Source organism: Lutimaribacter saemankumensis (genome assembly GCF_900100005.1).
Taxonomy (GTDB): domain Bacteria; phylum Pseudomonadota; class Alphaproteobacteria; order Rhodobacterales; family Rhodobacteraceae; genus Lutimaribacter; species Lutimaribacter saemankumensis.
In genome coordinates this window covers 1-224,846 of sequence record NZ_FNEB01000006.1, presented here as the reverse complement: position 1 = coordinate 224,846, position 224,846 = coordinate 1, and the positions used below count along the sequence as shown (strand labels likewise).

The 224,846-nt window shown below is 64.3% G+C and carries 223 protein-coding genes (1 of these 223 running past the window's edge); 96 read left to right on the top strand and 127 right to left on the bottom strand.

Annotated elements, in window-relative coordinates; translation table 11 throughout:
* On the top strand, positions 1–300 hold the 3' portion of the coding sequence (locus BLT50_RS12865; RefSeq protein WP_090029098.1) for a YcgN family cysteine cluster protein. 159 nt of this gene lie to the left of the window's left edge; 300 of the gene's 459 nt are visible here — the last part of the coding sequence; the start codon falls outside the window, past its left edge; its stop codon occupies positions 298–300.
* Positions 300–1,346 (top strand): threonine aldolase family protein, encoded by a 1,047-nt coding sequence (locus tag BLT50_RS12860; RefSeq protein ID WP_090029097.1) that lies wholly within the window; start codon positions 300–302, stop codon positions 1,344–1,346. The genes BLT50_RS12865 and BLT50_RS12860 overlap by 1 nt, the downstream gene beginning before the upstream one ends.
* Before the next feature lie 3 nt (positions 1,347–1,349).
* On the opposite strand, the gene BLT50_RS12855 is transcribed toward BLT50_RS12860, so the two are convergent.
* Together BLT50_RS12855 and BLT50_RS12850 are read right to left on the bottom strand one after the other, a co-directional pair.
* Complete coding sequence (locus tag BLT50_RS12855) at positions 1,350–2,186, bottom strand: alpha/beta fold hydrolase (protein ID WP_090029096.1); 837 nt, start codon at positions 2,184–2,186, stop codon at positions 1,350–1,352.
* Entirely contained in the window at positions 2,186–2,785 is a 600-nt protein-coding gene (locus BLT50_RS12850) for a 2-hydroxychromene-2-carboxylate isomerase (RefSeq protein WP_090029095.1), read from the bottom strand. Before BLT50_RS12850 ends, BLT50_RS12855 begins: the two co-directional genes overlap by 1 nt.
* Positions 2,786–2,889: 104 nt before the next feature.
* Here BLT50_RS12850 and BLT50_RS12845 point away from each other — a divergent pair, with 104 nt between their 5' ends.
* The gene (locus BLT50_RS12845; protein WP_090029094.1) at positions 2,890–3,900 is read left to right on the top strand and encodes a ribose-phosphate pyrophosphokinase; all 1,011 of its coding nucleotides are present in this window, start codon (positions 2,890–2,892) and stop codon (positions 3,898–3,900) included.
* A gap of 6 nt (positions 3,901–3,906) precedes the next feature.
* On the opposite strand, the gene BLT50_RS12840 is transcribed toward BLT50_RS12845, so the two are convergent.
* The 8 genes from BLT50_RS12840 to BLT50_RS12805 form a co-directional block, all read right to left on the bottom strand.
* A complete protein-coding gene (locus tag BLT50_RS12840; RefSeq protein WP_245723376.1) occupies positions 3,907–4,233 on the bottom strand; it encodes a DUF1801 domain-containing protein in 327 nt (108 codons plus the stop codon).
* A 160-nt stretch (positions 4,234–4,393) separates the two neighbouring features.
* Positions 4,394–4,744, bottom strand: a complete 351-nt coding sequence (locus BLT50_RS12835; RefSeq protein ID WP_090029093.1) for an H-type lectin domain-containing protein — start codon at positions 4,742–4,744, stop codon at positions 4,394–4,396.
* 115 nt (positions 4,745–4,859) lie between these two features.
* The gene (locus BLT50_RS12830) at positions 4,860–5,291 is read right to left on the bottom strand and encodes a F0F1 ATP synthase subunit epsilon (RefSeq protein ID WP_090029092.1); all 432 of its coding nucleotides are present in this window, start codon (positions 5,289–5,291) and stop codon (positions 4,860–4,862) included.
* 12 nt (positions 5,292–5,303) lie between these two features.
* Complete coding sequence (gene atpD, locus BLT50_RS12825; protein WP_090029091.1) at positions 5,304–6,728, bottom strand: F0F1 ATP synthase subunit beta; 1,425 nt, start codon at positions 6,726–6,728, stop codon at positions 5,304–5,306.
* Positions 6,729–6,746: 18 nt separating this feature from the next.
* The gene (locus tag BLT50_RS12820; RefSeq protein ID WP_090029090.1) at positions 6,747–7,625 is read right to left on the bottom strand and encodes a F0F1 ATP synthase subunit gamma; all 879 of its coding nucleotides are present in this window, start codon (positions 7,623–7,625) and stop codon (positions 6,747–6,749) included.
* 12 nt (positions 7,626–7,637) lie between these two features.
* Positions 7,638–9,176 carry a F0F1 ATP synthase subunit alpha gene (atpA, locus tag BLT50_RS12815; protein ID WP_090029089.1) on the bottom strand — a complete coding sequence of 513 codons (1,539 nt, stop codon included), beginning with the start codon at positions 9,174–9,176 and terminating at the stop codon, positions 7,638–7,640.
* Positions 9,177–9,737: a F0F1 ATP synthase subunit delta gene (locus tag BLT50_RS12810; protein ID WP_090029166.1), complete on the bottom strand. Its 561-nt coding sequence runs from the start codon at positions 9,735–9,737 to the stop codon at positions 9,177–9,179.
* 306 nt (positions 9,738–10,043) lie between these two features.
* A complete protein-coding gene (locus BLT50_RS12805; RefSeq protein WP_090029088.1) occupies positions 10,044–10,796 on the bottom strand; it encodes a methyltransferase domain-containing protein in 753 nt (250 codons plus the stop codon).
* 64 nt (positions 10,797–10,860) lie between these two features.
* On the opposite strand from BLT50_RS12805, the gene gloB reads away from it, so the two are divergent.
* The 3 genes from gloB to BLT50_RS12790 all read left to right on the top strand — a co-directional run bounded on the left by gloB (position 10,861) and on the right by BLT50_RS12790 (position 15,081).
* The gene (gene gloB, locus BLT50_RS12800; RefSeq protein ID WP_090029087.1) at positions 10,861–11,628 is read left to right on the top strand and encodes a hydroxyacylglutathione hydrolase; all 768 of its coding nucleotides are present in this window, start codon (positions 10,861–10,863) and stop codon (positions 11,626–11,628) included.
* Between the two features lie 163 nt (positions 11,629–11,791).
* Positions 11,792–14,119 (top strand): ATP-dependent Clp protease ATP-binding subunit ClpA, encoded by a 2,328-nt coding sequence (gene clpA / locus BLT50_RS12795; RefSeq protein WP_090029086.1) that lies wholly within the window; start codon positions 11,792–11,794, stop codon positions 14,117–14,119.
* Positions 14,119–15,081 (top strand): M23 family metallopeptidase, encoded by a 963-nt coding sequence (locus BLT50_RS12790; RefSeq protein WP_090029085.1) that lies wholly within the window; start codon positions 14,119–14,121, stop codon positions 15,079–15,081. Before clpA ends, BLT50_RS12790 begins: the two co-directional genes overlap by 1 nt.
* Positions 15,082–15,087: 6 nt before the next feature.
* Here BLT50_RS12790 and BLT50_RS12785 read toward each other — a convergent pair whose 3' ends face one another.
* From BLT50_RS12785 to BLT50_RS12775, 3 genes are all read right to left on the bottom strand, one after another.
* The gene (locus tag BLT50_RS12785) at positions 15,088–16,995 is read right to left on the bottom strand and encodes a peptidoglycan -binding protein (RefSeq protein WP_090029084.1); all 1,908 of its coding nucleotides are present in this window, start codon (positions 16,993–16,995) and stop codon (positions 15,088–15,090) included.
* Positions 16,996–16,998: 3 nt separating this feature from the next.
* Entirely contained in the window at positions 16,999–18,210 is a 1,212-nt protein-coding gene (locus BLT50_RS12780; protein WP_090029083.1) for a biopolymer transporter ExbB, read from the bottom strand.
* A gap of 66 nt (positions 18,211–18,276) precedes the next feature.
* On the bottom strand, positions 18,277–18,807 hold the full coding sequence (locus tag BLT50_RS12775; RefSeq protein ID WP_175491471.1) for a gamma-glutamylcyclotransferase: 531 nt from the start codon (positions 18,805–18,807) through the stop codon (positions 18,277–18,279).
* Between the two features lie 65 nt (positions 18,808–18,872).
* Between BLT50_RS12775 and BLT50_RS12770 the strand changes: the two genes are divergently transcribed.
* Positions 18,873–19,874: a DUF2125 domain-containing protein gene (locus BLT50_RS12770; protein ID WP_090029082.1), complete on the top strand. Its 1,002-nt coding sequence runs from the start codon at positions 18,873–18,875 to the stop codon at positions 19,872–19,874.
* A gap of 4 nt (positions 19,875–19,878) precedes the next feature.
* On the opposite strand, the gene BLT50_RS12765 is transcribed toward BLT50_RS12770, so the two are convergent.
* The 11 genes from BLT50_RS12765 to BLT50_RS12715 form a co-directional block, all read right to left on the bottom strand.
* Complete coding sequence (locus BLT50_RS12765; protein WP_090029081.1) at positions 19,879–20,625, bottom strand: extensin-like domain-containing protein; 747 nt, start codon at positions 20,623–20,625, stop codon at positions 19,879–19,881.
* Positions 20,622–21,542 carry a prephenate/arogenate dehydrogenase family protein gene (locus BLT50_RS12760; RefSeq protein ID WP_090029080.1) on the bottom strand — a complete coding sequence of 307 codons (921 nt, stop codon included), beginning with the start codon at positions 21,540–21,542 and terminating at the stop codon, positions 20,622–20,624. The genes BLT50_RS12765 and BLT50_RS12760 overlap by 4 nt, the downstream gene beginning before the upstream one ends.
* A complete protein-coding gene (hisC, locus tag BLT50_RS12755; protein WP_090029079.1) occupies positions 21,539–22,624 on the bottom strand; it encodes a histidinol-phosphate transaminase in 1,086 nt (361 codons plus the stop codon). The genes BLT50_RS12760 and hisC overlap by 4 nt, the downstream gene beginning before the upstream one ends.
* A gap of 165 nt (positions 22,625–22,789) precedes the next feature.
* On the bottom strand, positions 22,790–23,410 hold the full coding sequence (gene rpsD, locus BLT50_RS12750) for a 30S ribosomal protein S4 (protein ID WP_090029078.1): 621 nt from the start codon (positions 23,408–23,410) through the stop codon (positions 22,790–22,792).
* A gap of 147 nt (positions 23,411–23,557) precedes the next feature.
* The gene (locus tag BLT50_RS12745) at positions 23,558–24,625 is read right to left on the bottom strand and encodes a Hint domain-containing protein (protein WP_090029077.1); all 1,068 of its coding nucleotides are present in this window, start codon (positions 24,623–24,625) and stop codon (positions 23,558–23,560) included.
* A gap of 127 nt (positions 24,626–24,752) precedes the next feature.
* On the bottom strand, positions 24,753–25,667 hold the full coding sequence (locus BLT50_RS12740) for a lipid A-modifier LpxR family protein (RefSeq protein ID WP_090029076.1): 915 nt from the start codon (positions 25,665–25,667) through the stop codon (positions 24,753–24,755).
* Positions 25,668–25,741: 74 nt separating this feature from the next.
* Positions 25,742–26,443, bottom strand: a complete 702-nt coding sequence (locus tag BLT50_RS12735) for an ABC transporter ATP-binding protein (RefSeq protein WP_090029075.1) — start codon at positions 26,441–26,443, stop codon at positions 25,742–25,744.
* On the bottom strand, positions 26,436–27,215 hold the full coding sequence (locus BLT50_RS12730) for an ABC transporter ATP-binding protein (RefSeq protein WP_090029074.1): 780 nt from the start codon (positions 27,213–27,215) through the stop codon (positions 26,436–26,438). Before BLT50_RS12730 ends, BLT50_RS12735 begins: the two co-directional genes overlap by 8 nt.
* Positions 27,212–29,074, bottom strand: a complete 1,863-nt coding sequence (locus tag BLT50_RS12725; protein WP_090029073.1) for an ABC transporter permease — start codon at positions 29,072–29,074, stop codon at positions 27,212–27,214. Before BLT50_RS12725 ends, BLT50_RS12730 begins: the two co-directional genes overlap by 4 nt.
* Positions 29,075–29,151: 77 nt before the next feature.
* Complete coding sequence (locus tag BLT50_RS12720) at positions 29,152–30,357, bottom strand: ABC transporter substrate-binding protein (protein WP_090029072.1); 1,206 nt, start codon at positions 30,355–30,357, stop codon at positions 29,152–29,154.
* A gap of 33 nt (positions 30,358–30,390) precedes the next feature.
* Complete coding sequence (locus BLT50_RS12715; RefSeq protein ID WP_090029071.1) at positions 30,391–31,458, bottom strand: aromatic ring-hydroxylating dioxygenase subunit alpha; 1,068 nt, start codon at positions 31,456–31,458, stop codon at positions 30,391–30,393.
* A gap of 260 nt (positions 31,459–31,718) precedes the next feature.
* On the opposite strand from BLT50_RS12715, the gene BLT50_RS12710 reads away from it, so the two are divergent.
* Positions 31,719–32,045, top strand: coding sequence for a MarR family winged helix-turn-helix transcriptional regulator (locus BLT50_RS12710; protein WP_245723375.1), 327 nt, complete (start codon positions 31,719–31,721; stop codon positions 32,043–32,045).
* A 19-nt stretch (positions 32,046–32,064) separates the two neighbouring features.
* Here the strand turns inward: BLT50_RS12710 and BLT50_RS12705 are convergent, their stop codons facing one another.
* From BLT50_RS12705 to BLT50_RS12680, 6 genes are read right to left on the bottom strand one after another with little or no spacing between them, the layout of a single operon-like run.
* Positions 32,065–32,649, bottom strand: a complete 585-nt coding sequence (locus tag BLT50_RS12705; protein ID WP_090029069.1) for an amino acid synthesis family protein — start codon at positions 32,647–32,649, stop codon at positions 32,065–32,067.
* Positions 32,646–33,230, bottom strand: coding sequence for an amino acid synthesis family protein (locus tag BLT50_RS12700; RefSeq protein WP_090029164.1), 585 nt, complete (start codon positions 33,228–33,230; stop codon positions 32,646–32,648). The genes BLT50_RS12705 and BLT50_RS12700 overlap by 4 nt, the downstream gene beginning before the upstream one ends.
* Complete coding sequence (locus tag BLT50_RS12695; protein WP_245723374.1) at positions 33,223–34,077, bottom strand: UPF0280 family protein; 855 nt, start codon at positions 34,075–34,077, stop codon at positions 33,223–33,225. The genes BLT50_RS12700 and BLT50_RS12695 overlap by 8 nt, the downstream gene beginning before the upstream one ends.
* A complete protein-coding gene (locus BLT50_RS12690; RefSeq protein WP_090029068.1) occupies positions 34,074–35,567 on the bottom strand; it encodes a 6-hydroxynicotinate reductase in 1,494 nt (497 codons plus the stop codon). The genes BLT50_RS12695 and BLT50_RS12690 overlap by 4 nt, the downstream gene beginning before the upstream one ends.
* A 59-nt stretch (positions 35,568–35,626) precedes the next feature.
* Positions 35,627–38,371: a molybdopterin-dependent oxidoreductase gene (locus tag BLT50_RS12685; protein ID WP_090029067.1), complete on the bottom strand. Its 2,745-nt coding sequence runs from the start codon at positions 38,369–38,371 to the stop codon at positions 35,627–35,629.
* On the bottom strand, positions 38,371–39,198 hold the full coding sequence (locus BLT50_RS12680) for an FAD binding domain-containing protein (RefSeq protein WP_090029066.1): 828 nt from the start codon (positions 39,196–39,198) through the stop codon (positions 38,371–38,373). Before BLT50_RS12680 ends, BLT50_RS12685 begins: the two co-directional genes overlap by 1 nt.
* A 159-nt stretch (positions 39,199–39,357) precedes the next feature.
* Between BLT50_RS12680 and BLT50_RS12675 the strand changes: the two genes are divergently transcribed.
* The 3 genes from BLT50_RS12675 (at position 39,358) to BLT50_RS12665 (ending at position 44,386) form a co-directional block, all read left to right on the top strand.
* A complete protein-coding gene (locus BLT50_RS12675; RefSeq protein ID WP_090029065.1) occupies positions 39,358–40,533 on the top strand; it encodes an amidohydrolase family protein in 1,176 nt (391 codons plus the stop codon).
* A 72-nt stretch (positions 40,534–40,605) separates the two neighbouring features.
* Positions 40,606–43,800 (top strand): reductive dehalogenase, encoded by a 3,195-nt coding sequence (locus BLT50_RS12670; RefSeq protein ID WP_090029064.1) that lies wholly within the window; start codon positions 40,606–40,608, stop codon positions 43,798–43,800.
* 13 nt (positions 43,801–43,813) lie between these two features.
* The gene (locus BLT50_RS12665) at positions 43,814–44,386 is read left to right on the top strand and encodes a TetR/AcrR family transcriptional regulator (protein ID WP_245723373.1); all 573 of its coding nucleotides are present in this window, start codon (positions 43,814–43,816) and stop codon (positions 44,384–44,386) included.
* A gap of 279 nt (positions 44,387–44,665) precedes the next feature.
* On the opposite strand, the gene recO is transcribed toward BLT50_RS12665, so the two are convergent.
* The 14 genes from recO to folK all read right to left on the bottom strand — a co-directional run bounded on the left by recO (position 44,666) and on the right by folK (position 55,911).
* Complete coding sequence (gene recO / locus BLT50_RS12660) at positions 44,666–45,397, bottom strand: DNA repair protein RecO (protein ID WP_090029063.1); 732 nt, start codon at positions 45,395–45,397, stop codon at positions 44,666–44,668.
* Between the two features lie 38 nt (positions 45,398–45,435).
* Positions 45,436–45,768 carry a DUF1491 family protein gene (locus BLT50_RS12655; protein WP_090029062.1) on the bottom strand — a complete coding sequence of 111 codons (333 nt, stop codon included), beginning with the start codon at positions 45,766–45,768 and terminating at the stop codon, positions 45,436–45,438.
* A gap of 48 nt (positions 45,769–45,816) precedes the next feature.
* Positions 45,817–46,725, bottom strand: a complete 909-nt coding sequence (gene era / locus BLT50_RS12650) for a GTPase Era (protein ID WP_090029061.1) — start codon at positions 46,723–46,725, stop codon at positions 45,817–45,819.
* 90 nt (positions 46,726–46,815) lie between these two features.
* The gene (gene rnc, locus BLT50_RS12645) at positions 46,816–47,502 is read right to left on the bottom strand and encodes a ribonuclease III (protein WP_090029060.1); all 687 of its coding nucleotides are present in this window, start codon (positions 47,500–47,502) and stop codon (positions 46,816–46,818) included.
* Positions 47,499–48,335 (bottom strand): signal peptidase I, encoded by an 837-nt coding sequence (gene lepB, locus BLT50_RS12640; RefSeq protein ID WP_090029059.1) that lies wholly within the window; start codon positions 48,333–48,335, stop codon positions 47,499–47,501. The genes rnc and lepB overlap by 4 nt, the downstream gene beginning before the upstream one ends.
* Positions 48,336–48,390: 55 nt before the next feature.
* The gene (gene acpS / locus BLT50_RS12635) at positions 48,391–48,792 is read right to left on the bottom strand and encodes a holo-ACP synthase (RefSeq protein ID WP_090029058.1); all 402 of its coding nucleotides are present in this window, start codon (positions 48,790–48,792) and stop codon (positions 48,391–48,393) included.
* A gap of 4 nt (positions 48,793–48,796) precedes the next feature.
* Complete coding sequence (locus BLT50_RS12630) at positions 48,797–50,275, bottom strand: alpha/beta hydrolase (RefSeq protein ID WP_090029161.1); 1,479 nt, start codon at positions 50,273–50,275, stop codon at positions 48,797–48,799.
* A 73-nt stretch (positions 50,276–50,348) separates the two neighbouring features.
* Complete coding sequence (locus tag BLT50_RS12625) at positions 50,349–50,819, bottom strand: CAP domain-containing protein (RefSeq protein ID WP_090029057.1); 471 nt, start codon at positions 50,817–50,819, stop codon at positions 50,349–50,351.
* Entirely contained in the window at positions 50,819–51,283 is a 465-nt protein-coding gene (locus tag BLT50_RS12620) for a nucleoside deaminase (RefSeq protein WP_090029056.1), read from the bottom strand. Before BLT50_RS12620 ends, BLT50_RS12625 begins: the two co-directional genes overlap by 1 nt.
* A complete protein-coding gene (locus BLT50_RS12615) occupies positions 51,283–52,032 on the bottom strand; it encodes a pyridoxine 5'-phosphate synthase (RefSeq protein ID WP_090029055.1) in 750 nt (249 codons plus the stop codon). Before BLT50_RS12615 ends, BLT50_RS12620 begins: the two co-directional genes overlap by 1 nt.
* Positions 52,033–52,071: 39 nt before the next feature.
* Positions 52,072–52,734, bottom strand: coding sequence for a DUF2062 domain-containing protein (locus tag BLT50_RS12610; RefSeq protein WP_090029054.1), 663 nt, complete (start codon positions 52,732–52,734; stop codon positions 52,072–52,074).
* Positions 52,735–52,748: 14 nt separating this feature from the next.
* Entirely contained in the window at positions 52,749–54,881 is a 2,133-nt protein-coding gene (locus BLT50_RS12605; RefSeq protein ID WP_090029053.1) for a RelA/SpoT family protein, read from the bottom strand.
* A 25-nt stretch (positions 54,882–54,906) separates the two neighbouring features.
* Positions 54,907–55,266 carry a DNA-directed RNA polymerase subunit omega gene (gene rpoZ / locus BLT50_RS12600; protein ID WP_090029052.1) on the bottom strand — a complete coding sequence of 120 codons (360 nt, stop codon included), beginning with the start codon at positions 55,264–55,266 and terminating at the stop codon, positions 54,907–54,909.
* Between the two features lie 75 nt (positions 55,267–55,341).
* Complete coding sequence (folK, locus tag BLT50_RS12595; protein WP_090029051.1) at positions 55,342–55,911, bottom strand: 2-amino-4-hydroxy-6-hydroxymethyldihydropteridine diphosphokinase; 570 nt, start codon at positions 55,909–55,911, stop codon at positions 55,342–55,344.
* Between the two features lie 134 nt (positions 55,912–56,045).
* Here folK and BLT50_RS12590 point away from each other — a divergent pair, with 134 nt between their 5' ends.
* Positions 56,046–56,615: a LabA-like NYN domain-containing protein gene (locus tag BLT50_RS12590; RefSeq protein ID WP_090029050.1), complete on the top strand. Its 570-nt coding sequence runs from the start codon at positions 56,046–56,048 to the stop codon at positions 56,613–56,615.
* 4 nt (positions 56,616–56,619) lie between these two features.
* Here BLT50_RS12590 and BLT50_RS12585 read toward each other — a convergent pair whose 3' ends face one another.
* From BLT50_RS12585 to BLT50_RS12575, 3 genes are all read right to left on the bottom strand, one after another.
* Positions 56,620–57,066, bottom strand: a complete 447-nt coding sequence (locus BLT50_RS12585; protein WP_217629234.1) for a c-type cytochrome — start codon at positions 57,064–57,066, stop codon at positions 56,620–56,622.
* A 64-nt stretch (positions 57,067–57,130) separates the two neighbouring features.
* Positions 57,131–59,260 (bottom strand): ATP-binding protein, encoded by a 2,130-nt coding sequence (locus tag BLT50_RS12580; RefSeq protein WP_090029048.1) that lies wholly within the window; start codon positions 59,258–59,260, stop codon positions 57,131–57,133.
* Between the two features lie 136 nt (positions 59,261–59,396).
* Positions 59,397–60,209, bottom strand: coding sequence for a cobalamin B12-binding domain-containing protein (locus BLT50_RS12575; RefSeq protein WP_090029047.1), 813 nt, complete (start codon positions 60,207–60,209; stop codon positions 59,397–59,399).
* Between the two features lie 132 nt (positions 60,210–60,341).
* On the opposite strand from BLT50_RS12575, the gene ispH reads away from it, so the two are divergent.
* The 5 genes from ispH to BLT50_RS12550 are packed head-to-tail and all read left to right on the top strand — an operon-like array spanning position 60,342 to position 63,489.
* Positions 60,342–61,292 (top strand): 4-hydroxy-3-methylbut-2-enyl diphosphate reductase, encoded by a 951-nt coding sequence (gene ispH / locus BLT50_RS12570; protein ID WP_090029046.1) that lies wholly within the window; start codon positions 60,342–60,344, stop codon positions 61,290–61,292.
* Between the two features lie 14 nt (positions 61,293–61,306).
* Complete coding sequence (locus BLT50_RS12565) at positions 61,307–61,759, top strand: DUF3429 domain-containing protein (protein ID WP_090029045.1); 453 nt, start codon at positions 61,307–61,309, stop codon at positions 61,757–61,759.
* On the top strand, positions 61,756–62,361 hold the full coding sequence (locus tag BLT50_RS12560) for a class I SAM-dependent DNA methyltransferase (protein ID WP_090029044.1): 606 nt from the start codon (positions 61,756–61,758) through the stop codon (positions 62,359–62,361). The genes BLT50_RS12565 and BLT50_RS12560 overlap by 4 nt, the downstream gene beginning before the upstream one ends.
* 40 nt (positions 62,362–62,401) lie before the next feature.
* Positions 62,402–62,866, top strand: a complete 465-nt coding sequence (rnhA, locus tag BLT50_RS12555; protein WP_090029043.1) for a ribonuclease HI — start codon at positions 62,402–62,404, stop codon at positions 62,864–62,866.
* Complete coding sequence (locus tag BLT50_RS12550) at positions 62,863–63,489, top strand: trimeric intracellular cation channel family protein (RefSeq protein ID WP_090029042.1); 627 nt, start codon at positions 62,863–62,865, stop codon at positions 63,487–63,489. Before rnhA ends, BLT50_RS12550 begins: the two co-directional genes overlap by 4 nt.
* Before the next feature lie 108 nt (positions 63,490–63,597).
* Here the strand turns inward: BLT50_RS12550 and BLT50_RS12545 are convergent, their stop codons facing one another.
* Genes BLT50_RS12545 through BLT50_RS12530 form a run of 4 tightly spaced genes read right to left on the bottom strand, consistent with a single transcriptional unit; the run spans position 63,598 to position 70,314 of the window.
* A complete protein-coding gene (locus BLT50_RS12545; protein ID WP_090029041.1) occupies positions 63,598–65,649 on the bottom strand; it encodes a hypothetical protein in 2,052 nt (683 codons plus the stop codon).
* On the bottom strand, positions 65,646–68,435 hold the full coding sequence (locus BLT50_RS12540) for a DUF4159 domain-containing protein (protein WP_090029040.1): 2,790 nt from the start codon (positions 68,433–68,435) through the stop codon (positions 65,646–65,648). Before BLT50_RS12540 ends, BLT50_RS12545 begins: the two co-directional genes overlap by 4 nt.
* Positions 68,432–69,310, bottom strand: coding sequence for a DUF58 domain-containing protein (locus tag BLT50_RS12535; protein ID WP_090029039.1), 879 nt, complete (start codon positions 69,308–69,310; stop codon positions 68,432–68,434). Before BLT50_RS12535 ends, BLT50_RS12540 begins: the two co-directional genes overlap by 4 nt.
* Positions 69,307–70,314, bottom strand: coding sequence for an AAA family ATPase (locus BLT50_RS12530; RefSeq protein ID WP_090029038.1), 1,008 nt, complete (start codon positions 70,312–70,314; stop codon positions 69,307–69,309). The genes BLT50_RS12535 and BLT50_RS12530 overlap by 4 nt, the downstream gene beginning before the upstream one ends.
* Positions 70,315–70,383: 69 nt before the next feature.
* On the opposite strand from BLT50_RS12530, the gene BLT50_RS12525 reads away from it, so the two are divergent.
* The 3 genes from BLT50_RS12525 (at position 70,384) to BLT50_RS12515 (ending at position 72,339) form a co-directional block, all read left to right on the top strand.
* Positions 70,384–70,968, top strand: coding sequence for a DUF1285 domain-containing protein (locus BLT50_RS12525; protein WP_090029160.1), 585 nt, complete (start codon positions 70,384–70,386; stop codon positions 70,966–70,968).
* Positions 70,969–70,973: 5 nt separating this feature from the next.
* A complete protein-coding gene (locus BLT50_RS12520) occupies positions 70,974–71,744 on the top strand; it encodes a hydroxypyruvate isomerase family protein (protein WP_090029037.1) in 771 nt (256 codons plus the stop codon).
* Positions 71,745–71,922: 178 nt separating this feature from the next.
* Positions 71,923–72,339, top strand: coding sequence for an SET domain-containing protein (locus BLT50_RS12515; RefSeq protein WP_090029159.1), 417 nt, complete (start codon positions 71,923–71,925; stop codon positions 72,337–72,339).
* Between the two features lie 102 nt (positions 72,340–72,441).
* On the opposite strand, the gene BLT50_RS12510 is transcribed toward BLT50_RS12515, so the two are convergent.
* Positions 72,442–73,338: an acyl-CoA thioesterase gene (locus tag BLT50_RS12510; protein WP_090029036.1), complete on the bottom strand. Its 897-nt coding sequence runs from the start codon at positions 73,336–73,338 to the stop codon at positions 72,442–72,444.
* Positions 73,339–73,395: 57 nt separating this feature from the next.
* Positions 73,396–74,310 (bottom strand): cation diffusion facilitator family transporter, encoded by a 915-nt coding sequence (locus BLT50_RS12505; protein ID WP_090029035.1) that lies wholly within the window; start codon positions 74,308–74,310, stop codon positions 73,396–73,398.
* Between the two features lie 72 nt (positions 74,311–74,382).
* Here BLT50_RS12505 and BLT50_RS12500 point away from each other — a divergent pair, with 72 nt between their 5' ends.
* On the top strand, positions 74,383–74,793 hold the full coding sequence (locus BLT50_RS12500) for a MerR family transcriptional regulator (protein WP_090029034.1): 411 nt from the start codon (positions 74,383–74,385) through the stop codon (positions 74,791–74,793).
* Positions 74,794–74,799: 6 nt separating this feature from the next.
* On the opposite strand, the gene BLT50_RS12495 is transcribed toward BLT50_RS12500, so the two are convergent.
* Complete coding sequence (locus BLT50_RS12495) at positions 74,800–75,588, bottom strand: HTD2 family dehydratase (RefSeq protein WP_090029033.1); 789 nt, start codon at positions 75,586–75,588, stop codon at positions 74,800–74,802.
* A 65-nt stretch (positions 75,589–75,653) separates the two neighbouring features.
* Here BLT50_RS12495 and BLT50_RS12490 point away from each other — a divergent pair, with 65 nt between their 5' ends.
* Entirely contained in the window at positions 75,654–76,049 is a 396-nt protein-coding gene (locus BLT50_RS12490) for a VOC family protein (RefSeq protein ID WP_090029032.1), read from the top strand.
* Here BLT50_RS12490 and BLT50_RS12485 read toward each other — a convergent pair.
* The 3 genes from BLT50_RS12485 to BLT50_RS12475 all read right to left on the bottom strand — a co-directional run bounded on the left by BLT50_RS12485 (position 76,046) and on the right by BLT50_RS12475 (position 78,326).
* Positions 76,046–76,588 (bottom strand): NADPH-dependent FMN reductase, encoded by a 543-nt coding sequence (locus BLT50_RS12485; protein ID WP_090029031.1) that lies wholly within the window; start codon positions 76,586–76,588, stop codon positions 76,046–76,048. The genes BLT50_RS12490 and BLT50_RS12485 overlap by 4 nt on opposite strands.
* A gap of 147 nt (positions 76,589–76,735) precedes the next feature.
* A complete protein-coding gene (locus BLT50_RS12480; RefSeq protein WP_090029030.1) occupies positions 76,736–77,374 on the bottom strand; it encodes a YiaD family glycine zipper/OmpA-like lipoprotein in 639 nt (212 codons plus the stop codon).
* A 121-nt stretch (positions 77,375–77,495) separates the two neighbouring features.
* Positions 77,496–78,326, bottom strand: a complete 831-nt coding sequence (locus BLT50_RS12475; protein WP_090029029.1) for a methylated-DNA--[protein]-cysteine S-methyltransferase — start codon at positions 78,324–78,326, stop codon at positions 77,496–77,498.
* Positions 78,327–78,666: 340 nt separating this feature from the next.
* Between BLT50_RS12475 and BLT50_RS12470 the strand changes: the two genes are divergently transcribed.
* The 3 genes from BLT50_RS12470 (at position 78,667) to BLT50_RS12460 (ending at position 81,535) form a co-directional block, all read left to right on the top strand.
* Positions 78,667–79,797 (top strand): VPLPA-CTERM sorting domain-containing protein, encoded by a 1,131-nt coding sequence (locus BLT50_RS12470; RefSeq protein WP_090029028.1) that lies wholly within the window; start codon positions 78,667–78,669, stop codon positions 79,795–79,797.
* A 110-nt stretch (positions 79,798–79,907) separates the two neighbouring features.
* On the top strand, positions 79,908–80,552 hold the full coding sequence (gene nth / locus BLT50_RS12465; protein WP_090029027.1) for an endonuclease III: 645 nt from the start codon (positions 79,908–79,910) through the stop codon (positions 80,550–80,552).
* Complete coding sequence (locus tag BLT50_RS12460; protein ID WP_090029026.1) at positions 80,549–81,535, top strand: adenosine kinase; 987 nt, start codon at positions 80,549–80,551, stop codon at positions 81,533–81,535. The genes nth and BLT50_RS12460 overlap by 4 nt, the downstream gene beginning before the upstream one ends.
* A gap of 113 nt (positions 81,536–81,648) precedes the next feature.
* Here the strand turns inward: BLT50_RS12460 and BLT50_RS12455 are convergent, their stop codons facing one another.
* The 4 genes from BLT50_RS12455 to BLT50_RS12440 form a co-directional block, all read right to left on the bottom strand.
* The gene (locus BLT50_RS12455) at positions 81,649–82,524 is read right to left on the bottom strand and encodes a DMT family transporter (protein ID WP_090029025.1); all 876 of its coding nucleotides are present in this window, start codon (positions 82,522–82,524) and stop codon (positions 81,649–81,651) included.
* Positions 82,525–82,588: 64 nt separating this feature from the next.
* A complete protein-coding gene (locus tag BLT50_RS12450) occupies positions 82,589–82,876 on the bottom strand; it encodes a sll1863 family stress response protein (protein ID WP_090029024.1) in 288 nt (95 codons plus the stop codon).
* A gap of 156 nt (positions 82,877–83,032) precedes the next feature.
* Positions 83,033–83,320: an HU family DNA-binding protein gene (locus BLT50_RS12445; RefSeq protein WP_090029023.1), complete on the bottom strand. Its 288-nt coding sequence runs from the start codon at positions 83,318–83,320 to the stop codon at positions 83,033–83,035.
* 130 nt (positions 83,321–83,450) lie between these two features.
* Positions 83,451–84,926: an AMP nucleosidase gene (locus BLT50_RS12440; protein ID WP_090029022.1), complete on the bottom strand. Its 1,476-nt coding sequence runs from the start codon at positions 84,924–84,926 to the stop codon at positions 83,451–83,453.
* A gap of 127 nt (positions 84,927–85,053) precedes the next feature.
* Here BLT50_RS12440 and BLT50_RS12435 point away from each other — a divergent pair, with 127 nt between their 5' ends.
* The 4 genes from BLT50_RS12435 to BLT50_RS12420 all read left to right on the top strand — a co-directional run bounded on the left by BLT50_RS12435 (position 85,054) and on the right by BLT50_RS12420 (position 90,054).
* Entirely contained in the window at positions 85,054–85,494 is a 441-nt protein-coding gene (locus tag BLT50_RS12435) for a VOC family protein (RefSeq protein ID WP_090029021.1), read from the top strand.
* A gap of 3 nt (positions 85,495–85,497) precedes the next feature.
* Positions 85,498–86,253 carry a class II aldolase and adducin N-terminal domain-containing protein gene (locus BLT50_RS12430; protein ID WP_090029020.1) on the top strand — a complete coding sequence of 252 codons (756 nt, stop codon included), beginning with the start codon at positions 85,498–85,500 and terminating at the stop codon, positions 86,251–86,253.
* Positions 86,254–86,349: 96 nt separating this feature from the next.
* Positions 86,350–87,528, top strand: a complete 1,179-nt coding sequence (locus BLT50_RS12425; RefSeq protein WP_090029019.1) for an acetyl-CoA C-acyltransferase family protein — start codon at positions 86,350–86,352, stop codon at positions 87,526–87,528.
* Positions 87,529–87,849: 321 nt separating this feature from the next.
* Positions 87,850–90,054, top strand: coding sequence for a response regulator (locus BLT50_RS12420; RefSeq protein ID WP_090029018.1), 2,205 nt, complete (start codon positions 87,850–87,852; stop codon positions 90,052–90,054).
* A 15-nt stretch (positions 90,055–90,069) separates the two neighbouring features.
* On the opposite strand, the gene yaaA is transcribed toward BLT50_RS12420, so the two are convergent.
* The 3 genes from yaaA to BLT50_RS12405 all read right to left on the bottom strand — a co-directional run bounded on the left by yaaA (position 90,070) and on the right by BLT50_RS12405 (position 93,315).
* Positions 90,070–90,846 (bottom strand): peroxide stress protein YaaA, encoded by a 777-nt coding sequence (gene yaaA, locus BLT50_RS12415; protein WP_090029017.1) that lies wholly within the window; start codon positions 90,844–90,846, stop codon positions 90,070–90,072.
* Between the two features lie 34 nt (positions 90,847–90,880).
* Positions 90,881–92,920 carry a DNA helicase RecQ gene (gene recQ / locus BLT50_RS12410; protein ID WP_090029016.1) on the bottom strand — a complete coding sequence of 680 codons (2,040 nt, stop codon included), beginning with the start codon at positions 92,918–92,920 and terminating at the stop codon, positions 90,881–90,883.
* Between the two features lie 110 nt (positions 92,921–93,030).
* Positions 93,031–93,315, bottom strand: coding sequence for a YggT family protein (locus tag BLT50_RS12405; RefSeq protein ID WP_090029015.1), 285 nt, complete (start codon positions 93,313–93,315; stop codon positions 93,031–93,033).
* 130 nt (positions 93,316–93,445) lie between these two features.
* Here BLT50_RS12405 and BLT50_RS12400 point away from each other — a divergent pair, with 130 nt between their 5' ends.
* From BLT50_RS12400 to arfB, 6 genes are all read left to right on the top strand, one after another.
* Entirely contained in the window at positions 93,446–93,982 is a 537-nt protein-coding gene (locus tag BLT50_RS12400) for an acyl-CoA thioesterase (protein ID WP_090029014.1), read from the top strand.
* A gap of 70 nt (positions 93,983–94,052) precedes the next feature.
* Positions 94,053–95,423 (top strand): MFS transporter, encoded by a 1,371-nt coding sequence (locus BLT50_RS12395; RefSeq protein WP_090029013.1) that lies wholly within the window; start codon positions 94,053–94,055, stop codon positions 95,421–95,423.
* A complete protein-coding gene (gene mepA, locus BLT50_RS12390; protein WP_090029012.1) occupies positions 95,387–96,328 on the top strand; it encodes a penicillin-insensitive murein endopeptidase in 942 nt (313 codons plus the stop codon). The genes BLT50_RS12395 and mepA overlap by 37 nt, the downstream gene beginning before the upstream one ends.
* A complete protein-coding gene (locus tag BLT50_RS12385; RefSeq protein WP_090029011.1) occupies positions 96,301–97,197 on the top strand; it encodes an esterase-like activity of phytase family protein in 897 nt (298 codons plus the stop codon). The genes mepA and BLT50_RS12385 overlap by 28 nt, the downstream gene beginning before the upstream one ends.
* Positions 97,198–97,278: 81 nt before the next feature.
* Positions 97,279–97,914: a queuosine precursor transporter gene (locus BLT50_RS12380; protein WP_090029010.1), complete on the top strand. Its 636-nt coding sequence runs from the start codon at positions 97,279–97,281 to the stop codon at positions 97,912–97,914.
* A 268-nt stretch (positions 97,915–98,182) separates the two neighbouring features.
* Positions 98,183–98,605 carry an alternative ribosome rescue aminoacyl-tRNA hydrolase ArfB gene (gene arfB, locus BLT50_RS12375; protein ID WP_090029009.1) on the top strand — a complete coding sequence of 141 codons (423 nt, stop codon included), beginning with the start codon at positions 98,183–98,185 and terminating at the stop codon, positions 98,603–98,605.
* Between the two features lie 30 nt (positions 98,606–98,635).
* Here the strand turns inward: arfB and BLT50_RS12370 are convergent, their stop codons facing one another.
* A complete protein-coding gene (locus tag BLT50_RS12370; RefSeq protein WP_090029158.1) occupies positions 98,636–99,565 on the bottom strand; it encodes an ABC transporter ATP-binding protein in 930 nt (309 codons plus the stop codon).
* Positions 99,566–99,638: 73 nt separating this feature from the next.
* On the opposite strand from BLT50_RS12370, the gene BLT50_RS12365 reads away from it, so the two are divergent.
* The 3 genes from BLT50_RS12365 to polA all read left to right on the top strand — a co-directional run bounded on the left by BLT50_RS12365 (position 99,639) and on the right by polA (position 103,432).
* A complete protein-coding gene (locus BLT50_RS12365) occupies positions 99,639–99,818 on the top strand; it encodes a zinc-finger domain-containing protein (protein ID WP_090029157.1) in 180 nt (59 codons plus the stop codon).
* 41 nt (positions 99,819–99,859) lie between these two features.
* Positions 99,860–100,567, top strand: a complete 708-nt coding sequence (locus tag BLT50_RS12360; protein WP_175491470.1) for a DsbA family protein — start codon at positions 99,860–99,862, stop codon at positions 100,565–100,567.
* 66 nt (positions 100,568–100,633) lie between these two features.
* Positions 100,634–103,432 (top strand): DNA polymerase I, encoded by a 2,799-nt coding sequence (gene polA, locus BLT50_RS12355; protein WP_090029007.1) that lies wholly within the window; start codon positions 100,634–100,636, stop codon positions 103,430–103,432.
* Between the two features lie 39 nt (positions 103,433–103,471).
* On the opposite strand, the gene speB is transcribed toward polA, so the two are convergent.
* The 4 genes from speB to BLT50_RS12335 all read right to left on the bottom strand — a co-directional run bounded on the left by speB (position 103,472) and on the right by BLT50_RS12335 (position 107,263).
* Positions 103,472–104,440, bottom strand: a complete 969-nt coding sequence (speB, locus tag BLT50_RS12350) for an agmatinase (protein WP_090029006.1) — start codon at positions 104,438–104,440, stop codon at positions 103,472–103,474.
* A gap of 130 nt (positions 104,441–104,570) precedes the next feature.
* Positions 104,571–105,434: a C40 family peptidase gene (locus tag BLT50_RS12345; protein ID WP_245723372.1), complete on the bottom strand. Its 864-nt coding sequence runs from the start codon at positions 105,432–105,434 to the stop codon at positions 104,571–104,573.
* On the bottom strand, positions 105,431–106,813 hold the full coding sequence (locus BLT50_RS12340; RefSeq protein WP_090029005.1) for a leucyl aminopeptidase family protein: 1,383 nt from the start codon (positions 106,811–106,813) through the stop codon (positions 105,431–105,433). The genes BLT50_RS12345 and BLT50_RS12340 overlap by 4 nt, the downstream gene beginning before the upstream one ends.
* Positions 106,814–106,882: 69 nt before the next feature.
* A complete protein-coding gene (locus BLT50_RS12335; protein WP_090029004.1) occupies positions 106,883–107,263 on the bottom strand; it encodes a hypothetical protein in 381 nt (126 codons plus the stop codon).
* Between the two features lie 149 nt (positions 107,264–107,412).
* Here BLT50_RS12335 and BLT50_RS12330 point away from each other — a divergent pair, with 149 nt between their 5' ends.
* Positions 107,413–108,063, top strand: coding sequence for a carbonic anhydrase (locus tag BLT50_RS12330; protein WP_090029003.1), 651 nt, complete (start codon positions 107,413–107,415; stop codon positions 108,061–108,063).
* 117 nt (positions 108,064–108,180) lie between these two features.
* A complete protein-coding gene (locus BLT50_RS12325; RefSeq protein ID WP_090029002.1) occupies positions 108,181–108,597 on the top strand; it encodes a hypothetical protein in 417 nt (138 codons plus the stop codon).
* A 3-nt stretch (positions 108,598–108,600) separates the two neighbouring features.
* On the opposite strand, the gene BLT50_RS12320 is transcribed toward BLT50_RS12325, so the two are convergent.
* The 9 genes from BLT50_RS12320 to BLT50_RS12280 all read right to left on the bottom strand — a co-directional run bounded on the left by BLT50_RS12320 (position 108,601) and on the right by BLT50_RS12280 (position 117,139).
* Positions 108,601–108,804, bottom strand: coding sequence for a hypothetical protein (locus BLT50_RS12320; RefSeq protein ID WP_090029001.1), 204 nt, complete (start codon positions 108,802–108,804; stop codon positions 108,601–108,603).
* A gap of 493 nt (positions 108,805–109,297) precedes the next feature.
* A complete protein-coding gene (locus tag BLT50_RS12315) occupies positions 109,298–110,320 on the bottom strand; it encodes an aspartate-semialdehyde dehydrogenase (RefSeq protein ID WP_090029000.1) in 1,023 nt (340 codons plus the stop codon).
* A 67-nt stretch (positions 110,321–110,387) separates the two neighbouring features.
* Entirely contained in the window at positions 110,388–111,566 is a 1,179-nt protein-coding gene (locus BLT50_RS12310) for an MFS transporter (RefSeq protein WP_090028999.1), read from the bottom strand.
* A gap of 69 nt (positions 111,567–111,635) precedes the next feature.
* A complete protein-coding gene (locus tag BLT50_RS12305) occupies positions 111,636–112,691 on the bottom strand; it encodes a branched-chain amino acid ABC transporter permease (RefSeq protein WP_090028998.1) in 1,056 nt (351 codons plus the stop codon).
* The gene (locus tag BLT50_RS12300; protein WP_090028997.1) at positions 112,688–113,719 is read right to left on the bottom strand and encodes a branched-chain amino acid ABC transporter permease; all 1,032 of its coding nucleotides are present in this window, start codon (positions 113,717–113,719) and stop codon (positions 112,688–112,690) included. The genes BLT50_RS12305 and BLT50_RS12300 overlap by 4 nt, the downstream gene beginning before the upstream one ends.
* Before the next feature lie 61 nt (positions 113,720–113,780).
* Complete coding sequence (locus BLT50_RS12295; protein WP_090028996.1) at positions 113,781–114,506, bottom strand: ABC transporter ATP-binding protein; 726 nt, start codon at positions 114,504–114,506, stop codon at positions 113,781–113,783.
* Positions 114,499–115,263 (bottom strand): ABC transporter ATP-binding protein, encoded by a 765-nt coding sequence (locus BLT50_RS12290; RefSeq protein ID WP_090028995.1) that lies wholly within the window; start codon positions 115,261–115,263, stop codon positions 114,499–114,501. The genes BLT50_RS12295 and BLT50_RS12290 overlap by 8 nt, the downstream gene beginning before the upstream one ends.
* A 52-nt stretch (positions 115,264–115,315) precedes the next feature.
* A complete protein-coding gene (locus BLT50_RS12285) occupies positions 115,316–116,491 on the bottom strand; it encodes a substrate-binding domain-containing protein (protein ID WP_090028994.1) in 1,176 nt (391 codons plus the stop codon).
* Between the two features lie 105 nt (positions 116,492–116,596).
* Positions 116,597–117,139, bottom strand: a complete 543-nt coding sequence (locus tag BLT50_RS12280) for a helix-turn-helix transcriptional regulator (RefSeq protein WP_090028993.1) — start codon at positions 117,137–117,139, stop codon at positions 116,597–116,599.
* Between the two features lie 73 nt (positions 117,140–117,212).
* On the opposite strand from BLT50_RS12280, the gene BLT50_RS12275 reads away from it, so the two are divergent.
* From BLT50_RS12275 to BLT50_RS12240, 8 genes are all read left to right on the top strand, one after another.
* Entirely contained in the window at positions 117,213–118,490 is a 1,278-nt protein-coding gene (locus BLT50_RS12275) for an acetylornithine deacetylase/succinyl-diaminopimelate desuccinylase family protein (protein WP_090028992.1), read from the top strand.
* A gap of 102 nt (positions 118,491–118,592) precedes the next feature.
* Positions 118,593–120,068 (top strand): ABC transporter substrate-binding protein, encoded by a 1,476-nt coding sequence (locus tag BLT50_RS12270; protein ID WP_090028991.1) that lies wholly within the window; start codon positions 118,593–118,595, stop codon positions 120,066–120,068.
* A gap of 139 nt (positions 120,069–120,207) precedes the next feature.
* Positions 120,208–121,155 (top strand): ABC transporter permease, encoded by a 948-nt coding sequence (locus BLT50_RS12265; RefSeq protein ID WP_090028990.1) that lies wholly within the window; start codon positions 120,208–120,210, stop codon positions 121,153–121,155.
* Positions 121,152–121,967, top strand: a complete 816-nt coding sequence (locus tag BLT50_RS12260; RefSeq protein ID WP_090028989.1) for an ABC transporter permease — start codon at positions 121,152–121,154, stop codon at positions 121,965–121,967. The genes BLT50_RS12265 and BLT50_RS12260 overlap by 4 nt, the downstream gene beginning before the upstream one ends.
* Positions 121,964–123,571 (top strand): ABC transporter ATP-binding protein, encoded by a 1,608-nt coding sequence (locus BLT50_RS12255; protein ID WP_090028988.1) that lies wholly within the window; start codon positions 121,964–121,966, stop codon positions 123,569–123,571. Before BLT50_RS12260 ends, BLT50_RS12255 begins: the two co-directional genes overlap by 4 nt.
* The gene (locus tag BLT50_RS12250; protein WP_090028987.1) at positions 123,561–125,015 is read left to right on the top strand and encodes an aldehyde dehydrogenase family protein; all 1,455 of its coding nucleotides are present in this window, start codon (positions 123,561–123,563) and stop codon (positions 125,013–125,015) included. Before BLT50_RS12255 ends, BLT50_RS12250 begins: the two co-directional genes overlap by 11 nt.
* Positions 125,012–126,169 (top strand): winged helix-turn-helix domain-containing protein, encoded by a 1,158-nt coding sequence (locus tag BLT50_RS12245; protein ID WP_090028986.1) that lies wholly within the window; start codon positions 125,012–125,014, stop codon positions 126,167–126,169. Before BLT50_RS12250 ends, BLT50_RS12245 begins: the two co-directional genes overlap by 4 nt.
* 30 nt (positions 126,170–126,199) lie before the next feature.
* Positions 126,200–126,943 carry an SDR family oxidoreductase gene (locus BLT50_RS12240; protein WP_090028985.1) on the top strand — a complete coding sequence of 248 codons (744 nt, stop codon included), beginning with the start codon at positions 126,200–126,202 and terminating at the stop codon, positions 126,941–126,943.
* A gap of 51 nt (positions 126,944–126,994) precedes the next feature.
* On the opposite strand, the gene BLT50_RS12235 is transcribed toward BLT50_RS12240, so the two are convergent.
* The 5 genes from BLT50_RS12235 to BLT50_RS12215 all read right to left on the bottom strand — a co-directional run bounded on the left by BLT50_RS12235 (position 126,995) and on the right by BLT50_RS12215 (position 130,588).
* A complete protein-coding gene (locus BLT50_RS12235) occupies positions 126,995–127,180 on the bottom strand; it encodes a Trm112 family protein (protein WP_090028984.1) in 186 nt (61 codons plus the stop codon).
* Complete coding sequence (locus BLT50_RS12230) at positions 127,177–127,827, bottom strand: LON peptidase substrate-binding domain-containing protein (protein WP_090028983.1); 651 nt, start codon at positions 127,825–127,827, stop codon at positions 127,177–127,179. Before BLT50_RS12230 ends, BLT50_RS12235 begins: the two co-directional genes overlap by 4 nt.
* 26 nt (positions 127,828–127,853) lie before the next feature.
* Entirely contained in the window at positions 127,854–128,780 is a 927-nt protein-coding gene (locus BLT50_RS12225) for a thioredoxin family protein (protein ID WP_090028982.1), read from the bottom strand.
* A gap of 81 nt (positions 128,781–128,861) precedes the next feature.
* Positions 128,862–129,650: an exodeoxyribonuclease III gene (locus BLT50_RS12220; RefSeq protein WP_090028981.1), complete on the bottom strand. Its 789-nt coding sequence runs from the start codon at positions 129,648–129,650 to the stop codon at positions 128,862–128,864.
* Positions 129,651–129,901: 251 nt separating this feature from the next.
* Positions 129,902–130,588, bottom strand: a complete 687-nt coding sequence (locus BLT50_RS12215; protein WP_090028980.1) for a response regulator transcription factor — start codon at positions 130,586–130,588, stop codon at positions 129,902–129,904.
* 156 nt (positions 130,589–130,744) lie between these two features.
* Here BLT50_RS12215 and ribA point away from each other — a divergent pair, with 156 nt between their 5' ends.
* Both ribA and BLT50_RS12205 read left to right on the top strand, forming a co-directional pair.
* Positions 130,745–131,839 carry a GTP cyclohydrolase II gene (gene ribA, locus BLT50_RS12210; protein WP_090028979.1) on the top strand — a complete coding sequence of 365 codons (1,095 nt, stop codon included), beginning with the start codon at positions 130,745–130,747 and terminating at the stop codon, positions 131,837–131,839.
* A 40-nt stretch (positions 131,840–131,879) separates the two neighbouring features.
* On the top strand, positions 131,880–132,374 hold the full coding sequence (locus BLT50_RS12205; RefSeq protein WP_090028978.1) for a L,D-transpeptidase family protein: 495 nt from the start codon (positions 131,880–131,882) through the stop codon (positions 132,372–132,374).
* A 21-nt stretch (positions 132,375–132,395) separates the two neighbouring features.
* Here BLT50_RS12205 and BLT50_RS12200 read toward each other — a convergent pair whose 3' ends face one another.
* Both BLT50_RS12200 and BLT50_RS12195 read right to left on the bottom strand, forming a co-directional pair.
* Positions 132,396–133,058, bottom strand: a complete 663-nt coding sequence (locus BLT50_RS12200; protein ID WP_090028977.1) for a YggS family pyridoxal phosphate-dependent enzyme — start codon at positions 133,056–133,058, stop codon at positions 132,396–132,398.
* 104 nt (positions 133,059–133,162) lie between these two features.
* Positions 133,163–134,062, bottom strand: coding sequence for a porin (locus tag BLT50_RS12195; protein ID WP_090028976.1), 900 nt, complete (start codon positions 134,060–134,062; stop codon positions 133,163–133,165).
* A gap of 260 nt (positions 134,063–134,322) precedes the next feature.
* Here BLT50_RS12195 and BLT50_RS12190 point away from each other — a divergent pair, with 260 nt between their 5' ends.
* Positions 134,323–134,868 (top strand): DUF3576 domain-containing protein, encoded by a 546-nt coding sequence (locus tag BLT50_RS12190; protein WP_090028975.1) that lies wholly within the window; start codon positions 134,323–134,325, stop codon positions 134,866–134,868.
* Positions 134,869–134,889: 21 nt separating this feature from the next.
* Here BLT50_RS12190 and BLT50_RS12185 read toward each other — a convergent pair whose 3' ends face one another.
* Positions 134,890–136,152: a glycosyltransferase gene (locus BLT50_RS12185; RefSeq protein ID WP_090028974.1), complete on the bottom strand. Its 1,263-nt coding sequence runs from the start codon at positions 136,150–136,152 to the stop codon at positions 134,890–134,892.
* A gap of 151 nt (positions 136,153–136,303) precedes the next feature.
* On the opposite strand from BLT50_RS12185, the gene leuS reads away from it, so the two are divergent.
* From leuS to BLT50_RS12155, 6 genes are all read left to right on the top strand, one after another.
* Complete coding sequence (gene leuS, locus BLT50_RS12180) at positions 136,304–138,868, top strand: leucine--tRNA ligase (RefSeq protein ID WP_090029155.1); 2,565 nt, start codon at positions 136,304–136,306, stop codon at positions 138,866–138,868.
* A complete protein-coding gene (gene lptE / locus BLT50_RS12175; RefSeq protein ID WP_090028973.1) occupies positions 138,855–139,340 on the top strand; it encodes an LPS assembly lipoprotein LptE in 486 nt (161 codons plus the stop codon). The genes leuS and lptE overlap by 14 nt, the downstream gene beginning before the upstream one ends.
* Positions 139,337–140,368, top strand: coding sequence for a DNA polymerase III subunit delta (holA, locus tag BLT50_RS12170; protein WP_090028972.1), 1,032 nt, complete (start codon positions 139,337–139,339; stop codon positions 140,366–140,368). The genes lptE and holA overlap by 4 nt, the downstream gene beginning before the upstream one ends.
* A 116-nt stretch (positions 140,369–140,484) precedes the next feature.
* The gene (locus BLT50_RS12165) at positions 140,485–140,985 is read left to right on the top strand and encodes a peptidase associated/transthyretin-like domain-containing protein (protein ID WP_090028971.1); all 501 of its coding nucleotides are present in this window, start codon (positions 140,485–140,487) and stop codon (positions 140,983–140,985) included.
* Between the two features lie 4 nt (positions 140,986–140,989).
* The gene (locus tag BLT50_RS12160; protein WP_090028970.1) at positions 140,990–141,601 is read left to right on the top strand and encodes a ferric reductase-like transmembrane domain-containing protein; all 612 of its coding nucleotides are present in this window, start codon (positions 140,990–140,992) and stop codon (positions 141,599–141,601) included.
* A gap of 76 nt (positions 141,602–141,677) precedes the next feature.
* Entirely contained in the window at positions 141,678–142,556 is an 879-nt protein-coding gene (locus tag BLT50_RS12155; RefSeq protein ID WP_090028969.1) for a DMT family transporter, read from the top strand.
* Positions 142,557–142,626: 70 nt separating this feature from the next.
* Here BLT50_RS12155 and rpe read toward each other — a convergent pair whose 3' ends face one another.
* Positions 142,627–143,313, bottom strand: coding sequence for a ribulose-phosphate 3-epimerase (rpe, locus tag BLT50_RS12150; RefSeq protein ID WP_090028968.1), 687 nt, complete (start codon positions 143,311–143,313; stop codon positions 142,627–142,629).
* Between the two features lie 210 nt (positions 143,314–143,523).
* On the opposite strand from rpe, the gene BLT50_RS12145 reads away from it, so the two are divergent.
* Entirely contained in the window at positions 143,524–145,203 is a 1,680-nt protein-coding gene (locus tag BLT50_RS12145; RefSeq protein ID WP_090028967.1) for a long-chain-fatty-acid--CoA ligase, read from the top strand.
* A gap of 56 nt (positions 145,204–145,259) precedes the next feature.
* Positions 145,260–146,081 carry an IclR family transcriptional regulator gene (locus BLT50_RS12140; RefSeq protein ID WP_245723371.1) on the top strand — a complete coding sequence of 274 codons (822 nt, stop codon included), beginning with the start codon at positions 145,260–145,262 and terminating at the stop codon, positions 146,079–146,081.
* Between the two features lie 7 nt (positions 146,082–146,088).
* On the opposite strand, the gene BLT50_RS12135 is transcribed toward BLT50_RS12140, so the two are convergent.
* Entirely contained in the window at positions 146,089–147,054 is a 966-nt protein-coding gene (locus BLT50_RS12135; RefSeq protein ID WP_090028966.1) for an NADPH:quinone oxidoreductase family protein, read from the bottom strand.
* A 222-nt stretch (positions 147,055–147,276) separates the two neighbouring features.
* Between BLT50_RS12135 and BLT50_RS12130 the strand changes: the two genes are divergently transcribed.
* The 12 genes from BLT50_RS12130 to BLT50_RS12075 all read left to right on the top strand — a co-directional run bounded on the left by BLT50_RS12130 (position 147,277) and on the right by BLT50_RS12075 (position 159,091).
* Complete coding sequence (locus BLT50_RS12130) at positions 147,277–148,908, top strand: long-chain-fatty-acid--CoA ligase (RefSeq protein ID WP_090028965.1); 1,632 nt, start codon at positions 147,277–147,279, stop codon at positions 148,906–148,908.
* Positions 148,909–149,067: 159 nt separating this feature from the next.
* Positions 149,068–150,243, top strand: coding sequence for an acyl-CoA dehydrogenase family protein (locus BLT50_RS12125; RefSeq protein ID WP_090028964.1), 1,176 nt, complete (start codon positions 149,068–149,070; stop codon positions 150,241–150,243).
* Between the two features lie 11 nt (positions 150,244–150,254).
* Entirely contained in the window at positions 150,255–151,388 is a 1,134-nt protein-coding gene (locus tag BLT50_RS12120; protein ID WP_175491469.1) for an acyl-CoA dehydrogenase family protein, read from the top strand.
* Between the two features lie 19 nt (positions 151,389–151,407).
* Entirely contained in the window at positions 151,408–152,226 is an 819-nt protein-coding gene (locus tag BLT50_RS12115) for an SDR family NAD(P)-dependent oxidoreductase (protein ID WP_175491472.1), read from the top strand.
* 3 nt (positions 152,227–152,229) lie between these two features.
* The gene (locus tag BLT50_RS12110) at positions 152,230–152,694 is read left to right on the top strand and encodes a MaoC family dehydratase (protein WP_090028963.1); all 465 of its coding nucleotides are present in this window, start codon (positions 152,230–152,232) and stop codon (positions 152,692–152,694) included.
* Positions 152,691–153,623: an SDR family NAD(P)-dependent oxidoreductase gene (locus BLT50_RS12105; protein ID WP_090028962.1), complete on the top strand. Its 933-nt coding sequence runs from the start codon at positions 152,691–152,693 to the stop codon at positions 153,621–153,623. The genes BLT50_RS12110 and BLT50_RS12105 overlap by 4 nt, the downstream gene beginning before the upstream one ends.
* A gap of 20 nt (positions 153,624–153,643) precedes the next feature.
* Complete coding sequence (locus BLT50_RS12100; RefSeq protein ID WP_090028961.1) at positions 153,644–154,846, top strand: acetyl-CoA C-acyltransferase; 1,203 nt, start codon at positions 153,644–153,646, stop codon at positions 154,844–154,846.
* Between the two features lie 86 nt (positions 154,847–154,932).
* Positions 154,933–155,913 carry an NAD(P)H-dependent flavin oxidoreductase gene (locus BLT50_RS12095; RefSeq protein WP_090028960.1) on the top strand — a complete coding sequence of 327 codons (981 nt, stop codon included), beginning with the start codon at positions 154,933–154,935 and terminating at the stop codon, positions 155,911–155,913.
* Positions 155,906–156,574, top strand: a complete 669-nt coding sequence (locus BLT50_RS12090; RefSeq protein ID WP_090028959.1) for a histidine phosphatase family protein — start codon at positions 155,906–155,908, stop codon at positions 156,572–156,574. The genes BLT50_RS12095 and BLT50_RS12090 overlap by 8 nt, the downstream gene beginning before the upstream one ends.
* 13 nt (positions 156,575–156,587) lie before the next feature.
* Positions 156,588–157,622, top strand: coding sequence for a phosphotransferase family protein (locus BLT50_RS12085; RefSeq protein WP_090028958.1), 1,035 nt, complete (start codon positions 156,588–156,590; stop codon positions 157,620–157,622).
* Positions 157,615–158,031: a PaaI family thioesterase gene (locus BLT50_RS12080; RefSeq protein WP_342706707.1), complete on the top strand. Its 417-nt coding sequence runs from the start codon at positions 157,615–157,617 to the stop codon at positions 158,029–158,031. Before BLT50_RS12085 ends, BLT50_RS12080 begins: the two co-directional genes overlap by 8 nt.
* Positions 158,032–158,050: 19 nt before the next feature.
* Positions 158,051–159,091 (top strand): NADP-dependent oxidoreductase, encoded by a 1,041-nt coding sequence (locus BLT50_RS12075; protein WP_090029152.1) that lies wholly within the window; start codon positions 158,051–158,053, stop codon positions 159,089–159,091.
* A gap of 10 nt (positions 159,092–159,101) precedes the next feature.
* Here the strand turns inward: BLT50_RS12075 and BLT50_RS12070 are convergent, their stop codons facing one another.
* The 5 genes from BLT50_RS12070 to BLT50_RS12050 form a co-directional block, all read right to left on the bottom strand.
* A complete protein-coding gene (locus BLT50_RS12070) occupies positions 159,102–159,722 on the bottom strand; it encodes a LysE family translocator (protein WP_090028956.1) in 621 nt (206 codons plus the stop codon).
* Between the two features lie 4 nt (positions 159,723–159,726).
* On the bottom strand, positions 159,727–160,281 hold the full coding sequence (locus tag BLT50_RS12065; protein ID WP_090028955.1) for a flavodoxin family protein: 555 nt from the start codon (positions 160,279–160,281) through the stop codon (positions 159,727–159,729).
* Positions 160,281–161,867 carry a GMC family oxidoreductase gene (locus BLT50_RS12060; RefSeq protein WP_090028954.1) on the bottom strand — a complete coding sequence of 529 codons (1,587 nt, stop codon included), beginning with the start codon at positions 161,865–161,867 and terminating at the stop codon, positions 160,281–160,283. Before BLT50_RS12060 ends, BLT50_RS12065 begins: the two co-directional genes overlap by 1 nt.
* 52 nt (positions 161,868–161,919) lie before the next feature.
* A complete protein-coding gene (locus tag BLT50_RS12055; RefSeq protein WP_090028953.1) occupies positions 161,920–162,888 on the bottom strand; it encodes a Hint domain-containing protein in 969 nt (322 codons plus the stop codon).
* 85 nt (positions 162,889–162,973) lie between these two features.
* The gene (locus BLT50_RS12050) at positions 162,974–163,432 is read right to left on the bottom strand and encodes an Lrp/AsnC family transcriptional regulator (protein WP_090028952.1); all 459 of its coding nucleotides are present in this window, start codon (positions 163,430–163,432) and stop codon (positions 162,974–162,976) included.
* 143 nt (positions 163,433–163,575) lie between these two features.
* Between BLT50_RS12050 and ald the strand changes: the two genes are divergently transcribed.
* Both ald and BLT50_RS12040 read left to right on the top strand, forming a co-directional pair.
* Entirely contained in the window at positions 163,576–164,694 is a 1,119-nt protein-coding gene (gene ald, locus BLT50_RS12045; protein WP_090028951.1) for an alanine dehydrogenase, read from the top strand.
* A gap of 62 nt (positions 164,695–164,756) precedes the next feature.
* Positions 164,757–165,488, top strand: a complete 732-nt coding sequence (locus tag BLT50_RS12040) for an SGNH/GDSL hydrolase family protein (RefSeq protein ID WP_090028950.1) — start codon at positions 164,757–164,759, stop codon at positions 165,486–165,488.
* Here the strand turns inward: BLT50_RS12040 and BLT50_RS12035 are convergent.
* Positions 165,473–166,279 (bottom strand): mechanosensitive ion channel family protein, encoded by an 807-nt coding sequence (locus tag BLT50_RS12035; protein WP_090028949.1) that lies wholly within the window; start codon positions 166,277–166,279, stop codon positions 165,473–165,475. The genes BLT50_RS12040 and BLT50_RS12035 overlap by 16 nt on opposite strands.
* 108 nt (positions 166,280–166,387) lie before the next feature.
* A complete protein-coding gene (gene mscL, locus BLT50_RS12030; protein ID WP_090028948.1) occupies positions 166,388–166,819 on the bottom strand; it encodes a large conductance mechanosensitive channel protein MscL in 432 nt (143 codons plus the stop codon).
* A gap of 149 nt (positions 166,820–166,968) precedes the next feature.
* On the opposite strand from mscL, the gene BLT50_RS12025 reads away from it, so the two are divergent.
* Positions 166,969–167,667 carry a glutathione S-transferase family protein gene (locus BLT50_RS12025; protein WP_090028947.1) on the top strand — a complete coding sequence of 233 codons (699 nt, stop codon included), beginning with the start codon at positions 166,969–166,971 and terminating at the stop codon, positions 167,665–167,667.
* Positions 167,668–167,736: 69 nt separating this feature from the next.
* Here BLT50_RS12025 and BLT50_RS12020 read toward each other — a convergent pair whose 3' ends face one another.
* The 3 genes from BLT50_RS12020 to dgcN form a co-directional block, all read right to left on the bottom strand.
* A complete protein-coding gene (locus BLT50_RS12020) occupies positions 167,737–168,600 on the bottom strand; it encodes a D-amino-acid transaminase (RefSeq protein ID WP_090028946.1) in 864 nt (287 codons plus the stop codon).
* A gap of 11 nt (positions 168,601–168,611) precedes the next feature.
* Positions 168,612–169,577: an N-acetyl-D-Glu racemase DgcA gene (gene dgcA / locus BLT50_RS12015; protein WP_090028945.1), complete on the bottom strand. Its 966-nt coding sequence runs from the start codon at positions 169,575–169,577 to the stop codon at positions 168,612–168,614.
* 88 nt (positions 169,578–169,665) lie between these two features.
* Complete coding sequence (gene dgcN, locus BLT50_RS12010; protein WP_090028944.1) at positions 169,666–170,670, bottom strand: N-acetyltransferase DgcN; 1,005 nt, start codon at positions 170,668–170,670, stop codon at positions 169,666–169,668.
* Positions 170,671–170,993: 323 nt separating this feature from the next.
* On the opposite strand from dgcN, the gene BLT50_RS12005 reads away from it, so the two are divergent.
* The 4 genes from BLT50_RS12005 (at position 170,994) to BLT50_RS11990 (ending at position 176,950) form a co-directional block, all read left to right on the top strand.
* Positions 170,994–171,950 carry an L-malyl-CoA/beta-methylmalyl-CoA lyase gene (locus BLT50_RS12005; protein ID WP_090028943.1) on the top strand — a complete coding sequence of 319 codons (957 nt, stop codon included), beginning with the start codon at positions 170,994–170,996 and terminating at the stop codon, positions 171,948–171,950.
* 135 nt (positions 171,951–172,085) lie between these two features.
* Complete coding sequence (gene deoC, locus BLT50_RS12000; protein WP_090028942.1) at positions 172,086–173,075, top strand: deoxyribose-phosphate aldolase; 990 nt, start codon at positions 172,086–172,088, stop codon at positions 173,073–173,075.
* Between the two features lie 4 nt (positions 173,076–173,079).
* On the top strand, positions 173,080–175,425 hold the full coding sequence (locus tag BLT50_RS11995; protein ID WP_090028941.1) for an aldehyde dehydrogenase family protein: 2,346 nt from the start codon (positions 173,080–173,082) through the stop codon (positions 175,423–175,425).
* A complete protein-coding gene (locus BLT50_RS11990) occupies positions 175,415–176,950 on the top strand; it encodes an AMP-binding protein (protein WP_090028940.1) in 1,536 nt (511 codons plus the stop codon). Before BLT50_RS11995 ends, BLT50_RS11990 begins: the two co-directional genes overlap by 11 nt.
* A gap of 139 nt (positions 176,951–177,089) precedes the next feature.
* Here the strand turns inward: BLT50_RS11990 and BLT50_RS11985 are convergent, their stop codons facing one another.
* From BLT50_RS11985 to BLT50_RS11925, 13 genes are all read right to left on the bottom strand, one after another.
* Positions 177,090–178,403 carry a M16 family metallopeptidase gene (locus BLT50_RS11985; protein ID WP_175491468.1) on the bottom strand — a complete coding sequence of 438 codons (1,314 nt, stop codon included), beginning with the start codon at positions 178,401–178,403 and terminating at the stop codon, positions 177,090–177,092.
* A complete protein-coding gene (locus tag BLT50_RS11980; protein WP_090028939.1) occupies positions 178,400–179,731 on the bottom strand; it encodes a M16 family metallopeptidase in 1,332 nt (443 codons plus the stop codon). The genes BLT50_RS11985 and BLT50_RS11980 overlap by 4 nt, the downstream gene beginning before the upstream one ends.
* An 83-nt stretch (positions 179,732–179,814) precedes the next feature.
* Positions 179,815–180,339, bottom strand: a complete 525-nt coding sequence (locus tag BLT50_RS11975) for a DUF3035 domain-containing protein (protein ID WP_090028938.1) — start codon at positions 180,337–180,339, stop codon at positions 179,815–179,817.
* A gap of 50 nt (positions 180,340–180,389) precedes the next feature.
* On the bottom strand, positions 180,390–180,872 hold the full coding sequence (gene lspA / locus BLT50_RS11970; RefSeq protein WP_090029150.1) for a signal peptidase II: 483 nt from the start codon (positions 180,870–180,872) through the stop codon (positions 180,390–180,392).
* A gap of 72 nt (positions 180,873–180,944) precedes the next feature.
* Positions 180,945–182,537 (bottom strand): bifunctional phosphoribosylaminoimidazolecarboxamide formyltransferase/IMP cyclohydrolase, encoded by a 1,593-nt coding sequence (gene purH / locus BLT50_RS11965; protein ID WP_090028937.1) that lies wholly within the window; start codon positions 182,535–182,537, stop codon positions 180,945–180,947.
* A 16-nt stretch (positions 182,538–182,553) separates the two neighbouring features.
* Positions 182,554–184,290 carry a heparinase II/III family protein gene (locus BLT50_RS11960; RefSeq protein WP_090028936.1) on the bottom strand — a complete coding sequence of 579 codons (1,737 nt, stop codon included), beginning with the start codon at positions 184,288–184,290 and terminating at the stop codon, positions 182,554–182,556.
* Positions 184,291–184,385: 95 nt separating this feature from the next.
* Positions 184,386–186,413 carry an NADPH-dependent 2,4-dienoyl-CoA reductase gene (locus tag BLT50_RS11955; RefSeq protein ID WP_090028935.1) on the bottom strand — a complete coding sequence of 676 codons (2,028 nt, stop codon included), beginning with the start codon at positions 186,411–186,413 and terminating at the stop codon, positions 184,386–184,388.
* Positions 186,414–186,482: 69 nt separating this feature from the next.
* Entirely contained in the window at positions 186,483–186,776 is a 294-nt protein-coding gene (locus tag BLT50_RS11950; RefSeq protein WP_090028934.1) for a hypothetical protein, read from the bottom strand.
* A 55-nt stretch (positions 186,777–186,831) separates the two neighbouring features.
* On the bottom strand, positions 186,832–187,209 hold the full coding sequence (locus BLT50_RS11945) for a hypothetical protein (protein ID WP_090028933.1): 378 nt from the start codon (positions 187,207–187,209) through the stop codon (positions 186,832–186,834).
* A gap of 13 nt (positions 187,210–187,222) precedes the next feature.
* Entirely contained in the window at positions 187,223–187,987 is a 765-nt protein-coding gene (locus BLT50_RS11940; protein WP_090028932.1) for a DUF6478 family protein, read from the bottom strand.
* 59 nt (positions 187,988–188,046) lie between these two features.
* Positions 188,047–188,751, bottom strand: coding sequence for a hypothetical protein (locus BLT50_RS11935; protein WP_139170526.1), 705 nt, complete (start codon positions 188,749–188,751; stop codon positions 188,047–188,049).
* Positions 188,732–190,489 (bottom strand): dihydroxy-acid dehydratase, encoded by a 1,758-nt coding sequence (ilvD, locus tag BLT50_RS11930; protein WP_090028930.1) that lies wholly within the window; start codon positions 190,487–190,489, stop codon positions 188,732–188,734. Before ilvD ends, BLT50_RS11935 begins: the two co-directional genes overlap by 20 nt.
* A gap of 81 nt (positions 190,490–190,570) precedes the next feature.
* Positions 190,571–191,566 (bottom strand): zinc transporter ZntB, encoded by a 996-nt coding sequence (locus tag BLT50_RS11925; RefSeq protein WP_090028929.1) that lies wholly within the window; start codon positions 191,564–191,566, stop codon positions 190,571–190,573.
* Positions 191,567–191,739: 173 nt separating this feature from the next.
* On the opposite strand from BLT50_RS11925, the gene BLT50_RS11920 reads away from it, so the two are divergent.
* The 5 genes from BLT50_RS11920 to BLT50_RS11900 all read left to right on the top strand — a co-directional run bounded on the left by BLT50_RS11920 (position 191,740) and on the right by BLT50_RS11900 (position 196,273).
* Complete coding sequence (locus BLT50_RS11920; RefSeq protein ID WP_090028928.1) at positions 191,740–192,630, top strand: CPBP family intramembrane glutamic endopeptidase; 891 nt, start codon at positions 191,740–191,742, stop codon at positions 192,628–192,630.
* A gap of 56 nt (positions 192,631–192,686) precedes the next feature.
* Positions 192,687–193,583 (top strand): CPBP family intramembrane glutamic endopeptidase, encoded by an 897-nt coding sequence (locus BLT50_RS11915; protein WP_090028927.1) that lies wholly within the window; start codon positions 192,687–192,689, stop codon positions 193,581–193,583.
* 58 nt (positions 193,584–193,641) lie between these two features.
* Positions 193,642–194,595: an acetyl-CoA carboxylase, carboxyltransferase subunit beta gene (accD, locus tag BLT50_RS11910; protein WP_090028926.1), complete on the top strand. Its 954-nt coding sequence runs from the start codon at positions 193,642–193,644 to the stop codon at positions 194,593–194,595.
* 73 nt (positions 194,596–194,668) lie between these two features.
* Positions 194,669–194,974, top strand: coding sequence for a monooxygenase (locus tag BLT50_RS11905; protein ID WP_090028925.1), 306 nt, complete (start codon positions 194,669–194,671; stop codon positions 194,972–194,974).
* A 21-nt stretch (positions 194,975–194,995) separates the two neighbouring features.
* Positions 194,996–196,273 carry a bifunctional folylpolyglutamate synthase/dihydrofolate synthase gene (locus BLT50_RS11900; protein ID WP_090028924.1) on the top strand — a complete coding sequence of 426 codons (1,278 nt, stop codon included), beginning with the start codon at positions 194,996–194,998 and terminating at the stop codon, positions 196,271–196,273.
* Between the two features lie 332 nt (positions 196,274–196,605).
* Here the strand turns inward: BLT50_RS11900 and BLT50_RS11895 are convergent, their stop codons facing one another.
* Together BLT50_RS11895 and zapE are read right to left on the bottom strand one after the other, a co-directional pair.
* Complete coding sequence (locus BLT50_RS11895) at positions 196,606–197,082, bottom strand: lytic transglycosylase domain-containing protein (RefSeq protein WP_090028923.1); 477 nt, start codon at positions 197,080–197,082, stop codon at positions 196,606–196,608.
* Between the two features lie 121 nt (positions 197,083–197,203).
* Positions 197,204–198,265: a cell division protein ZapE gene (gene zapE / locus BLT50_RS11890; RefSeq protein WP_090028922.1), complete on the bottom strand. Its 1,062-nt coding sequence runs from the start codon at positions 198,263–198,265 to the stop codon at positions 197,204–197,206.
* Between the two features lie 114 nt (positions 198,266–198,379).
* Here zapE and BLT50_RS11885 point away from each other — a divergent pair, with 114 nt between their 5' ends.
* From BLT50_RS11885 to BLT50_RS11875, 3 genes are all read left to right on the top strand, one after another.
* On the top strand, positions 198,380–199,765 hold the full coding sequence (locus BLT50_RS11885) for a cytochrome ubiquinol oxidase subunit I (RefSeq protein WP_090028921.1): 1,386 nt from the start codon (positions 198,380–198,382) through the stop codon (positions 199,763–199,765).
* Between the two features lie 4 nt (positions 199,766–199,769).
* On the top strand, positions 199,770–200,780 hold the full coding sequence (locus BLT50_RS11880; RefSeq protein WP_090028920.1) for a cytochrome d ubiquinol oxidase subunit II: 1,011 nt from the start codon (positions 199,770–199,772) through the stop codon (positions 200,778–200,780).
* An 84-nt stretch (positions 200,781–200,864) separates the two neighbouring features.
* Positions 200,865–202,538 (top strand): bifunctional protein tyrosine phosphatase family protein/NAD(P)/FAD-dependent oxidoreductase, encoded by a 1,674-nt coding sequence (locus BLT50_RS11875; protein ID WP_090028919.1) that lies wholly within the window; start codon positions 200,865–200,867, stop codon positions 202,536–202,538.
* 25 nt (positions 202,539–202,563) lie between these two features.
* On the opposite strand, the gene BLT50_RS11870 is transcribed toward BLT50_RS11875, so the two are convergent.
* Positions 202,564–203,022, bottom strand: coding sequence for a hypothetical protein (locus BLT50_RS11870; RefSeq protein ID WP_175491467.1), 459 nt, complete (start codon positions 203,020–203,022; stop codon positions 202,564–202,566).
* Positions 203,023–203,214: 192 nt separating this feature from the next.
* Between BLT50_RS11870 and BLT50_RS11865 the strand changes: the two genes are divergently transcribed.
* Positions 203,215–204,978, top strand: coding sequence for a SulP family inorganic anion transporter (locus BLT50_RS11865; RefSeq protein WP_090028917.1), 1,764 nt, complete (start codon positions 203,215–203,217; stop codon positions 204,976–204,978).
* Positions 204,979–204,987: 9 nt separating this feature from the next.
* Positions 204,988–205,632, top strand: a complete 645-nt coding sequence (locus BLT50_RS11860; RefSeq protein WP_090028916.1) for a 2-dehydro-3-deoxygalactonokinase — start codon at positions 204,988–204,990, stop codon at positions 205,630–205,632.
* Positions 205,633–205,681: 49 nt separating this feature from the next.
* Here BLT50_RS11860 and BLT50_RS11855 read toward each other — a convergent pair whose 3' ends face one another.
* Positions 205,682–206,479 carry a phytanoyl-CoA dioxygenase family protein gene (locus BLT50_RS11855; RefSeq protein ID WP_090028915.1) on the bottom strand — a complete coding sequence of 266 codons (798 nt, stop codon included), beginning with the start codon at positions 206,477–206,479 and terminating at the stop codon, positions 205,682–205,684.
* A gap of 109 nt (positions 206,480–206,588) precedes the next feature.
* On the opposite strand from BLT50_RS11855, the gene BLT50_RS11850 reads away from it, so the two are divergent.
* The 4 genes from BLT50_RS11850 to BLT50_RS11835 all read left to right on the top strand — a co-directional run bounded on the left by BLT50_RS11850 (position 206,589) and on the right by BLT50_RS11835 (position 209,366).
* A complete protein-coding gene (locus BLT50_RS11850) occupies positions 206,589–207,185 on the top strand; it encodes a LysE family translocator (protein ID WP_090028914.1) in 597 nt (198 codons plus the stop codon).
* Between the two features lies 1 nt (position 207,186).
* Positions 207,187–207,807: a hypothetical protein gene (locus BLT50_RS11845; protein WP_090028913.1), complete on the top strand. Its 621-nt coding sequence runs from the start codon at positions 207,187–207,189 to the stop codon at positions 207,805–207,807.
* Positions 207,808–207,886: 79 nt separating this feature from the next.
* Complete coding sequence (locus BLT50_RS11840) at positions 207,887–208,297, top strand: Spy/CpxP family protein refolding chaperone (RefSeq protein ID WP_090028912.1); 411 nt, start codon at positions 207,887–207,889, stop codon at positions 208,295–208,297.
* Positions 208,298–208,403: 106 nt separating this feature from the next.
* Positions 208,404–209,366, top strand: coding sequence for an acetyl-CoA carboxylase carboxyltransferase subunit alpha (locus tag BLT50_RS11835; RefSeq protein WP_090028911.1), 963 nt, complete (start codon positions 208,404–208,406; stop codon positions 209,364–209,366).
* Here the strand turns inward: BLT50_RS11835 and BLT50_RS11830 are convergent.
* On the bottom strand, positions 209,346–210,431 hold the full coding sequence (locus BLT50_RS11830) for a DmpA family aminopeptidase (protein WP_090028910.1): 1,086 nt from the start codon (positions 210,429–210,431) through the stop codon (positions 209,346–209,348). The two genes, BLT50_RS11835 and BLT50_RS11830, sit on opposite strands and share 21 nt — an antisense overlap.
* 19 nt (positions 210,432–210,450) lie before the next feature.
* A complete protein-coding gene (locus BLT50_RS11825; RefSeq protein ID WP_090028909.1) occupies positions 210,451–211,860 on the bottom strand; it encodes an FAD-binding oxidoreductase in 1,410 nt (469 codons plus the stop codon).
* Between the two features lie 174 nt (positions 211,861–212,034).
* On the opposite strand from BLT50_RS11825, the gene BLT50_RS11820 reads away from it, so the two are divergent.
* The gene (locus tag BLT50_RS11820) at positions 212,035–212,556 is read left to right on the top strand and encodes a glutathione peroxidase (RefSeq protein WP_090028908.1); all 522 of its coding nucleotides are present in this window, start codon (positions 212,035–212,037) and stop codon (positions 212,554–212,556) included.
* Here BLT50_RS11820 and BLT50_RS11815 read toward each other — a convergent pair whose 3' ends face one another.
* Genes BLT50_RS11815 through BLT50_RS11805 form a run of 3 tightly spaced genes read right to left on the bottom strand, consistent with a single transcriptional unit; the run spans position 212,557 to position 214,856 of the window.
* On the bottom strand, positions 212,557–213,669 hold the full coding sequence (locus BLT50_RS11815) for a CaiB/BaiF CoA transferase family protein (protein WP_090028907.1): 1,113 nt from the start codon (positions 213,667–213,669) through the stop codon (positions 212,557–212,559).
* Entirely contained in the window at positions 213,669–214,334 is a 666-nt protein-coding gene (locus BLT50_RS11810; RefSeq protein ID WP_090028906.1) for a DsbA family protein, read from the bottom strand. The genes BLT50_RS11815 and BLT50_RS11810 overlap by 1 nt, the downstream gene beginning before the upstream one ends.
* Positions 214,335–214,856, bottom strand: coding sequence for a DUF721 domain-containing protein (locus tag BLT50_RS11805; protein WP_090028905.1), 522 nt, complete (start codon positions 214,854–214,856; stop codon positions 214,335–214,337).
* Between the two features lie 91 nt (positions 214,857–214,947).
* On the opposite strand from BLT50_RS11805, the gene mutY reads away from it, so the two are divergent.
* Together mutY and BLT50_RS11795 are read left to right on the top strand one after the other, a co-directional pair.
* The gene (gene mutY, locus BLT50_RS11800; protein ID WP_090028904.1) at positions 214,948–216,033 is read left to right on the top strand and encodes an A/G-specific adenine glycosylase; all 1,086 of its coding nucleotides are present in this window, start codon (positions 214,948–214,950) and stop codon (positions 216,031–216,033) included.
* A complete protein-coding gene (locus BLT50_RS11795) occupies positions 216,026–217,183 on the top strand; it encodes an alkane 1-monooxygenase (RefSeq protein ID WP_090029149.1) in 1,158 nt (385 codons plus the stop codon). The genes mutY and BLT50_RS11795 overlap by 8 nt, the downstream gene beginning before the upstream one ends.
* Positions 217,184–217,186: 3 nt before the next feature.
* On the opposite strand, the gene BLT50_RS11790 is transcribed toward BLT50_RS11795, so the two are convergent.
* From BLT50_RS11790 to BLT50_RS11765, 6 genes are read right to left on the bottom strand one after another with little or no spacing between them, the layout of a single operon-like run.
* Positions 217,187–218,578, bottom strand: coding sequence for an FAD/NAD(P)-dependent oxidoreductase (locus tag BLT50_RS11790; protein WP_090028903.1), 1,392 nt, complete (start codon positions 218,576–218,578; stop codon positions 217,187–217,189).
* On the bottom strand, positions 218,565–218,870 hold the full coding sequence (locus tag BLT50_RS11785) for a (2Fe-2S)-binding protein (protein ID WP_245723370.1): 306 nt from the start codon (positions 218,868–218,870) through the stop codon (positions 218,565–218,567). The genes BLT50_RS11790 and BLT50_RS11785 overlap by 14 nt, the downstream gene beginning before the upstream one ends.
* Positions 218,851–219,945 (bottom strand): NAD(P)/FAD-dependent oxidoreductase, encoded by a 1,095-nt coding sequence (locus tag BLT50_RS11780; protein WP_090028902.1) that lies wholly within the window; start codon positions 219,943–219,945, stop codon positions 218,851–218,853. The genes BLT50_RS11785 and BLT50_RS11780 overlap by 20 nt, the downstream gene beginning before the upstream one ends.
* Before the next feature lie 58 nt (positions 219,946–220,003).
* Positions 220,004–220,999: a TRAP transporter substrate-binding protein DctP gene (gene dctP, locus BLT50_RS11775; protein ID WP_090028901.1), complete on the bottom strand. Its 996-nt coding sequence runs from the start codon at positions 220,997–220,999 to the stop codon at positions 220,004–220,006.
* 52 nt (positions 221,000–221,051) lie between these two features.
* The gene (locus BLT50_RS11770) at positions 221,052–222,350 is read right to left on the bottom strand and encodes a TRAP transporter large permease (RefSeq protein ID WP_090028900.1); all 1,299 of its coding nucleotides are present in this window, start codon (positions 222,348–222,350) and stop codon (positions 221,052–221,054) included.
* Positions 222,347–222,817 carry a TRAP transporter small permease gene (locus tag BLT50_RS11765; protein ID WP_090028899.1) on the bottom strand — a complete coding sequence of 157 codons (471 nt, stop codon included), beginning with the start codon at positions 222,815–222,817 and terminating at the stop codon, positions 222,347–222,349. The genes BLT50_RS11770 and BLT50_RS11765 overlap by 4 nt, the downstream gene beginning before the upstream one ends.
* 90 nt (positions 222,818–222,907) lie before the next feature.
* On the opposite strand from BLT50_RS11765, the gene BLT50_RS11760 reads away from it, so the two are divergent.
* Entirely contained in the window at positions 222,908–223,825 is a 918-nt protein-coding gene (locus BLT50_RS11760) for a LysR family transcriptional regulator (protein ID WP_342706706.1), read from the top strand.
* A gap of 103 nt (positions 223,826–223,928) precedes the next feature.
* Here BLT50_RS11760 and BLT50_RS11755 read toward each other — a convergent pair whose 3' ends face one another.
* A complete protein-coding gene (locus BLT50_RS11755; protein ID WP_090028898.1) occupies positions 223,929–224,732 on the bottom strand; it encodes an autotransporter outer membrane beta-barrel domain-containing protein in 804 nt (267 codons plus the stop codon).
* Between the last annotated feature and the right edge of the window lie 114 nt (positions 224,733–224,846).

Here is a 224,846-nt window from a genome sequence, read left to right as displayed (position 1 = left end):
TGCCGCTTGTTCGACGATGCGACCTGCCGCTGCAGCCAGTACGAGATACGCCACCAGTTCGTGCCGGAATGTATCGTGTTGAAACCGCAGAACATGGACCGCAACCTGTACTGGATGCCGGAAACCTGCGCCTATAAACTGCTTTGGCAGGGCCGCCCGCTGTTCGACTGGCACCCGCTGATTTCGGGCGACCCCGACAGTGTCCACCGTGCGGGCGTGTCGATGCAGGGCCGTACCGTGCCCGAATTCGAAGTCGACGATGACGACTGGGAAGACCACATAATCGAGGAGCCGACCTGATGTTTTTCGCTTCTGACAACGCAGGGCCCGCGCATCCGCAGGTGATGCAGGCGCTGATGGATGCCAACCAGGGCTTTGCCCTGCCCTATGGCGCCGATGCGATCATGGATCGTGTGCGCGCCCGTATCCGCGAAATCTTTGAAGCGCCGGATGCGGCGGTTTACCTGGTCGCGACGGGCACGGCTGCCAATTCGCTGGCATTGGCCAACATGTGCCAGCCTTTCCAGACGGTGTTCTGTTCGCCCGTGGCCCATATCCACGAGGACGAGTGCAATGCGCCCGAGTTCTATTCCGGCGGCGCCAAACTGACGCTGGTGGGTGACAGCGACAAGATGACCGCCGACAGCCTGCGTGCCGCCATCGAGGCCGAGGAAACGCGCGGCGTACACGGGCCGCAGCGAGGGCCGGTGTCGATCACGCAGGTGACCGAGCGTGGCCGGATATACAGCCTGCAAGAGCTGTCGGCGCTGACCTCCGTCGCGCGTGAGTTCGGCCTGCAATGCCATCTGGACGGCGCCCGCTTTGCCAATGCGCTTGTGGCGCTTGGCTGCACGCCGGCCGAAATGACCTGGAAGGCCGGCATCGACGCAGTCAGCTTTGGCGGGACCAAGAACGGATGCCCCGGCGTCGAGGCCGTGATCTTCTTCAACCCCGAAAGGTCGTGGGAATTCGAGCTGCGGCGCAAGCGCGGCGCGCATCTGTTTTCCAAGCACCGCTATCTTTCCGCACAGATGGAGGCCTATCTGACGGACGATCTGTGGCTGAAAAGCGCGCGCGCGGCGAATGCGAATTGCCGGCGGCTGGCCGACGGTCTGGCCGGCGTTTCAGGCGTCGCGTTGCTGCACGATCCCCAGGCCAACATGATTTACGCCGACATGCCACGCGCGGTCCACAAGCGCCTGCAGGATGGCGGCGCGGTCTATTACCTGCTGGCGGGCGACGCGGATGCGGGCGATCCGAACGAGTTGCTGCCATGCAGGATGGTGACCGACTGGTCGATCAGCGCCGCGCAGATCGACCAGTTCGTGGCCTTGGCAAAGGGCTGACCGTCAGGGCAGCGTCGGCTGCTCTTCGGGAACGGTTTCAAGGAAGCCGCGCACCTGCGCGGCTACCTCTTGCGGGTGGGTGATCGGCACCATGTGCCCTGCCCCGTCTATCACCGCACGTTCGGCCCGGCGCAGGCGCGCCATCAGCCCATCGTTGATCGCGGCGATGTAACGGGGTGACTCCGCCCCTTCGATCAACAGCGTCGGCTGGCTGATCTTTTCCAACGCGCCACTGGCCAAGAGCCCAGCCTTGTCGCCATAGATCTGCGGATGCCCGGCATGAACCAGCCTGATACGTTTGATCATCGAGGCGCGCTGCGGCTCGGGGATCGTATCCCATGCGCGGCCGTCCCCCCAGAACCCGGTAAAGATCCGGGTTGCCTCTTCGAGGTTGTCGGCATCCATCGCGCGGTAATAGGCACCGAGATCCTGTTCATGCGCCTCTTTCAGGTCGGGGCGGTCATGCATGGCGATTGCAAAGAACACCGGTTCGATCAGAACCAGGCTACGCACCAGTTCAGGGCGTTCCGCCGCGATGCGCAGTGCGATTGTGCCGCCGAAACTGTGCCCGATCAGGTCCATCGGCTGGTGCGGATCAAGGAAATCCAGCGCCATGTCCATCGATTGGGATTGCAGGTCGCTGACGCCGTCCCATTCGGCGCTGCGCCCGTGGCTGGGCAGGTCGAACGCAACCATGTCCAGCATGTCGTCCAGCGCGCGCGCCATGCCCTGCCAGCCGCCGGCGTGCCCCAGCGAACAATGCAGGAGCAGCGCCTTGCGCTTGCCGCTGCCCATCCGCACCCAATGCGTATCGACGCCGCCGCGCTTGTCGACGGGCATCAGAGTTCACCCGCAAGATATGCGTCGAGATCGTCCAGCCTGTCCTGTCCCCAGAACATCTGCCCGTCGTCGGTGATGTAGAAAGGTGCGCCGAACACGCCCCGGCTGACCGCCTCTTCAAGGTTCGCGGCATAGGTTTCGGCCCCGGCCAGCAGCCCCTTGTCCGCCAGTGCGGGATCGAAGCCCGCCGCCGTCAGGCAATCGCGGATCACGTCATCCTGGGCGATGTCGCGATCTTCGACCCAGACGGCCCGCAGGATGCCATGCACCAGCGCGCCAAGATCGCCGCCCCCGGCTGCCTGCGCGGCAATGATCGCATAGGACGAGGGCGCGGCATTCGTCGGAAAGTGCGCGGGCCGAAAGTTCAGCGGCATACCCCGCTTTTTCGCCTGGCGCGGCAATTCCTGCGCGCGATAGGCCGTGCGCGACGGGTGGCGCTGATCGACGGGCAGACCACCGGTGCGCGGGAATGCCGCGATCAGATCGAAGGGTTTGTAGGTGATCGTCGCGCCATGGCGGGCGGCGATTTCCTCCAACCGTGTGCCTGCCAGATAGCAATAGGGCGACAGGGTGGAAAAAAAGTAGTCGATATGGGCCATTTGCGCGCTTCCCTGAATGCATAGGTTTGCCCGACCGTATTCAGATGGTAGGCAGTGTCAACGTCACGAATCTGTCAAAATGACCACCTCCTGGAACCGCTGCCATGCCCACCATCACCGAACCCAAGCTGATTTCCGGTAACGCCAACATGCCGCTGGCCAATGCCATAACCCGTCGCATGTCGATGCATCGCGGCATGTCGCAGAAACTGGTGGATGCCAGGGTCGAGCGGTTCAACGATCAGGAGATCTTTGTCGAGGTCTACGAGAACGTCCGCGGCGAGGACATGTTCATCATCCAGTCGACATCGAACCCCGCCAACGACAACCTGATGGAACTGCTGATCATCTCGGATGCGCTGCGCCGGTCTTCGGCGGCGCGGATCACGGCAGTGGTGCCCTATTTCGGCTATGCCCGCCAGGACCGCCGCACCAAGGCCCGCACCCCGATTTCGGCCAAGCTGGTCGCCAACATGATGGTCGAGGCCGGGATCGAGCGGGTTCTGACGATGGATCTGCATGCCGCGCAGATCCAGGGCTTTTTCGATATCCCGGTGGACAACCTGTATGCCTCGCCCATCTTTGCGCTGGATATACTGCACCAGTTCAAGGACAGCCTTGGCGACGTGATGGTCGTCAGCCCCGATGTCGGGGGCGTGGCACGCGCAAGGGAACTGGCCAAGCGGATCAACGCACCGCTGGCCATCGTGGACAAACGCCGCGAAAAGCCCGGTGAAATCGCGGAAATGACCGTGATCGGCAACGTGTCCGGCAAGAAATGCATCATCGTCGATGACATCTGCGACACCGCCGGCACGCTGTGCAAAGCGGCCGAAGTGCTGATGGAGCATGGCGCGACCGAGGTTCACAGCTACATCACGCATGGCGTTCTGTCCGGGCCCGCGGTTGAGAGGATCACCAATTCGGTGATGAAATCCCTGGTGATTTCGGATTCGATCGAACCGACCGACGCGGTCAAGGCCGCCCCGAATATTCGGATTCTGCCCACGGCCCCGATGTTTGCCCAGGCAATCCTGAACATCTGGCACGGTACCAGCGTGTCGTCGCTTTTCGAAAACGAAACGCTGGCCCCGATCTACGAAGGCATCCTTTGATCGCCGTCACCGAAGGTGATACGTCAGCGCCCGGCTGACGAGCAGCCGAAGCTTGTCGAGGTCCGGCGCAGTTTCTGCGTCGAACAGAACTGCGCGGTTTCCGTCGTAGGCAAAGTCATCGGGGAACAGCATTCGGAAATCCGAAATCAAGCTGGTCTGGCAATGGGCATAGATCGCGTATCCCCCGGTTTTCGGAACGCCAAGCCGGAGTGTCGAACCTGATCTTGTTTCAGGCGTGAGATATGCGGGTTGTCCCCATTTCAATGTCTCTTCGATACGTCCGGCAGCCGGCGTGTCCGACGCGGTTTCAAGGATCATTTCGCGCAAGCGCAACAGATGTGCGCGCGCAGGCTGGGCGAAACCGGCAAATGCGGATGAAACGGCATCGGAAGCAAACCGGGTCTGGGGCATGAACGCTCGGGTCTGGTTCGGCAGGAACGTCATAGGTTAGCCCACGCCGGCCCCACCACGCAATGCCGCGCCTGGAACGCCCCTAGTACAAGTCCCAATCGTCGTCATCGGAAACTTCGCCGATCGCCAACCATCCAACGCGGGCACGCGCAACACGGGTGTCGCCCCAGGTTCTGAAAACCAGGTCGAACCCTTCCAGAGTCACGTTCTCGGCGCTGACATCGGCACGGACGTTGTGGGCATGATCCACATCCCACATGCTCAGCGCGCAATGGACGGCTGGAACGGAACGGAAGGCATCGCTGAAGCGGACCAGTTTGCGGCGTTCACGCGGGCCTTCGCCGGTCCACATCTCTCCCCCGTCCTCGTAATCCGAGAACAGGACGTTGTCGCCCTGGTCGATGCCGATCCTGTGGCTGGCAAGTTTTTTCATGAAGTCGAAGCTCTTTTACACGCGGACCGGATACTGAACGAATTCGGCAAAACTTTGGAGTGGAAAAGAAAAAGGCCCCGGCAGTGCAGGGGCCTTTTCATCAGTTCACGACCGATCAGAAGTTCGGCGGTGTCAGTCCGATATGGCCACCCATGGCAACCATGTCGGCCAGGAGCTTGGCCGCATCATCGACGGGGCCCGGCTCGTTCTGGAATGTATCGCGCGCTTTCGCGTGCGCCTCGTGTGCGCTGCGGACCATGTCGTGATAGACCTCTTCGGTCATATCCCCGAAGGGTACGGCACGCTCGGCCAGGACGGTTGTGCCATCACCGCTGATTTCGGCGAATCCGCCGGTCACAACGTAATTGGCTTCCCCTTCCGGCCCCTGCACCGTCAGCACGCCGGGACGCAGGGTGGTGATCAGCGGCGCGTGGTCTTTCATCGCCGTCAGGTCGCCATCCGCACCCGGGATCTGAACCGACGCCACCTGGAGCGAAGCAAGGCTGCGCTCCGGGCTGACGAGGTCGAATTGCATCGTATCTGCCATGATTGGCCCTCCTTAGGCCGCGTCGGCAGCCATCTTTTCGGCCTTGGCGATCACTTCGTCGATGCCGCCCACCATGTAGAAGGCCCCTTCGGGCAGGTGGTCGTATTCACCGGCGACAACCGCCTTGAACGAGCTGATCGTATCTTCGAGCGGCACCTGCACACCGTCCGAGCCGGTGAACACTTTTGCCACGTCGAAAGGCTGCGAAAGGAAGCGCTGGATCTTCCGGGCACGGGCCACGGTCAGCTTGTCCTCTTCGCTCAGTTCGTCCATGCCGAGAATTGCGATGATGTCCTGAAGCGACTTGTAACGCTGCAGGATGCCCTGCACGTCACGTGCCACCTGGTAGTGCTCTTCGCCGACGATCGCCGGGTCAAGCAGACGCGAGGTCGAGTCGAGCGGGTCCACGGCCGGGTAGATACCCAGTTCCGAGATCGCACGCGACAGAACGGTGGTTGCGTCGAGGTGGGCAAAGGTCGTGGCAGGCGCCGGGTCGGTAAGGTCGTCGGCGGGCACGTACACGGCCTGGATCGAGGTGATCGAGCCCGACTTGGTCGAGGTGATGCGTTCCTGCATCGCGCCCATGTCGGTGGCCAGCGTCGGCTGGTAACCCACGGCCGAAGGGATACGGCCCAAAAGTGCCGACACCTCGGAACCTGCCTGCGTGAAGCGGAAGATGTTGTCGACGAAGAACAGAACGTCCGTACCCGATGCGTCGCGGAACTGCTCGGCCAGCGTCAGACCGGTCAGGGCAACACGGGCACGTGCGCCCGGAGGCTCGTTCATCTGGCCGTAAACAAGCGCAACCTGCGACTCTTCGAGGTTGTCGGGCTTGATCACGTTCGATTCGATCATCTCGTGATACAGGTCGTTGCCTTCGCGGGTCCGTTCACCCACACCGGCGAACACCGAATAGCCCGAGTGCACCTTGGCGATGTTGTTGATCAGCTCCATGATCAGAACCGTCTTGCCAACGCCGGCGCCGCCGAACAGGCCGATCTTGCCGCCTTTGGCGTAAGGGGCCAGCAGGTCGATCACCTTGATGCCGGTTTCCAGAACTTCGGATTCGGTCGACTGTTCGCTGAATTCGGGTGCGGGCTGGTGGATCGCGCGGCGCTCTTCCACTTTCAGCGGCTCACCTTCGTCCACCGGTTCGCCGATCACGTTCAGGATGCGGCCCAGCGTAGCGGGGCCCACCGGAACCGAGATCGGTCCGCCGGTGTCCTTGACTTCCTGACCGCGCACCAGACCTTCGGTGGCGTCCATGGCGATCGTGCGCACGGTGTTTTCACCAAGGTGCTGCGCGACCTCCAGAACCAGGCGCTTGCCGTTGTTATCGGTTTCCAGCGCGTTGAGGATTTCCGGCAGGGTGTCGTCGAACTGCACGTCCACGACGGCACCGATCACCTGCGTGACTTTGCCTTTTGCATTTGCCATCTATTCGTCTCCGTCCTCTTAGAGCGCCTCGGCGCCCGAGATGATTTCAATAAGCTCGTTGGTGATCACGGCCTGGCGCGAGCGGTTGTATTCGATCGTCAGCTTTTCGATCATATCACCCGCGTTACGCGTTGCGTTATCCATGGCCGACATCCGTGCGCCCTGCTCGGACGCGCCGTTTTCCAGAAGTGCCGAGAAGATTTGCGTCGCGACACCGCGCGGCAGCAGGTCGGCCAGGATGGCCTCTTCGTCGGGCTCGTAATCGTAAAGCGTCGATACGCCGGCCTCGTCGTCCTTCGCCTCGAAAGCGGCAGGAATGATCTGCTGCGCTGTCGGGATCTGGCTGACGACGTTGACGAACTCCGAGTAGAAGATCGTGGCAACGTCGAATTCGCCATCGTCGAAACGGGCGAGGATGTCGCGCGCGATGCCCTGCGCATCGGAATAGCCCACGCGCTTGACTTCGGACATATCGATGTGACCGACGAACAGGTCGCCGTAGTCACGCTTCATGTTGTCACGGCCCTTCTTGCCGACGGTCAGGATCTTGACCGTCTTGCCTTCGGCCTTGAGCTTGTCCGCGTGCTGCTTTGCCAGCTTTGCGATGTTGGCGTTGAAGCCCCCGCACAGCCCGCGTTCCGCCGTCATCACGACCAGCATGTGAACATCGTCCTTGCCGGTACCGGTCAGCAGCTTGGGCGCGCTGTCGGAATCCCCGACCGACGCCGCCAGCCCCGCCATCACGGCATTGAACCGCTCGGCATAGGGGCGGGCCGCCTCGGCCGCATCCTGTGCCCGCCGCAGCTTCGCGGCGGCCACCATCTGCATGGCCTTGGTGATCTTGCGGGTCGATTTGACCGACTCGATCCGGTTTTTCAGGTCCTTAAGACTTGGCATAGCCTCGTCTCCTTACGAGAAATCGGCGGCGTATTCGTCCAGCGCAGCCTTGATCTTGTCCTCGGCCTCACCCTTGATCTTGGGATCTTCGGTGGTGATCCAGTCCAGCAGATCCTGGTGCTTGCCGCGCAGATGCTGCAGCAGGCCATGTTCGAACCGGCCGACGTCGCGCACGGCGACCTTGTCGAGGTAGCCGTTCGTACCGGCATAGATCACGCAGACGATTTCCGCGTTGGTCAGCGGCGAATACTGCGGCTGCTTCATCAGCTCGGTCAGGCGCGCACCACGGTTCAGCAGCTGCTGGGTCGCGGCGTCGAGGTCGGAACCGAACTGGGCGAAGGCCGCCATTTCACGGTACTGGGCCAGCGACAGTTTCACCGGACCGGCGACCGATTTCATGGCGTTGGTCTGGGCCGACGAACCCACGCGGCTCACCGACAGACCGGTGTTCACGGCGGGGCGGATGCCCTGGTAGAACAGTTCCGTTTCCAGGAAGATCTGGCCGTCGGTGATCGAGATCACGTTGGTCGGAATAAAGGCCGACACGTCGCCGCCCTGGGTTTCGATGATCGGCAGCGCGGTCAGCGAGCCGGCACCGTTGTCTTCGTTCAGCTTGGCCGAACGTTCCAGCAGGCGGGAGTGCAGGTAGAAAACGTCGCCCGGGTAAGCTTCGCGGCCCGGCGGGCGGCGCAGCAGCAGCGACATCTGGCGATAGGCCACGGCCTGCTTGGAAAGGTCATCGTAGATGATCAGGGCGTGACGGCCATTGTCGCGGAAGTATTCCGCCATCGCGGTTGCGGCGTACGGTGCCAGGAACTGCATCGGTGCGGGGTCCGACGCGGTGGCGGCCACGACGATCGAGTAATCGATCGCGCCGCTCTCTTCCAGTTTCTTCACCAGCTGAGCAACGGTCGAACGCTTCTGGCCGACAGCCACGTAGACGCAGTAGAGCTTTTTGCTTTCGTCGTCGCCTGCGGCGTCGTTATACGCCTTCTGGTTCAGGATGGTGTCGAGCGCGACTGCGGTCTTGCCGGTCTGACGGTCGCCGATGATCAGCTCGCGCTGGCCGCGGCCGATCGGGATCATGGCGTCAACGGCTTTCAGGCCGGTCGCCATCGGCTCGTGCACCGATTTACGCGGGATGATGCCCGGTGCCTTGACGTCGGCAACGCGGCGCTCGGCTGCCTTGATCGGGCCCTTGCCGTCCAGCGGGTTGCCCAGACCGTCGACAACGCGGCCCAGCAGGCCGTCACCGGCGGGCACGTCCACGATCGAGTTGGTGCGCTTGACGGTGTCGCCTTCCTTGATGTCACGGTCGGAACCGAAGATCACGACGCCGACGTTGTCGGTTTCGAGGTTCAGGGCCATGCCCTGAATGCCACCGGGGAATTCGACCATTTCGCCCGCCTGGACGTTGTCCAGACCGTAAACACGGGCAATACCGTCGCCAACCGACAGCACCCGGCCAACCTCGGCCACCTCGGCTTCTTGCCCGAAGTTCTTGATCTGGTCCTTAAGGATCGCAGAAATCTCTGCCGCTTGGATACCCATTTATCCGACCTCTTTCATTGCGTTCTGGAGGGAGTTCAGTTTCGAAGCGATCGAGGTGTCGATCATCTTCGAACCCACTTTTACGATAAGACCACCGATGAGGCTTTCATCGACGGTCGCGTTGATCTTTACATCTTTGCCCACACGCTCTTTCAGCGTCTTGGCAAGCTTGTCGGCCTGGCCCTTGGTCAGGGCCTTGGCGCTTACGACATCCGCGGTCACTTCGCCTTTGTCTTCGGCGATCTGGGCGCGCAGCGTCGCGACCAGCTGCGGCAGCACGAACAGGCGCCGCTTTTGCGCCATAAGCCCCAGCACGTTGGTCATGACTGGGGTCAAATCCATTTTCTTGGACAGCGCCGTGATCGCGTTGCCCTGCTGTTCGCGCGTGTACATCGGCGATGCGATCAGGTCGCGGAAATCTGCACTGTCGGTCAGCGCGGCGTCCAGCGCATCCAGGTCGGATTCGATCTTGGCGACGGATTTGTCTTCTTTGGCCAGTTCAAAAACGGCCGTGGCATAGCGCGATGCGATGCCTGAGGAAATCGAAGCTGGTTCGGACACGTCCACCCTTCCGATATTCTGGCCCCGGTTTGGAATGGCCTTGCGGCCCCGGGGGTGTTTGCACAGCCTGACTGTTATCTAGTCACGGAAATTCGGCAGGGGTGTAGCAGAGCAATCCTGACCTAGCAACCTGCTATAAATCTTTCGTATACGATTGGATACCACATGTTTTCAAAGAGTTAACCCAAGTGCGACCCTTTGTGCGCATTTCTTGGGCAACTTTTTTATGCACTTGCGCGCGGTTTTGCGATTCCTGTGCGACGCTTTGCCCCGCAGCGTTACCGCTATCACCCCGGATCGGGTCGCCTAGCGTATCGAATTGCGGCCGGCGACAGGCTTGCCCAACCCGTCCAGAACCTCGAGCGGGCGCCGCACCGCCTCTTTCAGGCCACCAGTCGGCGCATGTACGCGCTTGGTCGCCTCGACGATCAGAACACCGCCCGCCATCACGAACGGCAGGCGCCGTCCGCTGCGTTCCCAGAACTGCGCCGTCTTGCGCCAGAACCTGCGATGGCTGGGTGGCTGGAACAGGGTCGTGACATGCCTCTCGGGCAAGAAGTGGTGTTTGCGCAGCTGCGCTTCGAGCTGGCTGAGCGTGTAGGGCCGGCCATACCCAAACGGTGTGCGGTCCGAGCGCGACCACAGCCCCGCCCGGTTCGGCACGATGAACAACGCCTTGCCGCCCGGGCCGAGAACCCGGCAGCATTCATCCAGCAGCGCGGTGGGGTTCTCGCTGGTTTCCAGCCCGTGAAGAAGGATCAGCTTGTCAGCGTGCCCCGTTTCGATCGGCCAGAGCGTTTCTTCGCAAAGCACACTGACATTCGGCATTCCGGCCGGCCACGGCATCACCCCTTGCGGCCCCGGCATCAACCCGATCACGCGACGCGCGTCCGCCAGGTAGGGCCTGAGCAGCGGCACGGCAAAGCCGAAACCGACAACCGTCTGGCCCTGCGCTTCGGGCCAAAGCTCCAGCACTGCATCACGCACGGATTTCTGCGCAGCCCGCCCCAAGGCGCTGCGATAGTAGAAATTGCGCAGATCCTGCACATCAAGATGCATTGCAGGCCGGTTCCCGATCCGTCAGTCTGTTGGCCACACCATATCAAGCAAAGGATGAAACGCCATGCCCCTTGAGATCGTCACCATCCCCTGCCTGAGCGACAACTATGCCTTTCTGGCACATGACAAGGCGACGGGCGACACCGCGCTGGTCGACGTGCCCGAAGCGGCACCCATCCTGGCCGAGCTGGACCGGCGGGGCTGGCAGCTGACCCACATCCTGATCACGCACCACCATCTCGATCATGTGCAGGGCATCGACGCCGTTCTGGCCGCCTATCCTGCCAAGGTTGTCGGGGCGTCCGCGGATGCGCAGCGCCTGCCGCCGCTGGACATCGCCGTAAGCGAGGGTGACACCGTGCAGATCGGTGGCGAAACGGGCCATGTGATCGACGTGTCGGGCCACACGATCGGACATATCGCGTTTCACTTCCCGGAAAGCCATGTGGCGTTCACCGCCGATTCCCTGATGGCTCTGGGGTGTGGCCGGGTGTTCGAAGGCACGTTCGACCAGATGCACGAAAGCCTGGAGAAACTGGCCGCGCTGCCGCCCGAAACGCTGATCTGCTCAGGTCATGAATACACCGCCGCGAACGCGCGTTTCGCGATGACCATTGAACCGGACAATCCCGATCTTATTTCTAGGGTCGACCGTATCGAAGAGGCGCGCGCCAAGGGAATGCCGACGGTGCCCTCTCTTCTCTCCGTGGAACTGGCGACCAACCCGTTTCTGCGGGCCGACCAGCCAGGTGTGCAGGCTGGTGTCGGCATGCCGGGTGCGGACCCGGCCCAGGTTTTCGCTGAAGTGCGCCGCCGCAAGGACGCATTCTGAAAGACCAAACCGTGAGCGGCTCCGGCGTTCGGACAAGAATTGTGATCGCCGGTGTCCAGAAAAAACTTGAAGCGCGGCCGATATCGACCAAACTTTAAAGTATCGAGGCAATGGTCGGACTGCAGAGCAGACCGATCGATCAAACAAAACAGGAGCACGTATCGTGCCTTCATTCTCGAACACGCTCGAACAGGCAATCCACGCGGCGCTGGCGCTGGCCAATGCTCGCCGCCACGAATTCGCAACGCTTGAACACCTGCTGCTCGCCCTTGTGGACGAGCCGGACGCATCGCGCGTGATGAAGGCGTGCTCGGTCGATACCGAGGAACTGCGCCAGACGCTGGTCGAATTCATCGACGAGGAACTGGTGAACCTGGTGACCGACATCGACGGCTCCGAGGCCGTGCCGACAGCCGCTTTCCAGCGCGTGATCCAACGCGCCGCGATCCACGTCCAAAGCTCGGGACGGACCGAGGTAACCGGGGCCAACGTGCTGGTCGCCATCTTTGCCGAACGTGAATCCAACGCCGCCTACTTCCTGCAACAACAGGACATGACACGCTATGACGCGGTGAATTTCATCGCCCACGGCGTGGCCAAAGACCCTGCCTATGGCGAAAGCCGCCCGGTTTCGGGATCGACCACGCCCGAGGCCGAAGAGGTCAACACCTCTTCCGACAAGGTCACCGAAGGTGAATCGGCGCTGGCCAAATATTGCGTGGACCTGAACGAAAAGGCGCGCACCGGCGACGTCGATCCGCTGATCGGCCGCAGCCACGAGGTCGAACGCTGCATTCAGGTTCTGTGCCGCCGCCGCAAGAACAACCCACTTCTGGTGGGCGATCCGGGCGTCGGCAAAACCGCCATCGCCGAAGGTCTGGCGCGCAAGATCGTGCAGGGCGAAACGCCCGACGTGCTGGCGCGCACCACCATCTTCAGCCTCGACATGGGCGCCCTACTGGCGGGCACACGCTATCGCGGCGATTTCGAAGAGCGGCTCAAGGCCGTTGTCTCGGAGCTGGAAAACCACCCCGACGCGGTTCTGTTCATCGACGAAATCCATACTGTGATCGGCGCAGGTGCGACATCGGGCGGGGCGATGGATGCCTCGAACCTGCTGAAACCCGCGCTGCAGGGCGGCAAGCTGCGCTGCATGGGCTCGACCACTTACAAGGAATTCCGCCAGCATTTCGAAAAGGACCGCGCGCTCAGCCGCCGGTTCCAGAAAATCGACGTGAACGAACCGTCGGTCGAGGACGCAATCAAGATCCTCAAGGGCCTCAAGCCCTATTTCGAAGAGCACCATGGCGTCAAATACACGGCCGATGCGATCAAGACGGCGGTCGAACTTTCGGCGCGCTACATCAACGACCGCAAGCTGCCCGACAAGGCGATCGACGTGATCGACGAAGCTGGCGCAGCGCAGCATCTTGTGGCCGAAAGCAAACGCCGCAAGACCATCGGCGCCAAGGAGATCGAGGCCGTGGTGGCCAAGATCGCCCGCATCCCGCCAAAGAACGTGTCCAAGGACGATGCCGAGGTTCTCAAGGATCTGGAGGCAACGCTCAAGCGCGTGGTCTTTGGCCAGGACGCCGCGATCGAGGCGCTGTCCAGCGCGATCAAACTGGCGCGCGCAGGCCTGCGGGAACCCGAAAAGCCCATCGGCAACTACCTGTTCGCCGGGCCTACGGGCGTCGGCAAGACCGAGGTCGCCAAGCAGCTTGCCGACACGCTGGGCGTGGAAATGCTGCGGTTCGACATGTCGGAATACATGGAGAAACACGCCGTCAGCCGCCTGATCGGCGCGCCTCCGGGCTATGTCGGCTTCGACCAGGGCGGGCTGCTGACCGATGGCGTCGATCAGCACCCGCATTGCGTGCTGCTGCTGGACGAAATCGAAAAGGCACACCCGGACGTGTTCAACATCCTGCTGCAGGTGATGGATCACGGCACCCTGACCGACCACAACGGCCGCAAGGTGGATTTCCGCAACGTGATCCTGATCATGACGTCGAACGCCGGCGCAACGGAACAGGCCAAGGCCGCCATCGGTTTCGGCCGCGACCGCCGAGAGGGTGAAGACACCGCCGCGATCGAACGCACATTCACGCCGGAATTCCGCAACCGTCTGGATGCCGTCATCAGCTTCCAGCCGCTGCCGAAGGACGTGATCCTGCAAGTGGTCGAGAAATTCGTCCTCCAGCTCGAGGCGCAGTTGATGGATCGCAACGTGACCATCGAACTGACCAAACCGGCCGCCGAATGGCTGGCCGACAAGGGTTACGACGACAAGATGGGCGCCCGCCCGCTGGGCCGCGTGATCCAGGAATACATCAAGAAGCCGCTGGCCGAAGAGCTGCTTTTCGGCAAGCTGGCCAAAGGCGGCGTGGTCAAGGTCGGCGTCAGGAACGGCGAAATCGACCTGCGCATCGAAGGCCCGGACAACCCGCGCCTTTCGGGCAACAAGCCACCGCTTCTGACCGCGGATTGATGCGCACAGCGCAGCTTTTGGCACTGACATTCGCAGCGGCGGCCACTTCGGCCGCCGCTCGCGATTTACCCCTGTCGCTGCCCATCGACTGCACGCTGGGCGAAACCTGTTTCATCCAGCAATTCGTCGATCACGATCCCGGGCCGGGTGCGCAGGATTTCACCTGCGGGCCGCTCAGCTACGATGGCCACAAGGGCACCGATTTCGGCCTGCCCTCCTTCGCCGCGATGCGCGCGGGTGTGGATGTTCTGGCCGCGGCCCCCGGCACGGTAAAGGGCCGGCGCGACGGCATGCCCGATACCGGCTGGTCGGACGCCTTTGTAGGAAAGGAATGCGGCAACGGCGTGGTGATCGACCACGGGAACGGCTGGCAGACGCAATACTGCCATATGAAACAAGGCTCGATCACGGTCGAGACAGGACAGCGCGTGGCCTTGGGCACGGTTCTGGGGCAGATCGGGTTTTCCGGCCGCACGCAATTTCCCCATCTGCACCTGTCGGTGCGCAAGGATGGCGAGGTGATCGACCCGTTCGACCCGGACGGCCGGATCGCGTGCGGAGCCCCGGACGACGACACCCTTTGGCAGACCCCACCGGACTATGCCCCCGGCGGGCTGCTCGGTGCCGGCTTCGCGCGGCGCGTACCCGACTATGGTGCGATCAAGGATGGCGCGGCGCATCATCCACAGATGCCGGACGATATCGGCGCGCTGGTTCTGTGGGCCTATGCCTTTGGCGCGCAGGCAGGCGACGTGATGCGGTTCGGCATCGCCGCGCCGGACGGCTCCGATTTCTTTGCCCATGATGCGGTGATCGACGCCCCCAAGGCGCAACTCTTTCGCGCCGCGGGCAAGCGACTCGCCGCAACGCTGCCCAAGGGGACGTATCTTGGCACGGCAACACTGCTGCGCGATGGCACAACGATCGACAGCGTGACCACCGAAGTCCGCATCGGCGAGTGAACCGCGCTATCTTTCGGTCAGCTTCAACTCGATCCGGCGGTTCTGCGCGCGCGCCTCGGGCGTGTCGTCCGGATTGACCGGCTGGTATTGCCCAAAACCGTTCGCGGCCAGCCTGTCAGGCGGGATGCCAAGCGCGTCGATCATGTAACGCACCACCGACAGTGCGCGGGCCTGGCTCAGTTCCCAGTTGTCGGCAAAGGCCGCGCCGGGGCGCACCGGCACATCATCCGTGTGCCCGTCCACCCGGATGATCCAGTCGATCCCGGCGGGGATATCGTCGGCCACATTGCGCAGGATATCGGCCACCTTCGCGATTTCGCGCTCACCATCGGCGCTCAGATCTGCGCTGCCCGCGTCGAACAACACCTCGGACGAGAACACGAACCGGTCGCCTTCGATCCGCACACCCTCCTGATTGCCCAGGATTTCGCGCAACCGGCCAAAGAATTCACTGCGATACCGTTCCAGATCGGCTTTCTCGGCCTCGAGCCGCTTGCGCTCGTCCTCTTCCAGTTGCCGGCGGCGGCGTTCCTCGGCCGCGGCCCGCGCAAGGGCCGCGTTCAGGTCGGACCCCAATGTTTCGATCTGAACCCGCGCGGCGGCATCGCGATCCTTGTAATCGTCCAGAAGTGCGCGCAGCTCGCCCAGTTGCGTGCGCAATGCGGCGACCTGCTGGTTCAGGAGCGCCTGCTGCCGCTGCGCCTCGGTGCTTTCGCCCTGCGCCGTTTCAAGCTCGCGCCGGGCCTGCGCCAGCAGGGCCGCGCGTTCTTCGGCATCGCTCAACGCTTCCTGTGTGCGCTCTTCGGCGGCCAGCGCCTCGGCCAGGCGTTGCTGCACCTCGTCCTCGGTCTGCGCCAATTCCGCCTCGGCATCTTGCGCGCGGGTTTCCGCGGCCAGCTTGGCGGCAAGCGCCCGCTCCAACTCGGCGCGCAATGCCGCTTCGTCGCGATCCTGCGTGGCCTGCATTTCGTCCAGGCGCGCTTGCAATGCCGCTGCATCCTCTTCGGTCGAGCTCAGCGCCGCCTGTGCCTCGTCGCGCGCCAGCAGTGCCCGCGCCAACCGTGTGTTCAGATCCTCCTTGGCTGCGTCGGCTGCAGCCAGCAACGTCAGAGTTTCCTCGGCACGGCGGCGTTCTTCCTCCAGCGCCAGAGTCATCGCGGTCAGCTCGGTATCGGCCTCTTCCAGCCGCTTGCGCAGGGCCGCCGCGGCCTCGGCCTCGGCAAGCCGGGCGGCTTCTTCGTCGGTCAGCGCCTGTTGCAGATCGTCCACCTGCGCCGACAACCCGGCCGCCAGATCCTGGGTTTCCGCATTCTGGCGGCGCAGGTCTTCGATCAACGCCTCCAGTGCCTCGCGCCGGGCCGCGGCCAGACGCGCGGCCTCGGCCCCGGCATCCAGTTCGTCGCGCGCCTGCGCCAGCGCTGCGTTCAGCGCCTCCTGCTCGGTCAGCAGTTCGGCCTTTTCACCTTCCAGCGTTGCGACCTCGCCCAAAGCGGTGTCACGCTGCGCGATCAGGGCGGCGACCTGAGCCTCGAAATCGGTGATGCGGGTTTGCGCCGCCGAAAGTTCCGCCTCACGCTGACCCAGATCCGCGCGAAGTGCCGCGATGAGCGCGGATTGCTGTTCGGCCTCGGCCTGTGCTGCGTTCAGCGTGGCGCCCAGTTCGCCCACCTGCGCGGTCAGATCCTCGTTGCGCTGCCGCTCCATGCCCAAAGCCTGCGCAAGCGCCGCGATCTCGGACGACAGGGCATCCAGCCGCTTGTCCTGCCCGGTGATCGTTTCGCGCAGCACGTATTGCACGACCATGAAAATCGTCAGAACGAACACGAGGACCATCAGCAGCCCGGTCACGGCATCCACGAAACCCGGCCAGATCGACCCCTGGAACCTTTGCCCGGTGCGGCGCGACAGGGCCATGGATCAGCCCTCCTGCTCCGGGTCCGTGTCGATCCTTGCGCTTTCGGCCAGCTTCACCCGGCGCGGAACGCGCGGTTTCGCATCCTGCACGGCACGCGTCAGGCTGGCCAGTTCGGTGCGCAACTCGGTCATGGTTTCCTGCCGGCCCGCACTCAACTCCTCCAGGATGCGCAACAGTTGCACATCGATCGACCGCAGGCGCATCCGGCTTTCGGCGTCCATCCCGTCACCACCGCCGGTTTCGGCCATCGTGGCGACAAGCTGTTCCTGGCTGTCGGCAAGCCGGCTGAGTGCGTCGTGCAACTGCCCTGCCCCGGCCAGCCGGTCGGTCAGACGCTCGACCGAGCCGACAAGCAGGCCAAGCTGGCCGTCCAGCTCGCGCCGCCCGGCTTCGCCTTCGGCGTGCAGCGCGCGCAGCGCCTCCATCTGTTCGGCCATGTGATCGACCATCTGCGCCATCGCTCCATGATCGCCGCCACCCTCGCCTTCGCCGCCAAATCCAAGCCGCGTGATCGAGCTCAGCCATTCCTCCAGCTCGCGGTAGAAACGGTTCTGACCGTGGCCTGCGAACAGCTCCAGCAGGCCGACGACCAGCGATCCCGCCAGCCCCAGCAGGGACGAGCCGAACGCAACCCCCATGCCCGACAACTGCGCGTCCAGCCCGCTCATCAGGCGGCCGAATACCTCGACCCCTTCTTCGCCTTCTTCCGGGGCCAGCCCGCGGATCGTGTCCACCAGCGCGGGCACCGTGGTCGCAAGGCCGTAAAACGTGCCTAGAAGGCCCAGAAAGATCAACAGGTTGACGATATAGCGCGTGATTTCGCGATCCTCGTCGATCCGCGTGCTGACGGAGTCGAGGATCGACCGTGTCGATGTCGCCGCGATCTGCATCCGCTGCCCGCGGGTGCGCAGCAAGGTGGCCAGCGGCGCCAGCAGCACGGGCGGCCGGCCCGAATCCGCCCCGCTTGCGAAATCGCCGATCCAGCGCACGGAATTGAACAACTGCGCCACCTGGTAGAAACAGGCCACGATCCCCAGCAGGAACACGAAACCGATGAACCCGTTGAGATACGGGTTCGCATCGAAAATCGGCAGGATTGTCGGCAGCGCCAGGGCGACCACCCCGGCCGTCAGCAACAACACAAGCACCATCAGAAGGATCTGACGGACGGGTTTGGTAAACTGCGGCTCGGCCTCTCGGTCCGGCTGGTCCATAAGGACAGCTCCTGACACTCGTTTCTTTGCGCGATCCTAGAGCGTCACACCGGGCAAGCCAAGGATTTATCCACAGATCGCCCGCACCCGTTCATCCAGCCATTCCAGATCGGCATCGTCGATGCCAAGCGCGCGTAAATGGGCAACGGTATTGTGCAGATACTCGGTGTTCGGGCCGCGCCCGCCAACGGCGCGCGCGATGATCCCGGCCTGCTCTTCCAGCGGCATGCCGCCGCAATACTGGTCGTGAACGGGGTCGATCACATAGGTCACCGCCTGGACGCTCCGGCCATCCGTCAGTTCCAGCTTCAGCGTCTTTTCCAGATAGGCCGACGATACAAGCTCACGTTCCCGCAAATAGGCCAGCGTGGCTTCCTCGTGCCCTTTACGCACCGCCAGCGCCAACCCAAGGCAGGACGCACCGGGCCATTCGTCCAGCGCCAGCACCAGCCCCGGCACCTCGACCGTGCCGCGATGATGGATCGAGCGCATGCAGAAACTGCGGTGATAGTCCGGCAACCGCGCCAGTACGCTGTCTGCCACCTCGAACCCGGGGTTCCACAGCAGCGATCCATATCCGAACACCCACATCGTCATCTGTCTGGCCCTTCCTTTCCGGCCCCTGTAAACACCACGGCAAGAGAAAGGAAAAGGGCCAGCCGATGAAACGCCTTCTCGTCGTGATCCTTGTCGCTGCCGGTTTGTGGGCCGGTTATTGGTGGATCGGTGCAAGCGGTGTGAAATCCGGTTTTGCCGCCTGGCTCGATGCCCGCCGCGCCGAAGGCTGGGTGGCCGACAGCGCCGCTATAACGGTGCAGGGATTTCCCAACCGGTTCGACACCACGTTCACCGACATCCGGCTGGCCGATCCCGAAACCGGCTGGGCATGGGAGGCCCCGTTCTTTCAGCTCTTTGCTCTCAGCTATCGGCCCAACCATGTGATCGCCATCTGGCCACGCGAACACATCCTGGCCACACCGGTGCAGAAATACGCGATAACGAGCGCCGAAATGCAGGCAAGCGCGGTGGTCGGTGCGGATACGACCCTGCCGCTTGAACGGGCGAACCTTGTCGCCGACACGCTGTCGATCACGGACGAGGCCGGGGAAACCACGGCCATGACCGCCCTGCGGCTTGCCGTCGAAAGGGTCGAAGGCAGCGAGGCCACCTATCACCTGGGCTGGGCCGCCGACAATCTTGCACCCGCTCGAAAGGCGCGGCTGCGCATCGACACGACGGGGCAACTGCCGCAAACGCTCAACGCGTTCCGCGCCGATATCCGGGCCAGCTTCGACCGCCCCTGGGACCGCCGCGCCATCGAGACCGCCCGCCCCCAACCCACGCAGATCACCGTCAAGCTGGCCGAGGCCCGCTGGGGCGACCTGGAATTGGCGGTGGCCGGCGCGGTCGATATCGACGCGACGGGCCGGCCTACGGGCGAAATGACGGTCAAGGCGCGAAACTGGCGCGACATCCTGAAGATGGCGCGCGCCTCGGGGCAATTGCCCGGCGGGTTGGCCGATCAGCTGGAAACCGGCCTTGCGATGATCGCGCAATTGTCCGGCAACAGCCAGACGATCGACATCCCGCTGGAATTCCGTGGCGGCAGGGTCTTTCTCGGGCCCGTACCCATCGGCCCGGCCCCGATCCTGAAGCTGCGATAAACGGTTACTTGCAGTAGCTTCCGCTTCGGTACCGCGCGGTATCGAAATGGAAATGATCGCGGTGAAAGCGGTTTGCCTCGGGGCCCAGGGCCGTGCCGAAAGGTCCGCAGGCACTGCGGTGCATCTTTCGCAAGATCCTGCCCTCGCGGCCACGACCCCAATCCTGCAACACGCTGATCTCGGTGCCGTTGCGCAGGGCGAACCCGCCGATATCGACGGCGCGGCCCTTGCCATGCTCGGATATGCGCGTGCCTTTCTGGCTGTTGCGCGTGCGGCAGGCATAGCTGGCCATCACCCGGATACTGTCGACACCGCCCCCATGGCTGCCGACGGCGGGGCGCATGCCGCGCTCGACCCAGGTCTTCAGCGCCTTTGCCGTTCCGCAATCCATCTTGGCCGGTGTCGACAGCCGCACGCCCGCGACGCTTTTCAGACGCACGGCCTGATCTATCCCGCAGCCGCGCATCTGGCCGGACACCGGGCCGACGGCCTCGCCCTGCAAATCCGGGTCGCCACAAACCGCCCCGCGCTGCAACGCAGCCCGCGTGGCACGCGCCTGCCCTTCGACGCGGGCACTGCGCGGCTGCGGACGAAGCGAGCGGAACAGCCCCCGCAATCCACCCTGAGCCACGGCCGGGGGCGCGATGTCCACAACTCCCGCGCGGGCAATCGGCCGCAGGGACTGCGATGGTGCATCGGCCAGAGCCGCCCCGCCAAGCGACAGGACCAGCACAAGGGCCGCCGCCCTCATGCGCCCTTTGCCGCGCGGCCGAAATCCGGTGCGTCGGTATCCTGCCCCGCTTCGATGATGCCACGCCGGATCGCGCGGGTGCGGGTGAAATAGTCGAAAAGATGCTCGCCATCCCCGGTGCGGATCGCGCGCTGCAGCGCAAACAGCTCTTCGGTGAAGCGGCCGAGGATTTCCAGCGTGGCATCCTTGTTCGACAGGAACACGTCGCGCCACATCGTCGGATCGCTGGCCGCGATCCGGGTGAAATCACGAAAGCCCGCGGCCGAGTACTTGATGACCTCGCTATCGGTCACACGGCGCAGATCGTCGGCCACGCCGACCATCGTGTAGGCGATCAGGTGGGGGGCATGGCTGGTAACGGCCAGCACCAGATCGTGGTGGTCGGCCTCCATCTCGTCGACATGCGCGCCCATGCCTTCCCACAACGCGCGCAGGCGATCCAGCGCCTCAGGGCGCACGTCGCCTTCGGGCACCAGCAGGCACCAGCGATTATCGAACAGTGTGGCAAAGCCGGATTCAGGGCCGGAATGCTCGGTCCCGGCCAGCGGATGCGCGGGGATGAAATCGACACCTTCGGGCACATGCGGGCCGACCGCGTCGATCACCGCGCGCTTGACCGATCCGACATCGGACAGGGTGCAGCCGGGTTTGAGGTGCGGCGCTATTTCCTCGGCCACCGCGCCCATGGCACCGACCGGCACGCACAGGACGACAAGATCGGCATCCGCAACAGCCTCGGCCGCGCTGTCGCAGACCCGGTCGACCAGCCCGATCCGCCGCGCGGTTTCGCGCGTGGCGTCGCTGCGGGCATAACCCGTCACCTCGCCCGCCAACCCGCGGCGGCGCATCGCCAGCGACATCGATCCGGCGATCAGGCCCAGCCCGATCAGGGCGACGCGGGGATAGATCACGCTCACGCCGCCCCCCCCATGAACTGACCAATCGCATGCGCAACCCGCCGGCAGGACGCTTCGTCGCCAACGGTGATGCGCAGGTATTCGGGCAGGTTGTAGCTGGCGACCGGACGCACGATCAGGCCCTGCGATTTCAGGTATTCGTTGCAGGCGGCCGCCTCTTCGGCATCGGCGAACCGCGCCAGGATGAAGTTCGTTTCGCTGGGGTCGCTCTGCACGCCGTGCCCCGCCAGAACCTCGGCCAGCCAGGCCCGCAACCGCGTGTTGTCGGACCGGCATTTATCGACCCAGGCCTGGTCCTTGACCGCGGCCTCGGCCGCCGCCAGCGCCGGCGTCGACAGGTTGAAGGGCCCGCGGATGCGGTTCAGCACGTCGATCACATGCGCAGGGGCATACCCCCACCCCACGCGCAGACCGCCAAGGCCGTAAATCTTGGAGAAGGTCCGCGTCATCACGACGTTGTCGCGCCCCGTCACCAACGACGCGCCGCCATCGAACCCGTCGACATATTCCGCATAGGCACCATCCAGCACCAGAAGCGCGGTTTCGGGAATGCCATCGGCGAGGCGCTGCACCTCGTCCGCGCCGATCATCGTGCCGGTCGGGTTGTTGGGGTTAGCGATGAACACCAGCTTCGTGCGCTTGGTGCAGGCCGCCAGGATCGCATCGACATCCGTGACGCGGTTCTTCTCGGGCACCTCGACAGGCGTGGCCCCCGCTGCAAGCGCCCCGATCCGGTAGATCGCAAAGCCGTGCTCGGTATGGATCACCTCGTCGCCCGGCCCGGCATAAGCCTGGCACAGAAGATGCAGGATCTCGTCGCTGCCAACCCCGCAGATGATTTGCGCGGGGTCCAGATCGTGCACCGCGCCGATGGCGGCACGCAGCGCCGCGTGATCGGTCGAAGGATAGCGGTGCAATTCGAACCCGGCACGGCGGAACGCCTCGACCGTCGCTTCGGACGGGCCGAACGGGTTTTCGTTCGAACTCAGCTTGACAACGTCTGAAACGCCCTCGACATGGCTCGCCCCGCCCACATAGGGCGCGATATCCAGTATGCCTGGCTGGGGGGTGATCTTGGTCATGGCAGCACTCCTCGCCCCGTCTTTAGCGATGGTGCCTGCGCAAGGAAAGAATGAAACGCCCGGCCGCGGCGTGATGTTGCGCCGATGCAAGCAGACCTTGCAAAAAAGAAAACCCGCCGCGGCCGGGCCGGGCGGGTTTTCCTGAAATGCAGGGTATGGCGCAGATCAGTTCTGCGCGTAGAATTCGATGACCAGGTTCGGTTCCATCATCACCGGGTAGGGCACGTCGCTCAGACCCGGGGTGCGCACGAAGGTGGCGGTCATCTTCGAGTGATCGGCGTCGATGTAATCGGGCACGTCACGCTCGGCCAGTTGCACGGCTTCCAGGATGGCGGCCATCTGCTTGGATTTCTCGCGTACTTCGATCACATCACCCTCTTTCACACGGTACGAGGGGATGTTCACGCGCTTGCCGTTCACCAGGACATGGCCGTGGTTCACGAACTGACGCGCGGCAAAGATCGTCGGAACGAACTTGGCGCGATAGACAACCGCGTCCAGGCGGCGCTCCAGCAGGCCGACCAGCAGCTCACCGGTGTCACCGCGCTGACGCTCGGCTTCGCGGAAGATGCGGCGGAACTGCTTTTCGGTCAGGTCGCCGTAGTAGCCCTTCAGCTTCTGCTTGGCGCGCAGCTGGATGCCGAAATCCGACAGTTTGCCCTTGCGGCGCTGGCCGTGCTGGCCGGGGCCGTATTCACGGCGGTTGACGGGGGATTTCGGACGGCCCCAGATGTTTTCGCCCATCCGGCGGTCGATTTTGTACTTGGCAGACGTGCGTTTGGTCACGGCTGGTCTCCTTCGTGGTCAATTGTCGAAGGGCGTTGTCCTCTGGCCTTGCGACCCGACAGGCATCCCCTTGCGGGGGCCACCAACACCAATGAAGCCGCGCTTATACGCCCGCCAAGCCCAGAGTCAACACGCAAATGCGCCCGCTCACGCCGCCTCGTGCTGCAGGATCGCCGCCTCGGATGCGTTCAGGTTACGCCGCGCATAACTGCCATAGGTCGTCGCATCGTATTCCAGTTCGGGATACATCGCCAGAAGACGCGCACGATCCCCGTCGCCCAGCGTCGACAGGGCAGCATTCGCGGGGTGAAAGCTTTCGCTTTGCACGCCATTGGCCCAGATCACCTCGTGCCGGGACAGCAGCAGGTGGATATAGGTCACCTGCTTGAGCGCCGTGTCCACCGCGATGGTCGAGCCATTCACCAGGTCGCGCGCCGCGACCAGAACCTCGGGCGTGTTGAACAGCGCCCGCGCCGCGCGTCCGCGCAACAGCATCCGGTGCTCGGGCGATACGACAAGTTCCTGGTCCGGGCGTTCAACCCCAAGCGCACCTGCGCGGAACCGGATCGGCCGCAGCTTGGGCATCGCGAACAGCCGCGCGCCAGTCATGTGGCGGCTGCCGATCCAAAGCACCTCTTGCGGGCCGTTGTCGCGGGTCTGGATCTTGTCGCCCTCGCGCAGCTCTTCGACAAGGCGCGGACCTTCGGGCGTGGAAATCCGGGTGCCGGGCGTGAAACAGATGACCCCGCCGCTCGACGGACCCATCGGGTTTTGCGCCATCAGATTGTCCAGCGAATGATGCACCACCCACAGGTCGCTGTTGCGCGGGGGCAGCGCGTCGAGGAACATCAAAAGAGGCTGGGCGCCGGGGCCGACCTCGATCACCGTCATGGTATAGGTCTGCGCGCCATCGGTCACCACGATCGAGCAGTCTCCGACCTGCTCGGGTGTGTCGATGCGCGACAGGTCGCGTTCGCCGCTGATTGCCGCTCCGACCAGCCGCCGCACCATGCGCGCGGCGCGCCGCCGGACGTTCTCGTCGCCATCCGCCTTTTCAAGCCGCAACAATTCCTGTGGTCCGTCGACCCGTACCGCATCCCCGCGCCAGGCCCAGGCGGCACCGACACTCAAGGATTCAATCGGTGCGGCCTCAAGACCGTCAACTTCAGTTTGCGACCAGGAGATGACGAACGTGCCCCCAAAGCCCGTTCTCATGCTCTGCCTGTATGTCTGCCTCGGTTTATTATTGTCGCCGACGCTAACAGACACGGCGGACCGCGCAAAGCGTTTTGTTCTCAGAGCATTAGATGTTGTTGTTGATGCGCCACGCCGGGCCGCGCGATCAGAACCGGAAGTTCAGGCTGATCGCCCCCGTCAACTGACCTTCGGGCTGGTTTTCGAATTCCTTGCCAAGGTAGGTCAGCCCGTAGAAGACCTGCGCCCTGCGGCCCTCGTAATGCAGACCCATCCGCAGACGCGTGCGTGTGTCGGTCAGGGTGTAGCCGCGATCTTCCGGCAGGTAGGCGCTGTCGGCGACATGCGCAATATCCGCACCCAGCACGAAGGCAAAGCCGGAAAAGGGCCGGCGCACCGTGCGGTAGCGATGCCCGGTCACACCGTCGCGCACCCACAACTCCCCCTGACCGATGGTGCCCAGCGTCAGGTCGCCGCCGACGCGCAGCAGCGTTTCGTCGCCCGCGCGCGCCTCGACGAAGGGACGCAGCGTGGCCCCCGGTGACAGGCGCAGATCGCGCCCCGCCTCGAAGACAAGCGTGGGATAGAACCCGTTTTCGATCTGCGTGGCGCGCACAGAGTCCGAGGTTTGCGAAATACCGGCCAGGTCATGCAATGCGTCCTGAAAGTCATCCAGACCCGTCTGCGGCCCGGTCATCACCAGATCGGCACCCAGCGCGAAATCCGTTTCACCCCGGCTGAAATGCGTATGCAGCCCACCGAACAAGGCCCCGGCATATGGCCGGTCGCGCGCATCGGGATTGCGGATACTGGCCGGCGCGATGATCTGCCCGCCAAAGCGCAACTCCAGCAAGCGCCCGAACCCTTCGGGCGCACGCCCTGTCCACTCCGGCCCCCAGACGCGGCTGCCCACGGCAGACCCGGTACGCCAGCGATCCCGGACATCCCCGAAGGAATCGTTCACGATCACCCCGCCCCGGCCGATAAGCTGCCTGTCGCCTGCGATGCCCGGCTGCACGAAAACCCCAAGGCAAAGTGCGGCCAAAGCGATGATGCGGATCATGGTTCCGTCCCGGTTCTTCCCTGCACGAAACCCCTTTCTACCCAAAGGCGCACGGCAGCGATAGGCCCGATTGCTCAGACCGAAAGATAGGCGTCGCGGATTTCGGGGTGATCGTTCAGCTCTTGCAGCGTGCCGGTGAATTTCTGCGTCCCGCCCTCGATGATCACGGCCATGTCCGCCACCGCACGGGCGAAATGCAGGTTCTGCTCGGACAAAAGCACCGTCAGCCCCTCTTGCTTCAACTGGATGATGACGCGCGCCATCTGTTCGACGATGACCGGGGCGATGCCCTCGCTCGGCTCGTCCAGCAGCACGAAGGACGGGTTACCCATCAGCGTGCGCGCGATGGTCAGCATCTGCTGCTCACCACCCGACAGCGCCTTGCCGCGGTTGCCGCGCCGTTCCGCAAGGTTCGGAAACAGGTCGAACAACATCTCGGTCGTCCAGGTATAGCTGCCGTCGCGGGCTGGCTGGCGTCCCACTTCGAGGTTCTCCAGAACCGTCAGGTCGGTGAAGATGCGCCGCTCTTCGGGCACGTAACCCAACCCCAGCTTGGCAACCTTGTGGGTTGCCAATCCGGTGATATCCCGGCCCTGGAACGTCACCTTTCCCGATCGCGGCGTGACCAGCTGCATGATGGATTTCATCGTCGTGGTCTTGCCCGCACCGTTGCGCCCCAGCAATGCCACGACCTGTCCCCGCGCGACCGTGAAACTCAGGTCGTTCAGCACATGGGCCTTGCCGTAAAAGGAATTGACCGCGCTCAGTTCAAGCATCTTCTGCCTCGTCTTCGGATTTGAACACGGTCCCGCCGCCCAGATACACCTCCTGCACGCGCGGGTCGTTGCGGATCTGCTCGACGCTGCCATCGGCGATCAGCTCGCCCCTGTTCAGCACCATGATCCGGTGCGCGTGGGCGAAAACCACGTCCATGTCATGTTCGGTGAACAGCACGCTCACCCCCCGATCGCGCACGATATCCGCCGTAAGCTGCATCAGCGCGATACGTTCGCGCGGGGCCATCCCGGCCGTCGGTTCGTCCATCAGCAACAGCGTCGGCTCATGCGCGAGCGCGATCGCCAGTTCCAACCGCTTGAGGTCGCCATAGGCCAGCACGGCGCAATGCCGTTCGGCCTGCCCCTCCATGCCGACCATGGCGAGCAGATCCATCGCGCGGTCACGGTGCATCCTGTGCGCAAAGGGCAGCGCCTTGAACACCTGCCGATTATGCGAGATCAGCGCCATCTGCACGTTCTCGATCACCGTCATCGACGCATAGGTCGCCGTGATCTGGAACGTGCGCCCGACGCCCCGCCGCCAGATTTCGCGCGGGGATTTCCCGGTGATGTCGTCCCCCATCAGGAACACGCTGCCTCGGGTCGGCTTCAACTGGCCCATCAGCATGTTGAAACAGGTGCTTTTACCCGCCCCGTTGGGCCCGATCAGCGCCAGAAGCTCGCCCTTGTGCAACTGAAACGACACGTCGTTCACCGCGACAATCCCGCCAAAGGATTTGGTCAGACCCCGGGTTTCAAGAACCACGCTCATGCCTCGTCCTCCGCCTTGCGCGACAGGCCGAACCGCTCTGCCGCCTTGCGCAACGTGCCGACGATGCCGTCGGGCGCCACGATCACCACGAAGATGATCAGCAGACCCATCGCCAGGCGCCAGTATTCATACCGCGTCAGCACGTCCTCGACCCCCTTGAAGAAGGCCCCGCCGACAATGCCACCCGACAGCGTCTTGACCCCGCCCAGGAAGACCACGATCAGCGCGTCGAAACTGCGCGCGATCTCCAACTCGTTGGGAAAGACCGAGCCCTTCGAGAACACGAACAGCCCGCCGGCCAGACCCGCCATCATCCCCGCAAAGGCAAAGGCGAGCATCCGCACGCGCCGGGTGTTGATCCCCGTCGCCTCGGCCTGCCGTTCGCTGTCGCGCGCCGCGCGCAACGCATAGCCAAAGGGCGAATGCGCGACATGGCGCAGGAACAGGATGCCGCCCACGCTCAGAACCAGCGCGAAATAGTAATACGTGGTCGTCCCGCTCAGCCAGTCGGCGGGCCAGATGCCCAGGATACCGTCATCGCCGCCCGTGAACTCGCCCCACTGGAACACCAGGCTCCACAGAAGCTGCGCAAAGGCCAGCGTCAGCATCGCGAAATAGACGCCGGTCAGACGCAGGCAGACCCAGCCGATGATCAGCGCCGCCATCCCCGCCCCGATCGGCGCCAGCATGAACGCCAGCTCCATCGGCGTGTTCACATGCATCATCAGCAGGGCCGAAACATAGGCCCCGCCGCCGAAATAGGCCGCGTGGCCAAAGCTGACCAACCCGCCCAGCCCGAGAAGGAAATGCAGCGACGCCGCGAACAGGCAGAAAATCAGGATGTCGGTCGCCAGAACCTGGGTAAAGTTCGACCCGATCAATGGCAGCGACGCCAGGGCCGCGACGCCCGCGCCCACCAGCAGCCGCACCTGAAGGCCGGCAGGCTTGATCGGGCGCTCGGGCTCACCGACCTGGCCATGCTCTCCCGCGACTTCTTCGCGCCCGAACAGGCCGTAGGGCCGGATCATCAGCACCAGAACCATCACGACGAACATCAGAACCAGCGTCGATTGCGGCAGGTAGGTCACGCCGAACACGTTGAGAACCGAAATGATCACCGCCGCAAGGTAAGCCCCCGGCAAAGACCCCATGCCGCCGATCACCACCACGACGAAAACGGCCGTCAGGATGTTGAAATCCATTAGCAGGTCGGCCCCGCCCTTGGGCAGTTGCAGCGCGCCGCCCAGGCCGGCCAGCCCGCAGCCCAGCGCGAAGACGCCGGTGAAAAGCCACGCCTGGTTCACGCCCAGCGCGCCCACCATCTCGCGGTCCTGCGTGGCCGCGCGCACCAGGATGCCGACGCGGGTTTTCGTGATCAGGTACCACAGGCCCAGCGCCACGAAAGGCGTGATCACCAACAGCGCAATATCGTATTTCGGAATGGGCTCGCCCATGATGCGCACGACACCCTTGAGGCCCGGCGCGCGTGGCCCCAGCAGGTCGTCCGGCCCCCAGATCATCAGCGCCAGATCCTGCACCACCAGGATGACGCCGAAGGTGGCGACCAGTTGGAACAGCTCGGGCGCGCGGTAGACGGGCCGCAGCACCAGGATTTCCACCAGCATGCCGATCAGGCCGACGGCGATGCCCGCCAACAGGATGGCCCCCCAGAACCCCACGGCGCCGGGCAGCACCTGCATCAGCGTGTAGCCGATATAGGCGCCCAGCATGTAGAAACTGCCATGCGCGAAATTGACGATGCGGGTCACGCCAAAGATCAGGCTAAGCCCCGAGGCGACCATGAAAAGCGCCCCGGCATTGGCAAGACCCGTCAATAGCTGAGCGATGAAAAGGCCCATCTACATCCCTGTTCCGTTTTGAGTATGAGTGCCCCGCCGCGCGGGCTTGCACCACGCGCGGCGGGAAGGGTTGGGGCTTACTCCGCGGGGCGCAGCGCCTTGACCTCTTCGTCGGACGGCAGGTAGTTCGCCCCGTCCTTGTATTCCCAATCCACCATGACGCCTTTGCCGTCACGCAGCGCGATGGTGCCCACATAGGCCCCCATCGTCGACTGGTGGTCGATCGCGCGGTAGGTGATCGGACCCATCGGGGTGTCGAGGCTCAGGTCGTCGAACGCGGCCCGGATTGCATCCGTTTCCGTGCTGCCCGCCTTTTCCAGCGCGGCGGCGATGGACTGAACGGTCATGTATCCCACGATCGACCCGAGGCGCGGGTAATCGCCCCAGCGCTCCTGATAGGCGGCCACGAATTCGCCGCCGGGGCCATCGTTGAGGTCGTACCAGGGATAGCCGGTCACGATCCAACCCTCGGGCGCTTCTTCACCCAGCGGGTCCAGGTACTCCGGCTCGCCCGAAAGCAGGCCGAACACCTGACGCCCGTCGAACAGGCCGCGGTCGGTGCCTTCGCGCACAAGCTTTGCAAGGTCGGGGCCGAAGGTGACGTTGTAGATCGCGTCGGGTTTGGCCCGCTCGATCGCCTGCACCTCGGCACCGGCGTCGATCTTGAACAGCGCCGGCCACTGCTCGGCCACGAATTCCGCATCGGGCTTCAGCTTCAGCAGGTTTTCCTTGAACGCCGCGACCGCATCCTTGCCATAGGCATAGTTGGGCGCGATCGTCGCAAAGGTCTTGGCGTCGGTCTTGGCCGCCTCTTCGGCCAGCATCGCCGCCTGCATGTAGGTCGAGCTGCGCAGCCGGAAGGTATAGGGATTGCCGGATGCCCAGACGATGCTGTCCGCCAGCGGTTCCGACGCGAGATAGACATACCCCTTCTGCGCCGCCAGCGACGAAATCGCCAGGCCCACATTCGACAGGATCGTGCCGGTCAGCATCACCGCGCCGTCGCGCGTCATCAGTTCTTCGGCGATCTTCACCGCTTCGCCGGGTTCGCCCTGGTCGTCGCGAAAGATGAACTCAATCGGGCGGCCCATCACGCCGCCGGCGCCGTTCACCTGCTCCAGCGCCAGCTCGATCCCCTTCTTGTAGGGTTCGGCGAATGCCGCCATCCGCTTGTAGTGGTTGATCTCGCCGATCTTGATGGCCTCTTGCGCCACCGCCGTGATCGGCAAGGCCGCCAGGGCAGCTGCACCCATCAGGCCTTTTAGAAATGTCTTGCGTTTCATGCTGTTTCCTCTCCGTTGGTCCCGCGCCCAGCCTCAGTCGAGCTGGACGAATGTCGGCCTTTCCGGCTCTCCTAGATACTCGGTCGCCTCTGATTCGATCAGGTCGCGGATACGCTTGCGATAAACGTTCGGCGCCTTGTCTATCGCGATCCTGATCGGCTTGCGTTTCTGCGGCCGCTGCTCTTCCTCGTGTATGGCTTCCAGTACCTCCTTGTCTTCCTCGAAGGCGATGCGGAACATCGCGTCCATCTGGGCGCTGGCCTCTTCGTCGCCCTGCGCCGTGTTGCGCAGGTGCATCCAGTGATCGATGGTGTAATCCTCCGTCACCGGGGTGACGAAATGCAACGCGAATATGCGCACGCCCTGGTCGCGGGCGTCCTCGGGCAGGTTCAGCCCGGCATCGACGCTGCCGAAATCGATGACCGCCGTCGAAGGCATGTGCAGATAGTAGTAATGCCAGCGGTCCACATTCCCGGCAAACCCCCCGAATTTCTGGAAGAACCCGACCGGCGGGGCGTTCCTGATCCAGCGCCAGGCCGCGATCACGTCGCCGCTGGTCGAAACATGCACCGGCACATCCTCTGACGCGGCGCTGCCCAGCGTGGTGGGATGCACGAAACTGACATGCGCGGGATCGACCAGGTTTTCCGCGACGTTCAGGTAATGCGCCTTTATGTGCAGCGCGCCGCCATGATGGGCGTACCAGTCGGGGTCGTCGAATTCGTCCATGTGAAAGATTTTCGACGGATCGGCCTTGTCCGCCTCGCCCATCCAGACCCAGACGATTCCGTTGCGCTCTTCGACGGCAAAAGCATCGACATAGGCGCTGCGCGGCAGGTTGTCCTGCCCCGGAACGCGCACGCATTTGCCCGAGCAGTCAAAGGTCATCCCGTGATAGCCGCACTGCACCGTGTCGCCGATGCGCTTGCCCTTGGACAGCGGCAGCAGCTTGTGCGGGCAGCGGTCTTCCAGCGCGACAACCCGGCCGGTCGATGCGCGAAACATCACCATGTTCTGCCCGGTGATGGTGACCGGTTTGAGGTCGTCGCCGAAATCCCGCGACCACCCCGCAACATACCAGGCATTTCTGACGAAGCTCATCCGAACATCCCCCCATAGCCTTTCGCGCCCTGCGGCACCTTGTCCCGATTGGGCACCATCATATTGTTAGTTGTCAAACAATTTTTACGACACTATTCGCGCAAATGTTGGACGACCGGGCCAGTTCGTGAAAGAGTGGAAAGAAATTGAGCGATGTAGACACCATGGACGCGCAAACTCATCAAGACTATCGACTCGAGGACCAGATCGGATTCAAGCTCCGGTTGGCCAACCAGAAGCATCTTGAACTGTTCGCCCGCATGATGCCAGAGGTAACTCCGACACAATTCGCCATTCTGGCCCGCCTGCGCGAATCCGGTCCGATCTCGCAAAACCAACTGGGCCGGATGGTCGGGCTGGATGCGGCCACCACCAAGGGCGTGGTCGACCGGCTCAAGGTCAAGAAACTGGTCGACAGCGCCAAAAGCCCGACAGACATGCGGCGCCTGGTAATTTCGCTCACGGACGAAGGCCGCCGCTTTGCCGACAGCGCGATCCATACCGCGACCGAGATTTCCCGCGCCACCGCCGCGAATCTTACACCACGCGAACTGGACAGACTGCTGACGCTTCTGGACAAGCTCTAGGCAGAGCCGCCCTTCCGCATCAACGCAACCCGTCCTTTCCCTCGGCCTCTTCGTGGGTCAGCCCGCCCACGCGCGGCAGCGGACGCCCGCTGTCGGTGACGGCCACGGCGACCATGATCTCGTTGGCGCGCGGCGCGTCGTTCATCCGCACCTCGACCCCGTCGAAATGACTGCGCACATAGGCCGCGTCCTTGTGGCCCAGCGGCACGTCCAGATCCTGCCCCGGTCCACCCATCTTTTTCGACGACGGCACCAGCGCCGCCCCCTTTTCGACCGCCTTGCGCAACGGCGCGCCCAACTTGGGGTGCAGGATCGCGGCGGCATGTTCCAACTCGCCGTTCTCGCCAACCATCGCCGCCTTGCCATAGCTTTCGGCCTGCGACGGCTCGATGCCCAGCGCCGCCACCGCCTTGTCGCCCAGAAGGCCGCCAAGTTCCGCGCCGATCTCCATCAGCTCGGTCAGATCCTCGTGGTATTCCCCGGCAAAGGGATTGCGGATGACGGCCACCGCCACGGCCTTGCGCGTGGGCGGCAGGATCTTCTTTCCGATCTCGGTGTGTGTTTCCTCGACCCAGACCGCCAGCTTGCGAATATCGGCTTTCATCTCAGACCGTCCTCTCCCTTGATGTCTTCTGCCGCCAGCCCCCCGGCGCGGTTATGCACCCGCGCGCCGGTCGTCATCACCAGCACGACCGCCATTTCGTTCGCGCGCGGCGCGTCGTTCAGGCCGACCTCGATACTGTCGAAATGGCTGCGCACGTAACTCGCCTCGGTATGCGTCACCGGCACGTCGAGCCGCGTACCCGGCCCTCCCACCTTCTTGGTCGACGGCACGATCGCCTTGGACCCGCCCAGAACCTCGCGCATCGCATAGCCGCCCGGCGCATGCCACAGCGCGCCGTGCTCGATCTCGCCGCCAAGGCCGATGATCGCACCCTTGCCATAGCCTTCGACCACCGACGGATCGCCGCCCAGCATCTCGACCAGCCGCTGCGCCATCATCAGCCCCAGCGGTTTCAGATCCTCCATGAAGGGCTGGATATCGGCGTGATACTGCCCCGCATACGGATTCTTGATCACCGCGACGATGGCCGCCCGGCGATAAGGCTTTTCGGCCCGTGGCCCGCCCTCGTGATGGATCTCCTCCAGCGAGGTCGCGATCTTGCGTATCTCGACGTCAGGCATCTGCATATGTCCTTTCGATTTTCCTTGCGCCGGCCCCGGCATCGACCTGCCGCGCCTGCCCCTGCAGCATCAGGGCCGCCCCTTCGATCAGCCCACGCTCGCGCATCCCGCGCGCCACCGCAACACCGGCGTCCAGCGCGCGCGCCACATCCGCCGCCGCCAGCGCGCCTACATGTGTGGTCACGGGCCGCAGTCCGAGGTCGCTGTCGGGCCGCACCTCCTGCGCCGGCTGGCGCAGGATTGCCGGATGGCCCGGCAAATCCACCGCGTTCGCGATCAGCGTCGCCGCCACATCCGCCCGCGCCGCATCGCGGGCCAGGACCGTCACGCTGTCGGCGATGCCCAGCGACAGGCTGCGCCCGCCCGCCCCGCTGGTGGCGATGCCACGCACCGGGCTGTGCGCGTCGATCCCGACCTCGCCCAGCCCCGTACCGTCCAGCCCTGCCATGCCGACCGCGAACCGCGCCCCTTCGGCCAGATGCAGCGCGATGTCGCCGCCGTTGTTCACATAGGCCCGCGTCAAGGGCACAGCTGCCACCATCGCGGCCAGCACCTCGTCGGCGACCGACCCGGCGACAGCGGCCATCGGCGTGACAAAGCACCGCTCCGCATGGGGCAGGCACGCTGCATGCATGCGGCGCGCAACGCGGCCGCCCGGCCGCATACCCGTTGCGCGGCGCAGCAGCGGCAATTCCTCGACCAGTTCGGACAACACGGTCTGGAACCGCACCCAGGCCGCACGATAGGCCGCCTGCCAGTCACCATCGGCCCCGATCACAAGGTCGATCGGCCCGTGCTGCAGATGCAGCCGGTCCCCCGGCAGCATCGCGGCCACCGGCCCGGTCACGACCGGCCCTTCCTGGCATGGCTCCAGCGGTGATGCTGGCGCGTGTGCGGATCGGGACCGCCCGTGGGCAGCACCTTGCGAATGTCGGGGTTCAGCACCTGGTCCACCGGTTTCACGTGGTCCACATGCCCCCCCAGCGCGGCATAATCATCGGCCCGCAGCGTGAACTCGATCGGCGCGACCAGCGCCGGCGTGGGAACATAGCCGAAGGAATTCGTCGGCATCTCCATCACATCCGCCATGAAGGTGATCCCGCCGCCCGGCCAGACATAGGCCTCGGCCCCGCCGCAACTGACATAGGTCAGCGCATCCTTGACCGAATGGGTCAGCCGCACCGGATTTTCCGTGACACCGGCCCGCAGGCTGCCGCCCGCGCCGCCCATGAACAGCACCGAACACAGCGACGGTTCGCAATTCTCGGCGATCCGCTCGCAGCTTTGCAACAGCGGCGGGGTGATCTCGGCGGGTTCCGGGCACAGATCGTCGTCCAGCGTGAAATAGGCCCATTGCTCGCCGGTCGTCGACACCATCAGCAGCCGCAGCCCCGGCCAGGCCAGCTTGGGATCGGCCGGGCGCAGGATGGTCAGCGGGTCTTCGACGTCCGTGCCGCCCCAGCCGGTGCCGGGCTCGGCCACCTGGAAATACCGCCCCGGCGTGGACCGCCGCCCGTTGATCTTGATCCCCGAGGGGCGCATCCCCAACTGCTTGCCGGCCTCGTGCTCGGTCAGCACGCCGGTGATGTGGTCATCGACCACGATCACCTCGTCGACATGCGGCTCCCATTGCTTGGCGAACATTCCGATCGTCGCCGACCCGCAGCCGACACGCATCAGTTTTTCGGGCTGGCCGTTTATGACCGGCGGCTGGCCCGCCTGCACCACCAGCTCGGCACCGCCGTCGATCGTCATCGTCACGGCCTCGCGGTTGCAAAGCTGCAAAAGCGCGTCGCAAGTCACGCGGCCTTCTTTCTTTGACCCGCCGGTCAGGTGCTCGACACCCCCCAGCGACAGCATTTTCGACCCGTATTCCGACGTCATCACATGGCCGATCGCCTCGCCGTCCACGCGCACGACGGCACGTTCGTGGCCGATATGGCGGTCGGTGTCGATCTTCACCTTGACGCCGCAATAGCTGAAAATCCCCTCGGTCACGACAGTGACCATGTCCACCCCGTCGACATCCTGGCTGACGATGAAAGGGGCCGGCTTGTAATCGGGATAGGTCGTGCCGGCACCCACCGCGGTCACGAAGGTGCGGTCGCCCTGGATCACGTCGCCGTCCCAGTCCTGCGCCTGCGCGTCATCATGCAGAAAGGCCACCGCCTGCGCGCCCGACTGGATCACCGTCAGCGGATCGAGCCGCACAAGCTCGCCCCCGTGATTGGCATATCGGTCGCAGGCCCCGGCCTTGCCATCGGCGATGTAGCACATCACCGGGCAGGCATCGCAGCGGATCTTTTCGGGTTTGGTGCGGGCCGTATCGTCAGGCATCGCCACCTCCTGTAGTGTAATGCGGGGCGCGCGGCAGCGCCGGCCCTGCAGGAAAAACCTCAGCCATGGCCAGCCGCCTTCAACGCCGCGCGCAGCCGTGCAGGCGTGACCGGCACCTGCCGGAGCCGCGCACCGGTGGCCCGCGTGATCGCGTTCAGGATCGCGGGCGCGGTGGGGATCAGCGCATGTTCCCCCAGCCCCTTGGCGCCATAGGGGCCGTGGGCGTCCTCTTCCTCGATGATCAGCGTGTCGATGGGCGGCACGTCACCGAATGTCGGGATCAGGTAATCGTGCAGGTTCTCGGTCCTTCCCGGCAGGAACTCTTCCATCAAGGCCATGCCCAACCCTTGCGCAACGCCGCCCTGCACCTGGCCCTCGACCAGCAGCGGGTTGATCGCCTGGCCCACGTCATGCGCAGCCACCAGCCGCAGCACACGCGTGGTGCCCAGCGCGGTGTCCACCTCGACCATCGCCAGATGCGCGGCATAGCCGAACTGCGCATAGGGCACGCCCTGCCCGTTTTCGTCCAGCGGCTCGGTCGGTGGATCATAGGTTTCGGCCACCCGCAGAACATAGCCTTCGCCGTCCTGGTCCATCTGCTCCAGCCGCAGCGCATGACGCCCGCCACCATCCTCGACACAAGCGCCCTCGCCCAGCCGCAACACCGCGTCCTCGGGCGCGTTGACCAGCGCCAGCACCTGCCGGCGCAGCGCCAGCCCCGCCAGGCGCGCGGCATTGCCGGTCACGAATGTCTGCCGGCTGGCCGAGGTCTTGCCGGCATCGGGCGTCACGTCCGTATCGCCGCCGACCAACCGGATGCCGGCCGGATCGACGCCCAGCGCCTGCGCGAATATCTGCGTGATGACCGTGTTCGATCCCTGCCCGATATCCGCCGCGCCCTGGTGCAGCACCACCGTGCCATCCGCGCGCAGCCCCGCCTTGATCGTCGACGGGTTGGGCAACGAGGTGTTGCCGCAGCCATACCAGCCCGCACCGATCCCGACCCCGCGCCGCAGCACACCGCCGTTCCTGTTGAACGCGGCGCACTCGGCACCCAGCGCCTGCCAATGCGGGCGCAGCGCCTCGAGGCAGGCGCCGATCCCGACCCCCTTTTCGAAAACCTGCCCGCAGACCGTAGGCTCGCCGTTCGTCAGCGCGTTCTTCAGCCGGAACTCCAGCGCATCCATGCCCAGCTTTTCCGCCAGCTCGTCCAGCAGCAGCTCGGCCGCGATCGCGGATTGCGGCACGCCGAAGCCGCGAAACGCCCCGGCGGGCGGTCCGTTGGTGTAAATCCCCTGCGCCCGCGCCAGGTAATCGCGCACCCGGTACGGCCCCGAGGCATGGATCGGCACCCGGTTCGCCACGGTCGGCCCCCAGCTTGCATAGGCCCCTGTGTTGAACAGCCCCTCGAACCGCATCCCCGAAATCACGCCATCCCGCGTCGCGCCCACCGCCAGGCTGATCTGCGCGGGATGCCGCTTGGTGGTGGATTGCATCGACTCGATCCGGCTATAGGCCATGCGCACAGGCTGTCCCAGCTTCAGCGCGGCCAGCGCCAGGTAGGGCTGCACCGAAACGTCCAGCTTGGAACCGAACCCGCCGCCCGTCGCCGTCGGCACGATGCGGATACGATCCATCGGCATCGCCAGCGCACCGGCCAGCATCTCCTGATCCATCACCGGGGCCTGCGTGCAGGCATGCATGTGCAGCCGCCCGTCCACCATCTCTGCGAAACCGGCCTCGGGCTCGATATAGGCATGCTCCACGAACGAGGTCGCGAAATCCCCCTCGACGACCACATCGGCGCGCGCCAGCGCCGCCTCGGCCTCGCCATGCTTGACGAAACCCCCGGTCATCACGTTCTGCGCATGCCCCTCGTGCAGTTGCGGCGCACCTTCGGCCATCGCTTCGTCCACCGTCAGGACGGGCGGCAAGTCCTCCCATGTCACGGGAAATTCCGCCGGGTCGAACCGCGCCATCTCATCTGCAGGACCAACAATCGCCGCCACCGCCTCACCACGGAACCGGACATAACCTTCACCGAAAACGGCCTGGTCCTCAAAGCCGGGGATCACGCCATAATTGTTGCGCCCCGGAACATCCGCCGCCGTCAGCACCAGACGCACCCAGGGGTGCGCGGCGCGGAACCCGTCCAGATCGCCAAGCGTGAATCGCGCATGGAAATGCGGGCTGCGGATCACCCGCAAGACCAGCGCCCCCTCCGGCGCCACGTCATCGCCGAACCGTTCGCGACCATCGACCTTGGGTTGCCCGTCAAGCCGCATCAGCGGCGTGCCGACCGCCCCGCTGGCGGGCGCGGGCGTGACATCCCCCAGCCCCGCCGCAGCGACCGCGTCAACGATCTTGCGATACCCGGTGCAGCGGCACAGAACGCCGCCCAGCGCATCCTCGATCTCGGCCACGCCGGGCCGGGCCTGCGCGCGCAAGAGCGCCACCGCAGACACCATCATGCCCGGCGTGCAGATCCCGCATTGCGCCGCCTGGTGCGCCTGGAACGCCTGCACAAGCCGCTGGCCTTCATCGCTGGCGACCACTCCCTTCACGGTTTCGACCTGCACGCCTTCGGCCTGCGCCGTGGGCATCAGGCAGGCACAGACCGGCGCGCCATCCACCAGCACGGTGCAGGCCCCGCAATCGCCCGCGTTGCAGCCGATCTTGACGTCCCGCGCATCCAACCGTTCACGGAGCGATTGCGACAGACGCTCGCCGGGATCGGCATCGACCGACACCGCGCGGCCGTTCAGGGTGAACCCCGTGCGCGTGATTGCGTTGGGCTTGTCCATCATGGCTCCTCCGCCGCTGTCTCGAGGGCGCGCGCGATCAGCGCCGCCACCGCGTCCATCCTGTAATCGGCGCTGCCGCGCACATCGGAAATCGGCGCCAGCCCCTCCAGCAGGTCCGGCGTCACGATCTGGGCGACATCGCCCTCTTCAGCCCCGACAAGCGCGCGTTCCAGCGCGGGCATCCGCCGCGCCACGGGCGAACAGGCACCGACCGCCACGCGGGCGTCCGCCACCCGGCCCGCCTCCATCCGCATACAGGCCGCGACCATCGCGATAGAAATCACGAGGTATTTCCGCGACCCCAGCTTTTCAAAGGCCGCACCCGCCGACAACGGATCGGGGATATGGATCGCACGCAGCAATTCGCCCGGCCGCAGGTCGGTCTGGCGCACGCCCGTCACGAACCGATCGAGCGGCATCTGCCGGACGCCCTCGGGGCCGACCAGCTCGACCTCGGCGTCCAGTGTCAGCAACGGCGGCATCCCGTCAGCGGCGGGCGAGGCGTTGCAGATATTGCCGCCGACCGTCCCCGCGTTCTGAATCTGGATCGAACCGACCTGCCGCGCCGCGCGCTTCAGCCCGTCGAACCCGCGCGGCAGCGGCGCCCGAACGATCTCGGTCCAGGTGGCGGCGGCGCCGATGCGCCAGCCCGCGCCGTCCTGCTCGATCCCGCGGAAACCGGGCAGGCGCGTCACGTCCAGCACATCCTGCGGCACCGGCCCGTCCCCGCGCGACGGGTACCAATCGGTGCCTCCCGCGATAACCGACGCCCCGGCGCCCAGTGCCGCCAAAGCGTCTTCGATCCTGTCAGGTCGGTGAAACCCCATGCGACCCCCGCGTGATTTCATTTGCACACGAACAAGAAAGCGCCCCGCGGGGGATTCTGTCAAACCCTTTCGTGCATGCTGCAAATGCAAAGGCACCGTCTTGATCGCTTTGCCAATTCTGTTAGCGTTCAAATGAAATGAACCAGGGAGTCACCGGCCATGTCAGACGCGCCGAAGAAACTTGTCATCCGCAATATCGGCCTGATGCTATCGGGCAAGATGGAAGAACCGATTTTCGACGCCGATTGCCTGATCGCGTTGGACGGCCGGATTTCCGAATGGGGAAAAGAGGCCGATCTCGATACCAGCGGCGCCGATACGGTGGTCGATGCCAATGGCGTCACGCTCGCCCCGGGGCTGATCGACAGTCACGTCCACCCCGTCGTGGGCGATTACACCCCGCGCCAGCAGCAGCTTCACTGGATCGATTCCACCCTGCATGGCGGCGTGACCACGATGATATCGGCCGGCGAGGTGCACATGCCGGGACGGCCCAACGATCCCATCGGCACCAAGGCGATGGCGATCGCGGCGCAGCGCTGGTACGACAACCTCCGCCCCTCGGGCATGAAGGTTCACGCCGGCGCGCCGCTGCTCCAGCAGGGGCTTGAAGAAGAGGACTTCAAGGAAATGGCCGCCGCCGGCGTGCGGCTCATCGGCGAGGTCGGGCTGGGCACCGTCAAGGACGGCAAGACAGCCAACAAGATGATTGGCTGGGCGCGCAAATACGGGATGCAATCGACCATCCACACCGGCGGCCCTTCGATCCCCGGCTCGGGCCTGATCGACGCCGACATGGTGCTTGAAACCGGCACCGACGTCGTGGGCCATATCAATGGCGGGCATTCCGCGCTGCCCGACGACCAGATCGTCTGCATCTGCGAAAACTGCAAGGCGGCGCTGGAAATCGTCCATAACGGCAACGAACGTGCGGCCCTGCTGACACTCAACACCGCGCGCGAGCTGAACAAGATGGATCAGCTGATCCTCGGCACCGACGGCCCCGCCGGATCTGGTGTGCAGCCTTTGGGCATCCTGCGCATGGTCGCGATGCTCTCGGCGCTCGGTAACATCCCGGCCGAAGTTGCGTTCTGCTTTGCCAACGGCAACACCGCGCGGCGGCGCGAGCTGGATTGCGGGCTGATCGAAAAGGGGCGCGCGGCCGATTTCGTGCTGATGGACCAAGCCCAGCACGCGCCGGGCAAGCACATCCTTGAATCGGTGCAACTGGGCAACCTGCCCGGCGTCGGCATGACGATCATCGACGGCATCGTGCGCTCGGAGCGCAGCCGCAACACGCCCCCCGCCATGCGCCTGCCGCAGGTCGTGAAGTGACTTTCAACCGGGGCCTGCTTGACCCTGCAGGCCCCGCGCATCAATCTCGGCGCCTGATCTGACGGAGGGGTCATGCGCATTTTCTCCACGCAGAACCGGCCCATGCATCTCGGGCCTTACCCGCTCGAACGGCTGCGCCGCGGGTCGCTGCCCGACCTTGCGCTTGTGCCACACGCCGCGCCCGTGGGGTTCGACCGTCCAGATGACCCCGCCAGCCTCGTGAACGCCATGCGCGAGCCGCAGGCCATGCTGGACGTGCTGCGCAACGGCACCGCCAACCCCGCGCGCTCGGACATCCCCGCCGATCCCGCCGAGCGCACCAATCACCTCAAATCCTTCGCCTATTTCTGCGATGCAGACATGGCAGGCGTGGCGCGCATCCCCGGTGCCGCCTGGCTTGACCGGCCCGTCGAAAACAGCGGCATCCCCCGCCTGATCGACCGCCTGCGTACCGAACAGACCAAGACGCTGGCCGCGGGCATCGACCAGATCATGGCGGAACTGCGCGAAAGCGTCGAAACCCCACCCGCGCCCATCACGCACCATACCCATGCGCTGGTGCTTCTCTATGCCTGGCCGCGCGATCCCCGCGCGGACGAGCCGGGCAGCGACTGGATCATGGACGCCCAGGCCCAGCGTGCCTGCCTGCGCGCCGCCGAAACCGCGACGGTGCTGGCAAACTATATCCGCGTCCTCGGCTGGGACGCCCGCGCGCATTCCGGCGCGGCCAGCGATGTCTGCCTGAACCGGCTGGCCGTGGCCGCCGGGCTGGCCGATGCCGATCTGGCCGCGCCCTGGCTCGGCCACCGCTATGGCCTTGCCGTCGTCACCACCGACATGGACCTTGCCGCCGACCGGCCGCTTGCGCCGATGCGCGGACAACCCTGGTACTGGATGCAAGGCCCCGGCTGGCAATTCGGCACCGGCCACACCGCGAAAACCGGCCGCACCGCCGACCCCTATGCCAAACGGGATTTCGCCGCCGGCCCCCACCCGTTCGAAACGCTCAAACGCGTGGACAGCCCCACCACCTATATCGACGAACCCAACGTCGCCCGCGTGCCCAAGCGCACCGACATGTTCGCCCGCGCGCAATTCGGCGACATGGGCGACAAGATGCAAAAGGGTGCGGGCGGCGGGCTCTATGTCCGCAGGCAGGCGCCCTCGCTGGCACAGCGCCGCGCGCTGGGGGCCTTCGTCCTGCTGCAGGACGGCGCGCCCGGCCCCACGCCCGCCCAATCCGATCCGGCGCGCAATGCCGCCAACCTCAAGGCGGCCAGCTATTTCCTCGGGCTCGATGCGGTGGGCCTGTCGCGCTGCCCCGACTGGGCCTGGTATTCCCACGACGCGCTTGGCGACCCGATCGACCCGCCCCACGACCAGGCCATCAGCATGATCGTCGACCAGGGCTATGAAACCATGGAAGGCGCCAGCGGCGACGACTGGATATCGGTCGCGCAATCCATGCGCGCCTACCTGCGCTTTTCGATCCTCGGCACCGTCATCGCCCAGCAGATCCGCAACCTGGGTTTTTCGGCCAAGTCCCACAGCGTGATGGACGGCGAGGTGCTGCAACCTCCGCTTCTGCTCCTGTCCGGCCTGGGTGAGGTCAGCCGCATCGGCGAGGTGATCCTGAACCCCTTCCTCGGACCGCGCCTGAAGTCCGGCGCCGTCACCACCGACATGCCGATAACCCATGACAAGCCGATAGATTTCGGCCTGCAACGGTTCTGCGAGGCATGCAACAAATGCGCCCGCGAATGCCCCTCGGGCGCGATCACCGCCGGGCCGAAACTGATGTTCAACGGCTACGAGATCTGGAAATCCGACAGCCAGCGCTGCGCCACCTACCGTATCACCACCGAAGGCGGGTCGATGTGCGGCCGCTGCATGAAAACCTGCCCCTGGAACCTCGAAGGGCTGTTCGCCGAGGCCCCGTTCCGCTGGGCCGCGATGAACCTGCCCGGCACCGCGCCGCTGCTGGCGAAACTCGACGATGCGGTGGGCAATGGCGGGCTCAACGATACCAAGAAATGGTGGTGGGACATCGAATTGCAGCCCGATGGCAGCTACGGCGCGCCGGCAGCCCCGGTGAACCGGCGCGACCTGCAAAGGGGTCTCGACCTGCGGTACGAGGATCAGACGCTGGCCGTCTACCCCGCCCCGCTTGCGCCCTGGCCGTGGCCCTACCCTTTCCCCATGGACCGCGAGGCCGGGATCAAGGCTTACCAGGCGATGATCGGCGCCGACGCCTACCGCGCGAAATCCGCGCGCGGCGAAACCGGCCACATCCACCGCTACACCGTGCCGGGCGACGCGCCCGTGGTGAAGGTGACGGTCGCCGAAGCCGACCGGATGACGCCCGACATCACCCGCTACACCTTCACCGCCCCCGACGGCGCGCCTCTGCCGGAATGGACGGCGGGCGCGCATCTCGACGTGCTGGTGACGCCCGAATACCTGCGGCAATATTCGATGTCGGGCGATCCGTCCGACCGCGGCCGCTATGAAATCGGCGTCCTGCGCGAGGATGCGGGCCGCGGCGGCTCGGCCATGCTGCACCGCATCTTCACGCCGGGGCGGCGGGTGTTTATTTCGAAACCGATCAACCATTTCGGCCTGATCGAGGACGCGGAAAAGACGTTCCTGATGGGCGGCGGAATCGGCGTCACCCCGATGATCGCCTTCGCCCACCGCCTGCATGCGCTGGGGCGGGATTTCGCGCTGCACTATTCCTGCGCCAGCCGCGCGGCGGCGGGCTATCTCGACACGCTGGCAAACGCCCCATGGGCCGACCGCGTGCACCTGCATTTCAGCGACGAAGGCACACGCGCCGACCTGTCCGCGATCCTGGCGGACTATCGCCCCGGCTGGCACGTCTATACCTGCGGGCCCGACCGCTACATGGACGCGGTGATCGACGCGGCGACCGAAGCGGGCTTTCCCGAGGACGCCCGCCACCTGGAATATTTCTCGGTCCCAGAAGAGCCCGAATACGAAAACCACCCCTTCATCCTGCGTTTGAACGACGGGCGTCAGATCGACGTGGCCGCCGACCAATCAGCCACCGACGCACTGGCCGAGGCCGGCATTCATGTCGACGTGAAATGCTCCGACGGGCTATGCGGCGTCTGCAAATGCGGCGTGCTGTCGGGCGCGGTGGAACATCGCGATTTCGTTCTGTCCGCAGCGCAGCGCAAGGATGCGATGATTTTGTGCAAATCGCGCGCCGCCGAACCGGGCGGCGTGATTGAATTGGACCTTTGACGCCCGGCACAGTATGCGTGACCCCGAAACCGGGATCGCGGGGCGCGCAGCCATGGCCAGATCATCACGTCTCAGGAAATCCGACTGGCTCGACGCCGGGCTGGCCGCCCTTGCCAAGGACGGCCCCGACGCGCTCAAGGCCGAACCGCTGGCCCGTGCCCTGGATACGACCAAGGGATCGTTCTACTGGCATTTCGCGGATGTGCCCGCCTTTCACGCCGACCTGATCGCGCATTGGACGGGCGGGGCCAACAGCGCCCTGTTCGACGCCGCGGAAGAGGCCGACACGCACACCGCCGCCTTGCGCGGCATGGCCCAGCAGATCGCGGCCCCCGCCCCGCGCGACCCCTTCGCCCGCGCCGAACCCGCGATGCGCGCCTGGGCCGCCTCGCACAAGGGCGCGGCCCAGGCGATCGCTTCGGTCGATGCAGAACGCATGCAGGTGATCGCGGCCCTGCTCGACCGGATCGGGGTGTCGAACCGCGAGATCGCGCAGCTGATCCTGGCCGCCGCCAACGGCTTGCCGAAAAAGGTGACGGGCGACCCGATGGGCACGCTCGTCGATCTGGTGCTGGCGCTGCGCTAGGCGCTCATCGGGCTGGCCCTCTTCGCGACGCCCGGCCGCCGCGCGGAGGGTCGCAAGACCCGATAAGCAATCGCCCCACTCAAATCCTAACGGCCGCGCGATTTTCGCCCAGGACCGCGCGGTTCTTCGAAAATCCGGGCGATCCGGCCCGCATAGGGGTCATTCCGGCCCATTTGCGGTTAAGCTTTCGTCAGGAAACGCGCGGTTCGGGGCGGAAACCGCGCAGGTTTTGGTAACCTTCGGGCAAGAACCGCGCAGTATCGCGCCCCGGTCGCGCGGTTAACGCAGCGAACGCCGCGCCAGCGCATCCACGAACCGCTGCCGCGCCTCCGGCAACGGCTTGTTGCCCAACTCGTGCGCAAGGTGATGCGTCAGGAAATGACCCGTCACCCGCAACGCCTCGACGATCTCGGAATCCGTGCCCTCACCCTGTCCCAGAAGGCAGGCGGGCAAGGGCAGCAAACGGTCGGCCCAGTCACCCGCCCCAGCCCTTGAAACCGCCCGTCCCGTGCGCGGCGAGACATAGGCCAACCCCTCTTCGACCCCCGTTACAGCGCAGCGCGACAAGTCCAGCCCATAGCCCAGATCCTCAAGCAAAACCTGTTCCCACCGCAGATATGCCAACGGCCAGAGATCGGAATCTCCCAGCAAATCCAGTAAGTTCTGACTGTGCCGGTACAGGCTTTCATGGGCCTCGCGTTCGGGCAGCGCGAACTGCAGCAGCGCCACGACCGCGTTCAACCCCGCCAGCGCCAACCTGTCGCCCATCACCGCCGCCATCCGGCTGCGCAACGGCTCGACCGTGAAGGCGCCGATGTGATCCTCCAGCCGCGCGCGCCAGGTCAGGTCAAGCTGCGCGCCGGGTTGCAGCACCGGCGCCATCCGCCGCCCCGCCCCACCGCGCACGACGCCGGCATGGCGCCCGCGCGAGGGTGTGAACACCTCGATGATCGCGGCGCTTTCGCCATGCCTGCGGCTATGCAGCAATATGCCCTGATCGCGCCATTCCATGCCGGATCATCCCGCGCAATCCCTAGAAAAACAAGGGGTTATCCTAGCCCCGCCTGATCCAGCAGATGCCGCCCGTTGCGGTCTTCGACCTCGATCACCCACAGGTCGGGATCGGTGGCGCGCTGCCGCGCAAGCGCCGCATCGACACCGTCCTCTTCGCCCTCGGCCAGCACGTCCCAGACCCGGTCGCCGCTTGCCAGGTCGAAGGTGCGGTGAAACAGCCGCGCCTGTCCATCGAGCGTATTCAGCTTGATCATCACCGCGCCCCCGGTGTCGTCACCATGGGCCACGACGAAGGCGGGGATATCCATCAGCCGCAACCGCGCCAGATAGGCGTCGACCCAGAACCGCGCGGTCAGCCGGGCGCTCATGCCTGCACCTTCATCTTGCTGAAAATACTCATGAAACCCGGTAGGCCATCAGGCATTCCCGTCGCGGAAATCAAGCCCCATTTCCGAATAGCGCTCGGCTTCGTCCAGCCAGTTCTCGCGCACCTTGATCTGCAGGAACAGGTGCACCCGGCGGCCCAGGAACTCTTCCAGCTCCTCGCGGGCGGCTTTGGAAATCGCCTTGATCGTCTCGCCCTTCTTGCCGAGGATGATGCCCTTGTGCCCGTCCCGCGCGACATAGATCACCTGGTCGATCCGGGCCGAGCCGTCCTTGCGTTCCTCCCAGTTCTCGGTTTCGACGGTCAACTGATAGGGCAACTCCTGGTGCAGCCGCAGCGTCAGCTTTTCGCGCGTCATTTCCGCCGCGATCATGCGCAGCGGCAGGTCGGCGATCTGGTCCTCGGGGTAAAGCCACGGACCCTCGGGCAATTCGCCCGCCAGCCACGTCTTGAGGTCTTCGACGCCATGACCCTTTTCCGCCGAGATCATGAAGGTTTCGGCGAAATCGTAGCGGTCGTTCATGTCCTTTGTCAGCGCCAGCAGAACCGGCGCCTCGACGCGGTCGATCTTGTTGATCGCCAGGGCGACCTTGCGGCCCTTGGCCACCTCGGGCAGTTCGGCCAGGATCGCCTCGACCCCTTCGGTCACGCCGCGATGCGCCTCGATCAGCAGCACGACGACATCGGCATCCGCCGCCCCGCCCCAGGCCGCCGCGACCATCGCGCGATCAAGGCGCCGGCGCGGTTTGAACAAACCGGGCGTATCGACAAACACGATCTGCGTGTCGCCTTGCAGCGCGACACCGCGAATGCGCGCACGGGTGGTCTGCACCTTGTGCGTGACGATCGAAACCTTGGCCCCCACCATCCGGTTGGTGAGGGTCGATTTGCCGGCATTCGGTTCACCGATCAGGGCGACAAAGCCGCAGCGCGTGGTCATTCTGGTCTATCCTTCGTGATAATGCGGGCGGCATAGCCGATTGCGGCCGCCAAGGCGAGTCCGCTTGATCGGGCGCGCGGATGCGCGCGGTCAACCCGAGGCCGGCAACCGCTCCAGCAGAGCCTTGGCTGCGGCCTGTTCGGCCTGCCGTTTGCTGCCTGCGACAGCTTCGGCGCGGTCGCCGTTCTGCAATTCGACCGCGATGGTGAATTCCGGCGCGTGGTCGGGGCCGGCGCGTTTGACCTCGGAATAGACGGGCGGCGGCATGCCACGGGCCTGCGCCCATTCCTGCAGGGATGTCTTGGGATCGCGGGCATCTGCCTCGACCCGCCCGATCCGGTCGCCCCAAAGCCGCAGGATCATGTCACGCGCCACTTCGAACCCGGCATCGAGATAGACGGCAGCGATCACCGCCTCCATCGCGTCGCCCAGCAGCGCCTGCTTGCGCCGCCCACCCGACAGCATTTCGGACCGGCCCAGTTTCAGCGCCTCGCCCAGACCGATCTCGCGGGCGACATCGGCACAGGCCTCTTTGCGGACCAGCGCGTTGAAGCGCGGGGCAAGCTGCCCTTCTGTCGCGGATTTGTCATTCGCCAGCAGGGCCTCGGCCATGACGAGGCCCAGAACCCGGTCGCCCAGGAATTCAAGCCGCTGGTTGTCCTTGCGCGTGGGCGAGGACATCGAGGAATGGGTAACCGCCCGCGCCAAAAGCTCGGGCCGGGCAAACCCGTGGCCGATGCGCGCCTCGAGCGCCTTCAATTCGGCCGCAAGCTTCACTCGATCCCCTTGAAGAACCTGTCGCCGCGCCATGTCCAGAAGGCCAGCATCGACCGGCCCGCCGACGAGAACATAATCCGGTCTGCGCGCCCGATCAGGTTTTCGTAAGGCACGAAACCCACGCCACCCGCCTGCGGCGGCACACGGCTGTCGGTGGAGTTGTCGCGGTTGTCCCCCATGAAGAAGTAATGCCCGCTTGGAACGGTATAGACCGGCGTGTCGTCCGAGCCCTGCCGCGTGATGTTGAGAATGCCATGCTCGGTCCCGCCGGGCAGAGTTTCGATCTGGCGCGACTTGGTGCAGACGGCCCCCATGCCGACCGGGCCGTTTTCGCAGCGCGGGCGCAGGCCCTGCGGACCCTGCGGTGCGGCAACCTCCTCGAACGTGCCATCATCGCGCACCTCCACGGGGGTGCCGTTGATGAAAAGCCGGCCCTCGCGCATCTGCACGGTATCGCCCGGAAGGCCGATCAGGCGCTTGATGTAATCGTTGCCGTTCACCGGATGGCGGAACACCACCACGTCGCCGCGTTTTGGATCGCCGCCCAGGATGCGGGTGTTGTCGCCGTCGAGGAACCCGCAGATGTCCTTGGCGTCGATATGCAGCCCGATCGCGGGGATGCGGATCGTCGGGCAGGAGGCGTAGGAATAACCATAGGTCATCTTGTTGACGAACAGGAAATCCCCGATCAGCAGCGTGTCCTTCATCGACCCGGACGGAATCCAGAACGGCTGGAAAAAGATCGTGCGGAAGACGCCGGCGATAAGCAGCGCATAGACCACCGTCTTGACGGTTTCGACGAAGGCGTTGCCCTTTTTGGCCTCGGCTGCCATTGCGTGCTCCTTGCGGTTCGGGTTGGTCGCTACATGCGGGCGGGCGCGGTGGGAGTCAAGCCAAGGGCCGTGCCTCGATCACGACGAAGGCCTGTGCCCAAGGGTGATCGTCGGTCAATGTTACGTGAATGATCGCCTCGTGGCCGGGCGGGGTCATTTCGTCCAGCCGGTCGCGCGCCCAGCCCGTCACCTCCATCACGGGTTGGCCGGTATGCAGGTTCGACACCGCCATGTCGCGCCACGCGATGCCCATGCGCAGACCGGTCCCCAGCGCCTTGGAGCATGCCTCTTTCGCGGCCCAGCGTTTGGCGTAGGTGCCGGCGGTGTCGCGGCGGCGTTCGGCCTTGGCCTGTTCAACGGGCGTGAAGACGCGGTTGCGGAACCGGTCGCCGAAACGGTCGAGCGTGTTCTGGATGCGGTCGATATTCGCAAGGTCGGTGCCGATGCCCAGGATCATCGCGTCACCCCGCCGCGAACAGCGGAAAGCTGACGCCAAGCGCCCAGCCCAGGATCACTCCAAGGGCCAGCCCCGGCGCCGCTGCACCAACGCGCGCGGCGACGAAACGGCCCATCGTCCCGAAGACGAAGAAGAACAGCAGGATTACCGGCACGATCATCACGACAAAGAACAACTCCTCGAAATCCAGCGCGACAGCCAGCGCGAGCGAAGCGAAAAAACCCAACCGCGCCAGCACTCTTTGCCAAAGCGGCGCGTGATGGGCAAGCGTGGCGTCGGACAGCCCGAACGGGATCGCCCCGGCGATCAGCGCCGCCAGAACCCAGACCCGGCCCGGACCCGGCCAGAAATTGGCACCGTATCGGTCCAGCGCGAAACCGAACACGCCAAGCCCCCAGACCAGCAACAGAACTGCGGCCAGCGGGACAAGAGGCCCCGGCCGCAGCCCGGCCCAACGCAGGACGACCAGTTGCACAAGCCCGTAAATGAAAAGGTGCAGCGCAAGGTAGTCGGCCACCAGCACCGGCAGCCAGCCGGGATTGAGCGGCACCGCCACAAGCGGCGCCAGGACGGCGGGCAGGATCACGGCCAGTGCGAAACGGCGCGCGGGCAAGGGCGGCGCGGCAGTATCGCGCGGCGTCAGCAGGCGCCCCAGCGGGAGCGCCAGCGCAACCAGCGCACCGAGCAGCGCAAGCAGCGCCCAACCCGTCCGCGGAATGGCGGCTGTGTCGGACCGCCCGGAAAACCGGTTCAGCCAGTCAACGGTTTCGGCCAGCGCAACGCGGCTGTGCAGGATCGCAACATGTTCGACATTGGGCGCGGTGACCGCGCGGCGGGTGATCCCCGCAGCTTCGACCGTCTGACCGGGCGCGGCGCCCGGATCGACCATCCGCGCGGCTTTCAGCGCGAAGTCGCGCAAACCCGGCTCCCATGCGCCGGCGATCAGCAGGGTCTTGTCGGGTTCTGACCCGGTGACCGCCTGCGAAAAGGCCGAGATCAGCACCAGCGGCTCATCCCCGGGGGTCTGCAAGGCCACGCGCACCAGAATGTCCGTCGCCATGGAATGGCCCAGCAGCGCAACCGGCACCTCGGCCCCGATCCCGTCGATCACGGACAGCGTTTGATCCACCAGCCGGCGCGTGGTGCCGTCGACCGAGGTCACGTCCCCCGACATCGGCACAGGGTTGCGGCCATGGCCCTGGAAATCGAACGCGTAGGCCACATAGCCCGCCCGCGCCAGGGCCAGCGAATAAGCCTGCATGATCTGCCGTGATCCGGCAAAACCATGCGCCACGACGACCGGCGGCCCATCGGCATCGCTCCGGGCATAGCGGGTTACGGGCGTATCCCCGACATCGACGCGCGTGATGACGATGCCGGAGCGGGCCTTTTCGAGCGTCCAAAGCGACAGGCAGGCGATGGCCAGCGCAATCGCGCCGACGATCACAGGGCCAGCCAAACCCGACCGGGTACCGCGCGTCATGGCCGCCTCCTGCATGCTGCAACGTCCGGGCACAATTGGTCCGGCGCCCCTGAGTGTCAAGAAAACCTGACGATCAGCGCGGACGCCCCAGGATCAGCGTCCAGTAGGGACGCCCATCCCGACCGATACGCAGGCCCGCGCCCGCTTCTGTCACGCCACGCATCAGGATGTTGCGGCGGTGGCCGTCCGACTGCATCCAGCCGTGGACCACCCGGCCCGCATCGCGATACCCGTAGGCCACGTTTTCCGCCGCCGCGCGATAGCCATAGCCCACCCCTCGCAGCCGCGCGGCCAGCTTTCGGCCACCCTTGCCGACATGCGACATACGCCCGCTTTCGGCCATGAAACAGGAATGATCGCCTGCCGCACCCGCCAGCGCGTCGTCCTGCGCAAGCGCGTTCAACCCGCGTTGCCGCCGTTCGGCATTGACGAGGGCCAACACCTGCGCAGCCTGCGCGCCGGCATCGCGCGGCACCGCGCAATCCGCCAGCACTGCCCCGGAGAAAGCCACAAGAAACATGAAGGCGCCGAAGACCGTTTTCATCACGCATCCCCTAGATAGAGCGGCAGCGCGCGCGCCTCGTCATGCCCGCCGTGGAAACTGAACGCCCCGCCCGAGGCGGCCTGCAAATCGGCGATACCGAGCTGCGGGAACTTGAAGAACCGCGGACCGACCTTTTCCTGGGTCGCCGCGAACACGACCCGGTCGATCCTGGCCCAACGCATCGCGGCTAGGCACATCTCGCAGGGTTGGCAGGAAGAAATCAGCGTCATGCCCGACAAATCCGGGCCGCCCATCAGCGCGCCGGCCTTGGCGATGGCCTCGATCTCGGCGTGGCGCGTCGGGTCGCAGGTTTCGGCGACACGGTTCTGCGCGCGGCAAAGTTCGGCGCCGTCACGCAGGATCGCGGCGGTAAAGACCGGTGCGGCCTTTTCGGCGGCGATATCATGCGCCCAGGTCACGATCTCTTGCAGGACGCGCCGTTCAAGATCGCCGGGCGCGGTCATCAGGCGCGCGCCTCGTCCATCAGGCGGCGCATTTCCGCGATGGCCGGACCCAACCCGCGAAAGATCGCCTCGCCAATCAGGAAATGGCCGATGTTCAGCTCCATCACCTCAGGGAAGGCCGCGACCGGTTTCACCGTGTCATAGGTCAGCCCGTGGCCCGCATGCACCTCGAGCCCGAGCTCATGCGCAAAGGCAGACATGTCGCGCATCCGCACAAGTTCCGCATCGCGGTCGTCAAAGCGGCCTTCGGCATGGGCATCGCAATAGGCGCCAGTGTGCAGTTCGATGACCTGCGCCCCGATCCGGGCCGCGGCCTCGATCTGCGGGCGGTCGGCGGCGATGAAGATAGACACGCGGCAGCCCGCTTCGCGCAACGGCGCTATGAAATGGGCAAGGCGGTTTTCCTCGCGCGCGACTTCCAGCCCGCCTTCGGTGGTCTTTTCCTCGCGCTTTTCGGGCACGATACAGACGGCATGCGGTTTGTGCCGCAGGGCGATTTTCTGCATCTCGTCGGTCGCCGCCATTTCGAAATTGAGCGGCACGCTCAGCGCCTCCATCAGCGCGTCGATGTCGCGGTCGGTGATGTGGCGGCGGTCTTCGCGCAGGTGCGCGGTGATGCCGTCGGCCCCGGCCTCTTCGGCCAGTTTGGCGGCACGCACCGGGTCGGGATACGCCCCGCCGCGCGCGTTGCGCACGGTGGCCACATGGTCGATATTCACGCCGAGGCGCAGTTTTCCAAGCGGCTCCATCGCTTTTCCTTTCATTTGGCGGGCGGTCAAGGCGTCGGGCTAATCGCCATTCGCCCGGTCGTCAGTGGCCAATGGCCGTTTCTTGCGCAGCGCCGCAAGCTTGGCTTTCATCGCCCCCTTGCGGCGGTTCTGATAGGCCCGGATCAGCGGCACACTGATGTAGTAGCAGATCACGCCCGCAATGATCCCGGGAATGATACCCCCGATCAGATAGGGAAAGAACACCTCGTCGTAAAAGACGGAAAGGCGCGACCAGTCCATGTCGGTATCGGTGAAGGCGGCGATCAGGTTGCGTTTCAGGTCGGCCCCCGCATCCACGAACATCCGCCCCAGCGATCCGTGCAATTCGGGATCGGCGCGCCGGCTCATGCCAAGCAGCCAGTACCCGGTATTGAGCGAGATCACCCCGATCGGCACATATGTCAGCGGATTGCCGAAAAACGTGGCCAGAAGCGCGGCGATGATGTTGCCCCGCATGATCCAGGCTATGGTTGCCGCGATCACGAAATGCAGGCCGTAGAACGGGGTGAACGTGGTCAGAACGCCTGCAAAGATACCACGGGCGATGCGATGCGGCGGGTCGGGAAGGCGCCGAAGCCGGTGCTTGACGTATAGGGCGGCACGCTTCCAACCGCCGCGGGGCCAGAAAAACTCGAGCACGATCTTCCAGATCGGCCGTCTGTCCCTGCGTTTGAAAACCACTTTGGGCCCTTTCGTCAGTTCCTTTGCGCGTTCAGGCGCGTCGGGTCGCGCAGACGGCTGACCTCGGCAACATCGCTTTCTGCCTCGAGGGCTGTAACAAGCGAATGAAGATGTTCGGCGTCACGCAAATCAACATCAATATGTAGTCTGTAGAAATCTGGTTTCCTGTCGACAAACTCAAGGTCCGAGATATTGGCCTTCTGCTCGCCGATCAATGTGCAAATCCGTCCCAGCACCCCGGCATCGTTGCCGATGGTTATATCCAGGGTGGCCGTGTAGATCGCTGGGTGCGTGCCGCTGTGCCAGTGCAGGTCGAGCCAGCGTTCGGGCTGATCCTCGTATTCGGCCAGCGCCTCGCAGTCGATCGCGTGCACGACAACGCCGCGGCCGCGATAGGTGATGCCGACGATCCGTTCGCCCGGCAGCGGCTGACAACATGGCGCGCGGTCGAAGCTCTGGTCCGGCGACAGGCCGATCACGGCGCGGGTGCGGTCGATCTCTTCGGTCTTGGTGGGGGCAAGGTCGGGATAGATCGCCTGCACGACCTCGCGGCCCGTCAGCTCGGCGCTGCCCAGCCGGGCCAGCAATTCTTCGCGGTCGGAAAGCCGCAGGTGCTTGGCCGCGGTATCGAGCGCCTTGTCGGTCGCCTTTTTGCCCACGTTTTCGAACGCGGCGCGCGCCAGTTCACGGCCGAGCTTGGAAAACCGTTCGCGGTCGGCCTCGCGCAGGGCGCGGCGGATCGCGGTCTTGGCCTTGCCAGTCGTCGCGATTTCAAGCCAGGTGGCCTGCGGCGTCTGGCCTTCGGCGGTGATGATCTCGATGGATTGACCGTTCTTGAGCCGCGTCCACAGCGGCACCCGCATGGTATCCACCTTGGCGCCAACGCAGGCATTGCCGATCCGCGTGTGGATCGCATAGGCGAAGTCGATGGGGGTCGCCCCTTTCGGCAGCTTGACCACCTCGCCCTTGGGGGTGAAGCAGAACACCTTGTCGGTGTACATCTCGAGCTTGACCGCCTCGAGGAAATCCTCGTGGTCTTCTTCCGAGGTGAATTGTTCGGTCAGGCCGCTGATCCACTTGGCAGGATCGACCGCAAAGGGGTTTTCGCTGCGCACGCCGTCACGATAGGACCAGTGCGCCGCAACCCCGGTTTCGGCCACGTCGTGCATGGCCTGGGTTCGGATCTGCACCTCGACGCGCTTGCCGTCACGGCCCGACACGGTCGTGTGGATCGACCGGTATCCGTTGGATTTCGGCTGGCTGATGTAATCCTTGAACCGGCCCGGCACCGCGCGCCACCGCTGGTGGATTGCGCCCAGCGCCTTGTAGCAGTCCATTTCGGACCGGGTGATGATGCGGAACCCGTAGATATCGGAAAGGCGGGAAAACCCCATGTCCTTTTCCTGCATCTTGCGCCAGATCGAATAGGGTTTCTTGGCGCGGCCGAACACCTGCGCGTCGATGTCGTTCTTTTCCAGTTCGCTGCGCATGTCGCCGGTGATGCGCGGGATCACGTCGCCGGTTTCCTTTTGCAGCGTGATGAAACGGCGCATGATCGACGCGCGGCCTTCGGGGTTCAGAACCTTGAAGGCGAGGTCTTCCAGCTCTTCGCGCATCCACTGCATACCCATGCGACCGGCCAGCGGGGCATAGATATCCATTGTCTCGCGCGCTTTCTTGACCTGCTTTTCCGCGCTCATCGCCTTGATCGTGCGCATGTTGTGCAGACGGTCGGCAAGCTTGACCAGGATCACGCGCAGATCCTTGGACATTGCCATGAACAGCTTGCGGAAGTTCTCGGCCTGCTGGGTTTCGGTGCTGGAAAGCTGCAGGTTGGTCAGCTTGGTGACACCGTCCACCAGTTCGGCGATTTCGCGCCCGAACCGTTTCTCGACCTCGGCATAGCTGGCCTTGGTGTCCTCGATCGTATCGTGCAGCAGCGCGGTGATGATGGTGGCATCGTCCAGCCGCTGTTCGGTCAGGATCGCCGCGACGGCAACGGGATGCGTGAAATACGGCTCGCCGGAACGGCGAAGCTGCCCTTCGTGCATCGCAAGGCCGTAATCATAGGCCGCGCGAATGAGCGCCTCGTTGGTTTTCGGGTTGTAGTTGCGGACAAGCGCGATCAGGTCGTCAGCCGCGATCATTCTTTCCGCGTCCCGTTCGGCGGGCTTAGCCCTGCCCCTGTGCTTCCATCAGGGCGCGCAGGAGTTTTTCTTCGGAAAGATCGTCCTCGGCCGGTTTGTCGGCGGGTTCACCCCGACCCATGAGCAGCGCCATCGAGTCCTCTTCGGGCTCGTCGACCTCGATCTGGGTCTGATTCGATTCGATCAGCCGCTCGCGCAGCTCGTCGGCGGACTGGGTTTCCTCGGCAATCTCGCGCAGCGCCACGACAGGGTTCTTGTCGTTGTCACGATCGACCGTCAGGCCTGCACCGGAAGAAATTTCACGCGCACGATGAGCGGCAAGCATCACCAGCTCGAACCGGTTTGGAACCTTGTCGACGCAATCTTCTACGGTCACGCGGGCCATTCAGCACACTCCAGTCACTTTGGGCAGATCAGAAGACCGCTGCCTAACTGATCATTTGAGAAATGACAAGGGCATTCACGCGATCGCGATCACCTCCTTGCGGTCCGTTTCCGGCAGCGCATCGCACATTTCCCGGACGGTCTGCCGCAGTACCGGGTGCCGCCAGTCCGGCGCGACATCGGCCAGAGGCACGAGCACGAAAGCACGCTCTTGCAGGCGCGGGTGCGGCAGGATCAGCTCTTGCGGCGCGACGCGTCCACGCTCATCCGGCGGCAATCGCATCCATTCCTGCTGGGTCGCCCGGTCCGGCAGCACCTGGTCGCCTACCGCCAGAAGATCGAGATCGAGCGTACGCGCGCCCCATCTCTGCTTTCTTTCGCGACCGAAATCGGCTTCGATCTCATGCAGGCCTGCCAGTATCTCCTGTGGCGTCAAATGGGTGTCGACCGAGACGGCGGCGTTGACGTAATCAGGCCCCGCTCCGGGCGGAAAACAAGGGGTGCGGTAAATCCGGCTGAGGGCCGCAATGCGGCCGATGCGCCCATCCATGCGGGCGACCGCAGAGCGCAATGCAACCTCAGGTGAGGTGTCGCCTGTGGGCAAGTTCGCGCCTAGCGCTATCAGACAAGATTGATCCAACGACATAAGAGCCCTATCCTTTTGCGACAATAAATCGCTTGCTGACCAAGTCTGGTAGCCTTATTTTTTTGCTACACCCGAGGTGTCCATTATTTTTTCACTCACGGACGGCACCTTGGGGAAAACCGGAAGGAAGGTATATGTTCTACAAAGACGAACGGCTTGCGCTGTTCATCGATGGATCGAACCTGTATGCGGCTGCCAAGGCGCTGGGTTTCGATATCGATTACAAGCTGCTCCGTCAGGAATTCATGCGGCGCGGAAAGCTGCTGCGTGCGTTCTATTACACGGCGCTGCTTGAAAACGACGAGTATTCTCCCATCCGGCCACTCGTAGACTGGTTGCACTACAACGGTTTCACCATGGTGACGAAACCGGCGAAGGAATACACCGACAGCCAGGGACGGCGGAAGGTGAAAGGCAACATGGACATCGAACTGACGGTCGATGCTATGGAGCTTGCACCGCGCGTCGATCACATCGTGCTGTTTTCCGGCGATGGCGATTTCCGGCCCCTGGTCGAAAGCCTCCAGCGTCAGGGTGTACGGGTTTCCGTCGTATCGACGATCCGCAGCCAGCCACCGATGATCGCCGACGAACTGCGCCGCCAGGCCGACAATTTCATCGAACTGGACGAGCTGAAAGAAGTCATAGGCCGCCCGCCGCGCGAACCCAGCGCACAGCGCGAAACCGCGTACCAGGCCGGCTGACGCCCTACTTGTTGTCCGCCACCGCGTTCAATTCGTTGTGGCGCGATATTATGGGTTTGGGCCAGGTGCTTTTGATGAACGCAAGCACCGCCAGGATTTCGCGATCGGTCAGGATATCGCCGAAACCGCCCATTCGGCTGCGGTATCCATTGCCGACCATCGCCTCGATCCCGTGTTTGGTGATTTCGAACAACTGACTGTCGGGATGATGCCAGGTATGACCGCTTGGGTCATGAGGCGGTGCCGGCAGGTATCCGTCGGCATCGCGGTCGCGCCAGTTTTCCTCACCCTCAAGATTGGCGCCGTGACAGGACGCGCAATAGTCGGCGTAAATCCGTTCACCGGTGCGCACCACCACCGGATCGCGATAGGGAAGCAATCCCGCATCTTCGGTCGCGAATGCCGGTGCAGCCATCACCGGCAGCAGACATATCGCAAAGCGTTTGGGCATCGTCGTTATCATGCCGCAACGCTGTCAGATATCCGCGCCGGATCAACCCACGTCTGCGTGAGGATCAGGCCGCGTCGTTCTGCCGGGCCAAGGCGTCGATCGTCGATTTCAGCTCGGCCAGTTTGACCGGCTTGGACAGGTAGGCGTCCATTCCAGCGGACAGGCACCTTTCCGCCTCGCCATTCAGTGCGTTCGCCGTGATCGCCACGATGGGGATATGTTCGCCGGGACGCGCGGATTCCATGTCGCGGATATGCTGCGTCAACGCGAACCCATCCATCTCCGGCATATGGCAATCTGTCAGGACGATGTCGAAATCGCCGTTCATCCACTCTTTCACAGCTTCGCGGCCGTCCCCGACGATGGTTGCGAGATAGCCGAGTTGCTCGATCTGGCGGCGGATGACCACCTGGTTGATCTCGTTGTCCTCGGCTACAAGGATACGCGGCACCGCGCCGGCCGGCTTTGCCGTGATGGCACCAGGGCGCAGCGACTTGCCCTCGCTATCGGCCGTGCCACGCCGCTGAAGCTGGCGCAGCCCGGCCCAGAGTTCCGATGGCAGAAGCGGCCCGGCCTGAACGATCGCCGTTCCGTCGACGGGCGTGCCGCCGGCCACGTTGCGTATCCGGTTGAGAACGATCATGCGCGCCTCGGGGAAATCCTTGCGGAACGCGGCGATCAGCGCATCGCGGTCGTCCTGACTGTCGGAATACATATCCATCACGAACACCGCATCGCGCGACCGCGCACGCGCGCGATCCCAAAGGTCGTCGCGTTCATCGAGCGCGATCATCACTCCGCCGCAGGCTCCGATGTAGTCCTTCCAGACTTTCCGCTGCCGCTCACCCGCGCGGAAGACCACAAAGGCCGTGTCGGTGAAATCGGGGGTTTCTATGCTCTGGGAAGGCTCGACAATCGGCAGATCCAGCGTGAACTCCGCGCCCTCGCCCAGAACGCTTTCGACCGATATCGTTCCGTTCATCTTGGTCACCAGCTGCTGCACGATGGCAAGCCCCAGCCCGGAACCGCCGTAACGACGGGTCGTGACGTCCTCGGATTGCCGGAAGGGTTCGAAAAGCTGGGCCTGGAACTCTTCGCTGATGCCGATCCCATCATCACGGAAGACCAGGCGCATCCGATCTTCGGCATCGCGGGTCACGCTCAGGTGGACATGCCCGCGGGGCTCGTCGGCAGGCCGGCGGGAGAACTTGATCGCATTGCCCAGCAGGTTCAGGATCACCTGACGCAGCCGGCCCGCGTCGCAAGTGACCATACGCGGAAGCGACATGTCGAAATGCAGGCTCAGATCCACGTTGTAGGAATCCGAATAGGACCGCAGCGTATCGACCGCCGCCTCGACCGTGTGCAGCAAATCGGTGGGTTCGTTCAAAAGTTCCAGTTTGCCGGCCTCGATCTTGGACATATCCAGAATGTCTTCGATGATGCGCAGCAGTGACGCCGAGGATTCCTGCACGGTTTGCAGGATACGCCGCTGGTCTGGTGTCAGTTCGGTATTCTCAAGGATTTCGACCATGCTGACGACACCGTTCATCGGCGTGCGGATTTCATGGCTCATGGCGGCGAGGAATTCGCTTTTTGCCCGGTTGGCCACATCCGCCGCCTCGCGCGACGCGCGCAGGCGTTCGTTGCTCTTGTACATCAGATAGGTGAACACGCCCATTTCAAAGCTGACGACGACGAAGGTGCTTGAAAGCGCAAAGAACGAGACGTGATTGCGCGCGAATTCCGCATCCAGAAGCGGCGGACCGAAATAGTCGTGCCCCAGGATACGGGTGCAAAGCCACGCCATCATCACGCCCAGAACGGCGGCAATCAGGTAATTGCGCTCTCGTTTGATCGAAAATGTCAGGAACGGCCCGCCCAGAAGGGCGGCATACATCGCCTCGACATTGCCGGCCGGATGCACAAGAAACACGGCCGCCGTGATCGCAGCAACCCCGATGACATACCACAAAAGGCGGCCAAGCAGGTTGTAGCCCATCAAGACGACAAGCAAAGAAAGGCTCGTACCGACCAGGACGAACGCGGCGACGGCACCGACGACCCACTGCTGTCCGGCAAGGCTCAGCATCAGCCAGAACAGGCTCAGGGCAATAACGATCCACGCCGTGACACGCACGGTGTAGGTGATATGCGCATCACCGTCTGAAAAGAGGTCTGACTCGCTGCTCACGATAAAGCCTCAAACTCGTTCTTGTCGGATGATCCCGCCGCCGGAACGCGGCAGACGCAATGCACCGCCCGACGGGATCGCACGGCACGGTGCAATTAGAACGGAAAAAACATGGCAAGGTTGAGGCGTGCGCCGATCATGGTTCCTGCGTGGGCGCGCCGGACAGACGTTCCATCGTGGCAATCGCCTCTTCCACCGTTTTCACGGCGCTGTCCGGCGCGATCAGGTTGACGAGGTCCGGTTCGCGATCGACGATCCGTCCGCTGACGATCACGTATATCGCCGGATGCGCGACACGCGCGGCATGAACGATCCTGGCCAAGGCCTCGGCCGTGGCACGCCCGCCCGAAGACAGCCCCAGCACGAGGCAGGATATGTTCTCGATCTCGTTCATGATCGCGTCGTGGGTGGCACCGATAAGCAGCCGCACATCCCAGCCGCGCTGCCGGAACAGCTCGGCCGCCATGTCCAACCCGACGCTATGCTGCTCCCCCGGAACCGAGGCGAACAGAACCGGCTCTTTCTGCGTGATGCGGGTTGCCGGCAAGTGGTCGCGCAGGATGCGCACCAGGTCGTGGATACGCCCGACACCCAACGTGACCTGCATGAAATCCAGCTCGCTTGCATCCCACATCGCGCCCAGCCTTTCGGCCGCCGGCGCAAGATAGCGCGCGAACAGCAGGTCCAGGGAATACCCGTCCGCCTGCAGGTCCAGCATCATCTCGCGTGCCTCGGACGGGTTTTCCGATATCAGCGCTTGGCACAGGATATTGATGTCGGCACGTTGCGGGTGCGACGGGTCGTCGGGTTCCAGCGCAGGGCCCCGCGCGGCCAGCCTGGCCATCACCTCTCGCGCCAGCTCTTCCAGCGCAATTCTGGACAGACGTTGCTCCAACGCGCGGACGCGTTGCTGGGACAGCAGAAAGAATTCTTCGTCGAGGCTGGTCATTTTTGGACCTGCATACAATTGAACACGATTTTCTAGCCCGGTCGGAAAGCAAATCAAGTCCACTTGATCCAAGCCCGCACTGGACGTGGGCTGGGCATTCCCCTACCTCTGGACAAAAGCCCGGAGACCGCGATGACGAAGCCCCCACTGACAATTCACCTTGCGGCGCCGCGCGGATTTTGCGCCGGCGTGGATCGTGCGATCAAGATCGTCGAGATGGCGCTGGAGAAATGGGGTGCGCCGGTTTTTGTCCGGCACGAGATCGTGCACAACAAGTTCGTGGTCGATAATCTGCGCGACCAGGGCGCGGTTTTCGTCGAGGAACTGGAAGACTGCCCCGACGACCGCCCGGTGATCTTTTCGGCCCATGGCGTTCCGAAATCGGTTCCCGCCGCGGCCGAGGCCCGGCAGATGATCTATGTCGATGCCACCTGCCCTCTGGTCAGCAAGGTCCATATCGAGGCCGAACGCCATGCCGAAAACGGCCTGCAGATCGTGATGATCGGCCATGCCGGCCACCCGGAAACCATCGGGACGATGGGTCAGTTGCCCGCAGGCGACGTGCTCTTGGTCGAAACGGTCGAAGACGTGGCCACCCTGGACGTGCGCGACCCCGGAAAGCTGGCCTATGTCACGCAGACAACCCTGTCGATCGACGATACGGCCGATGTCGTGGCCGCGCTGCAGGAACGGTTCCCCGCGATCGTCGGCCCGCACAAGGAAGACATCTGTTACGCAACGACCAACCGCCAGCAGGCGGTCAAGGAAATCGCCCCGCTCTGCGATGCGCTGCTTGTCGTGGGGGCGCCCAATTCGTCGAACTCCAAACGCCTGGTCGAGGTCGGCGCACGCGCCGGCTGCTCCTATGCACAGCTCGTCCAGCGCGCCGGCGACATCGACTGGCGCGCATTGGAAGGCATCGGCAGCCTTGGGATCACCGCAGGCGCATCGGCCCCCGAGGTTCTGGTGAACGAGGTGATCGACGCCTTCCGCGACCGGTTCGACGTCACCGTGAACCTCGTCGAGACCGCACAGGAACGGGTGAACTTCAAGGTGCCCCGCGTTCTGCGCGAAGAGGCGTGACACCGGAACGGCCCATGACACAGATACCTCGCTCTGCCCTGTTGCTTGGCCTTGCCGGCCTGATCCCGTTCGTCTGGGGCGCGATCACCACCGTCTTTCCCGACCTCGGAATGTGGAGCGCACGCGCCATCGGCCCCCGCTTCACCGGGCCCTATGTGGGGCTCTTCTATGGCGCGGTCATCCTGTCCTTCATGTCGGGCGTGTTGTGGGGCTTTGCCACCCGCGCCAACGGCAATGTGGCTGCCACGGGATACGCGCTGTCGGTCATTCCGGCGCTCTGGGCGTTCTTCATGACGGGCGGCGGCCCCACCAGCGCCGGCATCAGCCTGATTGCCGGATTCCTGGGGCTTCTGGGGCTGGACTGGCTGTTCTGGAAACAGGAACTGGCCCCACCCTGGTGGATGTCGCTGCGGGTGATGCTGACGGTGGTCGTCGTCGCCTGCCTTGCCATACCCCTGCTGGGATGAGCCGCGACGAAGAAACCCTGCGCGTCTACGACGCCCGCGCTGCCGAATATGCCCGCGTCACCGCCACGACTGCGCCGGGCGACTTGCTGTCAGCCTTCATCGCGGCATTGCCCGCGGGGGCACGCGTGCTCGACCTGGGCTGCGGACCGGGCACCGACGCCGGTCACATGGCCGCCGCGGGACTTGTCGTCGAGGCGGTCGACGCCTCCGAACCGATGGTGTCGCTGGCCCGCGCGCAGGACGGCGTGGCCGCACGCCAGGCCGATTTCGACATGTTCGCCGCCGAAGGTCATACCGGGATCTATCACGGTATCTGGGCCAATTTCAGTCTGCTTCACGCGCCACGCGCCGCGCTGCCCGGATATCTCGCCGCGATTCACGCAGCGCTTCAGCCCGATGGCCTGTTTCACATCGCGGTCAAAACCGGCACTGGCGAGGCGCGTGACCGTCTGGGCCGTGTCTACAGCTATTACATGCCGGACGAGCTTTCGGCCCTGCTGGATCAGGCTGGCCTTGCACCGCAGTCTATGGCGCAGGGGCGGGACCAGGGGCTGGACGGCACCCTCGCCGACTGGGTCGCGATCCGCGCGAAACGCGCGTGATCGTCTTGCGCCCTGCCCCCGCCCTCCGCTAGATGCGCCCATGACACAGCTTTTCGCTTACACGGACGGTGCATGTTCCGGCAATCCAGGCCCCGGAGGCTGGGGCGTCCTGCTGCGCGCATTGGATGGCGATACCATCCTGAAAGAGCGCGAACTCAACGGCGGCGAACCCGAGACAACGAACAACCGGATGGAATTGCTGGCCGCCATCGCCGCGCTGGAAACGCTTTCCAAACCATCGCAGATCACCATCGTCACCGACAGCGCCTATGTTAAGAACGGCGTCACCGGCTGGATTCACGGCTGGAAACGCAACGGCTGGAAAACCTCGAACAAGAAGCCGGTCAAGAACGTGGAACTATGGCAGCGCCTGGACGAGGCGCAACGCCGCCACGACGTGACCTGGGAATGGGTCAAGGGGCATGCCGGCCACCCCGAAAACGAACGCGCCGACGAACTGGCCCGCGCGGGCATGGCCCCCTTCAAACCGGGCAAGGCGGGATGAGCGCGCTTCTTCTCGCGCTCGATTATGCGGCGGTGCTGATCTTCGCACTGACCGGCGCGCTGGTGGCCAGCCGCGCCCAGCTTGACATCGTGGGTTTTGCGTTTCTCGCCTGCCTGACGGCGGTGGGCGGCGGCACGCTGCGCGACGTTCTTCTGGACCGCAACCCGGTGTTCTGGATAGCCGCACCCAGTTTCCTGGCTGTCGCTGCGGCGGCCGCGATCCTTGTGTTCTTCACCGCGCACCTGCTCGAAAGCCGCTACCGCGCGCTCTTGTGGCTCGATGCCTGCGCCCTGGCCGTCGCCGTCACCGCCGGTGCGGGTGTGGCGCTGTCGCTGAACCAGCCCGCGCCCATCGTCATCATCATGGGCATGGTCACCGGATGCATGGGCGGGCTGATGCGCGACGTTGTCGTGGGCGAGGTGCCGCTGGTGCTGAAACAGGGCGAACTCTACGTAACCGCCGCCTTCGCGGGCGCGCTGGCCGCGGTGACCGCCGAACGGATAGGCGAAACGCCATGGATCACCCTGTCGGCATGCGCGGCGGTCACGCTGATACTGCGCGCGGGCTCCTTGCGCTTCGGATGGCGCCTGCCGGTTTACCGCAGCCGCCCGCCTCGCACCTGATCTTTCTCTTTCCTGAAAATATCCCGGGGAGTTCGAGGGGCAGCGCCCCTCGACCCGCATCGCGCCAGCGATGCACATACGGCGCGGGCGCCAGCCCGCTCCGCCGGATCAGCGCCGGCCCTCGCGCAGCCACGCCCCGACGATCAGGGCCGACGCCAGCAAGAGAACCAGCCATTCCGGCAGCAAGGGCACCTTGGTCACGTCCAGCGTCTGATACGCATCGCGCGGGGTGATCCCGATCCATCCGCGGCCGGCGGCGGGGCGACCCTCGCGCACGGCACGGACCTGCGGCACACCTTCCGCGGCAAGAGCCACCGCGCCGCCGCGGCCCGCGTCGATGACCGGGCGCAGCACCTCGTCGGTGGCGATGGTTTGCACGAATTCGCGCGGCGCTGCCGGCCCCAGCCCGATCACCGCCTCCTGATCCCCTTCTTCCAGGCGATAGAGGCCGATTTCAGGGCCCTGGTAAATCGCTTCGTACTGACCGGGCCGCACCTCAGTTAGCGGCACCTGCACCTCGTCACCCGACGGCGTGGTGACCGTCACGTCCCCGACGGCCTCACCCAGCGTGCGGCGGATGATGCGCATCGTCTGGCCCGTCGGCTCGGCCCAGATCGCCTCTTCCTCCAGCTCGGGCTCCTTCATCATCCAGTGGGCCAGCCGCCGCAGCAACTCCAGCTGCGGCCCACCGCCTTCGAACCCGCGATCCCACAACCACGCCTGGTCCGACGCCAACAGCGCGATCCGACCCTCGCCCACACGGTCCAGCACCAGCAGCGGCTTTTCCTCGGCGCCTGACATGACGACGTTGCCGGATTGCGGCTCGACCTCGATCTGACGCATCCAGCGCCCCCAGTCGCCCGCACCCTGCGGTGCAAGGCCGGCAGTCACCGGGTGGCGCTGACCAATATCGGTGACCGAGGGCGTATATCCCTGTTCGATCACCCGCGCCGTGGGCGCGGCCGGCACCACCTGGCTCAGCGGCGAGCGATAGATGGAGTCCGCACTCGCGAAATCCGGCCCCGCCGCGATCAGCACCGCGCCGCCGGTTTCGACATAGTTGCGCACATTGTCCAGGTAGAGCGACGGAAGGATGCCGCGCCGCTTGTAGCGGTCAAAGATGATCAGGTCGAAATCCTCGATCTTGTCCATGAACAGCTCGCGCGTCGGAAACGCGATCAGGCTCAGCTCGGCCACCGGCACGCCATCCTGTTTCTCGGGCGGCCGCAGGATCGTGAAATGCACCAGGTCGACCGAGCTGTCGGATTTCAGAAGGTTGCGCCAGGTGCGCCCGCCGGCATGGGGCTCGCCCGACACCAGCAGCACCCGCAGCCGGTCGCGCACACCGTTGATCTGCACCAGCGCGGTATTGTTGCGGTCTGTCAGTTCGCCCTCGGCTTCGGGCACCGAGAACTGGATCACGTTGCGCCCGCCATGCGGCAGCTCCAGCGGCAGATCCACCGTGCGGCCCACGCGCAGGTCAAAGCGTTGCGCTTCACCGCCATCGACCGAGATATCCAGCGAAGCCATGGCGTTTTGTTCGGGCGCGGCCCCCATGTCCTCGATACGGATCGACAGGGTGACCGGTTCGCCCAGGATGGCAAAGGCCGGGGCGTTCTCGACCACCAGCCGCCGGTCCCAGTCGCTGTCGCGCCCGGTATGCAGCAAATGGAACGGTGCGGGCAGATCGCTGGCCAGGTCCGCGTCATGCACCTGTCCATCGGACAACGCCACGATCCCGGCTATGCGGCCGCGCGGTTCCTCGGCCAGGGCCTCGTTGATGGCCGTCATAAGCTGTGTGCCGGTGTCGTCTTCGCCATCGCCCAGGTTGATCCGGCGCAGCTCGGTGTTGGGGCGCGCGGCGATCGCCGCTTCGATCTGGCGCGCGGCATCGTCGGTGAGGGCCGCGCGATCGCCAAGTTTCTGGCTCGACGAGCCATCGACCGCCATCAGCACGATATCGGACAAGGGCGCACGGTCCTCCATCTGCCAGCTCGGGCCGGCCAACGCCCCCAGCACGACCATCGCCGCCAGGGCCCGCAGCGCCCAGCCCGTCAGCCCGCGCCACAGCGCAAGGCCGATGCCGGCCGCCGCGACCGCCGCCAGAACCGCCAGCACCACCCAGTGCAGCAGGGGGTCGAAGATCACCGTTCCCGTCATTGGCCCAACCTGTCCAGCAACGCAGGCACATGGACCTGGTCGGATTTGTAGTTGCCCGTCAGCACATGCATCACCAGGTTCACCCCGAAACGATAGGCCAGTTCACGCTGGCGTTCGCCGCTGAACCCGCGCCCCACCGGATAGAGCGGGTTGCCCCGGTCATCCATCGCCCAGGCCGCGGCCCAGTCGTTGCCGCCGATCACCACCGGCGTCACCCCGTCATTGAGGTTGCGAAACGGCATGCCCTCGATCTGTTCGGCATCCGCGGGGGCCGCCTCGACCCAGACATCACGGCTGACATGGCGGCCGGGGAAATCCTGCAGCAGATAGAAGGTGCGCGTCAGCACGTGGTCGGACGGCACAGGCTCCAGCGGCGGAATGTCCAGCGGGCGGGCCAGTTCCTGCAGCTTGCGCCCGTTCGGGCTGGCCGCGCCGAACCCGGCGACATCGGCATCGCGCGTGTCGAACAGGATCATCCCGCCCGAACGCAGGTAGCGGTTGAGCTTGGCATAGGCTTCGGCGGACGGCATCGGCTGATCAGGCGTGATCGGCCAGTACAGCATCGGGAAAAGCGACAATTCGTCGGTTTCCAGGTTCACGCCGATCGGGTTGGCGGGTTCGACCGACGTGCGGAAGAACAGCACATCCGACAATCCGCGCATGCCCGCCTCGGCCATTTCGTCCAGTTGGCTGTTGCCCGTCAGGACATGCGCCAACACCATCTCGGCGGTGGCCGCGATGGCGAAATCCTCGTCGACCTGCGCCGCATCCTGCGCCCGCGCCTGCCCGGCCGGCAGCATCAGCGACAGCGCGACCAACGCGGCGCCCGTGCCTTTCGCAATGCCACCGCCACCGCCACGCAGACGGCCCGACAGCGCCAGCGTCGCGATCACATCCGCCGCCAGCAGGATCAGCGCCAGCGCCAGCAGCCAGCCGCCGAGCGGCTGTTCGGGCGGACGATCCATACCCTCGACAGGAATACGCGCGGGCCAGGCCGCAGGCACCAGGACGCGGTCCGCGCTCATGGCATTGCGTGCGATACGCCTGTCTTCGCCCTCATAAACGCCGGGCCGCAGGTTGGGGCCCAGCGGCGCCGCCACCAGATCGGCGCCATCGACACCGGGCAAAGTCTGTGCCTCGTCGATGCGCCCGAACCCATCCAGCACGGCGCGCGGCTGCCAAGTGGTGCCTTCAAGATCGCCCGCCTCGGGCTGGCCCGTCGCCGAGGACACCGCCAGACGCTCCAGCATCTGGACGAACAGGCCCGACAGAGGCAGCGTCGACCATTCAGCATTGGCCGTCACATGCACCAGCACGACCTGGCCCTGCCCGATCCGCTTGCGCGTGACCAGCGGCGTGCCATCCGAAAGCTGCGCGATCACCCGCTCGGCCAGCGTCGGGTCGGGCTGGGCCATGACCTGCGCGCTGACACGCACGTCGCCCGGAATGTCGAGGCCGTAGAACGGGCTGTCCTCGGCAAAGGGCGCCAGCGATTTCGGCTCGCCCCAGCTCATCGCACCACCCACCGTGCGGCCGCCGGCGCGCAGGCGCACGGGCATCAGCGGCGCCTCTTCGCTGCGGCTCACGTCACTGGCCGCCAGGCGCGGCCCGGCAAATCGCAACAGCAGGCCGCCGCCATCCACCCAATCCAGCAGATCGGCCTGCTCGGCCCCCGACAGCGTCGCGACATCGGCCAGGACCACGACATCGGGGTTGGCCGGCAGGATATCGGTCAGCGCGCCATCCAGAAGGTCGGCCGACGGCTCCAACGCCTGGCGCAGGTAATGCAGCGGCTCCAGCAGTTCGAGCCCTTCGCGGTCGTCCCGCCCGGCAATCAGCGCGACCTCGCGCCGGCGCAGGCTGTCATCCGACAGCGCCACGGCGCCCGCACTGCGCGCGCCTTCGATCTCGAACCGGGTGATCCGCCCGCGCAGTTCCGCCGGCAGGGACAACTCGCCCGTCGCCTCGGCCTCGCCAGGCGCGAAGCTCAGGTTCAGCCGCGCCAGGATGCGGGCGACGCCGGCGGGGTCCAGCCCGTGCGCGGCAATGGTGATGTCGCGCGGCCCGGTGGTGACGGCGCGGCGCGCGGTCAGCGTGACGATGCCGCCTTCGAATGTCGCCGGCAGCAACGCCATCGCACCGCGCCCGCCTTCGATCACGCGCACGGCGCCGCGCGCCTCGAGCGCCGACAGCAAACCGTCACGTCCCGTCAAGGCCAGCCCGTCTGACAGCCAGACGGTATCGAACGGCCCGTCCCCCAACGCAGCCGCGGCCTGCGCAATCAAGTCTTCGGACGGCTCCCACGGTTGGGGGGTCAGTCCCGCGATCCGTGCCTGCCATTGATCAGGAGCCTGGAAAACCGGCTCTTCCGGCGTGGTCAGCCGCAAAACCGCCGCAGTACGCCCCGCACGCCCCGCCTCGGCCAGCAGACGGTCCAGCATATCGGCCCGCGCGGTCCAGTCCTGCGCACCGGTCCAGCCGCCATCCAGGACGAACAGGACAGGCCCGTCACCCGCGGTCGGGTCTTCCGGTTCCGGGTTCAGGATCGGGCCGGCCAGCCCGACGATCACCGCCGCAACCGCCAGCATCCGCAACAGCAACAGCCACCACGGTGTGCGGTCTGTCACCGTGTGGTCGTCGGTCAGGCCAAGCAGCAGCGCCACGCCCGGGAACCGCCGCCGGATCGGCGCCGGTGGGATCGCCCGCAGGATCAGCCACAGGATCGGCAGCGCAACGAGCGCCGCCAGCAACCAGGGCGCGGCAAAACCAATCGGGCCAAACGTCATCGCACAGCCCCCTGGTCCATTGCCCGCCACGCCCACAGCAGCGCGGCCTGCGCGCTGTCACCGGTGTGGTGGCAATGATATTGCCACCCGGTCGCGCGGCAAAGCTGCGCCAGCTCGTCCTTTCGCGCGGCAAGGCGCTGCAGATACCGGTCGCGCAGATCGCCCGCCTTCAGCGTCTCATGGCTGAGCGTGCCGCCGACGCTTTCGAACACCGTGCGGCCCTGAAACGGGAACGCCTCTTCGCTGGGGTCGAGAACCTGGATAAGCAGGCCCCGCACACCCCGGTCGGCGGCCTTGGTCAAAGCCGCATGAACCGGCGCCACGTCGCCCATGAAATCGGAAATGAACACCGCCCGCGCATGCGGGATCATGCCGCGCGCCTCGGGCTCGCCATAGTCGCTGGCATCGTCGTCCATGAAAATCGCGGCAAGCCGTTCCAGCTGCGCATTGCCACGGCGCGGCGGCAGGCTGGCGCCAGTCAGGCCCACACGCTCGCCGCCGCGGATCAGCATGACAGACAGCGCCAGTGCCAAAAGGCGCGCGCGGTCGCCCTTTTCCGGCAATCCCTTGTCAGACGAAAACCGCATCGAGGCCGCACGGTCGACCCACAGCATCACCGACTGAGCGATCTGCCATTCGCGCTCGCGCACGAATTGCTGATCGCCCCGCCCGGAGCGGCGCCAATCGATGCGGTGCGCCGGATCGCCCGGCTGTGCCGGTCGGTATTGCCAGAAATCATCCCCCAGCCCCGCGCGCCGCCGTCCGTGTTCGCCCAAAAGGACGGTGCCGGCCAGTTGCTCGGCCCGCGCCAGAAGCGGCGGCAGCCGGGCGGCTTCGGACTCGGCCCGGGCACGAAGGGCAAGGGGTGTTGTCACGCTGCGGCCTCTTTACGGGTCACCTGGCCCACGGTTTCAGCGATCAGCGAAGCAAGATCGTCACCCCGCGCACGCGCGGCAAAGTTCAACGCCATGCGGTGAATGAGAACCGGGTGGGCCATGTCGGCCACATCCTCGACCGAAGGCGCCAGACGGCCTTGCAGCAGCGCCCGCGCCCGTACAGTCAGCATCAGCGCCTGCGCCGCGCGCGGTCCAGGCCCCCAGGCCACGGTCTGGCGCACGCGGTCATTCGCGCTGTCGTCATCCGGGCGGAACGCACGCACCAGATCAAGGATCGCCTCGACCACGCTGTCGCCGACCGGCATCCTGCGCAGCAGCGTCTGCGCCTCGATCAGTTCGGCGGCGGTGAACACCCCGTGCGCCTCTTCCTCGGCCACGCCGGTGGTGGCCAGCAGGATATCCCGCTCGGTCTGGCGGTCGGGGTATTTCACGTCGATCTGCACCAGGAAACGGTCAAGCTGCGCCTCGGGCAGCGGGTAGGTACCTTCCTGTTCGATGGGGTTCTGGGTGGCCAGAACGTGGAACGGGACACCGAGCGGACGATCCTCGCCAGCGACGGTCACGCGGCGTTCCTGCATCGCCTGCAGCAGCGCCGATTGCGTGCGGGGGCTTGCGCGGTTGATCTCGTCGGCCATCAGAAGCTGGCAGAAGATCGGCCCGGGCACGAAACGGAAATGCCGCTTGCCGTCGTCCGACGTGTCCAGGACCTCGGAGCCGAGGATGTCGGAAGGCATCAGATCAGGCGTGAACTGAATACGGTTGCCATCCAGGCCCATGACCGTGGACAGGGTCTCGACCAGCCGGGTCTTGCCAAGGCCCGGAAGGCCGATCAACAACCCGTGTCCACCACACAAAAGCGCGGTCAGGGTCAGGTCGACAACGCGCTCCTGCCCGATGAATCGCCGCGTGATCGACGCGCGCGCATGCGCCAGTTTTTCTTCCAGCGCCTCGATCCCGGCCACCAGATCGGTGTCATCGGTCATGGCATTCCTCCTGTCATGGACCTATGTCTTGGTATGAGTGTATCGCGCACAATCGAAATGGCAAAAGCAATGAGCGGACAAAACATCGTGAAACCCTCGGCCGACGGCATCGCCGCATCGGCGAAAGCCGCGCAAAAGGGCAAAGGCCTGCCGCCTGTGCATTTGTGGAACCCACCATTTTGCGGCGATCTGGATATGCGGATCGCGCGGGACGGCACCTGGTTCTACCTCGGAACGCCAATCGGGCGGCCTGAACTGGTGCGCCTGTTTTCGACGATCCTGCGCAAGGACGGCGACAAGTATTTCCTTGTCACGCCTGTCGAAAAGGTCGGCATCACCGTCGATGACGCACCATTCGTGGCCGTGGATTTCGAAGCGGCCGGCCAAGGCCGTGACCAGACCCTGACATTCATCACCAACGTAGGCGACAGGGCGACCGCAGGCCCGGACCACCCGATCCGGGTGATCCGCGATCCCGAAACCGGCGAACCTTCGCCTTATGTGCTGATCCGCGCCAACCTCGAAGCGCTGATCGACCGCAAGAGCTTTTACCGGCTGGTCGAGATCGGCAGCCATCACGACGGCTGGTTCGGGCTTTGGTCGGGCGGCGAATTCTTCGGCATGATCCCGTCCGCCGAACTGCCCGAAGGCTAAAGCCATTGCCACGCTTTGCCCTGAACGTGACGCTGGCTTTCGTGGAACTGCCGCTGTCGGCCCGCATACCGGCTGCGTCCGAGGCAGGCGTCGAACGGGTCGAAATGCTCTTTCCCTATGCGCTGCGGGTGGACGATCTGCGCGCGCAGCTCGAAGGCACGGGCACACGCATGGTTCTGATCAACACACCCGCCGACGACTGGGCCGCGGGCGGGCGCGGGGCCGCCGCGATCCCCGGTGAAACCGCGCGGTTCCGGGCCGATTTCGCGCGGTCGCTGGACTATGCTGCCGCGCTGGACGTGCCGGTGCTGCACGTCATGGCCGGGCTTGCGGCGGGGCAGGACGCGGCCGATACGTTCATCGAGAACCTCGATTGGGCCACGGCAACGGCCGCGCGCCTTGCCCCCGGCCTGACCCTCACGATCGAACCGATCAACCCCGATGACATGCCGGGCTATTTCCTGATCGATTTCGACCAGGCCGCCGCGATACTGGACAGGCTCGGCCGGCCGAACCTGGCGCTGCAATTCGACGCCTATCACGCGCACCGCATCACAGGCGACGTCATGGCCGCATGGGCGCGTCACGGCCACCGCGCGGCGCATGTGCAGGTGGCCGCCGCCGAAGGCCGGCACGAACCATTGCCGGGTGGTGCGATAGATTATCCGGCTTTCTTCGCGCGGCTCGATGCCGACGGCTATGCCGGCATTGTCAGCGGGGAATATGTCCCCGCGGACGATACGGTCGCCGGGCTGCGCTGGATGCAGGATGCGTGATCCGCGTGCGGCGATCACATCTTTCGTTACAGGCTAAATTTCCGTTGCGGGATTTCGCGATCTGACGCTTAGCATTTCCCTGCGCCACCCGCCCGGCGTGCGCGCGCCGTTCCCTCGGGCGCGCGCTTTTCCCCGGTTCGGAACGGGCGGGCCGACCCTCTTTCAAGGGATGAAGCGCATGATGATGATGCGCGCCTATCTTGCCCCCTCTTCGATCGAAGGGCTGGGGGTATTTTCGCACGGCCCGATCCGCAAGGGCGAGCTTGTCTGGCTTTACGATCCGCGGTTCGATGTCAGCTATTTCCGCGAAGAGCTGGACAGCCTGCCCGCCCATTTCCGCGAGTTCCTGGAGCGCTATACCTACGATCATCCGACCGACCCCGACCGGATCGTTCTGGATTGCGACGAAGGGCGGTTCATGAACCACAGCGACATGCCGAATGTCGATTTGTCCGACCCCGCCCGCGGCACCGCCACGCGCGATATCGCCGCTGGCGAGGAACTGACCTGCGACTATCGGCAGTTCTGCGCTGACGGGGTGTTTTTCCAACCCTCGCGCCATCGCGTCGGCATGGAGATTCTGGCGGCCGAATAAAGGGGGCTCTGCCCCCTCGCCCGTTCCGGGCTCACCCCCGGAGGTATTTTCGGCAAGATGAAGCAGCGGGCGGCATCAAGCCGCCCGGCGCCGGAAGTCTTGTCAGCCCTTGCGCTGGATATTGCGCACAAGGCCCTCTTGCGCGACGTTCGCGACCATGCGGCCATCGCGGGTGAAGATGCGGCCGCGGTTGAACCCGCGCGCACCGCCCGCCCAGGGGCTGTCCATCACGTACAACAGCCACTCGTCGACGCGGAAATCGTCGTGAATCCAAAGCGCATGATCCAGGCTTGCGAACTGCATGTCGGGATCGGCAAAAGCCTTGCCATGCGGCATCATCGAGGTGCCCAGCAACCCGAAATCCGAGATGAAGGCCAGCGCCGCGCGGTGCAGCTTGGGATCGTCGCCCAGATTGCCCTTGGTGCGGAACCACATGTGTTGCACCGCCGGGCGCGGCGTCCGGTCGAAGGGCGGGCGCGGAAACTCGGCGCGCATCTCGACCGGGCGCGGCGTGGCCAGCCATTTCAGGAACATCTCGGGCAGGTCTTCGCGCATGGTTTCGGCCAGCGCATGTTCCGTAGGCAGGTCTTCGGGCGGGGTGACCTCTGGCATTTCGTCCTGGTGAAACAGCCCCGGTTCGGCGACGTGGAACGATGCGGCGAGGTTCAGGATCGGCGCGCCATGCTGGATCGCGACGACGCGGCGGGTGGTGAAGCTGCCGCCGTCGCGGTCCCGTTCGACCTGATAGAGCACGGGCTGCGTGGCGTCGCCCGGACGCATGAAATAGCCATGCAGCGAATGCACCGGCCGGTCATCCGGCACGGTCATCGTCGCCGCGCTCAGCGCCTGCGCGATCACCTGGCCGCCAAAGCTGCGCCCGCGCCCCTGCGGCGTGGCGATGCCGCGATAGAAATTTTCCTCGATCCGTTCGACGGTCAGGACATCGACAAAGGCGCGCGTCAGCGTCGCGTCATCGATCTGCTGGTGTTCATCGGCCATCGGGCCCTCCGTTCGTGCTGCCGCCAAAAGGCGGCAAAACGGGGCCGAGTGCAACCCCTAGCCCGACCCGATCAGCGCCCGGTCATGGCAGGCGGCGCCGGGCCCTTCGAGTTCGAGGGAACTGTGGGTAATGCCGAACCGGTCCTCGAGCAACGCCTTGAGATCGGCACGCACCACGTCCATCCCTGCCGTGTCCTCGATCACGACATGGGCTTGCAGCGCCACGCGGTGTTCCTGCACCCGCCACAGATGCAGCGCATGGACATCGGCCACGCCATCCGCCGAACACAGCGTGTGCGCGACCTCGTCGATGCGGGGGCTGTCGGGGCTTCCCAGCATCAGCACACGGATGACGGGGCCGATGCCCTGCCAGGAATGCCACAGGATATAGCCCGAGATCAGCAGCGTGATGATCGGATCGACGATCCACCAGCCATAAAGAAGGATCAGTGTGCCGCCGACGACCACCGCGACCGACCCCATCGCATCCGCCACGTTGTGAAGAAACGCCGCCCGGATGTTCATGCTGTCATGCGACAGACGCAGGATCAGCGCCGCAGTCACGAGATCCACCACCAGCGCGACACCGGCCACGATCACAACCGTCCAGCCTTCGACCTCGACCGGATTCAGGAAACGCCCCACCCCTTCGACGGCCAGCCACAACGCGATGACGATCAGCGTCACATAGTTGATCAGCGCGGCCACCACCTCGGCCCGGCCATAGCCGAATGTCATGTCGGCATCGGCCGGGCGGCGCGCGATGCGCCGTGCGGCGAATGCGATGACCAGCGACAACGCGTCCGACAGGTTGTGCACCGCATCCGCGATCAGCGCGAGCGAGCCGGAAAACAGCCCCGCAACGATCTGGACAACCGTCAGCAGGATATTGACGCCCACCGCGGCGGCGACGCGGCGGTCGCCGGCAAGATCGACCTCGGGGTGGTGGTGATGGTGGTGGTCGTGGGGCATATGCGCCTCCTTGCGGTTGTGACGCGAAACAACTTAATCTCTCTAGTGACTAGAGGTTCAAGGGGGGTTTTCATGTTTTCGATCGGCCAGTTGTCGCAGGCCAGCGGGGTCAAGGTGCCCACCATCCGCTATTACGAGGAAATCGGCCTGCTTGCCTGCGATGGCCGCAGCGCGGGAAATCAGCGCCGCTACACGGCTGCGGGCCGCGACCGGCTGCGCTTTATCGCACATGGCCGGGCGCTGGGGCTTTCGCTGGATGCGATCCGCGCCCTGCTGGACCTGTCCGACCGCGAGCGCGCGCCATGCCGGCAGGCCCATGCCATCGCCGAGTCGCATCTTGCCGATATCCGCGACCGGATTGCCCGGCTTCAGCGCCTGGAACAGGAGCTGGAGCGCATCACCAATGCCTGCGATCACGACGGCGCCCCGTGTCGCCTACTCGAAGCTTTGGCGGATCACGGACAATGCGCCAGTGCGCACTGAGCGGGGTCAGCTGGCGCTGGCTGACATGCATTGCCGCCCGTCCGGCCCGCGCGCCCAGAGCGTTCCGTCATCGCGCCAGCAGATCTCGGCCGGTTCGTCATGCATCAGCGGTGCGGTGGCGCGGAACGCGAATGATCCAAGCCCGCCCAGCCGCTTTTCCGCCAGCAGCATAAGCAATTGCGCCAGTAGCGGGCCGTGCGTCACCAGCCCGGCGTAGCCCTCGACCCCGGTGGAATAGTCCAGGTCGTAATGAATGCGATGCCCGTTGAAAGTCAGCGCGGAATATCGAAACAGGCGCGTCGTGCCGAACTCCCAGCGCATGCAGGCATCCTCGTCTGTTGGGGCCTGCGGCGGCACCGGCTGCGGGGCGTCTGGGGCCGGATCTTCGCGGTAGACGAGATCCTGCCATTCGGTGACGCGCGTCACGCCGTCCTGCGCGATTTCGTGGCGCAGCGTCACAAAGGCAAGCGGGCCGGTGCGCCCGTCCTTGCGCGCAGTCTTTTCAACGACCGAGCGTTTCTCGGCAATGATGCCCGCGCGCAGCGGGCCGTGGAATTCCAGCCGTCCCCCGGCCCACATCCGGCGCGGCAGGCCCATGTCCGGGATCAGGCCGATCCCGGTTTTCGGATGCCCATCGCGCCCAAGCCTGGCGGGCGGTTCGGGAGCCCAGAAATAGATCTGGTGGAAAAAGGGCGGCAGCGGGTCGCCTGAACCGATCGTCTGATCCATACCCAATGTCGCCTGCAGCGCACGGGCTCGGGCGGGGTCCATCACATCGGTTTGACTGTCGCTCATCTACGGCCCATCCTTCCTATTGCACCGCGCAGGCTAGGCCCGCGCAGGGAAAGGAGCAATCGCAAATGCCGCATGTGACCGGGCTGGATCACCTTGTTCTTACGGTCGCGGATATCCCTGCGACGATTGCGTTCTACCGTGACGGCCTGGGAATGACGGCGCAGCCGTTCATGCCCGCCGACGGCACCACGCGCTGGTCGCTGCATTTCGGTCAGCAAAAGATCAACCTGCACCAATCCGGTCATGAGTTCGAACCCAAGGCAGGCCATGTGCGCCCCGGCAGCGCGGATCTGTGTTTCCTGACGGAAACCCCGCTCGAAACCTGGATCGCGCACCTTGCGGACATGGGCATCGCGGTAGAACAAGGCCCGATTGCCCGCACAGGGGCAACCGGGCCGATCCTGTCGATCTATGTCCGCGACCCCGACAACAACCTGATCGAGATCGCAACCCGCGACTAGCGCGCCATCTCGGCCTTGAGCGCCTCGATCAGCGCGTTCAGCGTCTTGACGTTCATCTCGCCCTGCAGGCGGCCCTGATCGTCGAACTGGTCCGCCGATGCGGCAACCAGCACCTCGGGGCCCTGCAAAAGCCGTGGCCGGAACGGGTAAAGGCACATGCGCAGCATGACCTGCGTGCGCTCGCCGCCCGCGCGGCCCGCTGCCGCCGACATGATGGCGACGGGCTTGTCCGCCCACGGGTTGCCTTCGGTCCGGCTGACCCAGTCCAGCGCGTTTTTCAGCACGCCGGAAATGCCCTTGTTGTATTCCGGCCCGGAAATCAGCACGGCATCGGCGGCGGCGATCTGATCGGACAACGCCTGAACGGCAGCCGGAATGCCCTCATCGGCCTCGAGATCGCCATCGTAGAGCGGAAAATTCACATCCGCCTCGATATAGTCGGCATCGCCGAAAACGCGCGCGGCCTCGCGCAGGAGTTTGCGGTTGGTCGACGCGGCACGCAAAGAGCCGGAAATGCCCAGAAGCGTCGGTCTACTCATCTTTTCACCTTTCCAAGATTCTCTTTCGCATCCACCTAGTGCACGGGCACCGCGCCCGAAACGCGCACCGCCGCACAGACCCTGTGAAACTGCAGCGCCCCGCGCGGGATGTCCCGGCGGGGCGCGTTTGAGGTGCAAGCGCCGAAATCAGGCGGTCGGCAGGATCACGATTTCAACCCGGCGGTTCTGCGCCCGGCCTTCGGGCGTCAGGTTCGACGCGACCGGCTGATCCTCGCCGCGGCCGATGGTCTGGATGCGCCGCGAGGGCACACCCGAGGCGATCAGCTCGGACGACACGGCCGCAGCACGGCGCTGCGACAGGTCGAAGTTATAGCCCGCATCCCCGGTATTGTCGGTATGCCCCACGACCTGCACGGTCGATTCAGGATACTTGTTCAGGCTGACCGCAACGGTACGCAGCTCGTCGCGAATGGACGGCGCCAGGGCCGAACTGTCGGTCGCGAACAGGATGTCCTGCGACATCGACACGATCAGCCGGTCGCCGGTGTTGGTCACGGTTGCGGCATCGCCCAGGCCTTCGCGCAGTTCCGCGGCCTGCTGATCGAGGCTGTAGCCGATCACGCCGCCCGCCGCGGCCCCCAGGGCCGCCCCCTTGATTGCGCCTTGCGCCTTGTTGTCGCTGGTCGCAGCGCCCAGAACCGCGCCGATAAGCCCACCGGTCACGGCACCGGTGCGGGTCTTTTCGGCGGGCTGCACGTTACAGGCGGCAGTCAGCACAAGGGCCGAGCCCGCGAGAAGAAGGGAAAGTTTCGATGCTCGGATCATGAATATGCCTCTGATCTGGTGGTGTTATCGTCCATCGCCGGACATCGCCAGTATAGGCACGGCACGATGCCGACCCAACAAGCTTCTGGGGGGAATTCGGCGGTAATCCGCGCATAACGGGTCAGGCCCCGGTGCGCGCGCTTTCCCAGGCCAGCAGCGCGCGCTTGACCGGAAGGCCCCAATGATAGCCACCCAACCCCCCGGATTTGCGCAAGGCCCGGTGACACGGGATCAGGAAACTGACGGGGTTGCGCCCCACCGCCGTGCCCACGGCCCGCACCGCGCGCGGCCGCCCGATGGCGGTGGCGATGTCGGAATAGGTCGTGACATGGCCCGTGGGCACGTTCAGCAACGCCTCCCAGACCTTGATCTGGAACGGCGCGCCGATCATGTGCAGCCGCGCCTCGCCCTTTTGCGCGAAACCGGCTTCGACCCAGCCTCGGATCGCCTCTGCGTCCTCGACATAGGTGGCGTCGGGCCAGCGCCCGCGCAGGTCGGCCATCGCCTCGGCCTCGCCGGTTTCCTCGGCGAAGGCAAGCCCGCACAAACCGCGATCCGTTCCCATCGCAAGAACCCTGCCGAACGGGCTGTCGAACCAGCCCCAGCGGATCGTCAACCCAGCCCCGCCGCGCGCATAGTCGCCCGGGCTCATCGCCTCCCAGCGCAGGAACAGATCATGCAGCCGGCCCGCCCCCGACAGACCGGCCCCATCCGCCGCCTCAAGCATCGTGTGACGCTCGGCCAGCAAGGCCCGGGCCTGCCCCAGCGCCAGGTATTGCTGATAGCGTTTCGGGCTTACACCCACCCATTGCGTAAAAAGCCGCTGGAAATGCGCCGCGCTCATGCCCATCGCCCCGGACAGTTCGTCGAGCGAAAGCGGACTATCCGCCGCGTCGATCAGGTCGAGCGCACGCCGCATGACATGGTAGTGGTAGCCTTGATGCTCGGTCATCCTGCCGCTCCTTGAAAAAGCCTGCATGAATTTTGTCCCGCGGCATCGCCTTTTCAAACCCGTTTCTTGCGCATTGATTGAAATCAATTTGCCATATTCGTTTTTAAATATATAAAAATTCCAGAATACATAAACCAAGGTTTCCTTACCGGTCCGGGATGGCTTTCAAGCATGCCGGACAAACCGGGACGGGAACGCTTTTACCAGGGGCAGACCGTATCCAGTACCTTTTCTATCGCGTGGTTATTTTCAAAATTAATCTTGTGAGGAGGCTCTGATGACCCCCAAGTCAAAACTACTCTTGTCAGCATTACCGGCTCTGCTTTTTCTTGCTGCACCGGTGAACGCTGCGACCATCCTGGGTTGGAACAAGGACAATGTCGATGTCGGCTCCGACCCGGCGACCGTCGGCGACACCGGTGTGAGTGTCGTTTACGATCGTGACGCCACTGATCCCGACGCGGTGACGAACGGCCGTATCGCCTTTACCCCGCCCGAAGCGGTCAGTCCCGGAATATACGTCGTTCCAGAAACCTATACACAGGGCGGGTCCGACCCGTTGACGCTGGATGGGTGCATCATGACGTCGAATCCGACAGCGACCTGCACCAGCCCGTTCCAGAGCGGCAAGCGCGTGAAAACCCAGGTTACGGATACCGGACCGATCGACCTTGTGTTCGACCTCGCGCAAGGGGCGGAATCGAACTACCAGGTGTTCTATCGACTGATAAACCAGACGATGCAGTCGCTTGACGGGTTCAGCCTTGAACTTGGCTTTGGTGTCGGCGACAGCTTTCAGCAAGCATCAGCGACCGATGGCGTGACATTCTCGACCGCCTTCCAGGCACAGCCCGCATCGGCTGGCGCCTCGTCGACAACGCAGTTTCCGTTCGGTCTGTTCGGCGACGCGATCAGCAACCCAAACTTCTCGCTGGACGGCTTCTTTGCGCCTGAACGCGCGGGGCTGAACGTGCTGCAAACCGAAACCACGCTGACCAGCACCGGGTTCTTCGGCCCGTATGATGGCTTGTTCGGGTCGTGGCTGTCGCAGGAAAGCGTCCCGATGGGTGCGTTCTGGGATAACGACAACGACGCATCGACCGACGCCCTGCTGATGGCATGGTATACCGACGGAAGCTGGGAAATGCGCCGCGACGTTCTGGACCTGGTTGCCGGTACCGCAAAAAGCCTGACAGGTGTCGACGTCGAGTACTTCACCGACTTCAGCGCGCTTGTCGCACGGCTTGGACTGGGCGACGCCTTGTTCGAGGACGCAATCGAGGATCTGGCGAACCTGAACGTGAATTTCGCCATCAATCTCAGTGACTCGATCCAGTATCAAAGCTTCACGCTGCGTACGACCACGTACCCGACTGTCACCACGATTCCGTTGCCGTTCTCGGCTCCGTTGCTGGCCGGCGGCGTCGGGTTCCTGACGCTGGTCACCCGGCGCCGGCGCAAGACCTCCTAGGCGTTTCGCCCCAAATCCGACCAGGCCCCGTGGTTTTGCCACGGGCCTTTTGCTTTGTGCCGCACGGGCGCTTGCGGCCAGGACGATCTGGGGGCATACCATCCCGCAACATGGCAAAGCAGCTCGATTACCACACGATCCGCGAGATCTTTACCCGCTTTCACGCGGCCGAGCCCGAACCGAAAGGCGAGCTTGAGCATGTGAACGCCTACACGCTGGTGGTGGCCGTGGCCCTGTCGGCGCAGGCCACCGACGCGGGCGTGAACAAGGCGACGCGAAAACTGTTCCAGATCGCGGACACGCCCGAAAAGATGCTGGCCCTGGGCGAAGAAGGCGTAATCGAACATATCAAGACGATCGGCCTGTACCGAAACAAGGCCAAGAACGTCATCAAGCTCAGCCGTATCCTTGTCGACGAGTATGGCGGTGTCGTGCCCAATTCGCGTGCAGCGCTGCAGGCGCTGCCCGGCGTGGGCCGCAAGACGGCGAACGTGGTGCTGAACATGTGGTGGCACTATCCCGCACAGGCGGTCGATACGCATATCTTCCGCGTCGGCAACCGCACCGGCATCTGCCCGGGCAAGGACGTGGTCGCCGTCGAACGCGCAATCGAAGACAACGTGCCCGTCGATTTCCAGCAGCACGCCCATCACTGGCTGATCCTGCACGGCCGCTACACCTGCGTGGCGCGAAAGCCCAAATGCAACGCCTGCCTGATCCGTGACCTGTGCCAATTCGAGGACAAGACAGAATGACAAAGTACCAGCTCGTCGGGATCGGCAACGCCGTGGTCGACGTGATTTCGCAATGCGACGACCATTTCCTGACCCGCATGGGCATCGACAAGGGCGTGATGCAGCTTGTCGAACAGGAACGCGGTGAGTTCCTGTATGGCCAGATGGAAAACCGGGTGCAGATGCCCGGCGGTTCGGTCGCCAACAGCGTGGCGGGCGTGGGTGCGCTGGGGCTGTCCACCGCATTCATCGGACGTGTCCATGACGACAAGCTCGGGCGTTTCTACGCCGCCGGCATGGCCGAAGACGGCACCGATTTCGTCAACGCGCCGGTGCCGGGCGGCGAGCTGCCCACCTCGCGCTCGATGATCTTCGTGTCGCCGGATGGCGAACGCTCGATGAACACATATCTCGGGATTTCGTCCGAACTGGGCCCGGACGACGTGCCCGACGATGTCGCGCGCGGTGCCGAAATCCTGTTTCTCGAAGGCTACCTGTACGACAAGCCCAAGGGCAAACAGGCCTTCGAACGCGCCGCCGGGCTTTGCCGCGCAGGCGGTGGGCGCGCGGGCATCGCGCTGTCTGACCCGTTCTGCGTCGATCGCCACCGCGCCGATTTCCGCCGCCTCGTGCAGTCGCTCGACTACGTGATCGGCAATGAACATGAATGGAAATCACTCTATGAAACCGACGATCTCGGACGCGCGCTGGAACAGGCCGCAGCCGAAAGCGGCCTGATCGTCTGCACCCGCTCGGGCCATGACGTCGTTCTGGTCCAGGGTGAGGAAACGGTGACCGTCCCGGTGAACCCGGTCACGCCCGTCGATGCCACCGGCGCGGGCGACCAGTTCGCTGCCGGCTTCCTGTATGGCCTTGCGACCGGGCAGAACCTCCAGGTTTCCGGCCGCATGGGATGCATCGCCGCAGCCGAGGTGATCGGCCACTACGGCGCCCGCCCCGAGGCGGATGTGATGGCGCTGTTCAAGGCCGAAGGGCTGGTCTGACAGCCGGCCTGTCCGGGCTTCATCTTGCCCGAAATACTCCGGGGGTGAATTGGGCCGCAGGCCCAAGAGGGGGCAGCGCCCCCTTGCGCCGCGCGCCTGCGCGGCGCCCGGTCTCAGCCGACCGCCGCCTTTTGCTTTGACAGCTGTACCATCAGGATGCCCGCCGCGATCACGACGACGCCAACCACATCCAGAGCCCCCAGTTTTTCGCCCAGCAGGGCCGCGGCGATCGCGACGCCGAAAAACGGGTTGAGAAAGTGGAAGGTCGCGGCCTTTACCGCGCCGATCTCGCCCACAAGCGTGAACCAGACCCAGGTCGCCGCCAGCCCCGGCACCAATGTCGTGTAAGCGAACGCCACGACCAATTGCCACGTCCAGTCCACCGTGATCGTTTCCGTCAACGCCGAGGCCACGGCCAGGCACCCAGCGCCCACGAACATCTGAAGCCCGACGACCATCATCACGTTGCCACCCGCCGACGCCCCGCGCACAGACAGCGTCGCCACGGTCAGCGCCGCCGCCCCGAGGATACACAGCAGCAGCCCCGCCCGGTCGACCCCGGCTTCGAGCCGCGCGCCCATGATCAGGGTCACGCCGACGACGCCCAGCACAAGGCCCGCGACCCCGATCCACGGCAGCCTGTCCCGAAACAGCGCCCAGCCCGCAAACGCCACCATCAAAGGCATGGTCGACGCGATGATCGAGGCCAGCGATGCCTCGACCCATTGCATGGCCACGAAATTCAGCCCCAGATACAGCGCGTTCTGGCAGATCCCGAAGATGATCGTCGCGCGCCATTGCCCACGCGTCAGCCGAAACGTTTGCCCCAGCATCAAGGCGATTGCCACGCCCAGAACGCCGGACAGGAAAAACCGCAAAGACAGCGAGGCAAGGGGCGGCGCGTGGGCGACAATGACCCGCGCCGAGGTAAAGGCGCTCGACCACATCAGCGCAAAGGCCAGCCCCAGAAGTATCGCCCGGATGTTCATGTCCGCCCCTCGCCCGTTTCGTGCCTTCCTTAGACACGGGGACGCGGGGGGATGCAATCACCTGTCAGCCAAAGCGGGATTGGGCTTTTTCCAGCGCCTCGGACAGATTCTTCCACGCCGCGTCCATCCCGGCCCGCATGTCGCTCCAGGCCGCTTCGCCGGATTTATGAGTGTCCTCGATCCGCTGTTCCAGCGCGTCGCGCTTGCCGCGCAGATCGTGCAATGTCTCGCGATAGGCCAGTTCGCCATCCGCCGAAGCTTCGCGGGCGCGGGCCTCAAGCTTGTCGATCTCGGCATTCCATTGATCCAGCTGCGCCTTGGCTTTTTGGATATAGGCATCCCGTTCTGACATCGTTGCCCTCCTTTCTGTAGTGACTTGCACAACATGACGTGGAGGTCGGGGCGGCCGAATTTAAGGCAGGAGGGCTGACAATTCCGCGAAACCCATTGATTTAAAATACAAAAGGCCGCCCAATCGGACGGCCCCTTGCACTAAAACCAGGTCGGATCAGCCGTTCACGCTGTCCTTGAGAGCCTTCGCGATGGTCATCTTCACCACCTTGTCGGCCTCTTTCTTGATCTGCTCGCCGGTGGCGGGGTTGCGCACCATACGCTCGGGGCGTTCGCGGCAGTAGATCTTGCCGACGCCCGGCAGGGTCACGGCGCCGCCGGCCGAAACCTCGCGGGTGATGATCGCGATGATGGCGTCGAGCGCGCCCGAAGCGGTTTTCTTGTCACTGCCCATTTCATCGGCCAGAGCGGCAACGAGCTGGGTTTTGGTCATCGGTTTTGCCATGTTTGGTCTCCTTATCATGCCCGATCTCTAGGGCCTCTCCCGCCATATTTAACGGCATGTGGTGGTTAAACACAACGATTAGTGGGGCTTTGCAAGGGAAAATCGCCGATTTTGCGGATTTTTCCCGAGGTTAGAGAAAGGCCGTTTCGTCAAAACTGCGCAACTTGCGGCTGTGAATGCGCTCCAACGGCATGTCGCGCAACCGTTCCATGGCCCGAATCCCGATCATCAGGTGCCGGGCGACCTGCGTTTTATAGAAATCGCTGGCCATTCCGGGCAGCTTCAACTCGCCATGCAGCGGCTTGTCGGACACGCACAAGAGCGTGCCATACGGCACCCGGAACCGGAACCCGTTGGCCGCGATCGTCGCGCTTTCCATGTCCAGCGCGATGGCGCGGGACTGCGACAGCCGCTGCACCGGCCCCTGCTGATCGCGCAGTTCCCAGTTGCGGTTGTCGACGCTGGCCACCGTCCCCGTCCGCATGATCCGCTTCAGGTCATAGCCATCGAGCGCGGTTTCCTCGGCCACCGCGCGTTCCAGCGCGATCTGGATTTCCGCCAGCGCGGGCACCGGCACCCAGACCGGCAGATCGTCGTCCAGCACCTTGTCCTCGCGCAGGTAGGCATGGGCCAGCACGAAATCGCCCAGCGACTGCGAATTGCGCAGCCCGGCGCAGTGACCCACCATGATCCAGGCATGCGGACGCAGAACAGCGATATGATCGGTCGCGGTCTTCGCGTTTGACGGCCCCACACCGATATTGACCAGCGTGATACCTTCGCCGTTCGCGCGCTTGAGGTGATAGGTCGGCATCTGCGGCATCTTCGCGGGCACATTCAATGGCGCGGTCGGGTCCGTGATCATGGCGTTCCCCGTGCCCACGAAGGCGGTATACCCGCTATCGGGATCGGCCAGCGCCGCACGGGCGAAGGTTTCGAACTCTTCGACATAGAACTGGTAGTTGGTGAACAGCACGTGGTTCTGGAAATGCGCGGGGTCCGTGGCGGTGTAATGCGCCAGTCGCGCCAGGCTGTAATCCACCCGCTGCGCGGTGAAGGGCGCCAACGGTTCCGCCCCGTCCGGCCCGGCCTTGTAGATGCCGTTGACGATGTCGTCGTTCGTCGTCGACAGGTCCGGCACGTCGAAAATGTCACGCAGGGTGAAATCCGCCGCGCCCTCGTGCGGGACGGTCATGTCGGCGCGGCTCGCCACGGCGAAATGCACCGGCATAGGGGTGTCCGACAAGCCGATCTGCACCGGCTGGCCATGGTTCTGAACCAGCAGGCCGATCTGCTGCTCGAGGTAGTTCCGAAACAGGTCGGGCCGCGTGATCGTCGCCGCATGCGTCCCCGGCGACGAGACATGGCCGAAACTCAGCCGGCTGTCGATCTGGGCATAGGATCGGGTGGTGATGCGTATCTCGGGGTAAAAGGCCCGCACCCGGTGCGCGGGCGGGCGGCCTTCCACCGCGGCGGTGAACGCCTCGCACAGATACCCCGTGGCCTGGTCATACAGCGCGATCAGCCGCGCCACCGCCGCCTTCGGGTCGGTGAACAACTCGGCCGCGGGCGCGTCCGGGGTTTCGATGTCGATAGGTGGCGTCACCGGGGGATCCTTCCTGCATTTTCACCACTGGAACAGGTCGCGCCGGCAAGATCAACTTTGATGTCAGGCGTTGACCGCCCCAGCGCGACACCGGAAGGTCTGGGTCATTCGCAAGGGGAGTTTGGCGATGGATTACGAAACGGTCGACGCACAGCAGTTCGGCGCGGGCTTGCGCGGTATCGGGTTGAACCTGCTGGTGCGCGATGTGCCGGCCCAGGCCGATTTCCTGCGCGATGTCTTTGGCATGGGCGCGCATCGCGTCAGCGCCGATTTCGCCATCCTGACCTATGGCGACCAGGTCATGCAGATCCACGCCGACGGAACCTATCACAGCCACCCGCTGCTGGGCCTTCTGCCGGAAAGCCCGCCGCGCGGCGCTGGCATCGAAATCCGCCTGTACGATACCGATCCCGACGCCGCAGCGGCCCGTGCCACCGCGCGGGGCGCGATGATCCTGCAGCCACCCACCGACAAACCCCATGGGCTGCGCGAAACATGTATCCTGTGCGACAACGGCTACGCCTGGATCGCCAGCCTGCCCAAACCTGAATTCAGACAAGGAACCTGAGATATGACCGTGACGAACCTCAAACCGAACATGGATCACTGGCAGGAGCGCGTGGACCTTGCCGCCGCGTTCCGCTGGACCGCCCGGCTCAACATGCACGAGGCGGTCGCCAACCATTTCAGCCTGGCCATCAACGACGACGGCACGCGGTTCCTGATGAATCCCAACCAGATGCACTTTTCCCGCATCCGCGCATCCGACCTGATTGTGGTCGATGCCAACGACCCCGAAACGCTTGAGGGGCCGAACGCACCCGATCCGACGGCCTGGGGCCTGCACGGCGGCATTCACCGCCACTGCCCGCATGCGCGCTGCGCGATGCATGTGCATTCGATCCACGCGACCGTTCTGGCCTCGCTCGCCGACAGCCGCCTGCCCCCGATCGACCAGAACTGCGCGACCTTCTTCAACCGCTACGTGATCGACGACGGCTATGGCGGGCTGGCCTTCGAGGACGAGGGCGAACGTTGCGCGCGCCTTTTCGACGACCCGAAGAAAAAAGTGATGATCATGGGCAATCACGGCGTGTTGGTGATCGGCCAGACCGTCGCGGAAACCTTCAACCGGATGTATTATTTCGAACGCGCGGCCGAAACCTATATCCGCGCGCTGCAAACCGGCCAGCCCCTGCGCGTGCTGTCGGACGAGATCGCCGAAAAGACGGCGCAGGAACTGGAAACCTACCCCGAACAGGACGAACGGCACCTGGCCGAACTCAAGGCGATCCTCGACGACGAGGGCTCGACCTACGCAAGCTGATACTGCGCGGCCCTGACGTGACGGAACGTTCCCCTGCCATCCGGCGCGGGGCGGCGTTAGGGTCTGGCGGAACGACTCATCAGGAGGGGAACAGACATGAGCGATGATATCGTCATCCTGGGCGGGGCACGCACCGCCATCGGCACATTCGGCGGCAGCCTGGCCGGCACACCGCCCATCGAAACCGCGACCGTGGCCGCAAAGGCCGCGATGGAGCGCGCCGGCGTCGAAGGCGGGCAGATCGGGCATGTGGTGTTCGGCCACGTGATCAACACCGAACCGCGCGACATGTACCTGTCGCGCGTCGCTGCGATCCAGGCCGGCATCCCCGACACCACGCCCGCGATGAACGTCAACCGCCTGTGCGGTTCGGGCGCGCAGGCCATCGTGTCGGCCACCCAGTCGCTAATGCTGGGCGACGCCGATTTCGCCCTGGCCGGCGGCGCCGAGGCGATGTCGCGCAGCCCCTACATCATCCAGGACCAGCGCTGGGGCGCGAAAATGGGTGATATCAAGACGTTGGACATGATGCTGGGCGCGTTGAACTGCCCCTTCGGCACCGGGCACATGGGCGTCACGGCGGAAAACGTGGCCGCCGAGCACGGCATCACGCGCGACGATCAGGACGCTTTCGCCCTGGAAAGCCAGAAACGCGCCGCCGCGGCTATCGAAGCCGGGTACTTCAAGGACCAGATCGTGCCTGTCGAGGTGAAGGTCAAACGAGATATGGTGGCTTTCGACACGGATGAGCATCCGAAGGCGACGACGGTCGAAGCGCTTGCGGGGCTGCGGCCGGTGTTCAAGAAGGACGGCAGCGTGACCGCGGGCAATGCCAGCGGCATCAATGACGGCGCCGCGGCCATCGTGCTGGCGCGTGCGGGTGCGGCGGAAAAGGCGGGGCTCAACCCGAAATTCCGCGTTCTCGGCTATGCCCATGCAGGCGTGCGCCCCGAAGTGATGGGGATCGGCCCGGTCCCGGCTGTCGAGAACCTGCTGGCGCGTACCGGATTGAAAATAAACGACTTCGACGTGATCGAGTCGAACGAAGCCTTTGCCGCGCAGGCGGTTGCGGTGAACAACGGGCTGGGTCTCGACCCGTCCAAGGTGAACCCCAATGGCGGCGCAATCGCACTGGGCCACCCGGTCGGCGCGACGGGCTGCATCATCACCGTCAAGGCCATGTACGAACTGGAGCGGATCGGCGGCAAGAAGGCCCTCATCACCATGTGCATCGGCGGCGGGCAGGGCATCGCGCTGGCGATCGAACGGATGTGATCTGATACGCGCGCGGCGTTAACCGCGCGGTCGGGGCGCGAAACTGCGCGGTTCCTGACGAAACATGAACGGAAACCGCGCGGTTCGGGTCTCCAACCGCGCGGTTTTTTCATGCCCCGACGGCCAACCGGAAGCGCCGGGCGACAGGCGGCGGTATCATGATACCACCGCCCGTCAGAACCGCGCGGTCAGCCGTCAATACCGCGCAGTCGTTAACCGGCCAGAGACGCACATTCCCCGGCCCGGCTTAACGCCATTTTCACCATGACCACGGAACCTGCCCCGACCCCTGACAGGGGCCAAGTCGGACGGAGACCGGGCATGAGCCTTGCCAACAAACTGGCCGAAGAACGCCGCGCGCGTCTGGCGGCGGAACGGCTGCTCGAACTGAAGCAGGCCGAGCTGTTCGCGGCCAACCGCAAGCTGGGCCAGCACGCCAGGCAATTGTCCGAAGAGATCGTGGAAACCCGCGCGCAGGTCGAAACCTACCGCGACGAAAACCAGCGCGTGAAATCCGATCTCACGCAGGCACGCCAGCAGGTCGAGATCGCCGAACGCCGTTTGTGGCTGTCGATCGAAACGATCCAGGACGGGTTCGCCTTTTTCGATGCCGACAACCGGATGATCGCCGCCAACAATGCCTATGTCGGGTTCTTCGACGGGCTGGAAGAGGTGCGGCCGGGCACCACCTATCCGCGGCTGCTGCAACTGCTTACCGAAGAGGGGATCGTCAATATCGGCGACATGACCCCGGCAGACTGGCGCGCGATGATGATGGCACGCTGGCAATCGCCCACGCCCGAACCCTTTGTCATGCGCAGCTACAACGACCAGTACATCAAGCTGATCGACCAGCGCGGGCATGGCGGCGACGTGGTCAGCCTGGCGCTGAACATTACCGCGACAGTGCGCTACGAATCCGAACTGCGCGAGGCGCGCAAGGTGGCCGAGGCGGCAAACCGCGCCAAATCGGCCTTTCTTGCCAATATGAGCCACGAAATCCGCACGCCCATGAACGGTGTCGTCGGCATGGCCGAATTGCTGGCCGACACCGCACTGAGCGAGGAACAGATGCTTTACGTCGACACGATCCGCAACTCTGGCGAAGCGTTGCTGGTGATCATCAACGACGTTCTGGACTATTCCAAGATCGAGGCGGAAAAGCTGTCTCTGCATCCCGAACCTTTCGATCTGGAACGCAGTATCCACGAGTTGGCGATGCTGCTGCAGCCCGGCGCCCGCGAAAAGGGCCTGGATATCCTGGTGGATTACGACCTGTTTCTGCCGACCGTGTTCATGGGCGATCCCGGCCGTGTCCGGCAGGTTCTGACCAACCTGATGGGAAACGCCGTGAAATTCACGACTGCCGGTCATGTGCTGGTGCGCGTGGCCGGCATCGCGGACGAGGCCGGCGCATGTCACCTGCACGTGACGGTCGAGGATACCGGCATCGGCATCCCCGAGGACAAGATCGAGCACGTCTTCGGCGAATTCAACCAGGTCGAAAGCGAACAGAACCGCCAGTTCGAAGGCACCGGGCTGGGGCTGGCGATTTCGCGGCGGCTGATCGAGCTGATGGGCGGGACGATCTGGGTGGACAGCAAGGAAGGCGAAGGAACGGCTTTCGGGTTCCGCATCACCCTGCCCCTTGCCGAGGCGCAACCCGACGCCCCCGCCCTGCCCCGCGACTTGCGCCGGGTGCTGATCGTGGACGACCTGGAAGTGAACCGCCGTATCCTGGAAAAGCAGATGTCGGCGCTTGGGGTTTCATGTTCCGTCTGCAGCACCGGGGCCGAGGCACTGGCCGCCCTGGATGACGCGATCGACCTGGTGATGAGCGATCACAACATGCCGGACATGGACGGGATGGAGCTGGCCGCCGCGATCCGCGAAACCGGCAGCAGCGTTCCGATCATGATCCTGAGCTCCAATCCGGGTGTGGCAGACCTGGACCCTGCTCGGGGTATGGTGCAGGCCGTTCTGCCGAAACCGACCCCGCGCGCGCAGCTTTTCGCGCGGCTGCAGGATATGGGAATGGCGCCCGCAAGCGCGGATCAAGCGGACGGCCCGGACGGATCGGAATTGGTGCCGGCGCAGACTGCCACCGCACGCGCGATGCGCATTCTGGCCGCCGAGGATAACAGGACCAACCAGCTTGTGTTCCGCAAGATGGTGCAGGAGTTGGACATCGACCTGGAATTCGCCGCCAACGGGATCGAGGCTGTCGCCGCGTTCAGCCGGTTTTCACCCGACATCGTGTTCATGGACATCTCGATGCCGAAAATGGACGGCAAGGCAGCTACCGCCGAAATCCGCAAGCAGCCGGGTGGCGACGTGCCGATCGTTGCGATGACGGCCCATGCAATGGAAGGCGACCGCGAGGCGATACTTGCCGCCGGGCTGGACGGCTATCTGACCAAACCGCTGCGCAAGGCAGCCATATGGGACATGATCGGCACCTATTGTCCCGGCGGTGTGCGCGATCCGGGAACAGGCACCCAACCGCCGCAAGCCGCCGCAGAATGACGGGGGCAGCCTGGCTCAGGCGGCTTTTTCGGCGGCTTCGGCGCTGCGGATGAACACCGGTTTGTCGTCGTCGGACAGGTCCGGCTGCCAGGCATAGCCGCCAAGGTCGAAATCGCGCAGCGCCGCGGGATCGGTCAGGCGGTTTTCGATGATGAACCGCGCCATCGAGCCGCGCGCGCGCTTGGCGTAGAAGCTGACGATCTTGGGGCCGCCGGGCTTGTCCTCCATGAAGACGGGGGTGATGACGCGCGGCCTGAGCGCGGACAGATCGACCGCGCCGAAATATTCCTGGCTGGCGCAGTTCACCAGCACTTCGGCGCCCACCGCCGCGGCACGGTCGTTGATCGCCCGGGCGATGCGGTCGCCCCAGTAGTCATAAAGCGTCTTGCCCCGGTCGGTTTTCAGGCGGCTGCCCATTTCCAGCCGGTAGGGTTCGATCGCGTCGAGCGGACGAAGGATGCCGTAAAGCCCCGACAGGATGCCGAAATGATCCTGCGCCCAGCGCATCGCGTCGGCATCGAGCGTCTCCGCCTCGAACCCCTGGTAGGTGTCGCCGGCAAAGGCGTAGACGGCGGGCTTGGCCTCCATCCCGCCAAATTCGCGGAACCGGTCGGCGTTCAGTTTCGCCAGGTTTTCGCTGATATGCATAAGCTTTTGCAGATCGCCCACCGACAGGCCCCGCGCCACCTGCGCAAGATCGCGCGCGGCGTCGGTGAATTCGGGTGTCGTGGCCTCGACCCCGCCGATCGGCGACATGTCGAGTTTCTTGGCAGGCGATACGACGACGAACATGGATACCTCCGGTGGTTTCGGATCAGGGCGATACTTAGTCCGCCATGCGCAGGACGTCCAGAAAGGCGGGGCCGAAGCGTTCGGCGCGGCGGTCGCCCAGGATGCGGGTCAGGGCCTGTTCGTCATCGGGACGCATCTGGGCCAGCTTTGCCAGTTGCGAGGACGAACACGAGATCGGCTTGTCCGTGCCGTCGGGGCCCCGGATCAGGTCGGCCTGCGCGGCGAGCAGACGGTCATAGACGGTACCCGCGCCGCGCCCGGCCAGTTTCATGCGCGCGGGGTGCATGCCCTCGGCCGCGCCGGTGATGATTTCCAGGAATTCCGCGCCGTAACGGTCGAGCTTTTTCGCGCCCACACCGCCGATACGCGCCATCTGGTCGAGGTTGGCGGGGCGCTTTTCCGCCATCTCGATCAGGGTGCGGTCGTTGAAGATCATGTAGGCGGGCAGGCTGGCCGCCTCGGCCAGGGCGCGGCGTTTCGCCTTGAGCGCGGACAGAAGCGGCGCGTCCTCGTCGCTGACCAGCGCGCGCACGGCCGGGCGGCGTTCGGGTTTCGCCACGCTGTCGGCGCGCAGGGTGATCGACTGCTGGTCGCGCAGGATCGGCAGGGCCGCGTCGGTCATCGTCAGCGCACCGTGGCGGTCGGGATTGGGGCGGATCAGGTCATGGCCCATCATCTGCCGGAAGATCGCCTGCCACTGCGCGCGGCTGAATTCGCGCCCCACCCCGAAGGTGGGCAGGCTGTCATGGCCCTTTTCGCGCAGCTTGTCGGTCAGGTTGCCGGTCAGGATGTCGATCAGGTGGCCCGCGCCGAACCATTCCTCAGTGCGCAGGATCGCCGAGAGCGCCTTGCGAACGGCCTGCGTGCCGTCGAAGGTTTCCGGCGCCTGGTCGCACAGGTCGCAATGGCCGCAGGGTTCGGCCTCTTCCCCGAAGTAACGCAACAGGGTCTGGCGCCGGCAGCCCAGCGCCTCGGCCAGACCCAAAAGCGCGTTAAGCCGCGCGTGATCGGCCATGCGCCGTTCCGGCGGGGCCAACCCCTCGTCGATCTGGGACCGGCGCAGGCGGATGTCATCGGGCCCAAACAGGGTGAGCGTTTCAGCCGGCGCGCCATCGCGGCCGGCGCGGCCGATTTCCTGGTAATACGCCTCGATCGACTTGGGCAGGTCGGCATGGGCGACCCAGCGGATATCGGGTTTGTCCACGCCCATGCCGAAGGCCACGGTGGCGACGACGATCAGGCCGTCCTCGCGCGAGAACCGGGTTTCGACGGCGCGGCGGTCGCCCGGCTCCATCCCGCCGTGATAGGCGCAGGCATTGTGCCCGGCCTCGGCCAGGGCGTCGGCCAGCGTTTCGGTCTTGGCACGCGTGCCGCAATAGACGATCCCCGACTGCCCCTTGCGCGCGGCGGCAAAGGACAGGATCTGCTGGCGCGGGCCGTTCTTGGCGGCAAAGGCCAGGTGGATGTTGGGCCGGTCGAACCCGCGCAGGAAGGTGCAGGGCGGCTGACCGTCGAAAAGCCGCGTGACGATTTCATCGCGGGTTTCGGCGTCGGCGGTCGCGGTGAAGGCCGCCAGAGGCACATCCAGCGCGCGGCGCAATTCGCCGATGCGCAGGTAGTCGGGGCGGAAGTCATGGCCCCACTGGCTGACGCAATGGGCTTCGTCCACGGCGATCAGGCTGACGCCGATCCGCCGCAGCATTCCCAGCGCCGAGCCCGCCGCCAGCCGCTCGGGCGCGATGTAGAGAAGTTTCAGGCGCCCTTCGGACAGCGCCTGCCAGACCGCATCGGTTTCTTCCTCTGTATTGCCCGAGGTGAGCGCGCCGGCCTCGACCCCGGCTTCGCGCAGGGCGCGGACCTGGTCGCGCATCAGCGCGATGAGCGGCGAGATCACCACGGTCACACCATCGCGCATCAAGGCGGGCAACTGGAAACAGAGCGACTTGCCCCCGCCCGTCGGCATGATCGCCAGCACGTTTTCGCCCCGCGCGACGGCCTGAACGATGTCTTCCTGGCCGGGGCGGAAGGCATCGAATCCGAAAACGTCGCGCAAAAGGCCGCTGGCCGATGTCATGGGGAATCCTGCGGGATTGTCTATATCTGCTCTTGTTTGGGATATCCCATACCACAGCTAGCGGGATCAAGCCCCGCCAGGCGTTTTCGCGGATTTAGACGGACCGCGCCTCAGCGCAGCAGAAGTTCGGGCAGAATGTAGTCGCGCAGCGAGATGATGATGATGAACAGGACCAGCGGCGCCAGGTCGAGCGGCCTTGTATCGGGCAGGATCCGGCGGATCGGCGTGTAGATCGGTTCGAGCAGGCGGTTCAGGCCATACCAGATCTGCGCCACGAATTGCTGATTGAGGTTGAGAACCTGGAAATTGATCAGCCAGCTCATGATGATATGGGCCAGAAGGATGAAGAACATCACATCGAGGATGAGGGCCAGCGGGCCGTAAATCGCCATCATTTGCGCAAAACCTTTCTTTCGTCGCGCAAGAGGTAAGCGCGCGCGCCATGAAGGGCAAGGGTTGCCGCACCGTCGCGCTTGACCTTTCGCCCCGCGCGCGGCACCCCGCCGCAAAAGACAAGAGGCCGCGATGTATCCGTTTATCCGCCTTGCCGCGCAGGTCATGCGCGCGCGCAGATTGCCCGACCTGCCGCTGGACGGGGTGCATGTGTCGCATCACGTCTGCCTGCCCTGGGATCTCGACCCGTTCATGGAGTTGAACAACGGGCGCACGCTGACGCTCTATGACCTGGGGCGTATTCCGCTGGCGCACCGGGTGGGGCTGATCACGATGCTGCGCGACAACCGGTGGGGCCTGACGATGGCCGGCGCCTGTGTGCGGTACCGCCGCCGGGTGCGGCTGTTCGAACGGATCGAGATGCGCAGCCGGGCGCTGTGCTGGGACGGGCGGTTCGTATATCTGGAACAGTCGATGTGGCGGCGCGACGGGCAATGCGCTGGCCATATCCTGTATCGTGCGGCGGTGACCGACCAGGATGGCATCGTCGGCACCGACCGTGTGCTTGCGGCCCTCGGTCAGGCCGGCGCGACGCGCCCGATCCCCGACTGGGTGGCCAAGTGGATCGCCGCCGAGGACGCCCGCCCCTGGCCCCCCATGCAGGACTGAGCGGTCAAGGATTGTCTTGCCAGCGTCATGCTTTGGCTGTCTTATCCCGGAAAACGGGGGGAGAGCGGGCATGGCGGCACCATCGCAACGCAAGCGCATCTGGGGATGGTATTTCTTTGACTGGGCAAGCCAGCCCTACAACACGCTGCTGATCACCTTCATCTTCGCGCCCTATGTCAAGGAGCTGATCGGGGACGGGGCGGCGGCGCAATCGGCCTGGGGGTTCGGCATCGGGGCGGCGGGGTTCGTCATCGCGATACTGGCGCCGATCCTTGGCGCGTTGTCCGATCTGTCGGGCAACAGGCTGCGCTGGATATGGTTCTTTTCGCTGCTCTACATCGTCGGCGCCTATTGCCTTTGGTGGGCCGTGCCGGGCGATTTCAACCTGTACCTGATCCTGTTTTCCTTTGCGATCGGGATGATCGGGATGGAGTTCACCACGATTTTCACCAACTCGATGTTGCCTGACCTTGGCCCCAAGGACCAGATCGGGCGGATTTCCGGCAACGGCTGGGCCTTCGGCTATGCCGGGGGGCTGGTGGCGCTGGTGATCATGCTGCTTCTGCTGGCCGAAAGCGCCGATACCGGCAAGACCTTCATCGGGCTGGACCCGATCCTGGGGCTGGATGCAGCCACCCGCGAAGGCACCCGTGCGGTGGGCCCGCTGACGGCCATCTGGTACACGGTGTTCATGATCCCGTTCTTCCTGTGGGTGCGCGACCCCAAGCCGACCCGCCCGCCGAAAGGCGCGCTGAAAAAGGCCTTGGGCGAGGTCGTCACGACGGTGCGGGCGCTGCCTTCGAAGCCGTCGCTATTCGCTTATCTGGGCAGTTCGATGTTCTACCGGGACGCGTTGAACGGGATGTATGTGTTCGGCGGCATCTATGCCGCAGGCGTGCTGGAATGGTCGGTCGTCGACACCGGCATCTTCGGGATCATCGCGATCATCACGGGCGCGGTCTTTGCCATGATCGGCGGGCGCGCGGACCAGGCCTTCGGGCCCAAGCCGGTGATCACGGTCTGCATCCTGGTGCTGAGCTTTGTGGCGATCTCGATCGTGTTCATCTCACGCGAGAGCGTTTACGGCATTGCGGTGGGGCCGGAGTCGTCGCTGCCCGACATCGCGTTCTACGTGATGGGGGCGCTGATCGGGGCGGCGGGCGGTGTCATCCAGGCAGCCAGCCGCACCATGATGGTGCGTCAGGCCGACCCAGAGCGCATGACCGAGGCCTTCGGGCTTTATGCACTGGCGGGCAAGGCGACATCGTTCCTGGCCCCCACCGCCATCGGGATCGCCACCGCCATGACCGGCAGCCAGCAGTTGGGCGTAACCCCGCTGATCGCCCTTTTCCTGATCGGGTTGTTCCTGCTACGCTGGGTGAAACCGGAAGGAGATCACGGCACATGGTCCGACGCGCAGCCCTTGCAGCCCTCTGCCTGACGCTGGCCGCCTGCGGCAGCCGCACCACTACCGACGATTACGACGGAACCTCGGCTGCGGCGCCACGGGTTTCCACGCAGCAGGCCATCCCCGCCGCGATGCGCGGGGTCGAGGCCAAGCAGCTTTTCGGCGCCGCCCCGCGCGGGTCGTCACAAGCACCCGAGCCCTTTGGCGGCTACGCCAAGGGCTGTCTTGCGGGGGGTGCGCAATTGCCCGAAACCGGACCGACCTGGCAGGCCATGCGGCTGAGCCGCAACCGCAACTGGGGCCATCCCGAAGCCATCGGGTTCATCCGGGATCTGTCGGCCAAGGCGGCGCAGCAGCCGGGGTGGAACGGGCTCTATATCGGTGACATCAGCCAGCCGCGCGGCGGCCCGATGCTGACCGGGCACCGCAGCCACCAGATCGGCATGGATATCGACATCTGGATGCGCCCCGCCGACCGCCTGAACCTGAGCGCCGGCGAGCGCGAGAATATCTCGTCGATCTCGATGCGGCGGGCGAACGGGGCCTATGTGAACGGCCAATGGACCCGTGCCCATCACGAAATCATCAAGGCCGCCGCGAAAGACCCGCGCGTGGCGCGGATTTTCGTCTTTCCCGGCGCCAAGGTTCAGATGTGCGACGATGAAAAGGGCGACCGCGCCTGGCTGCGCAAGGTGCGGCCCTGGTGGGGGCATCATTACCATTTCCATGTGCGGCTGAACTGCCCCAGGGGCGCCCGCGGTTGCGTCGACCAGGATACGCCGCCTGCCGGGGACGGCTGCGCCGATGCCCGCCAATGGCAGCGCAACATCCTGAACCCGCCGCCGCCCGACCCGAACGCACCCAAACCCAAGCCACGCCGCGAATACACGCTGGCCGATCTGCCCAATCAATGCGTTTCGGTCCTGCGCGCGCCCTGATCGCGGCGCTGGCCACGATCGGTGCGACGACTGCGACCGCCGACGGGCCGAAGGCGCGGTTCCTGTCACACTACACCTGGGAGGCCGACGCGGACGGGTTCGGCGGCCTGTCCGGGCTGGAAATGTCGGACGATGGCATGGCGCTGACCGCGATTTCGGATCGCGGGCTGATCCTGACCGCCGACCTGACCCGCGAGGGCGACCGGATCACGGGCGTCACGCTGACCGGCATGGACGAGATCGCCACCCGCGCGGCCGGCCGCCTGCCGGACGACACCCGGGATGCCGAGGGGCTGGCAATCGCGCCGGACGGGACGATTTTCATCAGCTACGAGGGCGAGCCGATGATCGCCCGCCTGCCCCCCGCGCCCGAAGCCGCGGGAACACTGCCCCTGCATCCCGAATTGCAGGTGGTCCAGCACAATTCGGGGATGGAGGCGCTGGCCATTGACGGCGAGGGGCGGCTTTTCACCCTGCCGGAACGGTCGGGCGAATACGGGCGGCCTTTTCCGGTCTGGATGTTCACCGCCCCGCGCTGGCAGATGGTCGCGCGGCTGGAACGGCATCCCGATTACCTGCCCGTGGGGGCCGATTTCGGGCCGGACGGCTGGCTCTATATCCTGGAACGCGGGTTCAACGGGATCGGGTTCCGCAGCCGCTTGCGCCGTATCGAACCGCTGAAAGGCGGCATACAGGCGGGCGAGGTTCTGATGAGTTCGGCCATCCTGGCACATGACAACCTCGAAGGGATCTCGGTCTGGCGGGATGGCGAAGGGCGGATACGGCTGAGCATGATCTCGGACGACAATTTCCGCAGGCTGCAACGGACCGAGATCGTGGAATACGTGATCGACAAACCCTTGCAATAAGGGCGCACAGGGCGTAAACGCGGCGCGTCCTGCGGTTTGCAGGGCCAAGTCTCCGCAACCTTGTAAAAACGGATCACAGATATGACCCGCACCCATCTTCCCGGCATTATTGCCATGGCCGCGATCGTCGTGGCCTCGAACATCCTTGTTCAGTTCCTGTTCGGCCAATGGCTGACCTGGGGCGCATTCACCTATCCGCTGGCTTTCCTTGTCACCGACGTAATGAACCGCGTCTACGGTGTGCAGGCCGCGCGCAAGGTGGTGGCCGCCGGGTTCGTGGTGGGCGTGATCTGTTCGCTCATCGGCACCCAGATCATGCTGCAGGGCGACGGATACACCTATCCGGCGGTCACGCTGCGCATTGCCATCGGATCGGGCCTGGCCTTTCTGACCGCGCAAATGATGGACATCGCCGTGTTCGACCGCCTGCGCGAGGGAAAGTGGTGGCGCGCGCCGCTGGCCTCGACCCTTGTGGGGTCGTCGCTCGATACGGCGCTGTTCTTTACCATCGCGTTCTCGGCCTCGATGACCTGGCTTGAGCCGGGCAACGACGTGTCCTGGGCGGGCGAGACCCTGCCGCTGCTTGGCATGGGCCCGATGGTGCCGCTTTGGGTGTCGCTGGCGGTGGCCGACTGGCTGGTGAAACTTTCGCTCGCTATTTTGGCACTTGTACCCTTCCGCATCATCGTGGGGGCGCTTATCCCCCGGACCACATGATTTTGTTTTGACATACCCGATTTCTGTGGCAGGCTGACCTTACGGTTCAACAGCAGAAAGGAGGTGCTCTAGTGTCTAATGGGATAATGGAGAGAGGTGTCGGAACAGTTCAGGAGATGCGCAACTGAGGCAGCCCTCGGGTGCGAAGACCCTGAATTGGTGGTGACCTAACCGAGACCACCTCCGAATTCTGTGGGGGCCGTCCGTACCGTCGGGCGGCCCTTTCCGTTGGCTGGCTGCCCGCGGCAAGCTGCGATAGGATGAGGCCATGCTGCGCATCACCGACGACATCGCCATCGAGGACTGGGAGCTGACCGAGCAGTTCATCCGCGCCAGCGGGCCTGGCGGGCAGAACGTCAACAAGGTCAGCACGGCGGTGGAGTTGCGTTTCGAGGCCGAGCGTTCGCCCAACCTGCCGGGGCCGGTGAAATCACGGCTGAAACGTCTGGCCGGGCGCCGCTGGACCAAGGAAGGCGCGGTCGTCATCCAGGTGGACGAGACCCGCAGCCAGGCGCGCAACCGCGAAATCGCGCGCCAGCGCCTTGCCGAGCTGATCGAACAGGCCACCCGCAAGCCCAAGCGCCGCATCCCGACCCGCCCGACGCTGGGGTCGAAGAAGCGCCGCCTTGCCAGCAAGAAACAGCGCGGCGAGGTCAAGGCGCTACGGGGGCGGGTGGACCGCGAGGAGTGACGCGGCCAGAAAACGCCCCAACTGGCGCCCCTACCCCGCGCGTGTCAGTTCCAGGAACACGTCCTGCAAATCGGCCTCTTCGGTTTTGACGTCGCGGATGGAGATGCCGGCGTCATGCACGGCGGCCAGCACGTCCTCGGCCGAGGTTTCGGCGGCGCGGTAGGTGATGGCGATGGCGCCGTCGGGGCGGCGGTCGACCTCCATCCCCTTGCCGCTGGGCAGGGTGTCGGCCTCGCTGGCGGGGTGGATGACCATCGTCTTGGCGTCGATCCGGCCAAGCAGGTTGGCAGTGCTATCCTGGGCCACCTTTTCGCCGTGGTTGATGATGGCGATTTCGTCGCACATCTCTTCGGCCTCTTCGAGGTAGTGGGTGGTCAGGATGATCGTCATGCCCTGTTCGTTCAGCTTGCGCACGTTCGACCACAGCATCTGGCGCAGTTCGATATCGACCCCGGCTGTGGGTTCGTCCAGCACGAGGATCTGCGGCGAATGCACCAGCGCCTTGGCCAGCAAAAGCCGCCGGCGCATGCCCCCGCTGAGCGTGCGGGCATAGGCGTTGGCCTTGTCCGACAGTCCAACCAGCTCAAGTATCTCGTCCGAGCGGCGCTGCGATTTCGGCACGCCGTAAAGCCCGGCCTGCACCTCGAGCGCAGCGCGCGGGGTGAAGAACGGATCGAGGTTCAATTCCTGCGGCATCACCCCGATGGCGGCGCGCGACTGGCGCGGGTTCACGTCCTGGTCGAACCCCCAGATTCGCACCCGGCCGGAGCTTTTCACCACCAGCCCGGCAAGGATGTTGATCAGCGTCGACTTTCCCGCGCCGTTCGGCCCCAGAAGCCCGAAAACCGAGCCCTCGGGAATCGCGAGGTCGATGCCTTTCAGCGCGTCCTTGGGCCCGGTGCCCTTTTGCCCGGCATAGGTTTTCCGCAAGCCTTCGATCTCGATCGCGTTCCCGCTCATGCCCCACTTGCCCCCGTTCGCTGCATCGCCCATAAGGGGCTAAACCATCAGCAGCCGAAAGGGAATGTCCCCGATGACGATCGACGCCCCGGAAACCAAGGTTGTGGACAGCTGGCGAATCGCCTGTGACGGTGGCGAAGGCGCGCTGGGCCACCCCCGTGTCTGGTTGCAGATCCCGCATGACACCGGCTTTGTCGAATGCCCCTATTGCGATGCGAAATACGTGCATCGCGATTTCGAGGGCAAGGTCTGAGCGCCCGGCGGACTTTCCTGAAACTCGCGGGCGCGGGCGCAATGGTCGGCGCGGCTTATGGCGGCGCGGGCCTGCTGCGCCGGATTTCCGCACCTTCGCTGACATATGAGCCGCTTCCCGGCATGCCGGGCTTTCGCCGCGTGGCCGGCGGGGCGGTGTCGTCCGGTGCGACGCCGTTCGTGGGGCTGGGCAGCGCGCCCACACCGGCGGTGGAACTGCCGGATATCTGCACGGCGCTGTTCGCGCCCGACAGGCCGGCGGATGCCGTGCCGATCGCCTATTTCTCGGACCCGCGCTGCGTGAACTGCCGCAAGGTCAGCCCGATCCTGGCCGAGATGGACGCAGGCCCGGGCGTGCATGTCACCTGGCATGAATGGCCGATCCTGGGCCCGATGTCGGAACGCGCCGCCCGTGCCACGCTGGCCGCGGAACGGCAGGGCGCGAGGGCTGCTTTTCACACGCGGCTGATGGGGGCGGCGTTGCTGCCGACCGACAGCTATCTTGCGCGGCTGGCCGACGAGCTGGGCATCGATTCCACCCGCCTGCTGGCGGATATGTCCGACCCGGAGATCGACCGCAGATTCGTACGGACCGTGGCGCTGGCGCGGACCTTCGGGTTCGCGGGCACGCCCGCGCTGGTGATCGGTCGGACGGCGGTCCTGGGCCGGATGGATCGCGCGCAACTGCAGCGCCTGGTCGAGGCCGAGCGCCCGGATACCGGCCCGTTTCCCTGCCCCGTGGGCCGTTAAGCTGCTGGAAGCGCGCGGCGCTTCGTGGCAAGAACGGCGGACAATCACCGCGCGGAGGAAACACCCATGGCATTCGGCAAAGGCTGTCACCTGCACCTGATCGACGGATCGGCCTATATCTTTCGCGCCTACCACGCCCTGCCGCCGCTGACGCGCAAATCCGACGGGCTGCCGATCGGGGCGGTCAGCGGCTTTTGCAACATGTTGCAGCGCTATATCGACGGCAATGCCAACGGGTCGGATGCGCCGACCCATGTGGCGGTGATCTTTGACAAGGGCAGCCACACATTCCGCAACGACCTTTACGATCAGTACAAGGCCAATCGCGACGAGATGCCCGAAGACCTGCGCCCGCAGATCCCGCTGACCCGCCGCGCGACCGAAGCCTTCAACATCGCCTGCAAGGAAATCGAAGGGTTCGAGGCCGACGACATCATGGCGACGCTGGCTTGCCAGGCCCGCGACGCGGGCGGGCGGGTGACGATCCTGTCATCGGACAAGGATCTGATGCAGCTTGTGGGTGACGGGGTCGAAATGCTGGACCCGATGAAGAACCGCCGCATCGACCGCGAAGGCGTGATGGAAAAGTTCGGCGTGGGCCCGGAACGCGTGGTCGACGTGCAGGCGCTGGCGGGCGACAGCGTCGACAACATTCCCGGCGCACCCGGTATCGGCGTCAAGACCGCCGCGCTGCTGATCAACGAGTTCGGCAGCCTCGAAGAGTTGCTGGACCGCGCCGAAGAGATCAAGCAGCCCAAGCGCCGCCAGACATTGATCGAGAACCGCGCCCAGATCGAGCTGTCCAAGCAGCTTGTCCAGCTTGACCGCGACATGGCGCTGGATTTCACGCTGGACGATCTGGAAGTGCGCGACCCCGACCCCGACAAGCTGCTGGAATTCCTGGCCGAGATGGAGTTTCGCACGCTCAGCAAGCGGATCGCCGATGCGCTGCATGTCGAGGCGCCCGTCATCATGGACACCGATCCCGGCGGCACCGAGGTGGAAGGCCCCGCCGACCTGCCCTTTGCGCCCGAAACCTACGAACGCATCCGCGACATGGACGCCCTGCAGCGCTGGATCGACCGGATAAACGAGCGCGGCTATGTAGCATTCGACACCGAGACCACCGGGCTGAACGAGATGCAGGCCGATCTTGTGGGCATATCGCTGGCCGTCGATCCCGGCCAGGCCTGCTATGTCCCGCTGACCCACCGTGCGGGTGGGGCGGACGACCTGTTCGGCTCGGACGATCTGGCCGAGGGGCAACTGCCGCTCGACGACGTGCTTGCGGCGCTCAAGCCCGTTCTGGAAGACGAGGCGGTTCTGAAGATCGGCCAGAACATGAAATACGACGCCAAGATCCTGGCGCGGCATGGCGTGGCCATCGCCCCGATCGACGACACCATGCTGATGTCCTACGCGATGAATGCGGGGCTGCACGGGCATGGCATGGACGCGCTGGCCGAGCGTTATCTGGGTCACACGCCGATCCCGATCAAGGAATTGATCGGTTCGGGCAAGAGCCAGGTCACGTTCGACCGGGTGGATATCGACGAAGCCGTGAAATACGCCGCTGAAGACGCCGACATCACCCTGCGCCTGTGGCAGCGGTTCAAACCGCAATTGCACCAGAACCAGGTCACCACGGTCTACGAAACGCTGGAACGTCCGCTTGTTCCGGTGCTGGCGCAGATGGAAATGGCAGGCATCAAGGTCGACCGCGAGGTCTTGTCGCGCATGTCGAACGCGTTCGCGCAGAAGATGGCCCAGCTCGAGGACGAGATCCACGAACTGGCAGGCGAGAAATTCAACGTGGGCTCGCCCGCGCAGGTGGGCGAAATCCTGTTCGAGAAGATGGGGCTGGAAGGCGGCAAGAAGGGAAAGACCGGGAAGTATTCGACCCCCGCCGACGTGCTGGAAGACCTGGCCACCGAACACGACCTGCCCGCGCGAATCCTGGACTGGCGGCAGGTCAGCAAGCTAAAATCGACCTACACCGATGCGCTGCAGGATCACATCGACCCCGATACTGGCCGCGTGCACACGTCCTATGTGCAGACCGGCGCCAGCACCGGACGGCTGGCCTCGACCGATCCGAACCTGCAGAACATCCCCGTGCGCACCGAGGAAGGCCGCCGCATCCGCGAGGCATTCGTCGCCGAGCCCGGCAAGGTTCTGCTGAGCCTCGATTACAGCCAGATCGAGTTGCGCATCCTGGCCCATGTCGCGGGGATCGACGCGCTGAAGGCGGCATTCCGCGACGGGCAGGACATTCACGCAATGACTGCGTCGGAAATGTTCGACGTGCCGCTGGACGAGATGACGCCGGAAATCCGGCGGCAGGCGAAGGCGATCAATTTCGGCGTGATCTACGGCATTTCGGGCTTTGGCCTGGCGCGCAACCTGCGCATCCCGCGCGCAGAGGCGCAGGGATTCATTGACCGTTATTTCGAACGCTTCCCCGGCATCCGCGCCTACATGGACGACACCGTGAGCTTTGCCAAGGAACATGGCTTTGTTCAAACGCTGTTCGGGCGCAAGATTCATACGCCCGAGATCAACGCCAAGGGGCCGGGCGCGGGCTTTGCCAAGCGCGCGGCGATCAACGCGCCGATCCAGGGCACGGCAGCCGACGTGATCCGGCGCGCGATGGTGCGGATGCCGGACGCGATCGCGGGGCTGCCCGCAAAGATGCTGCTGCAGGTCCACGACGAATTGCTGTTCGAGGTCGACGAGGACGCCGCCGACAAGGTGACCGAGGTCGCGCGCGACATCATGGAAGGCGCAGCGGAGCCGGCGGTCAAGCTGGACGTGCCGCTGATCGTGGATGCGGGCCGTGGCGGCAACTGGGCCGAGGCGCATTAGGGCGCTTTTCGCGATGAAGGCCGGCAGACCTGAAAAGCGTCAGCCCCGCGCCAGGTGCGGTGCCATGATGCACAGCATCTCGAACATGATCGACACGCCCAGATAGGCGGTCGCGCCAGACGCATCGAAGGGCGGCGAAACCTCGACCAGGTCGGCGCCGACGATGTCGACGCCCGCCAGTTCACGCACGACCTGCAACGCCTGGAAGCTGTTCGGCCCGCCCACCTCGGGGGTGCCGGTGCCGGGGGCGAAGGCGGGGTCCACGAAATCGATGTCGTAGCTGAGATAGGTCGGCGCGCTGCCGACGATCTGGCGGGCCTCTTCCATCACGTCGGCCACACCGCGGGCGTGAAATTCTTCGACGGGGATCACGCGGATGCCCACGCTGTCGGCGAAATCGCGATCCTCTCGGTCATAGGCGGTGCCCCGGATGCCGATCTGGACGACGCGGGCCGGATCCAGCAATCCCTCTTCGACGGCCCGGCGGAACGGGGTGCCGTGGGTATACATCGTGCCGCCGAAATAGCTGTGGAACAGATCGGTGTGGCTGTCGAAATGCACCATGCCCAACGGTGCGTCGCCGGCCAGAGCGCGCAGAACCGGAAGCGACGTCAGATGATCGCCGCCCGCCGTCAGCGGCGTGATCCCCGCCACGCGCAACCTTTCGTAGAAGGCTGTGATGCGGTCCATCGATTCGGAGATATCGGCAGGGTTCGGCCCGACGTCGCCCAGATCGGCGCAATTCACCATCTCGAAGGGGCGCACACCCGTGACCCCATGTTCGGCGCGGATCATTGTCGAGGCGTCGCGCAACTGACGCGGCCCGTGGCGCGGGCCGGGGCGGTTGGTGGTGCCGCTGTCCCACGGCACGCCGACTAGGCCGATCTGAACCTCGGAAAACCGTGCGTCCTCCGGCGTTACGTGGGGCAGACGCATGAAGCTGGGCACACCGGCGAAGCGGGGCAGGTCGAACCCGCTGACGGGGCGAAAGAACGGATCGGAGGTCATGGGCGGCTTCCTTTGGCTGGTCCGGTGCATGGTGGCGGCGGCGGCGCGCCGCTGCAAGCGGGTTCAAGGGGGCGCTGCCCCCTCGCCCGTTCCGGGCTCACCCCCGGAGGTATTTGGGGCAAGATGAAGATCAGGCCGTGGGGCGGGCGTGACAGGTAACGGGGCCATCGCCCTGCGCCGCGATCCGGGCGATGGCGGCGGCGATGGGTTCATGGGCGACGGCCATGTGATGGGCATTGGCGTGAACCAGGGTTTGCGGGTCGGCCACCCAGGCGACGTGGCCGCGCCAGAACAGGAGGTCGCCGCGCTGGTAGCTGTCGCCGGGGGCGGCGGGGAAATGGGCCTCTTGCATGTCGCTGTCGCCGGGGCAGTCGATCCCGCAGGCGTGGCAGGCGATTTGCACCAGGCCGGAACAGTCGATCCCGAAGGCGGAGTTGCCCCCCCAAAGGTACGGGGTGCCGACGAGGCGTTCGGCGACGGCAACGGGGTCGTCTTCGTTCCGACCGATGGGCATCAGGTGGACAGACGGCACGAAGAGATCGCGCGCCTGATTGCCCGCCGTCCAGGCGATGCGGGACCAGCCATCGGCCTCGTCCAGCACCACAAGTGCAGACCCCATCGACAGGGGCGTGACATCGCCCGCGCTTTTCAGCCCGCTGCTGGTCTTGGCATAGCTTTGCGCCGCGGCCACGCGATGCGTGGGGGCCCCGGCCGGGTGGCCGTAAATAGCCGCGCTGTCGATCCAGCCGGAATAGCGGTCGGCCTGCGTTTCGCCATAGGCCCAGCCGCTTTTGTCATCGACGGCGCGGATGACAAGGGCCTGGCCGCGCAGGAGCTGCCGTTCGCGCGCGCCATGGGGCATGCTGCACAGATCGCATACCGGCAGGGTGGTGCGTTGAACCGTCGGTTCGACCAGGCGCAGCCCGTGCAGGCGCGCTGCCTCGGCGATCCCGGCCTCGGAGGCCTCGGCCCAGAAACGGCGGCGGTCGGTCACAATCCAAGCACCCCGGGCAGCGCCTGCAGCAGGGCGCGCGCACCCTGCCCCACACCGCCCTTGGGCCGTGCCGGCGCCGGTGCAGGATTCCAGCCGTAGATGTCGAAATGGGTGTAGGGCGTGTCGGCAGCAAAGCGGCGCAGAAAGAGCGCGGCGGTGATGGACCCGGCAAAACCGCCCGACGGTGCATTGTCGAGATCGGCGATGCCCGGTTCGATCATCTTCTCGTATGGTTCCCAAAACGGCATCCGCCAGACCGGATCGGCCACCTGGGCTGCCGCCTGTGACAGCGCCTGCGCCATCGCGTCGTCATCGGTGTAGAACGGGGCGAGGTCGGGGCCCACGGCCACGCGCGCCGCGCCCGTAAGCGTGGCCATCGAGATCATCAGGTCGGGCGACTCTTCGGCGCCGAGCGTCAGCGCATCGGCCAGCACCAGCCGGCCCTCGGCGTCGGTGTTGTTGATCTCGACCGTCTTGCCGTTGCGCGCGGTCAGGATGTCGCCGGGGCGAAAGCTGTTTCCGGCGACGCTGTTTTCGACGGCCGGGATCAGGACGCGCAGGCGCAGCGGCAGGCCAAGCGCCATGATCATATGCGCCAATCCCAGTACGGTGGCCGCGCCGCCCATGTCCTTTTTCATCAAGGCCATGGACGCGCCGGGTTTGAGGTTGAGACCGCCAGCGTCGAAACAGACGCCCTTGCCCACCAGCGTGAGGGCCGGGCCGCTTTTCCCCCAGCGCATGTCGATGAGGCGCGGGGCGCGGGCCGCGGCGCGTCCGACCGTGTGGATCAGCGGAAAATTCTGCGCCAACAGGTCGTCGCCCGCCGTGACCGAAACGGTGGCATCGAAATCGCCGGCCAGATCATGCGCGGCGCGCTCGAGCGCGTCGGGGCCCATATCGTTGGCCGGCGTGTTGATCAGGTCGCGGGTCAGGCATTCGCCCGCGGCGATCGCCATGAGCCGCGCAGCGTCGACGCCATCGGGCGCCACCAACCGGGCCTTCGCGCCGTCCTGCGCCCGATAGCGGGAAAAGGCATAGGCCGACAAAAGCCAACCCAGCGCTTCGTTCCCGGCATCTTCCGGCGGCAGGCCCGAGGCGAGGCGGTAGGTGCCTTCGGGCAGCGCAGACGCGATGCCCGCAAGATGAAAGCGCCCGCGTACCCGCGACGCCGCGGTGCCATAGCCCGCCAGGACCATGCCGGGCGTGCCATCGTCGCCGGGCACCAGCAAGTGTCGCCCAAGCGAACCGGTAAAGCCGTTCGCCCTGATCCACGCCTGGACATGATCCGGCTGCTGCCCGGCCCAGGCGTCCTGGCCACCCTCTTCGATGACGTGGACGGGTATCGCCTGTTCCGTCGGCTCGGCAAATTGGGGCGTCATGCACCGGTACTCCCTGCTGCGTTCGTTCCGCGCAGGTTACGCTGCTGAAAATCGCCTGCAAGGCCCTTGTCAGACGGAAAGGCCCTGCATGTCCCAAACTTCCGTAAGGGATCGTTCGCCCGATCGGAAAAGCCGTGCCAGAACCGCCGTCAGCGCCACATGGTCGCCCATGTCCACGCATCTTGTGACATCACGTCCGACCCTGGCCAATGTGCTCATCCCGATCTGGTCGGCAATGGCGGCAAGGGCGCGCGCGCCTTTGCGCATCTCGGCCCGGTGACCCGCGCGGTAGTCGCGGTCGATCTGCGCCAGGCGCGAGGCAAGCTCTTCCATCGCGCGGCAAACCACGTCTTCGGCGCCTGACGGCCCCAGCCGTTCATGAAGTTCCCGCAGTCTTTCATGGTCCAGCCGGACCGTTTCCGTGGTCTGCAATATCGTGACCCGTTCCAATGTCTCACCCCTGGTATGTCGACCCCCACAGGCGTCGAACCTGCCGCGTGCACCCTTCCAAAAGGTTTAGCCGGGGCGGTCTTTCCTCTCGAATTCGCGTCGAATACGGTCTATGACGCCGCGCAGGCCGCAAGACGACGAGAGGTGACATGCTGCACGCCAAGCCCCTGCCAAGCTACCTGGTTCAGCGCTATCATGGCTGGAAGGCCACGACCTACGAGGAAAACCAGAGCTGGTACCGCCGTCTTGCCGAAAGCGGCCAGCATCCGCGCGCGATGGTGATTTCGTGCTGCGACAGCCGCGTGCACGTGACCTCGATCTTCGGGGCGGACCAGGGTGAGTTCTTCATTCACCGCAATATCGCGAATCTGGTGCCGCCGCATAAACCCGACGGGTTGCAACACGGGACGTCGGCGGCGGTGGAATATGCCGTCAACGCGCTGAAGGTCGCGCATATCATCGTATTGGGACATTCCAATTGTGGCGGTGTGCAAGGGTGCCTGGACATGTGTTCGGGCCATGCCCCCGAGCTGGAAGAGAAAACCAGCTTCGTCGGGCGCTGGATGGACATCCTGCGGCCCGGCTATGACCGCGTGAAAGAGCTGGACACCGCCGACGAACAGCGAAATGCGCTGGAAAAACAGGCGGTTCTGGTCAGCCTGGAAAATCTGATGACATTTCCCTTTGTCGCGGATGCGGTCGAGGGCGGCAAGCTTTCCCTGCACGGTCTCTGGACGGATATCGGCGAGGGATCGCTGGAATATTTCGATCCGGCGAAAAAGGATTTCGCCCGCGTCTGAGGCCAATGTGACGCTACGTTAATCTTAACGTCCAAAAAATGGCACAAATCCTCCCCGATCCTGACGCGGTGACAGCCCAAGGTTGTCACCGAGGGAACTGGAACACGAGAGGGAGAGATGGTCCAGCAAAGCTTTCATGACCGCATTGCGCGGATTCAGCAGCATTCGGGAGAGGTGCAGATGCTGTCCGGGCCGGCCGATGTCGATGCCGTGCGCAAACAGATGCGCCGCAAGGAAAACGCGCCGAACAAGCCGGGTCCGGTTAAGATCATGATGACGGGTATGCTGATGGTGCCGGTCGGCATGGCGATCGGCCTTATGACCAAGCTGTTTCTCGACCCCGACATCACGCCGGAGGCCGTCAACTACTTGCCTTTGCTGGCTTTTGTCGCGGCGGCACATCTGGCGCTGCTGGGCGGCGTGGCCGGCGCGCTTGCCTCCGGGTTCCGCAAGCCCACGCTGAACTATGCGCTTATGTTCGTTTTCGCCGGCTACGGCGTGGCCAGCGCCGTTCTTGGCGCGGCGATCCAATAAAAATCAGGATTGCGGGCGGTCCTGCGACGTGCGGGCCGCCCTGTCGCTCAGATTGTCGAGATCGCGCCGGAACAGGCGCGTAACCTCGTCCCTGGTCACCGTTTCCGCCCGCACCGCGGACTGGCGCCTGCCGGTCTGGCCCGACGCCCTGTATTTTCCGTTATCGCCAGGTTGCGGCCCCAGCGTCGTTTTCAGCATGGCAAGCATGTCTCGATCCCCTGCGTGACATTCCCTGTACCGTAAACCGATTCCCGAACATTACTGTGTGGCGCGGCTGAGTAGGCGATGCGCCCTTGCGTCTATTTCCCTAGCCATTCGGATAGGCCCGCGCCGGGCGTCCGGGGAAAAAGTTGGGGCGCATCGAACATGCGACACGCCCCGTATCTGATTTGACCTTTGGCAACCTGATCCGTGAGGGAACGGATGGTTTGCTGATCTGGACCGGCTGGCCGCCCGGTGATGTGAGAGAGTGTGAGAGAGTACGGTGCGGCCAGCCAATACCTTGTGGAGTTGATGTTGTGTCTTGCGACACCCTTGTTTCTAAGCGAGTCGGCACGGAAAAGCCCGCGGACGGTGGTATAGTCGGGCCTTCCATCGGGACAGGCATGTACCCGAAGGGATAGGTTTCGCGCCGCCGCGCATGAAAAAAGGCCGGGCACAGCTGTGCCCGGCCTCGATTCTTCCGGCTGGTGCCTGTCGGTCAGCCCTTTTTCAGCACCTCACGGCCAAGCAGTTCCGCGATTTGCACCGCGTTCAATGCCGCGCCCTTGCGCAGGTTGTCGCTGACGCACCAGAGGTTGAGACCGTTGTCGATCGTCGCATCCTGCCGGATGCGGCTGATATAGGTGGCGAAATCGCCCACACACTCGACCGGCGTGATGTAGCCGCCAGCTTCGCGCTTGTCGACGACCATGATGCCCGGCGCTTCGCGCAGGATGTCGCGGGCCTCGTCCTCGTCCAGGAATTCTTCGAATTCGATGTTGATCGCCTCGGAATGGCCGACGAAAACCGGCACGCGCACGCAGGTGGCGGTCAGCTTGATCGCCGGATCGACGATCTTTTTCGTTTCGGCGACCATCTTCCATTCTTCCTTGGTCGAGCCGTCCTCCATGAAGACGTCGATATGCGGAATCACGTTGAAGGCGATCTGCTTCTGGAACTTCTTGGGCGGCACTTCGGCGGTGGGGTTGTAGACGGCTTTCGTCTGGTCCCACAGCTCGTCCATGCCTTCCTTGCCGGCACCCGACACGGATTGATAGGTCGACACCACCACGCGCTTGATCGTCGCGCGGTCATGCAGCGGCTTGAGCGCCACCACCATCTGCGCGGTCGAGCAGTTGGGGTTGGCGATGATGTTCTTTTTCGCATAGCCGTGCACGGCCTGCGGGTTCACCTCGGGGACGATCAGCGGCACATCCGGGTCATAGCGGTAGAGCGAGCTGTTATCGATCACCACGCAGCCGGCCTTGGCGGCGACGGGCGCGTATTTCTTGGTCGCGTCCGAGCCGATGGCGAACAGCGCCATGTCCCAGCCGGTGAAATCGAAGGTATCCAGATCCTCGGTGGTCAGTGTCTTGTCGCCAAAGCTGACCTCGGTGCCAAGGCTGCGCCGGGAGGCCAGCGCGGCGATCTTGTCCACCGGGAACTGGCGTTCCGCGAGGATGTTCAGCATTTCCCGGCCCACGTTGCCCGTGGCGCCGACGACGACGACGTTATACCCCATGGGGTTGCTCCTTTCGTTTCAGGACGCGCGCTCAATACATGAGCGAAGAGATAAGGGAAAGGGCCGATCAGTCCAGCCGGTCGCGGCTGAACAGATAAGGCAGCATGCCCAGCGCCAGGATCGCCGCGAAAAAGCCGAACAGAACCTGGTACGGGGCGACTGCGCTGTCGGTCGTCGCGGCAACCGAGGAATAGAGCCGCCCGGTGATCACCTGGAACAGCCCCACCCCACCGATCGAAAACAGGTTCATCAGCGTCACCCCCCGCCCGGTCAGGTGTGCCGGCAGAAAGCTGCGGCCATGGGCCATGATAACGGGGTAGCTCAGCCCGAACATCGCGATTGCCGCACAGACCGCGACTGACGGCCAATATCCCGGCTCCGGCGTGAAGGCGAGGATGGAACAGGCCAGGATACCGGCCGTGTTGCCGCCGACGATCACCCATTTCCGCGTGCGCAAAAGACGATCCAGCGGGCCATAGATGAACACCGCAACCACCATCGCCAACCCCATGATCAGCGTCGCGGTGCCGATGACCTGCGCCGTGGCGCCGTAGACATCGGACAGGTAGGGTCCGACCCACAGCCCCCGCAGCCCGGCCGCCGGGGCATAGTTCACCGCCAGCAGCGGCAGGATCAGCCACAGCGCGGGGATTTTCAGAACCGCCAGAACGCTGCCGCCCTCGGCGCCTTCGGCGCGGGGCGGGTCCTGCACCACCGCCCAGACGCCCACAGCGACGAGGATCGAAACCGCCGACAAGGCCCAGAGGCTTTCGCGCCAGCCGAACGCCTCGATTGCCCAGGCAAGAGGCGCGGCGCTGGCCAGGTTGCCGATCGACCCGACGCCGATCATCGCCGCGCCCAGCGTGGCGAACATCGCCGGCGGGAACATGCGCGCGAATATGTAGTAGGACGCCATCAGCACCGGGGCGCAGCCGACGCCGATCAGCGCCATCGCGATCGAGATATGCACGGGTTCAGTGGCCATCGCGAAAATGGCCGCCCCGCCGCCGCCCCCAAGCGCCAGCAGAATCGCCGCCGTCCGGCGCGGCCCGATGCGGTCCAGCCCTTCTCCGATGGGGATCTGCATGAGCGCGAAAACCAGGAACCACATCCCGGATGCAAAAGCGAGGTCATCAGGTGTCGCCCCGACATCACGCTCCAGCGCATTGGTCAGAACCGCCAGAAAAGCGCGGAAAAACTGACTAAGAACATAGGCTGCACACAGCAGCACCATCCCCAGTTTCATCCGCGCTCCTCCCTTTACGCTGCCGATTGGGTGGCACGCGCGGGGGAAAGATGCAAGATGCTTAAGGCGTTAACGACCCTGCCGCAGCCGCCCGACGATACCGGTCGGAAAGAAATAGATGCTCAGCACGAACAACACGCCCAGCCATAGCAGCCAGCGGTCGGCGTTCATCAGTTCGGGCAGGACCGGCAGCCCTGCAACGGCACCTGCTGCAACACCCATTAGCGCCTGAAGGTAGTTCTGCGCCAGCACCAGCAGAGCCGCGCCGATCACCGCACCATACATCGTGCCCATGCCGCCGATCACGACCATCAGCAGGATATCCACCATGATGTCAAAGCTCAGCACCGTGTCCGGCCCGACATAGCGCAGCCAGATCGCATAGAGCGCCCCGGCCAATGCCGCGATGAAGGCCGACAGGCACGTTACCGTCACGCGATAGCCGACAACGCGATATCCGATCGCCTCGGCCCGGAAATCGTTTTCCCGGATCGCCAACAGAACGCGGCCGAAGGGCGAGTTGACCACCCGCAGCATCAGCAGGAACAGCACCAGCGAAACACCGAAGATCAGGTAGTAGGCCAGAAGCCGCCCGTTCAGCTTTACGCCGAACAACTCGTCCCCGAACTTGAAGGCCGGGGTCAGTTCGCGCGGGGTCCGAAAGCTCAGCCCGTCCTCGCCGCCGGTCAGGCCCGAAAGCTGGCTGACAAGCACCGCCACGGCACTGGCCACCGCCAGCGTGATCATCGCGAAAAAGATTGCCCGAACCCGCAGGCTGAACAACCCGATCAGGAATGCGATCGCCGCTGCCAGGACGGCACCCCCGACGGCGCCCAGCGCCACGGCGTCAAAGCCGCGCCCCATATGCGTGCTGGCCAGCGCCACGCCATAGGCACCCATTCCGAAGAACATCGTATGGGCAAAACTGACGATCCCGCCGTATCCCAGCATCAGGTCGTAGCTGGCAACCAGCACGATGAAGATGCAGATGCGCGCCGCCGTATCGACCGACCGGACACCGGGGAACAGGAACGGTGCAAACGCCAGCGCGACAAGGATCGCCAGAAGGATCACCGCCAGGACCGGGCTGCGGGGCGTATCGCCGGAAAGAAGTTTCACGATCATTTTGCCTTTACCACCGGGATCATGCCCTGCGGGCGCCACATCAGGATGGCGACCATCAGGCCGATATTCGAGATCAGCGCCGCCTTGGGTTCGAGAAACGCGATGTAATTCTGCAAAAGTCCGACCAGCAGCGCACCGATGAAGCAGCCCTCGACCGAGCCGAGCCCGCCGATGATAACGACGATGAAGATCAGGATCATGATCTGCTGGCCCATATGGGCGGTGATGACCTCCTGGTAGAGACCCCACATCACGCCGCCGAGGCCCGCCAGCGCCGATCCCGCGATGAAGACTCCGACGAACACCAGCCGCAGCCGATATCCCAGCGCCTCGACCATCTCGCCGTTTTCGACGCCCGCGCGCACGATCAGCCCGATCTTGGTGCGCCGCAGCGTGTAGCGCATGACGACGAACAGCACCGCGCCGATACCAACCGCCAGCAGGCGGTATTTTTCCATCGCGGCCCCGGCAAAGGTGATCGCCCCCTGCAGAGCCTCGGGGCGCAGGATATAGATCTCTTCCGGGCCCCAAAGGACGATGATCAGCTGTTCCACCACGATCAGCCCGCCCATCGTCACGAGGATCTGCTTGAGATGCGCGCCGTAGACGGGTTTCACGATCACCCTTTCGAACGCCCAGCCCAGGACACCCGTTGCCGCCATCGCGGCCAGAACCGCCGCAAGGATCGCGGCAAGGTTCAGCGCCAGCGAAGGCGCCTCGGTCATGTGGGCCAGCACAAGCAGGATCGAAATGCCGACGAAAGCGCCCACCGAGATGAACACGCCATGCCCGAAATTGATAACATCCATGAGGCCGAAAACCAGCGTCATACCCGACGCCATGATGAAGATCATCATCCCCATCGCCAGCCCCGAAACCGTAAGGGTCAGCCATGACGACATCGAAGGTATGGCGACCAGCCCGAACAGCATGATCGCGGGGATCAGCAAGACGGGAAGATAGGGGCCCAGCCGTTCGCCAAGGCCCGCGCGCGACATGGTCGGGCGGTGATCGGGGGCGGCGGTCATGCGCGCGGCTCCTTTCGAAATGCTGCCCTTGGGCGGTTCGGGGGAATGCGGTCAGGTCCGGTCAATGCCCTGCCTCCATGCTCAGGCCCATCAGGCGTTCCTGCAACGACGCGTCGTTCGCAAGTTCGGCCATCGCCCCGGCCCAGACAACGCGGCCATCATCCATGACCACGGCGCTGTCTCCCAGCGCGCGGGCGACGCTGAAATTCTGCTCGACCAGCAGGATCGAGGCGCCCTGATCCTTCAACTGCCGCAGCGCGCCCGCCATGGTCGACACGATCGCGGGCGCCAGCCCCTTGGTCGGCTCGTCGATCAGGTATAGCCGCCGTTCCTCGACCATCGCGCGGGCGATGGACAGCATCTGCTTCTGCCCGCCGGACAGGTTGCCGGCTTGGCCTTTCCAAAAGGTCTGCAGCGGCGGAAAGACGCTGAACAGCCAATCCAGACGGGCGCGGTCGATCGGCCCGGAGCTGGCTGCGAGGATCATGTTTTCCTCGATCGTCAGGTCGCTGAAAATACCCATGTTCTCGGGCACATACCCCACACCCATCCGGGAAATCGCGGGCGTCGGCAAACCCGCGATATCCTGCCCGTCCAGCACGATCTGCCCCGCCCTGGCGCGCCAATGGCCCATGATCGTGCGCAGCGTGGTGGTCTTGCCCACGCCGTTGCGCCCGAGCAGCATGGTGACCTGCCCACGCGGCACTTCGAAATCGACGCCCTGCAGGATGTGATACTGGGCGATGTCGGTAAAGACGCCCGAAAGGCGCAGGATCGGGTCAGACATCCGTCAGCTCCTTGCCCATATACGCCTCCTGCACCACGTCGCTGGCGATGACCTCGGCCGGGTCGCCATCGGCGGCCAAAGCGCCGTTGTGCAAAACGATGATGCGGTCGGCCAGCCGCGCGATCACGTCCATCTTGTGTTCCACCAGCAGGATCGTCCGGTCCTTTTGCGCCTTGAGATCAGCGATCAGGTCCAGAACCACGGGCGCCTCGTCCACGCTCATCCCGGCGGTGGGTTCGTCGAACATGTAGACCGCCGGATCGAGCGCGATCAGCAACGCGACTTCAAGCTTGCGCTGGTCGCCGTGCGACAACTCGCTGACGAGCTGCGCGCGCTTTTCGTAAAGCCGCACCCGGTCGAGGATCGCAACCGCCTTGTCGGTGATTTCGGAATGTCCCGAGGCCATCGACAACAGACGGAATCCCAGCCCGGCCTTGGACTGGATCACCAGCCGCACGTTTTCCAGCACGCTGAGGTTGGGAAAGAGATTCGTCAGTTGGAAGGCCCGTCCGATCCCGGCACGGGTGCGGTGGGCCACGCTGTCGCGGGTGATGTCGCGACCGTTCAGAACGACCCGCCCGGCGCTGGCCGGGATCTGCCCGGAAATCAGGTTGAAATACGTCGTCTTGCCCGCGCCGTTCGGCCCGACGATTGCCGTCAGTTCACCAGCGCGAAACGCGCAGCTGACGGCATCGACTGCGACGTGCCCGCCAAACCGCACGGTCAGATCGTGCGTTTCCAGAATGACCCTGCTCATGGGAGACCTCGTTCGGAGCGGGCCGGCCCTGTGACCGGCCCGCGCCGGGCGTTTACTGGTTGCGGATCGGGATCGGCAGGTCGTCGATGGTCAGTTCCTTGACCAGTTCGGGGACCGCCCATTCCACGTTATCGTCCACGCGTATCTTGAAGTGATACATGGACTGCAGGGCCTGGTGATCCTCGGCGCGGAACTTCATCATGCCCTTGGGCGTCATCCATTCCATGCCTTCCATCGCCGAAATCAGCGCCTCGGTATCGGTGCTGCCGGCCTTCTTGATCGCCTCGACAACCGCGATACCCGTGGTCATGCCGCCGGCGGTGAAAAAGTCGGGCGGGCTGCCGAACCGGGCCTGGTGCTGTTCGACCAGCCAGTCGTTCACCTCGTTGTCGGGAAGCTCGTAGTAGTAATAGATCGCGCCTTCCATGCCGGGGAATTCCTTGTAGCCCGTCAGCGCGGCCAGGATGTTGCCCCCGGTTGCCAGTTCGATCCCGAAGCGCCCCGGGTCCATCGCGTTCAGCTTGCCCATCGGGTTGCCGCCACCGGCCCAGAGCACAAAGACCTTCTTGTCGCCCTCGAGATCCTTCATCGCGTTGAAGATACGCTCGCCCGCGGCGGTGAAGTCGGTCGTGTCCGTCGGCACGTATTCTTCGTGCACGATCTCGGCGCCGGTGCCTTCCAACGCTTCGCGGAAGGCGGCGATCCCATCGCGGCCAAAGGCGTAGTCCTGTGCCAGGGTTGCAATCTTGACGCCATCGCCCGCCATCGCGATGGCCTGCGCCACCGCATCCTGGGACGAGTTGCGCCCGGTGCGGAAAATGTAACGGTTCCAGTTTTCACCCGTGATGCTGTCGGCCACGGCCGGGTGCACGATCAGGATCTTTTCGTATTCGGCAGCCACTGGCAGCATTGCCAGCGCCACGCCGGAACTGACCGGACCGATGGCCAGGTCCACCTCGTCGTCGCCATAGGCTTCTTCCAGCAGTGCCTTGCCGTTCTCGGGCTTGAGCTGGGTGTCCTTCTCGATCACGACGATCTTTTCGCCGTTGATCTCCATCGTGCCGCCGGTGGCGTATTCCAGCCCCATCATCAGCCCGTCATGGGATTGCTTGGCGTAGGCCTCGAACGGGCCGGTCTTGCCATAGACGTGGGCGATTGTGATGTCGGCCAGCGCCGCGTTCGCCAGCGCCAGCGTGGACACGAGGCCCGCCGCGAAAATGCGTTTCATCTTGGTTCCTCCCTCCGACGCGCACTGCGCCGGTTATCTTTTCTGCACTGCCATCATGCGGCGAAGGGGGGCCAAGCTGTCAATGCGTAGAATTGCGTAACCAGGTCATCCCGACCGGCTGAGCCGCGCCAGAAGACGCGCCGCGTTCGGCACGTCGAACTTGCGCAACAGACGGGCGCGCACGTCTTCGACGGTGCGGGGCGACAGGCCCAGTGCCTTGGCGATTTCCTTGGAGGTCATGCCACGCGCCAGCCATGTCAGGACATCGCGTTCGCGCGGCGTCAGGGACGGGCCGGCCGGCGCATCGGCAATGGGCGCGAAGCTCAGCACCATCCGCGCAAGGGGCGTGTCCGGCGTCAGGCTGCGCGCGCGGAACCGGCACCAGATCGTGGTGCCGTCCGCACGGCGCAACATCCGTTCGTCGCAATAGGCGCCGTCGCGCCGCAACGCATCCAGCCCGATATCGCGCACCTGCCGGAATTCGGCATCCGAGTCGTAAAACAAGCGAAAGCTTTGCCCGACCAACGCGTCGGCCGTATGCCCCGACATCTGGACAAATGTCGCGTTGCAGGCGCGGATGATCCGATCCTCGGTCAGCACAAGGCCGATAGGGGCCGCATCGAAGGCGATTTGGGTCAGGTCATCCATACCCGTATTCCTACGGTATTCACACCGTAATGTCAGCCGCGCATGCTTGGCCAATCCAGCAGGGAACCGCAAGATGACGCTCAAAGACACGCTGACCGCAGAAATCGAAGCCCGGCGCGACGACCTGATCGCGCTGTGCCAGGATCTGATCCGCATCCCCACGCTGAACCCACCGGGCGAAAACTATCGCGAGATCTGCGACTATCTGGACCGGCGGCTGCTGAAATCGGGCTTTCACACCGAATTGGTGCGCGCCGAGGGCGCCAAGGGCGACAGTGCAAAATACCCGCGCTGGAACATCGTGGCCCGCCGCGAAGGCACAAGGCCCGGCGAATGCGTGCATTTCAACAGCCATATCGACGTGGTCGAGGTCGGACGCGGCTGGACGACCGATCCGTTCGGCGGCGAAGTCAAGGACGGCAAGATCTACGGGCGCGGCACCTGCGACATGAAGGGCGGGCTGGCCGCCAGCATCGTCGCCGCCGAGGCGTTCATCGCGATCTGCCCGGATTTCGCCGGCGCGATCGAGATCAGCGGCACCGCCGACGAGGAATCGGGCGGATTCGGCGGCGTCGCCTATCTGGCTGAAAAGGGCTATTTCGACCCTGCGCGCGTCCAGCACGTCATCATCCCCGAGCCGCTCAACAAGGACCGCATCTGCCTGGGCCATCGCGGCGTCTGGTGGGCCGAGATCGAAACCTATGGCGAGATCGCCCACGGCTCGATGCCGTTCCTGGGCGACTGCGCGGTGCGCCATATGGGCGCCGTTATGCAGGAAATGGAAGACACGCTTTTCCCCGCACTCGCGCAGAAACGCACGGACATGCCCGTGGTTCCCGAAGGCGCGCGGCAATCCACGCTCAACATCAACTCGATCCATGGTGGCGAGGCCGAACAGGATGCCGATTACACCGGTCTGCCCAGCCCTTGCGTACCCGACAGCTGCCGCATGGTGATCGACCGGCGGTTCCTGATCGAGGAAGACATCGACGAGGTGCAGGAGGAAATCCACGCCATTCTGCGCGCGGTCAAGGAACGGCGCGCCACCTTCAGCTACGATGTTCGCGAATTGCAGCGCGTCCTGCCCACGATGACCGAAAAAAGCGCCCCGGTGGTGCAGACCGTGGCCCGCGCCATCACGGACGTTCTTGGCACCGACCCGCAATATGTCGTCAGCCCCGGCACCTATGACCAGAAACATATCGACCGCATCGGACGGCTCAAGAACTGCATCGCCTACGGTCCCGGCATCCTGGACCTGGCGCACAAGCCGGACGAGTACGTGGGCATCGACGACATGGTGGATTCGGCCCGCGTGATGGGCAACAGCCTGATCGATCTGCTGACCTGAGCCGGCCCTGCCGATGCTTGCACACGGCGCGGTTTTGGGGTGACACTGTGTTCCGGACGCCCCGAGGCGGGGCCAATGCCCAAAGGGCAAGGAGGGAGAACCATGTATTTCAGGAAACTCGGCGCGGCCGCCACGCTGGCGGCGCTTCTGGCCGGTGCGGCCTATGCGAAAACCGACATCGTCGTCGGCATGCAGCTCGAACCGCCGCATCTCGACCCGACAAGCGCGGCCGCCGGCGCCATCGACAGCGTGCTCTACTCCAACGTTTTCGAAGGGCTGACACGGTTCATGTCAGACGGCTCGGTCGTTCCGGGCCTGGCCGAATCCTGGGAGATTTCCGAGGACGGCACCGTCTACACCTTCAAACTGCGCGAAGGCGTCACCTTCCATGACGGCACCACGATGGATGCCGAGGACGTGAAATTCAGCCTCGACCGCGCCCGCGCCGAGGACAGCCAGAACGCGCAGAAGGCGCTGTTCGCCGATATCGACACGGTCGAGGCCGTGGACCCGGCAACTGTGCGCGTGACGCTGAAACAACCGAACGGCAGCTTCCTGTTCAACATGGCCTGGGGCGACGCCGTGATCGTCGCACCCGAGTCGATCGACGGCATCAAGCAGCAGCCCATCGGCACCGGCGCGTTCAAGTTTTCCAACTGGGTGCAGGGCGACCGCATCGAGATCGTGAAGAACCCCGACTACTGGGGCGAACCCGCAAAGCTCGACAAGGCCACGTTCAAGTTCATCTCGGACCCGACCGCCGCCTTCGCCGCGGTAATGGCCGAGGACGTGCACGCTTTTGCCGGCTTCCCCGCACCGGAGAACCTGCCCCAGTTCGAGGCCGACCCGCGGTTCCAGGTGCTGGTAGGATCGACCGAAGGTGAAACGATCCTGTCGACCAACAACAAGATGCCCCCCTTCGACAACGTCAAGGTGCGCGAGGCGCTGGCCCACGCCATCGACCGTCAGGCCATCATCGACGGGGCCATGTTCGGCTATGGCACACCCATCGGCACGCATTTCGCGCCACACAACCCCGACTATGTCGATCTGACGGGCCTGAGCGCGTATGACCCTGACCTGTCGAAAAAGCTGCTGGCCGAGGCTGGCTTCCCCGACGGGTTCACCACCACGCTAAAGCTGCCGCCGCCCTCTTACGCGCGGCGCGGGGGCGAAATCATCGCCGCCCAACTGCGCGCGGTCGGCATCCAGACCGAGATCACCAACCTGGAATGGCCGCAATGGCTGGAAGAGGTGTTCCGCGGTAAGGATTACGGCCTGACCATCGTCAGCCATACCGAACCCGCCGACATCAACATCTACGCGCGGCCGGATTACTATTTCCAGTACGACAACCCGGCATTCCAGCAGTTGATGGTCGACCTCAACAACACGACAGACCCGGCAGGCCGGTCGGCGATCCTGAAACAGGCCCAGGAAATGATCGCCCGCGATTACGTCAACGGCTACCTGTTCCAGCTTGCCGCGCTGAGCGTGGCGAATGCCAAGATCAAGGGGCTTTGGGCCAACGCGCCGACACAGGCAACCGACCTGACCGGCGTTTACTGGGAAGACTGACCCCGCCACACCGCCCGTGGCGCGGTATCGCGCGGCACGGGCGGCAGCGCGTTTGCGCCTCCGGCGGGAGTATTTTTTGCAAGATGAAGGGGGAGGGCGCGCCCTCCCCTTTTTAACGGGAAAGGTGGCCAGGGCAGGTATGCTGCGCTTTATCGGGAAACGGCTGGTATCCTTGGTCGTGACGCTCTGGGTGGCGTCGCTGGTGATCTTTCTGTCGCTCGAAGTGGTGCCGGGCGATCCGGCGGCCTTCATGCTGGGGCTGAACGCACAGGAAGACACGCTGGCCGCTCTGCGCGACGAGCTGGGCCTGAACAAGGGCGCGGTCGAACGGTATGTCGATTGGGTCGGCGGCATGCTGGTGGGGGATTTCGGCACCTCCTACACCTATCGCACGCCGGTTGCGCAGATGGTCCTCGACCGGGTTCAGGTCAGCCTTCCGCTTGCGCTGTATGCGCTGACGCTGTCCACGCTCATCGCCTTTCCGGCGGGCATCTGGGCCGCGGCGCGGCGTGGCAAGCCTGCCGACATCGCGGTGATGGGCGTCACGCAACTGGGCGTGGCGATCCCGAATTTCTGGTTCGCGATGCTGATGGTCCTGGTTTTCGCGATCAACCTGCGCTGGTTCAATGCCGGCGGCTTTGCGGGTTGGGACGCGGGGTTTTTCGCCGCGATGAAATCGCTGACCCTCCCCGCCATCGCGCTTGCGCTGCCGCAGGCCTCGATCCTGGCGCGGGTGATGCGGTCGTCGCTGCTGGATACCCTGAACGAGGATTTCGTGCGCACGGCCCGCGCCAAGGGGCTGACCCGTGGACAGGCCCTGTGGCGGCATGCGCTGCGAAACGCGATGATCCCGGTGCTGACGATCATCGGCCTGCAATTCGCGTTCCTGATGGCCGGGGCGATCATCATCGAGAACGTGTTCTTCCTGCCCGGCCTGGGCCGCCTGGTGTTCCAGGCGATCTCGGCGCGTGACCTGATCGTGGTGGAATCGGTGGTCATGCTGCTGGTCTTTGCGGTGGTGCTGGTCAATTTCCTGGTCGACCTGGCCTATGCCGCCGTCGATCCCAGATTGCGGGGCCGCCGATGAACCGCAACCTCGTTCTTGGCGCGGGCCTGACCGCGATTTTCCTGCTGGCGGCACTGCTCAGCTTTGCCTGGGTTCCCCAGGACGTCACGCAGATGGACATCGCCAACAAGATCAAGCCGCCCAGCGCCGCGCATCCGCTGGGCACCGATCATTTCGGCCGCGACATCCTGAGCATGATCATGGTGGGCGCGCGCACCTCGATCGCGGTCGCGCTGGTGGCCGTGGGCATCGGCATGGGACTGGGCGTGCCCCTGGGCCTGGCCGCGGCGGCACGCCGGGGCGGCTGGCTGGACGAGGTGATCATGCGGGCCAACGACCTTGTGTTCGCCTTTCCGTCACTGCTGATCGCGATCATGATCACGGCGGTGTTCGGGGCATCGGCGCTGAACGCGATCATCGCCATCGGCATCTTCAACATCCCGGTTTTCGCGCGCTTGACGCGGTCGGGCGCGCTGTCGCTTTGGACAAGGGATTTCGTGCTGGCCGCGCGTGTCGCGGGCAAGGGCGCGGCGCGGATCAGTTTCGAACACATCCTGCCCAACGTCACAAACCTGCTGATCGTGCAGGGCACGATCCAGTTCAGCCTTGGCATCCTGGCCGAGGCGGGCCTGTCCTATGTCGGGCTTGGTGCGCAGCCGCCCACGCCCAGTTGGGGCCGGATGCTGGCCGACAGCCAGACCATGGTCAGCTTCGCGCCCCACATGGCGCTGTTTCCGGGCCTTGCCATCCTGCTGACGGTGCTGGGGCTGAACCTGATGGGCGACGGGTTGCGTGACGTGCTCGACCCCAGGCTCAGGAGGGACCGGCAATGACGCTTCTGCGCATCGACGGCCTGTCGCTCGATATTCGCGGGACGCCCATCCTGCGCGACGTTTCCCTGTCGGTCGAAGCGGGCCAGATCGTCGGCGTGATCGGCGAAAGCGGATCGGGCAAGTCGATGACCGCGTTTTCGGTGATGCAGCTTCTGCCCGAAGGGTCCGTCTGTTCCGGGCGGATCTCGCTGTCCGGGCACGAGATGCTGGCCCTGTCCGAGGACCACCTGTGCCGCCTGCGCGGCAACGACGTGTCGATGGTGTTCCAGGAACCGATGACCGCGCTCAACCCGCTGAAGACAATCGGTGAACAGGTTGCCGAAACCATCCTCATCCACGAACGCACCAGCGCCGAGGACGCCCGCCACCGCGCCGCCGAGGCGCTGACCCGCGCCGAGCTGCCGCAGGACCGGTTCCCGCTGTCGCGCTATCCGCACGAGCTGTCGGGCGGGCAACGCCAGCGCGTTGTGATCGCGATGGCCATCGCCCTGCGCCCCAAGCTGCTGATCGCCGACGAACCCACCACCGCGCTGGACGTCACAACCCAGGCCGAGATCCTGACCCTGCTGAAACGGCTGGTGCAAGAGGACGGGATGGGCCTGCTGATGATCAGCCACGACCTTGCAGTGGTGGCGGACATGGCCGACCACATCGTCATCATGCGCCGGGGCGAGGTGGTGGAACAGGGTCCGGCGCAATCCCTGCTGCGCGGGATGCGTCACCCCTATTCGCTGGCCCTTCTGGCGGCATCCGATCACGTCCCCGACCGCGAAGGCGCGCCGCAGGACACCCCCCTGCTGCAGGTGCGCGACGTCATCCGCGACTACCCCACCCCGCGCAAGGGGCTGTGGGGAACGCCCGGCACGTTCCGGGCGGTGGACGGCGTCAGCTTTGACATCCGCCGGGGGGAAAACCTTGGCCTCGTGGGGGAATCCGGCTGCGGGAAGTCCACGCTGACCCGCGCGATCCTGGGGTTGGAAGAGGTGCAATCCGGCACCATCGCGCTGGATGGCGCGCCGGTCTTTGCCGGCCACAAGCCCAACCGCGCCGTGCGCCGCCGGATGCAGGTGGTGTTCCAGGATCCCTATGGCAGCTTCAACCCGCGCCACAAGGTCGGGCGGCTTGTCTGCGAACCCTTCCACCTGCTCGACAACCCGCCCGCCGGGGCCGACCGCGACCGCGCCATCGCCAAGGCGCTGGAAAGCGTAGGGCTGTCGGCAGACGATGCCGGCAAGTATATCCACGAGTTTTCCGGCGGGCAGCGCCAGCGCATCGCCATCGCCCGCGCGCTGATCATCAAGCCCGACCTGATCATCCTGGACGAAGCGGTTTCGGCACTGGATGTCAGCGTTCGCGCGCAGGTGCTGGACCTGCTGGCGGATCTCTCGGACAGGTTCGGCCTGACCTACCTGTTCATTTCCCACGATCTGTCCGTCGTGCGCTCGATCACCGACCGGGTGCTGGTGATGCAGGCCGGCAAGATCGTCGAACAGGGTGAAACCGCACAGGTCTTTGCCGACCCGCAACACCCCTACACGCAACAACTGATCGCAGCCGCCCCGCAGCTGCCGCAAGACGTAAGGAAACTGGCCCATGAGCATTGATCTGCCGCTTTGGTTCGACCCCGCGAAATGCCTGATCGGCGGCCATTGGGTGGCCCCGGCACAGGGCGGCACCCTGCCGCTTTACGATCCCTCCACCGGCGCGCAGATCGGCGAGATCGCGCGCGGAACCGGCGACGATATCGACGCCGCCGTCAGCGCCGCCGAAGCCGCCCGCCACGGCGAATGGGCACGCCTGTCGGCCGCTGAACGCGGGCGCATCCTGCTGCGTCTGGGCCAGCTTGTGACCGAACGCGTGGATGAGCTTGCAAGGATCGAGGCGCTGGACGTCGGCAAGCCGCTGAAACAGGCGCGCGCCGATGCTGTGGCGCTGGCGCGCTATTGCGAATTCTATGGCGGCGCCGCCGACAAGCTTATGGGTGAAACCATCCCCTATCTCGACGGCTACACCGTCTACACCCTGCGTGAACCGCATGGCGTGACGGGACATATCGTACCGTGGAACTACCCGATGCAGATCATCGGCCGTTCGGTCGGTGCGGCGCTTGCCACCGGGAACACCTGCGTTCTGAAACCGGCCGAAGATGCCTGCCTGACGGCGCTTGCCTTTGCCGATCTGGCCAAGGCCGCGGGCCTGCCCGATGGTGTGCTGAACGTTGTTCCGGGCCTCGGGGCCGAGGCGGGGGCAGCCCTGACCGCCCATCCGGGCATCCACCACATCAGCTTTACCGGGTCGGTCGGCACCGGCGTGATGGTGCAGGAGGCCGCGGCGAAGAACGTGATACCGGTGACGCTGGAACTGGGCGGGAAATCCCCTCAGATCGTGTTCGACGATGCGGATCTGGACGCGGCGCTGCCGTTCCTCGTGAATGCGGGCATCCAGAACTGCGGGCAAACCTGCTCGGCCTCGTCGCGCATCCTGGTGCATCGCAGCGTGCATGACCGGCTGCTCGACATGATGGCGGCGCGCTACGCTGCGCTTCGGATCGGGCCGGCGATGGACGACCTCGATGTCGGCCCGCTGATTTCGGCCAAGCAGAAAGGGATCGTTTCGGGCTATCTCGACCAGGGCGCCGATCTGGAAATCGCGGCCCAGGCGCATATGGGCGCGTTGCCTGACGGTGGCTACTACGTGCCGCCCACGCTTTTCTCGGGGGTGAAATCCGATCACGCGCTGGCGCAATCCGAAATCTTCGGGCCGGTTCAGGTCGTCATCCCCTTCGATGACGAGGATCAGGCCGTCGCCATCGCCAACGGCACGGATTACGGCCTCGTCGCCAGTATCTGGAGCCAGAACGGCGCGCGCCAGATGCGGATGGCGCGCAAGGTCCGGGCCGGGCAGATCTTCATCAACAATTACGGCGCGGGCGGCGGGGTCGAACTGCCGTTCGGCGGCATGGGCAAGTCGGGCCATGGCCGCGAAAAGGGGTTCGAGGCGATGTATGGCTTCACCACGCTGAAAACTGTCGCCGCGTTCCACGGGTGACCGCGCGGCTCGACATATCGAACCGCGATGCGCGGCGGCTGTGGCTCTGGGCGAATGGTCTTGCGCCCACACCCACCGGGCCGCTGGACGTCGCGGGCACGATCCGCGCGCTTGGGCTGTTGCAGATCGACACGATCCGCAACGTGACCCGCGCGCATAACCACATCCTGTGGACCCGGAACCAGAACTACCGCGAAGGCATGCTGTGGCCACTGCTGGCACAACGCCGGCTGTTCGAACATTTCACCCATGACGCCAGCCTCCTGCCCGTCGAAACCCTGCCGCTCTGGCAGGTGCAGTTCCGCAGGTTGGGCGATCGCGCCGCCCGCGCGCCCTGGTATCAGTCAGGACTGGGCCAGGCCGAGATCGCCCGCATCCGCGACCGCATCGCGCAGGAAGGGCCGCTGTCCACCCACGCCTTCGATTCAAAGGCGGAAATCCGCGAGATGTGGGCCCGCCCGCCGCACAAGAAGGCGCTGGACCAGATGTGGTATGCGGGGCACCTGGCCACGTCGCATCGTGAAAATTTCGTGAAGTTCTACGATCTCGGGGAACGGGTCTTTCCCGATCACGACCCGGCCGGGGATGCGCAGGCCCTGTTGCGGCTGGCCGACGACGCGCTCGACCGGCTGGGCATTGCGACCCCGGGCGAGGTGCAGCGTTTCTGGGGCGTGGCCACGGCACCGGAAACCCGCAACTGGGCGGCACAGGCCGAAACCGTACCCGTGCGCGTGCAGGCCGCCGACGGCACGTGGCGCGACGCGCTGGCCCACCCGGATATCGAAACCCGGCTGGCGCAGGCCCCTGCCCCGACCACGCGGTTGCGCATCCTCAATCCGTTCGATCCCGCGATCCGCGATCGCGACCGGCTGTCCCGGCTGTTCGGTTTCGATTATCGCAACGAGATGTTCGTCCCCGCCGCCCAGCGCCGCTGGGGTTATTACGTCTACCCACTTCTGGAAGGCGACCGTTTCGTCGGCCGGATCGAGATCAAGGCCGACCGCAGTGCGGGCAGGATGCAAGTCACCGGCTTCTGGCCCGAACCGGGCGTCAAATGGGGGGCGGCGCGCGTGGAAAAACTGGACGCGGAAATCGCCCGCTTCGCCCGTATGGTGGGCATCGAAGATATTTTTTGGAACACGGCACGCCCGTAAGGCGCGCCGCATCACGAGGGAGAGAAAACCATGAGACTGGATGGAAAAACCGCGATCGTCACCGGCGGGGCCAGCGGCTTTGGCGCGGGTATCGTGCGCAAGTTCGCAGCCGAAGGCGCGCGCGTGATGGTCGTCGACATCAACGCCGACGGGGCCGACGGCATCGCCGAAGAGGTCGGGGGCGGCGCCTTCGGCCATGCCTGTAACGTGGCCAATGGCGGCGCCGTGGCTGAGATGGCCAAGAAGGCGCTGTCGGAAATGGGCCATGTCGACATCCTGGTGAACAACGCCGGCGTCACACACCTGCCCAAACCGATGGAAGAGGTCACGGACGAGGAATTCGACCACGTCTTCCTGGTGAACTGCAAATCGGTCTACCTGACCGCCCGCGCTCTGGTGCCGCACATGAAACAGCGGGGCGGCGCGATCCTGAACGTGGCGTCGACGGCGGGCCTGTCTCCGCGCCCGAACCTGAACTGGTACAACGCCTCCAAGGGCTGGATGGTGACGGCGACCAAGACGATGGCGGTCGAACTGGCCCCGCGGCAAGTCCGGGTCAACGCGCTCTGCCCTGTTGCGGGCGAAACACCGCTTCTGGCCAGTTTCCTTGGTGAAGACACGCCCGAGATGCGCGCGAAATTCCTGTCGACCATCCCGATCGGACGCTTTTCCACACCCGAAGACCTTGGCAATGCCGCATGCTTCCTCTGCTCGGACGAGGCCAGCATGATCACAGGCGTCGCAATGGAGGTCGATGGCGGGCGCTGCATCTGAACCGCCCCCACAAACAAGGGCATCGCGCGGCCTCGGTCGGGCAGTGCCCACTCAATCCAGCCTGCGCGCCTCGTCGACCAGCATGACGGGGATGCCGTTGCGGATGGGATAGGCAAGATGCGCCGCCTTGGAAATCAGCTCCTGCCGGTCGGCGTCGTATTCCAGAACCGCACCGCTTTTGGGGCAGACCAGTGCCTCGAGCATGCGCCGGTCGAACAATTGCTGTGGCTCACTCATTGCATCACCTCTTCGCCGTCGCCGCCCCCGCGCAGCGCGAATTCCAAAAGCCCCATCAGCGTTTCGCGACGGGTGGTCAGGCACGGCGCCTCAAGCAGCGCCTGCTTGTCCTCGGTATCGAAATCCAGAAGCATCGACAACGAATTCACCAGCAATTCGTCATCCGCTTCCTGCAAGGAATCCCAGTCGGTGCGCAGGCTTCTGGCATCGAAATACCGCTCCAGCAGCTTCATCAGGGCGGCACGGTCGAACCCTTTGTCGCCCTCCTCGCCGCCGCGGTCGCGGTCGAACCCGTCCCATGACGCACGAACCCGCCTGTAGGGGGTGAAACCTTCGATCTCGTCCAGAACCCGAAACCGCGACACGCCGGTCAGGGTGATAAGATACCGGCCGTCCTCGGTTTCCGAAAACTGGGTCACGCGCCCCGCGCAACCGATCTGCTGCAAGGCCGGGCCATGCGGCGTTTCCCGTCCCTTCACCGGCTGCACCATCCCGATCAGGCGATCCGGCACCTTCAGCGCATCGTCCAGCATCGCAAGGTAACGCGGTTCGAAGATGTGCAGCGGCAGCCGCGCACGCGGCAAAAGCAATGCGCCCGGCAAGGGAAACACGGGGATCACGTCAGGAAGGTCGAACGGTTGCGCCATGCCTTTGATTTAGGCCCCGAAGCGGGTCAGGCAAATATCATGGAGCTCAGCTTGCGCCGGCCGTTCAACACCACGGGATCATTGGGCTTCAACGCTTCGAAAATCGTGAACAGTTGCGCCTTGGCGGCCCCATCGTTCCACTCGCGGTCGCGCCGGAAAAGTTCAAGCAACTGATCAACGGCAGCCTGGCCGTCCCCCTTGGCATAAAGCGCCTGGGCATAGTCGTAACGCGCCTGATGATCGTCGGGGTTGGCTTCGACCTTTGCATGAAGCTCGTCCAGCGGACCGGCGCCCTCGGCCTGGCGCGCCAGTTCCAACTGCGCGCGCGCCGCTTCGATCGGGGCGCTGGTTGCGATCTCGGCAGGCGCGCCGTTCAGAGTCGCCTCGGCCTCGTCCAGCTGTCCCAGTTCGACATAGCAACGCACCAGCCCGGCATAGGCTTGCGCATGCGCGGGCTCTTCGCCCAGGATCGCGGCAAAGGTCTGTGCGGCATCCGCCACGGCCCCTTGCGTCAGCATCTCTTCGGCGGCGGCAACGGCCTCGTCCAGCCCGCCGCTGGCATCGCCGCCCGCGGCCTGCACGACCCGATCGATAAAGGCCTTGATCTCGGATTGCGGAAGCGCGCCCTGGAACATGTCGACCGGGCGGCCCTGGTAAAAGGCCACGACGGTGGGGATGGATTGCAGCGGAAGGCCCTGCTGCGCCAACGCACTGGCAAGGCGCTGCGCCTCGTCCACGTTCACCTTGGCCATCTTGACCGCGCCTTTCGCGGCCTTGACCGCGTCTTCCAGCATCGGGCCCAGCGTGCGGCACGGGCCGCACCAGGGCGCCCAGAAATCGACGATCACCGGCACCTCGGCCGAACCATCGACCACTTCGGCCATGAAGGCCTCTTCGCCGACATCCTTGATCAGATCGCTCGCATCGGGAGTGTTTTGCCCAAGTTCCAGCATGGTCCTATGCATCCTTTCGCAACTTTGCCCCTATATGCGCCTTCGCGTTCGGGATTTCAAAGGGGGATTGGGCTGCTGCCCTTACAGATCGAATGTCGCGAAAACCGGTGCGTGATCGCTGGGCTGCTCCCATCCGCGCGCATCCCGCAGGATACGGCTGGAATGGCCCGCGTTCGAAATATCGGCCGTGGCCCAGACATGATCCAGACGCCGCCCCTTGTCTGCGGCGTCCCAATCCTTGGCCCGGTAGGACCACCAGGAATACAGTTGACCGTCAGGAATATCTTGCCGGGTGATGTCGACCCATCTACCGGCCTCCTGAGTCTGTCCCAGATGGTCAACCTCGATCGGGGTATGGCTCACGACCTTGAGCAACTGCTTGTGGCTCCAGACGTCGTCCTCGCGCGGGGCGATGTTCAGATCACCCACCAGAATCGACTTTTCCGGCCGGTCGCCATGAAACCAGTCCCGCATCTCGGTCAGGTAATCCAGTTTCTGGCCAAATTTCTCGTTCGCCTCTCGGTCGGGCACATCCCCGCCTGCCGGTACGTAGAAATTATGGATCGTGACCCCGTTTTCCAGCCGCCCCGCGATGTGCCGCGCATGGCCCAGACCCGCGAAATCCATATCGCCCACATCCTCGATCGGCAGCTTCGACAGGATTGCCACGCCATTATATCCCTTTTGTCCACGCGCGATCATGTGGCCATACCCAAGGGCGGCGAACTGTTCAGCCGGGATCTTTTCGACCGGACTCTTGCATTCCTGCAGGCACAGCACATCCGGTGCTTCCTCGCGCAGCAGCTTTTCCACCAGCCCCGCACGCAACCGGACCGAGTTGATGTTCCATGTGGCAAGGGTGAATGGCATACGCGGGCTCCCGTTCTGTTCGATTGCCTTGCGCCTAGCACAGCCACACGCGCGATGGGAGAGGTCAATCGGGTCGTCCCCCCTTTCGCCCCCCGCAATCGGGACGGCGGCAAAAAAAAGACCCGGGCAAAGCCCGGGCCAAGTCCAACAGGGAGGTGCATATCATAACCCGGATATGCGACGGGATGAGTTTAACTTAACCTGTATACGATCATACACCTTGATCTGGATCAGGAAGAGTCAGGAATACCTTACGCCACCAGACGATATCCGCCGGATTCGGTAACAAGAAGGCGCGCGTTTGACGGATCTGGTTCTATTTTTTGGCGAAGCCGGTAAATATGCGTTTCCAGCGTGTGCGTGGTCACCCCGGCATTATAACCCCAGACCTCATGCAGCAGCACATCGCGCGCCACCACGCCCTCGGCCGAGCGGTAGAGAAACTTCAAAATGTTGGTTTCCTTCTCGGTCAGGCGAATCTTGCGGTCGTCTTCGGTGATCAGCATCTTCATCGCCGGCTTGAACGTGTACGGCCCAAGCTGGAAAACGGCGTCTTCGGATTGCTCGTGCTGGCGCAATTGCGCCCGGATACGCGCCAGCAGCACCGGAAACTTGAAGGGCTTCGTAACGTAATCGTTCGCGCCTGCATCCAGCCCGAGGATCGTGTCCGCATCGCTGTCATGCCCGGTCAGCATCAGGATCGGCGCCTTCACGCCCTGCTTGCGCATCAATCGGCACAATTCACGACCGTCCGTGTCGGGCAGGCCAACGTCAAGAATGACCAGGTCGTACAACCCCTCCTTGGCCTTCTGCATCGCTTCCGCACCGTTGCCGGCTTCGAAAACGTCGAAATCCTCGGTCATGACCAGCTGTTCGCTCAGCGCTTCGCGCAGGTCTTCGTCATCGTCCACAAGCAGAATTTTCTTGAGCTGCGCCATGATACGCCCTCCTTTTCCTTACTTGATATGGGAGATGAGCGCGCCGCGCCCGAACGGCAAGAATTGCTGCAATCCACTCACGCGGACGTGTAGCCTGCGCGAGATATGTTTCAAATCCGACACGGAACGGCTAAATCAAGTCCGAAAGGACAGCGCATGAGCTTTGCCCCCACCCCGCCCGAGCTTTTGGCCCGCGCCCGCGCCGATTTGCGCATGGGCGTGCCTGTCGTGTTGACCGGGGCGGATGGCAGCGGCGCGCTGGCGCTGGCAGCCGAAACTCTGACACCTGCGCGGCTGGCCGATCTGCGCGCGATGGGGGGCGCTCCGGTTCTTGCGATCACCGCACGGCGCGCCACGACGCTCAAGGCGCGCCCCTATGACGACGATCTGGCCCGGCTGCACTTGCCCCCTGATGCGGGCCTGCCCTGGATTCTGGCGGTGGCCGATCCGGCGGACGATCTGGAAATGCCGATGAAGGGCCCGTTCCTGGCCTACCGCGAAGGATCGGCCGACCTGCACCGCCTTGCCATCAGCCTGGCAAAATCCGCGCGTCTGCTGCCTGCCGCGCTGCTGCTCGAGCTGCCCGACCCTGCCGGTTTTGCCGCGTCGAACGCGCTGACACATTTGCCTGCCGCCCTGGTGGCACCGCTGATGACCGCCAGCCCGCATCCCGACCCGGTGGTCAGCGCCCGCCTCCCGACCGAGGCCGCCGAAGCCGGCCGCCTTCATATCTTTCGCCCTGCCGACGGCAGCGAAGAACACTACGCCTTTGAAATCGGCCACCCACCACGAGGCGAACCCGTCCTGGCGCGGCTGCATTCCGCCTGCTTTACCGGCGACGTTCTGGGCAGCCTGAAATGCGATTGCGGCCCGCAACTGCGCGGCGCGCTCGCGCAGATGGGGGCGGCAGGCGCGGGCGTGCTGCTGTACCTGAACCAGGAAGGCCGCGGTATCGGCCTTGCCAACAAGATGCGCGCCTATTCCCTGCAGGATCAGGGTTTCGACACGGTCGAGGCCAATCACCGCCTCGGGTTTGAAGATGACGAACGCGATTTCCGACTGGGCGCCGACATACTGAAATCCATGGGCTTTACCTCGGTCCGTCTTCTGACGAACAACCCGCGCAAGATCGCGATGATGGAAAAGCACGGGCTGCAGGTGGCCGAGCGCGTCCCGCTGAAACTGGGCGAAACCGCGCATAACCGCGCCTACCTGGCCACGAAAGCCGCGAAATCGGGGCATCTGCTGTGATGCAGGGGATGTCTGTGCCTGCAAACGCTCCGGGTATCGCATGACCCCGGCCGATCTCGTCCTGACACCCACGCACCTGCGGTTCATGGGCCGGCGGTTTCCCTGCAGCATCGGGCGCGGCGACCTAACAGCCAACAAGCGCGAAGGCGATGGCGCGACGCCGCGCGGAACGCACCGAATCGTCGGGCTGCTGTACCGCCCGGACTGCATGGCCCGGCCCACCGACTGGGCGGCGCCGATCGGCCCCTCGGATCTTTGGTCCGACGATCCGCGGCATGAGGATTACAACCTCATGGTCCGCGCGCCCTATCCCCACAGCCACGAAAGGCTGCGCCGCGCCGACCCGCTCTATGATCTTGTGCTGATCACCGACTGGAACTGGCCGCAGGCCGTGCCGGGGCGCGGCTCGGCCATATTCCTGCACCAATGGCGCCGCCCGCATTACCCGACCGAGGGCTGCATCGCCTTCCGCCGCGACCACCTGCTTTGGATCGCACGGCATATCCGGTACGAAACGCGCCTGATCGTTCCCTGAAATCGTGGATCAATCCGTCGGTCAGGCCGAATCCGGCGCGACCCGTTCACCGAAAATCGCGCTGCCCACGCGCACATGCGTGGCCCCCAGCGCGATCGCTTTCTCGAAATCGCCGCTCATCCCCATCGACAGCCCCGTCAACCCGTTGCGCGCGGCGATCTTTCCCAGCAAAGCGAAATGCAGCGCGGGTTCCTCATCGACGGGCGGGATGCACATCAGGCCCTGCACCGGAAGGTCCATGGCGCGGCATTCGGCGATGAACGCATCCGCATCCGCCGGCATGATGCCCGCCTTCTGATCCTCTTCCCCGGTGTTCACCTGGATGAACACATCCGGGCAATGGCCCTCTTCCTGCGCGATACGGGCGATGGTGTTCGCCAGTTTGGGCCGATCCACCGAATGAATCGCCTGAAACAGTCCAAAGGCCTGCCGCGTCTTGTTGGTCTGCAATGGGCCGATCAGGTGCAGGTCGATCCCGTCGAAGCGCTCGCGGAAATCGGGCCACTTGCCCGCCGCTTCCTGCACGCGGTTTTCACCGAAACAGCGGTGTCCCTGCTCCAGAACGGCTTCGACACGGTCCAGCGGCTGCACCTTGCTGACCGCGATCAGCGTCACGCTTCCCGGATCGCGCCCCGCCTCTGTTTCGGCCTTGGCGATGCGCGCGCGAATATCCTCAAGCCCCATGTCTCATGCCTCCCGCTTGGTCGCGGCCACAAAACACAATGCCGGGCAAAAAGAAAAGGGCAGGTCAAGCGACCTGCCCTTCCCTATGCAGTTTCCGTTCTGAATTAGAACGAGAAGAATGCACCCATCGAGATGATGGTGTCGTCTGCGATGTCGTCGGTCTTGGTCACGCCGCCTTCCAGCGAAACGCCGCCACCCAGGTCGTAGGACGCGCCCAGACCATAGGATTCGTTGGCGGGGCTGTCTTCCGATGCGACGAAGCCGTACACGGTCAGGCCGGTGCCGAAGTCGTAGCCACCTTTCAGCGACCATTTCTGTGCGCTTGCGCCACCGAATTCGGTGTCGGCATACGCCAGAGCAACGTCAACCTGGCCGATGGTGCCGCCGACGCTTGCGAACAGGATGCTGTCGCCGTTGTCGAAGTCTTCGTAGGCTGCTGCAACAGTGTAGCCCGAGAAGGTGTAGTTCAGGCCGAGACCGGTGCTGACGTCGGTGCTGTGCAGGTGAGCGCCAAAGCCGTTCATGTTGTACAGCAGTTCAACGCCTTCGGTTGCGCCTGCGCCACCCGAGCTGTACGCGGTCCATGCGAAACGGCCGCCGTTCGACGAGGTGTTAGCTGCCAGCGAGTAGAAGCCGTTGCCTTCCAGGCCGACACCAGCCGACTTGGTCGACAGGTACAGGTTCGGAGCTGCTTCGATCACGCCCAGGATGTTGCCCATCGCCAGCGTGAAGCCGTTGGTGGTCATGTAGAAGCGTGCACCGTTGCCACCGTTGCCGGTTGCGTTTTCTTCGGTCTGCAGACGCTGGCGAGCACCGAAGACGATGCCGCCATCGGTTTCTGCCGACACGTCGAACTGCAGACGCAGACGGCTTGCGGTGTTCCAGTCATCGGCGTTGTTGCTGTAAACGGCGCCAAAACGGCCGTAGCCGCTGATCGACACGTCCGCTGCTGCCACACCTGCGGTAGCAACCAGAGCGGTCGTTGCGAGAATGATGTTTTTCATCGTTGTTCCCTCGGTTTTCAGTCATGCGCCCCAAAACGGGGAATCCGATTTGGGTATGGCGTAGTCTCTCGCTCTTTTCGGGGGGTGTTTGCAAGCGCACCGGACAGTGCCGGGTTTTTGGGCGGCAAGATGGTGCAGCTTTGCCACACTCCTTTCGGGGTCCCGGCATATGGCTGCCAGAACGAAAAGAACTAATCCCTTGCCCGCGCCCCGACGCTTGGGTAGGACGGAGGTAGATTTTGCAGGGGGTAAGGCCGCACATGACCTATTCGCGCGCGTTCAGAATCACCATGGCAGGGCTTGCGCTTGTGTCGCTGACGGCCTGTGGCGGCTTCGGCAGCTTCGGCGGCGGGTCAGGAAGCGGGCTGGGCGGTGCCCCCGGCACCGAAACCACGGACGAGAACAGCAATTTCGACCGGGCCGGCATGCCGCTCGAGGGCCGGTCGGCCATGCGCACCCCCGGCAGTTCGATCTTCGACATCTTCCGCCGCACCGATCCCGATGTAGAAGTCGCGGTAAACCGGTACCTTTGGAATGCGTCGCTGGACGTACTGAACTTCATGCCGGTGCAGTCCATCGACCCGTTCACCGGCGTGATCGTGTTCGGCTATGGCACGCCGCCGGGCGGCGGACAGTCCTATCGCGCGACGGTCTATATCAAAGACCCCGCACTCGACGCCCGCAGCCTTGTCGTCGCGCTGCAGACACGGGGCGGCCGTCCGGTCGCCGCCGGCACCCGCACCGCCGTCGAAGATGCGATTCTGGCCCGCGCCCGCGAATTGCGCATCGCGGACAGCCGCTTCTGATCCAACGCGCGCCGGGCGGCGTCAGTCGCCCACGCGCCCCGGACTGCAGGCCGCCAACCGGTCGATCCAGTCCATCTGCCGCGGCAGGCATACCGTCCTGAGATCATAGTGTTCGCGAACGAACGCCCGCGCCGCAGCCCCCAGTGCTGCGCGCCTGTCGGGATCGTCCAACAGCGCGCAGACTTCGTCGACAAGCGCCTCGCGGTCGAAGAAATCCACCAGGACACCCGTCCGCCCCGGCTCGATCGCCTCCTGCAGGGGCGCGGTGTCGCTGGCCACGATGGCCGCACCCGCGCTCATCGCCTCGAACAGCGACCAGCTCAGGACAAACGGGTATGTCAGGTAGACATGCACGCTCGACACCTGCAGCAGACGCAGGAACCGGTCATAGGGGATACGCCCTAGGAAATGCACCCGCGCCCAGTCTTCATCCGGTATCTGCCCGCGCACCTCGTCGATGAAAATCTGCTTCCAGGTCTGCCCCTTGGGCGCCCGCGCACCGTAACTCACCTCGTCGCCGCCGACGATCAGCACCCGCGCGTTCGGCCGCTCGGCCAGCAGCCGCGGCAACGACCGCATGAAAACGTGATACCCGCGATAGGGCTCCAGGTTCCTGTTCACGAAGGTCACGACCTCGTCGGCACGCGTCAGCGCCGGGATGCCCTCGATCTCGAACCGCACATCCGCGTCCGGCACCACAAGATCGGTGTCGATGCCGTCATGGATCACGCTGATCCTGTCGCGGAATGCCTGCGGAAAGGTGTTGGCCTGAAATTCGGTCGGGCTCAGCCCCATGTCGCCCACCGGCAGGTGAATCAGGTTGTTGAGATTCTTCATGCGGATTCGCAGCGCCTCGGCCTCCTTGTCCGGGTGGCGGTCGAACTCGGGGTCGAAATGCATGTGCGGCCAGGTCGAGCGGTGATAAAGCTCGTAATACAGCCCGATCCGCGCCTTGGGCCAGACGTCGCGCAGGAACATGGATTCGCCCCATCCCGGATGGGCCACGATGATATCCGGCGTAAACCCCTTTTCACGCAGCGCCCGTGCGGCGCGGAAACAGGCCTCGCCGCGCACCACCTTGGTGTCCAGATCGACCAGCCAGGGGTGCAGGCGCGGAGTCGTGTTGCGCGATATCTTGTAGGGCAACACCGTGACGCCCTGCCACTTCGTCGCTTCCTTGACCCGCAGCGTCAGCGCAACGCAACGGTGCCCGGCACGCGCCAGCGCCGGGGCAAGATGCTTGAACTGCCCGGGAAAATTCTGGTGGATGAACAGGATATTCATGCCCAAACCTGCACACGTGGTGTTTTTTTCCACTTATACATGTCCTGCACCGCCTGCCCATAGGCGCATTTTTCGCCGCGCCCCCTAGACCATGCGCGATCCGCGGCCTATCACCCCGCGCAAGAGTAACGTTTCCAAAGGGGACGCCGCGATGTCGCGCTATTCCGCCGCTGAAATCGAACCGAAATGGCAAAAGGCCTGGGGCGACGCCCAGGTGTTCAAGGCCACGCGCTCGGACGACAAGCCGAAATACTATGTGCTCGAGATGTTCCCCTATCCGTCGGGACGCATCCATATCGGCCATGTGCGCAACTACACGATGGGCGACGTAATCGCGCGCTACAAGATCGCCACGGGCCACAACGTGCTGCACCCGATGGGGTTCGACGCCTTCGGGATGCCCGCCGAAAACGCCGCGATGGCCAGCGGCGGCCACCCCAAGACATGGACCTATGACAACATCGACACGATGGTGAACCAGATGAAGCCGCTGGGCTTCGGCCTGGACTGGTCGCGCATGTTCGCCACCTGCGACCCGGAATATTACGGGCAGCAACAGGCGCTGTTCATCGACTTCCTCGAAAAGGGCCTCGTCTATCGCAAGAACGCGGTGGTGAACTGGGATCCTGTCGACATGACCGTTCTGGCCAACGAACAGGTCATCGACGGCAAGGGCTGGCGCTCGGGCGCGGACGTGGAGCGCCGCGAACTGACGCAATGGTTCTTCAAGATCTCGGATTTCTCCGAGGAGCTGCTCGACGCGCTCGACAGCCTCGACAACTGGCCCGCCAAGGTAAAACTGATGCAGGCCAACTGGATCGGCAAATCGCGCGGCCTGCAATTTTCCTTTTCGCTGATCGACGGCCCGCACGGCCATGACCGGATCGAGGTGTATACCACCCGCCCCGACACGTTGATGGGCGCCAGCTTCATCGGCATCTCGCCCGATCACCCGATCGCGCGGCAGATGGAACGCGACAACCCCGAAATCGCCGAGTTCTGCGCGAAATGCCGCAAGGGCGGCACGACCGAAGAAGCCCTCGAAAAGGCCGAGAAACTTGGCTTCGACACCGGGCTGCGCGTGCGCCATCCCTTTGACACCGCTTGGGAATTGCCGGTCTACATCGCCAACTTCATCCTGATGGATTACGGCACCGGCGCGATCTTCGGCTGCCCCGCACACGACCAGCGCGACCTCGATTTCGCCAACAAGTACGACCTCCCCGTGATCTCGACCTTCGTGCCGCTTTCCGGCGATCACACCCTGCCCGAAGACGGCGGCGAGGCCTACGTGCCCCCGAAATCCGAAAAGGTCCGCTGGACCAAGGCGTTCAACTGGAACGAAGAGGCCACCGGCGACGAGGCGATCAACGCCGCGATTGATTTCTGCGAAAACAATGGCGTGGGCCAGGGCGTGACCAAGTTCCGCCTGCGCGACTGGGGCCTTTCGCGGCAGCGCTACTGGGGCTGCCCGATTCCCGTGGTGCATTGCGATGCCTGCGGCGTCGTGCCCGAAAAGAAAGAGAACCTGCCCGTTACCCTGCCCGACGATGTCAGCTTCGACGTACCCGGCAACCCGCTGGACCGCCACCCGACATGGCGCGATTGCGCCTGCCCGACCTGCGGCAAGCCTGCAAAGCGTGAAACCGACACGATGGACACCTTCGTGGACAGCTCGTGGTATTTCGCACGCTTCACCGCGCCGCGCGCCGAAACGCCCACCGACACGGCCGAGGCCGAATACTGGATGAATGTAGACCAGTATATCGGCGGCATCGAACACGCGATCCTGCACCTGCTCTATTCGCGTTTCTTCGCCCGCGCGATGCACATTTGCGGCCACCTGCCCGCGAAGTCGAAAGAGCCGTTCGACGCGCTCTTTACCCAGGGCATGGTGACCCACGCGATCTACCAGACGCGCGACGCGAATGGGCGGCCGGTATATCACTATCCCGAAGCGGTCGAACTGCGCGACGGCAAGGGATTCCTCAAGGACGGCACCGAGGTCGAAATCATCCCCTCGGCCAAGATGTCGAAATCCAAGAACAACGTGGTCGATCCCGTCCAGATCATCGAACAATACGGCGCCGACACCGCGCGCTGGTTCGTGCTGTCCGATTCGCCGCCCGAACGTGACGTCGAATGGACGGCAGCGGGCGCCGAGGCCGCGGCCAAGCACCTTGCGCGCGTGCACCGCATCGCGGCCGAAATCGCCGCCTCCGATGCCGCGCCCAACGACGCCGACACCGATCTGCTGCGCGAAATGCACAAGACGATCCACGACGTCACCGGCGGCGTGGACAGCTTTGGCTTCAACGCGGCCATCGCGAAACTCTATGCCTTTACCAACACGCTCGCGAAATCGACCGCCGGCGCCGAAGCGCGCAAGCAGGCCGCGCGCACGCTGGCACAGCTCATGGCCCCGATGACCCCGCACCTGTCCGAGGAACTGTGGCAGATGCTGGATGGCGCGGGCCTTGTGGCACAGGCCCCATGGCCCAAGGCCGACCCGGCGATGCTGATCGATGACACCGTCACCCTGCCGATCCAGATCAACGGTAAACGCCGCGCCGAAATCAGCGTGCCAAAGGACATGGACAAGGCAGAGGTTGAAAAAGCCGCTCTGGCGCAGGATGCTGTCATTCGTGCGCTGGATGGGGCCCAGCCCAAAAAGGTCATTGTCGTCCCCGGGCGGATCGTGAATGTGGTTGTCTAAACGCGCCTTCCTGCTGTCGTCGCTGACCGCACTCACAGCCTGCGGGTTCACCCCGGTCTACGGGCCGCAGGGCGCCGCCGGCAAACTTCAGAACACGGTTCAGGTCAACGCACCGGGCAGCCGAAACGCCTATCTGCTCGTGCAGGAACTCGAAGACCGGCTGGGCCGCAGCACCACACCTCTCTACCGGCTCGAAACCGCCTTTACCGTAAGCGGCGAGCGCATGGCCGTTACGGCCGATAACGTGGCGACCCGCCAGAACCTGATCGGACGTGTGACCTACCGCCTGCGCGACGCGACGACCGGCAAGCTGCTGACACAAGGCCGCGTCGATGCGTTCACCGGCTACTCCGCGACGGATTCCACCATCGCGACCAGCGCCGCACGCGACGATGCCATGGCCCGGCTGGCCCGGATGCTGGCCGACCAGATCGCCACCCGCCTGATCGCCAGCGCCGCCGACCTGCCATGAAGCTGCAGGCCCGAGATGCCAGCCGCTATTTCGCCCGGCCCGACGCCGACAAGACGGGCCTGCTGATCTTTGGCGCCGACACCATGCGTGTCGCGATGAAGCGCCAGCAGGTGATCGCCGCCCTGATCGGCCCGCAAGGCGAAGAGGAAATGCGCCTCGCCCGTATCGCCGCCGCCGACTTGCGCAAGGATCCCGCGATGCTTCTGGATGCGATCAAGGCGCAGGGGTTTTTCCCCGGCCCGCGCGTCGCATTTGTCGAAGACGCCACCGACGGGATGACCGATGTGATCGCAACGGCGCTGGCAGATTGGGCGCCGGGCGATGCGCAGGTGATCGTGACCGCCGGGCAGCTCAACGCGAAATCCAAACTCCGGCAACTTTTTGAAAAGCACCCCAACGCCTATGCCGCCGGCATCTACGACGACCCGCCCTCGCGCGAAGAGATCGAGGCCGAACTGACCCGCGCCGGCCTGACCAATCTCGACGGCCACGCGATGACCGACCTCGCCGCGCTGGCGCGTGAACTGGACCCCGGCGATTTCCGCCAGACAATGGAAAAGCTGGCGCTCTACAAGCTGGGCGACGACACCGCCGTCACCTCGGACGACATCACCGCCTGTGCCCCCGCCTCGACCGAGGCCGATCTGGACGACGCGCTCAACATCGTGGCCGAGGGACGCGCGCAAGAGATCGGCCCCGTCATGGCCCGGCTGGATGCGCAGGGGATGCAGCCGGTCACGCTCTGCATAGGGGCCACCCGCCACTTCCGAACGCTCTATGCGGCGGCCTCCGATCCCGGCGGCGCGGCACAGGGCATCGCCCGGATGCGCCCGCCCATCTTCGGGCCCCGCCGCGACCGGATGCTGCGGCAGGCCCAGGCATGGGGCGCGCCGCGTTTGGAAACCGCGCTGACGATCCTGACCGACACCGACCTGTCGCTGCGGTCCGCGGGCCAGACAGCCCCGCAGATGGCGCTTGTGGAACGCGCGCTGATCCGCCTCGCCATGCTGGGGCGCCAGCGCGGCTGATCACGTCTCACGCAGCCGTGCGCGCATGTGAAGCTTCGCCTGTTGCGTGACTTGTGCCTCTGTTGGCACAGTTTGCCTTGGGACATGTTCAAGCCATCCGACCGAGAGGTGAAAAGATGACTTCCATCCTGACGACCCGCCGGGGCCTGCTGCGCACTGGCGCCACGCTTGCCGGCGCCGCCCTGGCAACCGGAACATCCGGCCTGTTGGTTCCGGCACGGGCAAAAGGCATCGCCCCGACACCGTCGATGCGGGGCGGATCGAACAACTATCTTCCCGATGCCCCGATCGTGGAACGCATCGGCGGAGGCGGTTTCTGGATGACGGGCACCGTGCGCCGCGCAGGTGACGGCGCACCACTGGAAGGGATTCGCATCCAGATCTGGGCCCACACCACCGAAGGCCACGAACGCGACCCCCACAGCCATGGCGCCACACTGACACGGGCCGACGGCACCTTCCGGCTGGAAATGCCCCAAATCGTGCCGGCATTCGGACAACCGCACGGCCATCTCGCCTATGATAGCGGGGATTTCGAAACCGTATTTCTGCGCCCGGTCATGGGCAGCGCCAGCGATACCAGCCTGAGCGCCGATTTCGTTCTCCAACCGGTCTGACCGCATGGGCCGGATGCGCGCGGTCCTGGCCTGGTCGGTGTTCGCCGCGGCAATCGCGGTGCCGGTTGCGGTCGCCCTGTCCAGCCCGCTTCTGGCCTGGCGCCAACCTGTCTATATCGCGGCCGGACTGGCCGGCATCCTGGGACTGGCCATCATTCTTGCACAGCCGCTTCTTGCGGCCGGGTACCTGCCCGGATTACCCACCCCGCGGGGCCGCCGCATCCACCGCTGGACCGGCGCCGCACTTGTCGGGCTCGTCCTCGCGCATGTCGGCGGGCTGTGGCTGACAAGCCCACCCGATGTCATTGACGCCCTGTTGTTCCGGTCGCCAACCCCTTTTTCCGCCTGGGGTGTCGTCGCGATGTGGGCGATCCTGGCCGCGGCGATACTCGCCTCGTTGCGCCGGCGACTGCGGCTGCGACCTGGATCATGGCGGTTGGCGCACATGCTGCTGACCTCGCTGGCGGTGATCGGCAGCGTCGTCCACGCGATCCTGATCGAGGGAACAATGGGCACGATTTCGAAATGGCTGTTGTGCGCGCTTGTGATCGCGGCCACGGCAAAGGCGTTCGCCGATCTTCGTACATGGGCCGCCGTCAAGCGCTTGAAAACCTGACGGCAAAGCCGATCGGGCACCTTGCCCTGAACGGCGCGGCACTCCATAGCTGTTGCATCGCTGACCGGAGCCCGCCTTGCCCTTGCCCGACCTTCTTCGCCTCGCTGGCCTTGTCTTTGCTGCGGTCAGCCTTGTCGTCCTGGGGGATACGGCGGGCAAACTGCTGACGTCGGGCGGGGTCGATCCCTTCCTTGTCGCGTGGTCACGCTTTGCCCTTGCCGCGATTGCACTGCTGCCGTTCAGCGGTCTGACACGCGCGGAACTGCCCAACCTTCTGGATCGGCGCATCCTGGTCCGGGGCCTGTTCATCGCCTGTGGTATATCGTCGATCCTGACCGCACTCAGGACCGAGCCGATCGCGAATGTGTTCGGCGCGTTCTTCATCGGGCCGGTCGTATCCTACATCCTGGCGATCCTGTTTCTGCACGAACGCCCGTCAGCCCTGCGCGGGGTGCTTCTGGGCCTTGGATTTGCCGGCGTCATGCTGGTCGTGAAACCCGGATTCGGCGCAACACCGGGGATCGGCTTCGCTCTGCTGGCAGGTATGTTCTACGGTGCCTACCTCGTCATGACCCGCGTCGTGGCCGGGGTGTTCCGGCCCCGGTTCCTGCTGATTTCGCAGTTGCTGATCGGGTCGGTCGCACTGGCCCCCCTGGTAGCGATGGCCGAGCTGCCCGCAACCGATCTGCGGCTGTCGCTGCTGATCCTGCTCAGCGCGGCAGGATCGGCGGTCGGGAACTTCCTGCTGGTGCTGGCCAACCGCCGTGCCGAGGCCAGCCTGATCGCGCCGCTTGTCTACAGCCAGTTGATTTCGGCCACCGTTCTGGGGGTGCTGGTCTTCGGCGACTGGCCGGACATCTGGACATTGGCCGGGCTGCTGGTCATTGCGGGGTCGGGGATCGGGTCGCTTGCGTTGCACAGGCAGTCCCTGGCCCCGCGATCCACCCGCATCTGACGCAAAAAAACCGCGCGGTTACAGGCCGGAACCGCGCGGTTTCTGCATGTTTAGCGCATCCGAAAATATATCAGGCAGAACCTGCCGCGGCCCGGATCGCCCGGATATTGTCGCCATAAGGCGCCGGGTTTTGCACCGATCCGCCCTTGAACACCGCAGACCCGGCAACCAGAACATCCGCACCCGCCGCGACCATCAGCGGCGCGGTTTCAGGCGTGATACCGCCATCGATCTCGATATGGATCGGCCGATCCCCGATCATCTCGCGCAGGCGTTTGACCTTGTCGATCTGGCTGTGGATGAACTTCTGCCCGCCGAAGCCGGGGTTCACCGTCATCACGCAGATAAGGTCAACCATATCAAGAAGATAAGCCACATCGTCGATCCCCGTTCCGGGGTTCAGCGCCAGCCCTGCCTTGCACCCCGCCCCGCGGATCGCCTGCAGCGTGCGGTGGATATGCGGCCCTGCCTCAAGGTGGGCCGTCAGAATATCCGCGCCGGCATCCGCGAAGGCGTCGATATAGGGATCGACCGGCGCGATCATCAGGTGAACATCCATCACCGTCTTGATATGCGGGCGGATCGCCTTGCACAGCGGCGGACCGAAGGTCAGGTTCGGCACGAAATGCCCATCCATCACATCGACGTGGATCCAATCCGCACCCTGCGCCTCAACCGCTTGAATTTCCTGGCCAAAATTGGCGAAATCCGCAGAAAGGATCGACGGGGCGATCTTGATCGAGCGATCAAATGTCATCGGGAAGGTCTCCGGCAGGCGATGTTACGCCTCTCCTACCCTGCCACATCGATCCCCGCAAGCATCCCGACCTGCGGAAGGTAATTCCGAAAATATGGACAGGCCCGTCCGGTTATGCCAGTTTCCCAGAAAAAAACAGGGAGGAGTTCCAACCGTGAGGCGCGAAGGCACCCACGCGATCCGTTGTCGCACAAATGCGCGAGGCCGCGCATGATGAACCGCTTGCACATGCAGGTGTGGCCCCAAGGCGTGCCCGAAACGGTCACCTGGCCCGACGGCACGCTTTATGACAACCTTGCCAAGACCGCCCGCGCGCATGCCGACCGGCCCGCGCTGATTTATCATGGCGCAACAACCACATACGCGCGGCTGAACGCCGAGGTCGAAAAGCTGGCAGGCTTTTTGCAGAACACCCTGGGCGTTTCCAAAGGCGACCGGGTTCTTCTTTACATGCAGAACAGCCCGCAATTCGTGGTCGGATATTACGCGATCCTGCGCGCCGATGCGGTGGTCGTGCCCGTGAACCCGATGAGCCGCCACGCCGAGCTGGAACACTTCGCCCGCGACACCGGCGCGAATGTCGCGCTCGCGGGTCAGGAACTGCTGCCCTACATCACGCCGATCGTCCAAGAGGGCCTGCTTTCGCATGTCGTTGCCGCCACCTACGCCGAGGCCGCATCGCCCGACCGCGACATCCCCCTGCCGGGTGAACTGGACAGCCTGCGCTCTGCCGACGCAACCGGCCCTGGCGTCATCCGCTGGGCCGATGCACTGGAACGCGCAACCCCGCCCGAACCGCACAGTGCCACGCGCGACGACCTTGCCGTGATTCCCTATAGCTCGGGCACGACGGGCCAGCCCAAGGGCTGCATGCACAGCCATTTCACGGTGAACGTGACAGCGTGGGGCGGCGTGGCCTGGAACCCGTCGGACGAAACCGACGTCAGCCTTGCCGTGCTGCCGCTGTTTCACGTCACCGGAATGCAGGCGTGCATGAACGGCCCCATCATTGCCGGCGGCGCCATTGTTCTCATGACCAGGTGGAATCGCGATGCCGCCGCGACCCTGATCGCGCGGCACAAGGTAACGCGCTGGCGGTCGATCTCGACCATGGCGATCGACCTGGTGAATTCCCCCAATGCCACCAGCTACGACTTGTCGAGCCTGACCGCCATCGGCGGCGGTGGCGCGGCCATGCCCGAGGCGATCGCCAAGAAGCTGCATGACCTGACCGGCCTGGACTACATCGAAGGCTACGGTCTGAGCGAAACGATGGCGGCCACGCATATCAACCCCGTCACCGCGCCGCGCCGGCAATGCCTGGGCATTCCCGTCTTCGATGTCGACAGCCGCGTGGTGAACCCTGAAACGCTGCAGGAACTGCCGCAGGGCGACGTGGGCGAGATCGTCACCCACGGCCCGCAAGTGTTCCTTGGCTACTGGGGCCGCCCCGAAGAAACCGAAAAGTCGTCCTTTGAAATGGACGGCAAGCGGTTCTTCCGCACCGGCGACCTGGGCTATATCGACCCCAAGGGATATTTCTACATGGTCGACCGCGTAAAGCGGATGATCAACGCCAGCGGATTCAAGGTGTGGCCCGCCGAGGTCGAGGCGCTGATGCACCATCATCCCGACATCGCCGAGGTCTGCATCATCGGCACACGCGACCCGCGCCGGGGCGAAACGGTCAAGGCCGTGGTGGTTCCCCAGGACGCAGCCCGCGATACATTAACCGAAAAGGCCGTCATCGACTGGTGCAGATCGGAAATGGCGGCCTACAAATGTCCGACCATCGTGGAATTCACGGATGCGTTGCCGAAATCGGGCAGCGGCAAGGTATTGTGGCGCGAATTGCAGGAACGCGAGGCGCAAAAGGAAGGAGCGGCTTGACCATGGGTCAGCCGATACAGTAGGGGCACGCAGCCCAATTGAACGGGAAGACGGTTGTGAGAAAGCGGATACAGGACCAGGCGGAAAAACACGATGGCGACAATGGCGACCGCCAGTTCGTCACCGCTCTGCATCGCGGGCTGGACCTGTTGCGGGCCTTCACGCCGGATGACCGCATGGGCCTGGGCAATCGCGAACTGGCGGCACGCACCGGCCTGCCGAACTCGACCGTTTCGCGCCTGACCTACACGCTGCTCAAGCTTGGGTATCTGACCTATGACGACGCCACCGGACGCTACCGTATGGGGGTGCCGGTTCTGGGGCTGGGCTATGCCTGCCTTGGCGGCATCAAGGTGCGCGAGGCCGCGCAGCCGCTGATGCAGCAACTGGCCGACGAATGCGGCGATGGCGTGCTGGTCGCGCTTGGCGGGCGCGACGACCTGACGATGACCTATATCGCAGCGGCCCGCGCGGCGCGCGGCATGATATCGCTGCAGCTCAACGTCGGCTCCAGGATCTCTCTGGGGCGGTCCGCGATGGGCCGGGCCTACCTGGCGGTCGCCGCCCCGGACGAGCGCGCCGAACTGATGACCCGCCTGGCCGAGCGTGCCGGTCCCGACCGCTGGCCGCGCCTGCGCGACGAGATCGAAGAGGCCGCCGAGCAAATCCGTACGCGCGGATTCTATTGCAACGTGGGACAGTGGCAGAACGACATCAACTCGGTCGCGGTGCCGTTCCCGTCACCGCAGGGCGATGCGCCGCCGATGGCCTTCAACCTGGGCGGCCCCGCCTATGTGCTGCCGCCCGAACGGCTGGAAAACGAGCTGGGCCCCAAGCTGTTGCACCTGGTCAACACGGTCAAACACATCCGCGAATAAGCGCGGATCAGGGGATCAGGGCTATCTTGCCCACGGCGCCGCGGCCCAGAACACGGCCAAGCACTTCGGCTGCGTCCTTGAGCGGATAACGCCCCTCGATCAGCGGCTTGACCTTGCCCTTCTGATACCAGCCCAGCAGCTCGGCCATGTTGTCGGCATAGACCTGCGGCTCGAACCGGGTGAAATTGCCCCAGAACACGCCCACGACACTGTATTCCTTGACCAGCGTCAGGTTGACGGGAAGCTTCGGAATGTCGCCGCTGGCGAACCCGATGATCAGCAACCGGCCGTTGCGCGCCATCGCGCGCGAGCAGGCGTCGAACGCCGCGCCGCCGACCGAGTCATAAACGACATCCGCGCCCTTGCCGTCCGTCAGTTCCTTGATCCGGTCCTTGAGGTCTTCGTACCCGATCGCAACGTCCGCCCCGTTTTCGGTGCAGATCGCCCGCTTTGCGTCGGTCGAGGCCACCGCGATGACGCGCGCGCCCATGATCTTGCCGATCTGGATCGCCGCGATGCCCGTTGCACCGGCGGCCCCCAGAACGACAAGGGTTTCGCCCTCTTTCAGATGCGCACGCTGTTTCAGCGCGTGATGCGAGGTGCCGAACGCCACCAGCAGCGCGCAGACTTCGGCGGCGTCCATGTCACCGATGGGAAAGACGCGCGACTGCGGTGCGGCCACCTTTTCGGCGTAGCCGCCAAGCGTGCAGATCGTGGCGACCCTGTCGCCGGGTTTGAGGGACTTGACATCCGGCCCGACCTCTTCGACCACGCCGGCGGCTTCCATCCCCGGCACAAAGGGATGTTCCGGTCGGCTTTGATAAAGCCCCTGCACCAGCAGCCCGTCGGGATAGTTCACGCCGGCCGCCTCGACCCGGATCACCACCTGATCGCCGGTGGCCTGCGGATCGGGCATATCGCCGTATTCAAGCTGGTCGAGCGGTGCGAACTCATTGCAGATGATGGCTTTCATGGCAGTTTTCCCTCCCGTTGCGCGCAGGCGTTGGCAGGCAGCCTAGGCCAGTGGCGGGCCGGGCTCAACATGCGACACAGGACATGGACAAATGACGCAACGGAATTTCGATGTGCGGAAAAATCCCAAGGAAACAAGGCGTGATCGCCCCGAATTTCCCTTGGGCAAACCCGAACGCGGCGCTAATGTCCGCCGCAATAGGGAGCAAAGGGAGGAAATGCCATGAAAGGCATGATGCAGCATCGTCCGCTGCTGATCAGCAACATCCTGGAATACGCGGCCGAAGCGCACCCCAAGTGCGAGATCGTGTCGGTCAGGACCGAAGGCGACATTCACCGCCAGACTTACCCCCAGACGCTCAAGCGGGTGTACCAGTTGGCCAACGCGCTGAAGGGCCTCGGCGTCGAACTGGGCGACCGGGTGGCGACGCTGGCCTGGAACGGCTACCGGCATTTCGAGCTGTATTACGCGATATCCGGCCAGGGCGCGGTGTGCCACACGATCAATCCGCGCCTTTCGGCCGAACAGTTGATCTATATCGTCAACCACGCCGAGGATAAGGTTCTGTTCCTCGACACCACCTTTGTGCCGATCATCGAAGGTGTGAAGGACGAACTGCCGTCGGATCTCGTCTACGTCATCATGACGGACCGGGCGCACATGCCGGAAAACGGTTTTGACGCGCTATGCTACGAAGACCTTCTGGCCGACCAGCCCGAAAGCTTCGATTGGCCGGAATTCGACGAAACCACTGCTGCCGCGCTTTGCTATACCTCGGGCACCACGGGCAATCCGAAGGGCGCGCTGTATTCCCACCGCTCGACCGTACTGCATGCGCTGATGCTGGGGCTGATCATGGGCAGCTCGATCCCGCAAGAGGCCAAGGTGCTGCCGGTTGTGCCGCTCTTTCACGTTAATGCCTGGGGCATTCCGTATGCCTCGCCCCTGCTGGGTCATTCGCTGGTGATGCCGGGCGGTGCGCTGGACGGGGAAAGCCTGTTCAAGCTGATGGATACCGAAGGCGTCTTTTCCGCCTGGGGCGTGCCCACGGTCTGGATGGGGCTTCTGGCCGAAATCAAGAAACAGGGCCGCAAACCCAACGGGTTCTCAGATGTCGTGGTCGGCGGGTCGGCCGCACCGCGCAAGATGATCGAAACCTTCGAAGGCATGGGCGTTCATGTCGGCCATGCCTGGGGCATGACGGAAATGAGCCCGATCGGCACCCATGGCAACATGCCGAAATGGGTCAAGGAACTGCCCTTCGACAAGATGATCGACATCAAGGCCAAGCAGGGACGCCGGGCCTTTGGCGTCGATCTGAAGATCGTGGACGACGAAGGCAACCGCCAACCGCATGACGGAAAGGCGGTCGGTGAGCTTTACGTGCGCGGCAACACCATCGTTTCGGGCTATTTCAAGAACGACGAGGCCACCGCCAAGGCCATCGACGCCGAAGGCTGGTTCGGTACGGGCGACATCGCGTCGATCGACGGAAACGGTATCCTGAGCATTCAGGACCGGTCCAAGGATCTGATCAAGTCGGGTGGCGAATGGATCTCGTCGATCGACTTGGAAAATGCCGCGATGTCGCATCCCGGCATCTCGAATTGCGCCGCCGTGGCCATGCCGCACCCGAAATGGGATGAACGCCCGGTACTGGTTGCCGTCGCAGCGGGCGACGACAAACCGTCGCTCGAAGAACTGCACCAGCACATGTCGGAACATTTCGCCAAGTGGCAGTTGCCCGACGACGTGATCTGGACCGATGCACTGCCGCTTACCGCGACGGGCAAGGTGTCCAAGCTCACGCTGCGCCAGCAATTCGCCGACTACAAGTTGCCCGACCTGCGCTAACGGGTCTTCGGGGCAGGGCGCGCCATCGCGCCCTGCCGTAGCGTTACCGACACTCTGTCGCACCGGCTGCTTGACCCTAATGGCAAATTGGGTTTGCTTGACGGGCACAACGGAATTTCGTTTCGCATTGCGAAATGGATATGCAGAGGGGAGGACTGCATGGCCGAGACAGACGCCGCGCTGGACGCGTTCCGCAAGGATATCGCCGACTGGATCGAAGCCGCCTGCCCGGCGTCCCTGCGGGGACGCCCGATGACCGAGGACATGATTGTCTGGGGCGGACGACGCTGGGAATTCAAGGATCCCGCACAGAAAGCCTGGCTTGATGCCGCGACCGAACGGGGCATGACCGCCCCGCGCTGGCCCGTCGAATATGGTGGTGCCGGCCTGAGCCGCGCGCAGGAAAAGATCTACCGTGAGGAAATGGCCCGCCTGCAGGCGCCCCCGCCGCTGGAAAGCTTTGGCCTTTGGATGCTGGGCCCGGCCTTGCTGGCTTTCGGCAACGAGGAACAGAAAAAACGCCACCTGCCGCCGATCACGCGGGGCGAAATCCGCTGGTGCCAGGGGTATTCCGAACCGGGGGCTGGCAGCGACCTTGCCAATGTCCAGACCCGGGCCGAAGACATGGGCGACCATTACCTTGTGAATGGCCAGAAGATCTGGACCTCTTACGCCGACAAGGCCGACTGGATTTTCGCGCTGGTCCGCACCGACCGCGACGCACCCAAGCACCAGGGCATTTCCTTTCTCCTGATGGACATGGAAACGCCCGGCATCACAACGCGGCCGATCCGGCTGATCAGTGGCAAGTCGCCGTTTTGCGAAACATTCTTCGACAACGTGAAGGTGCCCAAGGAAAACCTGGTGGGCGAGTTGAACCGGGGCTGGGACATCGCGAAGTACCTGCTGACCCATGAACGGGAAATGATCGGCGGCGGCGCGCGCGGCCTGTTGGGCGGGCGGTCGCTGGGGCAGTTCCTGGGCGGGCTCGACGGTGCGATGGACGATCCCGTCACCCGCGCCGAAGCGATGGAGGTCGAGGTGAACAGCCTGGCCTTCGCCATGACCATGGAACGCTACAAGGACCAAGCCGAAGCGGGCCAGGGTGTCGGCAACGCGTCCGCCATGCTGAAATATTACGGCACGGAGCTGAACAAGCGCCGCTATGAACTGTTGATGTCGGCGGCCGGCTCCGAGGCGCTTGAATGGCAGGGACCGCATGGCGGGCTTGCGCCGGAATGGCTGCGGACCAAGGCCAACTCGATCGAGGGCGGCACATCCGAGGTGATGCTGGATATCATCGCGAAGCGCGTTCTCGAACTGCCCAGCCGGTGAGGGGTGCGGACATGACGACTTTGCTGGAAACCGAAGACGAAACCATGCTGCGCGACGCAGCACGCGGGTTCGTGACAGATGCGGCCCCGGTCGCGAAACTGCGCGAAAATCGCGACAAATCGCGCGGTTTCGATCCGGCCCTGTGGCGCGAGATGGCGCAGATGGGCTGGACCGGTGTGCTGGTTCCCGACGCCCGTGGAGGTGCCGACATGGGCCATCGCGCCGCCGGCATCCTGGCCGAGGAAATGGGCCGGACGCTTGCCGCCTCGCCGTTTCTTTCGACGGCCGTGATCGCGGCCACGACGCTGCGCGACGTGGCGACGGACCGCGCCCGCGATGCGCTGGGGCGGATTGCGTCGGGCGATGCCATTTATGCGCTGGCGGTGGACGAAGGGCGCAAGCACGCCCCCGAACGCAGCGCCATGCAGGCCGAACGCGCGGGCAACGGATTCCGTCTGTCGGGCGCCAAGACATTCGTCGCAGATGGCGGCAGCGCCAACCGCGTTCTGGTTCTGGCCCGCACCGGCGGCGCCCCCGGCGAGGCCGAGGGCCTGACGCTGTTCGATATCGACGCGGGTCGTGCCGGGCTGAGCCGCGACAGGCTGGACACCGTGGACAGCCGCGATCATGCCCGGCTGAGTTTCGACGGGGTCGAGGCCACGGGCGACGACGTGGTGGGCGATGTGGACAACGGGCTTGCCGCGCTGCAAACCGGATTGCGCGCAGGCCAGGCCGCCATCGCGGCCGAGCTGCTGGGCGTCGCGGGCGGCGCCTATGGCATGACCGTGGGCTATCTGAAAGAGCGCAAGCAGTTCGACCGCACGATCGGCAGCTTTCAGGCGTTGCAGCACCGCGCCGCGCATCTGTGGGCCGAAATCGAGGTGACGGCCAGCGCCATCGCCAATGCGGGCCGCGTTCTGGACGAAACCCCACAGGACGCGCAGCTTGCCGTATCTCTGGCCAAGGCGCGCGCCGCTATGACGGTTGACCTCGCTGTGCGCGAGGGCGTGCAGATGCATGGCGGGATCGGGATGACCGACGATTACGATATCGGGTTTTACATGAAACGCGCGCGTGTCGGTGCGGAATGGCTGGGCGATTACGGCTATCATGCCGCGCAGGTCGCCGCGGCACGCGGGTTCTGAGGGAGGATTGATGATGCAGATGACACCGGCAAACCTGAACGATCTGACGGGCAAGGTGGCGCTTGTCACCGGCGGCTCGTCCGGCATCGGGCGCATGGCGACCGAAGGGCTGGCTGCAGCGGGCGCGCGCGTCCTGATCTGCAGCCGCAAGGCCGACGCCTGCGAGGCGGTGGCAGCCGAGATCAACGCGATGGGCCTGCCCGGCACGGTCGAGGGCTTTGGCGGCGATGTCAGCACCGAAGCGGGCGTCGAAGCCGTGGTGGCCGAGGTGAAAAAGCGCACCGACCGGCTGGACATCCTGATGAACAACGCCGGCCGCACCTGGGGCGCCCCGCTGGGTGAGCATCCCTATTCGGCCTGGGAAAAGCTGCTGTCGCTGAACGTGACCGGCATGTTCCACCTGACCCAGATGCTGATCCCGATGCTAGAAGCCGCGGCCACGGCCGACGATCCCGCGCGGATCATCAACGTGGGCAGCGTCATGGGCGACATTCCCAAGGGCACGGCCACCTATTCCTATGCCGTGTCCAAGGGCGCGGTCCATCACATGACGCGGGTTCTGTCGAACGACCTGGCCCCGCGCCACATCACGGTGAACGCCATTGCGCCGGGGCCTTTCGTGTCCAAGATGACGGCCTTTGCCATCGGCACCGAGGAAGGCCAGGCCGAGGCCGCCAAGGGCGTGCCCCTGGGCCGCGTCGGCCGCGACGAGGACATCGCCGGGACCGTGCAATTCCTGTGCGGGCGCGGTGCGGCATACATTTCGGGCGCGGTGATCCCGCTTTCGGGCGGGATGCAATCCAAGGCCCCCGGAACATTGTTCAATCAGGATCTGTAAGACATGGCCGAAAAAATCACACTCGAAGAGCTGAAGGCGCTGGCCGGCAAGCATTACGGCACCTCGGACTGGATCAAGATCGACCAGAAACGTATCGACGCCTTCGCCGAGTGCACCAACGACTGGCAATTCATCCATATCGACCCGGAAAAAGCGGCACAGACGCCGTTTGGCGGGACCATCGCACACGGGTTCCTGACCCTGTCGATGCTGTCGGCCATGGTCTACCAGATGCCTGCGCTGGAAAAGGTCGCGATGGGTGTGAACTATGGCTTTGAAAAGGTACGTTTCGTGTCACCCGTGCGGGCAGGCGCGCGTATTCGCGGCGTTTTTGGCATGAAGACGGTGGATGTGCAGCCCGGCTTCGTCACCATCGTCATGGACGTGACGGTCGAAATCGAGGGGCAGGAAAAGCCCGCGCTGGTCGCCGAATGGATCGGCCGGCGGTATCTGGAGGAAAGCGCATGAGCGAAATCAGGTTCGACGGACGCGTTGCCATCGTCACCGGCGCTGGCGTCGGTCTGGGCCGGTCGCATGCACTGGGGCTGGCGGCGCGCGGCGCCAAGGTCATCGTGAACGATCTGGGCGCGGGCACCGACGGCACCGGCGCCAGTTCCGACGCGGCGCGCAGCGTGGTCGAGGAAATCCGCGAAGCCGGCGGCCGCGCCATCGCCAACGGCGCGGACGTGACGAACCCGGACCAGGTTCAGGCGATGGTGGACGAGGCCGTGGCCGAGTTCGGCCATGTCGACATCCTGGTCAACAACGCCGGCATCCTGCGCGACAAGACATTCGCCAAGATGACGCTGGACGATTTCCAAAAGGTCGTCGATGTGCACCTGATGGGAACCGTCAACTGCACCCACGCGCTGTGGCGGCACATGATCGAGCGCGAATACGGGCGGATCGTGTTCACCACATCGGCCAGCGGGCTTTACGGCAATTTCGGCCAGTCGAACTATGGCGCGGCCAAGGCGGCCATGTTGGGGCTGATGAACGTTCTGGCGCAGGAGGGCGGGCGCAAGAATATCCGTGTCAACATGCTGGCGCCCACCGCCGCCACCCGCATGACCGAGGATCTGCTGCCGCCCGAAACGCTTGAACTGCTGCAGCCCGAAACCATCACGCCGGGCCTTTTGGCGCTGGTATCCGAAGACGCCCCAAGCCGCATGATCCTTGGCGCGGGCGCAGGCTGCTTCAGCGAAACCAAGGTCTATGAAACCAAGGGCGTTGCCCTGCAGGGTGACGACCTCAGCCCCGAGGGTGTGATGACCAACCTGGCCCGCATCCGCGATGCCGAGGGTCAGCAGGAAATGCCTGGCGCCTTCGACCAGACCCGAAAATACGCCCGGAAGGCGGCGGCGGCCCGTGGCCTGCCGATGCCCTGGGACAAGTAACCCCTGAAAGGAAGATCCCCATGCGTGACGCAGTTATCGTATCCACCGCCCGCACCCCGATCGGCAAAGCCTATCGCGGCGCGTTCAACAACACCTCGGCACAGGAACTGATCGGCCATGCCGTGTCCAACGCCGTCAAGCGCGCCGGGCTGGATGGCTCGGAGATTTCCGATTGCATCATCGGCGCGGCAATCCAGCAGGGAAGCACCGGCGGCAATATCGGCCGCCAGGCGGCGATCCGCGCGGGCATGCCCGTTACCGTCGCCGGCATGTCGCTCGACCGGCAATGCGCCAGCGGCATGATGGCGATCGCAACCGCGGCCAAGCAGGTGATCCATGACGGCATGGATATCTGCATCGGCGGCGGCGTGGAATCGATCAGCCTCGTGCAGAACGAAAAGATGCGCACCGACTGGCTGGCCGACAAGTGGGTCAAGCAGCACAAGCCCGAGCTTTACATGTCGATGCTGGAAACCGCCGAGATCGTGGCCGAGCGTTATGGCGTCAGCCGCGAAGATCAGGACGCCTATGCCCTGCAATCGCAGCAGCGCACCGCCGCCGCGCAGGAAGCCGGCAAGTTCGACGACGAGATCGTGCCGCTGACCACAACGATGGGCGTGATGGACAAGGAAACCAAGGAGATTTCTTTCAAGGAAGTCACCCTGGAAAAGGACGAGGGCAACCGCCCCGGCACCCAACTGGAAAACCTGCAATCGCTGCAGCCTGTGTTCAAGAACGGCCAGAAAGTGACCGAGGGCAAGTACATCACCGCCGGCAACGCCAGCCAGCTTTCGGACGGCGCGTCCGCAAGCGTCATCATGGAGGCAAAAGAGGCCGAGCGCCGCGGCCTGCAGCCGCTGGGCCGCTACGTGGGTGTCATGGCCGCCGGATGCGAACCCGACGAGATGGGCATCGGCCCGATCTATGCCGTGCCGAAGCTGCTTAAGGCACATGGCCTGACGATGGACGATATCGGCCTTTGGGAACTGAACGAGGCCTTCGCAAGCCAGGTTCTGCAATCGCAGCGCGTGCTGGGCATCCCCAACGAGATCCTGAACGTCAACGGCGGTGCGATTTCCATCGGCCACCCCTACGGCATGTCGGGCGCGCGCATGGTCGGCCACGCCCTGATCGAGGGCAAGCGCCGCGGCGCGAAATACGTCGTCTGCACCATGTGCGTGGGCGGCGGCATGGGGGCCGCGGGCCTGTTCGAAGTTCTTTGACCAGCGGCGGGCCAAGGCCCGCCCTACATTCCTGACCTCTGGCCGGGCTGTGGCCCGGCCGACATTCCGACAAGGGGAAACCGTACATGGCGCTGCCGCCCATCCTTCAGAACTTGCGCATTCCCGTAGTGGGGTCGCCGCTGTTCATCATCTCGAACCCGGACCTGGTGATCGCGCAATGCAAGGCCGGCATCGTCGGCTCTTTCCCCGCGCTGAACGCGCGGGAAAAGGACGGTGAGCCGATCATGCTCGAAGCGTGGCTCAAGCGGATCACCGAAGAGCTGGACCGCCACAACCAGGCGAACCCCGACAACCCCGCCGCGCCTTTTGCCGTGAACCAGATCGTGCATCGGTCGAACACCCGGCTGGAGCGCGACCTCGAGATCTGCCACAAGTGGAAGGTGCCGATCTGGATCACCTCGCTGGGCGCGCGCGTCGAGGTGAACGAAGCCGCTCACGATTGCGGCGGCATCACCTTGCACGACATCATCAACAACACCTTCGCAAAGAAGGCGATCGAGAAAGGCGCCGATGGCCTGATCGCGGTTGCCGCCGGTGCGGGCGGTCACGCCGGTGCGCAATCGCCCTTTGCGCTGGTCAGCGAAATTCGCGAGTGGTTCGATGGGCCGCTGCTGCTGTCAGGCGCCATCGCCAACGGCCGCTCGATCCTGGCCGCACAGGCCATGGGCGCGGACCTTGCCTATATCGGCAGCCCCTTCATCGCCACGAACGAGGCCAACGCGGTACCGGACTACAAGGACATGATCGCGCGGCACGGGGCCGAGGATATCGTCTATTCATCGCTCTTTACCGGGGTCTGGGGCAACTACCTCAAGCCGTCGATCGCGCGGGCGGGGATGGACCCCGACAACCTGCCGCAATCCGATCCTTCGACGATGAATTTCGGGCAGGATCGCGAAAAGCCGAAAAGCTGGAAGGAAATCTGGGGCTCGGGCCAGGGTATCGGCGCGATAAAGAAGGTGCAGCCCGCCGCCGACCTGATCGACGCGCTGGCGGCACAATATGCAGATGCCAAGAACGAGATGCGCGGGATCGTCAATGGCTGAACTGATCGTCATCCGGCACGCGCAGGCCAGTTTCGGCGCCGCCAATTATGACCAGCTTTCCCAGTTGGGCCATCGCCAGTCGCGTGCGCTGGGCGAGGCACTGGCCGAACGCGGCGTGCGCCCGGACGCAGTGATCATCGGATCGATGCGCCGGCATCGCGAAACGCTGGACGGCATTCTTGCCGGGCTGGGGCGGAAGATGGAGCCGGAGATTCACGAAGGCCTGAACGAGTTCGACTTTACCGGTCTGCTGAACGCGCGCTTTCGCGATGCCCCGGCGCCCGAGAACATGCACACCGAACGCAAGAGCCATTTCCGCACCCTGCGCGAAACCGTGTTGTCCTGGCAGCGCGACGAGATCGAGAATCCGCCGGAAACCTGGGCGGAATTCGCGGCCCGTGTCGAGGATGCACGGCAAACGCTGTTGAAACCGGACGCGCGGCAGGTGCTGGCGGTCAGTTCGGGCGGCCCCATCGGGCAGCTTGTGGCCACGACCTTGAACACACCGCCCGAAGAACAGATCAAGATACAGCTTCAGACCCGCAATTGCGGCGTAACGCGCTTTATCTATTCGCCGCGCGGGGCGTTCTATTTCCACGGGTTCAACGAAACGCCCCATATCACGGCAGCCAATGAGAAAGAGCTGCTGACCTATAGCTGACGGAGGGACGCGCATGACCACCAATGCCGCCGCACACCTGGACACAGAGGCCGTTGCCAAGTGGCTTGCCGCCCATATGGACGGTTTCGAAGGCCCTATCGAGGCGCAGAAATTCCCAGGCGGGCAGTCGAACCCGACCTTCCTGCTGAAAACGCCGAAGGCGAATTACGTGCTGCGGCGGAAACCGCCGGGGCAGCTTTTGAAATCCGCCCATGCGGTCGACCGCGAATTCCGCGTGCAGCGCGCGCTGGCCGACACCGATGTACCGGTGGCGAAAATGCATGTGCTGTGCGAGGACGACGCCGTGATCGGCTCGATGTTCTACGTCATGGACCATGTGCAGGGCCGGCATTTCGACGACCCGCGCCTGCCCGATCTGGCACATGACGAACGCCTGCCCATCATGGACGAGATGAACCGCGTTCTGGCTGCGATCCACGACACCGACCTGAACGCAACGGGCCTTGCCGACTATGGCCCCGAAGGCAATTACTATGCCCGGCAGGTCGGCCGCTGGACCAAGCAGTACCGCGCGTCGGAAACACAGAGCATCGCCCCAATGGAAGAGCTGATTGCCTGGCTCGAGGCGAACATGCCCGAAGACGACGGTCAGCGCACCCTGGTGCATGGAGATTACCGCATCGACAACATGCTGTTTTCCAAGGACAGCCCCCGATGCGCCGCGGTGCTCGATTGGGAACTGTCGACGACCGGCCACCCCTATGCCGATCTCGGCGCGGTGATCATGCAATGGGGCATGCCGCCGGGCAACGAAGGCCGCGGCCTGGCGGGTGTCGACCGCAAGGCGCAGGGCCTGATGACCGACGAGGAATTCATCGCCGCCTATTGCAAGCGCCGGGGCATCGCCGGGATCGACCGGTTCGGGTTCTACCTGGCGTTCAACTATTTCCGCATGGGCGCGATCATCCAGGGCGTTCTGAAGCGGGCGCTGGACGGCAACGCCTCGAACCCCGAGCGCGCGATGCGGCTGGGATCTTTCGTACCCAGCTTTGCCGAAGCGGGATTGAGGGCTGCAAAAAGTGTCTGAGACAACGATGAACCCCGACCTGATCGAACCGCCTTACCCGCTACAGGCGCATCTGGGCTTTCGCATGGTGGACTGGCGCGAGGACTATTCCCGCTTCGATCTGCCGATCGTGCCGCATCTGGGCAACCGCTTCGGCATCGTGCATGGTGGTGTGCACGCCATGATGCTGGACACGGTGATGGGCTTTGCCGGCTGTTTCACCGGCGACCCGGACGCGCCGCAGCAGGCGATGACGCTGTCGATGACAACAAATTTTCTGTCGCAGGCCAAGGGCGATCTGCTGATCGCCGAAGGGTTTCGGACGGGCGGCGGGCGCAAGACGTTCTTTGCGCGCGCCCAGATAACCGACAACACAGGCGAACTGATCGCCACAGCCACAGGCGTGTTCCGCTATCGCGGGCGTGGCTGACATACCAGGGAGAATGACCATGACCGAGACAATGAAGCGCATCGTTCTGGCCCGCCGCCCCACCGGCGCGCCGGTCGACGAGGATTTCCGGCTGGAGGAAGGCCCCCTTCCCACACCGGGCGACGGCGAGGTTCTGGTGCGGGTGCACTACATGTCGCTCGACCCGTATATGCGCGGGCGGATGGATGACGCGAAATCCTATGCCACGCCAGTGCCGGTCGACGGCACGATGGAAGGCGGCGCCGTGGGCGAGGTGATTGCCTCGAACCACCCGCAATTCGCGCCCGGGGATTACGCCTTCGGCATGTTCGGCTGGGCAACGCATGGCGTGCAGCCGGGCAACATGATCCGCAAGCTCGACCCGTCGCACGGACCGATCACCACGGCCCTGGGCGTGCTGGGCATGCCGGGCTTTACCGGCTGGTTCGGCCTGACCGAATACGGTCAGCCAAAGCAAGGCGAAACCGTCGTCGTTGCGGCCGCCACCGGCCCCGTGGGATCGATGGTCGGGCAGATCGCCAAGGCCCGCGGTTGCCGCGTGGTGGGCGTGGCCGGGGGGCCGGAAAAATGCGCGATGGCGGTCGATACCTTCGGCTTTGACGAATGTCTCGATCACCGGGCCTATGCCGACGGCAAGGAAATGCGCGCGGCCCTGGCCGAGGCCTGCCCCAAGGGCGTCGACATCTATTTCGAAAACGTCGCGGGCAAGGTGCTGGAAGGTGTGCTGCCGCTGCTGAACGTGGGCGGCCGCGTGCCTGTCTGCGGCATGATCAGCTGGTACAACGCCGGCGCGCTTGGCGGAAATGCCGGCGGCGAAAAGGACCAGCTGCCCAAGCTGTGGCGCACGATCCTGGTCAACCGCCTGCATGTGCACGGCTTCATCATTTCCGATCACTGGAACCGCTATCCCGAGTTCCTGAAAGAGGTCGGGCCGATGGTGGGATCGGGCCAGGTGAAATTCGTCGAGGATATCGCCGAAGGCCTGGAAAACGCGCCGCGCGCCTTCATGGGCATGCTGCAGGGCAAGAACAAGGGCAAGCAGATCGTCAAGGTGATCTGACCCGGACGGGTCAGTCCCACACGATCCTTGCGGCCAGCGCCGCAAAGATCACCGCCGAGACCTTGCCCATCACGCCCGAGGCACGGCCCACGGCCGCGCCCAGCCAGCCCGCACCGGCGCCATAGGCGCCGGTGATCACCAGGCCGGTCGCGATGAACAACGTCCCCAGCACGGCCATCTGTTGCCAGATCGGGCCGATTGCCGGATCGGTGAACTGCGGCAGGAATGCCATGATGAACAGCGCCACCTTGGGATTCAGGGCGTTTGTCACGAAACCGCGCCAGATCGCCCTGCCGGTGCGCGCGGCGCCCCGGCGCGGGTCTGGAGGAGGCGCACGCCACGCCTTGACCGCCAGCCACAAAAGATAGCCGGCGCCAAGATAGCGGATCACCTCATGCGCGTGCGGAATCGCCAGGATCGCGGCCGAAATTCCCAGCACGGCCAGAGTGACATGGAGAACGGACCCAAGGGCCACGCCGAACGCTGCGGCCATCCCCGCGCGCGGTCCACCCTGCGCCCCGCTTGCCATTGCGAACATGACATCCGCACCCGGCGTCAGGTTCAGCATGACGCCCGCCATCAGAAAGGTGGCGACCGTCGCGGGCTCCATCGCGGCAAGCGTAGCCAGCATGGCGCTACACCGACCAGCGGCGGGCGGCGCGGGCGATGCGCGCGCCGAACCTGTGGGCCGTCTTCAGATCGCCCGGCGGGATCAGTTGCGTCTTGTCGCGGTCGGACACCGCCCCAAGCCCCAGCCAGACGCCGCTTTGATTGATGTCGGGATTGTCCGGGTCGACCGGCGCGCCGATCTGGTCCTGACCAACCCAGACCATCCCGTGCTGCATCGCGAATGTCAGCATCTGCTGCAGGGTCACCAGCTTGTCGCCGCCCGGAAAGATCGCAACGGTGAACCCGGCGGCCAGCTTGTCGGCCCAGCGCTGTTCGGCCCACAGTTCACCCGTGGCGTCCATGAAGGTTTTGAACCCCGACGCGGCGCTGCCCATGTAGGTGGGAGAGCCCATGACGATCACGTCGGCCGCATCCAGCGCCTGCCAGTCGGTATCCGTCATGGACTCGACGTCGATCAGGCGGGCGTTGCACTCATTCTCGCCAAGGGCGCGTGCGATTTCCTGCGCAAGACGCCGTGTATGGCCTCGGCCGGAATAGTATGGGATCGCGACATTCGGCATCAGGCCACCCGCCCAAGGATCATGTCGGCCGCCTTTTCCGCGATCATGATTGTCGGTGAATTGGTGTTGCCGCTGGTGATCGTCGGCATCACGCTGGCATCGACGACACGCAAGCCGCCCACCGCGCGCATCCGCAATTGCGGATCGAGAGGCGCGGCGTCATCCGCGCCCATGCGAACGGTGCCGACCGGGTGAAAGATCGTGGTTCCTATATCGCCCGCCGCACGCACCAGATCGTCGGCATCGTCACTGGCGATGCCGGGTTTGATCTCGTCCGGCTGGTATTTCTGCATCGCCTCTTGCGCCATGATGGCGCGGGCCTGCCGGATCGCGGCGACGGCCACCTGCCGGTCGCCTTCGGTGGACAGGTAATTCGGCGCGATGCGGGGCGCGTCATGCGGATTGGGGCTGGCGATTTCGACCACGCCACGGGATTCGGGACGGAGGTTGCACACGCTGGCGGTGATCGCCGGGAAATCGTGCAGCGGCTCACCAAAGGCGCCCAGCGACAGCGGCTGGACGTGGTATTCCAGGTCGGGCGTTTCCAGATCGGGGCGTGACCGGCTGAAGGCCCCCAACTGACTGGGTGACATCGACATCGGCCCCGACCGTTTCAGCGCGTATTCCAGACCGATCATCGCCTTGCCCCACAGGCTGTTGGCAAGGGTGTTCAGCGACTTGCCATGCGCCAGCCGCCACGCGCAGCGCAATTGCAGATGATCCTGCAGGTTGGCACCGATTGCGGCCACATCGTGCCGCACCTCGATCCCGTGGCGCTGCAGCAGGCCACCCGGCCCGATGCCCGACAATTGCAGGATCTGCGGGCTGCCGATGGCGCCCGCGCTCAGGATCACCTCGGCGCGCGCATTGGCACGCTGCACGGTTCCCCCCTTTTCGAACTCGACCCCCACGGCGCGGCCGTCGCGCAGGATCACGCGGCGGGTATGGGCCTTGGTCACGACACGCAGCTTGTCGGTTTCAGCGGTGCGCAGAAACGCCTTGGCCGTGTTCATCCGCCAGCCCGAACGCTGATTGACGCGGAAATACCCCACGCCCTCGTTGTTGCCGGTATTGAAGTCGTTGACCTCGGGCAACCCCCATGCCGCGGCGGCGGCCTTCCAGTCATCGAGAAGATCCCAATGCAGGCGCTGGTTCTCGACCCGCCATTCGCCACCCGCGCCATGCAGATCGCTGGGTCCGTCGACATAATCCTCGGATCGTTTGAAATAGGGCAGCACGTCGTCCCAGCCCCAGCCTGCATTGCCCATTTGCCGCCAGCCGTCGTAGTCGGCCGCCTGGCCACGCAGATAGAGCATGCCGTTGATCGACGAACACCCGCCCAGCACCTTGCCGCGCGGATACAGCAGCGACCGCCCGTTCAGGCCCGGTTCTTCGGCGGTGCGGAAACACCAGTCGGTGCGCGGATTGCCGATGCAGTAAAGATACCCCATCGGGATATGCACCCAATGATAGTTGTCCTTACCCCCTGCCTCGAGCAGCAAGACCGAATGCCCCGCCTCGGACAACCGCTTGGCAAGCACACAGCCCGCGCTGCCGGCGCCAACAATGATGTAGTCGTGTTCCATCCGCGTCCCCCTTGCTTGCCGCAATCTGGGCGAAAGCGCGGATGAGTGCAATCTAGAGCAACGCCGGGGCGCGCGTGCTCTGACGCGCTGCCACACCTGTCACGATCCGCGCCTCCTGATATGTCAGGACCGGCCTCACGGTGCGATGGCCGGGGTCGGGCCCGTCGTCGCCAATCCATGACGGCACGCGCAACAGGCTTTCGCAGACCGCGCCCTCGGCAATCAGCAGCTCGTGCCGGTCCAGCATCAGGTGCACATACGTGATGTCGGCACAGGGGCGGAGCCGGACATTCCGACCGTCGACAAGCGCGCGGACCGGGATCAGCACCTCCTGCGCCGCGAACAGCAATTCCGACAGAACCGAATTCCACAGCACCATGTGTTGCTGCGAAAGGCGCAGCGGTCCCATGTTGCCCAGAACCCCAGTGGCGATTTCGACGGGGGCATTTGCGCCATATCCCTTGACGCGTCGGCGCCCCACCCACACGACGGGCCGGGCCCCGCGATCGAGCGTTATCACCGCGTCGCCCGGCTGGATATCGTCAACCCTGCGCGCGCCCAGCGGCGTTGCTATACGCGTTTCCGCCGCGAAGCAGACGAATTCATGCACATATGCCGCATTCTGATCCGTTGTGAAAAACTGTGGCGGAATGCCTCCGGTGAAGTTGTTGAAATACCAGCTTTGAAGATCGAAACCGGGCGTCCATACGACCTGCGTGAGGTTCCCGGACTGATCCAGCCCTTCGAACACGATGATGCCGCCGCCGGCTTCGGCCATGTCGGACCGCAACACTGTGGCATCCTCGATCGTCTGGGAACCGCCCGCGCCCCCGAAACTCAGATCATAGGTATCGCCGATTTCGAACAGACGGGGATCGGTGTCGCCGTCATTCGTCGTGACGACGAGGTTGATGGAAGATGTCGGCGGATAATCGAAATCCGACCTGTCGCCGCCACTGTTGACGTTCGACCCGGTCGAAACCGCGAATTCGTTATCCGCCGCAAAAATGCTGAATGCCATGATCCACACCCCTCGGCGGTGGATCGAACGCTGCCGCGTTTAACATCGCGCAAATTCGCGCCGGGAAAATACCGAAAATTGTGGCCTACACCGGCAAGGCCGTCGTGCTGATCACGGTGCGAAGCGCGAAACTCGACTGCATCTGCGTCACGCCGGGCAGGCGCGACAGGTGTTGGCGGTGGATGCGCGCGAAATCGTCGGTGTTCTCGGCAACCACTTTCAGGATGTAATCCGCGGTGCCTGCCATCAGGTGACATTCCTGCACGTTCGGGATGCGCGCCACGGCCTTTTCGAACGCATCGAGGATATCATCGGTCTGCCCGCGCAAGGTGATTTCGACATAGACGATACTGGCGACACCCATTTTTCGTGCGTTCAGCAGCGCCACGTAATCGCGGATATACCCATCGGATTCGAGCCGCTGCACCCGCCTGTGGCATGCCGATGGCGACAGGTTGACCGCCTCGGACAGTTCGGCGTTCGAAATGCGTCCCCGTTTCTGCAGGACGGATAGAATTCGCCGATCTGTCGGGTCCAGCGTCATTTTCGCAGATTCCTTCGATCTTGGCCGCCTTTGATCGAAGATTATTCACAAATTGCACCGTAGTGCGACCCAAATTTCAAACCAATTGCGCGCCAACTGCGACATTCTGTCCAAAATACACAAGTCCAGCAAAGGAGGCCCCAATGAAAATCGGTTGCCCGAAAGAGATCAAGCCGCAGGAATTTCGCGTCGGCATGACGCCCAACGCCGCCCGTGAGGCGGTGGCACACGGCCACGAGGTTCTGATCGAAACCGGCGCCGGGCGCGGCGCGGGCTTCGAGGACACGGATTATACCGATGCCGGCGCGCGCATCGTCGACACCGCGCAAGAGGTGTTCGCCACCGCCGACATGATCGTAAAGGTCAAGGAACCCCAGGCGCCCGAGCGCAAGATGCTGCGCGAAGGCCAGCTGCTGTTCACCTATCTGCATCTGGCCCCGGACCCCGACCAGACGCATGACCTGCTGGAATCCGGCTGCACCGCGATCGCCTATGAAACCGTTACCGACGACCGGGGTGGCCTGCCCCTGCTGGCGCCTATGTCCGAGGTCGCGGGCAAGCTGGCGCCGCAGGTCGGCAGCTGGACGCTGCAAAAGGCCAATGGCGGGCGTGGCGTGCTGATGGGCGGCGTGCCCGGCGTGGGCCCGGCAAAGGTTGTCGTGATCGGCGGCGGGGTTGTCGGCACACACGCCGCACGCGTTGCGGCCGGCATGGGGGCGGACGTGACCGTTCTGGACATGTCGCTGCCGCGGCTGCGCTATCTCGATGACACGATGCGTGGCGAGTTCAAGACCGCCTACGCCTCCAAGGGCAACACCGCCGATCTGATCGCCCATGCCGACATGGTGGTCGGAGCGGTGCTGATCCCCGGTGCGGCGGCACCCAAACTGATCAGCCGCGAACAACTGTCGACCATGAAACCCGGCGCGGTCCTTGTGGACGTGGCCATCGACCAGGGCGGCTGCTTCGAGACATCCAAAGCCACCACCCACGAGAACCCGATCTACGAGGTCGACGGCATCATGCATTACTGCGTGGCGAACATGCCCGGCGCGGTGGCGCGGACCTCGACCATCGCGCTTGGCAATGCGACCATGCCATTCATGCTGGCGCTGGCGGACAAGGGCTGGAAACAGGCCTGCGCCGACGACCCGCACCTTCTGAACGGATTGAATGTCCATGCGGGCAAGCTGACCTATTACGCCGTCGGCAAGGCGCTTGGCATCGACGTGACCTCGCCCCAGCTGGTCGTAAAGGGCTGACCGGGCTTGCCGGGCGCCGCGCCCGGCTTATCATCGGCCCTGCCTGATAGCGGAAAGGGCCGATGGCAGCACGCTATGTGAAATACGCGATTGCGCCGATGCTGGCCGCCCAGGGCCTTGCTCTGCGCAGGCGCGCGTTGCGCCTGCCCGAGCCGCCCGGCCCACGCCACGGATCAGAGGGCAAAGGGCCCGCCCTGTCTGTGCTGATCGCAGGCGACAGTTCCGCCGCGGGTGTGGGGGCGCCGCACCAGTCGCTGGCGCTGAGCGGTCAGCTCATCACCCGCCTCGCGCTGCGGGCGCGCGTCACATGGCGGCTTGAGGCACGCACAGGCGATACGACACGCGCCTGCAACACCCGCCTGCAAGCCTTGCCACCCGCGCGGTTCGACGTCGCGGTTCTGGCCCTTGGCGTGAACGACGTGACAACCGGCCTGCCCTGCCGTGTATGGCTGCGGCGGCAACAGGCACTGCACGACCTGTTGCGCGTGAAATTCGGTGTCAGGGCGATCTATGCCTCGGGCCTGCCGCCAATGGGTCAGTTTCCCCTGCTGCCGCGGAGCCTGAAATGGGTAATGGGCCACGAGGCGCGCCGGTTCGACGCAGCCTTGTCGGACCTTGCCGCAGCACAGCCTGACCTGCATCACGTTCCGTTCGACCTGCCCCTGGATGTCGACATGATGGCCGATGACGGGTTTCACCCCGGCCCTAAGATCTATGGCCTTTGGGCGGACGCGCTGGCCGAAAGGATCATGTCCGACCAGCGCATCCCAAGGCATGATCAGCCCGCTTTCTGAATCTCGACCGAATGCGGATACGGGATGCTGATGCCGCGGGCATCGAACGCCTCTTTCACGGCCTTGGTCATGGCGAACTTGACCTCCCAGTAGTCGGCCGCATTCACCCACAGTCGCGTTGTCAGATCGACGCTGCTGTCACCAAGGTTCGTCACCCGCACCCACGGTGCGGGATCGTCGTGCACGCGCGCATCGGCCTTTGCCAGTTCAAGGATGATGTCCATCGCCGTATCGGCGTTGTCGCCATAGTCGATGCCAAAGACCAGGTCGACGCGCCGTGTCTTGTGCGCCGAGAAATTGGTGATGATCGCACCCCAAGCCTGCCCGTTCGGCACGATGATCTGGACATTGTCCGGGGTGACCAGTTCGGTCACGAAAAGATTGAGATCCCTTACCGTCCCCGACGTTCCACCGATATCGACGAAATCGCCCAGCTTGTAGGGGCGGAACAAGATCAGCATGAACCCCGCCGCCAGATCGCTGAGCGTCCCCTGAAGTGCAAGGCCGATGGCCAGCGTCGCCGCGCCGAGAACCGCGACAAGCGACGTCGCCTGGATACCGAACAGTCCGAGCACCGCCACCAGGACCATCAGCAGGATCACCCATTTGATGATCGACGCCGCGAAATTTCCAAGGGTCGGGTCGATGCGCGGCGTAGCGTTCACACGCCGGCGGACCATGCCACTGACCATACCCGCGATCGTCCAGCCGACCACGAGTACGACAAGCGCCTTGCCCGCCGCGATAACAAGCGGTGTGTAGGCGCCAAGCTGTTCTATGATGTCCTGCATAACAATACCTCCTGTTCACGTCCCTTCTGCGACTGCCAGAGGCAGCCATGAACCGCAAGCAAAAGGCCCGCACGATGGCGGGCCTTTCCCTTGTTCAGTTCGGTCGACCTACTTTTTCAGCGCGTCACGAATTTCCATGAGGATATCCAGCTCGCTCGGCCCGGCGGGCGCCTCTTCTGCCGGGGCCTCTTCCTTCTTGGTTGCCGCGTCTTTCACCTTGTTGACGTAGCGCACCAGCATGAACACCACGAAGGCGATGATCAGGAAGTTGATGACCGCCATCAGGAATGCGCCGTATGCAAAGACGGCTGCCCCGGCCTCGCGCGCGGCCTCTAGGCTGGCGCCGTCGGGTACCTGGCCTGCCAGCACGACGTAATTGTTGGTGAAATCAAGTCCGCCGGTAAACAGGCCGATAATCGGGTTGATCAGGTCGCCCACCAGCGACGTGACGATGGCCGTAAAGGCCGCACCGATGATGATACCCACGGCCATGTCCATGACATTGCCTTTGGCGATGAAGTCCCTGAACTCTTGAAACATGTGTCCTAGTCCCTTTGTACGTTTTTGCACCTGTCTTGAGGGACCATTTGCGCCCCTGAATTAACCTTAACGGGATTTCTGAAAAAAATACCTGCTTTTTGTCAGGGGAATTTCCCCCTACGTTCCCCGCAAATGAAAGCGAGGCATGAATGACTTTTCCCGACGATTTCCCGATCACGCATCGCTGGCCGCCGCAGCATCCCGACCGTCTGCAATTGTATTCCTTTCCGACACCGAACGGGGTCAAGGCCTCGATCATGCTGGAAGAAACCGGCCTGCCTTACGAGGCGCACAAGATCACCCTGTCGGACGCGGACGTCAAAAGCGCCGAGTTCCTTTCGCTCAACCCCAACAACAAGATCCCGGCGATCATCGACCCGGACGGCCCCGGCGGGCAACCTCTGGCACTGTTCGAAAGCGGCGCGATCCTGATCTACCTTGGGGAAAAAACCGGCCAGCTTTTGCCGACCGACCCGGCGGCGCGGTATCAGGCGATACAATGGCTGATGTTCCAGATGGGTGGCGTCGGGCCGTTGTTCGGACAGCTTGGGTTCTTCTACAAGTTCGCCGGATCCGAGATCGAAGACCCCCGCCCGCGTGAGCGGTATATCAACGAGGCGCGCCGCCTGCTGAACGTCGTTGAAACCGCACTTGAAGGCCGCGACTGGATCGCCGGCGACTATTCCATCGCCGACATCGCGCTTGCCCCCTGGCTGCGCGCGCTGGATTTCTACGGCGCGCGCGACGTGGTGGGCTGGGCCGATCACCCGCGCTGCGTGGCGTATCTGGATCGTTTCCTGGACCGCCCCGCCGTCCAGCGCGGCCTCAACATCCCGCCTCGGGACTGACCCGGCCCTTCATCGCAAACACAAAGGGCGGCCCGAGGGACCGCCCTTTTTCACTTCATAGCAAGCGTATCAGATTGCGGCCTTGCGGCTTTCGTCCAGGTAAATTTCGCGCAGCCGTTTCGCGGCCGGCCCGGGCGTGCCTTCACCCAGCTTGGCGCCGTCGATTTCGATCACCGGAAAGACAAAGGTCGAGGCCGAGGTGATGAACGCCTCGTCCGCGCCCTGAGCTTCTTCGATGGTGAAGGGGCGTTCCTCGACCTCCATCTGCGCCTCGCGGGCAAAGCGCAGGACGGCGGCACGGGTAATGCCGTGCAGGATGTCGTTCGACAATTGCCGCGTGATGATCTTGCCGCCCTTGACGATGTAGGCGTTGTTGCTGGTGCCTTCGGTCACAAAGCCGTCCTCGACCATCCAGGCGTCGTCACAGCCGGCCTTCTTAGCCATCATCTTGCCCATCGACGGATACAAAAGTTGCACCGTCTTGATGTCGCGCCGGCCCCAGCGGATATCGTCGATCGAGATCACCTTGATCCCGGTCTTCGCCGCCGGGCTGTCGGCCAGGCCCGGCTTGTTCTGGGTGAACAGAACCAGCGTCGGCCGCGTGGTTTCGGCATCGGGGAAGGCAAAGTCGCGATCGCCCGGCGCGCCGCGCGTGACCTGAAGATAGATCATGCCCTCTTCGATGCCGTTCAGGCGCACCAGCTCACGGTGGATTTCCAGCAGGTCGTCGAACTGGTCGGGCTTGTCCATGTCCAGCTCGGTCAGCGACCGTTCAAGACGCGCCAGGTGACCGTCGAAATCGATCAGCTTGCCATCCAGCACGCTGGTCACTTCGTAAACGCCGTCAGCCATGAGAAAGCCCCGGTCGAAGATCGAGACCTTGGCTTCGGTTTCGGGCAGGTATTCGCCGTTTACGTAAACTGTGCGGGTCATGGGTTGTCTCCTTATCCCCAGAGGGCGGCACTCGGCGGGTGCACGCCGGCATCATCGAACAAAAGCGGTGCGTCGCGGTCTTCGGCCAGAAGGAGCGGCCCGTCAAGGTCCGTTACCATCGCACCTTGTGCAACCAGCGTCGCGGGCGCCATTGCCAGGCTCGATCCGACCATGCAACCCACCATGATGTCGTACCCTTCGGCCAGTGCCGCCTGCTTCAGCGCCAGCGCTTCGGTCAGGCCCCCGGTCTTGTCGAGCTTAATGTTCACCACATCGTACTTGCCCTTCAGCGCCGGCAGGCTTGCACGGTCATGGGCGCTTTCGTCGGCGCAGACGGGCACTGGACGCTCCATGCCGATCAGCGCCTCGTCCTCGCCCGCGGGCAGGGGTTGTTCGACAAGTGCAACGCCCAGCCGTACCAGATGCGGCGCAAGGTCGGCATAGACCTCAGCCGACCACCCCTCGTTGGCATCGACGATGATCCGGGCGTTGGGCGCGCCGCGCCGCACGGCTTCGAGACGCGGCATGTCGTCCGGTGTGCCCAGCTTGATCTTCAGCAGCGGACGATGCGCATTCTTGGCAGCTTGCGCTTCCATTTCGGCGGGTTCCGCCAGCGACAGGGTATAGGCGGTGATTTCCGGCCCAGGCTCGGGCAGGCCGGCCATTTCCCAGACCCGTTTGTTCGCGCGCTTGGCCTCCAGATCCCAGAGCGCGCAATCCACCGCGTTGCGGGCCGCACCGGCGGGCAGCAGGTCGTAAAGCGACTGACGGTCGAACCGTCCGGGCAGGCCTGCGATTTCCGCCTCGACGCTTTCAAGCGTTTCGTCGTAGCGCGCGTAGGGCACGCACTCGCCCCAACCAGTCACGCCACCGTCGCTGATGCGCACGGTCAGAACCTTGGCCTCGGTCCGCGATCCCCGGCTGATGGTGAACACCTGCGCCAGCCGAAAGACATCCCTCGTGACCTCAACCTGCATCGCATTGCCCCTCTGTCTTGCGTCTGTCATTCCGGCCACCGCCGGGCGCCGGGGGGCAAGCCCCCGAGCCTGCGGGCCGGTTGCGCGCTCAGCTCATCGTCATGAGCGCATCGACCAGCTTGCCGGCGCCGAACCGGAACGGATCGGTTGCCGGAAGGCCCAGCCGCGTTTCGATATCGGCCAGGTAGGCGCGCGCCTCGTCCTCGGCCATGTGCTGGGTGTTGATGGAATAGCCGACGACCTCGGCGGCGGGGTTGGCCACCCGCGCCAGCGTCGTCGCCATGTCGCGCACCGCCTCGAGGCTGGGCAATTGGTAGCCCGGCAACCCGCGCATATGTTCGCGCGTCGGTTCGTGACAGACGATCAGGGCATCCGGCTGGCCGCCATGCACCAGGGCCATCGTGACGCCAGAATAGGACACGTGGAACAGGCTGCCCTGCCCTTCGATCAGATCCCAGTGATCGTCGTCGTTGTCAGGCGTCAGCCATTCGATCGAACCCGCCATAAAATCCGCGATCACGGCGTCCAGCGGCACACCGTCCCCGGTGATCAGGATGCCGGTCTGCCCGGTCGCGCGGAAGGTCGATTTCATGCCACGCTCGCGCATCTCGGCATCCATCGACAAGGCGGTGTACATCTTGCCCACCGAACAATCGGTGCCCACCGCCAGGCAGCGCTTGCCGCGCCGTTTGATGCCGTTGGCGATTGGGTATTTCACCGACGGGATGCGCACATCGTGCAGCTTGCGGCCGGTAGCCTCGGCAACGGCGACCAGGTCGGGTTCGTCGCGCAGCAGGTTGTGAAGCCCCGAGGCCAGGTCGAACCCTTCCTCGAGTGCGGTGACAAGGATCTTTTTCCAGGCCTGGCTGATGATGCCGCCACGGTTCGCGACACCGATCACAAGCGTCTTTGCCCCGGCTGCCTTGGCTTCGGCCAGGGTCATGTCGGTCAGGCCCATATCGGCCTTGCAGCCTTCCATACGGAACTGCCCGACAGCGTTTTCGGGCCGCCAGTCCTTGATGCCCTGCGCCACCTTGGCAGCAAGTTGGTCGGGCGCATCGCCCAGAAACAGAAGATACGGCGTTTCAATCATGGCAATCCCCCTTCAGTTCGCATGTTAACAACAGTTTCGCGGATTCGCCGGGCAAATTGCTTCGTTTCTGCGCGTCCGCGCGCCCGTGCAGCGAATATTCTTCGAATTTAAAACATCAATGCCGAATAATCGTGCAAGTTTTCATCCTGCACGAAAAACAGGCAGCGCCTGGTCCGCGGATCGCGCCGGAAATCGCCGCGCGGTTTGCCTGCCCGCAACAGCCGCGAAAATGCTGCAGAGCAGAATCGCCTTGCGCGCCACCGCGCAAATAAATATCCCCCTACCCGACAATTGCGTAATTTCCTTACCCGAAAGGTGACAAGATGAGCTTTCGCACCCAACCCGCGCCCGTGGCCCGCCCCAATCGCTGCCAGCTGTTCGGCCCGGGCTCGCGCCCCGCGATCTTCGAAAAGATGGCCGCCAGCGCAGCGGACGTGATCAATCTCGACCTCGAGGATTCTGTCGCGCCGTCCGACAAGGACAGCGCCCGCCAGAACGTGATCGACGCGATCGGCTCGGTCGACTGGGGAAAGAAAACCCTGTCGGTTCGGATCAACGGCCTCGACACGCCATATTGGTACCGCGACGTGGTGGAACTGCTGGAAAACGCGTCGGAACGGCTCGACCTGATCATGATCCCAAAGGTCGGGTGTGCCGCTGACATCTACGCCGTCGATGCGCTCGTCACCGCGATCGAGGCCGCAAAGGGCCGCACCAAGAAAATCGGGTTCGAGGTCATCATCGAATCCGCCGCCGGCATCGCCCATGTCGAGGAAATCGCCGCCAGCAGCCCCCGCCTGCAGGCCATGAGCCTGGGCGCCGCGGATTTCGCCGCCTCGATGGGCATGGCCACCACCGGCATCGGCGGCACTCAGGCCAATTACTACATGCTGCATGAAGGCGCGAAATACTGGTCCGACCCGTGGCATTGGGCACAGGCGAACATCGTCGCCGCATGCCGCACCCATGGCGTTCTGCCGGTCGACGGCCCGTTCGGCGACTTCTCGGATGACGAAGGTTTCCGTGCGCAGGCGCTGCGCTCGGCCACGCTGGGCATGGTCGGCAAATGGGCGATCCATCCCAAGCAGGTCGCCCTGTCGAACGAGGTCTTCACCCCATCGGAAGAAGCCGTGAACGAAGCCCGCGAAATCCTTGCCGCCATGGAAGAGGCCAAGGCCAAGGGCGAAGGCGCGACCGTTTACAAGGGCCGGCTGGTCGACATCGCGTCGATCAAGCAGGCCGAGGTGATCGTGCGCCAGGCCGAAATGATCGCCGAGTGATCCTGGCCAAACCCGTTTCGAAAGGGCGCCCCGACGGGCGCCCTTTTTTCTGCAGCCTTACCGCCTGCCGCCACGGCCATGCTTGCCAACCGTTTGGGCGCGTGACACCCTTTCCGGGCTGAAAGGGAGGGAAGGATGCAGGCATCCGACACGATCACGCAAACGCAGCTTCCACAGGTAACGGAACCGCGCAATCCGGGCATGGAGCTGGATATGGACTGGGTGATGTCGGCCCGCGCCAACACCTCGGCGATCGAACGCCGCTGCGCCACCTTGCCCGGCCGCCGGAGCGTGAAAAAGGACTACCAGGCCGCTTGGCTGTGCCGCGCGATTTCCTGCATCGACCTGACGACGCTGTCGGGGGATGACACATCGGGCCGGGTCGCGCGCCTGTGCGCCAAGGCCCGTCAACCCGTGCGCGCCGACATCCTTCAGGCACTCGGGATGGAGGGGCTGACCGTCGGCGCGGTCTGCGTCTATCACGACATGATCGCCCCGGCGAAACAGGCGCTTGCCGGGTCCGGTATTCCCGTCGCGGCCGTATCCACCGGCTTTCCCGCCGGGCTGTCGCCCTTTCACCTGCGCGTGGCCGAGATCGAGGACAGCGTAAAGGCCGGCGCGGATGAGATCGACATCGTGATCTCGCGCCGCCATGTCCTGACCGGCGACTGGCAGGCGCTTTATGACGAAATGCGCGCTTTCCGCGCGGCCTGCGGGCCGGCGCATGTCAAGGCGATCCTGGCGACGGGCGAGCTTGGGTCGCTGCGCAACGTGGCGCGTGCCTCGCTGATCTGCATGATGGCGGGGGCCGATTTCATCAAGACCTCGACCGGCAAGGAAAGCGTCAATGCGACCCTGCCCGTCAGCCTGGTGATGATCCGGGCAATACGCGAGTTTCACCAGCGCACCGGCTATCGCATCGGCTACAAGCCCGCGGGCGGGATTTCCAAGGCCAAGGATGCGCTGACCTACCTTGCCCTGATCAAGGAAGAGCTGGGCGACCGATGGCTGCGCCCCGACCTCTTCCGTTTCGGTGCCTCCAGCCTGCTGGGCGATATCGAACGCCAACTGGAACACCACGTCACCGGGGCCTATTCCGCCAAGTGGCGGCATCCGATGGGATAAGCATATGACCGTGAAAGAAATCTTCGACAGCATGGACTACGGTCCCGCCCCGGAAAGCGTGGCCGAAGCGCTGGCCTGGCTGATCGATCAGGGGGACCGCTTCGGGCATTTCATCGACGGCGCGTTCACCGATCCCGGTGACGGGTTCGAAAGCCGCAACCCCGCAACCGGCGAGGTGCTGGCGACGTTGACGCAGGCCACGCAGGCCGATGTCGACGAAGCCGTTGCCGCCGCACGCAAGGCCCAACCGAAATGGGCGCGGCTGGGCGGGCATGGTCGCGCGCGCCATCTCTATGCGCTGGCACGGATGATCCAGAAACACGCGCGCCTGTTCGCGGTTCTGGAAAGCATGGACAATGGCAAGCCGGTCCGCGAAAGCCGTGACATCGACGTGCCGCTGGTGCACCGGCATTTCTACCATCACGCCGGTCTGGCGCAGCTTATGGACAGCGAATTGCCCGGCATGGTGCCGCACGGTGTCTGCGGGCAGGTGATCCCGTGGAACTTTCCGCTTCTGATGCTGTCGTGGAAGGTCGCCCCTGCGCTGGCCGCAGGCAACACCGTGGTGCTGAAACCGGCGGAATACACCTCGCTCACCGCGTTGCTGTTCGCCGATATCTGCCAGCGCGCGGGCCTGCCGAAAGGTGTCGTGAACATCGTCACCGGTGACGGCGCGGTGGGCGAAATGATCGTCGGCCATGACGGTATCGACAAGGTGGCCTTTACCGGCTCGACCGAAGTGGGCCGCGCGATCCGGCGCGTCACCGCCGGCCAGGCGAAGCCGCTGACACTGGAGCTGGGCGGAAAATCCGCCTATATCGTGTTCGACGATGCCGATCTCGACAGCGCGGTCGAAGGGCTGGTGGATGCGATCTGGTTCAACGGCGGGCAAGTCTGCTGTGCCGGCTCGCGCCTGATCGTGCAGGAAGGCATCGCGGACGAATTTCACGCCCGCCTGCGCGCCAGGATGGACAAGCTGCGCATCGGCGATCCGCTGGACAAATCCATCGACGTGGGCGCCATCGTTGACCCGGTCCAGCGCGACCGCATCGCGCAGATGGTGGCGGGATGCCGCGCCGGGACGGTCCATCAGGTGAATGCGCAACTGCCCGCGCAGGGCTGTTTCTACCCGCCCACGCTGATCACCGGCCTGGAACCCAGCGATCCGCTGATGCAGGAAGAGATCTTCGGCCCAGTCCTTGTTTCGACGACCTTCCGCACACCGGCCGAGGCAGTGGAGCTTGCCAATGACACACGCTATGGGCTGGCCGCCAGCGTCTGGTCGGAGAACCTGAACCTTGCGCTGGATGTCGCGCCGAAACTGGTCGCCGGTGTGATCTGGGTGAACGCCACGAACCTGTTCGACGCCGCCGCGCCCTTTGGCGGTATGCGCGAAAGCGGCTTTGGCCGCGAGGGCGGCTGGGAGGGTCTGCGCGCCTACCTCGCGCCCGACCGCAAGACGAAACCCCTGGCACGGATCGAGCCCTTCGCCGGAAACGGGGCCGACCCGGAAGGCATCGACCGCACAGCCAAGCTTTATGTCGGGGGCAAGCAGGCACGGCCCGATGGCGGCTACACCCGCGCGGTTTACGGCAAGAACCGCGCGGTTCTGGGCGAGGTGCCGATCGCCAACCGCAAGGACATCCGCAACGCGGTCGAGGCGGCAACCGGGGCCGCGGGATGGGCCAGAACCACCGGCCACGCCCGCGCACAGATCCTGTACTACATTGCCGAGAACCTGTCGGCCCGCGCAGACGAGTTCGCCCACCGCATCGACGCGATGATCGGCGGGCGCAAAGGCGCGGACGAGGTCGAAGCCAGCATCCGCCGGCTGTTCACCTATGCCGCCTGGGCCGACAAGTTCGATGGCCGGGTCAAGGGCGTGCCGCTGCGCGGTGTCGCCATGGCGATGCGGGCGCCCGTCGGCGTGATCGGCGCGTTATGCCCGGACGAAGCGCCCTTGCTTGGGCTGATCTCGGTCATGGGGCCGGCCATGGCGATGGGCAACCGCTGCGTTCTGGTTGCGTCCGAACCCTATCCGCTGGCAGCAACGGATCTCTACCAGGTGCTCGACACCTCGGACGTGCCGGGCGGTGTCGTCAACATCCTGACGGGCAGCCATGAGGAACTGGCCCCGACGCTTGCGCAACACGCAGGCATCGACGCGGTCTGGTCGTTTTCTTCGACCCCGCTGTCGACCCGGATCGAGGCGGACAGCGCGGCCAGCCTCAAACGGACATGGGTGAACGATGCCCGTGCCCGCGACTGGATGGGCCCCGCCGGTGAAGGCGCGGAGTTTCTGGAAGCCGCGACCGAGATCAAAACCATCTGGGTGCCCTATGGCGAATGACGCGTTTGCCGGCGACTACGACCGCCGCATTTCAAGAACCGAACTGGAACACCGCGCGGCCAAAGGCGCAGCGGCCCTGAACGCCGCCGGAATCGTTGCCGACACGCCCGTCGCCGTGATTATGCGCAACGACCTGGCCCAGATCGAGGTGATGCGCGCCGCGGCCCATGCAGGCGCGGTTATCGTCGCACTGAACTGGCACGGCGCGGCGGAAGAGGTGGCCGCAATCTGCGAAGATGCGGGCGCGCGCCATGTGATCGTGCACCGCGACCTGATCGGCGCTCTTGACCCCGCGCTGGAGGGGCGGCAGGTGATCGGCGTAACGCCCGGCCCGGCCCTGTGCGATGCCTATGGCATATCGGCTGACGCCGCGCAGGCTGGGGATGCGCCGGAATGGGCTGCGCTTGTCGATGCGGCCGAACCGGCGCCCGGACGCGAAATGATGCGCCCGCTTCTGCGCTATACCTCGGGGTCGACCGGACGGCCCAAGGGCGTGCGGCGCAACCGCACCGGCCCGCGCAAGGATTTCACCAACCTTTTGCTGCAGGTCGCCGACGAGATGATGGGCCTGCATCCCGGCGCAAGATTCTTTACCGCCGCACCGGTATATCACTCGGCCCCATCCACACTGACGAGCGCGGCCCTGGTCAGCCCCGGCGTATCGACCCTGCTGGCACCCCGTTTCGAGCCCGAGGATTTCCTTGCGACGATCGACCGCGAAGGCATCACGCATGTCTACCTGGTGCCGACCATGATGAGCCGCATGCTGAAACTCCCCGAAGAGGTGAAGGCACGCTACGATCTGTCCTCGGTCGAATTCGCCGTATCGACCGGATCTCCGTGGCCGCACGACCTGAAGCGCGCGATGATCGATTGGTGGGGCCCGGTGTTCTGGGAAAGCTATGGCGCGACCGAGATCGGGTTCATGACCATGGCCTCGTCCGCCGACGCGCTGGAACGCCCGGGCACGGCGGGGCGGATGCAGATGGGCGGGACGCTGATGATCCTCGACCCCGAGGGAAACGAACTGCCCCCCGGCGAAGTCGGCGAGATCCACGCCCGGATGGATGTATTCGGCGGGTTCGACTATTCCAACGATCCCGAAAGCCGCGCCAGTGCAGAAAAGCACGGACATTTCTCGGTGGGCGACCTGGGTTGGGTGGACGAAGACGGCTACCTGTTCATCACCGACCGCAAGAAGGACATGATCATTTCCGGCGGCGCCAATATTTTCCCGGCCGAAATCGAAGCCGTTCTGATGCGTGCGCCGTTCATCCGTGACGTGGCTGTCTTTGGCGCACCACACCCGGAATTCGGGGAACAGGTGGTGGCCGCGATAGAGCCCGCCGCCGGCTGGACACCGGAGGAGGCCCAGGTGATGGCCTTTCTGGAAGGCAAGCTGGCGCGAATGAAACAACCGCGCATCATCGACTTTCACGACCGCCTGCCGCGCGAGGACACCGGAAAGGTTTTCAAACCCCGGCTACGCGCCCCCTATTGGGAAAAGGCCGGGCGCAAGATCTGAACGAATTAGATTTATCGTGCGCGCCCTTGCAGGCGCGCGCCGGATATCTCGGCCCGTTCCGGGCCTCGGTGCCGAGGGGCGCTGCCCCTCGGGCTCCCCGGGATATTTCCGGCAAGAGGAAGACCGGGACCGGCGCGGTTCAGTTCGCCGCAGGCTCCAATCCTTCGGGCTGGCCGACGACGACGAATGTCAGGCGGTCGGGATCCAGCAGCTCTTGCGCGACACGGTTGATATCGTCCAGCGACACGGCCTCGATCTTTTCGTTGCGGGTGTCGATATAGTCGATTGGCAAACCTTCCATCTGCATCGCAACGATGATGTTCGCGATCGGGCCATTGCCGTCGAACCGCAGCGGATAAGCACCGGTCAGGTAGGTTTTTGCGTCCTGCAATTCCTCGGCGGTCACACCGCTATCGCGCATTTTCTGCCATTCATCGCGGATGACGCGAACGGCTTGGGCCACGCGGTCATTGGCCGAAGAAACAGCGCCTTGCCAAAGCTGCGCCTGATCCTTGTCCACAAGGTAGGAATAGACGCCATAGGTCAGCCCGCGTTTTTCGCGCACTTCCTGCATGAGGCGGCTTTCGAAGGAACCGCCGCCCAGGATGTGATCGAGGATGAAGGCGGCAAAGAAGTCGGGATCATCCCGGTCAATTCCCGGCTGGCCGAAGATCGCCACGGATTGCGGCGTGGGAAACGGCACTACGTGGGTGCCGCCATCGAGCGTCACCCCGGCCGGGCCGGGAAGCGGCGCGCCTGTCGCCGGAAGGTCGCCCAGAAGGGTGTCGAGCAGGATTGCGAGTTCTTCCGGCGTGATGTCACCGACGGCGCCCACATAGATGCGGTCGCGTGCAAGCGCGCCCTCGTGCGCGGCCAGCAGGTCGTCGCGGGTCAGGGCGCCCACGATTTCGACCGTGCCATCCTGCGGCATGCCATAGGGGTGGTCGCCATAGACCATCGCATCGAACTGTTTGCCTGCGATGGCGCGCGGGTCTTTTTCGTCCGACTGCAGGATCGACAACAGTTGGGACCGCACCCGCGCGACCGCGTCTTCGTCAAAGCGCGGGGCCACAAGACTGTCACGCAAGAGCGCCACGGCTTGATCGCGGTTTTCCGTCAGGAACTTGGCCGAGATCCGCACCGCATCGTCGGATGTGTCATACCGGAACGAGGCGGCCAGCGACTCGGTTGCCTTGGCAAAGGCGCGCGCGTCCAGATCGCCTGCCCCTTCTTCCAGAAGCGAAACCATGAGGCTGGTGGCGCCCTTCTTTTCCGGTGCATCGAGGGCGGCGCCTCCGCGGAACCGGATCTCAAGCGCGGTGAAGGGGATCGAATGTTCCTCGACCAGCCAGGCGGTGATGCCGCCGGGCGAGGTGACTTCCTGAATGGTGACTTCTGCGCGCGCAGGCAGCGCGGCGCATAACAGCACGATGGCCCAGACGAAACGGATCATTGCGTCACCTCCTCACCCATCAGGTAGCCGGTCACCGATGTCTTGCGATTGAAGACGTCGCGGGCGGCGGCCATCACGTCTTCGGCCGTTACGGCCTGCAGGACATCCGGCCAGGCTTGCACGTCTTCGACCGTTAGCCCCTGGGTCAGGGCGCGGCCATACTGGTTGGCAAGCGAATCCACGCTGTCGCGCGCGTATATCTGGCTTGCGCGGATCTGCATCTTGATGCGGTCCAGCTGCTCGGGGTCGACGCCGGTTTCCAGGAACTCGCCAATGACACGATCGAGCGCAGCCTCGGCGTCTTCCAGCGTCACGCCGGGTGCGGGCACGATGACAAAGTCGAATGTCGTGTCGTCGAGGGAAGTGCCGCTGTAATAGGCGCCGGTGAAAACGGCGACCTTTTCATCGAATTGCAGCTTTTCCGTCAGGACGCTTGTCGTGCCGCCCCCCAGGATTTCGGACAGGATCGACAGTGCCGCGGCCTTTTCCTGCGCTCCGCTGTCGCGTTCGGGTGCAAGGTAGGACCGGCTGACATAGGGCTGGGCCACGCGCGCATCGCGGAACACCATGCGCCGTTCGGACGTCTGGGGCGGCTCTTGCGGGCGGGCGCGCGTGGGCAGATCGGGATTGGCGGGAAGCGGGCCGTAATACTGTTCGGCCAGCGCCCGGACAGCGTCGGGCTGCACATCGCCGGCCACGACCAGGATCGCATTATTGGGCGCGTAGTAGCGATCATAGAACGCCCGCGCCTTGGCCTGATCCAGCGCCTCCATTTCGTGGCGCCATCCGATGATCGGCACGCCATAGCGGTGATTGAGATACTGTGCTGCATTCTTTTGCTCGCGGAAAAGCGACGCAGGATCGTTTTCCACACGCTGATTGCGTTCTTCGATAATCACGTCGCGTTCGGTGGCGATATCCTCTTCGGACAATTTGAGGTTCACCATGCGGTCCGCTTCCATCTGCATCATCAGATCAAGACGGTCGGCGGCGACGCGCTGGAAATAGGCCGTGTAGTCATAGCTTGTAAAAGCGTTGTCGGACCCGCCGTTCCGCGCCACCGTGGCCGAGAACTCGCCCGGGGCCAGTGTGTCCGTCCCCTTGAAAAGCAGATGTTCCAGGAAATGCGCCACGCCTGAACTTCCCGGCGGTTCGTCCGCGGAACCGGCCCGATACCAGACCATGTGCACAACGACCGGCGCGCGGTGATCCTCGATCACGACCACGTCCATGCCATTGTCGAGTGTGAATGTGGTAACGTCATCTCGTGCGAGCGCGGGATTGGCCAGCACGACCAGACCGAACATGAGCGTGAACAAACGCAGCATCGGCAGACCTCCTGAAGGTTTCATGCGATAACATACGTTGTCGCCACGGTGCTGCAAGCACTGCTGACGGGGATGTGAGCCGGTCAGCGCGTCGGCGGTGCCGATGGTGTCGGCACACCTACCCGGCGATACGCCTGGTTCGTCTGCACCGAGTCGAGCTTCTGGCCCTTGTAGACGTCGTTATACTTGTTCTTGACGAATATCCGCAGCTTCTGGAAACGGCCACGGCGCTGGCGGAAATCCTCGTCTTCCTGCGCCACGGTTTCGCGGATATTGCCGGGCACGCCATTGCGGCTGGCATGCTGCACCAGGGCGCCGTCGGATGCGGGAACGTCAGTTGCCTCGAGCGCGGCCGGCCGCCCACCCAGCGTTGCGACCGCATCGCCCAGCGGATTCTGATCGACAAGGTTGCGGCCGCCCGGCGTAGGTGCCGGCAGAGCCGTGTAATTATCCGGCGTCTGAAGAGGCTTTGTCGGGAGAATGGAGAACTCGTCCGGGCCGTTATCCGACGACCGGAGTTGCCGCAGGTCGATCTCGCGATCGCCTCGGGCACAGGCCGCAACCGCCAGAACCAGGACAATTCCAATGCTCGCGCGCGTGATCCGCATCGCCTCTCTCCGTCTTTGTACCCGAGCCATAGCCGATATCGCGCCCGGCGTCACGGGGCGTTTTTCGGTGCGTTCTTGTGACCCGTGAAAAAGATCAGCCCCATCGCGCCCGCGAAAACCGCGATGTCGGCCACGTTGAACGCATAGGGGTTTTCAAACCCGCAGCACGACATGTTCAGGAAATCCGCCACCGCCCCATAAAGCAAGCGGTCCACGACATTGCCAAGGGCGCCACCCACCATCAGACCCGCCGCGGCATAGCCCGCTGCACCCGGCGGATCGCGCCGAACCCACCACAGAACACCGCCGGCCACGCCCAGCGCCACCGCGATCAGAACCCAGCGGGTGATGCCAGACGGATCGCCGAGAAGGCCGAAATTGATCCCGTAATTCCAGGCCATCCGCAGATTGAGGAAGGGCGGCAACACGTCGATTTCGTGCAATGTGCGCAGATTCATCCAGTGGACGACCAGATACTTGGTCGCCTGATCCAGAAGGAAGGTCCAGAACCCTACCCAGAACACCAGACGCATGGCGCGTCCTCCTGCCTCTTTGCCCGCGCCCGTTGCCGGCGCTTGGCGTGTTGTGGGCAAGCGCCCCGGCGGTCAGTGCCGGAAATGACGCATCCCCGTGAATACCATGGCCAGCCCGGCCTCGTCCGCGGCGGCGATAACCTCGTCATCACGCATCGAACCGCCGGGCTGAATGATCGCCGTCGCACCGGCCTCGGCCGCGGCCAGCAAACCGTCCGCAAACGGGAAGAACGCGTCGGACGCCACGACGGACCCTTTGGCCGGCGTGTCGGGCAGGCCCAGTTCGCCGGCCATCCGGCGCGCTTTCAGCGCGGCGATGGTCGAGCTGTCCACCCGGCTCATCTGGCCGGCGCCCACACCCACGGTCGCGCCATCCTTGACGTAGACGATGGCGTTGGATTTGACATGTTTGGCGACTTTCCACGCGAACAGCAGATCGGCCAGTTCCTGATCGCTCGGCGCGCGCCTGGTCACGACTTTCAGATCGTCCGCTCCGATGCGGCCGTTGTCCTTGTCCTGCACCAGCATTCCGCCCGAAACCTGCTTGTAGGCCATGCCGCCCGCAGCCGGGTTGGCAAGGCCCGGCGTGATCAGAAGACGCAGGTTCTTCTTGGCCGCGAAGATGTCGCGCGCGCCCTGGTCCGCGCCGGGGGCAATCACCACCTCGGTGAAAATCTTGGCGATCTCTTCGGCGGTTTCGGCATCGAGAATGTTGTTCAGCGCGATGATCCCGCCAAACGCGCTGGTCCTGTCGCAATCAAAGGCACGCATATACGCTTCCTTGAGCGAGGTGCCACGGGCCACGCCACAGGGATTGGCGTGCTTGATGATCGCACAGGCCGGGCCGTCCGCAGGCAGGAATTCACTGACCAGTTCGAACGCGGCATCGGTATCGTTGATGTTGTTGTAGGACAGCTCCTTGCCCTGCAACTGTTGGGCCGTTGCCACACCGGGGCGCGCACTGCCATCCGTGTAAAACGCGGCTTTCTGGTGCGGGTTTTCCCCATAGCGCAGCGTTTGCGCCAGCTTGCCCGCCACAACACGGCGGCGCGGAGCGGCATCCCCGATCGCATCCGCCATCCAGCTGCTGACAGCGGCGTCATAAGCGCCCGTGCGCGCATAAGCCGTCTGCGCCAACCGCTGCCGGAACGCATACGAGGTCTGGCCGTCATTAGCGTCCAGCTCGGCCAGCAGCGGGGCGTAATCCTCGACATCCACGACGACGTTGACGAAACGGTGGTTCTTGGCCGCGGCGCGGATCATCGCTGGGCCGCCGATATCGATATTCTCGATACAGGTGTCATAGTCGGCACCCTTCGCCACGGTTTCTTCGAACGGATAGAGATTGACCACCAGCAGGTCGATCTCCTTGATCCCGTGCGCGGTGGCGGCGGCCATGTGGGCGTCGTTGTCGCGCAGGGCCAGAAGGCCGCCATGCACCACCGGGTGCAGCGTCTTGACCCGGCCGTCCATCATTTCGGGAAAGCCCGTCACCTCGGACACGTCCTTGACCGCAAGGCCAGCGTCGCGCATCGCCTTGGCCGTGCCGCCCGTCGACAGCAATTCGACACCGCGCGCCGCCAGTGCCTGCGCGAGCTCGATCAGCCCGGTCTTGTCGGATACGGAAAGCAGCGCGCGGCGGATGGGGTGCAGATCGGTCGTCATGGGGTAAGGCTCCGGTTCATTCGGTCAAATCCAACTCGTCCCGGTGCGTGTCACGAATGCTGATGGGCGTGTCCTGCGCCTTGGCCAGCGACCACCGGATGCGGGTCGCATAGTCGATTGCGCGGGCGGATAAAACGATTTGTTTGGTCGCACGTGGCCGCAAACGGCCTTTTTCAAGGTAAACGCTCGCCTCGAGCTGCATTTCGGCGTTGCCATCGTGGCGAAACACCCAAAGTTCACCGCTCTTGAGCGCAAGGCTGATCGCCGCGCCGCCCATGTCGAGCGTTGCATCGACCTCGGGGTGCAGGTGAAACCGGATATCAAAAGGGATTCCCTGCAGTTGCGCGGCATCGAGCGCCTTGTCGAACTGATCCCGTCCTGGCGCATCCAGGGCGATCAGCAAATCCTCGCCCGCCATGCCACGGCCATCGAAAGTCAGCTCCAGCGTTCGGGCATGGGTCAAGCCGTGTGTGCGCACGTAGCCGTCATGCCCGCCCTGGAACATCATGCCGTCGGATTCCTGCCCGATCTCGATCGGCACATGACCCGGCGCGTCGGTCAGCCAGTCACCCCGCTGCCCGCCCGTGCCGAGCCGCGCGCTGGAATAGCCCGAGATCGACAGGGTCGAATGGCTGGCCGTTGCGCGCCCGGCGCGCCGCCATTCCTGCCCGAAACTGGCGCCAGAGCCGCAATTCACCACCACCGGCCTGCGCCCCGAGGTCAGCTCGAACGCAAGGGTCGACGCATGCGCCGACCGCGATGCAGCGCCCTTTGGCGGTGGCGCAGCATCTATGATCACGCTGGTGCGGCCCGCACTGAGCCGGGCAAACCCCATCGACAACCCATCGGGCGCACGGCTTTTGACACCCGAGGCCGCAAGCGCCGCATCCAGCCGCCCGTCAAGGCCACGCCCCCCGCCATGAAACCGTGCCAGCCCGCCATCTGCATGGCGCAACGTGCGCAAGGTGGGTGCGATCCGGTCGATCGCCGCGCGCAGTTCCGGCTGCACCGGGCGGTCGCTTTCGGCCAGGGCGGCCGCCGCCCAGGTCAGAAGGGTAAATACCTCGAGCAGCTCTTCGGGGTTTCGGGTCGGGATGCCACCCTGCTCGTTCACCTGCCTGCGGCATTCGCGTTCCAGCGCGCGCGTCGCGGGGGTGACGTGCTTTTCCATCCCTTCCAGCGACAAGCCGGCATAGATCAATCCCGTCAGCGCCTCGAATCGCGGCAGGCCCGGCGTCGTCGCCGGCCAGCGCCGGGCCAGGAATATCGTCTGCTGCGCAAGCGAGCGGTAGAACGCCTCGGAGGCGTCCCTTTCCTGACCGCGCAAAACGAATATCGCATGGTGAATCCAGCGGATCACCCGGCGGCCCGTCAGGTCGGGCGTCCAGCCCGGCCCCTGGCCCGCGCCGAAGCTGTCGATCCATTGCCACAACCAGGACTGCGCCCGTGCGCGCGCGGACGCATCACCCACCGCCGCCAGATCATCGAGCCAGGTGAAACCGTGCAGTTCTTCGTCGAAAGCGTCCCCTGGCGACTGGATATCCCAGATGCCGTTCTGGCCACCCTCGATCAGGAAACCCGCGAAAAGATAGTTGCCCGCGACAAGCTGACGGCCCTTGGCAAAACTGCCCACGGTGCGCGGTTCGGGTTGGCTGACGAATCCCGTGGCCGGACGCGCAAGCGTACTGAGCCGCGCATGTACGCGGTGCATCCAACGCGTCCACCGCGCCGAGAAACCGTCGGGATGTGCCATCGCTCTGCCTCTTTGTCCGCTCTTTTGGCGGTTGAGGTGAGTTTACCCTGCGCAGGCCGGCTTGTCACCGCTGGAGTTCGCCGGTGTTTATCCCGCTAAAGCGCGGCGGCCAGGCGCGTACCCTGATCGATGGCGCGCTTGGCATCCAGTTCCGCGGCAAGATCGGCCCCGCCAATGATATGGCAGCTCACGCCCTCGGCCTCGAGCGCATCGGCCAGGCTGCGCTCGGACAGCTGACCGGCACACAGAACGACCGTGTCCGCCGGGATGACGCGCGGGTTCTCGCGCGCTTCGCCAAAGCTGATGTGCAGGCCCGCATCATCGATTCTTTCGTAGTTCACGCCGCCCAGCATCTCGACATTCTTCATCTTCAGCGCAGCGCGGTGAATCCAGCCGGTCGTCTTGCCCAAGCCCTTGCCAAGCGCCTTTGCCTTGCGCTGCATCAGCGTGACGTGGCGCGCAGGTGCATGGGGTTGCGGGCCTTCCGGCGCGAGGCCGCCACGGGCCTGCGCGGGATCGGTCACGCCCCATTCGCGCATCCATTCCGGCAGGTTCTCGGTCGGGCTGTCCCCCTCGTGGACAAGATACTCGGCCACGTCGAAGCCGATGCCACCGGCGCCGATGATCGCCACGTTCTTGCCCACCGGCGCCTTGCCGGCCAGCACGTCGATATAAGACAGCACGTTGTCACGATCCTGCCCGGGAATGCCCGGATCGCGCGGCACCACGCCAGTTGCGATGATGACCTCATCGAATCCTTTCAGGTCATCCACACCGGCCACCTGCCCGAGTTTCAGGGTGATGCCCGCGTCGTTGACCATGGTCGAGAACCAATCGACAAGACCGTGGAACTCTTCCTTGCCGGGTATGACCCGCGCCATGTTCAGCTGACCGCCAAGGCGGTCGGATTTGTCGAACACCGTCACCTTGTGCCCCCGCTCGGCAGCCGTCAGTGCGGCGGACAACCCCGCTGGCCCCGCGCCGACCACCGCAACGCTCTTGGCCGTGGCCGCCGGCGCTATGGTGATTTCAGTCTCGTAGCAGGCGCGCGGATTGACCAGGCAGGACGAAATCTTGCCCGAGAACGTGTGATCGAGGCACGCCTGGTTGCAGGCGATGCAGGGCGCGATTGTGTCGGCGCGTCCAGCCATCGCCTTGCGTACGAAATGCGCGTCGGCCAGCATCGGGCGGGCCATGCTGACCATGTCGGCGCAGCCGTCTGCCAGCACCTGTTCGGCGACGTCCGGCGTATTGATGCGGTTCGAGGTGATGACCGGGATCGACACATGTCCCATCAGCTTTTTCGTGACCCAGGCAAAGGCCGCGCGCGGCACGCTGGTGGCGATGGTGGGAATCCGTGCCTCGTGCCAGCCGATACCAGTGTTGATGATCGTGGCGCCCGCCTTTTCGATTTCCTTGGCCAATTGCACCACCTCCTCGAAGGTGGAGCCATTCGGGACAAGGTCGATCATCGACAGGCGATAGATGATGATGAAATCGTCGCCCGCTTTTTCGCGCGCCCGTTTCACCGCCTCGATCGCCACGCGCATCCGGTTTTCGTAACTGCCGCCCCAGTCGTCGGTCCGCTTGTTCGTGTGCGTCACAAGGAACTGGTTGATGAAATACCCTTCGGACCCCATCACCTCGACCCCGTCATATCCCGCCTCGCGGGCGCGGGCGGCGGCGGTCGCGATATCGTTGAGCTGTTTCTGAATGCCTTCCTCGTCCAGCTCTTTCGGCGGAAAGGGCGAGATCGGCGACTTGATCGCACTGGCCGACACGCATTCCGGCCCATAGGCATAGCGCCCCGCATGCAAGATTTGCATCGCGATCTTGCCGCCCGCGTCATGCACCCTGTCGGTTACAATCCGATGGTTGGCGATGTCCTCGGGTGTGAACAGACCCGCAGCGCCGGGAAAAACACCGCCCTCTCGGTTCGGTGCCATGCCGCCCGTCACCATCAGCCCGACCTCGCCGCGCGCGCGTTCGGCATAGAACTCGGCCACGCGGTTCCAGTCCTTCGTTTCCTCCAGCCCGGTATGCATCGAGCCCATGAGGACGCGGTTCTTCAGCGTGGTGAATCCAAGATCGAGCGGCGACAGAAGATGCGGATAAGACGTCATTGGCGGAACCTCCCTGGCTGGCGCGCAGACTGGCGCAAGCGGGCGGCAGTTGTCACGCGCAACGCCGCGTCAGCCTGAATTGTCGACGATACAGGGCGTTTCGAAATATTCGAATGTCGGGCGCGATCCGTACAACTTTTCCGCCCGGTCGCACCATTCCTCGTTATGCGCGGCCTGCGCTGCGGCCTTGTCCGGCCACAGATACACGCCGCCGCCCTGGCGGGTTTCCTCGTCGAAGAGATAGTATTTGCGCACCAGTTTCTCGTTCGCCTGCCAGGCGGGCATGGTCGTTTCGAACCGGCGGATGACTTCGTCACGGTCGATACCGGGCGCGATGGTGAAACGGACGATTTCGGTGATCATGGGCCCCTCCGTTGGTTGCCGTCAGGGTAACGGCACCGCCGGGCAAGGCAAGCCGTCACATCGTTTCGACGCAATGCCGGCGGAAGGCCCGCTTGAGCATGTCCAGCTCGGCCCGCAATAGATCCATCTCGGCGCGAATGTCGTCGCCCAGCGCATCCCCGGCCAGTACGGCAAAACTGGCCAGCTTTTCGCCGGTATCCGGGTCCGAGATCAAAAAGGTCTGCACACCATCCGACAGAAGACGGGCCGGGATCGGCACACGCACGACCCAATGCGCCTGCGCGCGGTCCTCGACCACCTCGATGCCGTCAAGTGGCTGATCCAGATGCGTCACGCGGATCGACGGCTGGCTTTTTCCGCCATCCGCCATGGTCAGGACGCCCTCCCACACACCTTCGAAAAGGCGGGTCTTGGTCAGGTTCATGGTGCTCATCGCATCGCTCCTGTTACAGTTCGGCGCGGGGCCGGCGGCTGAATGTCAGATCCCGAACCGTCACCTGATTCATCTCCGGCCCTTCGAAAATCAGGTCGAGCCAGGCGCGCTCCACCCTTTTCTCGTTCAGCTTGGTATAGGCGAGATCGAACTCGACCATCACCTCTTCTTCGTGCAGCGGCAGCTCGCGCACGATCTGTTCGGTGTTGGGGCCATGCTTGATGTTCAGCCGGGCAAAAATCTCAAGCGGCTTTTCCATCTCGACGATGGTGTCCATGCGGATCAGGTGGCGTCGTTTCAAACCGTCGATCGCGTCGGGCGGCAGCGACACGACCAGGGAAAGATACGAGCCGTCAAAGCGGAAGACATCCATGCGCAGCCCGTAAGGCGCAAGGTCGGCCTCGCGCTGGTTGCGCAACTGCCGCAGTGTCAGTTCTGAGAATTCACAGTCATGAAACAGCGTCACCTCGTCGCCAAGCTGCGACTTGTTGGCCGCCGACGCGATACCGGGAACCGGCAGCGGTCCGCGCCATATCTCGGGGCGCCAGGACCAGTCGGCATTCGCGGGCTTGCGAAAGGTGGTCGAGCCGATAAGCGGCAAGGCCAGCCGGTTCTCGGCCTTGTAGATCAACTGATCCAGGTGATAGCGCAGACGCCGGGCGCGGCCGCGCTGCACACGCAACAGCGACAGCTTTTCCGTGTCGGCCGCGCGGGCCGCCTGGGCCCACCGGCGCAAGGCCGCGCGGTACATGATGGTTCTTATCAGCCGTCCTGCCATTCCTGCCCCGTCGTTTCACTTTTGGAAACTGTATGAATAGAACTCATAAATAAACAGCCTCAAGGAAACAAATTACCGAAAAGCGTTCGCAAGCCCGATTCTGGCACAGCCTCCCCGGTGTCGTCTCGTGTTTCCTGCGGCACGGTGCGCTCAGCCGCCAGAAACGGGCTGTTTTCGCGGATCGCTTCGGCGGTTGCGACAAGCAGGCGTTCTCCAACTCGGCCGGCAATATCGCTGCCCGCCGCGCCATAGATCGCAAGACCGACCAGCCGGTCATTGACGACCATCGCCCCGCGCCAGTGGCGCGTGTCGCCCCGATCCCCCGGCAAGGCGCCCGCCCCTTGCACCTGAACGACGATCAGCCCGTCGCCATTCGCCTCGCTCAGGGCGACACCGCTTCCCAGCGCCTCGGCAAGACGGGCCGCTTCGGGTTGTTCGCGCCCCTGCCGCGGCGACGTCACCGACACGGTGATAACCGCGGGTTCCGGGCCGGATCCGGCCCGGCGTCCTGTCAGAGATTCGCAGCTTGCGATCAGTGCAAAGCTGCCGCCAGGCCGGTCGGTGATACTGGATTTGTCCAGGCAATAGCCATCGGGCGGAACGACCACGACGGCCCCGCCCGCAAGCGCGGCCTTGCGCACCACAGGCACACCGGACCCGCCGCCAGTCTGGGCTATGCATCCCGAAAGCAAAACACTCGCACAGATCACAAGGGCGGGGCGCAGACCGCCCCGCCGCAGGATCTTAAAGATCCATGTAGACATGCGCCTCGGCCTCGGCGCCCGGATGGGTGACCGCGCCCTTGTAGGTTTCGCCGACAAGCTGCGCGTATTTCCACAACGCACCCGAGGTGTAGATCGTCTTGCGCGGACCGGCCCAATCGGCCTTGCGCTTTTCCATCTCTTCGTCGGACAGGTCGACCGACAATTCGCCGTTGATTGCGTCGATTGTGATGACATCGCCATTCTGGATCAGCGCGATCGGTCCGCCATGCGCGGCCTCGGGGCCGACATGGCCCACGCAGAACCCGCGCGTCGCGCCCGAGAAACGCCCATCGGTGATCAGCGCAACCTTCTTGCCCATGCCCTGGCCAGACAAAGCGGCGGTGGTGGCCAGCATCTCGCGCATGCCCGGTCCGCCGGCAGGGCCTTCGTTGCGGATGACGATCACTTCGCCTTCCTTGTATTCGCGGTTCTTGACCGCGGCGAACGCGTCCTCTTCGCATTCGAAGACGCGGGCCGGACCGACGAAACGCTGATGCTGCGCGTCGATCCCGGCAACCTTCACGATCGCACCCTGCGGCGCGAGGTTGCCCTTGAGCCCCACGACGCCGCCGGTCTTGGTGATCGGCTGCTCGATCGGATAGATCACGCGGCCATCGGCCTCGCGTTCGATCAGGTCCAGTTCCTCGCCGATCGTGCGGCCGGTGGCGGTCATGCAATCCTGGTGGATCAGGCCGGCCTTGCGCAGTTCCTTCATCACAACGGGGATGCCGCCGGCATCGTAAAGATCCTTGGCGACGAACTGGCCGCCCGGCTTGAGATCGACGAAATAGGGCGTGTCGCGGAAAATCTCGCAAACATCATCCAGGTAGAACTCGATCCCCGCTTCGTGCGCGATGGCAGGAAGGTGCAGGCCCGCATTGGTCGACCCGCCGGTGCAGGCGACGACGCGCGCGGCGTTTTCCAGGCTCTCGCGGGTGACGATATCACGGGCGCGGATGTTCTTTTCCAGCAGGTTCATCACCGCGCGACCCGAAGCCTCGGCATACTGATCGCGGCTTTCATAGGGTGCCGGCATACCCGAGCTGTTCATCAGCGCCAGACCGATCGCCTCGGAGACACATGCCATCGTGTTTGCGGTGAACTGACCGCCGCAGGCACCGGCCGACGGGCAGGCCACGCGTTCGAGCATGTCGAGCGCCTTGTCCGAAAGCTCGTGATTCTGGTGACGGCCGACCGCTTCGAACATGTCCTGAACGGTCAGGTCACGTGTGCGGAAATCCTCGGGGATCTCGTCGACCTGAGGCGCCTTGCCCGGCAGGATCGACCCGCCATAGATGAACACGCTGGGCACATTCAGGCGCACCATCGCCATCATCATCCCCGGCAGCGACTTGTCGCATCCGGCCAGCCCAACGATCGCGTCATAGCAGTGCCCGCGCATCGTCAGTTCGACCGTGTCGGCAATCGCCTCGCGCGAAGCAAGCGAGCTGCGCATCCCTTCATGCCCCATGGCGATACCATCGGTCACGGTGATCGTGGTGAATTCGCGCGGGGTGCCATGGGCCTCTTTCACGCCGCCCTTGACCGCCTGGGCCTGACGGCTGAGCGCGATGTTACAGGGCGCCGCCTCGTTCCAGCAGGTGGCCACGCCGACCAACGGCTGATGGATTTCGGTCTCGGTCATGCCCATCGCGTAATAATACGAGCGATGCGGCGCGCGCTCGGGCCCTTCCGTCACATAGCGGCTTGGCAGCTTGGACTTGTCGAATTTCGTCATGGCGTCCTCCCGGGAAAGAATGTTGCGTTCAGGGAATAATGAACGCCCCGAAAAGGCACAAGGCGAATTGCACGGCCGGGCCTAGCCGCGAAAGCCCATCCAGCGGAAAACACCCCACAATCCGACGCCGATGGCCGCCATCAATGCGGTGACGATCCAGAACGCCGCCGGCAGGTCGGCACCGGGCACGCCGCCCACGTTCATTCCCAGCATCCCCGACAGCAGGCCAAGTGGCAGGAATATCGCCGCGACCACGGACAGCAGCAGCATCTGGCGGTTCATCACTTCCGACCGCCTGTCCATGATCTGGTCCTGCACCACTTGCGCACGGTCCCTTATGGCATCCAGTTCCTCTCCGAGGCGCGAAACCCGCTCTGCTGCTTCGCGCAGGCGCATGCGTTCGGTATGGGCCAGCCAGGGCAGATCCTCGATTTCCAAAGTGGTCAGCGCATCGCGCTGCGGCACCAGGTATCGGCGCAGCATGATCGCCTGGCGGCGCGTGTCCGACAGACGGCGCCTCATATGGACACCTTCGCCGGTATCCAGTTCAGTTTCCAGATCGTCCACGACCTCGTTCAGCGCGGCAACAGCAGGCTCGGCCCTGTCGGCCAGCCGAAGGGCCAGCTTGGTCACGAAATCCCCTGGCGTCAGCGCCCCCTGCCCGCGCTCTCCGGCCGCGATAAGATCGCCGACCGCGTAGAGTGGGCGCATCCAGACACCGACCACGCGGTGTTCCTCCAACCACAGCCGGACCGAGATCATGTCTTCCGGGTCGGCACCGGGATTGAGGTTCACGCCCCGCAACACCAGAACCACGCCATTGCCATGCACCGTGCAGCGGGGGCGGGTTTCCTGCGCCGTGAGTGCGTGGATCACCACCTCGTCGATACCTAGCGCCAAGAGGCGGCCATGCGTGGCCGGTGCATCGCGGCGCAGATGAACCCAGTCGAATCCGCTTGCGGGCGTGCGCTCCGCCGGTTGGTCGAGCCTTTGCATGCCGCCCGACCCGTCAAAACGCAGAACCAGCATTTCGGGAAGGTCGGGCGGGCTGTCGGTGAAAGGGGAATCGTTCGTCATGGGCACAGTTTGCGCGGCGCAACGGCAGTTGTCACAAGCTTTCGTACCGGTCCGGATCGTGTACGGCTTGACCATCGAACAGGACGGGATATGCAAAGGATCAAGAAAGCTCCTCAAGGGTCGCAGGCGGCATTGCCGCGGCGCCCTCCCGACACGCGAAGGCCGGCTGACACGTGAAACTGCCCGCACAATATGCGCCGCTGTCGGCCTATGCCGCACCGGCGCGCGACCGGTCCGAACTTTGGCGGCTTGGCGCGGGGATCGGGCTGATCGTGATGCTGGCCCTGACGATGGCCACCGCCTTCGGTGCGCTGATGGGGGCGGTGCTGCCGCCGGCGATCTATGCCGCCTATGTTGAACTCACATCCGCCGGGCCTGGCGAAATCCTGTTCCTGCTGTTCGGCTTCTCCTTTTTCCTGATACCGACACTGGTGTGCGTCGACATCCTGCACGGACGCCAGCCGCTGACCTTGTTGGGCCGTCCGATGCTGGCCTTGTGGCAGGCGCGGCGGGTGGCCGGGGCGCTGATCCTGCTCTATCTGGTGCTTTGGGTGCTGCCGCCATGGGATGGAAGCGGCCTGCAACCGGGGCTCGATACAAGGGTATGGATCGCCCTGATGCCGCTGGGGCTGCTGGCCGTGCTGGTGCAGGTTTCCACCGAAGAGGTGATCTTTCGCGGCTACATCCTGCAACAACTGGCCGCGCGCTATACGCATCCCGCAATCTGGATGGTCGCGCCTTCGGTCCTTTTCGGCGCGCTGCACCATGACCCTGCGCTTGGCGGCAACTCGATCTGGCTGATGGCGTCCGCGACACTGTTCGGGATCGCGGCGAGCGACCTGACAGCCCGCAGCGGATCGTTGGGGCCAGCCATCGCCCTGCACCTGGTGAACAACGCCAGCGCGTTCCTGTTGATTGCAGGCCAGGAAGAACTGGGCGATCTCGCGCTCTGGATCTGGCCGGTCGACATGACCGACCCCGCGCAGATGCGCGGCATCATGATGATCGATACCGGCGTGCTTCTATGTGGATGGCTCGCCGCGCGTGTGGCGCTGCGTCGCTAGCGCAGGGACAAGCCATAAGCTAAGTCTTGGCAGGCCGAGACCGGCCGGGACAGGACATGAGCTATCAGCCGCACCGCAATTTCGCCGCCCCCGCGCGGCCAACCGCGCAAATGCCGCGCCTTGTCATCGGCGTTGCGCTGATCGAGGCGTTCAACAGCGGGCTGCGCTGGCTGTTCGACGCGTTGTTGCAGTGGTTGCCGGGCATCAGCGCACAGGCGGTTTGGTATGGCAGCACGCGCGGCGGACTGCTGGTGCAACTGGGCAGCTTCGGGTTCCTGGCCCTTGGCGTCATCCTGGCCGCGCGTCGACTGCACCATCGCGGACTAATCAGCCTCACTGGTCCCTTGCGGCCTTTCTGGCACGATTTGCGCCTGGCGCTGATTGCCGTCGCGGCCCTGTTCCTGATGATCGAAATGTTGCCGCCCTATTGGGATATTTCAGCCGCAAGCCATGTGCGCAGCGTGCCGTTATGGTTGCTGACACTGCCGCTGGCCTTGTTGGCGCTGGCCATTCAAACCGGCGCGGAGGAGCTGTTTTATCGCGGATACATCCAGCAACAGATCGCCGCGCGCTATGATCGCGCACTGATCTGGATGCTGGTCCCGAACATCATGTTCGCCCTCGCCCACTGGGAGCCCGGGGACTTCTCGACCTCCGGGCTTCAATACATGATCTGGGCGTTTTTCTTCGGCCTTGCCGCATCGGACCTGACTGCGCGGACGGGCAACCTTGGGGCGGCGCTGGGGTTCCACCTTGCCAACAACGCCTATGCCTTCCTTTTCTTCGCCGAATTCGCGGCGCCGGATTCCGGCCTGGCGCTGCTTTTGTTCCCACAAGGCAGCCTGAGCGGCGATCTTGTCCCCACGGGCCCGATCCTGTCCGGGCCATTCCTGACCGAGCTTGCCGGCGTCGGGCTGATGTGGCTGGCCGCACGGGTGGCGCTAAGGCGTTGATTGCATTTCGCCGCGCCGGGGCTTATTTCAGGCCAAAGCCGCAACGGGACACGCCTGAATGAACTGGATCACCAACTACGTCCGCCCCCGCATCAACTCGATCTTCTCGCGCCGCGAAGTGCCCGAGAATCTTTGGTCGAAATGCGATGAATGCGGAACGATGCTGTTCCACCGCGAACTCAGCGACAACCTGAATGTCTGCACCAATTGCGGGCATCACATGGCGATCACTCCGCGCGAGCGGTTCCGGTCCCTGTTCGACGGCGGCATCTTTTCCGAGGTTTCCGTTCCCGAACCGCTGGCCGACCCTCTGCAATTCCGCGACCAGAAAAAATACCCTGACCGCATGAAGGCCGCCCAGAAACAGACCGGCGAAAAAGAGGCGATGCTGGTCGCCACGGGCGAAATCGGCCGCACCCCGATCGTGGCGGCGGCGCAGGATTTCAGCTTCATGGCCGGGTCGATGGGCATGTATGTCGGCAACGCCATCATCGCCGCCGCGCAAGAGGCGGTAAAGCTCAAGCGCCCGCTGATCCTGTTCTCGGCCGCCGGCGGGGCGCGCATGCAGGAAGGCATCCTGAGCCTGATGCAAATGCCGCGCACCACCGTTGCCGTCCAGATGCTGAAAGAGGCGGGCCTGCCCTATATCGTCGTGCTGACCCATCCGACCACGGGCGGCGTCACCGCGTCCTACGCGATGCTGGGCGATGTGCATATCGCGGAACCGAATGCGTTGATCTGTTTCGCCGGTCCCCGCGTGATCGAACAGACGATCCGCGAAAAGCTGCCCGAAGGGTTCCAGCGCGCCGAGTACCTGCTGGATCACGGCATGCTGGATCGCGTGACCGCACGCACCGAGATGCGGGACGAGCTGATCACCATTACCCGCATGCTGATGAACCAGCCGCCAGCGATCAAGGGCGACCTGCCCGCGCCCGAACCGCAAGGCGAAGACGCGGCACCCGCCGAAAAGGCGGCCTCCACCCCCGCCGCTGACGCGAAGAAGGGCTGAAACGCCGCGAATCCGCTTGGTCGCCTGCGTCCGGCGCGATAACATCGCGGCAATTCATAGAAGGCGCCAAAGCATGAGCCATACCCTGCTGCAAATCGACTTTCCGATGTCCGGCCCCTGGGGCGACGAGATGACCGCCGCCTTCGGCGATCTGGCTCATGACATCGCCGGCGAGGCGGGTCTGGTCTGGAAGGTCTGGACGGAAAACGCCGAAACCGGTCGCGGTGGTGGCATCTATGTCTTCGAAACCACGGAAGCGGCGCAGGCGTATCTTGAAAAGCACAGCAAGCGGCTCGAAGGGTTCGGCATCACCGGAATCGAAGCCAAGCTGTTCCAAGTAAATCACGATCTTTCGGCGATCACCCGCGCCTCTCTCTGACCGCACGGACCTACTGCTGACATGACACAGCGATCCGACGCCATCCTTGAACGGATGATGGCGCTGCACCCCAAGATCATCGACCTGACGCTTGACCGGGTCTGGCAACTGCTGGACGCGCTCGGCAACCCGCAGAACGATCTGCCGCCGGTGATCCATATCGCCGGAACCAACGGCAAGGGCAGCACACAGGCCATGATCCGGGCCGGCCTTGAAAGCGCAGGCAAACGCGTGCACGCCTACACGTCACCGCACCTTGCGCGGTTTCATGAACGCATACGCATTGCCGGCGAACTTATCTCCGAAACCGCGTTGTCGGATGTTCTGGACGAATGCTACGCCGCGAACGGCGACACGCCGATCACCTATTTCGAAATCACGACCTGCGCGGCGATCCTTGCGATGGCACGAACACCGGCAGACTACACCCTTCTCGAAGTCGGCCTGGGTGGGCGGCTGGACGCAACGAACGTGATCGACAAACCCGAGCTTACGATAATCACGCCCGTGTCCATGGACCACGAAAGCTATCTGGGCGACACGTTGGCCAAGATCGCAGGCGAAAAGGCAGGCATCATCAAACCGGGTGTGCCCGTGGTCGTAGGCCCGCAGGAAGACGCGGCCCTGGAGGTGATCGAGGCCCGGGCCGAAAGGCTTGGCGCCCCCGTTCTTGCATATGGCCAGCACTGGCATGTGGGGCTGGAACACGGGCGGATGTTTTTCCAGGACGACGTCGGCCTGCTCGACCTGCCGCTGCCCAACCTGCCTGGCGCGCACCAGGTCCAGAATGCCGGTGCCGCGATTGCCGCGCTCAGGTTTCTGGGCTTTGACGACATGGCCGCCGAAGCAGCGGTGACCAACGCGTTCTGGCCCGCGCGCATGCAACGACTGACCGGAGGCCCCCTGCCCGCCTTGGCACCGAAGGCCGAACTCTGGCTAGATGGCGGGCACAATCCTGCAGCGGGGCAAGCCCTCGCCGCGCATCTCGGAACGCTGCCGGAACGGCCGACATACCTGATCTGCGGAATGCTGAACACGAAGGATGTCACCGGCTATCTTGCACCTCTGGCGCAGGTTGCCGATGGCTTGCTGGCGGTTTCGATCCCGGGCGAGGCGAATACCCTGACCGCTGAACAAACCGCCGAAGCCGCCACGCAAGTGGGCCTGCGCGCCGAAAAGGCACCGGGTGTGAAAGAGGCCCTTTCCCGTATCGACGCCCATACACCGCAAGCGCGCATTCTGATTTGCGGGTCTCTCTATCTGGCAGGCGCCGTCTTGCGCCTTGGTGCCAATCAATAGAAAGCGTCGAGACCGTCAGCCCAGCGGAAAAAAGTTTCGAGTCAATTCAACCCCTTCACTTTCTGCACCGGTGCCGAGAAGCCACACGATATTGACCGATTCGCAGCGGCTCGCCTATATCTTGGCAGGGGCGTGGGCCGCCGTTCAGCCGGTTATCGAACGGCAGCCATTTTGGGGAACTTCGAACATGCGGCAAAGGTCTGAAAGTGATGCTGTGACGCAGACGACGGCAAGGCCGTGTCGCGCCCGGCGCACCCCTTCACAGTTCTGACAGCTTTCGACGGCAGGTGGGAAAGAGGGGCCGAACCAACGGCCCCCTTTCTTTTTGACGATCAGCTCCGCAGACCTGTCTCGCGCAGCATTCCCCGCCGCTTGGCTTCGTAGTAGTAGCCACGGGCATACCACATCACCGCGCGATCCTGGTCGCCATCCGATACCAGCCACGCGCCACGCAGGTATTTGACCGCGTATTTCAGGTTGGTTTCCGCATCCAGCAAATCCTCGGGGGCACCACGAAATCCCATTGTGCGGGCCGTTTGAGGGAGGATCTGCATCAACCCGTAATAGGGACCATTGCGCGCTTGGGGACGATGCCGGCTTTCGCGCACGATCACCCGCTGCACCAGTTCGACCGGTACGTCGTAAAAGTTCGCATACTTGACGATCAATGCACGCAACTGTGGCGTTTCGTTTGGATAAAGCGGCGCGTTATAGCGCGGCTGGCCGGCCCGCATCCTTTCGCGGCGCCGTTCCGGGCGGCCACACCCTGCAAGTGCCACACATCCCAAGACAAAGAAACGTCTGTCCATACTGACCTCCCGATCCTCACTGATGGCGGATTAGCACGTTCAGCACAGGTCGACAGAAAAACCGCGCGGTATCGGCGCAAAACCGCGCGGTTTTCGGCGGTTCAATCACCCCGGTCCGAACTCATGGATTGCCACCCCAGTCCTCGGCCTGCATTTCGCGCAGCCGGCTGGCGGTGCGTTCGAATTCGAAAACCCCTTCGCCTTCGAGATAGAGCATTTCCGGCTCAGCCGCCGCCGAACAGATCAGCCGCACCTTGGCTTCGTATAGCGCGTCGATCAGCGTCACGAACCGCTTGGCTTCGTTGAAGTTCGACCGCCCGAGCGTCGGGATGTTCTCAAGGATCAGAACCCGCGTCACTTCGGCCAGGGCAAGGTAATCCGCCGCGCCCAGCATCCGGCCGCACAGGTCATGAAACGACGCCCGCGCAACCCCGTTGTGATAGAGTGGGATTTCGACCTTGCGCCCCTTCACCACAAGAACCAGCGCCTCTTCCCCGCCATCGGTCAGGTCGTCCCAGATCGACGCGATGGCCCGCCGCGCATCGGCATTCGCAGGGGTGAAATAGACCTTTTCGCCCTGCAACCTGTCCTGCCGGTAATCGCGCGGGCTGGTCAGTTCGTGGATTTCCATCTGATCCTTCAGAAGGTCGATGAACGGCAGGAATATCTGGCGGTTCAACCCGTTCTTGTAGAGATCGTCGGGAATGCGGTTCGACGTTGTCACCACCACCACCCCGGCATCGAACAGCTTTTCGAAAAGCCGCCCCACGATCATCGCATCCGCGATATCGGTGATCTGCATCTCGTCAAAGGCCAAAAGCCGCACCTCGTCCGACACGGCCTTGGCCACCGGCTCGATCGCGTCCTCCACATTGGATTTGCGCGCCTCGTGCAGGGCGTTCTGGATTTCCTGCATGAAGGCGTGGAAATGAACGCGCCGCTTGGGGGCATTCACCATGCTGACAAACAGGTCCATCAGCATGGATTTGCCGCGGCCGACGCCCCCCCACAGATACAAGCCCTTGGGCGGCTCGGGCTTTTTCGCGAACCAGCCGCGCTTCACGGGCTGTTCCAACGCGTGGTGGATGCGTTCGAATTCAGGCAGCGCGGCCTCTTGCGCGGGATCGGCATGAAGCTCGCCCGCCTGCACAAGTTCGGCATATCTGTCCTGAATACGCGTCATGCCCCCGCATAGCGCGCCGGACCGCCCAAGAAAAGGGCATCTGCGCCCTGCCGTCGCAGCCCGGTTAAAACCTGCATGGCAAAACTATCTTATGCGTCAGAAACGGAGGGTTTGATGGACGCACTGCTTTTGTCGCGTATTCAGTTTGGCGCGAACATATCGTTTCACATCCTTTTCCCGACCATCACCATCGCGTTGGGTTGGGTGCTGCTGTTTTTCCGTCTGCGCTTCAACCGCACGGGCGACGAAGCCTGGCTTGAAGCCTATCGGTTCTGGGTCAAGGTTTTCGCGCTCAGCTTTGCGATGGGTGTTGTTTCGGGCATCACGATGTCGTTCCAGTTCGGCACCAACTGGCCCGGATTCATGGAAACGGTCGGCAACATCGCCGGGCCTCTGCTGGCCTACGAGGTTCTGACGGCATTCTTCCTCGAAGCGGTGTTCCTGGGCATCATGCTGTTCGGCATGTCGCGCGTGCCCGGATGGCTGCATACGCTTTCGACCTTTCTCGTGGCATTCGGAACGACGATGTCGGCCTTCTGGATTCTCGTCCTGAACAGCTGGATGCACACGCCTGCCGGCTTCGAGATGCGCGACGGCGTTGCCCATGCGACCGACTGGATGGCCATCATCTTCAACCCCTCGATGCCCTACAGGCTGGCTCACATGCTGCTGGCCAGCGGGCTGACCGTCGCCTTCCTTATCGCCGGGATCAGCGCGTTCCGCTCGCTTCTTGGCGACAGGACGGCCGGCATACGCCGCACGCTGCGCACCGGTATCATGATGGGCGCGGTGCTTATCCCCGTGCAGATTCTGGCCGGCGACATGCACGGGCTGAACACGCTGGAACACCAGCCGCAAAAGGTGGCCGCGATGGAAGGCAACTGGGACACCCGCGGCAACGTCCCGTTGCTGCTGTTCGCAATCCCCGACGAAGCAGCGCGCGAGAACCGCTTGGAAATCGGTATCCCCAACGGCGCGTCGCTCATCCTCAAGCACCATGCCGATGGCGTCGTCCCCGGCCTGAACGATTTCGTGGCCGCGGATGGCACCGTCACGCACCCGCCGGTTGCTCCGGTTTTCTTCAGTTTCCGCATCATGGTTGGCACCGGCATGGCGATGCTTCTGCTTAGCTGGGCGGCTGTCGCACTGATGTGGCGGCGCGGCGGGGTGGACGGCCTGCCGAAACCCCTATTGCTGGCAATGGTTCCGATGGCCTTTTCCGGCTGGGTCGCAACGCTGGCGGGCTGGTACACGACCGAGATCGGTCGCCAGCCGTGGCTGGTGCAGGGCGTGCTGACGACCGAGGCCGCCGTGGCCGACGTGCCCGCACCGATGGTCGCGACATCGCTCGGCGCCTACCTTGCGGTCTATGCCGCGCTGCTGGCCGCCTATGTCGGTGTGCTGTTCTACCTCGCGCGCAGGGCAGCCAAGGGAGAGCCGCCCGAAGCCCACATCCCGCAATCGGGCGAAGCCATCGCAATCGAAACCCCGGCGGAGTGACCCCATGACCCTTTTCGGAGACCCCGCAACCTGGCTGCCGCTGACCTTCGCAACCCTTATGGGCCTGTCCATCCTGATCTATGTCGTTCTCGACGGGTTCGACCTGGGTGTCGGGGTGTTGTTTCCGCTTGCCGAAGATGCGGAAAAAGATCGCATGATCGCCAGTATCGGCCCGTTCTGGGACGCGAATGAAACCTGGCTTGTCTTGGCGATCGGGCTGTTGCTGGTCGCATTTCCCGTTGCCCATGGGACGATCCTGACCGCGCTCTATCTGCCTGTGTCGGTGATGCTGATCGGCCTGATCCTGCGCGGCGTGGCCTTCGAATTTCGCGTCAAGGCGCCGACCCGCTGGAAAAAGCCGTGGAACCGCGCGTTTTTCGCCGGTTCGCTGATGACCGCGCTGGCGCAGGGCTACATGCTGGGCATCTACATCATGGGGCTGCAGATCACGCCGATGACCGTTGGTTTCGGCGCGTTGACGGCGGTTTTCCTGACGGTCGCCTACAGCTTTATCGGGGCGGCCTGGCTGATCCTGAAAACCGAAGACCTGCTGCAGGCCAAGGCCGTGCGATGGGCGCGGGGCGGTATTTTCGGCGTGATACTGGGGTTGGGGGCGGTGTCGCTTGCCTCGCCGCTGGTCAGCCCCCGGATCTTCGAAAAGTGGTTTTCGGTGCCCGAGATTTTCCTGCTTGCGCCCCTGCCGCTGTTTTCGGTCGCTTTGATCGCGGTCTTGTGGGCCGTGCTGCGTCGGCTGCCCACGCGGGACGACAGCTTTGCCTGGGTGCCTTTCGTGGCCGCGGTGTCGCTGTTCGTGCTGGGGTTCTTCGGCATGGCCTACAGTTTCTACCCCTATGTCGTGCCCGAACAGTTGACGATCTACGAGGCCGCCAGCGCCCCCGAGAGCCTGTTCATCATCCTGATCGGAACGGTTTTCGTCCTGCCCATGATTCTGGGGTACACTGTGCTGGCCTACACCGTGTTCCGGGGCAAGGCGGTGACGCTCAGCTACGACTGACGCTGTGACAGTGTGGCACCTGACGCATTCGGCAGATGGAATGTAAAAAGCCTCACAACGATTCCCAGCCGTGCGGAGGCAAGAATGGATATCAAGAAGATCACCGACGAAGTCAGCGTCGCGCCCCAGCTTTTGCCCGAAGAGATGGCCGAGGTCGCGGCCCAGGGGTTCCGCGCGATCATCTGCAACCGTCCCGACGGCGAGGCCGCCGACCAGCCCACCTTTGAAGAGGTCGAGGCGGCCGCAAAGGCCGCGGGCCTGCAGACACGGTTCCTGCCGATCGTTTCCGGCAAGGTCCGCGACGAGGACGCCGAGGATTTCGGCCGCGCGCTGATCGAACTGCCCGGTCCGGTGCTTGCCTATTGCCGGACAGGCACGCGCTCGGCCACGCTGTGGTCGCTGTCGCAGGCCAAGCATCGCGAGCCTGCGGCGATCCTCGCTGCGACGAAGGCCGCGGGATACGACATGGCCGGCGTAGTGCGGCGCATCGTGAATGGCGGCAAGACGCCCACGGATACGGGCGACGCGAAATTCGACGTTGTGATCGTGGGCGGCGGGGCGGCAGGCATCGCCGTTGCCGCCAGCATCAAGGAACGCAAACCGGGGCTGAGCATCGCAATCCTCGACCCGGCCGACATCCACTATTACCAACCCGGCTGGACGATGGTCGGCGCGGGCGTCTTCGACGCGAAAACGACGGCGCGGACCATGGGCAGCCTGATCCCCAACGGCGTTCACTGGATCAAATCGGCCGTTGCCGCGTTCGAACCGAAGGACAACGCCGTCATTCTGGATGGATGCCGCGTGGTGAAATACGACCGCCTTGTCGTGTGTCCGGGGCTCAAGCTCGATTGGCACGCGGTTGAAGGGCTGGTCGAAACGCTGGGCAAGAACGGCGTCACGTCGAACTACCGCTATGACCTTGCGCCCTATACCTGGGAACTGGTCAAGGGCCTGCGCGAAGGCCGCGCGCTGTTCACCCAGCCCCCCATGCCAATCAAATGCGCAGGCGCACCGCAAAAGGCGATGTACCTGTCGGCGGACCACTGGTTCCGCACCAACCGCCTGAAGGACATCGACGTCCAGTTCATGAATGCGGGCGGCGTGCTTTTCGGGGTCAAGGACTACGTCCCGGCCCTTATGGAATACGTCAGGAAATATGACGCCACGCTGAATTTCTGGAACAACCTGATCGCGGTCGACGGTGCAGCCAAAAAGGCCACTTTCCGGGTGTCGGAACCCGACAAGGACGCGCGCGATGTAACGGTCGAGTTCGACATGATGCATGTCTGCCCGCCGCAGACAGCGCCCGATTTCATCCGCGTTTCACCGCTGGCCGATGCAGCCGGTTGGGTGGATGTCGATCAGAACACCCTGCGCCACAAGGAATACGAAAACATCTGGAGCCTTGGCGACGTGATGAACGCACCCAACGCCAAGACCGCAGCAGCCGCGCGCATGCAGGCGCCGATCGTTGCGGAAAACCTGGTTGCCGACATTCGCGGCGGCGCCCCGCGGGCAATGTACAACGGCTATGGCTCATGTCCACTGACAGTGGAAAAGGGCAAGATCGTCCTGGCCGAGTTCGGGTATGGCGGCGCGCTGATGCCCAGCTTTCCGAAATGGATCATCGACGGCACCAAACCCACGCGCGCAGCCTGGATCCTGAAAGAACAGATCCTGCCACCGGTCTATTGGAAGGCGATGCTGCGCGGCAAGGAATGGCTGGCGAAACCCGAAAAGGTGACTGCCGGTTAAGGGCCGGGCCACGTTCCCCTTGGGATTACTGGCTGTCAGCCGGCGGCATGACAGTCAGCATTTCCCCGGAACTCCAGGTCACAGCCTCGAAACAGAGTTGCGATCCAGCCCCGCCGCACCATCCGCCGTCGCGGGCGATCAGCAGGATGGGGCGGCCGTTCCAATCCATCATGCGCCACCCTTCGGACTGAAAGTCCCAGGACCGGTCGCCGATGACCGCGTGAACCATGCAGCCGCCGCTGCCACAATAGGCGGAGGCCATGGACGAACACGAAAACCTGCTTTCGTCCACGATGCTGTCGGGTGTTCCATCTGCGTCCAGGTCGACGGATTGAACGGCGTCGCCCGCATCGAAAACCCCGTTTTCGTAGGACGCGCAGAATGTCCTGGCATCGTTCAGGATGGTCTGCACCGGGTCGGCCATCGCAACGGTTGCGTATAGCGACGAGCACAGTACAAAAGTAACGGCTTTGACGTATTTCATGGCTTGCTCCATAGGCGGCACGGCATCTTACAGGACCAAGCAACGCCCGCGCATTTGCAACTGTCAAGCGGCGGCCGTGCCGCGAAAATCATCATCCGCCGACACGCCGGAACACACACCGCGACGATTCACCCCTTTAATCCATTCGACGTTTTGAATATATCCAACTCAAACGGCCGAACAGGACGCGCCATGACCCCGCCCAAGATTACACTGACCGCAATCAAGCGGTACTTGCCCATTCTCGAATGGTCCAAGACCTATGATCGCGAAACGCTGACTTCGGACACGGTTGCTGCCGTGATCGTCACGATCATGCTGATCCCGCAATCGCTGGCCTACGCGCTGCTGGCGGGGCTTCCGCCGGAAATGGGGCTTTATGCCTCGATCCTGCCGCTTGTGGCCTATGCCGTCTTTGGCACCAGCCGGGCGCTTGCGGTCGGGCCTGTCGCAGTCGTTTCGCTGATGACGGCGGCAGCCGTCGGAAACCTGGGGCTCAGCTCACCGGCCGAATATGCCGCGGCCGCGATCACGCTGGCCTTCATCTCGGGGCTTATCCTTACCGTGATGGGCGTCTTTCGCCTCGGGTTCCTGGCGAATTTCCTGTCGCACCCGGTTATCGCGGGTTTCATCACCGCGTCGGGCGTTCTGATCGCAACAAGCCAGATGAAGCATATCTTCGGTATCGGCGCGCATGGCCATGCCCTGCCGGAATTGGTTGGCTCCCTTCTCGAAAACCAGCACCTGACCAACCCGATCACACTGTTTATCGGCCTGACGACCGTCGCGTTCCTTTTCTGGGTCCGCAAGGGGCTGAAACCGCTGCTCCTGTCGACGGGGATGAAACCGCGCGTTGCGGATATTCTTGCCAAGGCAGGGCCGGTTGGAGCGGTCGCCGCAACGACACTCGCGACCTGGGCCTTTGGCCTGCATGAAAAGGGCGTGGCCATCGTCGGCGAAGTGCCGATGGGGCTGCCGCCGCTTACCCTGCCCTCGCTCAATCCCGATCTCTGGGGGCAGCTGTTTGTGTCGGCGCTGCTGATCTCGATCATCGGTTTTGTTGAATCCGTTTCCGTCGCGCAGACGTTGGCCGCAAAGAAACGCCAGCGGATCGTGCCCGACCAGGAACTGGTGGGGCTGGGCGCCTCGAACATCGCCGCCTCGATCACCGGAGGCTATCCGGTGACAGGCGGGTTTGCGCGCTCTGTCGTCAATTTCGACGCCGGCGCCGAGACACCCGCCGCGGGCGCGTTCACCGCGATCGGCATCCTGCTCGCCGCGCTTCTGCTGACGCCGCTGCTGTATTTCCTGCCCAAGGCGACGCTTGCCGCCACGATCATCGTCGCGGTTTTGAGCCTGGTGGATTTTTCGATCCTGACCCGCACATGGGGCTATTCGAAAATCGACTTTGCCGCCGTTGCGGCGACGATTTTCCTGACGCTCGGATTCGGTGTCGAAATGGGCGTGTCGGCGGGGGTCGTCCTGTCCATCGGGCTGTTTCTGTACAAAACGTCGCGCCCGCATGTGGCCGAGGTTGGCCTGGTGCCCGGCACCCAGCATTTCCGCAACATCCGGCGTCACAGGGTCGAAACCCATCCCGAGATGGTGACGCTGCGGATCGACGAAAGCCTCTATTTCGCGAATGCCCGCTTTCTCGAAGATTACATCTACAACCGCATTGCCTGCGACGAACCGATCAAACACGTGGTTCTTATGTGTTCGGCAGTGAACGAGATCGATATGAGCGCGCTGGAAAGCCTTGAGGCGATCAACCACCGGCTCAGCGATCTTGGGATCACGCTGCACATGTCCGAGGTAAAGGGCCCGGTGATGGACCGGCTGAAGCGCAGTCATTTCCTGGACGAGCTGACGGGACAGGTTTTCCTGTCGCAATACGATGCCTACCGCACCCTGACAGGGCCGCGGCCGGTGGACACGCGCGAGGCGGGTGAGTAAACCGCCGCCATGGCACAGACATGGCACGCAGCGATCGAAACCCCGGACGGCACCGAACTCTGGCAGGTCGCAGGCGATGACGCCATGCGTGTCGCCAACGGGCAACCCGACGTGACGATCAGCGATGCAACGGCGGCGCAAACCTTTCCCTGCGACCTGAAAGGCTCCGCCCCGCTGCATCAGACATCCCCGCAAGGCCACCTGCCGGCGCGTGCGCGGCTTATGACGCTTGGCGCGGTTGCCGACAGCCTGAACTGGGACGGCATCGTCCTTGTCCTGTTGCCGGACAGCGCCCACTGGACCCATGTCAGCGCCGGCGAGGCGATCAGCACGCTTGGCACGCTGACCCCGGCCCTCGCCCGGCAACTCGGTGCCGAAGGGCACCTGGATCAGGCCGCGATGGACGAGGTGATGACACGCCCCGAACGGCTGACCGCAGCACTGTTCGCCCGGCCGGATATGGCGCTGTCGCATCTTGTCGGGGCCGATCTGGCGGCGGCCAAACGGTGGTGGCTGGGGCAGCAGATCCGTGTCGTCGGGGACGGTGCGCTGGCGCAGGCTTTTGTCGATGCGCTGATGACACAGGGCGCACCCGTCATGCAGATCGGCCGTGAGGCGGCAACATCCCGCGGCCTTGTCAGCCTCGCACATTGATTCTGATCGAATGACTGCCGCGGCGTCGCCTTTGACACCCAAAGCCGGGTCACGTGGGCCAGATCACCGGAAACCAGTCTTCGCGTAGGCGCTGTCCCGGCACCATCCCGTGCCCCGGAAAAGGCGGTGAGGTGCGGCCCGGTCTTTCGACATACCGCGCATCATCGCCCACAAGCCGCAGCGAAAACGCCCGCCTGCGCGTGGTGGACCGGTTGCCCCGCGTGCCATGCAAAACGTGATAGTTGAACGCCACGGCATCGCCCGGCTGCATCGCCCATTCCACGATTTCCATGCCTTCCGCCTCGGGGTCGGGCACGGGCATGTAATCCTCGATATTCGGGAAATACGCCTCGTCCTGAACCCAACGCATCGGCAGGACCGGCTTTTCCCAGCAGTGCGACCCAGGCACCATGCGCAACGTCGCCTCGTCCACCGGGTCGAGCGGCGACCAGAAGCTGACGGTCTGTCGGCCCTCGACGAAATAATACGGCCCATCCGAATGCCAAGGGGTCGCCATCGACGTCCCCGGTTCCTTGACCAGCACGTGATCGTGGAACACCTGCACCTCTTGCGACCCCATCAATTCGGCGGCCACCTGCGCCGCAGGGCTTTGGTGAATGACCTGCACGAATTCCGGGATGCGCTGCCAGTTGCAGTAATCGTCGAAGAACCGGCCTGTTTCGCCCTCTTTCTCGTTCTCCGACGCGTAGGGCCCGGGATCGTCCATGTTGCGTTCCACGCCGGCGCGCAGTTCTTCGACCCAGTCGGAGAATAGGCCACGGATCAGCACCACGCCGTCGCGCTGATAGGTTTCTATCATGTCCTGGGTCAGCAGCGGATGTGGCATGATCGGGCTCCTTTTGTTGGAGGTAGCCTAAGCTGGCGTCATTCACTTGTTCAAGCATGCGGTGCGGCAGCCTATTCCAGCCAACCGCAAGGCGTGCAATACCAGCATCATGGATCAGACCCTGCTTTCCGGTCTCGCGCTTTTCGCTTTCGTTTCGTCGATCACGCCGGGGCCGAACAACATGATGCTGATGGCCTCGGGCGCGAATTTCGGATTCCGCCGGACGATCCCGCACATGCTGGGCATCGGCGTCGGCTTTACCGTCATGATCGTGCTGGTGGGCCTTGGCCTGATGCAGTTGTTCGACGCCTTGCCCGTTCTGCATGACATTCTGACGGTGGTGGGCGTTGGCTACCTTGTCTGGCTGGCATGGAAGATCGCCCATGCCGACATGCCGACGACCGAAGGCGGCAATGGCCGGCCGATGACGTTTTTCCAGGCAGCCCTGTTCCAGTGGGTCAATCCGAAGGCCTGGCAAATGGGGCTGACCGCGATCACGCTCTATGCACCGGACCGGTCGTGGCAGGCCATTGCACTCGTGGCGGTTTTCTTCGGCGTGATCAACCTGCCGTCGGTCAGCACCTGGACTGTTCTGGGCCAGCAGTTGCGGCGCATCCTTTCCAGCCGCCGCCGCTTGCAGGCTTTCAACTGGTCGATGGCGGCACTATTGCTGGCGTCGCTGATCCCGGTTCTTTATCCGCATTAGGATGCCGCTGACCTTTCTGCATACCGCCGAGGTCCATCGCGCGACGTTCGATACCCTGGCATCCCGGCATGCGCCGGGAATTGCCATCGAACATGTCGTGCGCCCGGATTGGCTGACCCGCGCCCAGGCCGGCGGCGATCCACATCTTGCGTCCGAGATCGCGCAGGCCATTGCAGATGCCGACTCTGTCGTGGTCTGCACCTGCTCGACCATCGGAACCGTCGCCGAAGACTCGGGCGCGATCCGCATCGACCGTCCCATGATGGCAAGGGCCGCACAATCCGGCGGGCGCATTCTGCTGGCCTATGCGCTGGACAGCACGCTCGCTCCGAGCACGGAACTCCTGCAACAGGAGATCGTGAAATCCGGCAAGTCAGCGTCGATCGTGCCGTTGAATCTGACCGAATACTGGCCCTTGTTCATCGCAGGCGAGGTCACGGCCTTTGCCGCGTGCATCGCGGCTGCCGTGCGCGACGCCCATCAGGCTGATCCGGCCAACGTGATCGTGCTTGCCCAGGTTTCCATGGCGGGTGCCGCGGCGCAATTGGAAAGCCTCGGGCGGCCTGTGCTGACCTCTCCTGTGCTGGCTCTCGAAGCAGCAGTGGCAAATATGACTCGCTGATATTGATTTGGGTCAATGATCACATTCCAAACTTGGAACATATCTCCTGAACACCACAACCGTTTCAAAGGAGAGACCAGTGAAAACTTTCGCCGTTGCCGCCTTCACCGCCGCCCTTGTCGCCACCACCGCCATGGCCGAGGGGCCGCGTGAATTGTCCGCTCCGATTGTCGCATTCACCCCTGTCATCGTTAAGAACGCCGATGCCCTGAACCTGACCGAGGCCCAGCGCGCCGACCTCAAGCAATGGACATCGACGATGCCGGCCAAGCGCAAGGCCATCGAAGAAGAGGCCCGCCAGGCACGCGCAGCCCTGCGTCAGGCGATTGTCGACGGTGCCCCGCAAACCGAACGAGAGGCCCTTGCGCAGAAGGTCGGACAAATGGAAACCAGGCTGGTTCTCATGCGCTCGGCCTGCGCCGATCACTGGCGCGAGGTGCTGAGCGAAGAGCAGTTCGCACAGATGGTCGCACTCTACCAGGCGCAGTAAACATACTTGGAAAACACGGGCGGCAGTCCACCCTCTGCCGCCCGTCGTGATTGCAATTCCCGCCGCACAGCGCCATATAGCCAGAAACGCAGCGGGAGCAGGCGGTATGACAAATTACCTCGACTTCGAAAAACCCCTCGCCGAAATCGAAGGCAAGGCCGAAGAACTGCGCGCCATGGCGCGTCAGAACGAGGAAATGGACATCGAAGACGAGGCAGCCGCGCTGGACCGCAAGGCCGCCGCGATGCTGCAGGATCTTTACAAGGCGCTGACGCCCTGGCGCAAATGCCAGGTCGCGCGCCATCCCGACCGTCCGCATTGCCGCGACTATATCGAGGCGTTGTTCACTGAATACACCCCGCTGGCAGGCGACCGGAACTTTGCCGACGATCATGCCGTCATGGGCGGCCTTGCCCGGTTCGACGGACATCCGGTTATGGTGATCGGCCATGAAAAGGGCAACGACACCAAGTCGCGCATAGAACGCAATTTCGGCATGGCCCGCCCCGAAGGGTATCGCAAGGCCGTGCGCCTGATGGACATCGCCGACCGCTTCGGCCTGCCGGTGATCACGCTGGTCGACACGCCCGGCGCCTATCCCGGCAAGGGCGCGGAAGAGCGCGGCCAATCCGAGGCCATCGCGCGATCAACCGAGAAATGCCTGGCGATCGGCACGCCGCTGATAAGCGTAGTGATCGGCGAGGGCGGATCGGGTGGTGCGGTGGCCTTTGCCACGGCTAACCGCGTCGCCATGCTGGAACATTCGGTCTATTCGGTGATCAGCCCCGAAGGCTGCGCATCGATCCTTTGGAAGGACGCCGAAAAGATGCGCGAAGCCGCCGAGGCACTGCGCCTGACGGCGCAGGATCTGAAGAAACTGGGCGTGACCGACCGGATCATTCCCGAACCGCTTGGTGGTGCGCATCGCGACACCGACGCCACGATCAATGCCGTGGGCGAGGCCGTCCGCGCCATGCTGGCCGAATTGTCGGGCCAGTCGCGCGACAAGCTGATCGCCGACCGCCGCCGCAAGTTCCTCGACATGGGTTCAAAGGGGCTGGCGGCCTGATCCACTGAAAAGCGCCGCTAGGGCCGCAGTGTCTATCGCGCGGCAAACCTGTCCGCGCGGCTTTACCATTGGCACGTCTTCCCCGGCGACAAGCGCGTTCACGACGGCCTCTTCCACCGCTGCGACCGCGGCCAGGTAAAGCGGGTCGAGATGCTCGGGGTTCAGTTCGCGCCGTGTGCGGACGACCCCAGCCAGTTGCGGCATCGGCTGCGGGTCGGCGACCGAGAAGGCCAGGAAGATATCGCCCGAACTGTTGCCGCCCGGTGTCCCGCCCCGCCCGATGCCGATGGCCGCGCGCCGCGCAAGGTGCCGCAGCGAAACCGGCGACAGCGGCGCATCCGTTCCCAAAACAACGATGATGGAGCCGAACTCGGTTTCGAACAGTTGCTCGTCCGGCATCAACTGTCCGACAGGCTGGCCCAGAACGCTAAGCCAAGGTCGCCGGCCATGGTTGGCCTGGACCAGCGCGCCGATCGTGAATGTCTCTCCGCCGATGTCGACGACACGGGATGACGTTCCTGTCCCGCCCTTGAAGTCATAGGCGATCATGCCGTTGCCGCCTCCCACCGATCCTTCGGCGACCGGCCCCGGCGCGGCCGCGTCCAGCGCATCGATGGCATGTTGCGCGGTGACATGCATCGCGGTGATATCGTTCAGCACACCGTCATAGGTTTCGGCAACCACCGGCATGATCCAGGCGTGATTGTCACGATAGAAATCGGCGTATCGCCCTAGCATCCAACGCGTCACGCCATCATGCACCGCACCGACCGCATGGGTATTCGTGATGCACACCGGCCCCACGAAATAGCCACCGTCATGTATCCAATGCGTGCCGGTCATCTCGCCATTGCCGTTGAGGCTGTACTGCCCGGCCCAGACCGGCATCGGCTGATCCGCGTCTGCGCGTGGCAGGATCGCCGTCACCCCCGTGCGCATGTCGCGTGCCGGATCGGTCAGAGTGGCAAAGCCGACATGCACGCCCGCCACATCCGTGATCGCGTTCAACGGCCCCGGCGTTCCGGGAAAGGGCAGGCCCAGCGCGCGGGCGCGCGGCTTGGTCATCGCGGGGTTCCTTTCCGTTTCAAGCCGGCGGCAGCACCTTGCCGGGGTTCAGGATACCCTTTGGATCCAGCGCCTGCTTGATCGCGCGCATCGCGGCCAGAGCCACCTTGTCCTTGCGCCGCGCCATCGAAGACAGCTTGCCCTGGCCAATCCCATGCTCGGCCGAGAACGATCCGCCAAGGCGCAGCACCTCGTCTTCGACCGCCTCGGTCACGGCGTCCTTTAGCGCGGGATCTTCCTTGCTCAGCCACACTGCGTAATGCACGTTGCCATCCCCCAGATGCGCCACGAGGATCGGCTCGGCCTCCGGGTCCAGCGATTGCAGGCGCGCGCCCATGCGGTCGAGAAACACGCTGACCTTGTCCAGCGGAACGGCGATGTCGTTGTTCGATACCGGCTTGCCCGCACCCAGAACGACCTCGGCCGCGGCCTCGCGCCGTTCCCACATCGCCTGGCGTTGCGCCTGGTTTTGAGCAACCACCGCGTCCAGCAGCAAACCCTCTTCGAACATGTCGGCCAGCGTCTGTTCCAGATGCGCCGCGATCGGAACCGTGCCATCCGGGCCCGGTTCGACATCGCGGGCTGCGGTGGCGCCGACTTCGACCATGATGTTGATGTCGTGCATCGCGTCGAACGGCGCCCGGTTCGCAGGGTTCAGCCCCATATGCGCCTCGACGTAATTGCGCGGCATGTATTCGAACGCCTCGACCGCGCCGCCGGTGGCCTCTTGCAACCGGTTCAGCAAAACCAACGCCTGATCCAGGCTCGGCACGGCAACCATCGCCGTGGCGTAAGCTTGCGGCTTCGGTGCCAGCTTGAGCACCGCGCCGGTGATTATCCCAAGCGTCCCCTCGGCCCCGATCAGAAGGTGCTTGAGGTTATAGCCCGAGTTGTCCTTGTGCAGCTCGCTCATCAGGTTGACGATTTCGCCAGTCGGCAAGACCGCCTCGACCCCCAGAACAAGATCGCGCGTATTGCCATAGCGCAGCACGTTCGATCCCCCGGCATTTGTGGACAGGGCCCCGCCGATCATGGCCGACCCCTTGGCCCCGAACGTCAGCGGAAAGATCAATCCCTGCGCCTCGGCGGCGGCGTGCAGATCGGACAGGATAACGCCGGCCTCGACGATTGCCGTGCGCGCGGCGGGTCGGATTTCACGGATACGGTTCATCCTGTCCAGCGACAGGGCAATCGCCCCGTTGGCCTGCGTGCCGCCCGCAAGCCCGGTATTACCGGAGACCGGAACGACGGGCGTACCCGTTTCATTCGCCAGCTTGACGATGGCGGCGACCTCTTCGGTGCTGCCCGGGCGCACCACAGCGATGGGATCGGACGGGAAATAGCCCGTCCACTCCTTCATCCATCTTGCCCGGTCTGCACCTGTCATCACGTTGGCGTCGCCAACGATGGCCTGCAGTTTGTCGATCATGCCGTCCTCCCCTGTCGCGGGGCATCGTTACGCGCGGGCGCGGGCTTGGCAAGAGTGTCGCAGCCGGGTGGAATTGGTGATCCGGCGGGTTACGTGAAACGAATACTCGAAAGACCACTTTCAAAAGGACCGATTGCCGTGATCTCTGCTCTTAGAAAATCCTACGCCCCGCTGATGTTGGCCTGTCTTGCGCTTGCAGCGCTTTTCGTCCTGGCCCCGATGGCGCGCGCGGCGGACTTCAGCTTTGACTCGATCGACGGCGGCAAGATCGATCTCGCCGACTGGCGCGGCAAACCGGTGCTGGTGGTGAACACCGCCTCGCGCTGCGGGTTCACGCCGCAATACGACGCGCTGCAGGAGCTGCATGACCGCTACGGGTCCAGGGGCCTGCTGGTGCTGGCCGTTCCGTCGAACGATTTCCGGCAGGAACTGTCCAGCGAGGAAGAGGTGAAAGAGTTCTGCGACGTGAATTTTGACCTGACCCTGCCCATGACCACGATCACCCATGTCAAAGGGGCCGAAGCGCACCCGTTCTACAGATGGGTGCAGGACACGGCCGGGTTCACGCCGGGATGGAACTTCAACAAGATCCTGATCGGGCCGGACGGGACGGTCCTTGAAACCTGGGGCTCGCCGGTGCGTCCGACCTCGGGCAAGGTGGTCAGCCGTATCGAGGGGCTTTTGCCGAAAAGCTGATCAGCCGTCTTCGTTCAGCTTCGGCGACGGCCGGTCCAACGCCAGATCCGCCCCGGAAAACCGGAAGGGCGACCGCACACCCGGAACGCCATCCAGTTCGATCTGCATGCCGCGCGCCTGTACATGCGGATCGGCAAACACCTCGGACATGTCGTTGATGGGTCCGGCGGGAATACCCTGATCCTCGCAGCCTGCCAGCAGTTCAGCCTTAGACCACTTGCGGGTTTCCGCCATCAGCAGATCGATCATCTCGGGGCGGTTCGCCACACGGTCTGCGTTCTTCAGGAACTTCGGATCTTCGGTCATCCAGTCGAGGCCAAGCAACTTGCAGAGGCGCTGATACTGCCCGTCGTTGCCGGTCGCGATAATGATGAACCCGTCAGCACAATCGAACACCTGATAGGGCGTCAGGTTGGGATGGTAATTTCCTGTCCGTCCCGGCGGTGTGCCCGTCGCAAGGTAGTTCATCGCCTGGTTCGCCATGGCCGACACCGCGCAATCCAGTAGCGCCATGTCGATATGCTGCCCCTTGCCGGTGCTTTTCCGCTGATGCAGCGCCGCAAGGATACCGGTGACCGAATACAGCCCGGTAAACAGGTCGGTGATCGCCACACCGGCGCGCTGCGGCTGGCCGTCCGGGTCGCCGGTGATCGACATGAACCCGGACATCCCCTGGATGATGTAATCGTACCCGGCGCGGTGGGCATAAGGGCCGGTCTGGCCGAACCCCGTGATCGAGCAATAGATCAGCCCCGGATTGATTTCCGCAAGGCTTTCGTAATCCAGGCCGTATTTCGCAAGGCCGCCGACCTTGAAGTTCTCGATCAGAATATCGGCATCGCGCACCAGTTCGCGCACACGCTCCTGCCCTTCGGGGGTGCGGAAATCGACGGCGACGGACTTCTTGCCGCGGTTGCAGCTGTGGAAATAGGCCGCCGTCTTGTCGTTGCCGCGCTCGATGAATGGCGGGCCCCACTGGCGCGTGTCATCCCCGTTCAGCGCCTCGACCTTGATGACCTCGGCACCCAGATCAGACAGCGTCTGACCGGCCCAGGGGCCGGCCAGGATACGCGCCAGTTCGACGACTTTCAGACCTTCAAGCGGCGCTGCCATCACTCACCCAGCTTTTCGTCGATGATCGCCTTGAGATCGTCCCACGACATGTTGGAATACTTTTCGCCATTGATGACCAGCGACGGGGTGGAATTGATCTGATCCGCCTCGGCGTTCTGCTGGAACCAGGCGACAAGCGTTTGCGCCTTTTCGGCATCGCTCAGGCAGGTATCGAGCTGCTCATCCGACAGCCCCGCCACACGGCCGATCTTGCGCAGGTTTTCGGCGATCTCGGCGGGTTGACCACCACCGATCCATTCACGCTGCTGCTTGTAGAGCATGTCGGCAATTCCGAAGAACCGTTCGGGGCTGCAGCGCGCCACCATAGACGCCCACAGGCCAGGGCGGTCGAAATAGACGTCGCGATAGATGAACCGGACCTTGCCAGTATCCACATACTCGGACTTGAGCCGCGCCCCGGGCCCGACATGAAACGACGCGCAATGCGGGCAGGTAAACGACGCGTATTCGATCAGCGTGACCGGCGCGTCCTCGGATCCCATCGCCATTTCAACGACGCTGGAGGTGTCGACATCGGCGGCCTGCTGGGCATTCGCCGCGCCAAGGTCAGGCAGGCTGCCCCGGCTTCCGCCGAATGAAAACAGCCCCGCCCCTGCGGCCAGAACAAGCGCCCCGGCCCCGATAATCACAGTCCTGCGGTCCATCTAGTGGTCCCCTTTCGTTTGCTTGGCCTTGGATAGAACGTTGCGTGCCAGAACTTCAAGCGCATCGCGCAATCCGACATCCCGAACGTCCCCGGCCACCTGGGCGGCGGCCTGCGTCAATTGCGGATCAGGGGCGGCCGTCGCGGCCTTGGGCGCCGGCTGGAACACGGCCTGACCTTCGGCGAAACCTGTCGGCGCGGTCTGCGTGATGCGCAGCCGGGCGATCGCGTTGTAACCGTAGACGGCATTCACCTTTTCGCGCAGCTTTTCCTTTTGCATTTCCAGCATCGGGGCCTGCGCCCCCGTGGTCAGGACGGTAAGCGTCGCACCCATTCCCTGACGGCCGTATTTCACATCGACCGGCCGGGCGATGCGGGCGATATCCTCACCCACGACCTCATCCCAATGCGTCAGCAACCGCGTCACGGCAAAGCCGCGCCCCTCGCTGGCCTTCCTGATTCGTTTCTGCAAAAGGCTCGAGGTGCGGGCAAATCCATACGTGCTGCCTGTGCGCTGTGACATCGCTTGCATCCTTGCGTTCCGAACTATTCTAGGGATTGGTACGGCTCGTGCCAGCGAAACCGGCGACACGGAGGAATAAACATTGCGTGACATGCCGCAGTCCAAAGACATCCTGGCATGGTATGACCGGCACGCCCGCGACATGCCATGGCGCGTGTCGCCCGCCGATCGGCGGGCGGGCAAGCGGCCCGATCCCTATGCCGTCTGGCTGTCCGAGGTGATGCTGCAGCAGACAACCGTCGCCGCAGTGCGCGGTTACTTTCACCGGTTCACCCTGCGCTGGCCCACCGTGTCCGACCTTGCCGCCGCCGAGGACACCCAGGTCATGGCCGAATGGGCAGGGCTTGGATACTACGCCCGCGCCCGCAACCTGCTGAAATGCGCGCGCACGGTCGTGGCCGATTACGGCGGCCGGTTTCCCGATTCCGCCGACAAGCTGGCCGATCTGCCCGGAATAGGCCCCTACACCGCCGCGGCGATCGCGGCGATCGCGTTCGACCGTCCTGCGACCGTGGTCGATGGAAACGTGGAACGCGTGATGGCGCGGCTGTTCGATGTGGTCACCCCCTTGCCCACCGCGAAACGCGAACTTACCCAACTGGCCGAGGCCCTGACACCACAAGACCGCCCCGGCGACTATGCACAGGCGGTCATGGATCTCGGGGCGACGATCTGCACCCCGCGCAACCCCGCCTGCGGCATCTGCCCTTGGCGCGCCCCTTGTCAGGCACGCGCCGCTGGCACCGCACCCGATCTGCCACGCAAACTGCCGAAAAAGGCCAAGCCGGTTCGCGTCGGCTACGCCTATGTCGGACGCCGCGCGGACGGCGCCTGGCTGCTGGAACGGCGGCCCGACAGTGGCCTTCTGGGTGGAATGCTGGGCTGGCCGGGCAGCGAATGGTCCGAGGTCCAGCCAGACCGCAATCAACCCTTGCCCGCCGATTGGCAAATGCTGGGGGAAGAGGCGCGGCACACCTTCACGCATTTCCATTTGCGGCTAAAAGTCCTGATCGCAGAGCTGCCGATTGACGCAAAACCGGATCGCGGGCATTTCGTGCCCCGTCACGAGTTTCGCCCCGCTGATCTGCCCACCGCGATGCGCAAGGTGTTCGATCTTGCCCGCAGCGGATTTGCGGCAGAAGATGCAGGCACCGTCGAGGACACCGGCCATGGCTGAACGTTACATACAAATACCCTCAGACCGGGCGGCGCAACTGCGCGATGCCCTGCCGTTCTGGATGAGCCTTCTGTTGATACCGGTGGCATGGTTTGGCGCGATCAAGGGCGGCTGGGCTGTGGTGCTGTTGCCGGTGATGACCTGGTATTTCTTTTCGATCCTGGACGCGATCCTCGGGCTGAACCTGGACAACGCCGATCCTGAAACCGATGACGCGCGGCTGACGTGGTATCGTGCGATCACGTTGATCTGGCCCTTTGCCCAGTTCGTCACCCTGTTTGGCATCATCTGGTACGTCACAGGGCCGGGGGATGCGGATCTGAACGCTCTCGAAACCATCGTGCTGTTCTTCGGCATGGGTGTGATTACCGGCACTGTCGGCATCAATTACAGCCACGAGTTGATGCACCAGAAAAACGACACCGAACGCTGGCTGGGCGATATCCTGCTGGCCATGGTGCTGTATTCGCATTTCCGGTCCGAACACCTGCGGGTGCATCACATCCATGTCGGCACACCACGCGACCCGGTGACCGCGCGCTACAACGAGGGCTTCCACCGGTTCTTTCCGCGCGTTCTCAAGGAATCCCTGCTGTCGTCCTTCAAGGCCGAAAAGGACATGCTGGCCCGCCGGGACGAGCCGTGGACAAGCCCGAAAAACCCGTTCTGGCGCTACTGGGCGCTTCAGGGCCTGATGCTGGCGCTGGCGTTGATCGTCGGCGGATGGGAGGGGCTGTTGCTGTTCGTCTGGCAGGCCTTCGTTGCGATCTGGCAGCTGGAACTGGTCAACTATGTCGAACATTACGGCCTGACCCGCAAACATCTGGGCGACGGCAAGTACGAACATGTCAAACCGCATCACAGCTGGAACGCGGCGCACAAGGCGTCAAACTGGCTTTTGATCAACCTGCAGCGCCATTCTGACCACCACTACAAGCCGGACCGCCGTTTCCCGCTGCTGCAGAACTACACCCAGGCCGACGCCCCGCAACTGCCCTATGGCTATCCGGTCATGACCATGGCCGCGATGGTGCCTCCGGTCTGGCGGCGGTACATGAACCCGCGGGTGCGAAAATGGCGCGAGATGTATTATCCCGAAATCACGGACTGGAAGGATTACAACAAGGCGCGCACACCGCTGCCCCGGTGATCCTCACTCGGCCGCATCCGGCGTGTCGGCCATCGCGGCCAGCTCGGCCAGTGTCACTGGTTTGAGCGGCGGGCGAATGCGGTAATACCCCGTCCTGTCCGGCGCCTGTCCATGTGCAGCCGACAGGATTTCCGTCACGCTCAGCCCGCAATACCGGCCTTGGCACGGTCCCATGCCCGCCCGTCCGAATGCCTTGGCCTGGTTGGGCCCAAGGCATCCCATGGCCGCATATCGCCGGATATCGCCTGCCGTCACTTCTTCGCAGCGGCAGATGATCGTTTTGTCCGCGGGGGCCAGCGCAGGGGCAAAGGGTGGATAGGCGCGGTCGATGAAGGGCCGGGCCGCAAGTTCCGCGGAAAGCCGCCAGCGCAATTGCCGCGCTTCGAGGTCGCGGTCACCTTGGGCAAGCGCGCCGAGGTCGTGCGCGATGGCCAAGGCCGCCAGTTCACCCGCAATCGCGGCAGCCTTAGCCCCGCCGATGCCGGCACCGTCGCCCGCGATGAACACATCCGCCCGCGCGCTGCGCCCCCATGCATCCCTTTGCGGAACGAAGGCCCGCTGGCGGCTGTCCCATTCATGGGGAATGTCGATCGACCGGGCGGCCTGCGTGTTGGGCACCACGCCATGATGAAGAAGCACCGTGTCGCAACCGATCTCGTGCTGCTGCCCGGCCGCGCGGAATCGGACGGATTCCGCGCGGTTTGCACCCGCGATCTCGATATCCGTCGCCGCGACGTGCCGCGCCACACCGGCGCGGCGCAGTTCCGCCAGCATGCCCAGACCCTTGAGCATGTAACGCCAGCCGCGCAGCGCCCCACCGACATGACGCATGGCCGCCAGCAGATCGCCACGCCCCTGCGTTTCCACCAGCGCGAGCGGCGGCGTTCCCGCCCGCACCATCTGCGCGCCGATCAGATAAAGAAGCGGCCCACACCCCACGAGCACGGCACGGTCGCTGACCATCCCGGATTGTTTCAGCAGGATTTGCCCGGCACCGGCAGTCATGACGCCCGGCAACGTCCAGCCGGGAAGCGGCATTGGCCGCTCCAACGCGCCAGTGGCGATCAGCAACCGTTTGCCCTGTGCCTGTTGCGCCGCGCCGTTGACGGTGAAGGTCACCAGTGGGCCATCCTCGATCTGCCACACGGTCGCGCCGGTGATATGCGTGATGCCGGGATGATCCAGCGCCTGCACCAGCGGCAGCCCAGCGGCGTAGTCCTTTCCCAGCAAACCGCCGCGCTTTGGCCAAGCCCGCGCGACATCGCGATATATCTGCCCACCCGCGCGCGGTTGTTCATCGAGAAGGAGAACCGACAGCCCCTTACCCGCGGCGCACGCGGCCGCAGCCATGCCGGCAGGACCGGCACCGACGATGATGAGGTCAGCCGAGCGCATTGTCCGCTCCCTTGCCGTGGGCTGGCTCGATGACCATTCCCTCCGAAACTTCGAGCATGCAGGCTTGCCGGGTGGTCCCGTCGATTTCCACCAGGCAATCATAACAGGCGCCCATCATGCAAAACGGTGCCCGGGGCGCGCCGCTGACGGGCGTGTTACGGAACACCGTCACCCCCGCGGCAAGCAAGGCCGCCGCAAGGTTTTCGCCGGCAGGCAGATCGACCACCTGTCCGCGAAATGTCACGCGCACCAGATCGGCCGGGGCGTCGAGCCTATGAAAAGCGTGCTTCACTGAACACCTCCAGGTCCGGCGCGGCGGCGGTGCCTTCCAGCCAGTCGGGCAAAAATCGAGCATGCGCCGCGGCAAGCGTGATGCCGCTGTGGCACGTGACCAGATAAGCGCCGGGCATCTCCGGGCTTTCCTGGTAGATCGGCAAGCCATCGGGCGACAGGATGCGCAGCGCCCCCCAACTGCGTACAAGCTGCGCCCGGCCAAGGATGGGGTAAGCGGCGATCGCTTCGGCGGCGAGCCCCGACAAACCGGGTTGCGTCACCCGGTCGTCCAGTCCGACCTCTTCGTTGGTGGCGCCGATCTGAATGCCGCCTTCATCCACCTGACGCGCGATCAACGACGGGCGATTGATGATCTTGGGCATCTTTTCGGTGATCAGAACCTGCCCGCGCTGCGGCCGGATCGGGGCCTTGAAACCCAGTTTGGGGCCCAGTTCCATTGCGCCGAGCCCGGCCGAAAGGATCGTCTTGCGCGCGCGGATTTCGCTGCCATCCGCACACTGGACGTGGAACAGGTCACGCTTTTTGACGTCGACGACATGTTTGCCGTTTAGGATGATCCCGCCAAGCCGCCGCACGTCGTCCGAAAGCGCGCGCAAAAGCTTGAGAGGGTTTGCATGCCCGTCCTGGTGATGAAGGATCGCGCCGACGACCTTTGGGCCGATTTCCGGCTCTTCCTTGCGCAGCGCGTTGTGGCCAAGCACCTCGTACGGATAATCGCCGCCCAGCCTGGCCTTGAGCGTTTCATATTTCGCGACCGTCGCCTCGAGGCTTTCTTCAGAGAAATGAAGGTCGTAGCCGCCCTTCTGTTCGAGCCCGACGGCATGCCCGGTCGCATCCGTCAATTCGTCCGAGAAATCCGCCCAGGCCGCGGCCGAACTTTGCGACCATTGCGCATAGCGGGGCTGGTTCATGCCCTTTGATTGGACCCAGACCAGGCCGAAGTTCCCACGGCTTGCCCGAAAGGATCCGTCATCGCCATCCAGCACGGTCACGCGCAGCCCGCGTTTCAGCAGGCCCCACGCCACCGACAGCCCGACGACGCCGCCGCCGATGATGGCATAATCTGAATCCATGATCGTTCTCCCGTGGGGCGCAGGGTGGCGCAAATGCGCGCCACCCCTATTCATCCGATCAGTTCGACGCGGCCGAAACCTTGTCGAGGATCGACTGACCCCATTCCGCGCCCACATCCTCGAGCACAGCGGGCCAGACATCGGCGCGCACCTTGGCGGACATACCGGCCAGTTCCTCGGCCGACAGCGATACGATGGTCGTGCCCAGTTCATCCGCAAGCTTCTGTTCGTTGCGGCCCTGGTCGGCCTCGGCAACGGTCCAGCGTGTCGCTTCGAACGCTTCGGCCTGAGCCTTGAGCGCGGCCTGATCTTCGTCCGAAAGCGCCATGAGGGACTGGTTGGAGATGATCATGTACCACACCTCGAAATGGGTGTTGGCGGGGATGTAGGTCTTGGTCACGTCGCGGAACGAGGCATAGTAGCCTTCGGCACCGGACCCGATCACGCCGTCGACGACACCAGTCTGAACCGCGGTGAATGCCTCGGAAAAGGGAATGGGCGACGGGATGTAACCCAGTGCCTCGCCGGTCAGCTGAAAGCTCTTGATGCCGGGTACGCGCACTTTCACGCCCTTCGGCTCGGTGCTGCCGGGATTGACGGCATCGACGTTCAGCGAAATGCCCCCGAAGTAGACAGGATAGGCCGCCAGCATGGTGATGTCCTGCTTGGCATAGAGGTCGGCCATTACTTCGCGGATCGCGCCGCCGGGGCCATAGATCGCCCGCGCCTGCGCCCAGTTTTCCGCAACGTAGGGGAAGGAGCTGATCTGCATCCGGCGGTCGGCTGCGGTGGCTGCGGGTTGGGTTGCCATGTCGATGGCACCCACGCTGATACGTTCCTGCACGTTGGTGTAATCGCCCAACGCCGACGCCGGGAAGATCTGGATTTCGACATCGCCGCCGGTGGCCTCGGCCACGTCCTTGGCAAAGGCGCGCAGTTCGACGTCGATCGTCGCATCCTGCGGACGCACATGGCTCATCTTCAGGGTTTCGGCCACGGCCGGGCTGACCGCCATCAGTGTGGCCAGCGCGGTGGCAAGCAGTTTCGTCTTCATTTCACAATCCTCCAGTTGGATATTTGGTGAGTGGTGGTGGCGCCTTGGCAGCTCAGTATCCGAACAGCCTTGGCAGGAAGAGCGAGAGATCGGGCCAGAACGAGGTGAGGAACACCACCGGCACGTAGCCCGTCACGATCAGGAACATCGCCGGCGGGATCACCTTGGTGACCTTCACGTTGCCGATGCGCGCCCCGAGATAGAGGATCGAGGCATAGGGCGGCGTGACGCCGCCCATGGCCGTGTTGACCCCCATGATCGCGGCGAACTGCACGGGGCTGACGCCGATTGCGTTCATCAGCGGCAGAAGCAGCGGTGCGATCAGGATGATGGCGGTCACGTCGTTGACGACCATGCCGACAAAGAACAGCAGGATATTGATGAAGATCAGCAGCAGAACCTTGTTCTCGGTGATCGAGAAGATGCCCTGCACCAGCTGTTGCGGGATGCTTTCGAAGACGAACATCTGGCTGAGGATCATCGAAAACAGGATCATCATCATGATCGCGCCGACGGCGGTTGCGGCCTCTTTGCCGGCGGCGATGAAGTTCGGCAGCTTCAGCCCCTTGTAGATCAGGAAACCCACCGGCACGGCATAGATCACCGCGACGGCCGCCGCCTCGGTCGGGGTCATGATGCCGCCGTAGATGCCGCCGAGGATGATTACCGGCATCAACAGCGCCGGGAACGCATGGATGCCACGCTTTGTGACCTCGCGGGTGAGTTCATCGAATGTCGGCTTTTCGTCCAGCACGAGGTTGAACTTGCGGCTCATCCACAGGTTCATCAGCGCAAAGCTGGTCATGATCAGCAGGCCCGGGCCCAGCGTTGCCAGGAAACAGGCGAGGATCGAGGTATCGGTGACCCAGCCATAGACGATCATCGTGACCGATGGCGGAATGAGCAGGCCCAGGATCGACGAGTTCGCGATCAGCGCGGTGGCGTATTCGCGCGGGTAGCCGCGCTTTTCCATCTCGGGGATCAGCAGCGGCCCGATCGCGGCGATGCCGGTCAGACCCGAGCCCGAGATCGCACCGATGATCGCGCAGCTGACCGCCGCCACGACGCCCAGCCCGCCGCGCACATGCCCGATGAACGCGTTGACGAAACGCAATAGCGAGGCCGCGATGCCGGATTCGGACATGATCGTGCCGGCCAGCACGAAAAGCGGGATGGCCAGAAGAACGGGGTTGCCCAGTTGCTGGAACCCCCAGAGCATCATGCCCTTCATGGTCACATCACCGAGGAAATACATCACCATCAGCGCCGAGCCGAAACAGTAGGGCAGCGGAACGCCCAGTGTCAGAGTGATGACAAGCAGGGCGATGGCGATAAGGGCGATCTCGATCATTGCGCACCCCCGGTGCTGAGGCTGCGGACATGGCGCAACAGGTGATAGGCGGTGTAGACCATCATCAGGGCAAGCCCCGCCACCAGCGCCACGTCGGAATAGAAGGTCGGAATGTACAGCGTCGGGCTTTCGCGCCAGACACGCCAGGCGTATTGCGTATAGTCCCACGCCCAGCTGAGCAGCCACAGGCCGACGGTCAGACTGATAAGCTCTCCGACGATTGCCAGTATCGTGTGGCCGCGTTCGGTCTTGATGAAGATTTCCAGAACGTTCGCGCGGATATGCGTATTTTCGCGCGACGCATTGACCGAGCCGAGAATGTAAAGCCACAGGGTCGGATAGAGCATCGTTTCCTCCAGCCCCATCACGGGCACCTGCAACACATAGCGCGTGATCACCTGCACGAACTGGCCCAGCGCGACGATGCAGATAAGAGCGGTCAGAAGGATGGCTGCGAAACGGTCCATGGCCCCACTTTCGGAATTGATCGGCTCAGCATCAGCCTGACTGGACATAAGGTCAAATTTTTAATATTTTTGAATCCATCAATTCGGATTATGGACATGCTTCCAAACCTGACCGTCCGCCAGCTGCAGACATTTCGCGAAGTCATGCGTACAGGCTCTTTCTCCGAGGCGAGCCGGGTGCTGGGGCGCACGCAGCCGGCGATTTCGTCGATGATCGCAAATATCGAAAGCGAACTCGGCTTTCCGCTGTTCCTGCGCGAACACGGCCGGGTCAGCCCCTGCCCCGAAGCGCATTACTTTCTGGAAGAAGCCGAGCAGGTTCTGGAACGCCTGGACCGTGCCCAGCGCGTGATGCGCGAGTTTTCGACGCTCGACCGGGGCAGCTTGAGGATCGCCGTGCACCCGGCGGCGTCGGGGTATTTTCTGCCCAACATCCTGGCCGAATTCCTGAAGGACAAACCCAAGATTCACGCGGATCTGATGATGCGCACGTCGCAGGTGGTCGAAGACCTGATCGCATCGCAGGAATACGATGTCGGCTTGGCCGAAACGCCACCTGAGCGCCCGTCAATCGAGATCGAGCAATTTGCGCTGCGCTGTGTCGTCGCTTTGCCGGAGGCTTCGCCACTTGCACGGTATGAAAGGCTGACGCCCGCCGAGCTTTCAGGGCACCCGCTGGCCATGCTGTTCGACGAACACCCGCTCAGCCGGGCAACGCGCGATGCGTTCAACCGTCAAGGCGCAAAGCTGGTGCGGCGGTTCACGCTCAGGACATTTCTCCCGTCCATGCGGCTGGTGGCGAACGGGCTTTGCATCGCGATCGTGGACCGCATCACCGCTGCGACCTATCCATCGCAGGGTTTGGTTTTTCGTGAGTTCGACCCGGCAATCGAAGCCGACATTGCCGTTTTGATGCCCGCGCACCGCCCTGCATCGCAATTGACCCAGGCGTTTTGTGCGCTGCTGAGGGATCGGCTGGACGCTTTGAAAGAGCCGATTGCACCCTGAAGGCCACGTCCATGCTTGCCGATCCAGACGCCCGGTACGGCGCAAGAAAAATGCGGCGCCCCAAGGGGACGCCGCTTTCTTGGTTCGGGGACTGCTGAAAAGATCAGAACTGTATGCTCAGCGAAAGCTGAACCGCGTGACCTTCGTAGTCGCTGCCGAAATTCCCGACATAGCCTGCGTTGACGCGCGTTTCCTTGCCGCCGGGGCGGCCGATATGCGCGCTGACTCCGAGCTCCAGCGAGACCCAGTCCATATCCATGCCGTCAACAGGCGTTCCACCGAACGGCAACCCGACGAAGCCGGTGGATGCCAGGCGGTCGCTGCCGGACGAACGGTTGTAGCTGACCGCCCCGCTGAGCAGCGGCGCACGATCGCCATCGGCAAGCTTGTATTCACCGCGCATGCCAAGCGACATCACGATGAAGCTGGCATCCTGATCCCCGACAGACAGGTTCCAGGCGCCCGCGCCGGTTTCGTCGAACGCGTCGATGGACATGTCGTACATTTCGAACGAACCGGTCGGACCGAAACGGAAGCCGCCCTTGTCGAACATGTATTCACCTTCGACCAGCGCAAAGAGCTGCGACCCATCGGTGCTGCCAAGCGCAGTCTGGCCCATCACGTTGCGGGTCGTGTCGAATGAAAGATCCTGAAAGCCGATCATCGCTTGTGCGGCGCCGCCCTCGCCAAATGCCGTGCGCCCGAACGCGGCGAGAAAGAAGCCGGAGCCATCGACCTCACCACGGGTGGAGTCGATATCGGCGGTTGCGTCGGAGTACCCTGCGATCACACCGACCGAACGCGTACTGTCCAGCCGCTTTTCGATACCCGCAAGACCGGTTTTGGTTTCCACGTCATAGCCGATGTTGTTGAGGGTTCTGTCGAATTCGGCCTTGGATGCACCCAGCGAAACGAATGCATAGGTGTGAGCCTCCCCAACTGAACTGGTCCACCACTATGTTTAGGAAACGGAGGACCGAGAATGGCAAACAGGCGACCCAAGCCCGAAGAGATTGTCTCG

Coding starts and splice junctions, on each gene's coding strand:
- BLT50_RS12860 (WP_090029097.1), top strand. CDS start 300: ATGTTTTTCGCTTCTGACAACGCAGGGCCCGCGCATCCGCAGGTGATG.
- BLT50_RS12855 (WP_090029096.1), bottom strand. CDS start 2,186: ATGCCCGTCGACAAGCGCGGCGGCGTCGATACGCATTGGGTGCGGATG.
- BLT50_RS12850 (WP_090029095.1), bottom strand. CDS start 2,785: ATGGCCCATATCGACTACTTTTTTTCCACCCTGTCGCCCTATTGCTAT.
- BLT50_RS12845 (WP_090029094.1), top strand. CDS start 2,890: ATGCCCACCATCACCGAACCCAAGCTGATTTCCGGTAACGCCAACATG.
- BLT50_RS12835 (WP_090029093.1), bottom strand. CDS start 4,744: ATGAAAAAACTTGCCAGCCACAGGATCGGCATCGACCAGGGCGACAAC.
- BLT50_RS12830 (WP_090029092.1), bottom strand. CDS start 5,291: ATGGCAGATACGATGCAATTCGACCTCGTCAGCCCGGAGCGCAGCCTT.
- atpD (WP_090029091.1), bottom strand. CDS start 6,728: ATGGCAAATGCAAAAGGCAAAGTCACGCAGGTGATCGGTGCCGTCGTG.
- BLT50_RS12820 (WP_090029090.1), bottom strand. CDS start 7,625: ATGCCAAGTCTTAAGGACCTGAAAAACCGGATCGAGTCGGTCAAATCG.
- atpA (WP_090029089.1), bottom strand. CDS start 9,176: ATGGGTATCCAAGCGGCAGAGATTTCTGCGATCCTTAAGGACCAGATC.
- BLT50_RS12805 (WP_090029088.1), bottom strand. CDS start 10,796: ATGCATCTTGATGTGCAGGATCTGCGCAATTTCTACTATCGCAGCGCC.
- gloB (WP_090029087.1), top strand. CDS start 10,861: ATGCCCCTTGAGATCGTCACCATCCCCTGCCTGAGCGACAACTATGCC.
- BLT50_RS12790 (WP_090029085.1), top strand. CDS start 14,119: ATGCGCACAGCGCAGCTTTTGGCACTGACATTCGCAGCGGCGGCCACT.
- BLT50_RS12785 (WP_090029084.1), bottom strand. CDS start 16,995: ATGGCCCTGTCGCGCCGCACCGGGCAAAGGTTCCAGGGGTCGATCTGG.
- BLT50_RS12780 (WP_090029083.1), bottom strand. CDS start 18,210: ATGGACCAGCCGGACCGAGAGGCCGAGCCGCAGTTTACCAAACCCGTC.
- BLT50_RS12775 (WP_175491471.1), bottom strand. CDS start 18,807: ATGACGATGTGGGTGTTCGGATATGGATCGCTGCTGTGGAACCCCGGG.
- BLT50_RS12770 (WP_090029082.1), top strand. CDS start 18,873: ATGAAACGCCTTCTCGTCGTGATCCTTGTCGCTGCCGGTTTGTGGGCC.
- BLT50_RS12765 (WP_090029081.1), bottom strand. CDS start 20,625: ATGAGGGCGGCGGCCCTTGTGCTGGTCCTGTCGCTTGGCGGGGCGGCT.
- hisC (WP_090029079.1), bottom strand. CDS start 22,624: ATGACCAAGATCACCCCCCAGCCAGGCATACTGGATATCGCGCCCTAT.
- BLT50_RS12745 (WP_090029077.1), bottom strand. CDS start 24,625: ATGAGAACGGGCTTTGGGGGCACGTTCGTCATCTCCTGGTCGCAAACT.
- BLT50_RS12740 (WP_090029076.1), bottom strand. CDS start 25,667: ATGATCCGCATCATCGCTTTGGCCGCACTTTGCCTTGGGGTTTTCGTG.
- BLT50_RS12735 (WP_090029075.1), bottom strand. CDS start 26,443: ATGCTTGAACTGAGCGCGGTCAATTCCTTTTACGGCAAGGCCCATGTG.
- BLT50_RS12730 (WP_090029074.1), bottom strand. CDS start 27,215: ATGAGCGTGGTTCTTGAAACCCGGGGTCTGACCAAATCCTTTGGCGGG.
- BLT50_RS12725 (WP_090029073.1), bottom strand. CDS start 29,074: ATGGGCCTTTTCATCGCTCAGCTATTGACGGGTCTTGCCAATGCCGGG.
- BLT50_RS12720 (WP_090029072.1), bottom strand. CDS start 30,357: ATGAAACGCAAGACATTTCTAAAAGGCCTGATGGGTGCAGCTGCCCTG.
- BLT50_RS12715 (WP_090029071.1), bottom strand. CDS start 31,458: ATGAGCTTCGTCAGAAATGCCTGGTATGTTGCGGGGTGGTCGCGGGAT.
- BLT50_RS12710 (WP_245723375.1), top strand. CDS start 31,719: ATGATGCCAGAGGTAACTCCGACACAATTCGCCATTCTGGCCCGCCTG.
- BLT50_RS12705 (WP_090029069.1), bottom strand. CDS start 32,649: ATGAAAGCCGATATTCGCAAGCTGGCGGTCTGGGTCGAGGAAACACAC.
- BLT50_RS12700 (WP_090029164.1), bottom strand. CDS start 33,230: ATGCCTGACGTCGAGATACGCAAGATCGCGACCTCGCTGGAGGAGATC.
- BLT50_RS12690 (WP_090029068.1), bottom strand. CDS start 35,567: ATGCCTGACGATACGGCCCGCACCAAACCCGAAAAGATCCGCTGCGAT.
- BLT50_RS12685 (WP_090029067.1), bottom strand. CDS start 38,371: ATGGACAAGCCCAACGCAATCACGCGCACGGGGTTCACCCTGAACGGC.
- BLT50_RS12680 (WP_090029066.1), bottom strand. CDS start 39,198: ATGGGGTTTCACCGACCTGACAGGATCGAAGACGCTTTGGCGGCACTG.
- BLT50_RS12675 (WP_090029065.1), top strand. CDS start 39,358: ATGTCAGACGCGCCGAAGAAACTTGTCATCCGCAATATCGGCCTGATG.
- BLT50_RS12670 (WP_090029064.1), top strand. CDS start 40,606: ATGCGCATTTTCTCCACGCAGAACCGGCCCATGCATCTCGGGCCTTAC.
- BLT50_RS12665 (WP_245723373.1), top strand. CDS start 43,814: ATGCGTGACCCCGAAACCGGGATCGCGGGGCGCGCAGCCATGGCCAGA.
- recO (WP_090029063.1), bottom strand. CDS start 45,397: ATGGAATGGCGCGATCAGGGCATATTGCTGCATAGCCGCAGGCATGGC.
- BLT50_RS12655 (WP_090029062.1), bottom strand. CDS start 45,768: ATGAGCGCCCGGCTGACCGCGCGGTTCTGGGTCGACGCCTATCTGGCG.
- era (WP_090029061.1), bottom strand. CDS start 46,725: ATGACCACGCGCTGCGGCTTTGTCGCCCTGATCGGTGAACCGAATGCC.
- lepB (WP_090029059.1), bottom strand. CDS start 48,335: ATGGCAGCCGAGGCCAAAAAGGGCAACGCCTTCGTCGAAACCGTCAAG.
- acpS (WP_090029058.1), bottom strand. CDS start 48,792: ATGATCCTGGGCATCGGCACCGACCTTGCGAATATCGACCGCATCCAG.
- BLT50_RS12630 (WP_090029161.1), bottom strand. CDS start 50,275: ATGACGCGCGGTACCCGGTCGGGTTTGGCTGGCCCTGTGATCGTCGGC.
- BLT50_RS12625 (WP_090029057.1), bottom strand. CDS start 50,819: ATGAAAACGGTCTTCGGCGCCTTCATGTTTCTTGTGGCTTTCTCCGGG.
- BLT50_RS12620 (WP_090029056.1), bottom strand. CDS start 51,283: ATGACCGCGCCCGGCGATCTTGAACGGCGCGTCCTGCAAGAGATCGTG.
- BLT50_RS12615 (WP_090029055.1), bottom strand. CDS start 52,032: ATGGAGCCGCTTGGAAAACTGCGCCTCGGCGTGAATATCGACCATGTG.
- BLT50_RS12605 (WP_090029053.1), bottom strand. CDS start 54,881: ATGATCGCGGCTGACGACCTGATCGCGCTTGTCCGCAACTACAACCCG.
- rpoZ (WP_090029052.1), bottom strand. CDS start 55,266: ATGGCCCGCGTGACCGTAGAAGATTGCGTCGACAAGGTTCCAAACCGG.
- folK (WP_090029051.1), bottom strand. CDS start 55,911: ATGTCGTTGGATCAATCTTGTCTGATAGCGCTAGGCGCGAACTTGCCC.
- BLT50_RS12590 (WP_090029050.1), top strand. CDS start 56,046: ATGTTCTACAAAGACGAACGGCTTGCGCTGTTCATCGATGGATCGAAC.
- BLT50_RS12585 (WP_217629234.1), bottom strand. CDS start 57,066: ATGCCCAAACGCTTTGCGATATGTCTGCTGCCGGTGATGGCTGCACCG.
- BLT50_RS12575 (WP_090029047.1), bottom strand. CDS start 60,209: ATGACCAGCCTCGACGAAGAATTCTTTCTGCTGTCCCAGCAACGCGTC.
- ispH (WP_090029046.1), top strand. CDS start 60,342: ATGACGAAGCCCCCACTGACAATTCACCTTGCGGCGCCGCGCGGATTT.
- BLT50_RS12565 (WP_090029045.1), top strand. CDS start 61,307: ATGACACAGATACCTCGCTCTGCCCTGTTGCTTGGCCTTGCCGGCCTG.
- BLT50_RS12560 (WP_090029044.1), top strand. CDS start 61,756: ATGAGCCGCGACGAAGAAACCCTGCGCGTCTACGACGCCCGCGCTGCC.
- rnhA (WP_090029043.1), top strand. CDS start 62,402: ATGACACAGCTTTTCGCTTACACGGACGGTGCATGTTCCGGCAATCCA.
- BLT50_RS12550 (WP_090029042.1), top strand. CDS start 62,863: ATGAGCGCGCTTCTTCTCGCGCTCGATTATGCGGCGGTGCTGATCTTC.
- BLT50_RS12545 (WP_090029041.1), bottom strand. CDS start 65,649: ATGACGGGAACGGTGATCTTCGACCCCCTGCTGCACTGGGTGGTGCTG.
- BLT50_RS12540 (WP_090029040.1), bottom strand. CDS start 68,435: ATGACGTTTGGCCCGATTGGTTTTGCCGCGCCCTGGTTGCTGGCGGCG.
- BLT50_RS12530 (WP_090029038.1), bottom strand. CDS start 70,314: ATGACCGATGACACCGATCTGGTGGCCGGGATCGAGGCGCTGGAAGAA.
- BLT50_RS12525 (WP_090029160.1), top strand. CDS start 70,384: ATGAGCGGACAAAACATCGTGAAACCCTCGGCCGACGGCATCGCCGCA.
- BLT50_RS12515 (WP_090029159.1), top strand. CDS start 71,923: ATGATGATGATGCGCGCCTATCTTGCCCCCTCTTCGATCGAAGGGCTG.
- BLT50_RS12510 (WP_090029036.1), bottom strand. CDS start 73,338: ATGGCCGATGAACACCAGCAGATCGATGACGCGACGCTGACGCGCGCC.
- BLT50_RS12505 (WP_090029035.1), bottom strand. CDS start 74,310: ATGCCCCACGACCACCACCATCACCACCACCCCGAGGTCGATCTTGCC.
- BLT50_RS12500 (WP_090029034.1), top strand. CDS start 74,383: ATGTTTTCGATCGGCCAGTTGTCGCAGGCCAGCGGGGTCAAGGTGCCC.
- BLT50_RS12495 (WP_090029033.1), bottom strand. CDS start 75,588: ATGAGCGACAGTCAAACCGATGTGATGGACCCCGCCCGAGCCCGTGCG.
- BLT50_RS12490 (WP_090029032.1), top strand. CDS start 75,654: ATGCCGCATGTGACCGGGCTGGATCACCTTGTTCTTACGGTCGCGGAT.
- BLT50_RS12485 (WP_090029031.1), bottom strand. CDS start 76,588: ATGAGTAGACCGACGCTTCTGGGCATTTCCGGCTCTTTGCGTGCCGCG.
- BLT50_RS12480 (WP_090029030.1), bottom strand. CDS start 77,374: ATGATCCGAGCATCGAAACTTTCCCTTCTTCTCGCGGGCTCGGCCCTT.
- BLT50_RS12475 (WP_090029029.1), bottom strand. CDS start 78,326: ATGACCGAGCATCAAGGCTACCACTACCATGTCATGCGGCGTGCGCTC.
- nth (WP_090029027.1), top strand. CDS start 79,908: ATGGCAAAGCAGCTCGATTACCACACGATCCGCGAGATCTTTACCCGC.
- BLT50_RS12460 (WP_090029026.1), top strand. CDS start 80,549: ATGACAAAGTACCAGCTCGTCGGGATCGGCAACGCCGTGGTCGACGTG.
- BLT50_RS12455 (WP_090029025.1), bottom strand. CDS start 82,524: ATGAACATCCGGGCGATACTTCTGGGGCTGGCCTTTGCGCTGATGTGG.
- BLT50_RS12450 (WP_090029024.1), bottom strand. CDS start 82,876: ATGTCAGAACGGGATGCCTATATCCAAAAAGCCAAGGCGCAGCTGGAT.
- BLT50_RS12445 (WP_090029023.1), bottom strand. CDS start 83,320: ATGGCAAAACCGATGACCAAAACCCAGCTCGTTGCCGCTCTGGCCGAT.
- BLT50_RS12435 (WP_090029021.1), top strand. CDS start 85,054: ATGGATTACGAAACGGTCGACGCACAGCAGTTCGGCGCGGGCTTGCGC.
- BLT50_RS12430 (WP_090029020.1), top strand. CDS start 85,498: ATGACCGTGACGAACCTCAAACCGAACATGGATCACTGGCAGGAGCGC.
- BLT50_RS12425 (WP_090029019.1), top strand. CDS start 86,350: ATGAGCGATGATATCGTCATCCTGGGCGGGGCACGCACCGCCATCGGC.
- BLT50_RS12420 (WP_090029018.1), top strand. CDS start 87,850: ATGAGCCTTGCCAACAAACTGGCCGAAGAACGCCGCGCGCGTCTGGCG.
- yaaA (WP_090029017.1), bottom strand. CDS start 90,846: ATGTTCGTCGTCGTATCGCCTGCCAAGAAACTCGACATGTCGCCGATC.
- recQ (WP_090029016.1), bottom strand. CDS start 92,920: ATGACATCGGCCAGCGGCCTTTTGCGCGACGTTTTCGGATTCGATGCC.
- BLT50_RS12405 (WP_090029015.1), bottom strand. CDS start 93,315: ATGATGGCGATTTACGGCCCGCTGGCCCTCATCCTCGATGTGATGTTC.
- BLT50_RS12400 (WP_090029014.1), top strand. CDS start 93,446: ATGTATCCGTTTATCCGCCTTGCCGCGCAGGTCATGCGCGCGCGCAGA.
- BLT50_RS12395 (WP_090029013.1), top strand. CDS start 94,053: ATGGCGGCACCATCGCAACGCAAGCGCATCTGGGGATGGTATTTCTTT.
- mepA (WP_090029012.1), top strand. CDS start 95,387: ATGGTCCGACGCGCAGCCCTTGCAGCCCTCTGCCTGACGCTGGCCGCC.
- BLT50_RS12385 (WP_090029011.1), top strand. CDS start 96,301: ATGCGTTTCGGTCCTGCGCGCGCCCTGATCGCGGCGCTGGCCACGATC.
- BLT50_RS12380 (WP_090029010.1), top strand. CDS start 97,279: ATGACCCGCACCCATCTTCCCGGCATTATTGCCATGGCCGCGATCGTC.
- arfB (WP_090029009.1), top strand. CDS start 98,183: ATGCTGCGCATCACCGACGACATCGCCATCGAGGACTGGGAGCTGACC.
- BLT50_RS12370 (WP_090029158.1), bottom strand. CDS start 99,565: ATGAGCGGGAACGCGATCGAGATCGAAGGCTTGCGGAAAACCTATGCC.
- BLT50_RS12365 (WP_090029157.1), top strand. CDS start 99,639: ATGACGATCGACGCCCCGGAAACCAAGGTTGTGGACAGCTGGCGAATC.
- BLT50_RS12360 (WP_175491470.1), top strand. CDS start 99,860: ATGGTCGGCGCGGCTTATGGCGGCGCGGGCCTGCTGCGCCGGATTTCC.
- polA (WP_090029007.1), top strand. CDS start 100,634: ATGGCATTCGGCAAAGGCTGTCACCTGCACCTGATCGACGGATCGGCC.
- speB (WP_090029006.1), bottom strand. CDS start 104,440: ATGACCTCCGATCCGTTCTTTCGCCCCGTCAGCGGGTTCGACCTGCCC.
- BLT50_RS12340 (WP_090029005.1), bottom strand. CDS start 106,813: ATGACGCCCCAATTTGCCGAGCCGACGGAACAGGCGATACCCGTCCAC.
- BLT50_RS12330 (WP_090029003.1), top strand. CDS start 107,413: ATGCTGCACGCCAAGCCCCTGCCAAGCTACCTGGTTCAGCGCTATCAT.
- BLT50_RS12325 (WP_090029002.1), top strand. CDS start 108,181: ATGGTCCAGCAAAGCTTTCATGACCGCATTGCGCGGATTCAGCAGCAT.
- BLT50_RS12320 (WP_090029001.1), bottom strand. CDS start 108,804: ATGCTTGCCATGCTGAAAACGACGCTGGGGCCGCAACCTGGCGATAAC.
- BLT50_RS12315 (WP_090029000.1), bottom strand. CDS start 110,320: ATGGGGTATAACGTCGTCGTCGTCGGCGCCACGGGCAACGTGGGCCGG.
- BLT50_RS12310 (WP_090028999.1), bottom strand. CDS start 111,566: ATGAAACTGGGGATGGTGCTGCTGTGTGCAGCCTATGTTCTTAGTCAG.
- BLT50_RS12305 (WP_090028998.1), bottom strand. CDS start 112,691: ATGATCGTGAAACTTCTTTCCGGCGATACGCCCCGCAGCCCGGTCCTG.
- BLT50_RS12300 (WP_090028997.1), bottom strand. CDS start 113,719: ATGACCGCCGCCCCCGATCACCGCCCGACCATGTCGCGCGCGGGCCTT.
- BLT50_RS12295 (WP_090028996.1), bottom strand. CDS start 114,506: ATGTCTGACCCGATCCTGCGCCTTTCGGGCGTCTTTACCGACATCGCC.
- BLT50_RS12290 (WP_090028995.1), bottom strand. CDS start 115,263: ATGAGCAGGGTCATTCTGGAAACGCACGATCTGACCGTGCGGTTTGGC.
- BLT50_RS12285 (WP_090028994.1), bottom strand. CDS start 116,491: ATGAAACGCATTTTCGCGGCGGGCCTCGTGTCCACGCTGGCGCTGGCG.
- BLT50_RS12280 (WP_090028993.1), bottom strand. CDS start 117,139: ATGGATGACCTGACCCAAATCGCCTTCGATGCGGCCCCTATCGGCCTT.
- BLT50_RS12275 (WP_090028992.1), top strand. CDS start 117,213: ATGACGCTCAAAGACACGCTGACCGCAGAAATCGAAGCCCGGCGCGAC.
- BLT50_RS12270 (WP_090028991.1), top strand. CDS start 118,593: ATGTATTTCAGGAAACTCGGCGCGGCCGCCACGCTGGCGGCGCTTCTG.
- BLT50_RS12265 (WP_090028990.1), top strand. CDS start 120,208: ATGCTGCGCTTTATCGGGAAACGGCTGGTATCCTTGGTCGTGACGCTC.
- BLT50_RS12260 (WP_090028989.1), top strand. CDS start 121,152: ATGAACCGCAACCTCGTTCTTGGCGCGGGCCTGACCGCGATTTTCCTG.
- BLT50_RS12255 (WP_090028988.1), top strand. CDS start 121,964: ATGACGCTTCTGCGCATCGACGGCCTGTCGCTCGATATTCGCGGGACG.
- BLT50_RS12250 (WP_090028987.1), top strand. CDS start 123,561: ATGAGCATTGATCTGCCGCTTTGGTTCGACCCCGCGAAATGCCTGATC.
- BLT50_RS12240 (WP_090028985.1), top strand. CDS start 126,200: ATGAGACTGGATGGAAAAACCGCGATCGTCACCGGCGGGGCCAGCGGC.
- BLT50_RS12235 (WP_090028984.1), bottom strand. CDS start 127,180: ATGAGTGAGCCACAGCAATTGTTCGACCGGCGCATGCTCGAGGCACTG.
- BLT50_RS12230 (WP_090028983.1), bottom strand. CDS start 127,827: ATGGCGCAACCGTTCGACCTTCCTGACGTGATCCCCGTGTTTCCCTTG.
- BLT50_RS12225 (WP_090028982.1), bottom strand. CDS start 128,780: ATGCTGGAACTTGGGCAAAACACTCCCGATGCGAGCGATCTGATCAAG.
- BLT50_RS12220 (WP_090028981.1), bottom strand. CDS start 129,650: ATGCCATTCACCCTTGCCACATGGAACATCAACTCGGTCCGGTTGCGT.
- BLT50_RS12215 (WP_090028980.1), bottom strand. CDS start 130,588: ATGGCGCAGCTCAAGAAAATTCTGCTTGTGGACGATGACGAAGACCTG.
- ribA (WP_090028979.1), top strand. CDS start 130,745: ATGAGCTTTGCCCCCACCCCGCCCGAGCTTTTGGCCCGCGCCCGCGCC.
- BLT50_RS12205 (WP_090028978.1), top strand. CDS start 131,880: ATGACCCCGGCCGATCTCGTCCTGACACCCACGCACCTGCGGTTCATG.
- BLT50_RS12200 (WP_090028977.1), bottom strand. CDS start 133,058: ATGGGGCTTGAGGATATTCGCGCGCGCATCGCCAAGGCCGAAACAGAG.
- BLT50_RS12195 (WP_090028976.1), bottom strand. CDS start 134,062: ATGAAAAACATCATTCTCGCAACGACCGCTCTGGTTGCTACCGCAGGT.
- BLT50_RS12190 (WP_090028975.1), top strand. CDS start 134,323: ATGACCTATTCGCGCGCGTTCAGAATCACCATGGCAGGGCTTGCGCTT.
- BLT50_RS12185 (WP_090028974.1), bottom strand. CDS start 136,152: ATGAATATCCTGTTCATCCACCAGAATTTTCCCGGGCAGTTCAAGCAT.
- leuS (WP_090029155.1), top strand. CDS start 136,304: ATGTCGCGCTATTCCGCCGCTGAAATCGAACCGAAATGGCAAAAGGCC.
- lptE (WP_090028973.1), top strand. CDS start 138,855: ATGTGGTTGTCTAAACGCGCCTTCCTGCTGTCGTCGCTGACCGCACTC.
- holA (WP_090028972.1), top strand. CDS start 139,337: ATGAAGCTGCAGGCCCGAGATGCCAGCCGCTATTTCGCCCGGCCCGAC.
- BLT50_RS12165 (WP_090028971.1), top strand. CDS start 140,485: ATGACTTCCATCCTGACGACCCGCCGGGGCCTGCTGCGCACTGGCGCC.
- BLT50_RS12160 (WP_090028970.1), top strand. CDS start 140,990: ATGGGCCGGATGCGCGCGGTCCTGGCCTGGTCGGTGTTCGCCGCGGCA.
- rpe (WP_090028968.1), bottom strand. CDS start 143,313: ATGACATTTGATCGCTCGATCAAGATCGCCCCGTCGATCCTTTCTGCG.
- BLT50_RS12145 (WP_090028967.1), top strand. CDS start 143,524: ATGATGAACCGCTTGCACATGCAGGTGTGGCCCCAAGGCGTGCCCGAA.
- BLT50_RS12135 (WP_090028966.1), bottom strand. CDS start 147,054: ATGAAAGCCATCATCTGCAATGAGTTCGCACCGCTCGACCAGCTTGAA.
- BLT50_RS12130 (WP_090028965.1), top strand. CDS start 147,277: ATGAAAGGCATGATGCAGCATCGTCCGCTGCTGATCAGCAACATCCTG.
- BLT50_RS12125 (WP_090028964.1), top strand. CDS start 149,068: ATGGCCGAGACAGACGCCGCGCTGGACGCGTTCCGCAAGGATATCGCC.
- BLT50_RS12120 (WP_175491469.1), top strand. CDS start 150,255: ATGACGACTTTGCTGGAAACCGAAGACGAAACCATGCTGCGCGACGCA.
- BLT50_RS12115 (WP_175491472.1), top strand. CDS start 151,408: ATGACACCGGCAAACCTGAACGATCTGACGGGCAAGGTGGCGCTTGTC.
- BLT50_RS12110 (WP_090028963.1), top strand. CDS start 152,230: ATGGCCGAAAAAATCACACTCGAAGAGCTGAAGGCGCTGGCCGGCAAG.
- BLT50_RS12105 (WP_090028962.1), top strand. CDS start 152,691: ATGAGCGAAATCAGGTTCGACGGACGCGTTGCCATCGTCACCGGCGCT.
- BLT50_RS12100 (WP_090028961.1), top strand. CDS start 153,644: ATGCGTGACGCAGTTATCGTATCCACCGCCCGCACCCCGATCGGCAAA.
- BLT50_RS12095 (WP_090028960.1), top strand. CDS start 154,933: ATGGCGCTGCCGCCCATCCTTCAGAACTTGCGCATTCCCGTAGTGGGG.
- BLT50_RS12090 (WP_090028959.1), top strand. CDS start 155,906: ATGGCTGAACTGATCGTCATCCGGCACGCGCAGGCCAGTTTCGGCGCC.
- BLT50_RS12085 (WP_090028958.1), top strand. CDS start 156,588: ATGACCACCAATGCCGCCGCACACCTGGACACAGAGGCCGTTGCCAAG.
- BLT50_RS12075 (WP_090029152.1), top strand. CDS start 158,051: ATGACCGAGACAATGAAGCGCATCGTTCTGGCCCGCCGCCCCACCGGC.
- BLT50_RS12070 (WP_090028956.1), bottom strand. CDS start 159,722: ATGCTGGCTACGCTTGCCGCGATGGAGCCCGCGACGGTCGCCACCTTT.
- BLT50_RS12065 (WP_090028955.1), bottom strand. CDS start 160,281: ATGCCGAATGTCGCGATCCCATACTATTCCGGCCGAGGCCATACACGG.
- BLT50_RS12060 (WP_090028954.1), bottom strand. CDS start 161,867: ATGGAACACGACTACATCATTGTTGGCGCCGGCAGCGCGGGCTGTGTG.
- BLT50_RS12055 (WP_090028953.1), bottom strand. CDS start 162,888: ATGGCATTCAGCATTTTTGCGGCGGATAACGAATTCGCGGTTTCGACC.
- BLT50_RS12050 (WP_090028952.1), bottom strand. CDS start 163,432: ATGACGCTGGACCCGACAGATCGGCGAATTCTATCCGTCCTGCAGAAA.
- ald (WP_090028951.1), top strand. CDS start 163,576: ATGAAAATCGGTTGCCCGAAAGAGATCAAGCCGCAGGAATTTCGCGTC.
- BLT50_RS12040 (WP_090028950.1), top strand. CDS start 164,757: ATGGCAGCACGCTATGTGAAATACGCGATTGCGCCGATGCTGGCCGCC.
- BLT50_RS12035 (WP_090028949.1), bottom strand. CDS start 166,279: ATGCAGGACATCATAGAACAGCTTGGCGCCTACACACCGCTTGTTATC.
- mscL (WP_090028948.1), bottom strand. CDS start 166,819: ATGTTTCAAGAGTTCAGGGACTTCATCGCCAAAGGCAATGTCATGGAC.
- BLT50_RS12025 (WP_090028947.1), top strand. CDS start 166,969: ATGACTTTTCCCGACGATTTCCCGATCACGCATCGCTGGCCGCCGCAG.
- BLT50_RS12020 (WP_090028946.1), bottom strand. CDS start 168,600: ATGACCCGCACAGTTTACGTAAACGGCGAATACCTGCCCGAAACCGAA.
- dgcA (WP_090028945.1), bottom strand. CDS start 169,577: ATGCAGGTTGAGGTCACGAGGGATGTCTTTCGGCTGGCGCAGGTGTTC.
- dgcN (WP_090028944.1), bottom strand. CDS start 170,670: ATGATTGAAACGCCGTATCTTCTGTTTCTGGGCGATGCGCCCGACCAA.
- BLT50_RS12005 (WP_090028943.1), top strand. CDS start 170,994: ATGAGCTTTCGCACCCAACCCGCGCCCGTGGCCCGCCCCAATCGCTGC.
- deoC (WP_090028942.1), top strand. CDS start 172,086: ATGCAGGCATCCGACACGATCACGCAAACGCAGCTTCCACAGGTAACG.
- BLT50_RS11995 (WP_090028941.1), top strand. CDS start 173,080: ATGACCGTGAAAGAAATCTTCGACAGCATGGACTACGGTCCCGCCCCG.
- BLT50_RS11990 (WP_090028940.1), top strand. CDS start 175,415: ATGGCGAATGACGCGTTTGCCGGCGACTACGACCGCCGCATTTCAAGA.
- BLT50_RS11985 (WP_175491468.1), bottom strand. CDS start 178,403: ATGATCCGTTTCGTCTGGGCCATCGTGCTGTTATGCGCCGCGCTGCCT.
- BLT50_RS11980 (WP_090028939.1), bottom strand. CDS start 179,731: ATGCTGCGTTTGTTCACGCTCATGTTCGGTCTGGTCGTGCTGGCCAAT.
- BLT50_RS11975 (WP_090028938.1), bottom strand. CDS start 180,339: ATGCGGATCACGCGCGCGAGCATTGGAATTGTCCTGGTTCTGGCGGTT.
- lspA (WP_090029150.1), bottom strand. CDS start 180,872: ATGCGTCTGGTGTTCTGGGTAGGGTTCTGGACCTTCCTTCTGGATCAG.
- purH (WP_090028937.1), bottom strand. CDS start 182,537: ATGACGACCGATCTGCACCCCATCCGCCGCGCGCTGCTTTCCGTATCC.
- BLT50_RS11960 (WP_090028936.1), bottom strand. CDS start 184,290: ATGGCACATCCCGACGGTTTCTCGGCGCGGTGGACGCGTTGGATGCAC.
- BLT50_RS11955 (WP_090028935.1), bottom strand. CDS start 186,413: ATGACGTCTTATCCGCATCTTCTGTCGCCGCTCGATCTTGGATTCACC.
- BLT50_RS11950 (WP_090028934.1), bottom strand. CDS start 186,776: ATGATCACCGAAATCGTCCGTTTCACCATCGCGCCCGGTATCGACCGT.
- BLT50_RS11945 (WP_090028933.1), bottom strand. CDS start 187,209: ATGAGCACCATGAACCTGACCAAGACCCGCCTTTTCGAAGGTGTGTGG.
- BLT50_RS11940 (WP_090028932.1), bottom strand. CDS start 187,987: ATGGCAGGACGGCTGATAAGAACCATCATGTACCGCGCGGCCTTGCGC.
- BLT50_RS11935 (WP_139170526.1), bottom strand. CDS start 188,751: ATGTCTACATGGATCTTTAAGATCCTGCGGCGGGGCGGTCTGCGCCCC.
- ilvD (WP_090028930.1), bottom strand. CDS start 190,489: ATGACGAAATTCGACAAGTCCAAGCTGCCAAGCCGCTATGTGACGGAA.
- BLT50_RS11925 (WP_090028929.1), bottom strand. CDS start 191,566: ATGACGAACGATTCCCCTTTCACCGACAGCCCGCCCGACCTTCCCGAA.
- BLT50_RS11915 (WP_090028927.1), top strand. CDS start 192,687: ATGAGCTATCAGCCGCACCGCAATTTCGCCGCCCCCGCGCGGCCAACC.
- accD (WP_090028926.1), top strand. CDS start 193,642: ATGAACTGGATCACCAACTACGTCCGCCCCCGCATCAACTCGATCTTC.
- BLT50_RS11905 (WP_090028925.1), top strand. CDS start 194,669: ATGAGCCATACCCTGCTGCAAATCGACTTTCCGATGTCCGGCCCCTGG.
- BLT50_RS11900 (WP_090028924.1), top strand. CDS start 194,996: ATGACACAGCGATCCGACGCCATCCTTGAACGGATGATGGCGCTGCAC.
- BLT50_RS11895 (WP_090028923.1), bottom strand. CDS start 197,082: ATGGACAGACGTTTCTTTGTCTTGGGATGTGTGGCACTTGCAGGGTGT.
- zapE (WP_090028922.1), bottom strand. CDS start 198,265: ATGACGCGTATTCAGGACAGATATGCCGAACTTGTGCAGGCGGGCGAG.
- BLT50_RS11885 (WP_090028921.1), top strand. CDS start 198,380: ATGGACGCACTGCTTTTGTCGCGTATTCAGTTTGGCGCGAACATATCG.
- BLT50_RS11880 (WP_090028920.1), top strand. CDS start 199,770: ATGACCCTTTTCGGAGACCCCGCAACCTGGCTGCCGCTGACCTTCGCA.
- BLT50_RS11875 (WP_090028919.1), top strand. CDS start 200,865: ATGGATATCAAGAAGATCACCGACGAAGTCAGCGTCGCGCCCCAGCTT.
- BLT50_RS11870 (WP_175491467.1), bottom strand. CDS start 203,022: ATGAAATACGTCAAAGCCGTTACTTTTGTACTGTGCTCGTCGCTATAC.
- BLT50_RS11865 (WP_090028917.1), top strand. CDS start 203,215: ATGACCCCGCCCAAGATTACACTGACCGCAATCAAGCGGTACTTGCCC.
- BLT50_RS11860 (WP_090028916.1), top strand. CDS start 204,988: ATGGCACAGACATGGCACGCAGCGATCGAAACCCCGGACGGCACCGAA.
- BLT50_RS11855 (WP_090028915.1), bottom strand. CDS start 206,479: ATGCCACATCCGCTGCTGACCCAGGACATGATAGAAACCTATCAGCGC.
- BLT50_RS11850 (WP_090028914.1), top strand. CDS start 206,589: ATGGATCAGACCCTGCTTTCCGGTCTCGCGCTTTTCGCTTTCGTTTCG.
- BLT50_RS11845 (WP_090028913.1), top strand. CDS start 207,187: ATGCCGCTGACCTTTCTGCATACCGCCGAGGTCCATCGCGCGACGTTC.
- BLT50_RS11835 (WP_090028911.1), top strand. CDS start 208,404: ATGACAAATTACCTCGACTTCGAAAAACCCCTCGCCGAAATCGAAGGC.
- BLT50_RS11830 (WP_090028910.1), bottom strand. CDS start 210,431: ATGACCAAGCCGCGCGCCCGCGCGCTGGGCCTGCCCTTTCCCGGAACG.
- BLT50_RS11825 (WP_090028909.1), bottom strand. CDS start 211,860: ATGATCGACAAACTGCAGGCCATCGTTGGCGACGCCAACGTGATGACA.
- BLT50_RS11820 (WP_090028908.1), top strand. CDS start 212,035: ATGTTGGCCTGTCTTGCGCTTGCAGCGCTTTTCGTCCTGGCCCCGATG.
- BLT50_RS11815 (WP_090028907.1), bottom strand. CDS start 213,669: ATGGCAGCGCCGCTTGAAGGTCTGAAAGTCGTCGAACTGGCGCGTATC.
- BLT50_RS11810 (WP_090028906.1), bottom strand. CDS start 214,334: ATGGACCGCAGGACTGTGATTATCGGGGCCGGGGCGCTTGTTCTGGCC.
- BLT50_RS11805 (WP_090028905.1), bottom strand. CDS start 214,856: ATGTCACAGCGCACAGGCAGCACGTATGGATTTGCCCGCACCTCGAGC.
- mutY (WP_090028904.1), top strand. CDS start 214,948: ATGCCGCAGTCCAAAGACATCCTGGCATGGTATGACCGGCACGCCCGC.
- BLT50_RS11795 (WP_090029149.1), top strand. CDS start 216,026: ATGGCTGAACGTTACATACAAATACCCTCAGACCGGGCGGCGCAACTG.
- BLT50_RS11790 (WP_090028903.1), bottom strand. CDS start 218,578: ATGCGCTCGGCTGACCTCATCATCGTCGGTGCCGGTCCTGCCGGCATG.
- BLT50_RS11780 (WP_090028902.1), bottom strand. CDS start 219,945: ATGGATTCAGATTATGCCATCATCGGCGGCGGCGTCGTCGGGCTGTCG.
- dctP (WP_090028901.1), bottom strand. CDS start 220,999: ATGAAGACGAAACTGCTTGCCACCGCGCTGGCCACACTGATGGCGGTC.
- BLT50_RS11770 (WP_090028900.1), bottom strand. CDS start 222,350: ATGATCGAGATCGCCCTTATCGCCATCGCCCTGCTTGTCATCACTCTG.
- BLT50_RS11765 (WP_090028899.1), bottom strand. CDS start 222,817: ATGGACCGTTTCGCAGCCATCCTTCTGACCGCTCTTATCTGCATCGTC.
- BLT50_RS11760 (WP_342706706.1), top strand. CDS start 222,908: ATGGACATGCTTCCAAACCTGACCGTCCGCCAGCTGCAGACATTTCGC.